The sequence below is a fragment of the Gammaproteobacteria bacterium (ex Lamellibrachia satsuma) genome (assembly GCA_019623805.1).
Lineage (GTDB): Bacteria > Pseudomonadota > Gammaproteobacteria > Chromatiales > Chromatiaceae > QGON01.
The window spans coordinates 634387-865072 of record CP053680.1 but is presented as its reverse complement, the minus strand read 5'-3'; the positions used below and the strand labels follow the sequence as shown (position 1 = coordinate 865072).

The following is a 230686-nucleotide window of genomic DNA, read 5'->3' as shown; positions in this document are numbered from 1 at the left end:
CGACTTCCTTGGTCACGACCACAGGCTCGGGTTCAGGCATTGGGGCTGGAGCTGCCATGGGTTCCGGTTTTGGGGCCTCGTATCCACACTCCAGTAGTTTTTCGGTTGAGTTGGTGTAACTGGTGCGCCAGCACTCACCGTAGCTGTTTTTGGCGACTCCTCCGCCGGACTTGGCGTAGCCGTCGACGAGACTCTCTTCGGCAGAAACGGCGAGTGCGCCTGTTCCCAGAATGGCAACAGCAGCGAATGATAGTAAAAAGTGATGTTTCATTTCAGTTCCCTATGTAAATAGATACAGCCTCACCGAGGCCGTCGGCATGGATAAAACAATCTTCCAGGTGATTACGAAACTTTCGTAACCTTGTTTCTTGGGGTTATCAGCCCCCACTTGGTACGACATGAATAAGTTATTATACAAATGATCGGGTGACAAGTTGCAGGTCGGTTCTGTTCAAGCTTGTGGAACCGCTAAACACTGTTTGTTATGCGGTTTCTATTTATGATTCGCTATGTTTGATCAGCCCCATGAATTCTGTTGTTACATGCGGTCCATTGAGGAGGATTTGGCTTTAAAGCAAATTTCAATTTCTTACACTCGCATAAAAAGAACTGTAGGGATTTCGCCAGGCAAGACCGATATAGTCATTTACGCTTTTAACAAATCATAATTCCTGAGGAGATTACCTGGAATGGCTGAACTTTTTTCTGCTGACTGGATGAACGAACTGAAAGATGCCTGGAACGCTGACCCTGAAGTAAAGGGGAAACTGGCCGAGATCGGCTTTGATTCCGTCATTACTTGCGGTTTTAAAAATGACGACCTCCCGCGTGGGGTTTTCGTAGTCGAGAAGGGCGAGTGTGTTCGCGCCGGTGATTATGATGGCGAGACGATGGATTGGGACATGCGTGCATCCAGAGAGGATTGGATGAAGTGGGTCTCGAAGGGTATCGGCATGGCTGGAATGGGTACTGCATTTGCCATGGGAAAACTGAAATTTCTGCAGGGAGACTTTAAGGGCATGATCAAGGATCCCCGAATGGCAGGACCTTTCGTCAAGAGTTTTGGCTTGATGAAGCAGATCGGCGCTGAGTAACTCAGGCTGGATATAGCGAGGCTGTTATTGCTGCCCTCGATTGAAATGCCGGTTATCTGTGATAAATTGCAGATAACCGGCAGACTCATTAATTTTCTTGATTAGAACTAATGTTCAGCCAGGCTCACGGATTGAGCCACCAGTGACCACATAATATCACCAAGATCAGCAAGAGGAGTCCGATCATGGCGATGAACCCGATTCAGTTTCAGGCCGGTATGAGTTTGAACGAGTTGTTTGAACATTATGGCGCCGAAGAACAATGCGAGGCGGCACTGGAAACTGCACGCTGGCCCCAAGGTTTTGTTTGCGCACATTGTGGTGGCACGACCCATAGCCGATTTCATGAAGGACAACACACATACTGGCAATGTAGCGCCTGCCGCCACCAGACGAGTTTGCGTTCGGGCACGATTTTCCATGGTTCGAAGTTGCCACTGCGCAAATGGTTTCAGGCGATGTTCCTGATCAGCCAGTCGAAGAACAACATATCTGCATTGGAGTTGAAGCGTCATATCGGTGTGTCCTATCCGAGCGCGTGGCGGGTCAAACACAAGATCATGCAGGTTATGGACGAACGCGAGGAAAGACGCACCTTGCAGGGTGATATCGTGGTGGTGGATGATGCCTATCTTGGCGGTGGACACCAAGGCAAGGCAGGACGGGGATCAGAGAACAAAGTTCCTTTCGTGGCGGCGGTTCAGTTGGATGAGGACGGTCACCCGCAGGTTGTTCGCTTTGATCCAGTGCCTGGATTCAAGCAGATCGATATCCAGAACTGGGCCGAACGGTATTTGGTCGCCTCAAGCCACGTACTCAGTGATGGGCTGAATTGTTTTACCGCTGTTGAGCAGGCTGGTATGACCCATCAGCGAGAGGTGGTTGGAACGCATAGGCGCAGTACCGATATGCCTTGCTTCGCATGGATCAATATCCTGCTGGGCAATCTGAAAACGGCGATTACGGGCACCTATCATGCGTTTGGATTTCGCAAATATGCTCATCGTTACTTGGCCGAATACCAATATCGATTCAATCGCAGATTCGATCTGAAAGCCATGCTACCCCGCCTGATTCGGGCCGCTGCTACGACAGTGCCGCGATCTGAGGCGTGGCTTCGGCTGGCTGAACATTAGTTCTAATCAAGTTAATTTTTACCGCGATCCATGTCTTGTGATAGTGGATCGCTCAGATCAGTTAATCAACAATATCGTACGGATCATTACCGAATGGGTCTGGCCATGCTGGATCTTCGGGCCATCCACTAAGAATTTTCTCAGATTCTTTCATATTGCTCTCCCGCGAAGTGCTTCGTTCATTATCACGCAATATTTATACCGAAATAAAAATCTTACAATAATTCAATGAGTTGAATTGCACCGGATGGATCGACTGCTGAAAAGTGTCAAATGTCCCGACAAAAAAGCAGTATGCGCATGTCATTTTCTATATCGATTCATCAAAAAATCACGTAACAGTCTGAATTTACAGACGAAACGCGATTTTGTGCTTGTGTAAGAATTTTCGACAAATCCTTCCGGTTCTTTCTTGATTTTGAATAGTTATTGGTGATTGGAAGCTTATAAACTCACTTGGGCACTATGCAGGATAGAGTTCGTACTTTGTCACGATAGAGTTGCTACTATTGTCTTCTCAGCAGAGAAAACACCGAGGAAAATTCAATGCCAAAACTATTGTCCCTGTCTCGTGCAGCCCGGCTCGCAGGCGTCAGCCGCGGTGAACTGCAGAAAAAGGTACGCAAGGAGTGCGTGAAGACCTTCGAAGGTAAGATTACTGTCGACGTTCTGGTCTCTCTCTACCCGCATATTGACATGGAGAGGGACCCTGTTTTGGAACGGGTGCAGCTCATCAAGCAGGAGGCTCGTCCCAAAGCGCACTATAGTGATGGATGGATGCCCGATCCTCAGGTGTTGATGAGTCGACTGAAGGAGTTCCAGCATACTCTGGTGCAGACCAAGTCCTCACTCAACGCATCAGAGAATCTGCTCAGTGAAACCAGCTCCGATCTGCAGTCCGCTCTGAATGCGCCAGACGAGAAACTTCGTGCCGAGGTGGAGCGTTGTATCCAAAAGCTGAGTGGTGCGATGGATCGGCTGGGCCGTGCCTCAGATGCCAAGGCTGCTCTGTATGCAAAAGATGCCATGCTGAAGATCGTCAGCGCCAGCGTGCGTCTACTACCCAGTGGCCATGAGTTTTTTCTCGAAGGTAATGATTCCATTTTGGAGGCAGGATTAAAAGCCGGACTCTATCTTGACTATGGTTGCACCAGTGGAAACTGTGGTGCCTGTAAATGCAAGGTGGTCTCCGGCGCGGTACGAAAGCTGCGTAACCACGACTATGTGCTCAGTGCCAAAGAACAGGGAGAAGGTTATGTGCTGGCATGTGCGAACACGGCTATATCCGACTTGGTTGTCGAGGTGGGTGAAGCGGGTGTGGCAGAGACGCTGCCACATCAGGAGATCAGGGCTCAGGTCAAAAAAGTGGAGCTGCTGGGAGAGTCGCTGGCGCTCATATATGTGCAGACGCCTCGTACCCAATCGCTACGTTTCAAGGCAGGACAGTCGGTTAGTGTCACCTCAGAGGATGGTCGTAGCGCCGACCTCTACATCGCCAGTTGCCCTTGCGATGGACGGAATCTGCAATTCATTCTCTTCAGGGAAGATGATGTTGGTTTCGGGGATGCAGTTTTTGACGCTACCCTTGCCAGGCAGACGGTACTGTTAGAGGGGCCGATGGGTGGTTTCGTGTTGCAGGAAGACTCCACGGCACCGGCACTGTTTCTGGCTAAAGAGGGCGGTTTTTCTCCGGTCAAAAGCTTGGTGGAACAGGCTATCACCATCGATAATGCGGAGGGGTTGAACCTGGTCCACATAGGTGGAAATCCTGCGGGCTCCTCGCTTGATAATCTTTGCCGCTCCTGGAACGATTCGCTGGATAATTTCCACTATACCAGCACTGCGGCTGATATTTCTGCCGACGAACTGGCGCAGTTATTGTTGAATGCCAATACAGATAGTGAACGGGTCGAAGTCTATATTGCAGGGCCTGCAGCATGGCTGGAAAAGATCATGGATGCAGCTTCCCGAAAGGGTCTCGATACGGGTGGGTGGTATACGGAGACAACCGACCGGTAATAGATAGCGGATTTCATAGTGTTAACAGGCCCTGGGAGGCTGTCGGATTTAACACTGTTTGGCTGCAAATCCCTGGATGGCGATCAACTCAGCTTATCAAACTCGTTAAATAGGCTCACTATTCGCCTCGTTCGATAAACTGATTTGATTCGCCCCCAGTGATTTTATTACGGGCATCCTGCCCTTCACCCCTTCGGGGGCAGCAGAGCTGCTCAATCCGCTCCTGCGGATTAGTCGCTTCAAACGGATAAACCCGACAGCCTCCTAGTCCAGAAACAATGGGCGGCGCAGGAAAAGATAGAAACCGTATTGGCCGCCTTCCGCATGACCGTAGGCAAAATAGAGCGGTCCTACCGGCGTATCGGCCCCAAGATAGAGGCTACCGGCGTAGCTCATGTCATTCAGACTTATATCATCACGGCTTTGCCAGGCATTGCCCATTTCCAGGGACGCACCCGCATAGATCGGAAAGTATTTGCTGCGGTAAAGTCGAGCCATGTAACTGCCGACAAACAGCGCGGTGTGCTGTCCTAAGAGTTGATTTTCTGACAGCCCCGACAGGTGCAGGAAGCCGCCAAGTGTGAATTGGTCTTGCAGCGGTGCGTTGTCATCCAGTGTGCTGTTGAATGAACCCGCGGCGAAAAGAGTGTGGTCGTCCCAGCTTTTTGCCAAGTTGAACTGCAGTTCAACCTGGTCGAAGTCGTTATCGGCGCCAAGGCTGCGGCGCGAGCCGGTCCAACGAAGTTTTGAATGAAAACCTTCTCTGGGAAAATAGATGTTATCCATCTCATCCAGCTGAAAACTGCCATAGAGTTCACCACCGCTAAAATCGTATCCCTGTAGTTTGGGTGGCCCGGTCACATAGTCCAGATCCCCGAGGAATCTTTGATAACCCAGCTCAATGCGGCCCCACTTGCCCAGTTCCCTCCCGGCAGCCAAGCCGACACCGTACTTTTTTATCCCGTATTCAGCCACCAGATTCTCGTCAAGATATTTTCCGACATACTGAGTTGAATAGAAAAGGATGGGGTGGATGAAAAATTCAGATTCATTATCCAGTGGCTGGTAGAGTTCGGTGAAGAACTTGGGCTCCCTGCCGAGTTGGGCAAAAGATTTCAACTCCCCATTGAGGTCGTTGAGTGGCTTTATGGTATAGGCTGAAGAGGCATTGAAGTGGGAATCGCCAAGGCGCGGATTAACGCTGAAGTTCAAACCAAACTGTAGAAAGTCCGTACCCCAGCGCTTCTCTTTTGCTTTGATCAACAGGCCGGTTTTGCCTTCTTCCTCGATCAATCTGTAGCGGACGCTTTCAAAAATATCCAGGCCGTAGATATCATCAATACTCTGTTCGAGTGCTTTGAGATCAAGCGGTGCCCCCGAGTGAATTGCCAGGCGACTGCTGAGAAGCTCATCCCGCAACTCAGATTGGTTCTCGATATGTATAAATTCCACAATGGGTGTAGTGGGCTTGATCCGGCGTTGCTCACGATAGTTTTGGTATGCCTGTTCACCAAGAGCCAGCCGGGAGAGCGCTGGTTTTATTGCTTCAGCTGCAACCTTGCCAATCCTGATAGCTTCGCCGGTCTGTTTGAAGTCGGCACTCTCGATATCATCCAATACAGGAACAATCAGTATGTCCCGATCACTGAGAGCGGTGATTTGTGTTTCGGTATTGCGTCGCGTAAGGATGGTCGTCAACTGCTCCACGATAGTCAGGGCAGTGGTTAGCTCATCCTGATGATAGAGCGGCGTGCTGATATCCACGGCGATGACGATATCCGCCCCCATCTCTCTGACGACGTCGATAGGCAGATTGTTGGAAACCCCGCCGTCGACCAGTAACCGATTTTCGATCTCCACACCGGCAAATACCCCGGGTATGGTCATGCTGGCCTGGATTGCCAGGGCAAGGTCACCTTTGCTGAGAACAACGGGGTTGCCGGTTGCAATCTCAGTGGCAACGGCTCTAAAAGGGATGGGCAGACGAGCGAAGTCAGTGATCTCCGACACGCCAAGGGTCAGCCGTTTCAGTTCCAGAGTGAATTTCTGCCCCTGGATCATAGCCGTCGGCAGGCTGACCTCCCGTTCTTTTACCCCAAGTTTCGCATTGATCAGTGGCAGTCGGGAATTGATCTTGCCGCGCATGTTGTGTTTGGTGCGGCTGAGATCGTCGTCGAACAGATTCTCCCAATCCATTGAGGCCAAATGTTGTTCGATTGTCTCCGGACTCATTCCGCTCGCATAGAGTCCGCCGATGATGGCGCCCATGCTGGTGCCCGCGATATAGTCGACGGGGATTCTGAGTGCTTCAAGGACCTTTAGAATGCCGACGTGAGCTGCGCCTCTTGCGCCACCGCCACTCAGCGCGAGGCCGATTTTCGGTCTTTCAATCTGCTGTTGCGCGATAGTAATGGGGAACTGGCACAGCAGCAGAAGAGCGAGAAGAATGTGTTTTATTGTCACGGGCATCCGGCTATTTTTTCATCCAGTCAAACACCTGTTTGCTGCCGTCTATTAGAGGGGTAGCCGATTGGTTTCCCAGCGCCAGGCGGTGCAATCTGTCGAGGTCCATCACAGGTGGCCGCAGGAGTACGTCGAGATAGGGTTGCAGTGTTGCCGGTGCGCGAGCCTTGATCTCTTCTATTGAACAGTATTCAAAATGGGGAGCGGGCGCACTGCAGGCGCGGGACCAGGTTGTCATGAAGGTCTGCCAGTTGAATCGTTCGTCACCAGCCACATTGAGCAGGGCCGGGAGGTTCGGTTGAGAGATGAGATCCCGAATCAGTGCACCGTGATCCGCAGCAAACCAGGGTTGCAGCAGTGACTGATCGTTTGTGGGTATCGGGAGGGATTCCTGCGCATTCAGACGTTGTGGTAACGCAGGGTCTCTGCCGAACAGGGTGAGTGGAGCATGCCCCGGCCCATAGAGTCCCCCAACACGCAGAGATATGCTCTCCCGGCTACTCCCCGCCCATTTCAGCGCTGCATTTTCTGCCGCCAGTTTTGCTTCTGCGAAGAAGCCTTCCGGCTCTGGCGAATCGTTCTCCCGATAGGCTCTGTCACAGCCGGGACCATAGACCACTGCGCTGCTGACAAACAGGTAGCGGCGGGTGATCGCAGGCAGTGCTTCGATAAGCGCGGTGACGTCGTCTTCGGTATAAGCAATCTGATCGACCACTGCCTGGGGCTGGAATTCGGCCAGCTTTTGGCGTAAGCGTCCGGTGTTGTGCCGATCGCTGATGAAATCAGGGGCGGGGCCGTTGCTCTCGCCACGGGAGATGCCAAGGACTTGGTGTCCGGCAGCCCGCAGTGCGCTGACCACTGCCCGTCCACCACAGCCGGTACTGCCGATGACGACGATTCGCTGGGGGTCAGGCATCGAACTCGATGTAGGGTCTGGGGTAGGAACGCAGCAGGCGTTGACGCACATAATCGGATGTCGGGTTCAGTGCGCACACCGCCTCCCGGAAGGTCTCCGCTATCTGTTCGTCAATGCTAGGAGAGGCGATCTCCAGAAAACGGTCATCGAACAGTGGATCGGTGTCTGCAGTGGCGCTGACGCCTTTTTCCTCCAGGTGTCCCTGCATCGTTTCGTAGGGTGCGCCCCGGTCAAAACGCAGGGGGAAGGCGTAGAAGCAGGGACCGAGCCGGTTGGCGGCATCCCCGAGACGCTCAGCGATGGCGGCCAGTTCCCGAAGAAAATCCAGGGTGAAAGCCAGATCCTCCGGAGTATCGCCGGGCACCGGCTGCAGAATACCGAATACCGGCAGGACATCGTTTTTCAGACAGGCCTCCACCAGATTACGTGCACCTTCAAGATACCTTTCATGCACCTTTGGACGGGCATCGATCTTTTCCAGTTCAAAGAGAGACTGGTGGCCGACTGCCTCAAGCCCAAAGTAGATGAGGTCGCAACCTGCTGCCGCGAGTTGCGGCACGTCCTCCGGATGCAGTACATCTACCCGGCTTTCAGCCAGAAACTGCATGGGGGTCACTTTGAGTAGATTGCAGACCTCTGCGAGCCGCTTGCGGTTGACCCCGAACAGGGGATCGCAGATCCACAGATACCAGGACTTTTCCATGTTGGAAAAGAATTCGAGATCCGCCTTCACCTTCTCGATAGGATTGTGGGTAAAACCAGGATTGGTCAGACGCTCGGTGCAGAAAGTGCAGTGGTAGGGGCAACCCCGGCTGGTAAGCCAACAGAAAATGTCATAGCGTTCCGGATGGCGCATCAGGGACATATCCACCGGCGGTGCCGTGGGGAGGGTTTCTGCGGGCGGGTTGGAACGGATCTTTTCTCCATCGCGCCACACCAGTCCTGGTATCGAAGCCGGATTTTGCAGGCCACTCCTTACCAGCGCGAGTGCAGCCTGTTCCCCTGGCCCTGCAACGATGGCATCGACCTCAGGACAGCGTTCGAGGATCTCCGCGCCACAGGCGGTAACCCAGACACCACCCAACACCACCGGCAGTGACCCGTTGCGCTGTTTCAGGACCCTCGCCATAGCCGCGCCGAACCGTCCTTCAACCGGTGACAGGCAGGCAATGCCGACCATTTGTGGCGACTCCTTCAGCACGGCATCGGCGATCCGTTCCAGTAGTGCCTTGGGGGAATCGGAATCCCCTTCGTCATCGAGATCGATACTGGGATCGAGGACTGAAACCGCCGCCCCTTCGCTGCGCAGATAGCTACCAAGGGTGATGTTCGAGAGAGAGGGGCAGAGACCGCCTGGCAGGGTGTCGCCCGCCAGTGGAGTGCTGAGCAACAATAGATCCGTCATCTTAGTCTGCTCCAAAGGGTGTGTGGGTTTGAGACTAAAAGAATCACCGGTGTTACTCAAGGACTGAATGCCTGACTTTCAATTTGCGGTTGTGGAGGCGGACTTGGGCTACAATCCCGGAAAGCTTTTTTACCGAACGATGCGAATATTGAGGGATAATCATGAGTCAAGCCAACAGGGAAACCTACCCCTTGATAGAACTCTCTATCGGCACCCTGGATGTGGATGCTCAGGAGGCGTTCTGGGTAAAGATGTTCGGTGGCAAGGTGATCTTTCGTGGACAGATGATGGGACTGCGTTTCAGCCGCCTGATTGTCTGCGGCGCCACCCTGGTCTTTCGTGAGGATCCCGATTTTCAACTGCCACCCGGACCGGGGGATGAGCGTCTTTTTAACAACCACATCGGACTGCGTGTGTTTGACCTGGATCGGTCGGTGGCTGAACTGGAGTCCCGTGGCGCTGAGTTTGTCCTTAAACCGGAAATGGTGCGTGAACTGCTCAAGCAAAAAAATGACGGCGCCCCCAAGATACTTGAAACAGACTATATCGCTCCACCACTGAATGCTGAACGCCTCGCGAACGGGGAGTATAAAATTGATGTGGCGATTCTGGTGGGGCCTGGCAACCTCTGGATCGAGCTCAATCAGATCACAGAGCCGGAAGATACGAATTGGTTCCCCTGGTGATGCGCAAATCCTTTGGCGGCGGTATTGCCGCCTGGTCCATCCGTCACCCTATCGGGGTTGTGATGATCACACTGGCGGTGATGGTACTTGGGGTCTTCTCCCTGGGACGGCTGGGTGTCGATCTGTTACCTCATATCATCTATCCCGATGTTCGGGTGCGGGTTCTGGATCCCGGTGTGCCTGCGAGCATCATGGAGGATCGCGTCACCCGCCAGTTGGAGGAGCAGCTCGCTATCACGGAGGATGCCATTCACATTGAGTCCCGCTCCTCCGAGGGGCGCAGCGCGGTGGATCTGTCGTTTGCCTACGGTACGGATATCGACAAGGCGCTGCAGGATGCCAGTACCCGTCTCGACCGGGCCAAACGCTTTCTCCCCGATAGCATCGAAGCGCCGGTCATCTATAAACGCGACCCGTCCCAACGGCCGGTTGCGGAGTTCGTTGTCAGTTCCTCCCTGCGGGATTCGGTGGAACTGCGCAGTTGGGTCGACTATGAGTTGAGCAAGTGGTTCCTCAACCTGCCCGGCGTGGCTGCTGCAGAGGTTGGTGGTGGGCTGGTGCGTGAGATTCAGATCCAGGCGGATCAGCTGCGTCTGGCAGGACTCGATATGCATCTGCTCGACTTGAAGGATGTGCTGGAGTCGGCAAACGTGGATACGCCGGGTGGCCGTCTCATGATGGAACATGGTGAAATCAGCGGCCGCACGGATGGCCGTTTTCACTCGGTGAATGAGATTCTGAACCTACCGTTGGCCAGTGTTGGCGTGGCTAACCTGTCGGCGATGGTGCGTCTGAGTGAGGTGGCGGAGGTCGAAGACGGCGCAGAGGAGGAGCGGCTGCGAATCCGTCTCAACCAGTTGCCTGGCATCAAACTCTCGATCCAGAAACAGCCGCAGGCGAACACGGTAAAGGTGGTGGACAGTGTCTTGGCGCGAGTGGCCGAGTTGCAGGAAAAAGGGTTGATACCACCCGATGTGGAGATACGCCCGGTGGATGATCAGGCGCGTTATGTCCGGCGGGCACTGAACAATGCGGTGAACTCAGCCGGTATTGGCGCAATGCTCGCTATGCTGGTGGTCTATCTGTTCCTTGGCAGTCTGCGTCGTACGCTGATCATCGGCAGTGCTATACCCATTGCCATACTGGTGACCTTCATTCTCATGGCGAGTGGCGGATTGACGCTGAATATCATGACGCTGGGTGGTTTGGCGCTTGGTATCGGCATGCTGGTGGATAGCACCATTGTAATGCTCGAAAATATCTATCGGCATCAGCGGGAACGCAGTGGGGCAGACGCAACCGATGTAACTGAGGTGTCGGGCAGGGCGGCAGCCGAGGTCAACAGCGCCATTGTCGCCTCCACCTCCACTAACCTGGCTGCGGTACTGCCGTTTCTCTTTATCGGGGGGTTGGTCGGATTGCTGTTTCAGGAGCTGATATTCACCATATCAGCTGCCATTGTTGCCTCGCTTCTGGTGGCGCTTACGCTGGTGCCCGCATTGGCCGGCCGCATACCGGCGCAACGTGAGGGGCTGATGAGGCGCGGAGTGAACCTTCTGATCTCTGCTTTGCAGAACGGATATGCCTGGTTGACCCGCTGGCTGTTGAAGGTGCCCTGGCTCGTGCCGTTGTTGTTTATCCTGGGGATGGTTCTGGCTTGGCCAATGCTGAGTCAGGGACGGCAGATCTTTCTGCCGGAGATGGATGAGGGGCGGGTCTACGTCAGTATTACTGCCGACCGTGGTATCAATCTGGCCCGCATGGATGAAATTGTCAAAAAGATCGAAACGATGTTCGTGCAGCAGCCTGAGGTCGAGAGTATCTATGCCCAAGTGGGGGGATTTGTCTTTGGCCGCTCCACTTATGAAGCATCCAATCGTTCCAGTCTGCATGTTACCCTGAAACCGATAAAGGAGCGGGGTATCGACAGCCGGACATGGATTGCACGTATGCAGAAGCAGATTCAGGATGCCAGCCTGGTCGGCATACGGATATATATGCGGGTCTCCGGCATTCGCGGTATCCGCCTGAACCGGGGGGATGACGACATCGAACTGCGTCTGCAGGGTACGGATCTTGAAAAGATGTCCCGGATTGCAGATCGGGTGGTTGAACGTCTTGGGAAAATCGAAGGCTTACGAAATATCTCTCATACCAGCGAGGACCTGAATCAGGAACTTTCAGTTGTGGTGGATCGGGAACGGGCCTCCGGTTTTGGTCTCTCAGTGGAAGACGTTGGACGGATCCTGGAGCTTGCCCTGGGAGGTCTGAAAGTCACTGAATTCCTCGATGGTGATCGCAGTGTGGACGTGCGTCTACGACTTCAGCGGCGGGATGTCTCCACGCCAGCCGATGTGGAGTCGGTGATTATCTTCAGTCGAACGGAGCCAAGGGTTCCCCTGCGCCTGGGAGAGGTGGCCAAGGTCGAATTGGTGCCAAGCCCTGTCTCTATCCATCGGGATCAACAGCGCAGGGTGGTGAATATCAGTGCCTCCACCAGCAAGGGCTTGACGCCTGGAGAGGCGTTGCAGTCGGTGCAGGATGTGGTAGATGGGATGGAGCTGCCGCCTGGTTACATAGTCTACGAGGCGGGCGGTCAGGAGGCGCAACGTGAGGGACGCGATCTGGGATTGCTCTTGCTGGGGCTGGCGCTGTTTCTGGTCTTTGTGGTGATGGCGGTGCAGTATGAATCACTGCGTAATCCCATTGTCATCATGCTCAGTGTGCCTTTTGCGGTGATTGGAGTCGTTTTGGGATTGGAGTGGTCTGGACTGCCGCGCTCCATGCCGGTGCTGCTGGGCCTGATCATGCTGGCTGGGATCGTGGTGAACAATGCGATTGTGCTGGTGGAATATATGGTTTTACAACGCCGTGCCGGATTGACGATTGATGCCGCGATCATCGAGGCCGCACGGCTTCGACTGCGCCCGATCCTGATGACCACCCTGACCACCGTGGCCGGTATGCTGCCTCTGGCACTGGCTTGGGGGGAGGGTGCAGAGATGCTGCAGCCGCTGGCGGTTACCATGGTTTCGGGACTGCTGTTTTCCACCCTGGTGACCCTGCTGTTGATTCCGTCGGTCTATCGGTTGATTGCGGTGGGGGATAAGAGGTTAAAGGTGACAGGTGACAGGTGACAGGTGACAGGGCGATTTTGCATTTGTTTTCAAGCCAGAGCTTGACGCGTTTATAGGCAAAAGCAAGCTTTTGGAAACCTGAAACCTGAAACCTGAAACCTGAAACCTGAAACCTGAAACCTGAAACCTGAAACCTTTCTCCTACAACATCGTCACCCGATTCCTGCCATTGTCTTTCGACTGATAGAGTGCATCATCTGCCCGCTTTAAGAGAGTTGCGGTGGTGTCGTCCGCTTGCAGAAAGGTGATGCCGAAACTGCCGGTGACTTGAGTGCCGTTGCTGGGTCTGATCGTGGCAATGGCGGCTCTGAGCCTTTCACTCAGTTTCATTGCTTTGTCAGCTGTAAGGTCGGGGCAGATGATTAGAAACTCCTCACCTCCCCAACGGCCAATCGTGTCGTTGCCCCGCACGTTATCCTTCAACTGCTCCGCAAGGTGCTGAATGACTTCGTCTCCCATCTGGTGTCCATACCGGTCGTTGATCGATTTGAAGTGGTCGATATCGAGCAGGATAAGTGCCAGGGGTGAGTCGTTTCGTTGGGCGCTATCCAAACTCTCCTGCATCACCTGATCGATTTTTCGCCGGTTGTAGAGCTGGGTCAGGACGTCGATCTCTGAAAGGTGGGCGAGCTCCCGATTCTTGGCCGCCAACTGCTTCTGCGTACTGCGAAGCCTGTCCAGCGCATTTGTCAGCTGGACGTTTTCCTCTTTGCGCAGCTCTTCGCGGATCGCACGGGCAGCAATCCCCCGGTAGATTGAGGAGATATAGACGGCGAGAGCGGTAAAAAACGCAAGAAAAATAACCCGCAGCGCAATATTGCTGTCACTTACCAATGGGGTGGTGAAATCATCTGAGATTGTGCCGAGTTCTATCGTGCCTCTGCTGATTGCCAGGAAAACAATCAGCAGGTAGAGGCCGATGCTGAGTACCCCCGAGAGCAGGGTGAGTCGGGGTGAAAAACGGATGGTGGCAAGACCGATCCAGAGATAGTAGAGCAGGAAGGCCTCTGACTTGAAGGTTCGATAGGTGCCGAAGGCGTAGAGGACGATGGAGAGCAGGAGGATATCTATGGTGACAGAGAGATATTTCAGCCACCAGATATGCCTGTCTCGTTTGAGATGGAAATGGAGCAGGACGCCGTAGATCAGGTTAACCAGCGAAGCGCTGATTATGGCGATGAAGGAGGATTCTGGAATCTCACTGCGTATGCTGAACCCCGCCAGAAAGTAGAGGAAGGTGAATAAAATTCTGGCGTTGTTCGCATAGCGCTCGCTTTTCTGCTCTTCTTTGATGTAAAGCTGTTTGAGAGGCGTTGAAGAGTTTGTCCGGGTTGCATCGTGCATCAGCTCATTATAGCGGCCACTGGCCAGACCATAATTGAGGAATACCACAGTTTCGGGAAGTAAAACCCCTTCTTGGTTAACGGTACTGCCGCAGATACCACCACTCGAACAGACGCTTGAGCCAATGGAACAGACGCATGTTTGGCATCACGATGTTACGCGTGGCGGTGCGGGCCACCAGCATGCCGGAGGTCTGGCTGTCGACGATACAGACCAGTTCCACCTTGTAGGTCTCTTTGGGTGTCTCCCCCCGGAACTCCGCCAGCAGATTCTTGGCCGCTGCCACCGCCTGCAGATCGGCCATGTGAGCCTGCTTCGGCATCCAATCGGGGCCGGGAAAGCTGCCGGAATCACCGGCCACGTAGATCTGTTTCATGCCTTCGACCCGGCACTGAGCGTCTGCCTTTACCAGTCCGCCCGGGGAGCGGGGCAGGTCAGTGTTGTCGAACCACAAATTGCCGGTCATACCGGGCATGAAGAGGATCAGGTCGGCATCAAATTCGCCGCCGTGGGTGATCACCTTGGTTTCGGTGAACGCTTTCATTTTAAAGCCGAGATGGGTTTCGATTCCCCGTTTGGCCATCTCCTGAACCAGCCCCTTCACCGCCTTGGGTCCCAGACGCTGTCCTGGGTTCTCTGCAGGGGTGAAGAAGATGAGTTTGAATTTGTCGCGGCGTTTCTCCAGGCGCAGTTGCCGGTCGATTCCGAAGAGAAACTCGAACATCGGGCCGCCACGCATGGCGCTGGGTTCCTTGGGATTGCCGGCAAAACCGATGGCGATGGTGCCGCCCTCCAGATCCTGTAAACGGTCACGGATTCTGACGGTTGCCGAAACGCCTTCGCAGGGAGTAATGGCGTGTTCGATACCAGGCAGTTTTTTTATGAACCGTCCGCCGGAACCGATGATCAGACCATCGTTTTCGATCTTGCCATCGCTGGTGATCAGAGTGCGCCCGCCATCTTCCAGACCTGTGGCTTCGGCAACGTGATGGATGACGTTCATGCGCCGGAAGAACTTCTCCAGCGGAATGATCAGGTCTTCGGGTTGGCGCAGGCCGGAGGGAATCCAGATAGTGCCGGGTAGATAGTGGAATTCAGCCTTGGGGCTGACGACGGTGATCTGCATCTCCTTGTCGCCGGCCCGCAGATGCTGCACAGCCGTCAGTGCAGCAAAACCGCTGCCGACAATGGTTACTCGCTTCATGCAAGGGTTCTCCAGCGCAATTGGGAGGGTGCCAGAAAAGCCACCAGGCAGGTCGGATCAGCGATAGCGTAATCCGACAAGTTTTAAGATCTTTTCAACACCCTGCATTTGTAAATTGATCTGCGCAGAGGAGCTTTGTCCAGACACATACGGATACCCCCCTGCTGATCGGTGTGCGAATAGTATCGGGAGCCGCACCCCGTCACAAGCAGGAATACCCTGCACTGGAAGGGGCAGCCCTCCGCGCTGTCAGAGTCCGACCAGTTCTGCGTGTAGACCTTGAAACTGGGTGATGCTCAACAGATCCTGGCTGCTTACCAGTGTTGGATTGTATTCCAGCAGGAAGAGATGGGGACGGCGCTCGTCTACATGTACGGAGACGACTCCATCTCTTTGCCGAAAGGACGACTGCAACTGGTCGAGCCTAGCTTTATCAAGATTTTCGTCGACGTGAATAGTGACGTCCGCCAGATTGATGTCCACGATGTTATCTCCTCAAAGTGTGTCCCGATTCTGACATTGAACGGTCGGATAATGGAACAGGTTGCGGCGCAACAGTGCTGCCTACCTATAAGGATAGCGGAAAATTTGGAGTGATTGTCATGCAGATTACTCCACTGGGGTAACCTGCTTGCCGTTGCGCAGGCCGAGAATGCCTTTGCTGATGATGACGTCGCCGACTTTGAGTCCTGAGACGATCTCAACCCGGTTGGCAATGTGACTGCCGCTGGTCACCGAGGTGCGCAGGGCTTTGCTGTTTCCATTGAGGAGAAAGACATACTCCCCCGCATTATCCCGTTGCAGGGCCTTGAAAGGCACCATCAGGCGTTGCTTTTGTGCGGTTTCCAGGCTTACACGGGAGAGTTGGCCGGGACGTGCGGCCTGGGGTATGGGATCCAGCATCACTTCAATGATGCCCATGCGGGTGTTGATGTCCAGTTCCGGATGGATGCGTTTTACCTTGCCGGAAAACCGCTTGGAGCCGAGGCCATCTATGCCTACCAGGACGGGATCACCCAGGCTGAGATTGGGCAGCAGCAGGTCGGATACAGGTATCTCGATGATGAGCGATTCAGGATCGATCAGTGTCAACAGATGGGTATGGCGGGGTACCACATCGCCGGGTTCCACCAGGCGCTGACTGATAACGCCGCTGAAGGGGGCCTTGATCTGTGTATAGGCCAGCCGGGTTTCCAGAAGCTTTTGCTCTGCCATCGAGACTTCAACTTCGGTCCTGGCGCGGGCCAGTTCGTCTTCTGAGGTGGCTTTATGTCTGGCCAGATCCTCGATTCGTTTTAGATTGAGTCTGGACTGACGGGTGGTGGCGGTTGCCTTCCGCAGTTCGGCTTCGAGCAGGTCGCTCTCCAGGCGGGCCAGCAGCCGGCCGGCTTTTATCCTGTCTCCCTCATAAAAAGGCAATTCGGTGATGCGCCCCTCTTCCTGGCTGAAGATACGCACCTTTTGACGGGCGCGCAGAGTGCCGGTGAGTTCATGTTTGAGTCCGACTGCGCGAGGGGTCAGGGTTTCGGTCACCACCAGATGTTTGGTGGCGGGGCGGGACTTTTTGTCAGCACCACTTTTTTTTGCGCTGCCGCTCGGCTCCGTGCAGGCAAAGAGGCTGATGGTAAACAGCAGTGTCGATACTAGCCTGAAAAGATACCTGGCACGCATGAGTCGGTTAACAGGTCCTACTTCAGGTTGGTGACTGGTGGAGTGCCACCGTTGGGAACGTATGGAGAGTAGTGTTTGATGTCGCGCTTGACGTTACGCTGCACGATTACGCCGAGGATCTTGAAACTCTTTCCCGTGAGATCGATGGCTGGGTAACCGGCCTTGAGAGCCTGCAGCCGCTTCTTTCCGTCTCCTTCCGAAATGTATTGGCGGAACCAGCGTTCCCCATCCACCTCGGCCACGATATAGGCCCCGGTGGCACAGACTTCTGCCGGTTCGATGACGATGACGCACTTGGCGGGAAATTCCGGTTCCATGCTGTCGTCCAGTACCTGGAGGGGGTAAAGCTCGTTATAACTACACTCGTTGCTCATGATCTGTCTGTATAAATCTACTTGGTTAACCAGTGTCCATTCGGAAACCCGTATCTAACCACAAAGCGCACGAAGATCACGAAGGTAACAGATTGACTAACAATAAATTTCCTTTCGGCAACTGCTTCCTGCGTTGCTCTACCTCCTGCATCCATGCAGTCGCGTGTACATCGTGCGCTTCGTGGTGAAAACAGTGTTTCCGGACGGGCGCTAACTATAAAGTGGTCTGCAGATTAAACCTTGGAATTGCCCGGTTTTATCCACAGAAATATTAGAGAAATCTGCGTTTCTATCGGAGATTCCGATAAAATCCAGTTTTCACACTGATCGCATTCTAGCATGTCCCACTATATTCAATCCCAAAACGGGGTTCACAAGGATAGACGAGATTTTCACAACCTTCGCAACATGTTGCCCTTCCTTTGGGAGTATCGCGGGAGGGCACTGTTTGCGCTGGGTTGCCTGGTAGTCGCAAAACTGGCCAATGTGGGTATTCCTCTGGTGCTGAAAGAGATTGTCGACCTCCTGGAAAAGGGCGACAAGTTGCTGTTGGTTTTGCCCCTCTCACTTCTATTGGGCTACGGTGCGCTGCGCCTCAGCAGTTCGCTTTTCAATGAGCTGCGGGATGCCGTTTTCGCGCGGGTGCGTTATCGCGCCATGAGGCGTCTATCCAACCGGGTGTTGAACCATCTGCATGATCTATCCCTACGCTTCCATTTGGAGCGCCAGACCGGGGCTATCAGCCGCGATCTGGAACGGGGTACCCGTTCGGTCAGTTCCATTCTCAACTACATGGTCTTCAGTATCCTGCCGATGCTGGTGGAGTTCAGTCTGGTGGCGGTGGTACTGCTGACCCAGTACGACATCGTTTTCACGCTGGTCACCTTTGGCGCCGTGGCGGTCTATATCGGCTTTACTCTGGCGATCACTGAGTGGCGCATGGAGTACCGCCATGCCATGAACAAGCTGGATTCGCAGGCCAATAGCCAAGCCTTCGATAGTCTCATCAATTATGAGACGGTCAAATATTTCGGCAACGAACGATTGGAGCTGGACCGTTTCGACGGCACGCTTTCCCAGTGGGAGGATAATGCTGTCAAGAGCCAGACTTCCATGTCACTGCTCAATTTTGGTCAGGGCGGGATAATCGCCATCGGCGTCACCATTATCATGATCTTTGCCACCGATGGAGTGGTGAAGGGTGAGATGTCAATCGGCGACCTGGTGCTGGTCAATGCCTTTATGTTGCAGCTTTTTATTCCCCTGAACTTTCTCGGCATTGTCTATCGTCAGATCAAATACTCCCTGGCGGATATGGATCTTATCTTCAAACTGCTGAAGCAAAAGCCGGAGATCACCGATGCGCCGGATGCACAACCCCTGGTGCTGCGTGAGGGGGAGGTCCGCTTCGAGTTTGTGGATTTCTCCTACCAGAAAGAGCGGGCGATCCTGCACGGTGTGGATTTCACCATCCGGCCTGGTGAAAAGGTGGCGGTGGTGGGACATAGCGGGGCGGGCAAGTCGACCCTCTCCCGACTGTTGTTCCGTTTCTACGACATCACCGGCGGCCGGGTGCTGCTGGACGGGCAGGATATTCGATCAGTGACCCGTGACAGCCTGCGGGCGGTGATCGGCATCGTGCCCCAGGATACCGTGCTGTTCAACGAATCTATCCTCTACAATCTCTCTTATGGCCGGCCGGATGCCGGCCGGGATGAGATCGAAGCCGCTGCGCGTATCGCCCATATCGCAGCGTTCATCGATTCGCTGCCGGACGGATATGAGACGGTGGTGGGGGAGCGGGGACTCAAACTCTCCGGTGGCGAGAAACAGCGCATCGCCATCGCCCGGGCGATGCTCAAGCGGCCGCGAATACTGGTTTTCGACGAGGCCACATCCTCACTCGATACCAAGACGGAACAGGTGATTCAGGAGACCCTGAAAGAGGTGGCGAAGGATCACACGACACTGGTCATCGCCCATCGTCTCTCCACGGTGGTGGATGCGGACCGTATCCTGGTAATGGAGCAGGGTAGTATTGTGGAACAGGGCACCCACCGGGAGTTGTTGGCGATGAATGGCCGTTACCGGCAGATGTGGCAGTTGCAGCAGGAAGAGCGGGAGTGATGGAAAGAGAGGGTTTGGCGTGAAAATCTACCTGGTGGGTGGTGCGGTGCGGGATCGATTGCTGGGGTTGCCGGTTTACGATCGTGACTGGGTGGTGGTGGGCGCCACGGCCAGGGAGATGGTCGACGCGGGTTACCAGTCGATGCCGGGTGACTTTCCGGTCTTTCTTCATCCGGAGAGCGGGGATGAATACGCCCTGGCGCGCACTGAGGTCAAAACCGGTCCCGGATATCATGGCTTTGAGGTGGATGCGGGACCGGATATCACCCTGGAGCAGGATTTGCTGCGGCGGGACCTGACCATCAATGCGCTGGCCGAGGATGCCGACGGCAACATCATCGATCTTTGCCACGGACGTGACGATCTGAATGAGGGTTTGTTGCGGCATATAACCCCCGCTTTTACCGAAGATCCCGTCCGCCTGCTGCGGATTTCCCGTTTCGCCGCAAAACTTGGGCAATGGGGATTTCGGGTTGCCCACGGCACTCACGACCTGATGAAGAAGATGGCCGCCTCCGATGATCTGCCCAATCTCAAATCTGAGCGGGTCTGGCGAGAGATGAAAAAGGCTCTCGCCCAGCCTCAGCCCTGGCGTTTTTTTGAGGTACTGCATCAATGTGGCGTCCTGCAGCGCCTGCTCCCCGTTTTGGGAGAGACGATGGGAGATGCGACTGTTCTTGGTCATCCCTCCCCCAAAGCAGCAATGGCGCCTCTGCACCGGGCGGTGGTTTTGACCGAAGATCTCAGGGTGCGCTTCGTTGCTGTGATGTTCGCCGGGTTGGCACGAACCGGCGAGATGGCTGAATTCTCCAGACAGCTACCGGTTGAGCGTGAGTTTACGGATCTGCTTGAGTGGATGCTGGTTTACGGCGTTGAGCTCGATGCGGAAACATCTGCGGAAAATCTGCTGCGTATCGTTGCCAGATTGAAGCCTGTGCAGCAGCCTGAGCGTTACCGGGCTTTTGAGCTGAGCTGCCACGCCCTTTGGCCAGAGAAGATGAAGGCGGCATGGCCTCGTCTGGAGCTTGCAGGGCAGGTGGTTTTATCGGTCGATGTGCAGGCGTTGCGCCGTACAGGTCTCGAAGGGGCGGCTCTGGGTGAGGCTGTGCAGCATGCGAGGGTTGAAATGCTGCAGCAACGATTGTCGGACTTCTAATGCGCGATCAATGTAATAATTGCAGATTCAACCAGGAGGCAGGGTGCGCTGTGCGCACCATGATTAGCGTGATTACGGATTGTCTTGGTGCGCATGGCACACCCTACATGTCTGAAGTATGACTTTTTTACTGTTTTACAGGCTGCCAATTCACATCGCCAATGCTGCGGGTTAGAGTGCCCGATTATGAGCCCAGATCAAGAACAGACCGTTTCCATTGGCCCCACCCCGTCGAGGGGGGGCGGGGAACCATTGGCGGCGCAGACGAGCGGACCGCGGGCAGGATATGCGGGTCGCTGGCCGAGCCTGCAGATCCTTCTGACCGGCCATCTGCTCCTGCCTATCGGTCTGCTGGGAGTGAGTATCCTTACCAGCCTGGTGCTCGTGGTTTTACTTTTTGCGGAGATTGGTGCGGCTGAAACGATTCAGCGTTTGTTGCTGGTAAGCATCGTCTTTGCCGGTTTGACGATGTTGGTGGGAATGGCGAGGTTGCGCAGTCAACTGCTCCGTCCGCTGGCGACGCTGGAGGATACTGTGACACAGGTTTGTGAGGGTGAACCCGTGGTAACCCAGATCCCGAAACAGAGTGGTGTGCTCTCCGTGATGGCCAGAGGCATCGACAGTCTGAGTGAGGAGTTGACCGATATCTATGAGGATATGGAGGTACGGGTCGCCCGCCAGAGTTCCAAGCTGGCGCAGAAAACCACCTCTCTACAGCTTCTTTATGATGTGGCTACCGGTATCAATCAGTCGGAAAACCTGGACGAACTGCTGCTGGACTATCTGCGGGTGCTCAAGCAGATGCTGAACGGCCGCTCAGCCAGCGTCCATCTGGTAATGCCGGACGGGCGGGTACGGGTGGTAGGGAGCATCGGTCTCGATAACCGCCTCTATCGGGAGCGGGAGATGCTGCCGGTGAAGCTGTGTCACTGTGGCATTGCCCTGTTGCCCGGGAACAGTCTTTGCGAGCATGATGCAGTGGAGTGTTCACGGGCCAATGACCGCAGGATGTTCGGTAAGGATGAGATCGAGCGGGTGACGGTCTCACTCTGGCACCACGGGGATGTGCTGGGTTTCTACCATATCTATGTGGACAAGCCGGGCATTTACAGTGGACGGGAAGACGTGCTCGACATCCTCAATACTATCGGCAGCCACCTTGGCATGGCGGTGGCCAAACAGCGCTCGGATAAGGAGGCGCGGCGACTCTCTATCGTCAAGGAGCGCACCGCCCTGGCCCATGAGTTGCATGACTCCCTGGCCCAGACCCTGGCGAGTCTGCGATTCCAGGTGCGTATGTTGGAGGAGACCCTGGAGAAACCCGACCAACACCCGGAAGCGCAGCAGGAGACCCAGCGTATCCGCCACGGTCTCGATGAGGCGCATCTGGAGTTGCGGGAGTTGATCAACAGTTTTCGTGCCCCGGTGGACCAGCGGGGATTGTTGGCGGCGCTGGAGAAACAGGTTGAACGTTTTCAGCATGAGACCGGTGCCCACGCCGTCTTTCAGTCCGATTGCCGGGAAGTGAGAATGAACAGCAGCCAGGAGCTACAGACCCTGCGCATCGTGCAGGAGTCGCTGGCCAATATCCGCAAGCACGCAAAGGCGCATACTGTGCGGGTGTTGCTGCGTTGCCGTGGAGGGGGGAACTACCTCCTGCTGGTTGAGGACGACGGTGTTGGTTTTGAAGGGGTTGCGCCGGAAGGTAACCCAGGTGAGCACATTGGCCTCTCCATCATGGAAGAGCGGGCGCGCCGGGTTGGGGGTAAATTGAGTATTGAAAGTGAACCGGGAGAGGGTACGCGGGTGGAGTTGAGTATCCGCCAGGCCGATCTCAAGACCGATGGCGGGAGATAGTTTATGCGGGTAATGTTGATTGATGATCACGCCCTATTTCGAATCGGTCTGCAGGAACTCCTGACGCGCCGGGGTATCGAAGTGAGCGCCATTGGTGACTGTGTGCAGGGCATTGACCTGGTGGAGCAGCAGCAACCCGATGTGGTGTTGCTGGATATGCGCATGCCCGACATGACCGGGATAGAGGTGTTGCTGCAGCTGCGAAAAAATGAGCAGCAGATGCCGATTATCATGCTGACCACCAGTCGCGAGGAGAAGGATGTCATCGATTCGCTGCAGAACGGCGCCCAAGGCTATCTGCTCAAAGACATGGAACCCGATGAGCTGATCGATGCCCTGCAGGAGATCGTGCAGGGAAACACCGTGGTGGCCAAGGAGTTGACCGGTATTCTGGCCAAGGCGGTTCAGGGCGACAGTAGTGGGCTGGAGAAGCCGTCGTCAACACTGGATGATCTGACGCCGCGGGAACGGGAGATCCTCTGCCATCTGGCGGATGGTCAGAGCAACAAGGTTATTGCACGTCATCTCGGTATTTCCGACGGCACCGTAAAACTGCACGTCAAGGCGATCCTGCGCAAGCTGGATGTTCACTCCAGGGTCGAAGCGGCGGTGATCGCGGTGGAGCAGAATCTATGTTTGCGAAACTCGTCCCAGTCCGGAAGCATATAACTCACAATAGCCCTCAGACCCCGAATCAATGGCCGTTCGATGGGGAAGTGGCTCCCTGATCCGAAAACTCGGGTGCCTTGAACCAGGAGAGTTTCTCCTGCAGTTCCACAACCCGTCCCACGATGATCAGTGTCGGTGGCTTGGGTTTCTCCCGCTCCACCACTTCCTGAATATTATCCAAAGTGCCGGTGAAGACCCGCTGCATGTGAGTGGTGCCTTGCTGAACCAGTGCGATGGGCATGTCCCCGGGAGTGCCGTGAGCTTGGAGTTGTTGGCGGATTACGGGTAGTCCAAGCAGTCCCATGTAGAAGACGATCGTTTGACTGGGTTGTGCCAGCATCTCCCAATTGAGATTCATGGTGCCGTCTTTAAGATGGCCGGTGACGAAGGTGACCGACTGGGCGTAGTCTCTATGGGTGAGGGGAATGCCCGCATAGGAGGCGCAGCCCGCAGCCGCGGTGACGCCGGGTACGACCTGGAAGGGGATGCCCTCTTCGGCAAGGGTGTCGATCTCCTCGCCGCCCCGACCGAAGATGAAGGGGTCGCCGCCCTTCAGGCGCACCACCCGCTTGCCCTCTTTGGCCAGGCGTGCCAGCAGCTTGTTGATCTCTTCCTGCCGCATGGCATGGTTGGAGCGCTCTTTGCCGACGTAGATGCGCTCGGCATCCTGGCGTGTCATTTCCAGGATCGGTTCCGCCACTAACCGATCGAAGACCACGACATCGGCCTGTTGCATCAGCCGCAGTGCGCGGAAAGTCAGCAGATCAGGATCACCCGGTCCGGCCCCCACCAGATAGACCTCTCCGGTCGATTCCGACAGTTTGGCATCCGCCAGGGCCTTGTCCAGCAACTGATCCGCCTCGTCGGTGTGCCCGGAGAAGATGCGTTCTGCCACTCCACCCTGCAGCACGTTGTCCCAAAACAGCCGACGATCTTTCGGTTCGCTGAAGGTCTCCTTTACCCGTTCTCTGAAACGGCCGCAGAATTCTGCCAGACGACCGTATCCAGCAGGGATCAGGGACTCAAGGCGGGCTCGAATCAGACGCGCCAGCACCGGAGAGGCACCACCGGTGGAGATTGCGGCAACCACAGGGGAGCGGTCGATTACCGAGGGAACGATAAAGCTGCAGAGCTTGGGCTGATCCACAACGTTGACCGGGATGCGCTGTGCGCTGGCCAACTCGGCAATGTTGCGGTTGACTTCACTGTCGCCGGTTGCAGCGATGACGAGATGGCTCTCTGCCAGGTCACTCTCGTCAAAATGCCGCTCCATATGGGAAAGCTGTCCCGCATCCCGCCAAGTGGTCAGATTTGGCGTCAGTTCAGGTGCAACCAGAATAACGTCCGCGCCAGAATTCAGCAGGGCTGCGGTCTTGCGTTCGGCGACGGGGCCGCCGCCTACCACCAGGCAGCGCTTGCTGTTGATGTCGAGGAAGATGGGGAAAAAGTCCATAGATTCAATGCTTCAGTGAGAATTTGGAGTGGTGGTGGATTGTCACAGCTGTCGAACATGGGCGAACAACCCGGTGAAATCCATGCTATTTTATACGATTACTTCATGCTTTTGGCTTGAAATATTTAAACACATTAATATACTAATGCGCTCAGTTATTCAATATTAGGTGGTAAAACGTGCTGGTACAGGAAATAGACTCTTCCGATCTGCAGGCCCGTATCTCCGAGGGCGACGACTTCTATCTGCTGGATATTCGCAGTGCCGGCGAAGTGGCCCAGGGGATGCTGCCCGATTCAGACCATATGCCGATGCATGTCATTCCCCTGCGCATGGAAGAACTGCCCAAGGACAAGGATGTGATCCTCTACTGTCACAGTGGTGCCCGATCTTATCATGCCTGTGCCTATCTGATTCAGCAGGGGTTTGAAAACGTGATTAATCTGCGCGGTGGTATTCTGGGTTGGGCGCGCTCAGGTTATCAGGTGGCTGCTAGAAAAGTTGGCTAACAAATTGAATTCCCATGGGTAAATGGGTTTGTAGCCTGTTTGGCCACTGTTTTATCAAGAGGTTTTGCTTGCGTTTCAGCGGCGCTTCGCATATAAATTACGCCCTGGATTATTCCTATACATTCTAATACAACCATATTCTGGAGGTCTTACCATGGCTGATTTCGATCAAGAGTTGGATGCAAGCGGACTGAACTGCCCCCTACCCATTCTGCGTGCAAAGAAGACTCTGAACGGCATGGAGTCTGGCAAGGTTCTACATATCATTGCTACTGATCCCGGTTCCGTGAAGGACTTCGAGGCATTTTCCAAGCAGACCGGTAACGAGCTGATGGAATCCAAGGAAGTCGGCGGCAAGTTCGAATTCCTGATCAAGAAAGGCTGATTTCCGGCCGCTGGGTTATATTGGAGACAGTTTAGATGTCAGATATGAAAAAGTTAGCCATCATCGCCACCAAGGGTTCGCTGGACTGGGCTTATCCGCCTTTTATCCTCGCGTCGACCGCTTCGGCCTTGGGCTATGATACCGAGATATTCTTCACCTTCTACGGCCTGCAACTTCTGAAAAAGAATCTGGACCTGGAAGTCACCCCCCTGGGTAATCCGGGTATGCCGATGCCGATGGGCATGGATAAGTGGTTTCCTGTCATGGGTCTGACCCTGCCGGGCATGCAGGGCATGATGACCAGCATGATGAAGAAGAAGATGGCATCCAAAGGCGTTGCCAGTCTGCCGGAATTGCGGGAACTCTGCCAAGAGGCTGAGGTTCGGCTGGTTGCTTGCCAGATGACTGTTGACCTGTTTGAGATGAATACCGCTGAATTCATCGACGGCGTCGAGTACGCCGGTGCAGCCGCATTCTTTGAGTTTGCCGGCGAAAGTGATATCTGCCTTTACATCTAATCCGTTGTAAATTGCAGTTCCAAAGCGCTGCCCTCACAAGGGGTGGCGCTTTTTTATGTCTGGTCGTTGAAAGTGACAAACGTAGGGTGCGCCATGCGCACCATGATTGATACGGCGACAAGAAAACGAGCAGACACAAAAAAACCGGCGCGATGGCCGGTTTTTTTGTGGTCGTAGTGGGATGTGGTTTACATAAACGTCTTGTTTACCCCAAAACCGAACAGATGGACGCTGGACTCGTAGTCGCCCACAACGGCGCTGGTACCATTTGTCTCACCATTGGCGTGGGTTGTCGCTGTCGGTGTGCGGTCTTGAAACTGCACGTACATATAACCGGCGTCGATCGACCAGCCGTCTCCCAGTTGATGCCCGGCGCCAAAGCTGAAGAGGTGGCGGTCGGCATCAGGTACGCGGGGGCTGAAATAGTCATCGCCCTGCGGGGTTTCGTCAAAGGTATAGCCAGCGCGCAACTGTGTTTTTCCAGTGAGGTCGTAGGAGGCGCCGAAACGGTAGGCGTTGACGTCTTTCCATTTGTTTTCGCTGCTGACGTAGTTGATAAAGGAGAGTTCCTTGTTGTCCACCACAAGCGTGTCGAAACTGCTCCAACCCGTTCGAGTGATGTCGAACTCCAGCGCCAGCTTATCTGTTGTCTGGTTGCGCACACCGATCTGCAGGCGGTAAGGTATTTCAAGTTCGGCAACCGCATTGTTTGAGGCAAACCCTGGAACCGGTGAGCCGGGAGGAAGGGATATATTGCCGTCGATAGGGATCTTTGCGGCTGAGTGGAAACTGCCGCCAAAGCTCCAGTTGTTCATCACATAGAGGCCGCTGATGTTTAAACCGGCGCCACGGCCGTCACCCTCGACTTCAACGGCAGGGTACGCTGCGCCCCCATCATTTACCGACGCATTGAATAGCACCTCTTTCATCCAGTAGATATCGATGCCGCCTGCTACGCTGAAATTGTCGTTAATCATATATGAGACGCTGGGGGAGAAGGCGACGATCTCCAGCTTGGTATTGGTGGGCATGGTCTCACCCAGCGGATAACCGCCGGGATTGGAGGCGCTGGCGGCAAAGGTCTCAGGCAGCCAATCGGTTTCCAGTCCAAAAGGTGCATTGACTGACAGGCCGATCGACCAGTCTTCGCTCATCTGATAATGCGCACTGATAGCGGGAATTGCCACAATGTCATTCGATTCGCTGTCGAAAGAACCGTTGCCTGTTGTGACGCCCAGATTGGGTTTGACCAACAGCCCGCCGAGACTGGCTGCCCCCCCTTCATGGAAGGCCATTGCAGCTGGGTTGTAGGCAATTGCGCCGAGATCTTTGTGGTTTGCGACTACGGCATTTGATTGTGCCATGCCGGAAACTGAAAGTTCAGGGACAGCAAAACCGGAAGCGGCGGCTTGTTGAGCGGAGAACGCAAGTGCGATTCCGCAGGCCAGAGCCAGTTTGTGCAGTTTCGGTGTATTGGTTTGATCCATGGGTTCCTCCACCCGTGTTTATGTGGTTATTCTCGCCCCGGTTTCGGGCAATCCTGTGAGGCTAAGAGATTCAAGGGAAAAATGCCACCAAAATACGGTTTTTTTTTGTGGCGGGGACTAGATTAGCATTCCCTCATAATAGGGTTTTATGATATAAAAGGAATTTATCGGCACAGAAAGCCGAGGCTGAGCAGGGGAAAATAAGTATGGCTGATCGCAGGTTACAAGTATTTCACACGGTTGCGCGCCTGCTGAGTTTTACCAAGGCGGCTGAAACCCTGCACATGACACAGCCAGCGGTGACATTTCAGGTGCGTCAACTTGAGGAGTATTTCAACACGCGACTGTTCGACCGCACGCACAACCGGATCAGCCTCACCGAGGCAGGGGGCCGGGTATTCGAATACGCCGATCAAATCTTCGATCTCTATGCCGATATGGAAAATGCGGTGCGTGAGATGACCGGAGAGATCCGTGGGGCGCTGACTATTGGCGCCAGCACCACGATTGCGGAGTATATGCTGCCAGCATTGCTGGGTGATTTTGGCAAACGTTATCCGGAAGTCACCATTCATCTGCGTGTTTCCAACTCTGATGGCATCGTCTCCATGGTGGAGAACAACAGTATCGACCTGGGGGTTGTGGAAGCCCCTGTGGGCAACAAGAATCTGGTGGTCAAGGTATGCCGGAAGGACCATCTGGTTGCGATCGTGCCACCCGGCCATGAGTTGGGGGGGCATGCGGCCATCCCGTTCAAGAAACTGCTGGATTTTCCCTTTATCTGCCGGGAGGAGGGATCTGGCACCCGGGAGGTTATCAATGACTATATGTGTGAGCACCTCGACAGCTGCAACAACAACCTGAACATCACCATGGAGTTGGGCAGCCCGGAATCGGTCAAGGGTGCCGTTGAAGCGGGTATGGGTGTTTCAGTAGTCTCCCGGGCGACTGTCCAGAAAGAGTTGAAGTTGGGTACTCTGTGTGCCATTAAGCTGGACCCGCCGTTGGAACGTCCTTTCTCCTTTGTCCACCAGAAGCAGAAGTTTCGCCTCCGGGTGATGGAGGAATTACTCGAATTTGCCAGTGCTTACTGTGAGAGTCACTCTACTGTGGAATTGTAGATTTGCAGTTTATGCCAACCCAGAAAAAACTGCCTCCAGAGCAGCGTAAGCTGCTTGATTTGTATTCAGTGCTGGATGAACAGAACCGCTTGAGTCTGATGGCGTTCGCTGAATTTTTGTCAGCACGAGGCGTCGAGGAAACCAAATCCGAGCCGGAACCGCTGCAGACATTCAAATCAATCCCGCGCCCTGAGAGTGAATCCGTAGTAAAGGCGATCAAAAGATTGAGTGAGAGTTACTTCATGCTGGAGCGGGACCAGATGTTTAGCGAGACCTCGTCCCTGATGATGGCCCATGTGATGCAGGGCAGGGGTGCAGTGGAGGTCATTGATGATCTTGAAGCCCTGTTTGAGCGGCATTATCAGGGCTATCGAGATGGAGACTGAATATTCTGCTTCCAGCTTCCAGCACGCTGACATCCGCATAGTGTTAACAGGTCCTAGACTTTAAACAACCATGCAAGTCATTACTGACTGGTTCAAACGTTACTTTTCCGATCCCCAGATTGTCTCCCTGACGATCTTTCTGGTGATCGGTTTTGGCGTTGTTTTGACCATGGGGGACATGCTTGCGCCGGTGTTGGCCAGTGTGGTCATGGCCTACCTGCTGGAGGGAGTGGTCTGCCTGCTGGAGCATCGCAGGTGGCCCCGGTTGGGTGCGGTGCTACTGGTGTTCAGCGGTTTTCTGCTGTTTGTCGCGCTGGTTGTGTTGGGCTTGTTGCCGCTGCTCTCCCGTCAGGTGACGGAATTGGTCCAGCAGTTGCCGACAATGATCTCGACCGGCCAGCAGGCGTTGATGCAGTTGCCGGAGAGATACCCGGAGATCGTCTCCCAGGTACAGATAGAGGAACTGATCGGCCAGATTCGCAGTGAGATTGGTGGTTTTGGCCAACGGGTGCTCTCCTGGTCGGTGGCCTCGGTAGTCGGCGTCATTACTCTGCTGGTCTATCTGATTCTGATGCCGTTACTGGTCTTCTTTTTTCTCAAGGACAAAGGGGTGATCCTGGAGTGGATTATCCAGTACCTGCCCAAGCACCGAAAGTTTGCAGGAACGGTGTGGAAAGATGTGGATCGGCAGATCGGTAACTATGTGCGCGGTAAGTTCTGGGAAATTATCATCATCTGGGCGACGAGTTATGCCACTTTCTCCCTGTTGGGACTGAATTACGCATTGTTACTCGCTGTGGCCGTAGGTCTTTCGGTGATCATTCCCTACATCGGAGCGGCTGTGGTCACCTTCCCGGTGCTTTTCGTCGCCTGGTTTCAGTGGGGCTGGTCTCCCGATTTTGCCTGGCTCGCAGTTTCTTATTTCGTGATTCAGGCGCTGGATGGGAATGTGTTGGTGCCGTTGCTCTTCTCTGAAGTTGTTGATCTGCACCCGGTGGCAATTATTGTTGCGATCCTGGTGTTTGGAGGGTTTTGGGGATTTTGGGGCGTCTTTTTCGCCATTCCGTTAGCCACTCTCGTGCAGGCGGTTTTGGTCAGCTGGCCACGGCCTGCTTTGGCGGTGGGTGTGGAATGATCCCGGAACGGGAACCCCCGGCATCCATATCAGATGCCGAGGCTTATCGCCAGCTATCGACCGGGATCAACTTTTGTTGGTGTTGACGCCAATGATCGAGTAGAGCGGGCACCAGCCCATCAGTGCGGTAAACAGCGGCACTGCACCGATAGCGCCCCACCAGTTGACCGGGTCATTCAGAAGAAATCCCCATGCAAGCAGGGCAATGCCCACGATAATACGAAGAATCTTTTCTATTCCACCAACGTTCTTAGTCATCTTTTTCTCCTGATCTGTAGATGAAGGAGACGAGCCTCAACAGCATGAGAGGCAACGCCATGCCCGGAATGCTACTCGTAGATGTGCCGAATGTATGTGACTTAGTCACATTGGCTCCGTGTATCCACAAGCTTGAACCTACAGTTGCTCGCTCAGGGCTTGAGGGTCCAATAGATCAATCCTGCCGCGATTTGTGCTGATCATCTGACGGCTCTCAAAATCCTTTAGGATGCGGCTGATAACCTCACGGGATGTGCCCAGATCTGAAGCGATCTCCTGGTGCGTTACTTTTATCGCCTGGTTGCCGTTCGATTCAGCGCGTTTCAACAGATATGCTGCAAGTCGATGGTCAACCCGCCGAAAAGCGATCTCTTCCACCACTGTGATGACTTCGGCGAGACGCTCTGAGACGAGTCCAAAGAGATATTCCTGCCAAGCCGGAAACCGGCTCATCCAGTTCTGTGCTTCGGCAGTGGGTATCAATACTGCCTCTAACGCCTTTTCGCAGACGGCAATGGCAGGGAAGGGAGTGTTGCTGATGATGCAGGATGCCGTCAAGATGCAGCTCTCTCCTCTGCCGATGCGATAGAGAGTGATTTCGCGGCCATTCTCTCCAAGCTTGTAAATGCGTGCAGTGCCGCTTATTACCAATGCCAAGTGGGTGCATGACATACCTTCGTGGCAGATGGATTGCGGCTTGTCCAAATGGACGACCGAGGCGGCCTGGAAAAAATGTCGCTTGAATGTCGGGTCTTTCCGGCGCAGAAAACCGAAGCAGTCGATGATCCGGTCGATTTGTTGGGAATCTGTGATCAAGGTCGGAAGTTCGACTTCATGATTTGCCGGAATTATTCTGCAAATCCGGCTGGACAATATCAGCGTGATGGATCCAGGCTGGCGCAATCTGATCGGATTTATCGACTCTGGGAAGGATGATTTTGATATGGGATTCGTGCAGTTTGCTGGAGATGCCGGCAATTGCGGTCTCTTCACTGTTCAACAGTTTTTTGGACAGTCTGATGAAATTTGCACCCAGATAGTTGAGTACTTTAAAGGCCGCATCGTTACCGAGAAAACGGGCGAGTGAGATGCTAATACCCATTTCGCGCAGTGCCCGAATGAAGGCTTTGGAACGCTTTAGATCGAAAGCCAGATCAGCGAGATCGAACTCCATGTGGAGCCCGGTGCCTACCAGTTGGCGGCGGCGGAGCTGGTCACGAATCCACTGTAAACGCCCCATATCTTCAATGGAGGCAGCAGATTGATGAATGACTATGTTGGTCTGTCGCCCTTCATGGCGCCGTTCATCCAGAATTGAGATTGCTTCCCCGCAGAGCCAACGTTCGACGTCGCTTAGCCGGTCTATGCGTTTGGCGGTTTGCAGAATCTGTTCTGCAGGGACGGTCTCTCCCTGTTCGGATCGAATCCGTGGCAGTAACTCGTGGAAGATGCCGGCCTGCTGTTCAGTGCTGGTTAAAGGTAGAATGACCAGTTGGAATGTGTTCTCTTCGAGACTTTTCCTGACCAATTTTTCAAGCGGAATGTCCGACGTTTGAGTGTTTTTCTTTTGGACGTGTCGCCCCTCACTGAACACGACCGTTCTATTCCCTCCAGCCGCCTGTGCATTGGCCGATGCCAGGGAGCTTCTGGTAACCATTTCGGAGCTGCTGTGATCGTGCTCATTGTTGAAGCTGATACCAATGCTGGCTTCAAGTCTGAGCTTCAAGCCATCGATTTCGAAGGGGGTATCCGATATTGCCTTTCGAATGGCCTCTGCCAGAGCCTCCAGGTTATTTTTATGTGGCCGGTTTGCCAACAACAGAATTGAGTCGTCACTGTTGCGCGCAGCCATGTCCTGAGGTTCGATCAGTCCAGCTATTCGGCTGCCGAGCTGGCCAAGTAATCGGATGATCTGGGTTTCGTTCGTGCTGATGCGAATCTCATTGAGGTTTCCCAGCCCAACATAGAAAACGCCCAATATTTGGGCCGATGGTGAGGCAGACACAAGTTGCCTGTCCAGTTGCGTAAAGAATAATCGCCGGGTATGGAGACCAGTGACAGAGTCCCGTTGATTGGGTGTGGGCTGGGCGGAGCTGATGTGTCTGGCTCGCTGAATGCGGTTATTGACGGTAGTCACCAGGTGGCGGGGACGAATAGGTTTTGAGATGAAGTCGTCCCCGCCGACACTCAGTGCGTCCAGCTGTTTGTCTGCATTCTGCTCTCCGGAGAGAAAAACGATGGGTATGCTGACAAACTCCTCCCGTTCTCGAATGATGCTGGTGAGTTCGATGCCGTTGGCTCCCGGCATATAAAGGTCCATCAGGATAAGGTCCGGCCGGAACTGATCAAGAATATCCATCACCTTGAGTGGATCGGTGACGGCCAGGGTTTCGATATTGGCTTTGCGCAGAATAGCTGCCGCAAAATCCGCCTGAGATGGATCATCCTCAACGATGAGTACCCGATAGGTTTTCTCTCTGTCTGGTTTTACCAGTTGGAGAATCTTCCCGGTCAGGTTGGGAATATTGAATGGAGATGTGAAATAGCCCGTCGCACCGATACGCAACGCCTGGAGACGGAGTTCCAATTCGTTGGATCGAGAGAGAAAGATCAGCTTCGGTCTCTCTATGCCACGTTGTTCAAGCCGCTCCAGTTCATCGAAAACCGGCTTGAGCTGAGCGAGTAGATGGCAGTCAATGAGTAGACCGTCAGGCAGCTTCTTTTCCAGCTCACCCACTAGGTCATCGGGCTGGTTGAAAGTCAAAACCTGGCAGTTCTCCGCCTCCAGGGTCTGTATGAGGCTGGGTACGATATCCTGAGCATGACGCAGGTAATGAAGCAGACAGCCTTTGCCTTTATCGGCCCCCGTTTTTTTTTGCCGCAATTCATCCACTGCATCATGGAGTGACATAAGGCTTTCGCTCAGGTGGCTTATTACCTCCATCTCTGGTTTTCGATCAGTGTCGAGGAGTGTGCCGAGATAGGCCTCCATCGAATAGAGCGTCTCACTGACTCTGACAAGCCCAAAACGACTGCTGGCACCAGCCAGATCCTGAATTCTCTGAAAAAGACGAAATAGTTTGTCGCTGTCCCAATCATCCGATGTGAGTGAACTCCATACATCGTCGATAGCCGTCATGCGCTCCGGCAAGTGCCGCAGGAAAACCTGCTTCAATTCGCCAACGCTCTGCTTATGAATGTTGTTGGACTCAGACATCCTTACGGGTGTTTAGATTTTGTTATTGGACAGACCGATTATGAAGACTTTTTCAAAACCGGGACGACAAGTTCCGCTTCCATAAGAATCATGACAAAAGTTTACAGGATTTTAGAAAGATGTTGAAAAATAATAAACGGGATTATAGTTTTTTTTCATGCGGCCGAAACAGGTTTTATCAGGAGCGAAATAGCTGCCTATATGCTAACTTAGGAATGAAAAGGGATTTTGTGGAATGACATATCTGGTGGTAGAGGGCTGCTGCTGGCCCGTGAGGGCGGCATGGTTGTCTGATCTGGGTCTGGGCTTGTTGGCCCAGGACGTGGTTCATCCAGTCTCCATTGAATCTGCGTTGAAACATTCCAGCCACCCTTGCCCCGTGGTTCTCGCTGACAGTATTGGTTGATGACGGAAAATAATTTTGAAGATATCAAGGTAAAGGCCGAACAGGTCAGGTTGCTCTATAACAGTGGCATTGTGCTGATGCTTGCCAACCTGGTGGGTGCCGCTATCTTCTTCTCCATCAACAACGCCTGGGATTTTGCCCGTGGCCAGATTTGGGGTGGGGTGCTGCTCGCTATCCTGCTTTTACAGGCTGTTTTGACCTTTTTTGCCAGCCGCGCGGCTGTTTCCAATCTGCTCAACTGGCGTTTTCCCTTTCTTCCGGGTGTTTTGTTGCTGGGTTTGGCCTGGTCTGCTGCACTGATATTTCTATTGTTGCAGCCTATGTCCCACGAGTCTCTGCTGAGCTATGCCCTGATTGGCGTCGTGGTGCTCCTCTCTGCCATTTTGCTGACAGTGGACGGCCTGGCCAGCCTGGTCTTTATTCTGGCGGCATCACTGCCGGTGATCCTGAATGTGACCCTCTCAGATATGGCACTACAGGAAGGCGCCTGGGTGGGACTCATCGCCTATCTGCTGGCGCTGGGGATCCTCTCCATGTGGATGACGGCCGCTCAGCAGCGCTTTCTGCTGATGTCTGCCAACCGCACTTTGCTGCGCGAACGGCTGATGGAGACAGAGACCCAATTGTCGGAGTTGTCCAGTCGCCTGAGTGCGGAAAATGATCAACGGCAGGATGTCGAACGGGAGCTCTCGTTGGCCAAGGAGGCGGCAGAGACCGCAAATCTGGCCAAGACAGAATTTTTGGCTACCATGAGCCATGAGATTCGTACCCCTCTGAACGGCATTCTTCCCATTCTGGAGATGCTGCGGGAGACCAAGCTGGAGAGTGAACAGCGCCAATTCGTCAATACCGCGCTCAACTCATCCCAACTGCTGTTGAGCATCATCAACGATATTCTGGATTTTTCCAAGGTTGAGGCCGGCAAGCTGGAGTTGGAGTTCATCGAACTGAATGTTCGTGAACTGGTGGAGCAGGTAACCGTCCTGATGACGAACGCTGCAGTCCGCAGAAAACTCAAACTCAGCTATCGGATAGATCAGGATGTGCCTCCCGCAGTACGTGGAGACCCGATTCGGCTGCGGCAAATTTTGACGAACTTGGTAAGTAATGCGATTAAATTTACCAAAAAAGGTGGTATCTCCGTGGAAGTTTCCATCAGGCACGCTACCCGTACCGAGGTGGAATTGCTCTTCGCAGTACGTGATACCGGTGTCGGCATGTCGGAAGAGGCGGTGGAGAGGCTTTTTCAGCCTTTCTCACAGGCTGATGCATCCACTACCCGCACACATGGAGGGACCGGGCTGGGTTTGGCGATCTGCAAGCGTCTGACGGAGCTCATGAGTGGACGCATTGGGGTTAAATCAAAGAAGGGCAAAGGCTCCCTCTTCTGGTTTGTCGTGCCCCTGCGCAAATCGCTGGAAGAGGTGCCTTCCGCGCGGCGGGATCTGCAGGGCGCACGTGCCTTGATTCTGGCGCAAGATGAGGTTGCCCATAACATTGCGGCTTATATGCGGGATTGGGGAATGGTTTTTGAGCAGGCTGTGGACAGTTACGATGCGATATCCAAGCTCCAGGCATCAGCCAACCTGGGAGAGAGCTGGAGTTACGAACTGATCGTTATCGATGGTCGGGTTTCAGGCCAGGGAATTTTGAAGACGATCGAGGAAATTAGGGCCAATCCAGTGCTGCTTCAGGTAAAGTTTCTGGTTTTGGACCCCACTGTTTCAGATGCCAAGTCCCTTGGTCGTCAGGGCATTGAGATACTGAACGCCCCGATCCACAGGGTGGAGGTGGAGCAGAGATTCAAACGGCTGCTTGATGTAGAGACGGTGTCAGGCGCAGGCTCGGTAACAGCGGAGCAGCCTATGCCAAGAATGCCTGACGAATCTTTCGGTTGGGATGATGGGCATGCTGAGATGCTGGATGAGCCGCCAACTGTGGAGATGGCCGAAGAAGCGCCACTACCTCAACACACCCCGCTGGTAGGTAAGATCCTGGTGGTGGAGGACAATCCGGTCAATCTGGCAGTAGTAAAGAAAATTCTGCAGAAGGCGGGGTTACAGCCAGTCACAGCGACGGACGGTGTCCATGCCATGCAGGCGGTAGGCAGTGAGAATTTTGATGTTGTACTGATGGACTGTCAGATGCCTCGAATGGATGGTTACGAGGCGACGGATGCCATCCGACAACGTGAACAGCAGCAGGGACTTGCCCGACTGCCGGTCATTGCAATGACGGCAAACGCGATGGCGGGGGATCGGGAACGGTGCCTGGCGGCAGGGATGGATGATTATCTGTCCAAGCCGGTCAAGCCGGCGGCGCTGGAAAATATGCTGCGGCAATGGTTGCCCATGCAGGAAGTGTTGCAAGAACAAGCGGATGTTCCGGAAGATTCTGCTGAATCAACGGAGCTTCCACAGACTCAGGATCTGCCAACGGATGTGGGGGAGGAGGAAGTGTCCTACGATGTCATAGATATTGCGGTAGTGGAGGAGTTGTTTGAGATCATGGATGAGGATTTCATTATGGTTCTGGAGAGTTATCTGAGCAGTACGCCAGACTTAATGGATGGAATCAGACAGGCAGTTCAGTCCCGGGATCTGGACGCCCTGGTGGGGCCCGCTCATTCATTGAAATCGAGCAGTGCCAATGTGGGAGCAATCGAACTCTCGGTCCTGGCCAGGGAGTTGGAGACCAAAGGCCGTGAACAGGATGGAAGTGATCTGAGTGCCGTCTATGAGCAGATCGCAGATGTCTACAAACTCTCGGTCGCAGCCTTGCAGCAGATCGTCGAGCGCGGCAGTTTGGAGTGACGGGTTACAGCTCAAGTTTGGGCGTTCGTTGTGAAGGTTGGCATTGTGACGAACGTAGGGTGTGCCATGCGCACCATGCTCGCTTGAATTACAGGTTATTCGAAGCAAAATCCGCCAGACGTGAACGCTCTCCCCGCAACAGAGTGATATGTCCGCTGTGGGGCCAGTTCTTGAAGCGATCAACGGCGTATGTGAGGCCTGAAGTGGTCTCCGTCAAATAGGGTGTATCGATCTGCGCCACGTTCCCCAGGCAGACGATTTTCGTCCCTGGTCCAGCCCGGGTGATGAGAGTCTTCATCTGCTTCGGTGTCAGATTTTGTGCCTCGTCCAGGATGATGTACTTGTTCAGAAATGTCCTGCCACGCATGAAGTTGAGTGAGTGGATGCGGATGCGGCTGCGTAGAAGGTCCTCGGTGGCGGCACGGCCCCATTCTCCTCCCTCGGTCTGGGTGAGTACCTCCAGATTGTCCATCAGCGCACCCATCCATGGCGTCATCTTCTCCTCTTCTGTGCCGGGTAGAAAGCCGATGTCCTCCCCAACAGGCACTGTCACCCGGGTCATGATGATCTCTCGGTAGAGGTTCTGATCCAGCGTCTGCATCAGTCCCGCTGCCAGCGTCAGCAGGGTCTTGCCTGTGCCGGCAGTGCCCAACAGGGTGACGAAGTCGAGTTCCGGGTCGAGCAGCATATTGAGGGCGAAGTTCTGTTCCCGATTGCGGGCATTGATGCCCCAGACGGTATGTTTTTGGTGACGAAAGTCATCGACTAACTCAATGATTGCATCGTCTCCCTCCCGGCGCCGAACTATGCCTTCGATACCGTGATCACCCTCCAGGTAGAGGCATTGGCTGGGATACCATTCACGGGCGTCCGGGCCGCTGACCCGGTAGAAGGTCCGGCCCTCCTCCTGCCAGGCTTCGACCTCTTTCGTATGGTGGTCCCAGAAATCGTCCGGCAGTTTTTCCTCACCGCGATAGAGAAGATTGACGTCGTCCAACACCTGGTCATTGGAGTAATCCTCCGCCCGAATGCCCAGGACTGCAGCCTTGATGCGCAGGTTGATATCCTTGGAGACCAGAATTACTAGCTTGTGTGGATGTGCCTCCTGTAGCCCCATGGCGGTTGCAAGGATGTTATTGTCCGGCGTATTGCCCGGCAGGCTGTCAGGTAGGTGGCTGATGACGGGGGTTGTCTGGAAGAAGAGGCGTCCGGTTACCGAATCCGCATGGTTGCCGTTGAGTTGCAGTGTGTTGAGGGGTAGTCCCAGATTGATTTCACTACTGTCGATCCCGCACATCAGTTCGTCCAGAAATCGGCTGGTCTGACGCACGTTGCGTGCGACTTCTGACATGCCTTTTTTGCCCTTGTCGAGTTCTTCAAGCACCACCATCGGCAGGAAGATGTCGTGCTCCTTAAAGCGGAACAGGGCGGTGGGATCGTGCATCAGCACGTTGGTATCCAGGACAAAGAGGCGGTTGTTTTCTTCTTCTGACATCTTCTATTCCGCGTGGTGATGGGCGGTGTTATTTTTCGGCGCGCATCGCCTTGACCGCATCAAGGACCTCATCGACGTGTCCTTTGACCTTAACTTTGCGCCACTCTTTTCGTAGGAAGCCCGACTCATCGATGAGAAAGGTGCTGCGCTCGATGCCACGTACCTTCTTGCCGTACATGTTCTTCATCTTGATGACGTCGAAGGCGTTGCAGAGCCCCTCCTCCTTATCCGACAGGAGTTCGAAGGGAAAGGCCTGTTTCGTCTTAAAGTTTTCCTGGGCCTTGATGCCGTCGCGGGAGACACCAATGATGACCGTCGATTGACGTCGAAACTTGTTGATAGCCGCGGTGAAATCCCGACCCTCCTGGGCGCATCCAGGTGTGTTGGCCTTGGGATAGAAATAGAGCACGATGGTTTTGCCGCGAAAATCCGACAGTTTAAGCGTCTTGTCGCTGGTAGCGGGCAGCTCGATGTCTGGCACCAGTTTTCCGATGGCGATAGCTGTCATTGTCAAATATTCTCCCGAGTTCAGCCCTTGACGGGCTCGAGGACGGCATCAAGGTTTAACCCGTCACAGTAGTCCATGAACTCGTCCCGCAGCCCGGCAATATGCAGGTCGGAAGGGATGCCCACATTCATGTGTACGGCAAACATCGGGGTGCCGGTGTGCGGCGCAGCGTAGCTTGATGTCATCATGTCTTCGATATTGATGCTTCGCTGGGAAAAAAATTCCGCCAGGTGGTTTACGATGCCGGGGTGATCCATGGCGACCACATCTACAGCGTAAGGCAGCAGATTGCTGGAAGGGCTCCGCTCCTCAGTGCGTTTGGTGATGATGGTAAGGTCAAGTTCCTGTTCCAGTTCCGGCAGGGCGTTTTCCAGCTTGGCAAGGGTATTCCACTGCCCCTCGACCAGCAGCAGGATAGCGAATTCGCCACCAAGTACAGTCATGCGACTATCGGCGATATTGCACCCATCGTCCAGGATCTTCTTTGAAAGTGCATTAACGATGCCTGGACGGTCCTTGCCCAGTGCGGAGATTACAAGGAAGCTGTTTGGAGTGGTCATTTATCTTCGTGTTGTTTTGATTCTGGGTGTGCGCCTGAAGTGGGCGCACTGAGCCTTTAATTCACACTAGCCTGTATCATGTACGGACGGCCGGAAAAGCGCCAACATTTTATTGGTATCCGGTTCAAAGTGTAACACGTCGGCGGCTTGCGTCCGGCAAATCGCTTTTCCAGTCGACTTGTCAGCATCGCAAGCCGCAGGATAACATAGCGGATTGAGCTTGATACCGAGGGTTTTCGAAGAGATGTTTCGCGGCAGCATGGTGGCGATGGTCACTCCCATGAAGGAAGGTGGCAGTCTGGATGATGAGGCACTCTATCGTCTGGTGGACTTCCATGTCGAAATGGGGACGGATGCCATCATCGTGATGGGCACAACAGGTGAATCCGCCACGCTGGACGAGACAGAGCACTGTGGCGTGATCCGCAAGGTGGTTGAATACGCTGCGGGCAGGATTCCCGTCATTGCGGGTACCGGGGCCAATTCGACCACAGAGGCAGTCAGCCTGACACACTGTGCCATGGAGGCAGGGGCGGATGCCTGCCTATTAGTGACCCCCTATTACAACAAGCCGACCCAGGAAGGCCTCTACCTGCACCACAAGGCAGTGGCGGAAGCGGTCGATATCCCACAAATTCTCTACAATGTTCCAGGCCGTACCGCCTGCGACATGCTGCCTGAGACCGTGGCCCGGTTGGCTGAGGTGGAGAACATCATCGGCGTCAAGGAAGCCAGCGGCGATTTGCAGCGCGTGACGCGGATCCGCGAGCTTTGCGGAGCCGATTTTGGTATCTACAGCGGGGACGATGCAACCGGCTGCGAGTCGATGCTGATTGGCGGCGACGGGGTGATCTCCGTAACTTCGAATGTGGCACCCAAGCTGATGCGGCAGATGTGCGCAGCGGCCTTGGCCGGGGAGCGCGAGGCCGCAGAGCGGTTGGATGCTAAAGTGGCAGCGCTGCATGCGGCGTTATTTGTTGAATCCAACCCTATTCCAGTGAAGTGGGCGGTGGTTGAAATGGGTTTGGCGCAGAAAGGTATCCGCTTGCCGTTGACCTGGCTCTCTGAAGTACTCCAGCCAAAAGTACGGGCTGCCATGGAGCAGGCAGGCGTCTGCTAAACCAGTTAATAATTATCCGCAGATTTGCGGGAACTCAAGGTTATCGAAAGATCGAACCCAGCTATGCTGCATACTGTTAAACGACTGATTCTCATCCCGGCCCTCGCTGTTCTGCTCCACGGTTGCAGCTCAACCGGGGATATTTTCTCCGACAAACAGACGGAGTACAGAAACCAACGGGAGATGGTCGACAACCTCGAAGTGCCCCCAGACCTTTCACGTTCTGCGATCAATGATGCGTTGAGGGTGCCGGAGGCGGGCGCGGCGGGGAGCGCCTCTTACTCTGAGTACGCCACCAACCGGCAGGATGGAGGTTCAACCACTCCCAGGCTAGCCGGCAGCACCGTTTTACCCCGTGTGAAGGATGTCGAGGTCGAGCGCGACGGCGATCAGCGCTGGTTGCTTATCAATGCAACTCCGGACGAAGTCTGGCCCAGGGTGGTGGAGTTCTGGCGTCAAAACGGTCTGCTGCTGGTGGAACAGGATCCCACCGTTGGCATCATGCGTACCGACTGGCTTGAGAGTCGGGCAGATGTCAAACAGGGTACGATCACAGAACTGTTTCGCAAGGTTCTGGACAGCGTCTACTCTTCCGCTACCCGCGATCAGTTTCGCGTACGCTTGGAAGAGGGAGAAAAAACCGGCACTACCGAACTCTACCTGACCCACAGGGGCCTTGAAGAAAAACTGGTAGAGAATGTCGGAGGAGACGCCGATACCACCTACTGGACGCCACGACCCAATGATCCAGGTGTCGAGGCTGAGATGCTGCGTCGCCTGATGGTCTATCTGGGCACGAGCGGGGAACATGCTGAACAGGCGTTGGCGCGCAAAGAGGAGCGCAAGGCACGTTCAGAACTGGTGAAATCCGCGACCGAGGCCTACCTCATCATCAATGAAGGTTTTGCCAGAGGTTGGCGCCTGACCGGCGTTGCCCTTGATCGTGTTGGGTTTGCGGTAGAGGATCGCAATCGCTCTGAAGGGATCTATTTTGTCCGCTACATCGATCCCGACAAGGAGGGCGGCAAGGAGAAGGGCTTCTTCTCTAAACTCGCTTTCTGGTCGGATGATAAGCTCGACGATGAGAATCAGTACCAGGTGAAGCTCGAAGCCGAGGGTAAGACGAGCCGGGTAACCGTGCTCAACCAGCAGGGAGAACGTGATATTTCATCGACGGCACTGCGTATTTTGACGCTGCTGCATGAGAATATCCGTTAACTCGACAATCTCATATTTGTCCGAATAGTGACGTGCGTTTTGCGTCGTTGGGAAGTGGCAGCAAAGGGAACGCGCTGCTGATCGAAACCGGCCATGTGCGGGTGTTGGTGGATTGCGGTTTTCCTGCCAGGGAGATCGAACGGCGACTCGGTTTGCTGGATGTGGCTGCGGACTCGCTGGATGCGGTCCTCATCACCCACGAGCACTCCGATCATGTGAGTGGTTTGGGGCCGGTTACCCGGCGTTATAAACTTCCCGCCTGGATGACTGCCGGGACCTACAGGGGCACCAGGTGCGGTGAGATACCGGCACTGCACTGTATCGATAGTCATGCCGGTCCCTTCACTATCGGCGACCTGAAAATCACCCCCTATCCTGTACCTCACGACGCCCGTGAACCCTGCCAGTTTGTTTTTCGGGCGGATGGGGTATCTCTTGGTTTGCTGACTGATGCCGGGCACATTACGCCGCATATCGTCGAAAATCTTTCCGACTGCGACGCTTTGCAGCTGGAGTTCAACCACGATACCGAAATGTTGCGCGCCGGACCCTACCCGCCCCGGTTGCAGGCGCGGGTGGGTGGCGTGCTGGGCCATCTGAGCAATCGCCAGTCCTTTGAACTTCTGGCGCGTCTTGACCAGCAGAGGCTGCGGCATCTGGTGGCTGCCCACCTCAGTGAAGCAAATAATACCGCCGCACTGGTTCGCGAGGGAGTAATGTTGCATGCGCCTCAAATCGTTGAACGGCTGACGGTGGCGACACAGCGCACTCCCACCACCTGGTTGGTTTTATGAAGTGCATTCCGCTTGTATTGGTTCCTGCTGAATTACTTATAATTCTTTAATTTTCAGGTGGTTGGTTGTATCGTATGCGAGTTTTAACAATTGAGCGGATCGGCAGGACTGCCTGACCTTTCCGTGTAAGAAAAAATGGGTTGGAGGAGTGAGTTATGGCGCATATCGTTGTAGTAGGTGCTGGTACTGGTGGAATGCCCTGTGCTTATGAATTACGCGCCGAATTGGGGCGCGAACATGAGGTGACGATGATCAACGAACGGGAGTATTTCCAGTTCGTGCCGTCGAACCCCTGGCTGGCTGTGGGATGGCGTGAGCGGTCACATATCACCTTTGAGATTCGTCCACACCTGGAGCGCAAAGGTATCAACTTTATCGCCAAACGCGTCGATAAGATTGATGCGGAAGGCAACAAGCTCGAGTTGGATGGCGGCGAAGTCATCGAATACGACTATCTGGTAATCGCCACCGGCCCGAGACTGGCTTTTGAAGAAGTTGAGGGTTCAGGCCCCAAGGGGCATACCGAGTCGATCTGTACTGTGGATCATGCCGAAAAGGCTTACGAGGCCTATCAGGCACTACTAGAAGATCCGGGGCAGGTGGTGATCGGCGCCATGCCCTTCGCCAGTTGTTTTGGCCCCGCCTACGAATTTTCTTTCATCGTTGATTCAGACCTGCGCAAGCGCAAGCTGCGCGACAAGGTCCCCATGACCTACGTGACTTCCGAACCCTATGTTGGGCATCTCGGTCTGGGCGGCGTCGGTGACTCAAAGGGTTTTCTGGAGAGTGATTTTCGCGCCCACCATATCAACTGGATCACCAATGCAAAGGTGATCAAGATTGAAGCGGGTTTGATGTTCATCGAGCAGTACGATGATTCCGGCCATAAGATCAAAGAGATCGAGCTGCCATTCAAATACTCCATGATGCTACCTGCCTTCAAGGGTGTCGATGCGGTTGCCAATGTTGAGGGGCTTTGCAACCCTCGCGGCTTTGTCTTTGTGGATGACCACCAGCGCAACCCGACCTACGGAAATATCTATGCTGCCGGTGTCTGCATTGCCATACCGCCGGTGGAAGCGACTGCTGTGCCAACCGGTGCGCCCAAGACCGGTTACATGATCGAGTCGATGGTTACCGCAATCGTGCATAACATTGCGGATACCCTGAACGGCAAGGAAGGCACTACCCTGGCTACCTGGAATGCCATCTGTCTGGCGGATATGGGAGACACAGGTGCTGCTTTTGTCGCCCTGCCGCAGATTCCTCCGCGTAATGTCGCCTGGTTCAAGAAGGGGAAATGGGTACACATGGCCAAGATCGCCTTCGAGAAGTACTTCATCCGCAAGATGAAAAAGGGTACATCAGAGCCGATCTACGAGAAGTACATCCTCAAGATGCTGGGTATCGGCAAGCTGAAATAGACACCGCATATCCCGATAAAAAGCCCGGTCTTGTGACCGGGCTTTTTTGGTTAAAGGGGCAGGATTAGCGATAATGCCCATTTTCAGGTTGTTATTGTAGTGAAGGGGGTCGGAGTCAAATTTGACTCCGCTCCCTATGGAGTTCAGCTAATTAAAGGTAACTTGGTTCCATGACATCTTCTTGTATAAGCAGACACCAGACGGTTGGCGTGCCGGTTGGCCGGATTCTCATTGGCGGTGATGCGCCAGTGGTGGTGCAGTCGATGACCAATACCGATACGACGGATGTTGACGCCACCGTAAGACAGGTGGCGGAACTGGCGCGGGCCGGGTCCGAGCTGGTGCGCATTACGGTCAATAATGAGGCAGCCGCCAAAGCGGTGCCGTCAATACGCGAGGCGCTGGACAAGCAGGGGTTGAATGTCCCGCTGATCGGGGATTTTCACTTCAACGGCCACCGCCTGCTGGCGGATTTTCCCGAATGCGCCCAGGCTTTGGGGAAATATCGCATCAATCCTGGGAATGTGGGTAGCGGAGAGAAGCGTGACAGCCAGTACGCCACCATGATCGAGACCGCCTGTCGATATGACAAGCCGGTACGTATAGGGGTCAACTGGGGCAGTCTGGACAAGACTCTGGTGGCGAGCATGATGGATGAGAATGCCCGTGCGGCCGATCCGCTGGATGCGGATGAGGTGACCCATGAGATCATGATCAAGTCGGCGTTGGACAGTGCTCTCCGGGCGGAAGCGTTGGGTCTCGGCAGAGATCATATCGTGCTCTCCTGCAAGATGAGTGGTGTGCAGGATCTGATCGCGGTCTACCGGAAACTGGCCGCCCGCAGTGACTATGCCCTGCACCTCGGGTTGACAGAAGCGGGGATGGGTTCCAAAGGGATCGTTGCCTCCACGGCTGCATTGGCGGTGCTGCTGCAGGAGGGGATTGGTGACACTATCCGCATCTCATTGACGCCGGAGCCCGGTGGCGCACGCACCCAGGAGGTGGTGGTTGCCCAGGAACTCCTGCAGTCGATGGGACTAAGGGCCTTTGCACCGATGGTAGTGGCCTGCCCCGGTTGTGGGCGCACCACCAGTACCCTGTTCCAGCAATTGGCCAAGGACGTGCAGAGCCACTTACGGGCGCAGATGCCGGTCTGGCGCCGGCAATACCCAGGTGCGCAAGAGATGTCGGTGGCGGTGATGGGATGCGTGGTCAATGGCCCCGGAGAGAGCAAGCAAGCTAATATCGGTATCAGCTTGCCGGGTACTGGAGAGAGCCCCTCGGCGCCCGTATTTGTGGATGGAGAGAAGGTGGCTACACTCAAGGGAGATGATATTGCGGCACAGTTTATGGGGATTGTGGATGGATATGTGAGGGATCGCTACGGGCGAAATCCACAGGGAGAATAGTGTTCAACGTTTTTTACGCGGTCGCACTGCAAGTAGAAGAGGGCGAATGAAATAATAATTCAGTAGCCGCACTTAAAGTAGGTTTTTTGTTATAATGCCTGCCAAAAGAGAGTCTTCGCTTGCATGACAACCTTAGGTCAGAGGAACCGTTATGGCTCGAGAGGTAGTGAAAGCAGGTCTATTCTGTATTTTTCTGGTGTCGTTGCCGGCACTGTCTGGTTGCGTGAGTCTGCCGCCGGAGGTAAAAGCGGAGCTGCTCGAACCCTTGGCGGGCCAGCCGAACAACTTCCCATCGGAAGCGCGTGACAGTCGCAGTTCCGAAACGGCCGGCAGCAAGGGGAACTGAGCAGTGCGCTGGTTGTCGTTATTCCTTGTCTTCCTGCTGGCCGCCTGCACCAATCCGACGCGGCAGGATTTCAAGACCTGGCAGGTGGCCGGTGAGGACCCGCAGCAGTTTCTCAGTTTGCCCCTCGTCTCCGGTCAGGTGGTGGTTATCGGCTCCGGCGCCATCATGGATATGGGCATTACCCTGATCCCTGAGTCCTATCCCCCTTATCTCCATGCCGGCATCCTGGTAATCGATGACGGCGCGCCCTATGTCTACGACATCACGGGTGCCGCCGGTTTCAACCTGACCTGCCTTCCACCAACAGATGTGATCAAAGGCGAGGTGCAGCGTACACCTTTTGGGCAGTTTGTCCGGAGTTACCATCATGTTGCGATCTACGAGCCAACGGGTCTGGACAAGGCGCGTATTGCGGACTATGCCCGGACCCAGCTCCGTGAGGAGGCGCCTTTCGACCCCTATTTCAATTACGCTGAGCACGAAAAGCTCTACTGCACCGAATTCATTGCCTTGGCGCTGGAGGTGGGAGGTGCAGAACGTTTCGAACTCCCTCCGAATCGCCCAAATCGTTCGGTTTCAGTGGTGTTGGATTGGCTGAAGATCCCCGACCATGGGCTGTTGATGCCTTCAGATCTTGTCGTTGCATCAAAGCGGGTGGCGTTGTTGAGCACCAGACATACACTGGCCGAGATCTATCTGCTCAACGCACTGAAAGAGGAACTGCATCGTCGTTTCACCTGTGATCAGCGCTTGGGCAACCTCTTTTATTGGAACGGATTCGACGTGCGACTGAGAAAACCGGTGGACAGATTCATGGATGCGGGTCTGGCGCTGTTTCCGCTGGATAGTGAGGTTGATGAGCGGGAGGCCCGGCTTGCGGTGCGGGAGCTGGCGGACGAGATGTACGGGCCACTGCCCGAAACGGCGGTGCTGTCGAGGTGCGAAGATATCAAGCAGGAGAGTATCCTGGCCGGGCAGTGAAACCAGGTGGGATGCGAACCGAGCAAGGTGAGTATTTGGGTGTCACTACCCAATTTGACGGCGAGTTTCCAGGAGAGGAATACGTCGGAAAAGACCGCTACCCGCTGTTTGGCGGGAGCGGAAACTGAAGCGGAGGATAAGACATTGAACAGATTGACACTGATTTCACTGGCGGCGGCAGCCTCGTTTTGCATACACTCCACGGCCATGGCGGAGCCCACGTTCGATCCGGGTGTGATGTTCTACGTGAATGTGCCTTTTGGGCAGAGTAGCTCCCGGAATAGCGGTGAAGAACGGCTCGGATTTCGGCTCGACTATGATTCCCGTCAGTTGTGGAATGAGAAAAGAGTGCAATGGGGGGCGTCGCGTTTCCGTATGGCGCCACTACTCGATTTCAATATGACTGGAGCCGGTGCAGGTTCGATCGATCTGCGTGGCCAGACGCTCGCCTATTCACCCGGCGGCGAAGGAGGATCAAGCTCGACCCCCGCGGCCTCGAAAGCGAGCATGAAAAAATACCCCTGGGTTTGGATAGTCTTGGGCACTGCAGCCGCCGGCATGGCGATTTCCTGTGCCAACGACCAGTGGCCTTGCTTTCATAGGGATGAAGTGAGCGGCGATAGTGTCCCGCCAGACGATTACGTCTCCCCGCCTACCTAAACTTGCTGCATAAGCGTTCCAGAAAAACAGGAAGAGGGGCCGAGGGAATAATTATTCCTCCGCCCCTCTTTATGTTGCAAAAAAACTTCCTGATTTCCTCTGAAACTCTGAGATGGTAGGGTGCGCTGTGTGCACCATGACGTTCTTATTCAATAATCAGCCGGGAGAAGACAATGTGGAAACCAGCAAAAGACCTGTTATTGGCAACGGTAGGCCTGACCCTGTCCCAGGCCGTACCGGCTGATGAAGAACCCGCACTTCTGGTGTCGACGCAACGCCTCACCCTGGAGGTGGCAACATCCATAGCCCAAGGTGCAGTTGCGGCCTGCCGCGAACAGGGTATCCAGATTGCCGCCACCGTGGTGGATCGTGAGGGAACGGTACAGGTCGTGCTCAGAGATACCATTGCCGCTCCCATCACCGTGCCGATCAGCCGGCAAAAGGCTTTTACCGCCGTTAACTTCAATGCGGCAACCTCTCAACTCAGCGATCGGGCCGATACGCCGATTGGCCGCATCGACGGGCTGGTGATGTCCGCTGGCGGTCTGGCAATCCAGGTGGGTGGTCAGTTGGTGGGTGGTATCGGCGTCAGCGGGGCACCTTCGGGTAAGACCGATGAGGCATGCGCCCAAGCGGGGATCGACAAGGTCATTGATGACCTGGAGATGTCGATGTAGTTCCGCAGGCCTGATCAAGCGCTGTAGATCAGGCAGCCCAAATCCGAGGTTTATTGAGGACGAATCCATTAGGGAATCGCTGAACGGACAGGAAAACCTGTCATTGCGAGGGAGCGTAGCGACTGCGGCAATCTCCTGCTACGGAGTACTACCCAAGGAGATTGCTTCGCTACGCTCGCAATGACGAAAAATGTCATTCATTCAGAGGCTCCTTAGCCGGGCATTACCGAATTGTGATGATGATCGTGGTTATGGTCATGGTCGTGTGGTTCAGCGGGCGGCAATGCCTCCCCGGCAACAACCTTGGCGGCTGCAGTTTGTGGATCGGCCTCGCTGGTGGCGACAACCCGGACACCCTGAGATGCCATGCGGCGAATGAAACCCTCTCCACAGCCACCGGTAATCAGCACGTCCATTTCAAAAACGGGATGCTGGCTACCGCGGAACTCATGCATGCTCATCTCCTTTGGGAGATCCAGCCGCTCGCCTTCGATTATCTGACCACTATCATCCTGTTCGAACACCAGAAAACGGCGGTTTTTTCCCGCGTGCCCGGTGATGGTCCGGAAATTCTGGCTGGTGATACCGATTTTCATACTGGCCTCAGGCGGCTGCCCGGTTTGAAATGAGTGACCTGGCCCACTCTTCCATAGCCGCATTGGCGACAGGCATAGGGGCTTCCATGAAGGTGATACTGAAATGCCCGTCGGTTTCACAGACGCCGATGGAGCGTGGACGCACAGCCAGCTGCATGGGGTCTTGCAGGGTCAGGCCGAAGCAGAAAACGATGTTGACCGCGGCAGTAATTTCTTCAGCAATCTGTCCTTCCGGTAGGGCCGTCGTATGGGCGAAATGATCAAAAACGGCGATGAATCTGGCGCTTCGGTGAGTTTCGATCTGTTGCCTGATATGGGCAACTATTTCATCTACTGAATTGAATCGGCACTCCGGCCCCTTGATGTCCAGTTGAAAAACAGGATAAGTCTCTTCCAGCAGTGTTTGCTTCACCTTGCCTACTCCAAGCCGTCTAGTTAGTTTCCGCCCAGAAAACCTATCATTCAGGACAGTGGGAATGCTAAGTGTCATCCCGGCTGAAGGCATTGAAAATAGTCAATCTTCAGCGATACGCTGCAGATTGGGGATGTCGAGCAGGAAATGGTTGCTGCTGGTCTCTACCAACAGACTCTGCCGTTTGAATTCCGCAATGGTTCGGCTGGCGGTTTCGGTGGTAATGCCCAGCATCGCGCCCATGTCTTCACGGGCAAAGAGTAGGCATTCGCTGGTTTCAGCATCACTGACCAGGCGCAGCAGCAATCTTGCCACACGCTGTTTTGCGGAGCCGGTTGAGAGTTCTGTGAGCCAGGCGTCGGCTTCGTTGAGCGCCCGTTGCCAGCGGTTGAGTAATTCCCGGTGAAGTTTCGGGTTCTCTTTGCTCAGATTTTCCACGACCTTGACCGGCAGGCTGCAAGCCTCAGTCGGTTGCAGGACGACCGCATCGTGCTTGTAGTTTTCTCCGAGCAGGCACTCCAGCCCGGTGACATCCGTGGCACGGATCAGACGCACGATGCGTTGGCTACCGTCCGGCAGGTACTGTACCAGTTTGAGTACTCCCGACCGGATAGTGTACATGCGGTCACCGACGTCGCCGGCGCGATAGAGCGTGGATCCTACCGGAAGCGTGTATTGATCGATAGGGTCGTGTATCTGTTCAAAATTTTCTTCGTCCAGCCCTGAAAAAAGCACCGATTCTCTGAGCGCACAGACTTTGCAGTCTGCAATACCATCCCAGGCTTCTTTGAATGTGACATTTTTTACCATGTTGGCTTTTCCGACGGTATGTAAGTAGGCTGGCAAGCCCTGTCGCAGGTCAAACGCCTGCTTTTTCCCGAGTGTGGGGTCAGGTTGCACGATAGCAGATATCAGTGTGAGAAAAAGCCTGAATTTATTTCCTGATTTCATCTGAAATGGTGCAAACTGTCCATTCAGGCAGTTTCTTGATGCTACCATAGCTGCGTTTTTGCGTGCTCATGCCTGATGGCAATGGAGGAGATATGGCTGCAGGTCAAGATGATCATAAATTCTGGATTCTCGGTGTGGATGATGAACCACAGAACCTGGAGATTCTCGAGGAGATTCTGGGAGATCAGTTTGAGTTGACGCTTGTGAACAGTGGCCGTGCCTGCCTGGACGAGGCAAATGCCGCTCCGCCTGACTTGGTTCTGCTTGACGTCAATATGCAGGGGATGGACGGTCTGGAGGTCTGCCGTCGTTTAAAGGCAGAACCCGATACCTCGGATATTCCGGTCATCTTCGTCTCCGCCTACTCCAAACTGGAAGAGCGATTGGCGGGCTACCGGGCAGGGGGTGATGATTACGTCACGAAACCTTTCGACGATGAGGAACTCCTGATCAAGGTCAAGCTGGCGCTTGCGACCAAGCGCCAGCTCGATTCGCTTCAGCAGTCCTCAACTGATGCCCTGGATGTGGCGCAAACGGCCCTGTCTGTCAGTGGTGAAGCTGAAGCACTCCTCCATTTTTTAGGTGCTGCCTACCCGTTGAACAGTCGAGCGGATCTCGGCAAGAGCATGCTTGATATGTTTGAGTGTTACGGGTTGAGAGTTGTGTTGAGAATAGAGAGTGAAGAAGGTGATCTCTATCTCTCCCATGAAGGCGATGTCGGCCCATTGGAGCAGGAAGTGCTGGAGATGGGGCCGGATGATGGACGTTTCATCGATTTCGGACGCCGCACATTGGCCAAATACGGCGGTGTTTCCGTATTGATCAGGAATATGCCGGTAGAAGACGCGAATAGGCATGCCCGCTGGAAAAAAAACCTGGAAGTAATGCTGCAGATATCGAATGCAAGAGTTGTCGGAATCGACAATGAGCAGCGATTGCAAAGGCAGGGTGAAACACTGCTTCGGATGCAGGATCTGACACGGAACATTCTGTCTGATATGCGGAATGCAAATGATTCATCCGAGGGAATGAGCAGGAGTAGCGTTGAGCGGGTTATCGATCAGATGGATCTGCTGCTTGATGCGGTCGAATCTGAAGTTGGGTAACAACAGGCAGGTTGATGGGAGATAGAGAGGGCCATGCCTGATTTCTTTTCAAACAGTCATATTGCATCTGAACTTTCGGCTGAACTGAGACACCAGGTCAATGAGCGCGGTAGCCGGGATATGGGACGCCGGGCCGGAATTGTCGTTTTTGCCTACCCCGCGCTTGTCTCATTTATCCTCATCGGCAGTACGCTTCTCAGAAGTCAGCTGCAGATCATGGGACCTGTTGCTCTGATGCTGCTTGCCGCCAGCGGCATTCGTTATTTCTACTCGAAACGACTCTCCCTGATTACCGATGAGAGGCTTGTCGAATTCCGCAGGGGATACACTTTCTGGAGTTTGGCGAGCGGCTTTCTGCTGGGATTCTTCTCCGCGCTTGCACTTCACGTCGCCGGACTTAGCGCAGATGGTTTCGTCATGCTGATCGCCACTGCTGGTATGAGCGGCGGAGCGATAGGTACGATGACGCAGTTCCCGAAAGTCTGGAACATGTTTCTCGCCCTGATCTGGATGCCCGTTATAGTAATCAGCTTCTATATCGGGATCCAGGGCGATACCCTGGGTTATCTGATGGTGGTCTATGCCGGAATCTATTGGGGATTTATTCTTCTGGTTGGTCATCGCATTGCTGCCGAATATTGGCAGGGTCAGATCAGTCTGGTGGAGTCGGAGGGCCATGCCCGCAGTCTGGACAAGGCGTTGAAACTGCTCGAAGAGAAAGAGAGTGAAGTCAGACTGCATCGTGATCACCTGCAGGAATTGGTGGCGGAGCAGACCCGGGATCTGCGAGAGGCAATGGAGGCGGCTGAGCGGGCAAACCAGAGTAAGTCGGAATTTCTTGCGAACATGTCCCACGAGTTGCGTACACCGATGCACGCAATCTTGAGTTTCTCCAAATTTGGCCTCAATAAGGTCTCAGCGGAGGTGGATCAAAAGCTGAACAAATACTTCTCGCGTATCAATGAGAGCGGCAATCGGCTACTGGCACTGCTGAACGATTTGCTTGATTTGTCGAAACTGGAAGCCGGGCGCATGGAGTTCGAGCTGGAACAGAATGACTTGGCAAAAGTCTTCAATACCTGTCTCGCAGAACAGGAGGCCAGATTCAAGGAACATGACTTGAGGGTCTTCATCGACCCGATAAAAGGGTCAACGCTGGCAACTTTCGATGCGTTACGTATTGGCCAGGTGATTACCAATCTACTCTCTAATGCCCTTAAATTCACTCCTGACGGAAAAGCTGTCCATATCACCATCGTTTCTGATGAAATCCCCATGGGGCGACGGGAAGACGATGGTAAAGATTGCGATGCACTGCGTTTCACCATTCGGGATCAGGGCATAGGAATCCCGGAAGATGAACTCGAGGCCGTGTTTGATAAGTTTATCCAGAGCAGCAAGACCAATAATGGTGCGGGCGGCACCGGTCTGGGTCTGGCTATATGCCATGAGATCATCGATGGACATCGGGGCCGCATCTGGGCGGAAAATGCCGATGATGGTGGTGCTGTTTTCAGCTTTATTATTCCCCGCATGCCATTCTTTCCTTAATTCCACTTCAAGCCTGTTAAACTACCCGATTTTTCCTTTGGCGCGATCGGTGGGTCGATAGGACTCTCTTTGCGCCAATCTCCAACGGTGAATCGATGTCGCTGATCAGACTGAGAAATATACAACTTGGATTTGGTGGCCCGTTGCTGCTGGATGGGGTGGATCTCTCCATTGAACGGGGTGAGCGGATCTGTTTGCTTGGACGCAATGGTGCTGGCAAATCGACCCTCATGAAGATCATTCTTGGGGAGCTGACTGCTGATGACGGTGAGCGGGTCGTCAGTGGCGGCGTGCGCATTGCACGCCTCATGCAGGAAGTACCCAAAGCGCTGAAGGGTTCTGTCTTCGATATTGTGGCAAATGGCATCGGGGAACTCTCTGAAGTGATAAAACAGTACCATCAGATCAGCACCCGTCTTGCCGAGACGGGTGACGAAACCCTGCTCGAACCCCTGGCCAGGGTTCAGCATGAGCTTGAGGCAGGGGATGGCTGGCAGTTGGAACAGCGGGTCGAGACGGTAATCTCCCGACTATCGCTGGATCCTGACATGCAGTTCGAGGCACTTTCCGGTGGACTCAAGCGACGGGTGCTGTTGGCGCAGGCGCTGGTGACTGAACCTGATCTGCTGCTGCTGGACGAACCTACCAATCATCTCGATATCGAATCCATCGACTGGATGGAGGAATTTCTGCTGGGTTACGGTGGGGCGCTGCTCTTTGTGACCCATGACCGTGCATTTCTGCGTCATCTTGCCACGCGGATTCTGGAACTTGACCGGGGGCGCCTGACCGACTGGCCGGGAGACTACGACAATTTTTTGCGCCGCAAGGAGGAGATGCTCAATGCCGAGGCGCAGGAGAATGCCCGTTTCGACAAGAAGCTGGCGCAGGAGGAGGTCTGGATCCGTCAGGGGATCAAGGCCCGCCGCACCCGAAATGAGGGGCGGGTGAGAGCGCTGAAGGCGATGCGGGATGAGCATAGCCGCAGGCGTAGTGAAACTGGTCAGGTGCGTATGCAGCTGCAGGCGGGTGATCGCTCCGGCAAGCTGGTGGTCGAGGTGGATGATATCAGCTATGCATGGGAGGGAGAGCCGGTGATCCGCGGTTTCTCCACCACCATCATGCGGGGTGACCGGATAGGCATCATCGGCCCCAATGGCGCCGGTAAGACCACCCTGCTCAATCTGCTGCTTGGACGGTTGCAACCGGACAGCGGCAGCGTGAAGCTTGGGACCAATTTGGAAGTGGTCTACTTTGACCAACTGCGCAGTCAACTGCAGGAGGATTTGTCGGTACAGGATAATGTGGGTGGTGGTAGCGACAAGGTCGAGATCGGCGGCAACAGCAGACACATTATCTCCTATCTGCAGGATTTTCTCTTTACCCCGGAGCGGGCGCGCACTCCGGTGAAGGCGCTCTCCGGCGGTGAACGCAACCGGTTGCTGCTGGCCAAACTGTTTACAAAACCGTCCAATGTGCTGGTGCTCGATGAACCCACCAACGATCTGGATGTGGAGACCCTGGAACTGCTCGAAGAGCTGCTTATCAACTTCACGGGCACACTGCTGCTGGTCAGTCATGACCGTGATTTTCTCGATAATGCGGTCACCGCCTGTTTGGTGTTCGAGGGGGAAAAGCGGATCTCCGAGTACGTTGGGGGATACAGCGACTGGGACCGCCATCGCAAACAGCAGCAGGCTCTGCCGGTGGCTTCCTCAGAAAAAGCGGTAAAGTCTGAGCCGAGTCCGCCGAAAAAGGGGGCAGGAAAGCTCAGTTACAAAGACCAACGCGAGTTGGGCGCTCTGCCGCAGCGGATTGAAACCATCGAGAAAGAGATTGGGGATATCCAGCAGCAGTTGAGTGATCCTGAAATCTATCAGCAGAGTGGTGACAAAGTTACCGGCCTGCAGCGGGAACTGAAAGAACTGGAACAGGCATTGGAAACGGCCTTCGATCGCTGGGAGACGTTGGAAGCCCAACAAAGTTGAAGCCAGACTACGGATATTATCATGCGACAGATGAGTGGATACCTGATTGGCCTGACACTGTTGCTGGCTGGGCAGAATGCCCAAGCCGAGGCCGCCTGTGTCGTGGTGAAAAAGCTGGGAAATTCACTGGCGATTGAGTGGGTTGCAGGCCAGAATGAGAGCGTGGCCAGCGCGATTAAAAAGGCCAAAGCCAAGCTGCGCGAGCAGGGTTGGCACAAGAAATACCAGGACGCCCATCCCCAGGCCAACACCATTCTCTCCCACGCCCATGTGGTCATAGTACAAACCGACTACAAAAGTGCCATCGGAAAACCCAGAACCAGCTATGGCTGTGGTTATAGCGCTGGGTCTGCGGCTCAGGCGGAGCAAGCGGCACTAAAGGATCTGCGTAACTACTCCTGGGGCTGGAAACCGGAGTTTGGCTACAAGGTATTAAAACAATTCAGTTATTGAGTAGAGGTAACCTCTCAATGACCATTTGCATGTAGGGTGCGCTGCGCGCGCCCGGGTAACCTGCCTACTTTGCGATTCACCCTCTACGGAGTTTTCGGGCCGGGAGCCGCTTCCACATGTTTATCTTAAAGTTCCCCCACCACCTGACGATATATGAGGAAACTCAATTCTCTAGTGAAACGGGAGTCAGGAGATGGCGATAATTCTTGCGGTGGATGACCAGAAAGTGATGCGGGAACTGGTGCGGGGTGTGCTTGAAGATGAAGGCCACGAAGTGTTGCTTGCGGAGGATGGCATGCAAGCAATGCAGGTAGCCCGCGACAATGCTGTTGATCTGGTACTGAGTGATATCAATATGCCGAATATGAACGGAATCAGTCTTGTCAGCAAACTGCGCCGTCTGGATCACTATGCGGAGACGCCGATCATCATGTTGACCACCGAAAGCGCGGATTTCAAAAAGGATAAAGCCAAGCGCATGGGTGCCAACGGCTGGTTGCAGAAGCCCTTCGACCCCAAACGCCTGCAAAAAGCGGTGAATACCATGTTGGCAAAAACGGGCCATGTGCTGCCGGCCCGCAGCTGATGGACCCCCTTCATTGATGCCAGCTGAATTACCCGGCTAATTGCCGGGTAAGCGGTCGATTCCTGCTCAACCAACACTATCTACTGTTATTTCTGCGCTACCTTCATCTCTGGGTGGTTCAATTTGATTATTGCCACACCATCGCGATTGGCATTATTAATAAGAAAAAGCTAATATATTAAAATTATTGCCGATCTTTATTTTCGTTTTTTTGCATAGGTTTTTTAGCATGCAGGATCCCACCTCCAGGTCTGACAGTGATCAGGGACGCGTCGAGGTCAAAGAGACTACCTGTTACATGTGCGCCTGCCGTTGCGGCATTCGGGTGACTTTGCGGGATGGTGAGATTCGCCACATCGAAGGCAATCCCGATCATCCGCTGAACAAGGGGGCGATCTGCGCCAAGGGTTCCTCCGGCATCATGAAGCAGTATTCGCCGGCACGACTGACCAAACCGCTGCTGCGAAAGCAGGGGGCAGAGCGTGGCAGTTCTGAATTTGAAGAGATCTCCTGGGAACATGCGTTTGAGCTGATAGAGGGGCGGCTGTCGAAGATCCGCGCCGAAGACCCTAAAAAGTTCGCCCTGTTCACCGGGCGTGATCAGATGCAGGCTCTGACCGGCATGTTTGCCAAGCAGTTCGGCACCCCGAACTACTCAGCACATGGCGGTTTCTGTTCCGTGAATATGGCCGCCGGCATGATCTATACCATTGGCGGATCCTTCTGGGAGTTCGGTGGTCCCGATCTGGATCGGGCCAAGCTGTTTGTCATGATCGGCACAGCGGAGGATCACCACTCCAACCCAATGAAGATTGCGCTCTCGGACTTCAAACGCCGTGGCGGCCGTTTCATCTCCATCAATCCGATACGCACCGGATACTCGGCGATTGCCGACGAATGGGTGCCCATCAAACCCGGCACCGATGGCGCCTTGATCATGGGAATTACCCATGAGCTGATCAAGCAGGGACTCTATGATCGTGACTTCCTGATCAAATACACCAACTCGGCGGAGTTGGTGGTGGATGATCCCAGCCGCGATGATCATGGTCTTTTCCGTCGTTTCGAGATGCATATCGAAGAGGGCTGTTTCGACCCAGAGAACAAGCTATGGTGGGATATTGATCTGGACCGTGAGATATCCACCCATACGCCAGGATCCGATCCACGCCTGATGGGCGAGTTCAAGCTGGAGGATGGAACGCCGGTAAAACCGGCATTCCAGCTGCTGAAGGATCGGGTCGAAGAGTATACGCCGGAGTGGGCCGCGCATATCACCGGTATCCCGGCTGACACCATCCGCCGCCTCGCTCATGAGATGGGGGTGGTGGCCCGTGACCAGAAGATTGAGCTGCCGATCCAGTGGACCGATAGCTGGGGCAACGATCATGATTCGGTGATCGGCAACCCGGTGGCCTTCCATTCTATGCGTGGCCTGGCTGCCCACTCCAACGGTTTTCAGTCGATACGCGCACTGGCTATCCTGATGACCCTGTTGGGTACCATCGACCGCCCCGGCGGCTTTCGCCACAAGGCGCCGTTCCCGCGTCCGATTCCCCCCTGTCCCAAGCCACCTAAAGGACCGGAGGCCGTGCAGCCCAATGCCCCGTTGGATGGTATGCCCTTGGGCTGGCCGTCGAAACCGGATGATCTGTTCGTTGATGAGGATGGCGAGGCAGTGCGCCTCGACAAGGCCTTCTCCTGGGAGTATCCCCTGTCGGTACACGGTCTGATGCACAATGCCATCACCAACGCATGGCGCGGTGATCCCTACAAGATCGACACCCTGCTGCTGTTCATGGCCAATATGGCGTGGAACAGCTCCATGAACACCGAGAATGTCCGCAAGATGCTCACCGACAAGGATGAGAACGGGGAGTACAAGATCCCGTTTCTGATCGTTGCCGATGCCTTCCAGTCTGAGACAGTGGCGTTTGCGGATCTGGTACTGCCGGACACCACCTATCTTGAGCGCCATGACGCCATGTCGATGCTCGACCGGCCGATCTCCGAGTTCGACGGGCCGGTGGATTCGGTGCGCATTCCTGTGGTGCCGCCCCGTGGCGACTGCAAGCCGTTTCAGGAGGTGCTCATCGAGTTGGGATCCCGTCTCGGCCTGCCCGCATTTGTCAAAGAGGACGGCAGCCGCAAGTTTCGAGACTATCCCGATTTTGTCGTCAACTATGAGACCTCGCCGGGTTCCGGCATCGGTTTTCTTGCCGGTTGGCGCGGCAAGGGTGGCGAGAAGTTCCTCAAGGGTGATCCCAATCCCCGGCAGTGGGAGATGTACAAGGAGAACGGCTGCGTCTACCACTATGAGCTGCCAAAGTCCTATCAATACATGCGCAACTGGAATCGCGGCTACCTGGAGTGGGCGCGGGCTCACAGCATGACCCGCTACGCAGAGCCCATTACGATCCACCTCTACTCAGAGGTGTTGCAGCGCTTCCGTCTGGCGGCCCAGGGAAAGTGGCCAGGCCGCATACCGCCGCAGCGTCTGCGCAAACGGATCCAGGATAATTTCGATCCGCTGCCGTTTTACTCCGCGCCGCTGGAACACAAGCTGGTGGATACCCATACCTATCCGCTGAATGCCCTGACCCAGCGGCCGATGGCGATGTATCACTCCTGGGACTCACAGAATGCCTGGCTGCGGCAGATCCATACCCACAATTACCTGTTTGTGAATCCCCGCACCGCAGAGGCCAATGGTTTTGGCGATGGGGACTGGATCTGGATCGAATCGCCAACCAACAAGGTGCGCTGCATGGCCCGTTTTTCCGAAGCGGTGGAGCCGGGCACGGTTTGGACCTGGAATGCCATCGGCAAGGCAGCGGGCAGTTGGGGCTTATCTCCCAAGGCGAATGAATCCCAGAAGGGCTTTCTGCTCAATCACGTTATCTCTGAAGAGCTGCCGCCCTGTGAGGCGGGGGATCATATGTCCAACTCCGATCCTGTCACCGGACAGGCGGCCTGGTTCGATGTGCGGGTGAGGATCTACCCGGCGGAGGCTGGAGAGCCAGAGGTAACTTCGCCCCAGTTCAAGCCGCAGAAGAGAGTGCCGGGCCAGGATCCGAAGCGTGGCAAGTGGCAGGCATTCGTGGCGGGTGCTTTTCGTAAAAAGACGAAAATTCAGGAATGAAGAAGCAGGAACGTATAGACGGTTAATGTTATGACTCAACTCGCACTGGTTATCGACCTCAATGTCTGCGTGGGCTGCCATGCTTGTGTGACCTCCTGCAAGGAGTGGAATACTTCTGGTTGGGCCGGGCCCATGACCGATTTACGCCCCTATGATGCCGATCCTACCGGTGTCTTCTTCAACCGGGTGCAGACCTATGAGGCGGGCGTGTTCCCGAACACCGAGACCTACCACTTTCCGAAATCCTGCCTGCACTGTGAAGATCCCCCCTGTGTGCCGGTCTGTCCCACCGGAGCCTCCTATAAACGGGAGGATAATGGCGTGGTACTGGTGGATTACGACAAGTGCATCGGCTGCAAATATTGTTCCTGGGCCTGCCCCTACGGCGTTCGCGAGTTCGACGAGCAGCAGAAGGTGATGAAGAAGTGCACTCTCTGCATCGACCGCGTCACTGACATGACTCTGCCGGAGTCGGAACGCAAGCCCGCCTGTGTACTGGCCTGTCCCACCAGCGCGAGAATCTACGGTGATATCCATGACCCCGACTCTGATGTATCGGTAGCGATTCGTGAGCAGGGGGGATATCCGTTGCAGCCAGAGTGGGGGACAAAGCCCTCGAACCACTATCTGCCACGGCGCAAGACCCGTATCCAGATCCATGAAGACGAACTGGTGCGTGTCGATAATCCGTTGAAGAAAGAAGAGCTGCCGACGCTGCCTGAGGCCGGTGAGACTCTTGACGATGTGGCTTGGTAGGAAGGCTAAAGGTTAAGGAAGCTCTGATTAATTGTCATTTCGAACGCAGTGAGAAATCTCATACCACGGAACCTAGCTATGCGCTTTGTAGCTTGAGATCTCTCCCTACGGTCGAGATGACAGTGACCCAATTTATCAGAGCTTCCTTAAAAAAAGTTTAAGTGCCGGACTTCAGGATCTTTCTGAATTCGGTAAACGGAGAAAACAATGCATCCGGCATTTTCGGTAATATTTCTGACAACGTTGATCGGTGTGGGTCAGGGCCTGTTTCTGGCGCTTTATACCGGCCAACTCTATGCGCTGGCCAATCTGCTGCCAGCGCAGAGCAGTAACTTCTATGCGGTCGGAAGCATGGTCTCTCTGGCGCTGTTGTTTGCGGGTCTGATCGCCTCGTTTTTCCACTTGGGGCACCCTGAGCGTGCCTGGCGCGCGGCCACCCAATGGCGTACATCCTGGCTCTCCCGTGAGGTATTGGCCCTGCCGGCTGCCATGGGACTGATCTTTCTCTACGGTACGGTCCATTTTTTCGATCTGACGAAACCGCTGTTTGTTATTTCAGGCACACTGCCGGTTGATTTCTCCCTGATTATCGGTGGTCTGGGCACACTTGCAGTTTTTGGCCTGTTTCTCTGTACCGCAATGATCTATGCCAGTCTGCGTTTCATCAAGGCGTGGTATTCACCGCTGACAGTAGCGAATTTTCTGTTTCTCGGAATTGCTTCAGGGTTCATGCTGGCAGCGGCTTTCTCCGCCTATCAGGGGACTTCACTTGTTGGTTTCTATGGCACTTGGGCGGTAATTGCGACTCTGTTCGGCCTGCTGACCCGTGTTGCTACCCTCTACCGGAACGGTCAGTTCAGATGCAAGGTTGATTTAAAGTCGGCCGTGGGTGTTCACCACTCCCAGCTGGAGCAGAAGGCCCAGGGTTTCATGGGTGGATCATTTAATACCCGTGAGTTTTTCCACGGTAGATCCCAGAGATTGCTGAACCTGATCCGGTATGCATTTCTGCTGATGGTGTTTGTCGTGCCCGTGATTCTGATTCTGCTCGCTTACGCACTGGAGTCGGAAACCTTGCCGTTGCTGGCCTTCGGGATCCAATACCTCGGCCTGATTTTGGAACGTTATCATTTCTTTACCGAGGCGCAGCATCCGCAGAATCTCTACTATCAGAGCATGGCGTAGCAATCTGGCAATATTTGACTGACTTGATGTGAAGAGAGGTGAAACCATGAGGCGAGCAGTAAAAGTCTTCATTCTGTTCTTTCTTGGCCTGCAGAGCCTGCCGGCCAGCCCTGATGTTGTAGTCCTCGTGCATGGTTATCTGGGCAGCGCATCGTCTTGGGAGAGCAGTGGCGTCAATGCGATTCTGGCTCAAAACGGCTGGCAGCGTGCAGGCCTTGCCACTCCTCAGGGAATTCTTCCGGGATCGGGAAGCAACGCCGTCAATAAGGTCTACCCGGTTGAGTTGCCGTCTCTTGCGCCAATTGCGGTACAGGCGAATCTTCTGGGTGACATGATCTCTACGATCTCTGCCCGGCATCCTGACGAGTCATTGATCCTGGCAGGTCATTCCGCCGGCGGAGTGGTGGCAAGAATGGCGCTAGTTCAAGACCGGGCTCCCAAGGTCAAGAGACTGATCACCATTGGGTCGCCTCATCTCGGTACTATTCGTGCGGTGCAGGCCCTGGATGCGACAGACAGTTCCGGGCCCTTTGGCATTATCAAGGATTTCTTTGGGGGGGATCTCTACGATCTGGTCCAGGACTCCTGGGGTGTGTTGATCGATCTGACACCAGCCCAACCCGGTAGTTTGCTCTACTGGTTGAATGCCCAGCAGCATCCGGATATCGACTATATCTCAGTGATTCGTCCGGGGCCGGTGGGTATTGGAGATGAAATGGTGCCTGTCTTCAGTCAGGACATGAATAATGTTCCCGCTCTGGCAGGTAAATCCCAGCGTTTCGTTGTGGCTGCCAGTCATGAGCTACAGCCGGCAGATGGGGTGGGACTGGTGAATATTCTCAACAAGGAAGATTAACGCAGCGATCACGGGAACTTTTTTCAACCTGCGTGGGCATATGCAAACGCATACGGTACCCTGTTCAGCCATTTGCCGGAGTGCTGCATAGCCAGCGCTAAGCTTGCGATGGTGTGGCGAAGTGGTACGGATGAAGGGAAACTGGGGTATTATGCGTATGCGAGTCGATTTTAGGGGCTGGGATGTCCCAAAATCTTTCATGAGGTAGTGACTTTCTGACGTGGTGTTTTCCTGCTACAGAGGGATAAAAATGTGTGTGTAATTAGCTTCTTGACTTAAACTAGAAAATTTCTCCACTAATCGGGATATTATATAAAGTTATGCCCGTGTTATTTTTTGGCGCAGAGGATACTGCGGGAGTGCTGGACGGCTAGATGAACGGATAGTCCGGGAGTACATCCAGATCAGGAGCAAGAAACGCCAGAAGTAAAGAAAAGCTATTGGCTGCCGATTAATGAATATGCTACGAAGATAAATGGTTGACGGTTGATTTTATTTCTTGTTGGGGAAAATAGTTGTGTGTGGAATAGCAGGTATCGCTGGTAAATTGGCAAATGGAGAAGGGGGTCTCAGGCTGCTAGTACACCGCATGATTTCTCAGATCACTCATCGCGGTCCTGATGACGAAGGTTATTTTTCTGATTACGGTATCTGTCTGGGGCATGCGCGTCTAAGCATCATTGATCTGGATAGTGGCCATCAGCCCATTGCGAACGAAGACAAGTCGATTCACGTTGTTTTTAACGGTGAGATTTTCAATTACATTGAGTTACGCTCAGATCTCATAAAGTCAGGACATCACTTTTCGTCCCATTCCGATACCGAAGTGATTGTCCATCTTTATGAAGATTATGGTGAAGACTTTGTACGCTTTCTCAATGGACAGTTTTCCATTGCCTTGTGGGATGCAAACAAGCAGAAACTGCTTCTGATACGGGATCGAGTAGGAATCGTACCGCTCTTCTATACATATTTTAATAACAGTCTGATTTTTGCCTCTGAAATAAAGGCAATCCTCCCGGTGCTCCATTCTTCTCCGAGCATAAATATCCATGCCCTGGACCAAGTAATGACGTTCTGGAATTCCGTAGGGCAGGAAACGATATTTGAAGGGATTTATGCGGTCGAACCTGGAAACATGTTGGTGTTTCAGGATGGAAAGATGACCCATTCTCAATACTGGGAGTGGGAATTTACCGATGCGCATTATGGTGAATCTGACCATGATCTTGCTGAGCAGCTTGAAGGTCTCCTTGATGATGCGACCAGAATACGACTGCGTGCTGATGTCCCTGTTGGTGCCTATTTATCCGGTGGTTTGGATTCGTCAGTACTGACCTCGTTGGTTCATCGGTACAAGAAAGACAATCTGAGAACATTTTCTATCGGCTTTGATGATAAAAGCTTCGATGAAAGTGATTATCAAAAGGAGATGATCGAGTACTTGGGAAGTGATCATAGCCACCTTTCATGCACATACCGGGACATATCTGAAAATTTTTTGCAATCTGTCTGGAATATAGAATCGCCGATTTTAAGGACCGCACCCGTGCCAATGGGCTTGCTCTCCGGCATGGTCAGAAAACAGGGATATAAGGTTGTATTGACCGGAGAAGGTGCTGATGAGGTATTTGGTGGTTATGACATATTCAAGGAGACGAAGATCCGTCAGTTCTGGGCGAAAAATCCGGATTCCTCTTTTCGCGCAGCATTGTTGAAGAGACTTTATCCCTACCTAAATATTTCCCAGCCTCAAGCCTTGGTTTACCTGAAAAACTTTTTTGGCGCAGGCCTGGATGAACCGAACTCTCTCTTTTTCTCCCATATTCCAAGATGGCTGACTACTGCGAAGACCAAAGAGTTTTTTTCAGAAGATATCAATGCCCAGCTTTCTAAGTCGGCTGTCGATTCGATGAGCGAAAGGTTCGCACCGGCAATGACGAATTTGGACGCCTTTCAGAAGGCTCAGTTTATTGAGTCCCGGATGCTGATGCCTGGATACCTTCTCTCTTCTCAAGGGGACAGGATGTTAATGAAAAACTCGGTGGAAGGACGCTTTCCGTTTCTTGACCATAGGGTTATCGAGTTTGCCAACGGCATACACCCGACAAAGAAGATGAAAGTTCTGAATGAGAAATATCTGCTTAAGTTTGCCATGCGGAAACATGTACCTGAGAAGATCATTAATCGCTTCAAACAGCCCTATAGGGCGCCGGATATCCCAGCTTTCTTCAGTGATGATGGTGAGTCGGATGTCACGGAACTATTAGGGACTGATTATATAAAGAAATATGGGCTTTTTGACGATAAAAAGGTGTCGCGTCTAATTGAGAAAATCCGGCGTGGACGTGCAACGAGTTACAAAGACAATATGGCGTTAGTCGGTATATTGTCTACCCAGGCTACCAACTACCTGTTTCTAGACAAAATGGGTAACAGAGAAACAATTGTTGAACATTTAGGAGGGCAATATGGCCATTAGAGAAGAACTTAGGAATTATGTATTGGATAACTACCTGTTTACCGATGACCAGTCAAAGCTGAAGGATGGTGATTCATTTCTTGAAACCGGCATTCTGGATTCAAATGGTGTAATGGAGGTTATCTTTTTTCTGGAAGATGAATATGGTGTGAATGTCTCGCAGGAAGAGATGATTCCTGAGAATCTGGATTCCGTCTCCAGAATTGTAAAATTCGTCGAATCGAAGAATGGATAGCTCCCCTCATCCTGAAAATTCGAATTTAGCATGGGTATTAGTCAATAATGCCCATGCGTATCTTAACTCTGATGCGGTTGTTTCCGGCAGTCGTCGGATAACCTATGCAGAGTTATTAGGAAATATCGGTCAGATAAAGGACTACCTGACAGAACGTGATATACAAAAAGGGGCGCGAGTTGCTCTTTATCTTGCCAATTCACCGGAATACATCGCGCTTTACTATGGGGTGCTGGCCGCAGGGGGTACTGTAGTGCCTTTGAATACCGGCGCAAAATCAAGGGATATCAAGAACTGGGTCGGACATTCTGAATCTGACTGGTTCTTTTTTGATGCTGGCAACAAGGAGGCTCGTGCGGCGATTCCAGATGTAGGAGAAAACGTGCGCTGTGTGGCAATAGGCGGCTCCTCTTCTGTAGAGAACGGTTGGTTCGACTGTATCGAAACAATTACGGCTGAAGGCAATTCATCAGTTGACGTTGTTGACACTGACGAACGGGATATCGCTATGATCATCTACACGTCAGGTACGACAGGCAGACCCAAAGGTGTGTCACTTACCCATGGCAATCTGAAATCAAATTATGATGCGATAATAATCGGTTTGGCATTATCCATGTCAGATAGGGTTTTGAATGTTTTGCCATTCTATTATTCTTATGGAAACTCTGTTCTCAATACTCATCTGCTGACCGGTGGGTGTCTGGTATTGGAGAACAGCATGATGTACCCGCAGCTGATAGTGGATAAGTTTGATCAGGAAAATATCACCGGCTTCTATGGTGTGCCATCCACCTACGCCATTTTGTTGAGAAGAACGAAGCTCAAAGAAGCAAATTTCGCTTTATTTCGTTTTATGGCTCAAGCGGGCGGGCCTATGCCACCTGCACATGTAAATGAACTGAAGCAATTAATCGGTGACACGGACTTTTATGTGATGTACGGGCAGACGGAAGCCAGCGCAAGATTAACCATTTTAGATGCCGGGAAGCTGGATGAAAAGCTGGGGTCGATAGGCATGGCGATCGATGGCGTGTCTATCGAGGTAAGAGATAAAAATGGTCAGTCTGTAGCAAGTGGTGTAACAGGAGAGATTTGCGCCTACGGAAAAAATATTATGCCGGGTTATTGGAGAGATGAACCTTTAACCAACAGTGTTTTGGCGGCGGGCTGGCTGTATACCGGTGATCTTGCACATACTGACGATGAAGGCTTTCTCTATATTGATGGTAGGGCTTCCGACATGATTAAATCCGGAGCTAATAGAATCAGCCCAAAAGAGATTGAAGAGGTAATTGCAGAGCTTCAGGGCGTTGCTGAGGTGACGGTGGTCGGGCTGCCTGACGAATTAATGGGTGAGGTGATCAAAGCATTTATTGTTCTTGCACCGGATACTGAATTGGACCAGAGAATGATCCAGTCTTATTGTTTGAAAAACTTGGCTAATTATAAAGTGCCAAAGCAAATTTCCTTTATTGAAGAGCTTCCAAAAACCCAATCAGGGAAGGTGAAGCGTTACCTCCTCAAGGAGTATTGATTATGAGTACACAAGACATGAATAACCCTTTCAAAGGGGCTCTGGACTTCGACAAAGAAAAAGAAGTTGAGAAGATATCAAATGGCATCAAGACGGCTTTACGCGATAAAGTCAAGAGAAGAGGGCTTGTGGTTGCCGTCTCTGGAGGAATTGACAGTTCCGTTTCGCTGGCATTGAGTGTCAAGGCGCTAGGGGTCAATAAAGTGTATGCACTGCTGCTTCCAGAGAAGGACTCCTCGGGTGAAACCGGTGACAGGGGGCTTGAACTGGTTAAGCACTTCGGTGTCGATTATGAAGAAAAAAATATCGCTTCAACATTGGAAGCGATAGGCTGTTACAGTGAGCGGGATGCGGCAATCAAACGGGTGATACCGTCTTATAACGATGAGTGGAAATCAAAGATAGTCATTACTGGTGGCCTGGACGGACGTTTTAACCATTTCCTTCTTGTTGCTCAGGCACCGGATGGAACCATGTACGAGGAGCCGCTCCGTCTAAAGGAATATATGCAGATAGTCGCAGCGACCAACTTCAAGCAGAGAATCCGAAAAACCCTTGAATACTATCATGCGGATAGGCTTAACTACGCGGTAGTGGGTACGCCTAACAGGCTGGAATACGATCAGGGTTTTTTTGTGAAAAATGGCGATGGCTCTGCTGATATTAAGCCGATTGCGCATCTCTACAAGACTCAGGTTTATGCCATGGCTGAGCATTTGGGGCTACCTGAAAGTATTCGAAATGCACCACCTACAACGGACACCTACAGTCTTTCGCAGTCGCAAGAAGAATTTTATTTCGCGCTTCCTTACCAAAAGATGGATATCGCGCTTTGGGCATTAAATAAAGGCATGAAGGCAGAAGATTTGGCTGTGGAGCTTGGGGTGACGCCAGAGCAAGCTGAGTACGTTTATAAGGATATTGAGGCCAAAAGAAAGACAACTGCAAGTCTACATCTTAGGCCACAGCTTATGGAGCAGGTTAAAGAGATCCATGTCTAACCCAGATTGATGGCGATGAAATATTCGGTAAAAAAAGCGGACCTCAAAAAGGACAAAGAGGTAATAATCAGGTTCTGGAATGACAACCATGATCAGAATAAGGCACTTGATGCAAAGTTTGCATGGATTTACGAGGGTAATCCGGATGGGGCTGCGCATGTATGGATGTTGATCCATGAAGACGAAAATGAGGTTGTTGGACTGGCCTCTGTTTTTTATAAAGGAGTACTGGTTGGAGAGGTGCCGTACAAAGCCGGAATTGGTGGTGACTTCTTTGTCAGGAAAGAACACCGTTCCCTTGGGCCTGCATTGATGCTGGTTGATACTATCGCTAAGTCAGAGGAAATCGAAGACATTGATTTTTTATATGCATTCCCCAATGATGCTGCAAGACTGATTTTTAGAAGGGTGGGCTACAAAAAGCTTGGTTCATTGGTGGGGCGGGTAAGAGTATTTCAAACAAAAAAATATCTGGTCAAAAAGGGAGTTCCTGAGTCGCTTGCTGGAATAATTTGTCCGATTACTGATTATTTGATGAAAGCCATATCACCTGAAACATGGGATTTCAATTTTGGTCGATATCATTACAAGGTAATTGATGAGCTTGGCTCAGACTATGATGAACTCAGGAGTGGTTTAAATATATATAAATCAGTGGTGGTTCCAAAGAAAAGTTTAGATTATATGAACTGGAAATATGGTCTCGACCCTGATCAGAAAAATGAGTTTTTCTGTTTATATAAAAGGGAGGATGACTCCTTGGTTGGGTGCGTTGCATTCAGTGTTTCAGATGGTTTTGCGGAAATACGTGACTTGGTTGTTAATGATGAGTACCCGACGTTGAATGACCTGATACACCGGTTTCTGGAATATTCTAGAAAACTGGATGTTCGGGGTGTCAGATACGTCCTGCTTGAGAACAGCAGAATAGAGAAGGACTTGTCTCGATTTGACTTTTTCCCTCAAAAAAATCGGAGAGACGTGGTTGTTTTGGTAAAGAATAAAGAACTGCTAACCAATGAAGTCTCAATTTTGGATAGAAAAAGATGGATATTTTTTAATACGGATCAAGATACATGATTACTATGTTTCAGGAGTATTAACAGTTGGTTCAATCGGTATCCGCTTATCTGTATCGATGAGTTCAATGTTTAGTCCGCTGCCTATATAGAAAAAGGAAATAAGTTCATTACAAAAAGCCTCTCCTTTCTCCGGCGGAAGAGTGGCCAGTCCTCCCTTTGACTTCATTTCTTCTGTGGCCTCGCCGACATCGTCACTCATCATGCCAATATGGTGCAGTCCTTCTCCCTTTTTAAGAAAATTAACCAATGGCGAACTGCTGCTTCCTGGTTCGATCAATTTAATATCAAGTGAGTTATCCTTGGAAAGGAATTGAACATTGACATCCTGCTTAGTATTTAAAACCTTGGCAGTGGAGATTTTGTACCCAAGAAAATTGCAGATGCGCTGAGAGGCTTTATCGATAGATTTTACAGCCAGGCATATGTGGTCGATTTGAAGTGTCATGTTCGTTCCTTATTGTACGCTTAAACTATTAACCCGGTGGAAATATACATTGGCTGTGCGGCATACTGAATTTTCAAATGCTGAAAATACTTCGCGATCCTAGCTGGCTTCCTCTGCAACATACGCATATGCGAAATAACCTTACTTATTTCGTTGCTTGTTATTCTTCGCTGGTGCTTTGCTATGAACACCTGCCTTTAAATCGCAATTGAGGTATTCATCTGGATTAAGTTCGGGCGAATAGGCTGGCAGGTAAAACATCTCAATAAGCTCTTCGTGTTCTGCTAACCATGCCTTAACCCCTTTTACATGGGGTACGCATAACTTGTCCAGTATGAGAAATACTTTCCGTTTGGTATCCTTGATCAATCGCTTCATGAAACCAATCAACTGTTTTGCATTCTTACTTCCATCATAAACCTGGAACCGAACTTTACCCTGGTTGGTAATGGCTGAAATCATATTGGTTGAGGGGTGTTTGGCCGATAGTCGGATAACTGGTGTTTTTCCGTTCGGTGCATAGCCGCGACCATGTTGGCTATCCGAACGTAGCCCAGTCTCATCGCCCCAGTAAATCTCGGCACCTTCTTTCTTCGCTTTTCTTCCTGCACTTGAGCAGGGAGTGTGCGCGCATCTTCTGTTTTCATATGCGCATGGTATCATCTCTTATATAGGCGCCAGGTTAATAATAATTAAATCCGGGTTATTCAGCTGGCGAGCCGAAAAATGAGAAGGGATTTTCTCTTTATTTCGGCCACTGAAGAGGAATATGGCCGTTCGGTTTGCAAAAATATTCTACCCTTGAGTTCAGCTGTTTATGAGGGGAGTATCTGTTTTTCTGTGTATATTCAGATTCGCCACTTAGGTCAATATATCATGGTGATTAATTAGATAATCCTTAGTTTATTGATAATTCTTAAAGCGGAGCAGGCTGCTCCGTAGCCGTTGTCTATATTGACAGTAACCAAGCCAGGCGCACAGCTACCGAGTGCAGCATGTAGGGCAAGTTCTCCATCTGAACCGATGCCGTAACTGACTGAGGTGGGTACAGCGATGAGAATGGCGTCTATCAGTCCGCCCAGTACTGAGAAAATGGCTCCCTCCATGCCTGCAACAGCGATGACTATCGGGTAATCCTGTATCTCTTCCACGCGTTCTAAAAGGCGCCATAGACCAGTAACCCCCACATCCTGAAAGCTGCTGGATGTGACGCCGTAGAAGGATAAGGTTCTGGCTGCTTCTGCACAGACAGAAGCATCAGACGTACCCCCACTGACGATGGCCACCCTGGTTTTTCGTGGTATGGGCTTTGGGTCGAGAAAGAAGGCGGTGCTTGATAGTGAGTCGTAATCGAGTTGCATCTGGAGAGATGATGGAAGTGCGTTAAATTTTTCCTGACCTAGCCGGGTTAGAAGGCAGCTGGTGGTACGCTCTTCAAACTGGGTCAGGATATTTGCAATCTGATCAGGCGACTTTCTCGCGCAAAAGACCGCTTCGCTAAGCCCTATTCGCTCCTTGCGCTGAAAATCGAGCACGGCAATAGGATTTTGGTCATGTGGTTTGGACAAAGGCACTCCCCATGCGGTATGGCTCTATAAGGATTGTGTTGGACAGCCCTTGTTGTGCCGCCAAGTGGGCAATGGTGTTTGTCCACAATCTGGTGGAGTCTTTCGTGAGAGAGGAAAGGGTTTCAGTGTCTAGTTCCACGGCGATCCCTTCATGACGGATACGGCAGCGTACCGCTTTTGGTTTTAAAGCACTATGTAGTTTCCGCTCCACCCTATGCACGAAGACTAACTGTTCTGGTTTAATGGTCAGACCAGTCTCAATCCTGCTGGAAAGACAGGGAGAAGCGGGTAATTCAGCTATCTCATCATAGCCCAAGTGGTGGCAGATTCGTCGGATCGCTGACTTATCGATACCACACTCCACAAATGGATGGATGACATCAAAGTTTTCAGCTGCTTTCAGCCCGGGGCGGTAATCGGAAAGGTCATCCATATTGGTGCCGGAGAGAATCGTACCTTCCATATGACTCGCCAAGGTGCTGTAAAGACTGCTCTTACAGTGAAAACAGCGGTTGTATGGGTTGCTAACATAATTAGAATTTTGGAATTCACCGGCATCAACAAATTCTAACTGCCAGCCTTCATGTTTGCCTACCTCGCGCACACGGTTAGTGGAATCATCAGGCACAGCGTGAGAGACCGCATGAAAAATGGTTGCCTGCCTGCCAAGCGCACGGCCGGCCAGGAGGGCTAAGGTCATACTGTCCACGCCGCCGCTAACAGCCACCTTGACATGATGTAGGCGATGCAATAATAAATTCAGATCAGAGATCTGTTTAAGAGTCGGATTGTTCATAAGGTTTTTTTTTAGCTAAGACTAATGTTTCCGCCGTTCGGCGCAACCGTTGTCGTTCAATTTGTCCGTCAGCCTTTATAACGTTACGCAGCTCAGTCTTAGCGGAGACAGCATCTCTTGGGCGATCCACTTTTTTCACTTGATATTTATTGCCTTCTAGTTCCACATTCACACTTTGTCGAGGTAAAACCCACCGAGAGGTCTCCTTTAGACGCAGGCCGATAGTTGTAGTTTCATGGAAACACTCGGTGGCTACGATCTGATGAAGGTCCGGTCGGCAAAGTAGCTGGATTTGCATGACTGGACGCCCCGCCTTGCCGATCCCTTGTAAGGTGGTGATACTCAGGACACCCTCATGATCACGCAATCGGTCAAGTCCTATTGCCAGTTCCTCTGGGGATTGATCGTCCACGTCGAAGTTGATTTCCATCACCTGATCTATTTTTCCTGGCACCGTATTGTTGCGGCCTCGTTCTTCATCCTTGAAAAGGAGGATCTGTACACAATTGGGCATACCCTCTAGCTGGCGACTGCCGAAGCCATATCCGGTCCCTGTCAGTACTAAGGGCTTGTTGTGCTGACAGACCGGATCTAGAGACTTAAGTATGGCTGCACCTGTGGGTGTTACCCTTTCACCTCTGATATCGTCATCCACGAGTGGTAAGCCTTCAAGCAGCCTAGCAGTGGCAGGAGCGGGTACCGGCAACAATCCATGGGCTGTCATAACGCGCCCCCCTCCCAGTGGTAGGGGGGCCGTATGTGTGGCGGTAATGTTCAGTTGATGTAATAAGAACGATGCTGAGACGATATCGATAATCGAGTCCCAGTTACCAACCTCATGGAAGGTGACCGATTCGGTTTTGACACCATGTACATACGCTTCTGCTTCTGCCAGTTGTAGGAAGATGTCTTGAGCGCGGCTTTTTATACCTTCTGGAAGTGGGGCCTTCTCCAGAAGTTTCTTGATATCTCGGTAGTGAGTGTGTCCGTGGTTTACCCGACTCTTCTCGGGCAAACGCACAATGAAGTGCTTTCCTGAAAGGTCGCCACCAGCCTCATCAAGAGAGATCCGGATTTCTGGTGGCAATGAAAGAGTGGCCAGAGTCTCCAGTAGAGGGGCGAAGAGATCAGGTCTGGCATCCAATATTGCAGCGCAGAACATATCGCCTGCGAGACCACCATGTGGGTTAATATAGAGATGCACGTTTTTGGTTTCCAGATCCATTGGATCTATAGTCTAAGCGATGGATTATTGAGTAGTCTATAATCAAATTGAACAATAGGATTCAGCGGGTATTTGGTCAACTAAGTCATCATGATTCTGTGACATTAGGCGTTTTTTGACTGCGAAGATATATAATTAACCCTTGGATGAGGGTTAAGCGGCCATAATTGCAAATATCGATCATCATGCACTGCGCAAAGTGGTATCCAGAATATGCGGAGTGGCTCAACAAAGTGCTAAAGACCACTATACTAATATGGTTAATATTTATGGAGCCATTTGTGAACAGGTGCGCTGAGACTACTTGGCTATCACGTAACATATGGGCTAATCTTGTATCTGCAGTTGATCATACATCAAAGAATATTCTATTTCTTAGCGCAGTGACTGGCTTGAGTATAAAGAAGTGAGGAAGAAAGATGAAAGAGCTTTCGCGTAGAGGTTTTTTAACAAAAGCGGGAATTCTGGTTGGGAGCAGTGCGGCCTTTCCCTTCTTGCCAAACTGGTTAAAGAAAAGACTCTCACCAATTAGTGGCGCAAATGCTGCCGTTGTCTCCAGAATCTTTGTTTCCAAGAATGGTACCCCGGTTACTAACATGCAAAGGGTGCTCGATATGGCTGGCGGTATCACCCACTTCATCGATGTAGATGATGTTGTTGTAATAAAACCGAGTTTGCAGTGGCAGAACCAAGGATACACACACACTGAAGCCACGAAGGCCCTCATAGAAATAATTCTCAACCGACCAGGAGGTTTTTCTGGAGAAATTATTGTGGCTGAGAATATTCATGGAGATGAAAGCAGCACCTCAAAGGGATGGGCTGCGTCTCCCAGTAATCGTGGGAATAACTGGCCTGACATGAATTATGATGAGCTTATATCCTGGTTTCAGGGGAATGGATTTCCCAATGTGACAGCAGCAAAAATGAATAGTAGTCTCTATCCTGTTGTTTCGGGTCCTTCTGAGGGGCAGGGATATGTAAATGTTGACTACGCTATTTCACAATCGGGCGGTGCAAACGGGAGAGTATGTCGTTTGTCATATCCAATAATCGAGTCGTCATATAGCGGAAAGCTCATCGACACAAAAAGTGGTGTTTGGTCGGGCGGGGCTTACAACGGTCAGAACGTTAAATTAATATTCCTGCCCACCCTCAACAATCATGGTGGTGCAGGAAATGAAGATTATGCAGGTGCCACCAGCGCCGTAAAATGCCATTTGGGGTTTGTGAGGGGTAATTGGAGTACTGGAGATGGAACCAAGGGTATCCATGCTACTGGCTATGATGGCTCCCCTATTTATCCAGAGGCTGTTGGTGAGTCTGTTGGAGAGTTTGTGTCGAATGTCATTCAGCCGACCCTTTATATAACAGTAGCTGAATGGTCTGGATGGGGGGGGAGGACTTGGACAGGAGGTGCAGAGCAAACTAAAACAATAGGTCTTTGTAGTGAACCGGTTGCTCTTGACTACTGGATGGCCAAATATATTCTTGGTCCAACAAATGGCGGTAGCGAGGCTTCATATCTCGACCCGTCTAATGAATGTAATTTCCGTAAAACCCTTCAGGGATGTAATGCAAAAGGGGTTGGTACAATGAATGAGGGAGAGATGCTGGTAGACATCTATGATTATGACAATCCACCCGCAAATAATCCGCCATCTCCCCCCGGTAACGTGAACGTCACATAGGTTGGGTGCAGGACAAAGGAGTTGATGCCCTACTGAGATTTAGGGTACGAGGTATCTTTGATATTTACGAATGGTTCGTCCGAGTTCATAAGATTATTTTGTGGACAATATTTGAGAGGGAGCTCTCCACCCCTGCCGTATCAATTGTTGTAATTGAAAAGTAGTGTGTCCCGGTTGTGAGATTGTTGACGGTATATTGAGTTGCTGTTCCGTCATTGATTTCCACAATCGGACTTAGATTGCTACTGGAAGCCCCGAAATAGATCCGATAACCGCTAATTTCGCTCTGGGCTAACGGACTGCCCCCATCCCTCGTAGTTGGTATCTGCCATTCAATGTGGGCTGAATTCGATATGGATTCATTTACACTGATGGCAAAGGATGCGAGTGGCGATGAGATACTTCCGTCAGTAGCGCTGATGCTGATGTTATTATAAATGCCAATATCAGCGTTGTTTGGTATGCCAGATAGGACTCCAGTGGCGGAGTTGAAGATGGCCCATTCTGGCAGATTTGCAACAGTGAAAGTCAGATTGTCGCCATCTGGGTCGGAAGCTGTAGGCGTAAATGAATAGAATTCACCCTCGGTAACGTCGGTGTTTGGGTTGCCGCTTATGCTTGGTGCCTGGTTGCTATTTAACACATTGACCGCAAACGGGCTGAGGCTGGCTGATGCGATGCCGTCAGAAACGCTGATGATGATGTTGCTATAGCTGCCGGCATCGTCAAACCCGGGGGTTCCGGAAAGTGTGCCCGTGCCGGTGTTGAAGCTGGCCCAGAGGGGCATGCCACTGACTGAAAAGGTCAGATTGTCACCATCGGGGTCACTGGCGCTGGGCGTGAAGCTGTAGGCGCTGTTCTCCACTCCTGAGAGGAGGGGGTTGCCGCCGATAGTGGGAGGTTGGTTCGTGGCAGCGACCGTGATGTTGAAGGAAGCCAATGAAGTCGTCGCGGTGCCGTCAGAAACGCTGATGATGATGTTGCTATAGCTGCCGGCATCGTCAAACCCGGGGGTTCCGGAAAGTGTGCCCGTGCCGGTGTTGAAGCTGGCCCAGAGGGGTGTGCCACTGACTGAAAAGGTCAGGTTGTCGCCATCAGGATCACTGGCGCTGGGCGTGAAGCTGTAGGCGCTGTTTTCCACTCCTGAGAGGAGGGGGTTGCCGCCGATAGTGGGAGGTTGGTTCGTGGCAGCGACCGTGATGCTGAAAGAAGCCAATGAAGTCGTCGCGATGCCGTCAGATACGCTGATGATGATGTTGTTATAGCTGCCGGCATCGTCAAACCCGGGGGTTCCGGAAAGTGTGCCCGTGCCGGTGTTGAAGCTGGCCCAGAGGGGTGTGCCACTGACTGAAAAGGTCAGGCTGTCGCCATCAGGATCACTGGCGCTGGGCGTGAAGCTGTAGGCGCTGTTCTCCGCCCCGGTAAGGAGAGGGGTGCCACCGATAGCGGGAGATCGGTTGGTGGCAGCGACCGTGACGCTGAAGGAAGCCAATGAAGTCGTCGCGATGCCGTCAGATACGCTGATGATGATGTTGTTATAGCTGCCGGCATCGTCAAACCCGGGGGTTCCGGAAAGTGTGCCCGTGCCGGTGTTGAAGCTGGCCCAGAGGGGTGTGCCACTGACTGAAAAGGTCAGGCTGTCGCCATCAGGATCACTGGCGCTGGGCGTGAAGCTGTAGGCGCTGTTCTCCGCCCCGGTAAGGAGAGGGGTGCCACCGATAGCGGGAGATCGGTTGGTGGCAGCGACCGTGACGCTGAAGGAAGCCAATGAAGTCGTCGCGATGCCGTCAGATACGCTGATGATGATGTTGTTATAGCTGCCGGCATCGTCAAACCCGGGGGTTCCGGAAAGTGTGCCCGTGCCGGTGTTGAAGCTGGCCCAGAGGGGTGTGCCACTGACTGAAAAGGTCAGGTTGTCGCCATCAGGATCACTGGCGCTGGGCGTGAAGCTGTAGGCGCTGTTTTCCACTCCTGAGAGGAGGGGGTTGCCGCCGATAGTGGGAGGTTGGTTCGTGGCAGCGACCGTGATGCTGAAAGAAGCCAATGAAGTCGTCGCGATGCCGTCAGATACGCTGATGATGATGTTGTTATAGCTGCCGGCATCGTCAAACCCGGGGGTTCCGGAAAGTGTGCCCGTGCCGGTGTTGAAGCTGGCCCAGAGGGGTGTGCCACTGACTGAAAAGGTCAGGCTGTCGCCATCAGGATCACTGGCGCTGGGCGTGAAGCTGTAGGCGCTGTTCTCCGCCCCGGTAAGGAGAGGGGTGCCACCGATAGCGGGAGATCGGTTGGTGGCAGCGACCGTGACGCTGAAGGAAGCCAATGAAGTCGTCGCGATGCCGTCAGATACGCTGATGATGATGTTGTTATAGCTGCCGGCATCGTCAAACCCGGGGGTTCCGGAAAGTGTGCCCGTGCCGGTGTTGAAGCTGGCCCAGAGGGGTGTGCCACTGACTGAAAAGGTCAGGTTGTCGCCATCAGGATCACTGGCGCTGGGCGTGAAGCTGTAGGCGCTGTTTTCCACTCCTGAGAGGAGGGGGTTGCCGCCGATAGTGGGAGGTTGGTTCGTGGCAGCGACCGTGATGCTGAAAGAAGCCAATGAAGTCGTCGCGATGCCGTCAGATACGCTGATGATGATGTTGTTATAGCTGCCGGCATCGTCAAACCCGGGGGTTCCGGAAAGTGTGCCCGTGCCGGTGTTGAAGCTGGCCCAGAGGGGTGTGCCACTGACTGAAAAGGTCAGGCTGTCGCCATCAGGATCACTGGCGCTGGGCGTGAAGCTGTAGGCGCTGTTCTCCGCCCCGGTAAGGAGAGGGGTGCCACCGATAGCGGGAGATCGGTTGGTGGCAGCGACCGTGACGCTGAAGGAAGCCAATGAAGTCGTCGCGATGCCGTCAGATACGCTGATGATGATGTTGTTATAGCTGCCGGCATCGTCAAACCCGGGGATTCCGGAAAGTGTGCCCGTGCCGGTGTTGAAGCTGGCCCAGAGGGGCATGCCACTGACTGAAAAGGTCAGATTGTCACCATCGGGGTCATTGGCGCTGGGCGTGAAGCTGTAGGCGCTGTTCTCCACTCCTGAGAGGAGGGGGTTGCCGCCGATAGTGGGAGGTTGGTTGGTGGTGGCGACCGTGATGCTGAAGGAAGCCAATGAAGTCGTCGCGGTGCCGTCAGATACGCTGATGATGATGTTGTTATAGCTGCCGGCATCGTCAAACCCGGGGGTTCCGGAAAGTGTGCCCGTGCCGGTGTTGAAGCTGGCCCAGAGGGGTGTGCCACTGACTGAAAAGGTCAGGCTGTCGCCATCAGGATCACTGGCGCTGGGCGTGAAGCTGTAGGCGCTGTTCTCTGCTCCCGTGAGGAGAGGGGTACCGCTGATGCCAGGTGGAGAGTTAACGCTGTTGGCTGCTGAGTTTATGGCGGTAAGCTCGTTATCGGTTGAGGTAACAGCCATGGAAATGCTCTGGTCCAGGCTGATGCCAGCCCCGTATGGCAGCAGTGTAGTGACAGTGGATGCCGTGGCGTTACTCGGCAGATTGGCCAGTGCTGTTGAGAGTGCAATAAGGTCTGGATTTGAATCGACAACTTGTGCGGCAGCAACAGCCCGCTGTGCCTGGATTATTATATCCTGGGTGATGAGGACGTTAGCTGTGGTTTGGGTGGTGATGGGCAGTACCACCTGTATGGCATTGTCCATTGCGTTCGTGGCATCTGCGCCATTGACCTGCAGCTCATTGCTCATGGCCTCAATCGCGACTTGGCCGGTTACGAGGTTGGCGATGGCTGCCAGGCGCGGATCCGAGTCACTGGCACCATTACCATCCAGTGATCCGTCAGTTAGATCAGCGGCGAGAATGTGCATGACCCTGTCTGTTGAGAAGTCGGTGCCGAGTAGCACCAGCGCATCGCGGGTGCGACGGATCATCTCGGCGAGGGTCTCGCTGCTCTTGATGATGTTGGCTACACTGTTTTCCTCAATGAGGACGTTGATCGGGTCGGATGTTTGGCTTGTGTCCAGGCCAAAGTTCATCTTAGTGAGTACCGTGGATTTTGCTGCAGCGAGATTAACGTCTGTCAAACCGCTGGGCATCACCTTGGCTATCTCGACGATCAATGTGGAATGAGGATTCAGGTTGGCCCGGTTGGCTGAAAGGTTAGGGACGATCGAAAATAGGGTAAGGTCTGGGGTATCTCCAGTGACTAAATCGATGCCACCGGTGGCTTCGATGGTTAGAGGGAAGTCGCTTGGCTGTATGCTGATATCAAAGGAATAATTCGCCTGCTGGTCACTGACGGTGGTTGCAAGCAGTAAATCTGCAGCATTCTTCAGGGTAATTGTTGCGCCTGTTATGGGACCGTCGCCCACGCTGCCGCCGAAGGTGAATCTTTGGGAATCGGAAGGCGTGTCATCGACACTGTCAGTGTTGCCACCACCGCAAGCAGAGAGAACGATACTGAGTATCAGAATGGTGACTAGAGTGCGAAAGGTTTTCATGGGTGTCAGTCTTTATGAGGTATTCATTGCTATAGGATAACGACTGGGGCGGTGAAAACTTTAAATTACCTCACATTTTTACGACAAAGTGATATAAGGAAGAGATGTGTTGTTGTCTTCCCAATTCGGTGAGGATCTACGCGGATGACTTATGCCGTAGATTCATATTTTAAAGTAGGTCGTAATGCTAGCGGCCAATTGTATCCCAATCTTGCATTATAGCGCATTTCCATTGAAATACTGAACAAAAACATTATGGTTGATTAGGAAAAAAAGTACTTGTCAGGTTTTATTGCGCGGCACGTGCACAATCGTCATTGTGTCCGCGATAGGAGGTGATTGAAGCCTGATAAGTCACAAACGACAGGACACGCTATGAGTAACGTTGCCGCTATTTACGACCCTGCGACCAGGTTACAACAAGTCCGCTCATGTCGAGTCATGGCCTGATCGTCAGACCGTTGACGCCAGCGATTTAGAATTTTCAGCAGCCTTGCGAAATTGACCCTCACTAGAAGGCACAGTCCTAATTTCCTTACCCCTCAACAGGCTCCGGCAAAACAATCGGCTTTAACCACTCCTCTGACAGGCTGAGGGGGGCTTCTCCCAACCGGTGGGAGTAGATGACTGTGTATGCCAGTACGCGTTTCAAATACTCTCGGGTCTCCCGAAATGGAACTGTCTCGATCCAGACGTCGGATGGCTGTGATTCTTTTGGCAGCCACTTCATTACGCGCCAGGGGCCTGCATTGTAAGCAGCGGTAGCCAGTACCGGGTTGTTCTGCAGTTTCTGATAGACGCTCTCCAGATAGCTGGTGCCCAGTTTGATATTGATTCCGGGTTTCAGAAGATCCCGGGTTTTGAATGGACCGTGCCGGGTGCTTGTCGCTACATCGCGGGCAGTGCGGGGCATTAGCTGCATCAGACCCATGGCGCCGGCACTGGAACGGGCATCGGTAATGAAGGCACTCTCCTGACGCAAAATGGCGTAGATCCAGGCGTGGTCGATATCGAGACTCTTGGCCTGTCGGTCGATCAGCGTCCTGTGGGTGAGGGGGAAACGGAGTTCCAGATCATTCCAGTGACGGATCTTTGCCAAGGTGATAATGGCCTGAGAAGGCCAGTCCCATTGCTGTGCCAGGCGGGCTGCGCCCTTGAGTTCTTCGGTGCTGCGGTTACTCAGTGCCCAGTTCCACTCACGACGTGCGTCGATGGGCCTGTGAAGAATTTTCAGCTCTCTCGCCCGCTGCATGCCGGGTTGACTGGCAATGCGATCCACTAGGTCGTCGGTGACATCAATGGCTGCATGAGCCATGGTGAAGCGGGTGCCCAGACGGTTGGTTGCCATGAATCCGTAGTAGCTGCGGTTCTTCGCCAGTGTTTCGAGCAGTTGGTTGCCTTTCTCTTGCTGGCCAAGTTGTAACAGCGCCCTGGCACGCCAGTACCGCCAGCGCTCTTTTGCTCTGTCTGACTCGGAGAGGTCGGCAATGGTGGCGAGTACCCGTTCCCAATCCTGGGACTCCAGGGCCTGACGGAACTGCTTGTCGGAGAGATTTGGATCCAGCCGCAGGTGCTTCGGCACAACCTGTTCGATTATGCGGGAAAATGTCTCCCCTGATGTGTCCAGCAGATTGCCGGCAAGGGTGCGACCCACGGTGAGTTTTTGAGCATCTGTGAATTGCCCCCGCAGTTGCAACGATTGCCAAAATTCGAAGGCTTTTTCAGGGCTTTTGCGAGCCAGTCGCCTGACCCCGTGAACCAGAATCTCGTCCCGCATGGGATGGTTTTTCTGCAGACGCTGATTCTGCATAAGCTTTTGTGGATGACGATGAATGTCGATCCAGAGGCTGACCCAGTTACCCTCGCTGTTCGGCAGAAAACGTTTGAGATATCTTGCCAGACGGATCTGCCTGGCCTGCATGGCGAGGCCGATCCGCTGCCATACCATCGTGTCGGTTAATTCACCGGCATCATTCCACACCTTGAACACCGGATCACAGGCCTTTGGACGGGAACGGCCGCTAAGCCAGACAGGTTCGATCTGAGTAAACGCGTGTTGCTGCTGGCCGGTTTCGATCAATGCCCACAGGCGGTGGCACTGGCGTTTTATACTTCCCCCCGGTTTGGCAAAATCGAGATAGGTTTTCCAGCGATGCTTGTTTGCCAACAAGTCCAGCCAGTTGTTACGCAGTCTGCTGCTAAGCGGCGTATCGGCGTACTTGTCTATGAATGTCCGGATGGTTTGGGCATCCTGCCGCGCCAAATGCCGGGTAATCTCCTGGTATTCAAGATAGGGCAGCAGGGGATAGGCCTGCAGTTGATGCTTGAGTGCCTGGTATTTTTTCAACTGATCCTTTTTCAGAGCCTGTTCGGCGTCGAGAAACTGTTGTCTCGCAGCCTTGTTTTCCGGAAGGTCAGTGACAGTGGCTTGGACGGGGCTGAACCAGAGTGGCAGCAGATAGAGAGCCGCGCATAACCATTGAATGAAACGCGGTGGACGCCAGGTTTTAGGTCGAATTGTTTGAGGCATGTTCCGCTGCACCATCTCTTTATCCTTTATTCCTCCAATCATAGCATTTGCCACCTGAGAGGGAAGCAAATGGGTGATTGCCGGCTAGTGCTCCTCAAGAAGGGGTGCGAGAATGATCCAGCAATTCGATCCAGTGCTTTACAGGAACCCTGGATTCAGCCTGCAGGTGATTCAGGCAGCCAATATTGGCGGTGGCGATGAGTGTTGGCTCACCTGCCTGAAGATTGCGGAGTTTGTTGCGTCTGAGTCTATCGGATAAGTCTGGCTGCAACAGGGAGTAAGTGCCCGCAGAGCCGCAGCACAGATGGGCATCATCGACAGTTGTGAGGGTATATCCAAGGCCCAGAAGCAGTCGTTCAACGACACCTTGCATGCCCAGTCCGTGTTGCTGGGTGCAGGGGGAGTGGAATGCGATGGCTGGATGCTGTGTGGAATCCAATGAGAGTTGACTGAGGTCTTCATTCAGCAGCACTTCCGCTATGTCCTTGGTGGCAGCAGCGATTATTGCGGCTTTTTCCGCATATTCAGCATCGTCACTCAGGAGCTGCGGGTACTCCTTGACTGTCTGCCCGCACCCGCTGGCAGTGATAACCAGCGCTTCGGCTTCGGTTTTCAACAGGGGCAACCAGGCATCGATGTTGCGGCGCGCAAAACGTTTGGCTGCATCGTTCGCACCCAGGTGCAGGTTGACTGCGCCGCAGCATTCCGCTTCCGGCACCCTGACCAGACTGATGCCCAGCCGGTCCAGCACTCGCGCTGTGCTGAAGTTAATGACCGGGGCCAGCGAAGGCTGAACGCAGCCGTCCAGTACGAGCATGCGGCGTTGGTGCCGTGCCTCGGGCCAATGGCCAGTCTTTTGTTTGGCTGGAATGGTGTACCGCAGACGCTTCGGCAGCAGCTTTTTTATCGGTCGGGCAAGTTTCAGTAGCGCGCCAAATCGTTCAGGGTAGGGTAGTGTCTTGATGAGTAATTTATGACGTAGTCTGTCCAGGCCGGTCCGGGGTTTGGTTCGTTCCAGGTGTTCCCGTCCTATCTCCAGCAGGCGGCTGTAGTTGACGCCTGAGGGGCAGGTGGTCTCACAAGAGCGGCAGGAGAGGCAGCGGTCGAGGTGCTGTTGTAGACTGTCAGTGGGAGTCGTACCCTCGAGCAGCTGCTTGATCTGATAGATGCGTCCCCGCGGTCCGTCCAGTTCATCTCCCAGCAGTTGGTAGGTGGGGCAGGTAGCGGTGCAGAATCCGCAATGTACGCAGCTGCGCAGGATCTGCTCCGCTTCCCGGCCATTGGCAGATTCAAGTGTCTGGGGGGTGAGTCTGGTTTGCATTTAGTGAGGTCAAAGGGGAAAACGCCTATTCTGCGGATGATTGAGATCAAAACCAACTATTTTACCGATATACCCTGTGAATTCGACGGGAGTATCCCGAGCTGAGGGTGATATAAAACAGATGCGTCTAACCGACTGGTTGAGATATACAGGTTGGATCTCCCCCGCCCGGCGTCTGGAGTGGTTCCCTCCATATCGAAGTATGGGGGTCAAAGTGTTGGCCCTGGAAAACGGTTGGCGCAAAGTCCGGCTTCTGCTGCCGCTGAATCGCCGAACCAGGAATCCTGGTGGCAGTATGTTTGGCGGCTCCATTGCTTTACTGGCAGATCCTATTCCTGCATTGTCCTGTAACAGGGTCTTTCCCGGCCATGCGGTTTGGACAAGGCATCTGGAAGTCGATTTTCGGCGTCCAGGTCTATTTGATCTGGAGTTGCGCTTTGACTTCGACGCGGATATCGAACAACGGATTGCGGCGGATTTAGCCCAGGGTCCGCGGAGCGATCCCATTTTTGAGTTCGGTTTCTATCTGCCGAATGGGGAGGTCTGCGCCTGGGTAACCAATCGGGTCGCTATCCGGCCGATGAATAAATCACGTAGTCGGGGAGGAGCGCTTCGCCAGCCCCGTAACAGAATCAGAGAGAAGAATGTATGAGCGATGCAAGCGATAATTTCGATATGGAACTGAGCAGCGGCATCGCCGCATTCGAAGCGAAGTACTTTGCCCGTGCATCGGAGATATTGTCACCGCTGGCCCACGCCGGCAATTACGAAGCCCAGTATCGTATGGCGATCATGGCCCAAGGCGGTTTGGGGATGGTCGTCAACGCGTTGATGGCATACAAGTACATGAAGTCTGCGGCAGAGAGCGGGCATCCCATGGCGCAACATGGGCTTGGTTTTATGTATCTCGAGGGAGAGTGTGTGGAAAAGAATCCCGCCAAGGCGGCGGTGTGGTTCCGCAAAGCAGCCGATCAGGGGCTGGCAGGTTCCCAAACTACGTTGGGTATGTTGTATACGGAGGGGCGGGGTGTCGAAAAGGACCCGGAAGAGGCGCAGCGCTGGTACAAAAAGGCTGGGTTTTAAAGGTGGAGGTCGGAGTCTGGATAGATGGGGTATCACTGCACTGAGTGTCCTGTCGCCCCGGCCCCTGTGAAGTTCTTCAGATGATGGACCAGATATTGTCGAAATCTGAGTCCTCGTCACTACTCCCTTCGGCCGACTGGTCGACCTGGTCAAGGTAACTGAACTGAAACTGGGAGATGGTGCCGGTTGTCTCGAGTAACCGTTTCAGCTTGATCTTGCGATTATTGCTGCCGTCATCCAGCTTCATTTTGTTACCCACATTGAATGGGTAGGATGGGCCGATAAAACTGGCGGGTTGACCCGACGTGCCAACCTCCGGTAATAGCAGGCATTCGTGGGTCAGGGCATTCGGGAGATTCTCCCTTTGTGCTTCCACCGCCACGGCATTGGGTGCAATCATCTGCAGTCCAACCTGCAATGAATTTTTTTGCGTGTTCCGGATCCAGCGTACGATGCCGACTCCAAACTGACCGTTGGCGGAGGCTGACTGGATGCCGATCAACTCACCCACCTTGATTGCGGGCGTGCGAGCGCCTTGCCATGCGATACAGTACCCCCCTGCACTTTCATTGAGGGTACGAAAGGTATGGGTTTGCGCGCTGCTGTCATTGTCACGGCCATTGCCCCAGATGGGAACCGTAGGCTCCGGTTCAGATTCGTCCCGTGAACCGGGGCCAAAATCTTCAAAGCCGCTTCTTCGTATGTCGTTGCTCGGCTCAATGGGTATAAGGGTGAAAGAAGAGTCGGCATCCAACCTGTTTTCGTTTAGTTTACCTCTGGTGGGCTGCTGGCCCATCCAGTCCATATCTTCCTGCAGACGTGCCTCGACGCTGCTCTCGGGAGGTGTTCCGGGTGACTTGGTCAAATGGTAGATATCTGATAGCCCGACGGCTACCCGTAACTCGAAATTGAGTTTGGTGCGTACGAATTCGCGCTGTGGAATCGTTGTCCATAGCTGAATCAGTTGCCTCAGTAAATTCTTATTTATCTGTTCGGTACCTACTAGCGGGGCACCCTCTTTAGCAGGAGCGGATGTATCGTCAAACTGCTCCCGAAGTTTGTCGATGAGTTCACGTGTATCGAGTCTCAAACGATGTTTTTCGTTGGTTTGCCCGACCAGGGATTCGTGAGACGGCGGATAGTCACTGTCCTGCTGTACGGTGAAAACGGCCTCTGTGGGCGCTTCCTGCTGTGAATAGAGCTTGGTAAAATGATTCCACTCCAGCAGATTCCGATATACCGTAAGGTTATCCCGCTGCCGCATCTTGTAGGGAGATGCCAGGGAATAGAGCAGAATGCGCCGATAGACCTCGTCGATGGTAGAGGTTTTGATGCGCTGCTCCAAGTCATCCCTGACGGTAAGGTTGTTTACCTTGTATTTTTGTGCCAGTCGATGAAGCGTGTGCAGTTCTTTCCAGGTGTGGTGAGGGTAGGTGTCATAGATCAGAGCAGACTGTACCAGCACACCAGAGAGGTAGTTGATGCCGCGATGGATGGAGATGGCCAGCAGTTTTCGATCCACCTTCTCGGGCGATTCCCGCAGCAGATCTTCAACGACACATTTATAGGCAGTTGCAAGTTCGTTGGCGAGCTCGCGGCTTAATATCGCGATTTTATGGGATTTTTCGGAGAGGGGGAGTCCTGCGTCGATAAAGTGTTTGGCAAGATTTTCGCTGATGTAGTTGACCGGTTCCCGAAATCCCTCAATGCTAAACAGGCGGTTTTTTCCTGCGACAAGGGAGCGGTTGAACTCTACGAGCGCTTTGAAAACTTGGCGGGAGGTTTCGCCAACACTGGCAACAGGCAGTCTATCGGTCCAGGCCTTGACCTCTTTTGCACTCAAAAAGAGGGCCTTCCCTTTAGGCGGAACCTGTTCGGGAATACGGAAACCAAAGCGGCTTACTGTTGCCATTGTCGACCGTACTGATTCAGAGGGTGAAGCGACGGATGTCAGCGCTCCATGTCCAACTATCGCGAATTTAACGCCTGATTATGCCGTAATTCCTATTTACGACAGAATGATCAATCTCAATCTTCAGACACTGCGACTTCCGCGAAGTTGTCTCACTTCAGTAGCAGATTAGCGCACTGTTGTCTGTATATCGCCCACTTTAACACTTCCTTTAGCGATTTTAGAGTGTGATATCACTAAAAGATACTATAGTAGGAGTTTGATTGTAAGGGTTTTTTTGCGTCTGAGTCCGGTTTTTGTGATCTTTTGCCAAGCGGCCTTGATGATCGTGGTTACCGAATTTTGTCAGCAGAGAATGCAGGGGTTTTCCTATGATGATCAAGTTGGTCAGTTTTGTACTTTGTCCCTATGTTCAGCGGGCAGTTATCGCGCTCAGGGAGAAATCGGTCGAATATGAGGTGACCTATATCGACCTGGCCCATCCCCCCGAGTGGTTTCAGGTAATTTCCCCGCTGGGAAAAGTGCCTCTTTTGGAGGTGGAGGATCAGGTTCTGTTTGAATCTTCGGTCATTCTCGACTACCTGGACGAGGTGTTTCAGCCTCGCCTGCACCCTATGGATCCACTGCAGCGGGCACAGCACAAGGCATGGATTGAATTCGGTTCCGGATTGCTGGTTGATCAGATGGAACTGGTGTTGGCGAAAGATGAAACCACTTTTCAAGAACGGCAGGCACATCTGGAACGACAGCTGAAACGCCTGCTGGCGCCCCTTGATGCTGGCGTGTTTGATGGAGATGGGGTGTTCTCTCTGCTGGATGCGGCTTATGCACCGCTATTTATGCGCCAGAAACTGCTTGCGGAAATCAGGGTTGAGTTGGCAGGGCTACAGCCACAGCCATTGCAATCATGGAGTGATCGTCTGTTGGCAAGACCCTCAGTGAAAGGGTCGCTCGTGGATGATTTTCGGGTACGTTATATCGCATTTTTTTCCGCCAAGGGATCCTGGCTGATGCAGCAGGCCGGGGTTTAGCGTCAGCCCTAAAACCCATGACTTACCACGAAGAACACAAAGGACACGAAGAAAAATCGTTGTTGATCAATTTTTCACCTTCGCGTCCTTCATGGTAATAGCTGTGCTTTTTGACGGACTCTAATTATCCGTATGACACATTACTTGGGCTGGGACTCCTGTTTCACCAGTTCATCGACTACTTGGAACATCTTCGGATAGCTGCCGGCAAGGGTGGCGCTGGTTTTGTATTTACCGTTGATACCCACAGCGGGAACGCCATCCAGCTGAAAGCGTTGGGAGAGTTTACGTGCCTGCTGAACCTTTACGAAGACGCCGAATGAGTTCCAGGCCTCGGTAAAATTCTTGCGGTCGACGCCATGCTCTACGGCAAAGTCGATAAGTGACTGTTTGTCGAACAGTTCGCGGTGCTTGTCGTGAAGGGCTTTAAACAGGGGTACATGCAGCTTGTCCACCACGCCCAGCGCCTCGGCAGCGTAGAAGAACTGCGAGTGAACTGTCCAGCTTGGATTCAGCGGCGCGGGAACATGCCTGAACACAACGTTGTCCGGTTTTTTGACCACCCACTCCTCCATCAGCGGGTCGAGGGTGTAGCAGTGGGGGCAGCCATACCAGAAGAACTCCACCACCTCGATTTTGCCCTCAGGTGCGGCAGTGGGGACCGGTGGCTCAATTGGATCCCATCCCTCGCCCCATTCTGCGGAAACGGTTTGAAGCATGAGCAGTGCAAAAACAAAAAACAGACTTCTGATCCAGGGCATTGTTTTACCTTTGATATTTGGAGTTATTGAGTAAATTTGGGTTATTCAACATTTTTAGAGGGTGAGTCGGCACTATTGTTCCCGAATTTCAGGCGTATTGGAACGGGATTCGGTATAATTCTCGTCAGTAGCGGCTTAACGGTACCTGAACATGGGGCGACAGCAGATCGATGATTGTGTGGAGCAACTCTGCCTGAAGGGGTGTGTTGCCGTGCGCGAGGAGATCAAACTGCTGACCCAGGGCGTGGTGTTACCGGAGATCCGTGATCTGGATGAAGTTGCACGCAAAGCCGTACGCAGAGAGCTTGAAGCAATCATGGCAGTTTACGGTGATGCTTGTCCAATCGAGAGAGAATCAGATGGCTGGCAGGAAAAAACAACCACGACTGGGTAACCTGGTCTTTAAGGCACCCTCAACTATTCACGGTACTGGGCTTTTCGCCAAGGTAGATATCAACGAAGGTCAGCAGATAGGCACCTATGAAGGTCCTACTGCCAAGCGGGACGGCACCTATGTACTGTGGGTATTTGAAGAGGGCGAGGAACCGGTGGGCCGCAGCGGCCGCAACCTGCTGCGTTACCTGAACCACGAAGATGAGGGTAATGCAGAATTTGACGGTTTCGACCTCTTTGCACTCAGAGACATCAACACCGGAGATGAGATCACCTTCGATTACGGCGGTTGGGAGGAAGAGTAGTTTCCATCTTCTCAGGGGTTCAGCGGCGTAAGGGCTGTCTGCTGTTCTCGTATCATGTTTGTTGAGAGGACGCTCTTCTTGCGTAAAACGCTGGGATCGAACTTGACCCAATTGCTACGCTCGTCCTGGCTGTAAAAGGTAAGATCCAGCGCGAGAATCGCCTCCGCAACCCGTTTGGGACAGCGGTGTGACAACCGATTGAGATTGCCTGGTGCCTTCTCCGGCCAGCGCAGCTCCCCCCATCTCAGCCAGGCATCCCTTGCAGCATCCCGGTCCTGCTCATGGTAAGCGCCCTCCAGTGTTTCGATAGCCTGCTCGATCGACTGACGCCGTACGGCTTCTGCCGGGTCGATTGCGGCGGGTACTGCAGCCTGTTGTTTTGATCGGTGACGACTCATGCGCCATACCACCAGGGTGGTGATCCAGCCTAGCGCCAGTACCCAAATGAGCCAGTGGGTCAACGGGTTGTCGGTCGACTCTGAAGCGACCGGCAGGTTGGCGGCTGCAGGTGTTGTTTCACCTGCTGTCGTTGAGGATCCACTCCGTTTGGAGAGTGGCGGTGGGACTAAAGCAGTGCCCCCCAGAACCTCGATATTGCGAGCAGGCAGACGGGCGGTCTCCATCCGGTCTGTCTCGGTGTTCCACCAGGGGACCTCGATGGCCGGCAGTTCGTAGTCACCGGGGTTCGCTGCCACCAATGTCACTTTGTTCTGGCGACTGCCAGTGATGCCTGCGCCGGAAAGGTTGTCTTTCATCTCCGGTCTGTCGGGGTACTGCTTAACGCCTTCCGGCAGACTCATATCGATGGCGGGTAGTTGAGCAGATGTCAGTCCGTCGGCAAAGAGCATGATAGTACGGGTCAGGGGTTTACCTGCGATCTGCTGGTTATTCTGGGTCAAACCTGTCTCGACAAGCTGCAGATTCCTCGCCGGTAACCAGTGCCGGGCATTGAAGTTCGCCGGGATCGGTTTGATATCGATGTTCACCGCATCAGAGACGGCGCGATAGATGTGCCGATCCACCTTCTGGTTGCCAAACGGACTGTTGAGCAGATCATAGATGGAACCGCCACGTCCGCCACCGCGTCCTGAGAAACGCACGCCATCGAGTTTCAGTTGACCGCTTTGATAGGCGAAGACTGCATAACGCCGCTCTACTACCTGATAGTTCTCTCCGGCGCGTTGGGTCTTGTACTGGGTTTCCGAGATACGCTGGATGACGGTGTCCGGCAGGTTGGATTTTGGATCGGAGAGCTGTTCACCCCGCACCCCCTCTCCCATAAAGAGCCGCAGGGTCAGGACGATCTCCTGCTGCAGATAGGCGCTGGTTTCACTCAGCTCCAATTCGATAAAGACATCGGAACCAGGGACGCCGTTGCTCTCACCCATTCCCTCGTTTACCTGGAGTCTTAGTGGTGCCGTGGCTTCCTTGCCGACGGGAATCGGCGGTATCTCCAGATTGCCGGTGGTTTTCGGCAGCAAGGTTAGATTGAGTCCACGGCTGCGTGATACATTGCCGTTGATCACACTGATACTCTGCTGCTGGGAACGCCCCAGGATCTCGAACTGGGTGTCGAGTACGGAGAGATTGGGTTTTGCTTCGTTCTCCCCTTTAATCTGAATAGTGAGTGAGACGGTCTCGTCCGCCGAGATGGCGGATCGGGAGAGACGTGCGCTTACTTCACCCAAGGCGCTCGAACTGCCTGCCAGCAGCAACAGGGTGAGAATGACAAATCGATATAGCGGGTATCTGAGAAACGATGGAAACTGCATCATGATTTCAAAGGTGTTGGTTGATGATTCGCAGGAGAGGCGTCTTGCAGTGTGCATCGGCGCTTAACATACTCCCGCTCTTGTTTTTCAGACCAGGAATGTGGTTCGGAGTTCGATAACGATGACTCCATGCGCCTCTCTCACTTATACTTATCGTTCTCTCCGTCTACTATTCTACACCGTGAAGATCATTCGTCGCCCCACCGTCTCCCAAAGCAGTAATCTGTCCGCCAACATTCATCCTGTCTTGCGCCGGGTCTATCAGGCGAGAGGTTTGGCCACGGATGTGGATCTTGAACAGGGTCTGGATCGGCTGCTGCCGATGGCTCCTCTTCTCGGGGTGGATGCGGCTGTCGAGCTGTTGCATCTGCAGCTGGAAAAGGGTGGACACATTCTCGTCGTGGGTGATTACGATGCCGACGGTGCTACCAGTACTGCGCTCTCCCTGCTGGCGCTGCAAGCGTTTGGCGGGCAGCGGCTCTCATATCTGGTGCCAAACCGGTTCGAATACGGCTACGGCCTGACGCCGGAAATTGTCGAGCTGGCGGCTGAAAGGTCGCCGGATCTGATTGTCACCGTGGATAATGGAATCTCCAGCCTGAAAGGTGTCGCACGGGCGGCGGAACTGGGTATTCCGGTATTGGTAACCGATCATCATCTGCCGGGTAAAGTGTTGCCAGACGCTGCCGCTATCGTCAATCCCAACCAGCCGGGTGACGGTTTTGGCAGTAAGAATCTTGCGGGTGTGGGTGTCATCTTCTATGTGATGGCTGCTTTGCGCAGTCGTCTGCGGGGAGTGGATTGGTTCAAAACAAAGGGGCTGCCCGAACCGAACATGGCCGAGTGGCTCGATCTGGTTGCGCTGGGTACGGTGGCGGATCTGGTGCCTCTGGATCGTAACAACCGCATCCTGGTGGAGCAGGGGTTGCGGCGCATCCGCGCCGGTCGCTGCCGCCCGGGCATCCAGACGCTGCTGGAGCTTGCCGGCCGTTCCCTGCATCGTGTAGTGGCATCCGATATGGGCTTTGCCGTGGGACCCCGTCTCAACGCCGCAGGCCGCCTCGAAGATATGGGGCAGGGCATCGAGTGTATGCTCACCAACGATCACAATCTGGCCCGACAAATGGCTGTCGAACTGGATCAGCTCAACAAGACCCGCCGCGAGATCGAGCAGGAGATGAAGGAACAGGCGCTGCAGGCGCTGGAACAGCTCCATCTTTCCACCGAGGGCGAACTGCCCACAGGACTTTGTCTCTTCCGTTCTGAATGGCATCAGGGGGTGATAGGCATTCTGGCCTCCCGTATCAAGGAGCAGTATCATCGGCCGGTGATCGCCTTTGCCGATGGCGGTGAGGGTATGTTGAAAGGCTCGGCCCGTTCAGTGCCCGGTCTGCATATCCGTGATCTGCTCGACCGTATCGCAGCCGCCGATCCAGGCCTGCTCGATCGCTTTGGTGGACATGCCATGGCTGCGGGCCTGAGCCTGAAACAGGAAAATCTGCCACGCTTCAAAGCGGCCTTCGAACATGAAGCGGCAGCTTTGTTGGATCCTTCCAGGCTGGTGGGGGAGGTGATTTCGGACGGAGAGCTTGATGTGACGGATTTCAATCTGGATCTTGCGCAGCAACTCAGGGTCGCCGGTCCCTGGGGACAGGGCTTTCCGGAGCCGACCTTCGATGGAACCTTTCAGGTGCGGCAGCAGCGTGTGGTTGGAGAACGCCATCTGAAACTGCGTCTTGCTCCCATGGGTGGACGTGAGAGTCTGGATGCTATCGCCTTCAATCAGGCGGACCTGGGGGAATTGCCCGGGCAGGTGCGGCTGGCGTATCGGCTCGATGTCAACGAATACCGGGGACAGATAACGCCCCAGCTGATAGTGGAGTATATCCAATTAACGAGATGAACGATTTTGATGAGGAAGAGGATCTCGGCCCCAGCAAGAGCGAGATCAAACGGGAGATGCTGGCGCTGCAGAAGTTGGGCGAACGCTTGACTCTGCTCTCCAAAAAAGAGTTGGACCGGATGCCTCTGAGTCTGGTTTTGCTGGATGGGTTGGAAGAAGCCAAACGCATCAAATCTCATATTGCCCGCCGTCGTCACATGCGGCGGCTGGGTAAGCTGCTACGCCACGAGGATCTCGATGCTATCGAGCGGGTGATCGATGAGATCGATAACAGACACCAGGCGGGTGTGGCGCGATTCCATAATCTCGAACGTTGGCGCGATCGACTGATTGCGGGTGACAGCAGTGTCTTTGGCGAGTTTTTGGCCGAATATCCCGCAGCTGACCGTCAACACCTGCGGCAGTTGATCCAGGCAGTGAAAAAAGAACGGGAGAGAGAGAAGCCTCCGGCTGCTTTTCGTAAACTCTTCCAATACCTGCGCGAAGTTGCCGGGGTTTGATCATGCAGAGAGCTAAGGCGATTTAAAGTTGTCGGTCTTTTTTACACATCTTTACAGCCTGGTTTCATCAGAAATCCATTCATTGATCTCACGTTGATAGAGAGGGAGTGGTGTTCTTCTGCACACCGGCATCTCGTTCGACTTCAGTGCGTTGAAAACGCTAAAAAGAATCTGTCGATTAATAATTTCAATTTAAATCAGATGGTTAGTTGATTATTTTTCATCTCCCAGTGAATGCTCCGGGGTACGTACTCCCGTTTGCAGATCAGCAGTAATCTTCATATCAATCTAAGTACTCTCTATTTTTTGTTTGCATAAACGCAGGTTTTGTCGTCGAAAAACTTTACAGTTATTCACATGGCGTAATGTTGAAACGATTTTACTTCTTGTTTTATATAGGAAAAATATTCCTGGCCTGGTTCTTGCTTTCGAATCTTCTTCGAAGTGCTAAAACAATCAGGACACGCTGAAAATTAGTCCATCTGCGTACTAGGGAGATAATAAAAATGCATCTTAGAAAACTGGCAATAGGATTGCTGGCATTCGGTATCACCACATCTGTACAGGCGATAGAATTGATCGATGGCCTGGGTGGAAATCGCGGTTATGGTGACCAGGCGATGTTGCCAAATGACGACGGCTCCAGCAATCTGCTGGATCTTCCGTTCAATATCAATTTCTACGGGAATGAGTTCAGCTCTTTCTTCATCAATAACAACGGAAACATCTCATTCGATAATCCGATCTCATCCTACACGCCTGATCCCTTCCCGGTTGCGAACCAACCTATGATTGCGCCCTGGTGGGGCGATGTGGATACCAGTCGTGATGGCCAAGTCGGTGAGGGTTTCGATCCGGATTTGCTGCCGACCGAAACATTCAACCCCAATGGTTTTGACCAGGAATTTGTTCCAGTTTCCGAGCTCCCCATTATTCCAGGTGATTTCGGCATACTCGTATCCACCTTCGATGGTGTGGATTACATCCTCTTGGATGATGCTTTGGAGCTGACTGGTTTTTTCGAGGAAGGTCCCGGTCCCGGCGGCGCTTTCGATGATGAACCGAACAATGTCTGGGTTGCTTCACCAAATGACAGTACTGTAGTTGTTACTTGGGACCAAGTCGGTTTCTTTCCCTCCGATACCTCCAAAACCAACAATTTTCAGCTGGTGCTGAGGGACGCATCGGCCGAGACTGGCGTTGACGGCGATTTTGATATCGAGTTCCGTTACGACCAGCTCGAGTGGACCACCGGTGATGCCAGTGGCGGCACTGACGGTCTGGGTGGCACCGAGGCGCAGGCAGGTTTTGATGCCGGCGACAATACCAACTTCCTCGCACTGCCAGGTTCTTTCAGCCCCGAAGTGCTGGAACTGCAAAACACCAGTAACGTCAGCCCCGATACCCCCGGACTCTGGACCTTCGCCATTCGCAATGGTGAACCACCTGGTGATACTCCAGAAAATCCGCTGATGCCGGTTGAGAATCAGGATGGTTGGGACTTCGACTTCAATGTTGTCGTGGGTCGACCCATCTTTATCGACCCCGACGTTGCTGTGGGTTATGACTATCAGATCGACAACCCGACCACCATGCCGCTGTTTCAGACAGTTTTACTGCCCAGCATCGGTGATGATCTGTTTGATATCTATACTTGGGATGGTACTGACTGGGTTCTTGTGGCAGCAGGTTGGGCGGCTGGCGCGAGCTATGATTTCGGTGCTGGCGGTGTCGACCGTTTTCGTATCCTTGGTATCGAAATTGCCGAGATGCTTGACCCGACGGATCCCACAGCCTTCATCACCGGACTCACCTTTACCGGTTCCGGCGCTGTCGGCATGAGTCAGAATCCAATTACGGTGTTTGTACCGCCGGTAACTGCCCCTGAGCCTTCGGTGCTGATTCTGTTCGGCTTTGGTCTTGGTGCTTTAGGTTTTGTACGCCGTAGGAAGCGGGCCTGAAAGCTGACTCAGTCGTAGACTGATGGAGACAAAAAAGCCGTCGCTACGAAAGTAGCGGCGGCTTTTTTAATCCCAGTGGATTGTATTTCTCGTAGCATGCTGCGAAGCGCCGCTCCTACTGGTTTATAGGGAAGCGCTTACTGCTTCTCGATGGGTTTGCAGTGATACTTCCTGGAGAAATGGTTGAAGATGTGCATCTGTACTGGAGCCTCTAAATTTTTTGGCTTCCCTTCAAGGTAGACCAGAAACTCTTTCAGTAAATCGTTGATTTGCTTTCCCTCATCCAGGCAGACGAAGTTTCTCTTCAGCGCTTTTTTATGCAATAGCATATTGCCGACCAGATTCATTCCGCCGAGTGTCCCGCCAAGAAAACCTCCACAGGAGCCGGCATCGAGCGCACGGTTGACAGCCTGCTGCGCTGTCTCCTTTTCCAATGGGGTTGTGATGGCCTCCTTGCATTTGTCGAGGTAATCCTGCCCGGAAAGTGCATAGGCATTTCCCGACAACATTAGAATGAGAGGCAAAGCAGTAAGTGAGCGATAGGTCGTTTTCATTTTTATAGCTTCCCTGATTATGAGTGGTGCGGTCAGCCATTTTTACACATTTTCTGAAACGCGAATAGAAATCCTGAACGGCAGGCCGGTTCAAATGCTGTGGAACAGGCAATCTCACCTTTGCAGACAGAAATGCCCGATCCGCTATGCTTGATCGTGCCAACGCTGGGCCGTAGCCATGCAAAGATCAATGGGGCTGAAGTGTTGGTTTAGCCGGGACATTTTCCAATTGCCAGTTTGATATTGCCCAGCCCCAGAAATCGTCGATGCCGGTAGGCCTTTCATCAGGCAGAGGCTGGCCCAGATGGTGCAGTGCCTGTAGCAGCGCCGGTAGAGGATGTCGATTCTCTACCGGGGCATCCTTGTACTGTTTGCTCAGCTTTCGCCCGTTCGCATCCACCGCCAGCGGCAGGTGAGCATAGACTGGTGTGGGCAGTTCCAACAGCTGTTGCAGGTGTATCTGACGGGGGGTGGACAGCAGAAGATCGGCGCCGCGTACGATGTGAGTGATTTTCTGCCAGGCATCGTCCACCACGACAGCAAGCTGGTAGGCGTGGTAACCGTCTGCGCGGCGGATAATGAAGTCCCCTATGTCGCTGGCCAGGTTTTGCGTCACTTCTCCCTGGATCAGGTCTTCAAATCTTGATGGATTATCAAAGGTTCGTAGACGGATAGCCCGTTCTTTCCTGCCCGCCCGTAGTCCCTGGCGACAGGTACCGGGGTAGACGGCAGACTCGATGCCTGGGCGGGCGGCGATGGTGATCTCTTTGCGCGTGCAGCCACAGGGGTAGGCAAGATCGTCTCTGTTCAGAACATCGAGGGCGTGGGCATAGGCATCGGTGCGTCGGCTTTGATGAATGATCTCGCCTTCCCACTCAAAACCGAAGCGGTCGAGGGTACGTAATATCTCATCGGCAGAGCCTTTGATCTCACGGGTCTGATCGAGATCCTCCATGCGAACCAGCCACTCGCCATGGTTGGTCCGGGCATCAAGATAGCTGCCAAGGGCCGCCACAAGTGAGCCGAAATGGAGTGGTCCGGTTGGGGAGGGGGCAAAGCGGCCGCGGTAGGATGGGGGCTGGTTGTTTTTGACTGAGTTCATGACAAGAATTAAAAAACCGGCGTGAGCCGGTTTTTTAATTCGCAGGGGTTGGACAGGCTCAACCCATCTGCTTCTCCCGGATCTCATCCAGGGTTTTGCAGTCGATACACTGGCTGGCAGTGGGCCTGGCCTCCAGGCGTCGGATGCCGATCTCTACACCGCAGGACTCGCAGAATCCATAGTCGTGATTGTCGATCTGAGTAATCGTTGAATCGATCTTTTTGATCAGTTTACGCTCGCGGTCGCGGGTGCGCAGTTCCAGACTGAACTCCGACTCCTGTGTGGCCCGGTCGTTTGGATCAGGGAAATTTGCCGCCTCGTCCTGCATGTGATACACGGTTCGGTCGACCTCTTCCATCAAATCCGCCTTCCAGGCCCGCAGGATGGCGAGAAAATGCACCTCCTGCTCTTCGTTCATGTACTCTTCGCCCTCAGCGGGCTGATAGGGCTCAAAACCAAACGGTCCTGAACTCACATCTTTTTTGGCTTTCTTCTGGGCCATTCACTGACTCCTGAATACCTCTTGAGTGAAGGGGACTATCTATACCAGAAACCCAGTTGCTAGACAACAAAATGGGTGTCTCTTCAATCAATGTTTGCTTGACATTAACTAGTATCGTCCAGATTGCCATTTTCTTAATGTGCCAAGTCAATTAATAGGACGATTCTTTTCCCCGAACTTAAAATTCCGCTTTTTTACGTGGGGGTGCAAGGTTGCGGTGGTTTGGGTAAGCTAGCGCGATTTGACTGATTAGTGAGTAAAGTAATGGCTGAATTGGAAGCGCTGATATTCGATGTGGACGGCACCTTGGCTGATACCGAGAAGGATGGTCATCGGGTGGCATTTAATCGGGCATTTGCCGATGCAGGGCTCGACTGGGAGTGGACGGTGGCGCTCTATGGAGAGTTGCTGGCGGTGACCGGAGGCAAAGAGCGGATTCGCTACTATCTGGACAGTTTTAATACCAATTTTGAGCGACCTGCAGACTTGGATGGTTTTATTGCCGCGCTGCACAAACAGAAGACCGCCCACTACACCAGTATGTTGGCGGAAGGTGCGATCCCCATGCGCAACGGGGTCAGGAGACTCTTGACCGAGGTGCGGGAGGCGGGATTACGGCTTGCCATCGCCACCACCACTACCCCGGCCAATGTCAGCGCGCTGCTGCAGCATGCTCTGGACCCGGCTGCCGAGGAGTGGTTCGAGGTGATCGCTGCTGGTGATATCGTACCAGCCAAGAAGCCTGCTCCGGATATCTATACCTGGGCCATTGAGCAGATGAAACTATCCCCCGAGCAGTGCATAGCCTTCGAAGACTCGGAAAACGGTGTGAAATCGGCTGCGGATGCCGGTATCGGCTCAATATTGGTCACTACCAATGATTACACCGAGGATCACGATTTCAATGGTGCGGCGTTGGTACTCGACCAGTTGGGCGATCCTGACGACAATTTTCGCGTGATCACAGGTGATGGGGGTGACGCCGGCTATGTCGATCTTGCGCTGTTGAGAGCCTTTCACGGCCGGGGTTGATACACCGTCATAATTACGCAGGAACCAGGGAAATGATCTCCATTGCCGACAGGATGGCACGTATCAAGCCCTTCTATGTCATGGACCTGTTGGCAAAAGCGCGCAGTCTGGAGGCCGAGGGGCGTACGATCATCCACATGGAGATCGGCGAACCCGATTTCATCACTCCAGCCCCCATCATCCATGCTGGAGAAGCGGCCCTTGCGGCGGGTGAGACCCACTACACGCCCGCCAAGGGGTTGCCCGCTCTGCGGGAAGCGATTGCCGGATTCTATGCCAGCAGCTACGGGGTGGATATCGACCCTGCCCGCATCATCGTAACGCCCGGGGCATCCGGTGCCCTGCAGCTGGTGATGAGTGTGCTGATCAATCCTGGAGAGAGCGTACTGATGGCCGACCCCGGTTACCCCTGTAACCGCCACTTCGTGGAGTTGGTTGACGGCAAGCCAGTGGGTGTGCCGGTGGGCGCGGATACGGGTTATCAGCTCACGGCGGAGATCGTGGAGATGGCATGGCGGCCGGATACCAAGGCCGTGCTGGTGGCGACGCCGGCCAATCCCACCGGGACGCTGCTCACACTGGAGGAGCTCACAGCGTTGCACGATACAGTCAGCCGTCTGGGCGGTCTGCTGATTGTCGATGAGATCTATCAGGGACTGATCTACGATGCCGTTGGAGGAACCGCCCTCTCCATCGCCGATGACATCTTCGTGGTCAACAGCTTCTCCAAGTTTTTCGGCATGACCGGATGGCGTCTCGGCTGGCTGGTGGCGCCTGAGGCTGCCGTCGACCCTCTTGACCGTTTGGCCCAGAATATCTTTCTGGCCGCCCCCACCCTGTCCCAGCATGCAGCGCTGAAGGCCTTTGAGCCGGAGGTGCTGGAGATACTTGAAGCGCGTCGGGTCGAGTGTCTGCAGCGGCGGGATTTTCTGCTGCCCGCGCTGCGCGAGATGGGATTTGAACTACCCGTCACCCCGCAGGGAGCCTTCTATCTCTATGCAAACTGCGAGACGGTCACGGATGATAGTTATGCCTTTGCCGAGGCGCTGCTGGAGGAGGCCGGAGTGGCCGTCACGCCTGGTCGCGATTTCGGCTTCAACCGGCCCGAGGCGCATCTGCGGTTCGCCTACACCACCTCCCTGCCCAACCTGGAAGAGGGAGTGGCGCGGCTGCGGAGGTTTATCAATCCATAGGAACAATGGTAACTATTCATCCCGCCTTTGTAAAAGGAGTGGCGCCATCGCCTCGATTTACCTACCTACGGAGTCATCATGGTGGGGCGCCGCTACGGTTGTCAGTACGATCACAGAGAGAAATCTCTCGTTTGTCCTTATTGGTCGTATTTTGGTTTGAAATCTCTTCCTGCGATCGAGATGACAAAGCATCAGAGATGCCTTGCTTTTCCCAGTTAAACCAATATCCACCTTAATTCAATGCCACAGGAACTGGCCGATGGTGCAGTTTTCCGGCCGGGGCGCTGTCTCCGCGGCCATGGCGAGAAACAGTTCGGCGGTTGCCACCGCGTCACTGAGGGCATTATGCGCTTTATACATTGGCAGATTGTAGCGCGGACGCAGGTTGAAGAGTCTGAGGTCACCGATCTGAATGGTGTGGTTGCGCCGCTCGAAACGTCTTTGCGCAAGGATCAGGGTGTCGATGGTGGGGATCACAAAAGGCGCTCCATATAAACGTCGGCATGCGGCATCGATGAAATTTTGTTCGATACTGGCATAGTGGACCAGCATGACCTTGCCTGCCAGCATGCGCAGCAGATCAGGCAGGACCTCTTCCAGCGGTGAACCGGCAGCGGACCTGTCATCGGTGATCTGGTGGATCACTGCCGAGGCCTCCGGGATATTCTCCACGACGCTGATGACCTCATGGCGAGTGGAGTCGAGACGGATGGTCATGTTGTCGATCTGCACCAGTCCATAGCTCAGAATGCTGTGCTTGGCGGGATCAAGTCCGGTTGTTTCCAGATCCAGTGAGACGATTTCCGCTTCACTGCAGCGGGTGTTTTTTTCGACATGCGGTGCCGACAGGAAATCCCGCATGACGCCAGGCCCGGTTTTGGCCAGTGCCCGTTTGCGTTGAGACTCCTTGTTGAGGAAGCGTTCCAACATGGCTCACCCAAAACGTCCGAGCTGGTAACGGCTTTCCAGGGTCTCCTGCATGCTCTGGATGACCTTGAAGGCGTCCTTCAGATGGGTTCTCTCCAGTTCTGAGAGGCTGTTGGGCGGCAGATAGTTGTCTGGTGGGACTCCATTGCGGATCTGTTCCGCCTGGTGGTTCATACGCAGGATAGCGATGAACTCCAGCGCATCCTCCAGATTCTCCCCCATCTCTTCGCTGAGTGAAGGCGTCTGCATCGCTGCGCGCAGCCGGTCGGTGGTATTGGTTGCGGGCAGTCCCTCGGCAAGCGCCAGTACGCGGGCGATGTCGGTGATCGGCACAATGCCCCGATGCTTGATGTCGAAGGTGTCATCGTGTTTACCGTCATGGATCAGCACGAAGGTGCGAAAGAAACCGAGTGGAGGCCTGTGCTGCAGGGCATTCGAGGCCATGTAGGCGATGAAGATGCCGTTGTTTTTGGTCTTTGCCAAAATCGACCCCTGCAGTGCTTCGAACAGGTTGTCGTCTCCATAGACCGGGCCGAGATCGAAAAAGATGCTGGAGAGCATCAAAGCCATGGGGTCGGGTTTGTCGATCCATCCATTGAAGTATTCACACCAGACGCGCAACGGCTGCCGCCACTTGGGGTTGCTGGCCATGGCTTTACCGGGACAGTAGACGTAACCGCAGGCATTCAGCCCGTCGGTGACGAAATTGGCGAGGGCGGCGAAATAGGTGTCGTGCTCCGGTTTCAGTTTGTTGGAGATGATCAGCGCGTTGTCCTGATCCGAGTGTGATGTCTGTTCCCGTCGCGCTTGTGAACCGCCGGCAACCCAGACGTAGGGAACGGGCGGAGCGCCGAGTTTCACTTCTGCCATTTCGATCAGGCGACGGGTGACTGAATCGGTGATGCAGGAAACCGACTCTCCGATATGCAGGGCAGAGGCGCTGGCGTTGCTGAGATGGAGCTGCAGGTCGGGCAGCCGTTTACAGGCCCGTGCCAGATCTTCGATGGTATTTGATTTGCGGATGTCGGTGGCGATGAAGGCAGAGTTGGTGTTCTGCTGCCGCGCCAGATCGCTGGCGGTCAACATGCCGAAGATTTTACCATCCTTCAAAACCGGCAGATGATGGACGTGCAACCGCGTCATGAGCAACAGGGCGTGAATCATCAGGGCGTTATGCGGGATACTCTCCAGGCTGGTCGACATGATGAGTCTGGCAGGCTGGTCGCTCGACAGCCCTTCGGCAATGCAGCGTTTGCGCAGGTCGCGGTCCGTGATAATGCCTGCCAGTTTGTCTCCATCGCGGATCATGACGGAGGAGACATTGTTCTCGGTCATGCGCTGTGCAGCCTGCTGGATCGAGCAGTTGACATTGATGAAAACCGCAGGTTTTTTCAACAGTTCATGGACTTCCACCGACATGTGGGCGGCATTGTTTGAGGATGTCGCCCGGGTGCCGCCGACAGCCCGTTTCAGCCGTTCCCGCATCGACTCGCTGAAGTGCTGATCAAAGGTGGCGGAGGTTTTTCTCAGTTCTCCGAGTTTATTGCAGGGCAACAGATAGAGCAGTGTGTCTTCAACGGCAGTGCCGTTGTGGCCCTGTTCCAGGTCGACGAGTTGGCAGGGGACGGGATAGATATCGCCTTCACCCAATTTCTCGATCAGCTTGCCGTTTTTGCCCCTTAGCTCGATGGCGCCGGAGCGTACTAGGTAGATGAAGCTGTCATCGGTGTCGGCAGGCGGAAAGGCGCTTTCGCGGCGCAGATAACGGATATCCAGGGTTTTTGGCAGTTGATTGAGCGCCTCTTCCGGCAACGCGTCAAAGGGTGGGCGTTGTGCAAGAAAATCTCTGATTTCGACCAGTTCGATTTCCATGGGGCAATACTAACCGAATTATGACGAAAAAGCCGTTTTGGGCGGTGTTCTTCCGACTGAATGAACACCGATTTTGTTGTCATTTCCATCCTTTGGTCCGTAAACGCTACATCCGTGTAGCACTACTCGACCGCAGGGAGAAATCTCATGACCGGTGCTCTGTAGCTGGAGATCTCTCCCTGCAGTCGAGATGACTGTGTTCACTCGGCGGCTCTTCAAGGAAAAGGCCCCGCGTGAGCGGGGCCGGTTTCAGGTTATTTCAGGATCAGTGATTAGTGTTCCACGGCAGTCACGGCGCCTTTGGGAATGCGGATGTCTTCCACCAGGTGCTGTATGTGATCCGGAGGCGGCGCGGTCATCTTGGAGACTGCGATTGCCACTGAGAAGTTCACCAGCGCACCGACAGCGCCAAAGGCGTTCGGCGAAATGCCGAGGAACCAGCTGGGACCCATGTCACCCAGGAAAGAGGTGCCGGGGATGAACATGATGCCTTTGTGCTGGAACACATAGAGCATGGTGATACCTATGCCGGAAGACATGCCCCAGATGGCGCCTGCGCGATTCATCTTCTTGTTGAAGATGCCCATCATCAGTGCCGGGAAGATTGAACTGGCGGCGAGACCAAAGGCGATGGCCACGGTGCCTGCTGCAAAATCCGGTGGATGCAGTCCGAAATATCCCGCCAGTGCGATGGCGCCTGCCATGGCGAAACGTCCTGCAAGCAGCTCGCTCTTCTCCGAAATGTTCGGGTTCATGACGCCCTTGATCAGATCGTGTGAGATCGAGGAGGCAATAGCCAGCAGCAGACCGGCAGCCGTCGAGAGTGCTGCGGCGAGACCACCGGCAACCACCAGGGCGATAACCCAGTTGGGCAGATTGGCGATTTCGGGATTGGCCAATACCATGATGTCACGGTCGACCTTGGTCATCTCGTTGCCTTTCCAACCGTAGGCATCGGCCTTGGCGGCGAACTCTGCGTTCTTGTCGTTATAGTACTGGATACGACCGTCGCCGTTCTTGTCCTCGTACTTCAGCAGACCGGTCTTCTCCCAATTCTTGAACCACTGTGGGCGCTCGGAATAGGAGAGGTTGCCTTCGACGGAACCCACTTCACCCACCTGGATGGTATTCATCAGGTTGAGACGGGCCATGGAGCCCACAGCAGGTGCGGTGGTGTAGAGGATTGCGATGAAGACCAGCGCCCAACCGGCTGATGAGCGGGCGTCCGCAACCTTCGGCACCGTGAAGAAGCGGATGATGACGTGGGGCAGGCCCGCGGTACCGATCATCAGCGACAGGGTGTAGACGAACATGTTCAGCTTACTGCCCATGACTTGGGACGTGTACTCTTTGAAGCCGAGTTCCGTCACCACCAGATCGAGTTTTTCCAGCATATACAAGCCGGAGCCGTCAGCCATGCTGCCCCCCAGTCCCAGCTGCGGGAACGGGTTGCCGGTGATGTTCAGGGAGATGAACACGGCAGGCACGGTATAGGCGAAGATCAGCACACAGTACTGGGCGATCTGGGTATAGGTTATACCCTTCATGCCACCCATGACGGCGTAGATGAAGACTATGCCCATGCCGATGTAGAGGCCGGTATCGTAGTCAGTTTCCAGAAAACGGGAGAAGGCGACGCCGATGCCCTTCATCTGACCGATTACGTAGGTCACCGAGGCCAGGATCAGGCAGATGACGGCCACGATGCGGGCGGTGCGTGAGTAGTAACGGTCGCCGATGAACTCCGGCACGGTGAACTTGCCGAACTTGCGCAGATAGGGTGCAAGCAGCAGGGCAAGCAGTACATAACCGCCGGTCCAGCCCATCAGGAAGACCGATGCGCCGTAACCGTTGAAGGCGATGAGGCCCGCCATGGAGATGAATGATGCGGCAGACATCCAGTCAGCAGCGGTCGCCATGCCATTGGCGACGGGGTGAATGCCGCGTCCCGCAGCATAGAATTCGCCGGTGGTGCTGGCGCGAGCCCAGAATGCGATGCCGATGTAGAGGGCAAAGGTGATGCCCACAACGGTATAAGTCAGTGTTTGCAGATCCATATCAGTCTCCGCCTCCTAGTCTTCGTGAACGTCGAATTCACGATCCAACGCATTCATGCGTTTGGCATAGATAAAGATCAATACCAGGAAAGTGAAGATGGAGCCCTGCTGGGCAAACCAGAATCCAAGACCAACACCGCCGATTTTGATGGTGTTGAGAGGTTCCGCTAGGATGATGCCGAATCCGTACGAGACGATAAACCATATCACCAGCAGTATGGTTACTAGGCGGATGTTCGCCCGCCAGTACTCTTCTGCGCGATTGCTCATAGTTATGATCACTCCAGGGTTGCACGGGGTTGCCTGCCGGCAGTCCTTCTGAACGGGTGTGATCCGATCAGAAGGATTGGCCATGGTGCCCGTAGTTATTATTCCGTATCCCACAAGGCCGGATACGTCACCTTGAATTTTCGTTTCGGACTCTCGTGAAAGTCAAACTAAACAAGGGCTTGTTACCAGTGTTTATTTCAAAGGAGTGGGCTTTGGGGTGTTTGGTAACAGATGTGGTTTGTTGATGTTACCGAATGATGCGCTTTAGCCTGCTTGTTGAAATTGCATGGATTTGCTGATCTGGATCATCAATCGGCCTCATTTGATGTTTGATGTCAGAAAAGGGGAGAAAATCATCCATACTATAAATATGCGATAGATTCCTGGGAAAAGGGTCAATAGAAGGACAGGAGAGAGTCGTTGATTGCGGGTAAACACGGATGGGATTTCACCTGAAGACTATAAGAATTTAGAAAAAATCAGGCGGTGTTCCTTGGGGGCGGGAACGTGAAGCAGGATCGGGAAGTTGCTAAAGCCGAGGTTTTGAAGGAGCGATTAAAGGATTCATTGTTACAGTCATCCGACTATCGATATCTTCATCGGTTACACTGCGTATTGTTGGTGAACAATGGCCTGGATTTTGATCAGGTTGCTGAATGTTTTGATGAAAATCCACGCTCGATTGAACGCTGGGTAGAGCAATTCAAACAGCAGGGCGAAGAGGGACTGCTTGATGAGAAGCGGCGCGGTCGCCCATCTAGATTGGATGCAGGAACGCTCGCGGCCCTCGGCAGGGCAATCAGGCACCATCCAAGGGAGTTTGGTTTTTTCAAGGCGCGTTGGGATAGCCATCTGCTGCAGAACCACCTGCAATCCAGATACCACATCAAGCTGGGATTACGTCAATGCCAGCGGATATTCAACAAATTGAAAAGTGGGGAGTAAACTGTAGGCCTGATCAAATGTAGTGGATCAGAGCGTAGGGGTGCGCCGCGCGCACCATGATTGCTTATTCTGGTGCGCACGGCGCACCCTACGCTCTACGCTTGATCCAGCCTATATATTCCCGTAATGAATCCACCAGTATCCCTCCGGCGTATCTCTATATATCCCAAATTAAGATAGAGCGTCTTCATTTCAATGGCTGGTCCGGTATCGATAAAACAAACCTCGTTTATCCTATTTGCGTTGGGTCTGCTCATACTGACTCAATGTTCGGGTAGCGAAAACAATGGCTTCAATCTGAAAGATGCGCTGATACCGGTCGATGAAATCTATCATGGCGGTCCGGCAAAGGATGGTATCCCTGCCATCGATAATCCCCGATTTCAACAGGCTGACGAGGCGGTGAATCTCCGCTCGGAGATGCGGGTGCTGGGTATCAGCAGAAACGGGGTGAGCAAGGCCTATCCCGTTTCGATTCTCAACTGGCACGAGATCGTCAATGACCGGATTGGCGGCGAACCGGTGGTGATTACCTATTGTCCCCTCTGCGGTAGCGGGGTGGCCTATTCTGCCAGGATGGGGGGAAGCGTTTTGCATTTTGGCGTCTCTGGCCTGCTCTACAATAGCGACGTGCTGCTCTATGACCGTGAAACTGATTCTCTCTGGTCGCAGTTGAAACATCAGGCGGTATCGGGAAAGAAGAAGGGCACCCGTTTGAAGATGCTGACTTTGGAGCATACGACGTGGGGGCGCTGGTCGGAACTGCATCCCGAAACCCTGGTGCTTTCGGAGGATACCGGTTACCTGCGGAGCTATGGGGTCGATCCCTATGCGGGCTATGAGAATGATGAAGGTCTCTATTTCCCGGTTTCCAATCCTGATCCACGCTATCACCCCAAGGCCCGTATTATTGGGCTGGAGGTCGATGGTGTCTGGAAGGCCTACCCCTTTTCGGAGTTGGACAAGGCCGGTGGGCGGATCACGGATCATTTTGCCGGGAGCGACTACATAATCAGCTACGATCGCCAGAGCCGATCTGCCTGGGTGGAGGATCATCAAGGTGACCAGGTGCCTGCTGTTTCAACCTTCTGGTTTGCCTGGACGGCGTTCCATCCTCAGAGTCATGTCTATGTTTCCAGCCCTGAGACGGAGCGTTGATATTTATCATGGCAGCCCATCGGGTGGGGTGATCGAATGAGTCGCTACTCTGGAGATCTCCCATTCGCCGCCGCCCATGTGTATCACCATACTCTCGAATAAATCTGCCAACGCCCGGCCGAAATCCAGGATTTGGCAATGGCTGACCCGATCGCCTCTGCGGCTTCTGGACAGCGCCAGTGCGTTTTTTCTGCTGTTGACCGCGGGAGACTATCTGCTGGGCGAGACGGTGCCGGTCTGGCTGCGTCTCAATCTGCTGTTCGGCATCGCGCCACTTCCGTTATTCGGTTATCTGTTGCAGCGCTACCCCGAATGGCTGAAGCGTTCGCCGGTTCCTTATGTCCGTTACGGGGCGCTCTTCTTCCTGTTTGCCGCAGCACAGGTTGCTTTTCATCTCTCCCGGCAGACGGGTGGGGAGCCGGGTTTGCTCTATCTCGTGCTGCTAGCTATTGGTTGGTACCTCGCCATCACCACCCTGGTCGGAATCTACCGCTTTGCACTGGATAACCATCGCACTTCTGAGGGCTGGATCAATGGTCTGCTCTATGTCGGCGTGTTGGGACTGCTGCTCTCCGGATCGGGGCTGATACTGGGGGAGTTCGCGCTGTCGAATGCCGGTTTCTGGTTGGGGTTGGGGGGATGGTTGCTGCCGTCATTGCTGCTTGTTGCGCTCCGTCCGCTTTTGCGACCGGGTCAAGCGCTACATATTCCCTAAGCGCTTCACTTTCCGTATTATCCTCAGGCAATTTTTGGGCGGATATGCCCGCAACTGAATTGCCTCAATGAGCGACACCATCGATTCAACCCTTGAGGGCGTGGAACAGGTCCCCCTCGGCGACTTTACCGAAAAGGCGTATCTGGACTACTCCATGTACGTCATTCTCGATCGCGCACTGCCCCACATCGGTGACGGCCTCAAGCCGGTGCAGCGGCGCATCGTCTATGCAATGTCGGAACTCGGCCTGAGCGCCACCGCGAAGTTCAAGAAGTCCGCCCGCACCGTGGGCGATGTGCTCGGCAAGTTTCACCCTCACGGTGACAGCGCCTGCTACGAGGCAATGGTGCTGATGGCGCAGAATTTTTCCTATCGCTACCCGTTGGTGGACGGCCAGGGCAACTGGGGTTCTCCGGATGACCCCAAGTCTTTCGCCGCCATGCGCTATACGGAATCCCGCCTCACGCCCTATGCCCAGGTGTTGCTCGCTGAGTTGGGCCAGGGAACCGTGGAGTGGGAGCCCAATTTTGACGGCACGCTGAAAGAGCCGTCGCTGCTGCCCGCGCGTCTGCCCAACGTGCTGCTCAACGGCGCGTCCGGTATCGCGGTAGGTATGGCGACCGATATCCCGCCGCATAATCTGCGGGAGGTTGCCAGCGCCTGTATCCATCTGCTGGAGACGCCGAAGGCGACCCTTGAGGATCTGATGGTCCATGTCAAAGGGCCGGACTATCCCACCGATGCGGAGATCATTACCCCACGGGCAGACCTGCGCAAGATGTATGAAACAGGCAACGGATCGATTCGCATGCGTGCCCGGTTCGAGCGGGAACATGGCGACATCATCGTTACCGCACTGCCGCACCAGGTCTCCGGCTCGCGCATCATGGAGCAGATCGCCCAGCAGATGCAGACGAAAAAGCTGCCGATGGTGGAGGATCTGCGGGATGAGTCGGATCATGAAAACCCCACCAGGCTGGTGATCATCCCCCGTTCGAACCGGGTTGATGTACCGCGCCTGATGTCCCACCTCTTCGCCACCACTGATCTGGAGCGCACCTATCGGGTCAATGTCAATCTGATCGGTACCAACGGGCGGCCGGCGGTGAAAGATCTCCGCACCCTGCTGGCGGAGTGGCTGGCTTTCCGCACAGCGACTGTCACGCGGCGTCTGCAGTATCGTCTGGATCAGGTGCTGGATCGCCTGCATATCCTCGAAGGTTTGATGATCGCCTATCTCAATATCGATGAGGTGATTGCGATCATCCGCCATGAAGATGATCCCAAGGCGGAGTTGAAAAGCCGTTTCGGTCTCTCTGACCGCCAGGCCGAGGCGATCCTCAATCTGCGCTTGCGCCACTTGGCAAAGCTGGAGGAGATCAAGATCCGCGGAGAGCAGGAGGCGCTGGAGACTGAGCGGGAGTGGTTGGAAAAGACGCTGAACTCCAAGCAGCGCATGCGTACCCTGATTCGTAAAGAGATCCAGGCTGATGCTGAAAAGTATGGCGACGAGCGGCGCTCTCCCATCGTCGAGCGCGAAACAGCGGAAGCACTGGACGAAACCGAATTGACGCCCAGTGAGCCTGTAACCGTGATCCTCTCGGAGAAGGGGTGGGGACGGGCCGCCAAAGGACACGATATCGATCCGGCCGGGCTCAATTACAAGGCAGGGGACGGCTACCTTGCCTCCGTTCGGCTGCGCAGTAATCAGTCGGCCATTTTTATCGATTCCAGCGGACGCAGTTACTCTCTTCTGGCACATACGCTACCCTCCGCCCGTAGTCAGGGCGAGCCGCTGACAGGGCGTTTCTCACCCTCGGGTGGATCGGTGTTTTCCGCCGTGTTGGGCGGGGACCCCAAGGTTTGGTATCTGTTGGCTTCCGATGCGGGTTACGGTTTTCGGGTACAGATGAAAGCCATGTTTGCCAAGAATAAGGCGGGCAAGTCGATGCTCACGCTGCCCAAAGGGGCGAAAGTGTTGCCGCCGGTTGTGTTGGAAAATCCTGCAACAGACCGGGTGGTTGCCGTGACCAACGAAGGTCGCATGCTGGTTTTTCCTGTTGCCGAACTGCCGGAGCTTTCCCGGGGCAAGGGAAACAAGATTATCGGCATTCCCGGCAAGCGTGTGGAGTCGCGGCAGGAGTTTGTCGTGGCGCTCACAGTTGTGCCGGAGGGCGGCCATCTCAAGGTTTGTGCCGGGAAACGCCATATCACTCTCAAACCTGCTGATCTGGACAACTATCAGGGAGAGCGGGGGCGGCGTGGCAACAAGCTGCCGAGAGGTTTTCAGAGAGTTGACAGCCTCCAGGTGCCCACTTAATCTCAGTTTGGCAGGGTACGCTGCGCGCACCAAAATAAGCAATCATGGTGCGCACGGCGCACCCTACGTTCTACGTAGGTTGGGTTAGCGCAGCGTAACCCAACATAATCAAAAACTTCTCGGGTTACGCTATCGCTAACCAGACCTACACTTTTGAGCCTGCTCTTTTCTTAAAACAAAGCGCTGTTGATCCAGTAATGGCTCAACACAGAGACGAAGAACCCCAGCATTATTGCCGGTGTCCAGCGCAGGTGGACGAAAAAGGTGTAACGTCCGTAGGACTGTCCCATCAGCGCGATCCCGGCCGCGGAGCCGATCGAGAGCAGACTGCCTCCAATGCCTGTAGTGAGGGTAACGGTGAGCCAGTCTCCAAGCGTCATTTGCGGAACCATCGCCAGTACTGCGAACATCGTCGGGGTATTTTCCACTACGGCGGAATAGAAGCCGACCATCAGATTGGCCACGTCTGTGCCCCACTGGCCATACATCACTGCCTCGGCCATTGAGAGCCAGCCAATATAGGCAAGCCCCCCCCACGCTGAGTGCGATGCCGTAAAGGAACAGGATAGCGTCCCACTCAGCGCGCGATATACGCTGAAAAACGTCGAACGGTGTTTTCTTCAGGCTGGGCAGCGGACCGCCGATCCACTCCTCTTCACCGGTATGTTCCTCATCATTGTGGCTCTTTTTGAGGTAGTAGCCGAAAAACTGCAGATAAGCGAGTCCGGTCATCATGCCGATGACCGGCGGCAGTTGCAGCAGGGTTTCAAAAGTCACGCTGGTGGCGATAGTGAGCAGAAATAACAACAGAATCGCCGTGCCGCCCCGGAGCATGTCTATTTTGTCGACTCGGCTTTTGGGTGTGCCATGCGGGATGGCGCGAGAGAGCAGAAGAGCGGTCAACAGATAGCCGATCAGCGCCGGGATCAGCAGATTGTAGAAGGACCAGAAATCGAGCGGTCCCTGGCTGGTGATGATCTGGTGCTGCCAGATCACCAGCGTGGTGAGATCCCCAAAAGGGCTGAAAACGCCGCCGGCGTTGGCGGCTATCACCACATTGACACAGGCAAGCGAGGTGAACCGGACCTCCTGCGGCCGAGGGCAAAGACCACTGCGCCCATCAGTAGAGCGGTGCCCAGGTTGTCGAGTAGCGGGGAGAGGACGAAGGTGGTGAGGCCGCTCAACCAGAAGAGTGAGCGGTAGGTGTAGCCGCGTTCGGCCACCCAGGTTCGCAGGGCAGCGAACGCGCGGCGTTCGTTCATGGCGTTGATGTAGGTCATCACCACCAGCAGAAACAGCATCAGCTCTGCATATTTGAGCAGATAGTCCCGAACTGCTGCTTCAGCCCCGTGGGCAAGCCCCAGGTGCGTTTCGCTCCAGGCGATGAACCCCAGATAAGCCCTGCCGACAGCAGCATAGGCTTGGATTTCCGCATGTCAATGAACTCTTCAAAGGTCACCGCGAGAATGGCAAGGACGAAAATAGCCATGGCGGCCATCCCAGGCCACTGAAGCGCAAGGTTTTCTGCGGTGGGGGATTGCACGGCCCACACGCAGGGGTGCTGAACGCAGGGAACGACAGGATCAGCAGAAAGCGGATGGGGTTGTGCCGGTACAAAATGGCGAACTCTCGAATACGACTCAAACCGTCTGCCATTATTAGAAATTTCGAATTGACTGTACAGCCTCTCCCTAAATAGCGTCCATCCAGAGCGTAGGGTGAGTTATTCTGGTACGCATGGCGCACCCTGCCAAGTTACCTCAGTGTTCTTTGTGATCTTCTCAGAGGGGTAAAGAGCGTAGGCTGCGCCGCGCGCACCATGATTGCTGAATCACGGTTGGAGACTTATTGGTTCTATCGGTATAATGAACGGTTGGAAATTCCATTGCTGGAAAAATGCGAAAGTGGCGGAATTGGTAGACGCGCTGGATTTAGGTTCCAGTGGGGCAACCCGTGGGAGTTCAAGTCTCCCCTTTCGCACCAAATTCAGTCCTGCCGCTGATCCGGAAGTCGTGTACCTTTAATCGGGAACACGGCCACCGGGCGGCGGTGTGGACCTGGTAAATACCCAACTGTTTTGAAAATCATTGGCAGTTCAGTCTGCAGGAGAAGAGATAGATGCAAGTTTCGGTTGAATCGGGTGAAGGTTTCGAGCGGAGAGTAACCGTGGAACTGCCTGCTGAACAGGTTGAACAGGAGGTGACCAAGCGCCTGAAACAGATCGGCCGGACTGCCAAAGTGGATGGTTTTCGTCCAGGTAAGGTGCCGATGGGTATGCTGCGTCGCCAGTACGGCGGTCACGTACTGCAGGAAGTGTATGGTGAACTGATCGAGACCAGTTACAGGGAAGCGATCCTCCAGGAGGGCCTGCACCCTGCCGGTCAGCCCAAGATCGAACCGAAAACCTCCGATGATGAGAGTCTCTTCTCCTACGTCGCAACGCTGGAAATCATGCCGGTGATCGACTCGCCGAAGGTAGAGGGTACCCTCAAGCGGCCGGTTGCGGACGTGGTCGACAGCGACGTGGATGAGATGATCGAAAAACTGCGGGGCCAGCGTATCACCTGGAATCCGGTCGAACGTGCTGCCGCTGATGGCGATCAGGTAAAGATCAACTTCAAGGGCATCATGGACGGAGAGGCCTTCGAAGGCGGCAGTGCTGACGATGTGCCTCTGGTACTGGGTTCCAACTCCATGATCGATGGCTTCGAGAGTGGTCTTGTCGGTGCGGAAAAGGGCGGCAGCCTCACCCTGGAGCTCCAATTCCCTGAAGATTACCGGGTGGAAGAGCTGGCAGGAAAACCGGTAACCTTCGGGGTAGAGATCAATGAGGTGGCTGAATCTGAGCTGCCTGAGGTGAATGATGATTTTGCCAAGGAGTTCGGTGCTCTGGAGGGCGTCGAGAAGTTGAAGGGCGATATTCGGGAGAATATGGAGCGCGAACTTGAACAGCGCATCAAGGCCAGGATCAAGAGTCAGGCCATGGATCTGCTGGTGGAAAGCAATAGCACCGAAGTGCCGGGTGCGCTGGTCGACGAGGAGATAACCGCGTTGCAGGAACAGACCCGCAACCGCATGTCCACCGGTGTGCCGGGTTCCTCCATGGAGCTGCCCCGTGAGATGTTCGAAGAGCAGGCGAAACGGCGGGTGATCCTGGGGCTGCTGATTGCAGAGATCATCAAGCAGAATGAGATACAACTGGACGCCGATCGTGTTCGCACGACCATTGAGGAGTATGCGGCCAGCTATGAAAAGCCTGAAGAGGTAGTCGAGCACTACTATGGCAACCACGAGCAGTTGGCCGCAGTGCAGAATGTGGTGCTGGAGGATCAGGTTGTTGACTGGGTGCTGGAAAATGCCCAGGTCGAAGATGAAAATACCTCGTTTTCCGCCCTGACCGACGAGGGCTGAGGCGAAAAGTGGGGTTGTTCCGCCACCGGAATTGGGTGGTTGGAGTAATTCGGCTGGGTTGACAAGTAAGCTAAGATTTTCCGATAGGGCTAAAGGAATCAGGTGATATGACCGATACACACCACATGGGTGGTCTTGAAACGCAGAATCTGGGGTTGGTGCCGATCGTTGTCGAACAGACAGCGCGCGGTGAGCGTTCGTACGATATCTACTCCAGGCTTCTCAAGGAGCGGGTGATCTTTCTGGTGGGGCCTGTCGAAGACCACATGGCCAACCTGGTAGTGGCTCAGTTACTCTTTCTGGAATCGGAGAATCCCGACAAGGATATTCACCTCTACATCAATTCACCGGGCGGTTCGGTGACAGCGGGACTGTCGATCTACGACACTATGCAGTTTATCAAGCCGGACGTGAGCACCATGTGTATTGGCCAGGCCGCCAGTATGGGTGCGCTGCTGTTGACGGGCGGCGCTAAAGGCAAACGTCACTGTCTGTCCAATTCGCGCATGATGATTCATCAGCCGCTGGGTGGTTTCCAGGGGCAGGCTACGGATATCGAGATCCACGCCAAAGAGATCCTGCTGCTGCGCGAACGGCTGAACACCATCATGGCCGATCACACTGGGCAGCCGTTGAAGAGGATTGGCGAAGATACGGAGCGGGACAATTTCATGGGCGGTGAGGATGCGGTTGCCTATGGGTTGATCGATCGTGTGCTGGAGAATCGTTCCGGACAGGCAGCAGAGAAGAGTGACGATTGACCGGCTGGATGGCTTGAAAACCGGACCTCGATGCCAAGTTGAATAGATAAAGGCTGACATACCTGACTAGCCCTGTTACAAGATCCGGGGGCTTGTTAAAAGGGTGCAGTAGGATAAGATTGGAATGACTCGCTTTGAATGCAAAGCAGGGTGTCCTCGCAGGAGATAGAGTGATATGAGTGGTGACAATAACGGCAAAAATGACGACGGCAAGCTGCTGTATTGTTCATTTTGCGGCAAAAGTCAGCATGAAGTACGGAAGTTGATAGCAGGTCCTTCGGTCTTCATCTGCGATGAGTGCGTGGACCTCTGCAACGACATTATCCGTGAGGAGATGCAGGAGGTTGGCGAAAAAACCTCTGACAAGCTGCCGAAACCTCATGAGATCAATGAAACCCTCAATCAATATGTGATTGGGCAGCGCCGCGCCAAAAAGGTCCTCGCTGTGGCGGTTTACAACCACTACAAGCGGTTGGAGTCTATCGGTAAGGACAGCGACATCGAGTTGGCCAAGTCCAATATCCTGCTGATCGGTCCAACCGGCTCCGGCAAGACGTTGCTGGCCGAGACCTTGGCCCGACTGCTGAATGTTCCCTTTACCATCGCAGATGCAACCACGCTGACAGAGGCGGGTTATGTGGGTGAGGATGTCGAAAATATCATCCAGAAACTGCTGCAGAAATGCGATTACGATGTGGATAAGGCCCAGACAGGCATTGTCTATATCGATGAAATCGACAAGATCTCACGCAAATCGGACAACCCTTCGATTACCCGCGATGTCTCCGGCGAAGGTGTGCAGCAGGCGTTGTTGAAGTTGATTGAGGGTACTGTTGCCTCGGTGCCACCTCAGGGTGGGCGCAAGCATCCCCAGCAGGAGTTTCTGCAGGTCGACACGTCCAATATTCTGTTTATCGTCGGCGGTGCATTTTCCGGCCTGGAGAAGGTGATCAAGGATCGCTCCGAAAAAGGCGGTATTGGCTTTTCAGCCGAGGTGCGCAGCAAGGATGAGAGTCGCTCGATTGGTGAAATCATCGTTGATGTGGAACCGGAGGACCTGATCAAATATGGCTTGATTCCCGAGTTTGTGGGACGGTTGCCGGTGGTTGCCACACTCCAGGAACTGGATGAAGGATCACTGGTAAGGATTCTCACCGAGCCCAAGAATGCCTTGACCAAACAGTACAGCAGGCTGTTCGAAATGGAGGGCTGTGAACTCGAGATTCGGGAGGATGCCCTGGCTGCCATCGCCCGCAAGGCGATGGAGCGCAAGACCGGTGCCCGGGGATTGCGCACCATCCTCGAGCAGGTATTGCTCGACACCATGTACGATCTGCCCTCCATGGATGAAGTGACCAAGGTCGTGGTGGATGAGTCAGTGATAACCGGTGAGTCCGAGCCCCTGATGCTCTACGAGAGTGGAGAGCAGCAACAGATCGCCGCCTCTTCTGACTGAGATGCCTCATTTTTTGCCGGGCAGACCTTGAAGTTCTGCCCGGCAGCCCCAACCCTCCTGAACATGCACCGGGAAAACCCTGGTCTGGTCAGCCGACTGATCTCCCTGTATTTTAGATGTAATCATTTGCTATTTGTGTAGCAGGAATATAAAAATCAAGGCGGGAGTGCCTATTTATATTAAGGGTGAGCCGTTGTTGCTTCACTCCAGATTTATACCAATACTTAACCAAACGGCCCTTTGTTTTTCATTGGTCGTAGAGGATTAGAGCCGTTATGGGTCAAGAACAGAAGAGTTCAGCAATGATCGAAGATCCTATGAATAGTGTCCCCGTCCTGCCGCTGCGGGATGTGGTTGTTTACCCTCACATGGTGATCCCGCTCTTTGTGGGGCGTGATAAATCGATCCAGGCGCTGGATGCCGCCATGGCCAGTAACAAGCAGATTTTGCTGGCTGCCCAGAAGAGCGCCGATGTGGACGATCCCGGTATCGACGACATGTACGGTATTGGAACCCTGGCGAATATCCTGCAACTGCTTAAACTTCCCGACGGTACGGTTAAGGTTCTGGTCGAAGGGGGAGAGCGAGCAGGGATCACCCGGTTTGTCGATACCGAAGCGTATTTCACCGCCGAACTTGAGACCCTTGGAGACGCACTGGAACTGGATGTTCGGGAGACCGAGGTGCTGATGCGATCGGCCACCAGTCTTTTCGATCAATATGTGAAGCTCAATAAAAAGGTGCCGCCGGAGGTGTTGACCTCCCTGACCAGCATCGATGACCCCAGTCGCCTGGCGGATACGATTGCGGCCCATATGTCATTGAAGCTGGAAGAGAAGCAGCAGGTCCTGGAGATGGCGGACGTGCGTGTGCGCCTGGAACATCTGATGGGCCTGATGGAGGGTGAGAACGATATCCTGCAGATGGAAAAGCGTATCCGTGGCCGCGTCAAGCGCCAGATGGAGAAGAACCAGCGCGAGTACTATCTGAATGAACAGATGAAGGCAATCCAGAAAGAGTTGGGGGATCTGGACGAGGCGCCTAACGAGATCGAGGATCTCGCCAAAAAGATCGAATCGGTAGGTATGACCAAAGAGGCTAAGGCTAAGGCCCAGGCCGAATTGAACAAACTCAAGCTGATGTCACCCATGTCGGCGGAAGCCACCGTGGTTCGCAACTACATCGATACCCTGGTGGGGCTGCCCTGGAAAAAACGTTCCAAGATTCGTAACGATATCGACTCAGCCGAGAGTGTATTGGATGAGGATCACTACGGATTGGAAAAGGTCAAGGAGCGCATCCTGGAGTACCTGGCGGTACAGCAGCGTGTACGCAAATTGAAAGGGCCGATCTTGTGCCTGGTTGGCCCTCCCGGTGTAGGCAAGACGTCGCTGGGACAGTCCATCGCCCGCGCCACCAATCGAAAGTTTACCCGTATGGCCTTGGGTGGTGTGCGGGATGAAGCAGAAATTCGTGGCCATCGCCGCACCTATATCGGTGCCTTGCCGGGCAAGATCATCAACAATCTGAGCAAAGTGAAAGCCAGAAACCCTCTCTTTCTGCTCGATGAGATCGACAAGATGGCGCAGGATTTTCGTGGTGATCCTGCATCTGCGTTGCTTGAGGTGCTGGACCCTGAGCAGAATCATACCTTCAATGACCACTATCTCGAAGTCGATTTCGATCTCTCCGAAGTGATGTTCGTGGCAACAGCCAATACCCTGAACATCCCGGCGGCGCTGTTGGACAGAATGGAAGTGATTCGTCTCTCTGGTTATACCGAAGATGAGAAAGTCAATATCGCCGAACGATATCTGGTCGGTAAACAGATGGAGAACAATGGCCTCAAACCTGATGAGGTTGTGATTCGGGAGAGCGCCATTCGCGACATCGTGCGTTACTACACCCGTGAGGCAGGCGTACGTAACCTGGAGCGCGAGATTGCCAAGATCTGCCGCAAGGTGGTGAAGGAGATTCTCCTGAAGAAGCCTAAAGGCAAGATCACAGTCACACCTAAACGGTTGGAGCAGTATCTCGGTGTCCAGCGTTTTCGCTATGGACGCAAGGATGAACACGATGAAATTGGTCAGGTTACAGGGCTTGCCTGGACGGAAGTGGGCGGTGAGCTACTGCAACTTGAGGCTGCGCTGATGCCCGGCAAGGGACGGCTCAGCCACACCGGACAGCTGGGCGATGTGATGCAGGAGTCGATACAGGCGGCTATGACGGTTGTTCGCAGCCGGGCAGATGGCCTGGGACTTGAGCCTGAGTTTCACCAGAAGTATGACGTGCATATCCACGTTCCGGAAGGGGCGACGCCAAAGGATGGCCCCAGTGCGGGTGTTGGGATGTGCACCTCGCTGGTGTCCGCATTGACCCGGATTCCGGTGCGAGCCGATGTGGCGATGACCGGCGAGATCACTCTGCGGGGGGAAGTGCTACCCATCGGCGGTTTGAAGGAAAAGCTGCTGGCTGCGCTTCGTGGCGGTATCACCACTGTGATTATTCCGGAAGAGAATGAGCGGGATCTGGTGGAGATGCCAAAAAATATTAAACAGAATCTTGAGATCAAGCCGGTTCGCTGGATCGATGAGGTGCTGCAGATAGCGTTGACAGAGATGCCCAAGCCTCTGAATCGAGAGGAGGCGCCCGTGGCCGGGAAGGGTGCGGTCAACGATGAAAATGTGCAAAAAAAGGGCGCCGACCTGACAAAACACTAAACTTGGTCAAATTAAGCGGGAACCGTGGTTACAAAGCGGTTCCTGTTGCTTGACAGGCCAATGGGCAGCCGGTATAAAATCCCGGCGATTGCATGCTCCAGGTAAGGAGTCATAACAGATATTTTTCGACGACGGTGTAATCCGGAGTCAGCCAAAGGGGAAACGATTTATGAACAAGGCCGAATTGATAGACGCCATGGCGGATGCCGCTGACATTTCCAAAGCAGCGGCAGGTCGTGCGTTGGATGGCATGGTTGATGCCATTGCCGGAGCAATGAAAAGTGGTGATCAGGTCTCTCTGATTGGGTTTGGTACCTTCTCTGTTAAGGCACGCGCTGCTCGTCAGGGCCGTAACCCACAGACCGGTGAGACCATTCAAATCAAGGCATCCAACATTCCTTCGTTCAAGGCTGGTAAAGCGTTGAAGGATGCCGTAAACTAGCGCGCCTTCATTGGGGTGCTTAGCTCAGCTGGGAGAGCATCGCCCTTACAAGGCGAGGGTCGGGGGTTCGATCCCCTCAGCACCCACCATATCTGGAGCGGTAGTTCAGTTGGTTAGAATACCGGCCTGTCACGCCGGGGGTCGCGGGTTCGAGTCCCGTCCGCTCCGCCAATATCGAAGCAAACGCGGGGTATCATCTGATACCCCGTTTTTGTATCCACTTTAGCATTCAACGATAAGCCGATATGTTACAGGCAATTAGGGATAAGGCTCAGGGCTGGTTTGCCTGGGGCATAGTCATTCTTATTAGTATTCCTTTCGCTCTTTGGGGTATCCAGGAGTATCTGGGTGTCGGCGCCGAGCCGGTAGTGGCAAGCGTCAACGGAGCGGAGATCACCGAGCGTGAACTCAATAGCCGTTACGAAAATTTCCGCCAGGATTTACGCAAACGCCTTGGCGCCTCCTACCGCCCGGAACTGTTCGATGACGAACGTATGCGCAAGGAAGTACTGCAGGACATGATCCGTAGCGAGGTCATCCTGCAGGCATCCTACGATATGGGGCTTCGTGCGGGTGATCAGCTGGTAAGTTCGGCGATTCTCGGCATACCCACGTTCCAGAAGAACGGCCGTTTTGACCAGGAGACCTTCGAGCGGTCTGTGAGACTGCAGGGTACCAGCGCAGCGGGATTTGAAGAGCGAATCCGTCGCATTCTGCTTTCGGAGCAGTTATCACAAGCGGTCAACGGCACCGCATTTGTTACTGACTTCGAACTTAAAGAGAAGATTCGTTTGCAGGATCAGGCGCGCGAATTTGCCTTTTTTGCGGTGCCCAGGACGAAATTTGCCTCGGATGAAACTATCTCCGATGAATCTGTTCAGGCTTACTACAAAAATCATCAGGAGAGCTATCGCGTCCCTGAGCAGGTAAAGCTCGAATATATATTGCTCGACGCAGACTCCCTCAGTGCGACGATTGAGGCGGACGAAGAAGTCTTGCACGGCTACTACGATGATCATCTGGACAATTACGGCCGTCCAGAACAGCGTCGCGCCAGCCATATCCTGGTTTTGGTTGGGGCGTCTGGTGATGAGAGCGAAGTCGATGCAGCTCGCAAGAAAATCGAAGCGTTGAAAGCGCGTGCTGAGCAGGGCGAGGACTTTGCTGAATTGGCGAAGAGTGCATCACAGGATCCCGGCTCTGCGACCAATGGCGGCGATCTCGGCTTTTTCGGCAAAGGGATCATGGATCCCGCTTTTGAAGCGGCCACCTATGCATTGCAGGATGGAGAGTTAAGCGCGCCTGTGCGCAGTGCCTTCGGTTTTCATCTTATTAAACTCACCGGTATCAAGGCGGGTGATGTTAAATCTTTTGAAGAAGTCAGGGGTGAGGTTACCAAGGCCTATAAACGGGGTGAAGCTGAGCGTATCTATTATGAGTATGCAGAGCGGCTTGCAGACCTCAGCTACGAAGATCCCAGCAGTCTGCAACCCGTGTCAACCACGCTTGGGCTGGACATCAAGAAGAGTGATTGGATCGGTCGTGAGGGTGGGGCGGGCATATTCGCTTTTCCCAAATTGCTCGGTGCTGCATTCAGCGAGGATGTTCTGAACGAACACAACAATAGTGAGCTGATCGAGCTGGATCAGAATCAGTCGGTGGTGCTGCGCGTTCTTGATCACAAAGAGGCCTCTTATCGGGCGATTGATGAAGTTAAGGCAACGATTATTGCTGCAATCCGCAATGAGCAAGCCGAGGCGCTGGCGAAAGCAGAGGCGGAGAAACTGGTCGGACGATTGAAGGCTGGAGAGACGATCGACATCGTGGCGGGTGAATTTGAGCTTAAGAAACCCGGTGCTGTGAAAAGACGTGGTACTGAGGTTCCGTTGAAATTGCTGGCTCAGGTGTTTCGTGCGCCTAAACCTGCACTGGGGGAGGTTGTGTCGGGTGTAACCCGGCTGGGTGATGGCGATTTCGCTGTCTTTAGCCTGTCTGCAGTCGTGGAAGGTTCAGTGGATTCGCTTGACGAGGAGCGAATCGTTCAGGAAAAACGCACGTTGAGCAATTTTTACGGAAGACAGTCCTTTGAGGATCTTGTAAAGGATCTGCGAGAACGGGCGGAAATCACTTTGACTCAATCTGAGAGCGAATAGGCTTTTCCACCCAAAGGATCGGATCGGGGGAGGTTCTGATTCTTCGGTTGATTAGCCGTTACAGAAACAATCCGGACTGAAACAGCGGTGGCGAATTTGCTTGTTTCCCAATGTGCTACAATTCCGCTGTACGGGAGGACACACAACAGTATCGTCCGGATAGCGGTTGTTTCTGTTTGTGTGTTTATTTTTACCAGCGGGATGATCCGTGGTGATTGTTGATCTCTTCGGCTATTCAAAGACTATTAAAAGATAACAAGGAGAACTGTGATGTCCAAAGGGCAAAGTTTACAAGACCCTTTTTTGAACGCGCTGCGGAAAGAACGAGTACCGGTCTCCATTTTTCTGGTGAATGGCATCAAGCTCCAGGGACAGATCGAATCGTTTGACCAGTTTGTCGTGCTACTGAAAAATAGTGTGAGCCAGATGGTCTACAAACATGCCATTTCGACGGTGGTTCCTGCGAGGAACGTCCGTATCCAGCACAACGAGAACGGTACAACGCCTGTAGATCAGCCGGCGTCGTCTGCGGGTAATTTTTGATTTTTTCCACACAAAAAAAGGCCGGGCAGGCTGTTTTGAGGTGATTGCCCGGTTCTTCCTTCAGACCTTTTATCACACCGTAAGGCCTGTATCCGCCGTTTATGTTTGAACGTCCCAAGTCCGGAGAACGTGCCGTTCTGGTGCACATCGATCTGGGTGGCGTAAGTGACCCCGATGAAATTGACGAGTTCACTGAACTGGCCGTTTCCGCTGGCGCTGATCCGGTGGAATTTATCACCGGCAGTCGGCGCAGCCCGGATCCCCGTCTGTTTGTCGGCCGCGGCAAAGGGGATGAGATCAAAGATGTTGTGTCGGGGACCAACGCAGAGTTGGTTATCTTCAATCACACGCTCTCTCCCAGTCAGGAAAGAAATCTTGAGCGGGAGTTCGGTTGCCGTGTGGTGGACCGGACGGGTCTGATTCTTGATATCTTTGCCCAACGCGCCCGTTCGTTCGAAGGCAAGCTGCAGGTCGAGCTGGCCCAGCTACGGCATCTCACAACACGACTGGTTCGGGGCTGGACCCACCTGGAACGGCAGAAGGGCGGTATCGGTCTGCGCGGGCCGGGTGAAACGCAACTTGAGACAGATCGGCGATTGCTCAATCAGCGCATCGACCAGATCAACCGGCGGTTGGCCCGGGTGGAATCCCAGCGGGCTCAGGGGAGGCGTGGGCGGGCGCGGGCCGACATTCCCACGGTTTCGCTGGTAGGTTATACCAATGCGGGAAAGTCCACCCTCTTCAACACCCTGGTTGGGTCGGGTGTCTATGCAGCGGACCAGCTATTCGCCACCCTCGACCCGACGCTGCGGCGACTGGATCTGAAGGGGGAAGGTTCCATTGTGCTGGCGGATACCGTGGGGTTTATCAGTAACCTGCCCCACGATCTGGTCGCGGCCTTCAAATCCACTTTGCAGGAGACGACGGAGGCTTCACTGCTGCTCCATGTAGTGGATGCTGCCAGCCATCAACGGGATATGTGTCTGGCCGAAGTGAATGATGTATTGCTGCAGATTGGCGCCGATGAGATCCGACAGATCGAAATATACAACAAAATCGATCTGTTGGAGAGTGTAACGCCTCGCATCGATCGCGATAACGAAGGCAATGTGCTGCGGGTTTGGCTCTCTGCCAAGACCGGCGCTGGGCTTGATCTGCTGTTACAGGCACTGGCTGAATCTTTCAGACAAGCGCATGTACAGCAACGGGTGGTACTCGACGCGGGGGATGGGCGTCTGCATGCCATGCTCCACCAACGTGCCGAGGTTCTGTTGGAAACCGGCACCGATGCTGGTGGTTGGGAGATGGAATTCTCTATTGCAAAGCGGGAGTTTGCACGTCTTTTGAAAGAAGAACCTATGTTTGAATTGCGGATTCAAACATAGTTGTCTTCGTTCCCATGGGTCCGGCAGGCTGGTAGAATGCCAGCCAGACTATTGAAGTGTGTGGTAGGTATGAGTATCGATGTAAGTGGCCTGTGCTGCTTTTTTCCTGATTTCATAAGCTATCGTCTTGAATTTATTTTATTTCGCCCCGATGTAAGGGTTTCAGACACTCTGTCTGGAACAGAGTGTGGCGAACGTTTTTCTGCTGATATATTTGGAGTGGCCGATGGCCTGGAATGAACCGGGTGGTGGTAAAAAAGATCCCTGGAGTGGTAAAGGTGGCGACCAGGGTCCACCGGATCTGGATGAAGTGGTAAAGAAACTTCAGGACAAGTTCGGTGGTATGTTTGGCGGCGGGGGCGGCAAGTCCAACGGCTCGGATTCCGGCGGTGGGATCAGTGGTCCCGGCGGTGTGGGTATCGGGGCGATTGCTCTGGTCTTGCTGTTGATATGGATGGCCACCGGTATCTACATCATCGAACCGGCGGAGCGTGGCGTGATCTTGCGTTTTGGCGCTTACTCCGAGACGACTCAGCCAGGCCCTCACTGGCATCTTCCCTATCCGATTGAAGAGGTCTACAAGGTCAACGTCGACCAGATTACCTCATTCCGGCATAAGGCGACGATGCTGACGCGTGATGAGAATATCGTGGATATCGAGCTGACGGTGCAGTCCCGTATCCAGGACGCAGGGGACTATCTGTTCCAGGATCAGAATCCGGAGAAGACTATTCGTGACGCCATCGAGACATCGGTGCGCGAAGTCATCGGTAAAAGTGATCTCGATTATATCATGACCGAAGGACGTAGCGCGGTTGCGGAAAACATCAAAAGCAATGCGCAGGAGATGCTCAACTTCTATAAGACCGGTCTTGAGATTACCAGTGTGAATACCCAACCGGCCAAGCCGCCGGAGCAGGTGAAGAGCGCCTTTGATGATGCCATCAAGGCTCGCGAGGACAAGGAGCGACTGGAAAACAAGGCGGAGGCCTACGCCAACGAGATCGTGCCACAGGCACGTGGTGAAGCGGCGCGCAAAATAGCGGACGGCAAAGCCTACCGGGATCGGGTCATCGCCGAGGCGGAAGGTGAGGTTAGCCGCTTCCTGGCGGTACTGAAAGAGTACGAAAAGGCACCCAGGGTTACCCGGGAGCGTCTCTACATCGACGCAGTTGAAACCGTACTCGGCCAAAGCAGCAAGGTTATGCTGGATACCAAAGAGGGCAACAGTCTGATGTATCTGCCGTTGGACAAGATGATGGGTGGGACCGACACTGGCTATCAATCCGGCGGTCGTGGCGGTTACACGCCTGAGGGGGCCAGAAAGCAGGCGCCGACAACAGAAAACCGTGACCAGAGCCGTGGCAGGAGGGTGCGTTAATGAAGAACATTAAATTGTTGGTTCCGCTGATTGCCGTGGTTGCCGTCGCTGTCTACGCTTCGGCATTCGTCATCAACCAGTGGGAAATGGCGCTCAAATTGCGCTTGGGTCAGATCGTCGACAGCGATTATGAGCCGGGTCTGCACTGGATGGTGCCGGTGTTGAACAATGTGAAGAAGTTCGACGGCCGTATCCAGACCCTGGATGCTCGACCCGAACGTTTTCTGACCATCGAGAAGAAAGACGTTATAGTAGACTCCTTCGCCAAGTGGCGTATCTCCAATGTTGCGCAGTTCTTCCGCTCAACCGGTGGCAGCGATGCCAAGACCTCTCGTCTGCTGGCGGAGCGTATCAATACCAGTTTGCGCAACGAGTTTGGTAAACGGACCATTCAGGAGGTTATCTCCGGTGATCGTACGGAGATCATGGCACTTCTGACCAAGGACTCAGATGCCAAGGCGGCAGAGTTGGGTGTCGAGATCCTCGATGTGCGCGTCAAGCAGATCGACTTGCCACCGGAAGTGAGTGAATCCGTCTATGAGCGTATGCGTGCCGAACGAGAGCGGGTGGCCAGGGATCTGCGGGCAAAGGGTGGCGAGGCATCGGAGAGAATCCGTGCCGAAGCGGATCGGGAGCGGGTGGTCATAGTTGCCGATGCCTATCGTGAAGCAGAGCAGATGCGAGGCGAGGGTGATGGTAAGTCGGCAGAGATCTATGCCAAGGCCTATGAGCAGGATTCCGAGTTCTACGCCTTCTATCGCAGCCTGAATGCTTATAAGAACAGTTTCAATAACCGATCCGATGTGATGGTGTTGCAGCCGGACTCTGATTTTTTCCGTTACCTTAAGAATCGCCAAGGGGAATAGACAAGACTCTCTGGCTTTGGGACAATGAGCGGCGATCCACTGGGAAGATGCAGTGGATCGCCAGACAGGACCGGGATGATCCCGGTTTTTTTATGGAAAACAGATGTGGCACGATTTGTGGGTTGCGCTGGCCTTGCTGCTGGTCATTGAAGGTATTTGGCCTTTTATCAATCCGGACGGCATGCGTAGAATGATGGCGGCTATTGCACAGCAGGAGAGCCGTTCCCTGCGGATCAGCGGCTTTATCAGCATGCTCTGCGGTGTAGCCCTGCTCTATCTGGTAAATTGACGAAACCGATGGAAAACGAGCGCTGGATACTGCCTGACGGCATTGAAGAGGTACTCCCCCCGGAGGCGGGCGTTATCGAACGCAAACGCCGGGAACTGCTGGATCTGTACCATAGCTGGGGTTATGAGTTCGTTATCCCGCCGTTTGTCGATTTTCTCGACTCCCTGCTGACCGGTACCGGCAGCGATCTCGATCTGCAGACTTTCAAGCTCACCGACCAGTTGAGTGGTCGCATGATGGGGGTGCGCGCCGATATCACGCCTCAGGCGGCGCGCATGGATGCCCATCATTTCAACAGTGAAGAACCTAACAGGCTCTGCTATCTGGGTACCGTTCTGCACACCCGCAGTGATGGCTTTGCCGGTACCCGCAGCCCGTTGCAGATTGGTGCCGAGCTTTACGGCCATGCCGGTGTCGAGAGCGATATCGAAATCCTGCGTCTGATGATGAAGACCCTGGAAATGACCGGGGTACAGAACGTCTATCTCGATCTTGGCCACGTCGGCATCTTCAAAGGTCTGGCCAGGCAAGCGGGATTGAACAAACATCAGGAAGCCGCGCTATTTGATGTCTTGCAGCGCAAGGCGTTGCCTGAAATCAATGAGTTGCTGCACACCTTCGAGCTGGACGAAAGCCACGCCGCCATGCTCTCCAAGCTGTCCGAGCTCAATGGTGACGGTGCACTTGCCGAGGCAGCTGAAGTCTTGCAGGCGGCAGATGAGCCGGTTCGCGAAGCCTTGGCTTATCTTACCAAAATGGCGGAACAGATTGCGGTTTGGCTGCCCAATGTCCCGGTGCATTTCGATCTGGCTGAGCTTCGTGGTTACCATTTTCATACAGGGGTGGTGTTTGCCGCCTTTGCGCCTGAGCGCGGCAAAGAGATTGCCCGAGGCGGTCGTTACGACCATATCGGCAAGGTTTTCGGCAGGGCGCGACCTGCGACAGGATTCAGCACCGATCTCAAGACATTGATGCTGATGGCGGGTCAGGAGAGGGACATTCTGGATGAGCCTGTTATCTTTGCGCCCTGGTCCGGTGACCTGATGCTGCAAGAGAAGATTACCTTTCTGCGGGCGGCGGGGCGACGCGTTATCTGTGCCCTGCCCGGACAGCAAGGCGGAGCCAGGGAGATGGGCTGCAGCGAAGTGCTGCGTTTGGATGGGGATAGCTGGGAACTGGTCCCGGTTTAGCCGGTAGAGGTTGGAAAAAGAAAGAAACGCGGGTATTGCAAAGAATCTCTCTTTACACAGGTCATTGTCATCTCGACCGCAGGGAGAGATCTTTAGCTACAGGGTGATTTTTGGGTTTCGCAGTATGAGATTTCTCGCTACGCTCGAAATAACAATTAATCCGAGGCTCTTTAAACTTTGCGTTTCAACGGCTAGTTTCCAGACGGTAACCAACCAGAGAATTACTTTTGGTCTTGCGAGATCGGGAGTTCGTGTGGCCGGAATAACAGAAGTGGTTTTTCCGGTGGGTGATTTGCGGGTATAAAACCCGACTACTAGGTTTGATTGAGAACAGTCATGGGCAAAAATGTCGTAATTATCGGTACCCAATGGGGTGATGAAGGCAAGGGCAAAGTCGTCGATCTGCTCACCGACAAGGCGTCTGCCGTCGTACGATTTCAGGGTGGCCATAATGCGGGTCATACACTGGTAATCGATGGTAAACAGACAGTGCTTCATCTGATTCCCTCCGGTATTCTGCGTGATGAAGTCCGCTGCCTGGTGGGCAATGGTGTGGTGCTCTCCCCCGATGCGTTTCTGAATGAGATCGATATGCTGGAAGAAGGCGGTATTCCGGCGGCCTCCCGCATGGGCATCTCTGAATCCTGCCCGCTGATTCTGCCCTACCACGTCTCTCTCGATGCTGCCCGGGAAAAGGCGCGTGGCAAGAAGGCGATCGGCACCACTGGTCGCGGTATCGGCCCCGCCTACGAGGACAAGGTCTCTCGCCGTGGCATACGTCTGGGCGAGATCTTCGATGCCGACCATATCGCCAACCGTCTGCGTGAAGTGATGGACTACCATAACTTTGCGCTGAAGAATCTTTTTGAGTACGAGACGGTCGACCATCAGCAGGTTCTTGATACCCTGCTCTCTCAGGCGGAGAGACTCAAGCCGATGGTGGAGGATGTCACCGGCACCCTGCATCAGTTGCGTCGTGAAGGTAAGAGCGTAATGTTCGAAGGTGCCCAGGGTGCACTGCTGGATATCGATCACGGCACCTATCCCTATGTAACTTCATCGAATACCACTGCCGGTGGTGCCGCTTCCGGTACCGGTGTTGGTCCGCGTTACATCGATTATGTGTTGGGCATCGTCAAGGCTTATACCACCCGTGTTGGTGCAGGTCCCTTTCCGACGGAGCTGTTTGACGACGATGGTGAGCATCTCGGTGTCAAAGGCCACGAATTCGGCGCCACTACCGGACGTAAACGCCGTTGCGGCTGGCTCGATGTGGTCGCCCTGAAGCGCTCTCTCGATATCAACAGTGTCACCGGCATCTGCATCACCAAACTCGATGTGCTGGACGGCATGGAGACGATCAAGATCTGCGTTGCCTACAAACTGGATGGCAAAGAGGTAACGACGCCACCGGTGGGCGCGGATCGTTTTGAAGAGTGCGAACCGGTCTATATCGAAATGCCGGGATGGACGAAGTCGACGGTCGGTGTTACAGATTTTGAGGCGCTGCCCGTGGCGGCGCGCAACTACCTGGCAAAGGTTGAGGCGTTGTGTGATACCCCGATCGATATCATCTCTACCGGACCCGACCGCAAAGAGACGATCATTCGTCGTCACCCCTTCGAGGTTTGATCGAGCTAAATCCCCCCTTCCTTGCCGGGAGGGGGACGTAGGCCTAACCAAGCATAGTGGATCAGGCAGACAAATTGGTAACACAGACCGTGTTTGCCGGTTCCGCAAGCTTGAACCGGCCTACGGTTGCATACGGTTCACTCCCCCATGACGCCTCGAAATCAACGTCTGCCATATTGCAAGGACAGTGCGTTGCTATTCGAATCGATCCGCAATCTCCCCTGGCCGGTCTTTCTGGACAGCGCCTATCCAATGACGTCGCAGGGGCGTTACGATATCCTCGCCGCCGATCCCACTGTGAGGCTGGTAACGCGTGGGGAGAAAACAGAGATACATACCCGCAACGATTCCACGGTTTCCAGCCAGGATCCGTTGCAACTGCTCTATCAATATCTTGCGACCGGACGACAAACCCCCGACACTGATCTGCCCTTCACCGGTGGTGCCATCGGCTGGTTTGCCTACGATCTGGCGCGTCGTTTCGAAAAGCTGCCGGTATTGGCGGAAGATACCGATGGCCTGCCGGAGATGGTTATCGGTATCTACGACTGGGCGCTGGTCACCGATCATCAAGAGGAGAGTACCTGCTTAGCCGGGCAGTGCAGGGATGTGGCAACCGGAGAGAATTGGGATCGGTTGGTTGATGAATTGAGCAGACCCTCAAACGCCACATCCGAGCCCTTTCATGTGACGGATATCCGTTCAAATCTTACGGAGAGTGCCTACCATGACGCTTTTCAGCGCATCCAGCGTTACATCCGTGACGGTGACTGCTATCAGGTCAACTTTGCCCAGCGTTTCGATGCGAAGGTGCAGGGTGAGCCCTGGGATGTCTACAAGCGCATGCGCAAGGTCAATCCGGCGCCATTCTGTGCCTACCTGGAATCTCCCTACGCTACGATTCTGAGCTCTTCACCTGAACGTTTTCTGCGTCTCATGGGACGACACGTGGAGACTCGCCCCATCAAAGGTACGACACCACGCCATGAAAATCCCGGCGAAGACGGTATATCTCTGGCGAAGCTGAAAAACAGTGAAAAGGATCGGGCCGAAAACCTGATGATTGTTGATCTATTGCGCAACGATATCGGTAAGGTCTGTGCAACGGGCAGTGTCGAGGTGAGCCGCCTGTTTGAGATCGAGAGCTTTGCCCGGGTTCACCACTTAGTCAGTAGGGTCGAAGGGGAACTTGCTGATGGGGAGAATGCACTCACACTGCTGCGTGCCTGTTTTCCTGGTGGTTCCATTACCGGTGCCCCCAAATTACGGGCGATGGAGATCATCGAGGAACTTGAACCGCAGCGGCGTGGCGTCTATTGCGGAGCCATTGGCTATATCGGCTTCAATGGCGACATGGATACCAATATCGCAATCAGGACGTTGCTGCAGAGAGGCAACACTCTACAGTTCAGCGTCGGTGGAGGTATCGTTGCGGATTCCACCGCTGAAGCGGAATATCAGGAGACCTATGACAAGGCGGCAGCGCTGTTTGAATTGCTTCAGGATCTTTTGAGGTCGGGTATTTGATCAGGCATTGCTGATCGTTGTCGGCTCCTCATCTTCATCGATTTCACCTGCGGGTGAGACGAGTTGGAACTGATTGATCATGCGCCGCAGTCGCGGTCTTGAAACCCCCAAAATTTCACAGGCCCGGCCCTTGTGCCAGTGGGTGGCGTTCAGGACACGCGCCACATGCGCCATCTCCATCTCTTCCAGACTCCACTCGTCCATCGGTTTCTCTTTGGAATCCCGGGCGGTTACTGCCGTGCCGCAGCAACGGATGTTGTCGGGTAGTAGATCACGGGTGATGTTATCGCCGGGGGATAGGGCGACGCACTTCATCAGCAGATTTTCCAACTCACGCACATTGCCCGGCCATTGGTAGGACTCGAGACATTGGAGTACATCCTTGGAGATGTGAGTGACATTTCTGCGCAGCTCCTTGTTGATACGGCCGAGCAGTGTCTGGATGAGATCCATCAGATCCTCCTTGCGATCACGCAGCGGCGGCAGATGGACGTTCACCACCTGCAGACGATAGTAGAGATCCTCTCTGAAGTTCCCCCGTTTCACCTGCTCACTCAGGTCGAGATTGGTGGCGGCGATGACTCTTGCATCGGTGGATTGCGGCATCTTGGCGCCGAGCGGGGTGAACTCCTTGTATTGCAGCACTCGAAGCAGTTTTGCCTGCATGGAAGGGGAGAGTTCACCTACCTCATCGAGAAAGATTGTACCTCCCCTGGCCAGGGCAAACTTACCCTCCTGGCGATTGACCGCGCCGGTAAAGGCGCCTTTCTCATGTCCGAACATATCGGATTCGAGCAGGGTTTCCACCAGTGCGGCACAGTTGATTGCCACAAACGGGCCCTCGGGGTTTTCGCTGGAACGGTGGACGGCGCGCGCCACCAACTCCTTGCCGGTGCCGGATTCACCAGTGATCAATACCGTGGCAGGACTTTTGGCCACCAGTCCGATGGTCTTGAAAACCTCTTTCATAGCTCGGCTTCTGCCCACCATAGTGAGTGGGTTACTGCCTTTTGGTGGTGCTTCAGTTGGTACCAGATCCTCTGTGCCGTCTCGGAAGGCAAGCAGTTTTTCGATGGCCGCTTCCAGCTCGTCGATATCGAGGGGTTTGTGGATATAGTCATCCGCACCCTTCTGCATCGCTTCGATGGTACTCTCCATGTCATGGAAAGCGGTGATCATGATGACATGGGTCACTGGGAAACGCTTTTTGAACTCAGGCAGGCCTTCGAGGCCTGAGATTCCGGGCATGCGGATGTCGAGGATCACCAGTTCCGGCGTGTCGGCATCAGCCTGCGCCAGCCCACTCTCCACGCTGTGAGCAACCTTGACATCGTATCCCTGGGTTTGCAGATGCAGTTGCAGCGTGCGACAGCTTGCAACGTCGTCATCCACGATGAGTATTTTGCTCATGATGTTGTTACCTCCACCGGTCGATTGCCGACCATCTCCGGTGATTGTGGTGTTGTCGGTATGATAATGGAGAGGCAGGTGCCATTGGGTTCGTTGGGATGCAGCTCGATGGTTCCGTGGTGCTGGTCGACGATGCGTTTGACGATGGCCAGTCCCAGTCCAGTTCCTTGTGCACGAGTGGTGTAGAAAGCCTCGAAGACCTTGGTCCGATCAATGCTGTCGATACCGCAGCCGTTGTCGCATATCTCTATGCGTAAGCCCGTTCCTTTGGCACCGAGTTCCACCATTGCCTCAATCGAAGTCTTTGGGTCCTCGACACCATCCGTGGCTTGCGCAGCGTTAACGATCAGGTTGGAAAAAACCTGCCGCAGTTTATTGGCATCACCGAATATGGTTGGCAGACCGGGTTGATAGAAGGTCTGCAGATTTACACCATGTTCTTCGATTTTGCGCTGAGCGAGTCCCACCGCGGTGTCTATGACCTTCTCCAGGGAGATCCATTCAGGGTTTATGGCATCAGGACGGGAGTAGGTAAGCATGTCCGACAGAATCTCTTCCATATATCGAACCTGGCTCAGTGATATCTGGCGCAGTTCGTTGACCTTGTTATCGTCGGCTACGTCCGGCTGTTTTCCCAGGATCTGCAGGGTCATTTTTATGGAGGAGAGTGGGTTGCGCAGATCGTGGGCAATCATGCTGGCCATGCGGCCCATCGCTGCCAGGGTCTGGGAGCTGGCCAGTTCCCTGTTGCGGGTTTCGACCTCTTGCTCCAGCCTTTTGCGCTCGGTTATATCCTCTTTTACCGCCAGATAGTTGGTGATTTCGCCGTTCGTGTCACGGATGGCAGAGATGACTGCGGTCTCCCAGTAGAGTTCGCCATTCTTGCGCCGGTTGTGGAACTCTCCCCGCCACTCTCCCCCATGTGAGATTGCCTGCCATAATGTTTCGTATTCACTGTTCGAAGTCTCTCCGGATTTCAACAGGCTTGGGTACTCTCCGAAGACCTCATCCTGCAGGTAGCCGGTCACTTCGCTGAACTTCGGGTTCACATATTCGATCTTTCCCTGACGATCAGTGATCAGCACGATACTGGGACTCTGCTCAACGGCCATGAAAAGCTTGCGCAGTTCATTCTCTGCATGGCGTTTTTCCGTGATGTCCTCACCGATGCCGGTGACGCCGATAACCTCGCCTTCGGCGTCGTAGGATAGAGTGTTGTTCCAGGTAATGAGTCGCAGGCTGCCGGACTTTGTTTTTACCTGGGTTTCAAGATGGGTAGGGAAGTCTTCCGGGTTGGCCATTCTCTCCAGTACTTGCCTGACATTTTGGTCGTTTTCCTGAGGCGCAAATTTTTCCACCCAGTTTTCACCAACCACCTCATGGCGTTGCCAGCCGGTCAGGGATAAAAAGTGATTGTTACAGAAACGGATATTGCCTGATCTGTCCAGTGCCACCGCGGCCAGCTCAATATTTTCCAGGGTGTGACGGAACCGCTGTTCGTATTCACTTTGTGCCTCGGCACGACGGTGGCGGAGGTGGGAGTAGGCGAGAAAGGCGGAACCGATCCCAATCAACATGAAGGTGGCGAGATACAAGGCAAGGTGCGTGCGCAGAAACAACGGCATGCTTGAGTAGATTTCGCTGGGCGGTACTCTGGAGATTATTTTCCAATAATTATCCCGCCTGAGTTCGCTTTGTCTGACTGAGCCGATTGATGTTGCAGAGGTCTCCAGTGCAGCCTGATTAGGATGCACCGTGGCAAAGGTAAACAGACCATCCCCCAACTCGAACTGGCCTGAGTTAAAGGCGCTGATCTGTTTCCAGGCAACGGGGTGCCTTTTGCCAAACGTGGCATCATTTCCCAGCATAAACCCCCAATTATCCTGGGAGACAGGGCTGCTGAGCCAATATCCTTCGTTGTTTACCAGTTCAATATGTTCGCCAATATTGGCGGCTGCATGGGTAAAGTTGTCGATCAGACGATCACCGAGGAAATTCAACAGGAGGATGCCGCGTTTGTTGCCTTGGATATCAAAAACCGGAGCGGCGAATCGCATTACCGGTTTCAAAGGGTATTCAATCTTCCCTGCTTCTATATTCAAGTCGAGTGGTGAAACGTAGATGCTGCCCGATGCCAGCTGAGAGGCTTCCTGAAAATAGTAACGTGTGGCCTTGTTCTGCAATTCTGCAATGGGAATGGCAGCAGGATTGCCGTCGTTGAAATTGATCCGCACCACCTCCATGCCCTGCTCGTCGAGGAAACGTATCTGGTCATAGAGCCGTTTTTTCTCCGCAAAGACCAGGAACTCCAGGCCGATCTGCTCACGCATGGTTGAAAGATCCATCTGAAAGATCTTTTGCCGTTCGATATGTTCCACCAGAAAAAGCAGATCGCTGACCACTGCGCTGATATCACTGGCGATCATGCGGCGTGCGAGGCCGACATTGAGTGTCTCACTCGATTCCCGGCTCACCCGCTCGGTAGTGTATAGCGTGTAATAGTGCATGAACCCCACCACGACCAATACCAACAGCAGCGGCACAAAAATCTGCAGGAACCCTTTTACTAGGCTCAATCGGGTGAGTGGTGAAGGTGGGGGGCTTAGCGGCATTGTTGGTCCAGGTAGTGACGCAACCGTTCCATGTAACTGTCGATGGGCTCTTCGCTCTCTCTGGGTACCAGAAATGTCAGCCGGGCTGCTTTGATATAGGGCGTGCGGGAGCCATCGCCGGCGGGTGTGCGTTCTGTGATTACCAGGCGCGCCAGGGTCAGGGTCTCCTGGGGGTTTTCACAGTGTCTGGGCAGGGTGATGTTGCGTGCATACCATTGCGCGCTTGCCGAAATGACCAGTAGGATCACCAATACCGCTGCGATCAGCCGCCAGAGTCTGAATTCGCTTTTTGTCTCCTGCATGGGTAAGGACGTGTTGTTCATTGCTTAGTGGGCGACAGCCGGATTAATGTGAGTAGTGGGTTCCCGACTGGCAGATCGCCTGCTGTTGAGTATACGCTGGGCTGTAATAGCGCCCTGAATGATGCGGTCTCTGGCCGAAACCCCATCAAGATAGTTTGCTGCCAGATGGAGGCCGCGATGTTTGCCCAATTGTGATCTGATCGATTCGGTGCGTTCATAGTAGCGTCCGTGATAGAGCGGCAGTGCCTGAGCATGCGGCACCCTGCGGACATATTCCGGTTCACCGGTCACTCCCACCAGCTGTCGCAGATCCTGCAGGGTGTTGTCGACCATCTGCTGTTCGCCCCAGCTGCAACGTTGGGGGTGGCGGGCACCGCCGATATAACTGGTGAGCAGCACCTTACCTTCCGGAGCCCGGTCCGGAAAAAGTGTACTCATCCATATATTGCCATTGAAACTGAGCTGTTCCTGACGGGGGGCGAGAAATCCCGTTCCATCCAGCGGATGTGCGATGTTATCTCGTGCCATGCCAAGATGTAGTACCGTCAATGGTGCATACTCGATTCCCTGCAGCAATTTTCCAAGCTCCCCGTTAATGGGGTTTAGGAGATTCGCGGCAGTGGGTGCCGGCGTGCTTATCACTAGCTGCTCGAAACGGCGGGTGATCTCGATGCCTTGACTGTTCACGCCGGTAACGCACCAGCCGTCCTTGTCTGCGGGTTCAATATCCACCGCTTTGAAGTCATTGCACGTGTTGATGGCCGGGTGTACCGCCATCTGTTCCGTCAGTTGTGCCATACCGCCAAAGAATGAAAATGCCTCGGCTATGTTAGCTCGGCCTTTTTTATGCAGTACCCGGTTGATAAACATTCCGCTGGTGAAACTGCCATAGCGGCGCTCCAGAGCAGTCAGTCTTGGCAGTACGGCCCAGGCGTTCGCTTTATCGGGATCGGAGGCCAGGGTGCCGGCGATAAAAGGGTCCATCACCTTTTCCAGAATCTCGTTGCCCAAGCGACGCCTGATGAACTCACTTACGGTCTCCCGTTCGTGCCCCCCTTTTGCCACCAGCATCTCTGTCGCCATACGCAGTTTGCCCCGCAGACTCCACATGGGTGATGCTAACAGGGCGGGCAGTTTCATGGGGACCGGTCGAAGCTCACCTTTATGTACCACATAGCGACGCATATCAGTGCCGCGTGAAATCTTCTTGTCGGACAGACCCGATGTCTCAACCAATTGATCCACTTCCTGGTGAAAGTTCATCAGAATACCAGCGGCATCCTCGGTCAGATAACCGGATTCACTGTGACTGCGAATCTTGCCGCCCAGGCGTGGTGCTGCATCCCAGACCTCGGGTCGAGCACCACCCTCGGCCAGCCACCATGCTGTGGATAGACCCGAGATGCCGCCGCCGATGATTAGAATATTCGCGTTGCTCATATTCAGGTTACAGGTGGCAGGGGACAGGAAACAGGTGACGGGTGACAGGTTGACCGTTGCTCTGAACCGATAACAGGAAACGAGTTGTAGGCCGGTTCAAGCACAGCGGAACCGGTACCCTCGAAAGCTTCGCCACGCTCTGAGCGCCCGATCCGCTACGCTTGATCGGGCCTACAAACTTATGTGCCAAGCCGAAGAGCCGGTTTTGTTCCCTGAAACCTGTCACCTGTCACCTTCCTTCAATTCCCGTCGCATCTTCTCTATCAGATCCCGCCCCAACGTGCCGAGTCCGCTGCCGTCCGGGTTCTGGTGGCTCTCGACGTAGTCGCGAATTTCGGCGAAACGCCTGGCGGCCTGTTCGTTGTCCTTGAGGCGGGGCATGTGCTCTTTTGCGATACTGAAGGCGTCGAAGTCCAGCGCCTTCATATCGAACCCTTTCATGCGTCTGACTGCCCGCATCATTGCGCGGTTGCGAAAACGGGTCAGATCGTCGCTGGTAATCTCCTCAAGGCCTTCCCGGCGGGCGGCGAATTCAGCGGCCTTTTTGATGCCGGCACGGACGAATTCGGGGGCGGATTTTACGCGTTCAAGCGCTTCAGGATTCCATTCAACGCCTGCCATCAGGGTATCAAGTACCTTGATGACGTCCTCGACGGCCACCCGCTGTGCACGGCGGCGTTTCACCTCTCTTTCCACTGCGGCCTCCATCGAGGGCTGGACGAAGAGGCTGACCTGGGGTCCGCGGTCGGATAGGGCTATTTTCAGCAGGTGCTCTGCTTCTTCTTCCCAGGGGAAGGCGCGCCTGGGTTCGTCTTCATCCTCCAGGCGTTGCAGAAGCTTCATGTTGACTTCCAGTCGGCCTTCGTTGCACGCGACGTCTTCTGCCACCTGGCGGACGCCTTCCTGCAGGAAAGGGGGCATGGTGTCGAGATGGGTTTGCGCCTCAGCCGTCCAAGGCAGGGGAGGCGCATCGCTGATGGGTTGCGCGCCCGCCTCGGCGATGGAACTGACGTTGCCTGGTGGACGGGAGGGCATGCCGTCTTTGAAGCGGTTTTTCGCCAGGGTGGCCATATGTTCCGGGGTGACCACAGTTTCTCCCAGCTCCCGCACGTGGTCTTCAGCGCGTTTGCGCACCATCTTGCGCAGAAAACCGGGAACGCGGGAGAGACGCTTTTCCGCTTCGGGCGACCAGGCCACATCATTGGTGGCTGTGGGGGTTAGTGGCTGGATGATCGGTTTGCCTTCCGGCTGATAGGAGCACCAGGGGTCGGCGTCCATCAGACTGCCGCCGAGGGCCTTGGGCCGGGCGCGACAGCCGGTGCAGAGCTGTTGGTATTCGCACTTACCGCACTTGCCGCCCAAGTTAGGATGGGCAAGCTGGGCAAAGGTTGGAGAGTTATCCCAGATCTGCCAGAAAGGCGTCTCCCGGATAGTTCCCTCTTCATCTGGAATGTAGGGGCAGGCGGTGACGCTGCCTTCCGGGGTGATGCGGCAGTAGTGAATGCCTGCAAGGCAGCCGCCGCCCTCGTATCCCTGAGCGCGGGTCAAAGGGGATTCCGGGTCGAGCTGGTAGGCGATGCGCTTGTAGTGGGGTGCGCAGCGTGCGCGGATGATCAGGTCACTGGTGGCGGCTTGGGCCTCTACCAGTTGTTTCAACACGGCCTCGTAACGTTGCGGGGTGATGTCACTCATCGACTCGCCACGGCCGGTGCAGACCAGGAAGAAGATGTTCAGTACATGGGCACCGGCGGCCCGGCTGAAATCGATCATGCCCTGGACCTCGTGGGCATTCTGTTCGGTGACCGAGAAGTGGACCTGGAAAGGCAGATCGAACTTGCGGCAGGCCTCCATGCCTGCGAGGGTCTTCTCCCAACTGCCGGGGCAGCCGCGAAAGCCGTCGTGTTTGGCGGGGTCCAGGGAGTCGAGACTGATGCCCAAGCCCATGGCGCCTGCCGTCTTCAGCTGCTGCACCCGGCTTTCATTGAGTAAAACACCGTTGGTGCCGACCACGATGGAGAGTCCCAATGCGCTGCCGTGGTTTACCAGTTCCTCCAGATCCCGGCGCAGCAGGGGTTCGCCCCCGGTGAGCACCACCATGGTCTCGTTGCTGCGGCCGGCGATCTCATCCAGCAGTCCTTTGACCTCGTGGGTGGTGAGTTCGTTTTGACCGCCGCTCTCCCGGGTGTCGGCGTCCATGTAGCAGTGCTCGCAGGCCAGATTACAGCGGCGGGTGAGGTTGACTGCGAGAAGGAAGAGGTCGTTCATCTGCTCATTACCCGTAGGAGCGGCGCCTCGCCGCGAAGCGTACGGTTCCGTATCCTGATCGCGGCGAGGCGCCGCTCCTACAAGTCATGTTTAACCGTTCCTGTGATCATTCGGATCGAGGTGGAATACACCACGTTCGGCCCACTCTTGCTTCACCGCGTCTACCGCATCGTGATCGACTCGGTCGAGTCCCTGCCGTCGGGTCCAGCCCTCGATCTCTTTCACCAGCATGCCCTGAACCATCTCAGGTGCCTTGGCAATGCGCTCACGGGCATCTTCGTTCCAGGGCATTGTCTCCTCTACAGTTGCTGAACCTTGGGTGAAGGTCTGCATGACCTGGCCCAGGAAGCCGGCGTCGATCTGTTTTATGTCGCTCTGACCGGCAATGGTTTCGGCAGCTTTTATCGTCATGTCGCGGCAGTAGCCCGCGGGAACATTGGCGAGCATTGCTTCGGCATCATTGCTCCAGACCAGCTTGGTTTCCGGGACAGCGGGTTTTGGCTTGGGTACGGGTTGCACCAGTTCGGCAAAGGGGCAAGCACTCTTTTTCTCTGTAGCCGGGGTCGAGGGTTGAGCATCGCCTTGCATGGCCGACGCCATAGCATCCCGGGCTTTTGCCAGACCCGCTTCGGCGGTTTGCAGTGAGATCTCATTGAGTCCCTGGTCACTGGCATAGGCTTCGATACGCTGTTTTGATGCGTCCCGCATGAAACCCTCCGGGACTCGCATCAGACGGGCGAGGGCAGCGGCCTGCCAATGTATCAGGGCCGAGGAATCAGGGCCAAGGGCCGAGGGTGGAGCAGAGCGTTCTTTTCCTTGGCCCTTGGCCCTTGGCCCTCGGCCCTCATCTAGGTCCTCGATAAAGGGGCGGATATGGTCAGCCACCACGATTCGATGACCCTCCCCTCGTGCCTTCTTCTCCGCCCGCATGCTCAGGTTACCCCGTAGGCTGAGGTCGTCTACCGTGAGCAGCAATTGTTTGGCTTGGTCGTCCCAACGCATGACCTCTTCGGTAGGGGGTTTGCGTTTAAGCTCACCATTATCGTAGGCCTCGACGATCTCGGACATTGCCTGTTCGGCGTGTCCCGGCATCAGCTGGGCGGTAGCCTCTTCAACGATGCTTTCGGTGATGACCGTATGGCCGTGCTCCTGGGCGTAGCGCAGGATCGCCATACGCGCCATGTTGCGCACAAAGGAGGGGACCCGCTCCATGCGAACCTCTGCCTCGTTGGTCCACGAGGTGGTGACCTCGGCGATGCGCTCCACCGGTGGACGGTACTCTCGCTGGCTCAATAATACTGCGCAATCCACATCATAAAGCAGGGCCTCGGCATTGCCGCCGATATCGAGTTCATCGTCGGCATGGATGCCGAGCTTGCCGATCACCAGCAGTGAGGGTTGTTCCAGTTTCAGATAACGGTTGATGACATCGTGGGGCTTGCCGTCGAGTAGTTTGATCTCCATCGGCATGCCCTGGTCTGCGGCGATGTTTTGCGCCACTTCGAGATGGCCCTGGTAGATCTTCGCCAGACCGGAGTCGATGATCTCCTCGTGCAGTTTCTCCTGCTCCTGGAAGCGAAAGACCTTGCCCGCCTCCTCGGAGAGCACCCCTGCGATACGATTGAAGGCGACGTAGTGATAATAGGGATCGAAGGCGGAGATCACCTTCAGCGGCACATCCCACTCCTTGCTCAGGGCGAGGGCGGTGAGCAGCCCGCCGTAGGAGCGGGTGGAGCCGTCCACCGCGACCACGATGGGGCCTTTTTTGATGGACTTTTGAGGATCCTTGATGACCAGCATGTCGACGTCGCAGCGTCTTGCGACGCGCTGGCAAACAGTGCCGAGCCGGCTGCCCTTGACGGCGCCAAGGCCCAGTGCACCCATTACCAGCAGATCGTAGTTTCCGCTGTTGGTCTCACGTGCCAGTTCCCGGTAGTTCTTGCCTTCCAGGGCGCGGCGTTTGAGTTCGATGTTCTGTTGTGACGTCTCCTTTTCCACCTGGTCCATGTAAGAGTCGGTGATGATGGAGAGTCCCCGGGTGATCAGGTCGTCATGCACATCCCGCTGGCGTTCCAGCTCCTCTTCTTCGCGAAACTGCTCCGGCAGTCCTCCCTCCATCTGGCGGAAACGCACATCGTGCAGTTTGGCCGCATAGACGTGGGCAGCAGTTAGGGCGCTGTTCCAGATAGCGGCCAGATTGACTGCCTCGGTGATGCTGCGGTTTGAATGGTCGGAAGAGTCCACTGCTAGGAGGATGGAGTCGTAGGTGGGCAGTGCTACTGGTGCAGAGGAGCTGGCTTGAGTTTGTGCGGACATAGATAAAAACTGGAGACAGGTTACAGGTTACAAGTCGCAGGATTCAGGCGTGTCACCTGTTGCCTGCCACCTTTCAGTTGTTAAGAAACCAGTAGACAACGATGGCCCCGATCACCAGCGCATTGATGATCCCGGCAACGATGGCGAGATAGTCGAGCGGCGCCAGGTTCAGCCGTTTTGAAAATATCATAGTCCGGTCTCCATGGGAGACTGCCGGAATAGGACATCCGACAGTCTCCCCAGGGTTTTACTTGAAGGTGAAGTCCACGTTAGCGGTGCCGCCTGCGGTAACCTCGACCTTGGATTTCTGGTCCTTCAGGGTGCCGTGCCAGGCCTTGATGGTGTATTTGCCCGGGGGTACATTGTCGATACTGAAGGTGCCGTCTTCCGCTACCTTGGCGTAGTAGGGGTTCTTGGCGACGAAGACGAAACCATGCATGAAATCATGGGCGTCGCACTCCACCTTCATGGCTGATCCGCGTTTCAGCTTGACCGTTTTGGTGACGGTGTTGGGCTCGGGTTGACTTACATTGAAGACGGTTTTCTTGGTGCGTCCGATGATTTCGTAGGTGTGGATATTATGCAGGATAGGATCCTGATTGACGGCCGCGATTTTGGTTTCGTTCTTCATTACCTGCAGGAAGGGTTTGAACTCACAACCCTTCTGATCCAGGATTGCATTGGAGATCGAGGCGTCGAAGGCCTTGCCTGTTTTGACCTTGTCCAGATAGACGACGGTGTCCATCAGTGAACCATTGTTGACTCGAACGTAGTCTATCTCGCGGATGCCTGTGCCGCAGACATCATTGTCTTTGGAAATCTTGTAGGTTTTGGGCGCTTTGTCCTTGCCGGCAAAACTCACCTTGCCGGTGATGGTGCCGCCGTTGCTGACGGAGACCTCTTTGTATTTAGCGGCCTGTCCAGCGACAGGCAGGGCGAAAAGGCCGGCCAGACTGAGGGCGATGATCAACTTCTTCATTTTGCTGACTCTCCTAGTGTTAACAGCGATGTGACATTACTCGGTGTGATGGAAAAAATGGAACTCAACTCAAGCCGCCTGTTGCGACCGGTCGTTGGAGGAAATAAACAGCTCTTCAAGCATTTCGATGACAAACCGGCGTTCAGCGCTTGAATCGACAGTTTCCAGTTGGCTGAGCAGCCTCTCGGCGCTGCCTTGGATATCGATGGAACGCAGCAGTTTGCCTATATTCCGGGCCTGGGCTCCGGCACCGAGAAAACCTGTGTCGATCAACTGCTCCACTATCTCGGTTTTGGACTCGCTAAGTCCCTCAAGGTTCAGTAACTGAACGATGCCTTTGGCCGCAGCCATCCGCACATTGAATTCCGAATCCCCCAGAGCGCTGCTGAGTTTGCGCAGGATGGTTTTGGGAGAGACGGGTTTGATCACCATGTGGCCGGCTTTGTCGGGGTCGTCACCGTTGATGCTCAATTCAACCAAAGCGGAGATGGCCTCGACACGCAAGGTAGTCTGTGGGTCATTCAGGACGTCAAGTAGAGGCAGCATGGCTGCCTTGTTGTGGAGCAGACCCATTGCGCGGGTACACGCCACTCTTTGGTCTTCGTCGCCAAGACCCAACTGGGTTGTCAGGGAGCCGAAGGCGTTCATCAGGCTCCCCAGTCCGGGGTGCAGGCGTGCAGTTTCCGCGATGGCCAGTGCAGCTTCATAACGCAGTACGCCATCATCCGCGTTGAGGGCCCGGATCAGTCCTGCAACCGAGGCATCGTCGGTATTACCGATGAGCACGCGCACACCGAGGCGGCGGACATCGTCTTCGATGCTGATCTTGCGACGGCCGCGGGTCATCCGTTCGCCGACGCGCTTGTTATCTTCCACGACCTCAAGGAAATCCTCCATCTCCTGTTCGATTTCGACCTCGGGTTCCGGCAGCGCCTCGTGGACTCCGAAGGCAACCTCCGCATTGTCCAGGGCGATGGCATCGAGGGTGGAGACTGCAGCATTGACTTCGCCAGGTTCCACAGAACGGCCAGGGGTCTCCGGCAGCACCAGGGATTCGCTATCTGTCAACTCTGCTCCCGTCTCCGCATTTTGAACACCGGGTGTCTCGGTTACGGTATCTTCGGCTTTGCGATCCTGCTCTTTTATCGGAGTGGGATCGAACTCTACTGCCTGACTGACCTTCTGCGGTGTTTCCTCTGGTGAGAGTTCCAGTTCGCCGGCGATGGCAGCAAGCACGATGTCGAGGGGACGTTGCAATGCTTCTGTTGTCTCTTCCTCTGTTGTTGGGATGGCGTCGAGCGCCGTTAAGGCGTCGAGGGCGGCAAGGCGTACCGGTTGTTCCTTGTCGGCGATCGCCTCCTTGAGCAGATCGAGGGTGTCGGTGTTGAGTATGCCGATACGGCCTATGGCAAGGGTGGCCTGTCGTCGAACCATGCTGTATATATTTTTGTTACGCACGGTGGCGATAAGTGTGTCCAGCGAAGCCGGGTCTCCATTGACACCCAGAAGGTCACAGGCAGACGCTGCAGTGTCATAGATTTTGTCCGTGAGTGAGTCCGCCACCGCAGCTAGGCTCTCTTCATCCAGGGATCGGGGCTGGATCAAACTGCCCAAGGTGGAGGCAACGATTGCACGTACCAGACTGCTGGGGTCGCTGAGCAGTGGAGTGATTTCGGAGATGATGCCGCTGTCGCCGGTGCTGGATTTCGTCAGACGGTTGCAGGCTTCTATGGCCGCAGAGCGAACATCGTCTTCAGGATCGCGTAGCAGCAGGAGCAGAGCGGGCAGATAACGATGGGCATTGATATCAGCCAGGGCTGTGGCGGTGGCCGCACGGACTTCCGGTGATTCGTCGCGCAGGGCCTGCCCCAAGGCTTTGGTGACCCCGGGGTTACCTGAATGTCCCAATGCCCGGGCGGCACGGCGGCGTTGCATGATGGAACCGTTCGCCAGCAGTTCGAGTAGCGCGGTGATGCCGCTCTCTTTGATATTGGCCAGGGCGGCGAAAATTTCCGGGTCGATATCCTGGGATGTTTCATCCTCCATGATCTGCAGCAGGGTGCCGGTGGCATCTTCGACGCCGAATTTCCCCAGGGCCTCAACCGCAGCGAGTTGTATGTCCCACCATCTATCCCAATCGTCTTCCCATTCGATTCTTTCGGGTCGATCTACCGCAATCTTTTTCAGGATGGTGATTGCATCCTCAGTGCCGAGTTGGCCCAGCGCAGCAGTCACGGCGGTACAGACTTCACCGCTCTCTTCGTTCTCGAGAGATTTGATCAGTGCCGGTACAGCCTGCTGGTCACCGATCCTTCCCAATGCCTCGGCGGCATCCACGCAGGCATCTATGTCCTCATCTGTCAGTTGCTCGATCAGAGCCTCCACGGCACTTCTGCTGCCCAGGGTTCCCAAGGTGCGGGCAGCGTAGCAGCGATCAGCCTCATCGCCTGTTTTAAGGAGGTCTGTCAGAGACTGTTCGGTCTTTTTTTTCATATTCATCGAATGCCCGTCTGGGATGGAGATCCCCCTATGCGAAGCAAGAGCTGTACCAACATGAGCCGATCCTTAACTGCCTGACTTAGCGCTGGAATTGTGATGGATGAAAAATGAAGACTAAACGATACGTTCAAACAGGTCTAATAACGCAGGCATGATTGAACGCTTTGTGCTGTTTTGGGTGATATCCCCTGTTCCTCATTGGTTTTATGAGGGGGAACGCCAGATTATTAGGACTGGCGTTAACGCATGAGGGGGTTGAAACGAATGGTACATACCGGTTTTATTGAGTGAAAGAAATGTTCAGATTGTTTAGTGAGACTCTTTCATGGAAATAGTAAAAACCAAAGAGGCCTGTATGGCCAGTGCTTGGCCGTGCACCACCGATTCCTGGTATGAATACAAGGGATTAGAGTTGTATGAATCTGCAAGGCAAGTCCGGACCGATATCTGTCTGGCTTGTGATTGCCACTTGGCCTGAATTTTGCACTCAGTGCCTGGAATAAGCACTTTTCATCAATTGCCGCCAAAGGTGCAGCTAATGTCCGATCCAGAGAAAATCAACGAATCTGAAAGAAAAGAGGGCACAGATGTGTCCGGGCACTCCAATTGGGGACCGAAGCTGTTTGTTGGGGTGCTGATCGGTATCCTGCTGTTTTTCTACTGGTTGCTGATCTACTCGGGCGGCGTCACAGTGCATCACGGTTAAGGGGTGGAAAAATGAGTGAAGAAAATAAGATTGGTGGTGCTGCACTGCTGGTCATCTGGATTGCCGCGCTGGCCATCTCCCTGGTGGCATTCTACGGCCTGGATCATCTGATTATGAACATGCAGGGGCTGCCCCTGAATGCTGACCTGACCCCGGCGGGTTGAGCAGGCAGGGGAGAGAGAAAGAGATGAGGTCGAACAGACATCAATCGATACGTCGAAACGGTTTTTCAAACCGGCCTGGTTGGCTGCTGTCCCTGTTGGCAGTTCTGCTTGTATTTGGCGTAACCCCTGTTTTTGCGGATATGGGGATGGGGGGGGCCGAACAGCGCATCGCACCGATCGGCCGGGTCCATATTGAAGGCCAGGATTTTGTTCCCGTAGCGGATAGTGTGGCCAGTGGGGCGGAAGAGCCGGAACAAATCGCGGCACCCCGAACGAGTCGCAAGGACTACCCGAATATCGGCGTCAGCAGCCGGGCAGTGGTCTGGATCCTGGCCCAGTTACACCTCTTTTTCGGTGCCCTGGTGTTGGCGGTACCCCTGTTTGTCCTGGTGATCGAACTGGTGGGGGTGACGACTGGCGATGAGCGCTACGACAGTATGGCCCATGAGTTTATGAAGATCAGCCTTACCGGCTTCTCCATCACCGCCATCTTCGGCGGCTCTCTTGCACTGGCGCTGTTCCTGCTCTATCCCGATTTCATGGGTTACATGATGCACGTCTTCGGTGCCCAGTGGCTGGTCTACGCAGGGCTGTTTTTCCTCGAGAGCTTCTTCCTCTACACCTACTATTATGGCTGGAACGCCATGCGCTACGGCAACCTGAAGTGGGTGCACCTGAGTCTTGGTCTGCTGCTCAATGGCGCGGGCATGACCATCATGGTGATCTCCAACTCCTGGGCCACCTTTATGATGGCACCTTCAGGCGTCAATGAGGTTGGTGTGGTGGTGGGTAATATCTGGGAGGTAATGAAGGGGCCGCTGTGGAACCCGATCAATTTGCATCGATTTATTGCCAACATCGGTTTCGGTGGAGCCGTTGTCGGGGCCTATGCCGCATATAAGTTCCTGAGCACAAAGGATATGGAGAAGCGGGCCCATTACGACTGGATGGGATATACCTCCAACTTCATCGCTATCCTTGCTTTTCTGCCGTTGCCTTTCGCTGGATACTGGCTGATGGCGGAGATCTACGCCTACTCCCAGCAGATGGGCATCACCGCCATGGGCGGTATCCTGGCCTGGCTATTCATCGTGCAGGCGGTGCTGATCGGCACCATCCTGCTGGCTGGCAACTACTACCTTTGGGCGGGTATGTCTCGCACCGAAGGTTCCAAACGCTACAAGCCTTTCATTGGTTTTATCGCTTTCGTACTGGTGGTTTGTTTCCTGACCTGGGTTACCCCCCATACCCTAATACTGTCTGCGTCGGAGATCGCGCAGCTGGGAGGCAGCCACCACCATATTCTCGGCCCCCTGGGCATCATGCCGGCGAAGAATATCGCCGTTAACCTGATGCTGGTGGTGACCTTTCTCTCGTTCCAGCTCTATCGCCGTTCGGACAAGGTGGCGACCGTTACCTGGGCGCCAATCGGCAATGCGCTGATGGTGGCGATCTATGTGGTGGCGATCGTCAACATCATCTTCCTCGGTGTTTACTACGGCTACTTCACCAATACGGTCTATAAGGTGGGTTCGTCAGTGGCCCAGGTGAGCTCGACCCTGGTGGTGATCATTGCGGGTATCGTTATCGACAGCCTGATGTTCAAGAATGCCAAGACCCTGCCTTCGCACTGGGGCAGGATCCCCGATCGAGCCCAGTACGCCCTGTTTGCCCTGCCGATTGCCTTTACATGGCTGATGGGTCTGATGGGCTATGTGCGCTCGTCGGTGAAGACGCACTGGCATGTCTACACAGTGATGAAGGACAACTCGCCGGACAATTTTATTCCCACCATTGGTTATGCCGGCAACATGATCACCATTGTGACCGTACTGTTCCTGTTGTTTGTGCTGTTTATGTTCTGGGTTGCCAGTCTTAGCGGAACCAAACAAGCCAAACCGGAAACGGTGACTGAAGGAGGCGTGGCATGACAAATCTTTCGGGAAAAGATTTGGATGGGCGGAGCGCACCCGAAGGGGACCGGACAGGAAAGTCCGGGATCACCATCTTCTTCAAAACCATTGGATTCAGTATCGGCCTGGCCCTGGTCTTCACCCTGGTGACGCAGCTGCTGCCACAAGTGGAGGGTGAAGCGCCGGTGGAGACGAAGGTCGATCTGGGTTCTCTGACCATGGACGACTTTGTTGCCATGGGCGAAGACCTGTTTATGAACAAAGGCACCTGCACCCTCTGCCACAAGCCGCCGCCTATCGGACGAGCGCCTGACATCCAGGGCATGGACATGGTGAGCACTTCGTCCGAACGTCTTGCCGATGAGCGCTACCAGGGTGAGTCGAAAGATGCGGCGGGTTATATCCTTGAATCGATGATTGATCCGAGCAAGTTTGTCGCCGTCGGGTGGGGTAAAAAAGGATCCAACGATACCGTCTCGCCAATGCCTGCCGTCGACAAAGCTCCGATCCAGCTTTCAGCGATGGAGATGGATGCAATCATCGCCTATCTGCAAGCGAAGGATGGCAATGAGGTGACCGTATCCCTGCCGTCACCAGAGGCGGCTGCGGAAGTTGCTGCTGCAGCACCGGCAGCTGGTGGAGTGGCACCAGCACCAGCGACCACTGCGGAGGAGGCACTGGGTAAATATGCCTGCAGCTCCTGCCATGCGATGGACTCTGAGGACGCCCTGGTGGGTCCTGGGCTGGCAACCGTTGGGGCGCGCCTGAGTGAGGCAGAGATACGTCAGAGCATTGTTGATCCTGCCGCAGTGATTACGGAGGGTTTTCCTCCGGCGATGCCTGCAGACTTTGCGGAGAAGATGACGGTTAAAGAGCTGGAGATGATCGTGCAGCATCTGGCGGAGAAAAAATAATGAAGAGCTTTAGGATTCCCGCTTTTCTGCAGGCGGTGCTGATCATCGCGGTAGCCTATCTGGCGTTCAAGTTCGGTTTTCCGCCGCTGCTGCCACAGACGCTGATGATCCAGTACATGATTATCACCATCATTGGTGTGCTGCTCTATTTCTCTTTCGACGACGAGCGCTGGGCGGAGTTCCAGGTACCGGTACTTGCTACTTTGCGTAACGATAATCTGTCGATGGTTCGCTGGGCGTTTCTGATCATCATCCCGCTGATCGTTGGCTACACTGTCTATGGCATGGTGAAGCCGAGTAATGATGCTCCGGTGGAGTTGCGCCAGGTACATCCCGCTCCCCCAGCCTCGGTCAAGGCTTTTGGTAAAAGTTTCGATCTTGCGACGCTGGAAAACCCCATTCGAGAGGATATTCTTAAGACCCTCGCCGGCGACAAAGCGGCGGGCTGGGACAAATACCAGACGGTGGTAAGTGCAGGGCGCGACGTCTACTATCAGAACTGCTTCTATTGTCACGGCGATCTGCTGGACGGCCAGGGTCAATATGGCTCCGGGTTCAATCCACAACCGATCAACTTCCAGGACCCGACTATCATCCCACAGTTGCAGGAGTCGTTCCTCTTCTGGCGCATCACTACGGGTGGTCCCGGTCTGCCGAAGGAGGGCACTCCCTGGAACTCAGCCATGCCGGTGTGGCATGAGATGTTGAGCGAACAGGATGTGTGGAACGTTATCACCTTCATCTTCGACTATAACGGCCAGGTGCCGCGGATCTGGGACCCGGAGATCTCCCGGGTTGTGACCGGCATGAAGGACGAGGTGCTGGCCAAACGCAAGGAGATCAAGGGCAAGGATCTCTATAAGTTCCGTTGTGAGGTCTGCCACGGAGAGCAGGGCGCCGGAGACGGCGTGGCAGCGGAGTTGATGTATCCCAAGCCCCGGGATTTCACCCTGGCTCTATTCAAATACAAGACCTCTCCCGGCACTCTGTTGCCGCTGGATGATGACCTGTTCAATACCATCAAAAACGGCCTGACAGGAACCGGCATGCCGGGTTGGGCATCGTTAATGAGTGATGAGCAGATCCGTAGCCTGATCCCGGTGATCAAGGGTTTCGATATCACCGCCGCCTGGGCCCCTGATGATGCGGATGACGACTTCTTCGATGACGATGGCCACTATCTTAAGACCGATTTTCGCCAGACTGCAGAAGTTGAACCACTGGGCGGCCAGATCCCTTTCTCGGAGGAGTCGGTGGACAAGGGGCGTGAAGCTTTTATCAAATCCTGCAAGGAGTGCCACGGCAAAGCGGGCAGGGGCAATATCGTCTCCGGCAAAAAACTGGAGGACGATTGGGGCTTCCGCATCTGGCCGCGGGATCTGACCAAGCCCTGGACCTGGCGCGCCACTCAGTCCACTGATTCTGCCGAGAAGGAGAGGGATGCCACCATCAAGGCGATCTATACCCGTCTCTCCATCGGTATTCCCGGTACGCCGATGCCTGCTCACCGTGCGGTGGAAGAGGGTAACAAGGATCCAGTCAGCCTGGAGGATCGCTGGCATATCTCCAACTTCGTCTACAGCCTGCGTGATACAGCGGTGCAGCCAAAAGATGGTGCGGTGGTAACCGGCACCAAGGTAAGCGGCGGAGTGCCGACCTCGCTGGATGATGAGCGTTGGAATGGCGCGGACGCGGTTACCCTGAGTCTGGTGCCCAACATCATCAAGGAAGAGCGTCTGTTCACGCCGCTAAATGATGCAGTGACCGTGCGCGCCATCTATAACGAGAAGGAGATCGCCTTTCTGCTAGAAGTGGATGATCGTACCGAAAGCCGTCCCGGTATCGAATACTTTACCGATCTGCAGGACGAGAACAAGGAGATGCACGCCGATGCGGTGGCGGTCCAGTTCCCTATGGAGGCCGCTTATATGTCGGCGCCGATGGTGGAGAAACCTTTCTATCGACATGGCGACAAGCGTCACCACACCACCATCTGGTACTGGAATGCGGGCAGTGTCGAACCAAAACAGGATGCCAGTGCTATGCTCATGGAAGGCGTCGGCCCCAACAAACGCCCCAAGCTGCGTGAGGCGGACGGTACCTTTAGCGCGGCCGGTGAGTGGAAAGATGGTAAGTGGCGTGTCATCATGACGCGTCCGCGCAGTGGCGGTGTGATTGGGGATATCGATTTTGTCGAGGGTCAGTTCATGCCCATCTCCTTCGCCAACTGGGACGGCAGTAACGGCGAGGTGGGATCCAAACACACCCTAAGCACCTGGTACTGGCTCTTCCTGCCGCCGGAGTTCGACTATCAGCGGGTCTATGGGTTCCCGGCAGGCATTGCCCTGTTGATTTTCCTTGCTGGCCTGATGTTGGTAAGGTCGCAAAGGAGAAAAGTGACAGGAGACAGGTGACAGGGCGCGCCTCCTACTTACTTTTTTCGAGCCTATCCAGTTAAGCAGCAGGAGTGAATTGATTATGATTCAGCGGATGGCGTCCATCTTTCTTCTTCTCATGTTTCTTCCCCTTGTGACTCAGGCCGGGGGGGAGGCACCGCGTGAGGATGAGGTTCTGGATCAGAGCGGGGCCCCGGCTGGCGGTGATTTCACTCTCAATTCTGCAGCCGGGCCGGTTTCAACCAGTGATCTTCGAGGCAAGGTCATACTGCTCTTTTTCGGTTACACCAAGTGTCCGGATGTCTGTCCCACTTCACTCTCCCTGGCAACCCAGGCCCTGAACGAATTGAGTGGGAAAGAGTTGAAATCGCTGACGTCGATCTTTGTCAGTGTCGATCCCCAACGCGATACGGTGGAGCAGCTGAAAGAGTACGTGGAGTACTTCCACGAGAGCTTTCTCGGGGTAACCGGCAGTGAGGAGAAGGTAGCCGAGGTGGCTAAGATGTACGGGGCTCAATATTACCAGGTGGAACTGGAAGGTTCGGCTTTTGGATATTCGGTGAATCATTCCGCTGCAACCTACCTGATAGCGCCCGACGGACAGTTACGTTTTATCTTTCCCCATGAGACTCCGCCGCAAGTGATGCTTGAGGGAATACGCTATCTGATGGCCGGTAACTGAAGGCATACAAATCCACATGCAAAACCGCCGCAAGGCGGTTTTTTTGTGTCTGGTATTTGCTCAAAACGCTATTCGGATAAACGCCAATGACTTGGGGGTCAACCAAGTCTGCATAGTTAGTGCCCGTCCGGAAACACTGTTTTCACCACGAAGCGCACAAAGAGCACGAAGAAAATTGATGGTTAATCAATCTTTTACCTTCGTGCTCTTCGTGTCCTTTGTGGTTAGATGTGGGCTTCCGGATGGACCCTAGCTAGGGAATTCTCCGCTGAACACCATGATCCACTCTACCCATTTGCAGGGATTATTGAAAAGTTACTTAATAATCACGTAACAAGTTGAATTGTACGAAAAAATATCGAGTGTTTAGAGAGGTTTTACTGAGTAGAGATATTCCCGAGTGGGTAGTGTTTCTCTTGAACAAATTGATCGAAGTGAGGTTGGCAATGCTGCTTTGATAGAACAATTCATTCAGGATGCCTCAGAAAACAAATTGACGTGAATCAATAAGTTTTTTCTAACCCCACGTAACTACAGGTATTTATTTTTTGCCCGTTGCTTGGCCTGAAAAATGCAGTGAATGAGGTCGAATTGGACTATCGGTATTCATATTGGTTCCGTTGTCCTGATTCTCGAGTTGGAATACCGATAAATGAAGAATTGACCTGGAGGAAATCCAATGGGTGTACGAGTCAAAACCGGACATACTCTTCTGGCGGCAGCGCTGGGACTGGGTATGGCTTTCGGTGCGCAAGCCGGCAAGTATCCCGACATCACGTCTTTGCCTGATCTGAAGATCAATGCGGCCAAGGCTGAGTTGGGAAAGCGACTTTTTTTCGATCGCCGTATCTCGGGTGATGCAGGCATAGCCTGCTCAGATTGTCACAAACCTGAAAACGGCTATGCGCATCCCGATGCGCTGTCCCCGGGTTATCCCGGTAACGGACATTTCCGCAACAGCCCCAGCGTGATCAACGCTGCACACAAAAAAGTCTGGATGCATGACGGTCGTTTGGGTACCAACCTCAATGACGTAACCCGTGAAATGCTCACGGAAGATTACATCATGAACATGGATATGCGGATCATGCAGGAGCGTGCGAAGCAGGATCCAAAATATGTTCAGATGTTCAAGGATGCCGGATACGGTGAACCCTCCAACGGTTCGGTACGTAAGGCGATACCGGAATACCTGAAGACCCTGACCTCCGTGAATGCCCCCATCGACACCGGCAAAATGTCTGCCTCCGCCAAGCGTGGTCAGAAGCTCTTCGAAGGTAAGGCTGGATGCATCCAGTGCCACAACGGTCCGCTTGCCACTGATGGCAAGGCGTACAACACTGGTGTGCCGGAGAACTTCGATATCTTTCTTGATCCCATGAACCATCATGCCTTCATCGCCTTCGCAATGTTTCAGGGTATCGAAGACTATATGAACCTGAAGCGCGACCCTGGTTATTACAATATCACCATGGATGCGGCTGATACGGGCAAGTTCGTGACCCCAAGCCTGCGTGAACTGAAGTACTCCGCACCCTACATGCACAACGGCATGGTCAAGAGCCTCTACGACGTGGTTGCTTTCTACAACAGGGGTGGCGGCAAGGACAGCCGTAAGGACTCCCGTCTCAAGCCTTTGAAGTTGGGTAAGCAGGATATCAAAGACCTGGTTGCCTTCCTCGAGTCTATGTCGGGTGATCCTCTGACCAGCGGTCAGCACGTCTGGAAAGATCCCTATCCTGCTGAGTATCCGGTTATCGAAAACTGGACTCAGGTCAAGAACTAAACGTCGAGGAGACAGCGATGAGTAATGTAATACAGACTCCGACCCTGTTGGCCGCTGCCATCACGACGGCACTGCTGGCAGGTTGTGCTGGCCAGGCGACTTCGGAATCCACTGCTGCACCTGCAGCTGAAAAGTCGATGGCTGCAGCACCTATGGCGATGGCCGGTCCTCCCCCTTTGGCGCCACTGGGTGAACCACCGATCCCGCCGGATAATCTGCAGAGTCCTGCAAAAATCGAACTGGGAAAAATTCTCTTTTTTGATCCCCGTTTGGGCGGTGATGCTTCCACCGGTTGCTCCACTTGCCATGAGCCGGATCAGGGCTGGGCTTGGGCCGAGGACTTCTCCCGCGGTTATCCCGGTACGGTCCACTGGCGCAACAGCCAAACCATCATTAACAGTGCCTACTTTCCCCGCCAGTTCTGGGCAGGCTCCGCCTCTTCAAACGAGTCGCAGGCCAGGGGCGCAGCCAGAGGTGGCGTAGCCGGTAACGGCGAGGCCGACATCATGGAGGCGCGTCTCAGGGTGATTCCTGAATATGTGGAACGCTTTCGCGAGGCATTCGGTACCGAATGGCCAATCGTTCGGGACGCATGGCGTGCAATCGCTTCCTTTGAACGTACTCTGGTACAGCGTGATACTCCCCTGGACAAATATCTCCTGGGTGACAAGACCGCACTGGATGCAGAGCAACTCAAGGGTAAGGAGATTTTTGAAGGTAAAGGTGGTTGTATCCAGTGCCATAATGGCGCTATCACCTCTGACCAGGATTTCCACAACATTGGTATTCCACCGAACAAGCGTTGGGAAGAGGATGGACTGGCACAGATCACCTTCCGTTTCGAGCAGTATGCGAAGGGACAGACCCAGGAGGGTTACCGCAAGGCCAAGTCCGATTGGGGCTTCTACTACCGTTCCAAGAATGCATGGGACAAGGGTAAGTTCCGTACCGCGCCTCTGCGTTACCTGAAATACACCGCACCCTATATGCACAACGGTGTCTTCTACACCCTGGAAGAGGTGGTTGATTTCTACGACCGTGGTGGTTTCGACGAAGATGGCCGAACCACAATGTTCAAAGAGAACAAGAGTTCGCTTATCAAGCCTCTTGGTTTGACTGATGATGAGAAGGATGCCCTTATAGCGTTCCTCGAATCGATGTCCGGCGAAGAGATGTTGATGGAAAAACCTGCGATGCCGGAATATGCGCCGCTGTTTACCTTGGCAGAGCTTGAAGCGGCACAGGAGGCAAAATAATGTCTGATATCAAGAAAAAAGACGAGACTGCAGCAGATCACGGTAAGTGCATGCTCAATCGTCGTCAGTTCCTGATGTACAGTGGATCCGCGGCTGCCGCGGCCAGCACTGTTTCAATCAGTCTGTTCCCCGGCCAGGCCGCTGCAAAGGCCCGTGTCGTGGGTTATCCCCGTAAGAAGATTGGCCAGCTCAGCGCTCTTAAGGACGATCAGCCGGTGAACTTCACCTATCCAGATGACGGCGCTATCAACATGCTGGTCAAAATGGGCGGTGTTAAGGCTGGTGGCGGTGTTGGTGATCAGCGTGACGTGGTGGCCTTCAGCTACCTCTGCACCCACCAGGGTGGCAACATGATCGGCAAGTACCAGGCGGTGGGCAACCATCGCGTACTGGGCCAGTGCCCGCTGCATCTTTCGACCTATGATCTGACGCGTCACGGCATAATCGTTTCCGGACAGGCATACCAGAGCGTGCCACAGGTCCTGCTGGAAGTTGACGGTGATGACATCTATGCCGTCGGTATGATGGGCCTGATCTTTGGCCGTAACGAAAACCTGTTGGAATCCTGAGGAGGAGAATAGACAATGGCAACTAAATATTACCTCCCTGAGGATCATACACCGCTACCACCGAAAAATGCGGACGTGAAGACCACCTGCTGCGACTACTGCATCGTCGCCTGCGGATACAAGGTCTATCGTTGGCCGGTAGGTACCCCGGATGGCGGTCCGAAGGCATCTGAGAATGCCTTCAATACCGACTTTCCGTCCGGCCCGCTACAGGCTTGGGTGGCACCCACTCAGCACAACGTGGTGATGCACGAAGGGCGTCCCCACAACGTGATTATCATCCCGGACAAGGATGCCAAGGTCGTCAATGTTGGCGGTGACTCCTCCATCCGTGGTGGCTGTATCGCGCAGAAGTGCTACAACCCCAACACACCGACCAACGATCGTCTGACCTCACCCCTGGTGCGGATCAACGGAACGTTGCAGCCGGTGAGCTGGGACTTTGCGCTCGATATTGCGGCCAATGTAGGCAACCATGTTCTCAAAGAGCATGGCGCCAACGCATACAGTGTGAAGACCTTCTCTTATCAGTTCTTCGAGAACACTTATGCAGTGAAGAAGTTCGCCCGTCGTTCCATCAAGACAGCGGCTTTCACTTTCCACGACACACCTTCCGATGTGACCTCCACTCCCGGTTTCCGGGACGCGGGTTTCGACAACTTCGGTCCGGCTTATAAGGACTGGGGGGATGCGGAAGTCCTGGTGATCTGCGGTACCGACCCGTATGAAACCAAGACCATGATCTTCACCCAGTTCATCAAGCCTGCTATCGACCGCGGTCAAAAGACCATCTGGTTGAACGTGCGTGAGACTGCCGGTCTGGCATATGCCAAGAGCAAGGGCGACGATCAGACCATTCATCTGCAGATCAATCCCGGTACCGATACCCCGGTACTCGGTGCTATCTCCCGCATTATTCTGGAGAACGGTTGGGAAGATAAGGATTGGATCAAGCACTGGGTCAACGACAAGTGGGGATCCAGCTCCGGCTTCGGCCAGGGTACACGTAACACCCCATGGCAGTGGCGTACCACCTGGGGCAAGTTCCAGACGAATGGTGTATACGGCAAAAAGGGCTACAAGGCCTGGGTTATGTCCCGCAAGGAGCATGAGCCAGAAGTGGCAGCCAAGATCGCCGGCGTCGATGTGAACGATCTCTATAAGGCGGCCAAGTGGCTGACTGGTGGTGGTGGTGATCGCCCCAAAGCATCCTTCGGAATCGAGAAGGGCTTCTACTGGTCCAACAATACCGGCAACACCAACGCCATCTCCTCTCTGGCAACTATCTGCGGTGCAGGTGGTCGTCCAGGTCAGATGGTAGGCCGCTTCGGTGGTCACCAGCGTGGTGGTGCAGGTGGTGGCAGTTATCCCCGCAACAGGTCACCTGAGAAGGTGCCGGGTCGTCGGCGTCGTTCCCTGGATACGGATCGGTGGCTCTATTCAGGCCACACCCGCATGGCTCATGTCATCGGTACCACCTGGATTCAGGCGATGTGTGGTGCAAACGGTCTGCACAGCAAGTTTGAGGAGTTGGTGACCAACAATCCGAACCAGGTTACCTCCTGGGATAAGGATGAGATCATCGAGACCCTCAAGGCGCGTGCTGATTCCGGTGGTACCGTGGTGATCGATCAGGATATCTACCTGCGTGATCCCATCGGCGCACGTTTTGCGGATATTGTTTTCCCTGCGTCCACCTGGGGTGAAGAGGACTTTGCCCGCGCCAACGGTGAGCGTCGCATACGTCTCTATCAGAAGTTCTACGATGCTCCCGGTGACGCCAAGCCTGACTGGTGGATCATCTCCCGGCTGGCCCAGAAAATGGGCTTCAAGGGTTATGACTGGAAAGATTCCAACCAGGTTTGCGAGGAGTCTTCCCGCTCCAGTCGTGGTAACCGCAAGGCCTACCATATGATCAAGATCGCTGCCCATAAAGAGGGCAAGACTCTGCATCAGAAGCTGGCTGAACTCGGTACCGAGGGTATCCAGGGTCCGACCTTCTACAACTACGATACTGGTGAGCTGCTTGGAACGGTGCGTCTGCACAATACCCAGTGCAAGCAGGAGAAACTGGTGGCGGAAGGCCGTACCAAGGGTGCGAACATGATCAACAAGAAGGGAACGCATTTTAATTCCCAGACCGGTCGTGTGAACATCCAGAAGCATCCCTGGAGCCTCTATGCTGACTACTGGGAGTGGATGAGTCCTAAAGAGGATGAGCTGTGGCACACCAACGGTCGTATCAACGAGATCTGGCAGTCCGGATTCGATGATTTAGAGCGTCGTGCCTACATCACCCAGCGTTGGCCTGAGAACTTCACCGAGATCCATCCGGATGATGCTGCTTCCCGCGGTATCGAGTCGGGTGATAGGGTGATGCTCTTTTCGAACCGGGTGCCGGTGCATAAAAACACCATCAAGGGTGTTCACGGCAAAGACTTCCAGTTCTCTGAACTGATGAAGAACGGCCATATCGCACTGGAGAAGGGTGCTACCACCGCTATCGCCATCGTAACCCCAGCAGTGAAGATGGGAACACTTTATTCCTACTTCATTACTGAGAAGCAGGCATCCAATGCACTGCAGGGCCGCGTGGTGGATAACATCAGTGGTAACTACAACTATAAGCTCGGTGTGTGCAAGATCAAGAATCTTGGGCCGTCTGAGTATAAGAAAGAGTTCCGCAGCATGTCTTTCGCACCGCGAAACATCGTCTGATAACTCAGTAACACTTTAGTAATGGATTAAAGCGGGGCTTCGGCCCCGCTTTTTTTTGCCGGCGAAATTCCTGATCCGTTACAGCCAACGAATGAATGTAGGACGGTTCAGGCGTAGCAGAACCGGCAGATACATTTGTGTTTTTAATGTGCGATCGCCCGATCCGCTACGCTTGATCGGGCCTACGGTTTGGACAGTTGAGGTTGAAGGGGGGTGAGCCGACGCCACTTATAGGCCAATCAGAGTTCGAACTCATTCAATGGTCTGGGTTCGCCAACACCATAACCTTGAGCATAATCCACATTGAGCACACGTAGCTGAAGCAGCGTGGCCTCGTCTTCAGCCCATTCGGCAATTGTCTTCAGGCCTAGGATATGTCCGATCTGATTAATCGACTCCACCATGGCGTAGTCAACAGGATCCTTTGCCATATTTCGCACGAAACTGCCGTCAATTTTCAGATAGTCGACGGGCAGATCCTTTAAATAGGTGTAGGAAGAGAGGCCGGTGCCGAAGTCATCCAGCGCAAAAGAGCAGCCCAGTGATTTAAGGCGCTCGATCAGATGTTGTGCCCGATCCAGGTTTGCCACGGCTGCGGTTTCTGTGATCTCAAAACAGATAGCATGGTGTGGGATGTCCCAATCCTTGAAGAGTCGCTCCAGATAGTTGAGGAATCCTTCGTCAGTCAATGAAGTGCCGGAAAGATTGATGGCAAATAGAAAGTGCCCTTTCTCAGGGTGCAGTTTTGACCAGTGCCTGAGATTATTACCCTGCGTTGAGAAGAGTTCATTGATTATCCAGCGATCGATGGCCGGCATCAGAATGTATCGTTCGGCAGCAGGAATAAAGTTATCGGGGATGATCAGCTCTCCCGCTTCATCAAACATCCGGACCAATACTTCGTAGTGCCGTTTTCCGTTATCGACAACTGAAACGATAGGCTGGGCATAGAGATGGAAACGCCCCTCATTCAAAGCCTGGTTGATGTCAGCAACCAGATGCATGTCGCCATGATGACGAATCAGTTCCGAATCACCACTGTGATAGATATGCAGGCGATTACGACCTTGTTCCTTTGCCATGTGGCAGGCAACATCTGCCGTGCTCAATATACTCGAGGTGCTCTCTTCCATTGGGCTAAACCCGGAAAGCCCAATACTGACAGCGACATCGAAAGAACGATCCTCCCAGGTAAAAAGGAAGTTGCGAATGGTCTGTAGCAGATTGCTGCAGATTGTCTCGGCACGTTCCATACTGCAGTTGGAGAGCAGGACACCAAATTCATCGCCGCCGACACGCCCAATCAACTCGAATTTCTTCAACTGTGATTTGGTGATAATGGCCAGTTGTTGCAGCAATTCATCGCCGGCTTTGTGACCGCAAGTATCGTTGATCAGCTTGAATTGATCGACATCCATGAAGCAGAGTACATGATGCTCCTTTGGCGCTTTCTTCACGGAAATGAGTACGGCCAGTCGTCGTTCGAATTCAGCGCGATTGAGCAGGCCGGTGAGTACATCATGCTGTGCCAGGTAGGTCAGCCTTTCGTGAGCTTGGTGTGATTCCGAAATATCTTGTATCAGTGTGACGTAGTGAGTCTGATCATCAAGCTCAAGGCGACTGATAGAGAGTCTTACCGGCAGGTTGCTGCCGTCCTTGCGTACGCCAACGAGTTCACGGGCATTGCCATCTGGAGAGAGTCCCAGGGTTTCAAGGATGCTTGTGCTGGGAACGTGTGCCTGTTTTTGTGAAAACAGCTGACCGATATTGCTGCCGACGATATCCTCTTCGAGATAGCCGAACATCATCTCAGCCGCAGGGTTAAAAAGTTGTACGACACCGGCAGTATCGAACATGATGATGCCTTCGACGGCAGCCTCGATGATGCCTTGCAACTTTTGTTCATTATCCCTCAGGGCACGCAGAGATTTCTCACGTTCTGTGACGTCGGTAATTATCAGGTAGAGCAGGGTGTTGCCGTTTGTTCCAGTGGGGTTGACCTGGATCTCAACATCATGCTTGGTGCCTGAGGCGCTGGTGTGAAGTTCCTGGTAGCTGGAGATGTTGCCTTGGCTTATGGCGTTCAGTTGTTTGCGCAGTTGACTGGCGGATCGATTGTTCAGTTTGCTGTAGTTCATCTTTTTCAGGTCGATGATCGAATGACCATAAAGCCTGGCAGCGGCGCTATTTGCTTCGATGATCTTGCCGCTCTTGGCGTCCAGGATCAGCTTGATGGCCTGATTGACTTCGAACATCTGGCGGTAGCGTGACTCCTTTTCGGACAGTACCTCCATAGCACGTACCTGTTCTGTAATATTGCTGGCGGTACCGGTTGCGCCAATGCAAGAACCGTTTTCATCGATGACAGGCAGGGCGTTGAATCTTAGGTGTACCTCGCGTCCGTCACCTGAGTTGAGGCGTGTTATGTGGTTGTTCCAGGGAGTCCCCTTCAACAGTTCGCGAATCGCCTTGAACTGCGTTTTGAGTTCATTATCCGGTATCATCTCCACCAGAGGCCGGCCAATTAACTCCTCCTGAGAATAGCCGAGAATTGGCCAGGCGGCATCGTTGATCTGTGTGATATAGCCTTTGTTGTCTATGTTCCAGATCAGATCCTCCGATGTCTCCAGCAAGTCGCGATACCGTTGTTCGGTGACTTCCCTTTCTGACTCCTCTTTGCGGGCTCTGCGATACAAAATGAGGGAGAGGGCAAAGAATCCCAGCAGAATAGATATTCCGACAAGCGAAATTTCAGCGAATTTGTTTGAGAACAGTGATGGGGTAAAGCTATTTGCCAATATCCAACCAATACCTGGAACTTCAGCTGTGATGGCCTTCTGTTTGGGGCTGTCCACAGGATCGTCGGGATTCAATGGATAGAGGTTTAGCGTGTGCCCATAGACTTGGTGGGTGGCAAGCAGCCGACAGATCGCCTTGCAACGGAAGGCGACAAAAAAGATGCCGCGGTTTCCCTTCTGCCCGCTCCAGGGAATCATGATGTCGTATTGATAGCTGTTGTTACTGAGCCTTCTGATTATTGTGGCTTGCTGTCTGCCTTGCGCGAACTGCTTGAGGTCGAAGAGTCTTTGATCGTCGAGCGTTGCCGAAGGGTCGTCAAGCAGCGAAACACCTTCATGATCCGCCAGCATAAAACCTTCGGTATCGGGGAAGTGTAGTTTGATGCGTTGACGGGTGCGATTGTACTGCTCGTCGGATAAGGGATCATCAGCCAGGTCGGAGAGAAGTTGAGTCTCCTGCAGGATAAACAGCGCTACGCTGGTGTGGATTTCCCGTAACCGGAGAGCAATCTCTCGCGCACCATCCGTGACTTGGGTTTCCGCCAGCTGTCTATGAAACGTGTGAAAGTTCTGATACTCACGAACGCCCAGGGCGAGCAGAATCAATGCTGCAGCCATGTTGGCAAACAGCAGAAATTTCAGCGGATGATTTGTTCGCCTTGAAAGCTTTTCCAACGTCATGAACCGCTCGTTATTGATCGAACCCCTTAGTTTGAGATTCGCTTGTATTTAATGCGATGTGGTTGGTCGGCATCCGCCCCCAAACGGCGTTTACGGTCTGCCTCGTAGTCAGCATAGTTGCCTTCAAACCAGACTGCATCAGATTCGCCTTCAAACGCCAGGATGTGGGTTGCGATACGATCCAGGAACCAGCGGTCATGACTGATCACAACAGCACAGCCCGGGAAGGTGAGTAGCGCCTGTTCTAGTGCGCGCAGGGTCTCCACGTCCAGATCATTGGTCGGCTCGTCAAGCAGCAGCAGGTTGCCGCCGCTTTTCAGCAGCTTGGCCAGATGGACACGATTGCGTTCACCACCGGAGAGGTCACCGATACGTTTCTGTTGATCGGAGCCCTTGAAATTGAAGCGGCTGACATAGGCGCGGGATTGGGTTTCGTAACGATCCACTGTAATGATGTCCTGGCCGTTTGAGATCTCTTCCCAAACGGTTTTGTCGTCATCGAGTGCATCCCGGCTCTGATCGACATGGGATATCTGGACGCTGTCGCCGATACGCAGTTCTCCGCCATCCGGTGTCTCCTGTCCCGTGAGCATGTGGAACAGGGTCGTCTTACCCGCCCCGTTGGGGCCGATGATGCCGACAATACCGCCTTTCGGCAGATTGAAGTTGAGGTCGTCATAGAGCGTCCTGTCGCCATAGGACTTTTTCAGGCTTTCGGCCTCTATGACCAAGTCGCCCAGTCTCGGCCCTGGCGGGATGTAGATCTCGTTGGTTTCATTGCGTTGCTGGAAGTCCTGGGATTGCAGTTCGTCGAAACGTTGCAGGCGGGCCTTGCTCTTTGCGTGGCGGCCTTTTGGATTGGAGCGCACCCACTCCAACTCCTGTTTCATCGCCTTGACTTTGGCGGCCTCCTGCTTCTGCTCCAGTTCGAGACGCTGCTCCTTCTGCTCCAGCCAGGAGGAGTAGTTACCCTCCCAGGGGATGCCGTGGCCACGGTCCAGTTCCAGAATCCAGCCGGCAACATTGTCGAGAAAGTAGCGGTCATGGGTGACGGCAACAACAGTACCGTTGTATTCGTGCAGGAAGCGCTCCAGCCAGGCAACCGACTCTGCGTCGAGGTGGTTGGTGGGTTCGTCGAGCAGCAGCATGTCCGGGTGTTCCAGCAACAGCCGGCAGAGCGCAACGCGGCGGCGTTCACCACCGGAGAGTTTGCTCACATCCGCGTCCCAGGGCGGCAGCCGTAGGGCGTCCGCGGCAACTTCCAGCTGGCGTTCGATATTATGGCCGTCCGCAGCATGGATAATGTTCTCCAGTTCCGCCTGCCGTTTGGCCAGGGCATCGAAGTCGGCATCGGGTTCCGCATAGGCGGCATAGACCGTATCCAACTCTGCCAACGCCTCCTTCAGATGACTCAGCGCCCCCTCCACGTTACCACGCACGTCTTTGGTTTCGTCGAGTTTGGGTTCCTGGGACAGATAACCGATCTTGATGCCTGGCTGGGGGCGTGCTTCACCCTCGAACTCCGTATCCAAACCGGCCATGATCCTCAAAACCGTCGATTTACCCGCCCCGTTGAGGCCGAGCACTCCGATCTTTGCGCCGGGAAAAAAGGAGAGGGAGATATCTTGGATGATGACGCGTTTGGGTGGGACGATCTTGCCCACCCGGTTCATGGTGTAGATGTATTGGGCCATTGTGTGATTTAGCTTCTTAGTGACAAACAGAGACGAAATTTAACAATCATTCTCTCACAATCGATCAGCTGGCTCATCCAATTGTGCAGTGCCCATAAGAAATAAATGACTTTGGTCAACCGATGGCAGAGATCTGCGTTATTCCTTGATAAACAGAGAGGAATTCACATGTCATCCTACACACCTCTTTTTCTATTGCTCTGCCTGCCCGGTATGTTACATGCCATGTCGTTCGATGAGGCGAGGCACCTGCTTCAACGAAGTGGCTTCGGCGGTACAACCGTGCAGATTGAACAGCTGGTTGGAGTAACCCATCAATCGGCGGTGGAGCAGTTGGTGGCTGCTGCTGACACCGCCATCATTCTGGCAACCCCTGGATGGGTCGATACCCTACCCCGCGAGCGCCGGTATCTGCGTGGTTTGAATGATGCTGAGAAAAAGATGCTGCGTAAACAGCGGCGGCAGCGCGGCATTGCACTTCAGGCCTGGTGGATGCGGCAGATGTTGGCATCCGAATCGCCCCTGGCGGAACGTATGGTGCTCTTTTGGCATAACCACTTTACCTCTTCGATGAAGAAGGTGAAGTGGGTTCCGCTGATTTTCAGGCAGCATGAGACGGTGCACAGACATGCATTGGGTAATTTTCGTGATCTGCTGCAGGCGATGGCTCGGGATCTGGCAATGCTGCGTTATCTTGATGGTGTGGTAAATCGGCGGGAGAGTCCAAATGAAAACTTTGCACGGGAACTGCTGGAACTCTTTACCCTGGGTGAAGGTTACTACACAGAAGCGGATATCAAGGCTGCGGCCAGGGCGTTTACCGGCTGGAGCATCGATCGTCGCAGCGGTAGATTCCGCTACTACAGCCGTTGGCAGGATGATGGAGAGAAGCTGTTTCTCGGCAGAAGAGGCCGTTTTGATGGTGATGACATTTTGCGCATTCTGCTTGATCACCCCAGAACCGCGATTACCATTACAGACAAACTCTGGCGTGAGTTCATCTCACCTACGCCCGATACGTGTGAGATCAAACGATTGGCAAAGCTTTTCAGGGAGAGTGACTATCAGTTGCGCCCTTTGCTGAAAGCGCTCTTCAATACCGCCCAATTTCGTGCCGGTGAGAATCGTGGAGGCCTGATCAAATCACCGGTTGAGCTGTTGATCGGCACCCTGCATCAGTTGGAAATCAGTGTGGAGAGTGGGCGCTTGCTGGCGCTGGCGAGTCGCCGTCTCGGCCAGGATCTGTTCAATCCGCCCAACGTCAAAGGTTGGCCTGGTGGAGAGTACTGGATCAATACCGACACACTGTTGCAGCGCCGCTTTCAAGCAGATCGACCTAATCAGAAATGGGTCTCCGATATCACCTACATCAAGGTCGGGCGCATCTGGCTCTACCTGGCTGCGGTCATGGATCTGTACTCACGAAAGATTGTTGGCTGGTCACTCGACACCCATATGCGTGAAGAACTGATCATGGACGCTTTTACCATGGCAGCACATAGCAGGGATCTCAGTGATGACGCCATCGTACATTCAGACAGAGGCGTTCAGTACCGTAGCAACCGATACCAGACGCTGGTGCAGGATTATGGATTTAGGAGTAGTATGAGCCGAAAAGGGAATTGTTGGGACAATGCTGCTATGGAATCATTTTTCAGTCGGTTAAAAGTAGAGCTGATTTATGCAGAGAACTACAACGCAGTTGATGAAGCACGCGCCGTTATCTTTGAATACATCGAGTTGTTTTATAACCAGACAAGACGACATTCAGCAAATGATTATATCAGCCCCAATCAATATGAACGAAAATATTCACAATTAAACGTGTCTACTTTTCGTGGGTAATACCATATTAAACTTTATTCTGATTCTGATCAAAAAAACATACTTCCTTTATCGGCTCTAACTATCCGTGCATCAACAAAAAGCGGTAATGAATTAAAAATTCAACCAGCCCAGGAGAATATTGTTATCTCTCACGTCCCAAGAGAATCAATAGAGTTAATTGTTTCGGATAATTCCGGAAAGAAGTGGACCTACAAGTTATTCCCTGCTGTTAGAGGAGTCGCTCCTGATGTTGTTGAGTACAGCATATCTAATGTGGAACTAAAACAATAACCATTCGACATTATTGCGCTTATAAAGGGCTCCACCGGGCAGGCAAAAGCTTCACCGGATGCTTCAAGTATGCAAACATAAAGGCATCTGGCATCGAGATCGATACCGCAGAAATGGGTATGTGATTTGGTGTAGAATTTCATATGAGCCTCCTTCTTCATCATTGTGCAAAGGTACACAATTGGATGGTAGGTTATGCTGCCACTCCCGCTGAGGGAGGAGGCTCAATGAGTATCAAAGCATTACAGAGGATAAACCGCTGAAAGCAATGTTAGCTTGGAGTATGTAAAAAAGAAGCAGAAAGCTCGAGAGTCTGATTCCCTAGGAGATGGGCGTGAAATATTCAATAGACTTTTCAGGTAAGACTGTCGTTGTAATAGGTGGAACCAGTGGTATCAATTTTGGCATCGCAGATGCATTCGCTGCCAAGCGGGCGCGAGTCGCTGTGGCCAGTCGCTCGCAAGACAAGATTGACGTGGCCGTCGGGAAACTGTTGGGTTATGGTGGCGAGGCCATAGGATTCAACGCCGATGTAAGAGATGTCGATGCGGTCAAGGCTGCATTGGTCGGTGTGTATGAAGCATTTGGAGCTATAGACGTACTTGTGTCAGGTGCGGCAGGGAATTTTCCGGCGCCAGCGCTTGGTATGTCATCGAACGGTTTCAGATCGGTGATCGATATTGACCTTCTCGGCACATTTCACGTGCTGCAGTCCGCGCACCCGTACCTGAACAAGCCTGGTGCTTCGATCATCAATATTTGAGCGCTCCAGGCTTTTGTCCCGATGGAACATCAGGTTCACGTCTGTGCCGCGAAGGCTGGCGTCGATATGGTTACTCGAGTTCTAGCAATGGAGTGGGGGCCTGAGGGAATACGGGTTAATTCTGTCGTGCCCGGACCGATCGCGGGAACAGAGGGTATGAAGCGTTTGACACCCACTCCAGCACTTCAGAAAACTGTAACAGATTCAGTACCGCTAGGTCGGTTGGGTACACCAATAGAGATCGCTAATACTGTTATGTACTTGGCTTCTCCTCTGGCGGGATATGTTACCGGTGCTGTTATACCTGTCGATGGCGGTTGGTCGCTAGGGGGTGCAAGTGTACTTGGAGCCAGCATGGTGAAAACTGCCGAGATGAAGGATGCTGATTAAAATAACAAGGTTTCGCGTTACTTTCAAAGACTATGGGCCGAATGATCGCCTTGAGACCAACCTCGTGAGATCCCTTGCGCGTTCCTTGGCGGTCCAGGAAAGTTGTAGGCAATACAAATCTAATCTGTAAACATAAGGAGTATTTCATGAGGATCAAATCATTTATTTTTATAGCTGTTATAACAACTTTTTTTTCAGGTTGCGCATCTGTCCCAATGGGGTCAATTGAAGAAGATGCTGATAGAAAAATGTTCGCCTTGCCCACACAAGGCATGTCAGGATTATATGTCTATAGAAATTCAAATTTTGGTGCCGCACTAAAAAAAGCAATCTACGTAGATGGCCAGTTTATTGGCGAAAGTGCGCCAATGACCTATTTTTATAAAGAAGTTAAAGCTGGACAACACACTATATCTACACAATCAGAATTCAGTAATAACGATTTTGATTTAAACACCAAAAGCAACACGAATTACTTTTTACGCCACTATATTAAAATGGGGGTTTTTGTGGGAGGTGCAAATATAGAAATAATGTCTGAAGAAGAAGGGAAAAAAGGTGTTCAAGAGTGCCAGCTAGCAAAAGAGTTAAATGAATAACCAAAAGTAAAGAAAGAAGAGGTGGTTAATTTTTAATGCGTTCAACTTAATAATTTGTAATACAAGGGCTTAGATCTATGGGGGCGACAACAAAAGGCGCTGACGGTAAATTGCGCTGCAAATGGTGCGATTCCGCACCAGAGTTTCTCGGTTATCACGATGCAGAATGGGGTTTTCCTGTCAGTGATGATCATCGGTTATTTGAGAAATTGTGTCTGGAGGGTTTTCAATCCGGGCTGAGCTGGCGCACTATCCTTGCCAAGCGCGAGAACTTCCGCTCTGCCTTCCACAATTTCGATTTCGACAAAATAGCGCATTTCACCCAGCGTGACATCAATCGTCTTCTCAAGGACGAAGGCATCGTTCGCCATCGCGGCAAGATAGAGGCGGTCGTCAACAACGCAAAACGAGCTAAGGAACTCGTCAAACAGGAGGGTTCGTTGGCAGCTTTTTTCTGGCGTTACGAACCAGACGAGAAGCAACTCGCAAAACCGCAGACTGCATCGACATCGGCGGAATCGATTGCGTTGTCAAAGGATCTGAAAAAACTGGGCTGGAAATTCGTTGGACCCACCACGGCGTATGCTTTTATGCAAGCAATGGGTCTGATCAACGATCACGTTGAGGACTGTGAGATCAGAAGTAAAGTGGAACGTGCGCGCAAAAGATTCAAGCGTCCTTGTGGTGACAAGTAGCGTGTTCATTTTGTATTTGTGGAGAGCTATTTTAGTGGCCTCTTTTGTAGTACAGGCGGAAGAAAAAGAGTCCGCATCGTGGTCAGCTGAGCTTAGGTGTTATGCTTGAATATAGGAGACGAGGATGGCCTTAATGAAATGCCATGACTGTGGTCAGGAAATCTCAGACAAAGCGGCTACCTGCGTAAATTGCGGGCGTCCTAATGCTGCGCAGGTGGATTCGTCTGATAGTTCGCAGACTCCTTGGAAAGCTGCAATGCAAGCTAGAACCCCTATTAATGTATTCGCCTTGGCCATGATGGCATGTGCAGCGATTCTTGGTGCCAGCGCGACACAGGTTACCGGCTGCGATGCGCGAACAGCCTTTACTTATACCATTCACGCCTTCCTGGCTGTTGCAGTAATGTTCTTTGTCACTCTCTTGTTCTATCGGAAAGGGATCTATCACCCCCTTGATCTTGTTAATGTCAAGGATGTTGGCAAAGATAAAAAGGATCTTAACAAAGATAGACCGGAAGTTGCTGCAGTTATTATCTGTCTAATGTTAATTGGTTATGCGACATACCAGTTTAACCGGCCAGATCCTTGCCCTTCCCCAATGCAGACTAACATAACAAAGGCTCCAGCGGACGCTGAGCGGCAGAGCGAAGAAAATTAGATTCATTCGGCAAGCGACAAGTCGCTTGGGTCGATCTGCGCCTCGGCGGGTGAAAAGTGCCTGTAATCGGGTAAAAAGGATGTAAGTCCACGATAGGGAAGAGGTGTTGTGTGAAAATGCTTACTGACAGCCTCTTGGTAAATAGGAAACGTGGTGCCATGTTTCCTTAGCAGTCGCCATCGACGATTATCAAGATCGTTGTCATGTTTTCCTATGCTGCCTCGTCTCTGATTACCCCGTTTGATATTTCTTGATAGTCCTGCTGTCGGAAATCCGCCTGTACGCCCTCCGTTTTTTCGTCAAAGTTTCGACGAATAACAAACATTATATTTTAACTCATTGAATATAAAGAAATAATATTTATGGCACTTATTTTGCAGTACTGAACACGAAACTGTTTGGGGATTGCAAAATGGCCAAAGAAGAAGCGGACGATCTGGATCTCGGCGACGAGAAATCAGGCAAGAAAAAAATGATCATCATCATCGCCATTGTGGTGGTGGTGTTACTTGGCGGCGGCGCCGCAGCCTATTTCCTGCTCTTTAGCGGCGATGAAAGTGAAGAGACAGTGACGGAAGAGGCGGTGGCAGAAGAGAAAGCAGCAGCTGAAGATGCTGAAAAAGGGCCTCTCCTCTACCATGATTTGAAGCCGGTATTCGTGGCAAATCTGCCCGGCAAACCCAAGCTGTTGCAGGTGGGTGTCAATGTCCGTGTGCGTGGCGATGCGATGGTCGAATTCCTTAAACATAACGACCCGATGATCCGTCACCATCTGCTTAATCTTCTCTCTGCAAAGGATGGTAAGTCGCTTAAAGAGCGGTCTGCCAAAGAGTCCCTGCAGAAGGAGATGCTCGATGAATTGAACAGGATTGCAGAGGAACTGGATGGCCCCGGTGACATTGAAGCCCTCTTTTTTACCAGCTTTGTGATGCAGTAACGTCATGAGTGCCAACGACTTACTTTCACAAGAAGAGATCGATGCGCTACTGCATGGCGTCGATAGCGGTGATGTCGCCTCCGAAGCAGAAGTAGAGGTCGATGCAAATGGTGTGTCAGGTTACGATTTTGCCAGCCAGGATCGCATTGTCCGTGGGCGTCTGCCCACCCTGGAGATGATCAACGAGCGTTTTGCCCGTCATTTCCGCACCACTCTGTTTAATATGCTTCGCCGTACCGCCGACATATCCGTCTCAGGCGTACAGATGCAGAAGTTTTCCGAGTTCGTTCACAGTCTGTTTGTGCCGACCAGTTTGAATATGGTGAAGATCAAGCCACTGCGTGGCAAGGGCCTGTTTGTGATTGACCCCAAGCTGGTCTTCAGTGTCGTGGACAACTACTTTGGGGGCAGTGGCCGCTTTCACACCAAGATCGAGGGCCGGGATTTCACGCCTACTGAGAACCGGGTGGTGCAACTGCTGTTGAACAAGGCATTCACCGATCTTCAGGAGGCATGGAAGCCGGTCTTCAATGTCTCCTTTGAGTCCTGCGGTTCTGAAGTAAATCCTCAATTTGCCAATATTGTCAGTCCGTCAGAGGTGGTGGTGGTAACGACCTTTCATGTGGATCTGGAAAACGGTGGCGGTGACTTACACATCTGTATGCCTTATTCGATGTTGGAACCGATCCGTGAGCTGCTGGACGCCGGTGTACAGAGTGACAGCAGCGAGCGTGACGAACGATGGGAACATTCACTACGGGAAGAGATCCTTGGTGCATCAGTAGAGCTTTCCAGCGTTCTGACCGAAGTGGATATGACACTACATCAACTCTCCAGTCTCAAAGTGGGTGACATCATCCCAATTGAAATGCCCGAAGAGGTGGAAGTGAAGGCGGCGGAAGTGCCGGTGTTTACCGCTAAGTTAGGAGTTTCCGAAGGGAGCTATTCAGTCAAGATTTCTGACTGGATGCGCAATAGCCGTCAGTCCGCACTGCATGACTATCTGGATATTGAAGATGCGGGAGTTCAGTAGAGCGATGAAAAATCAGTTAGCAATAGGATCGCAATTATGAGCGAAGAAGAGAAAACGACAGATCCGAATGAAGCTCTGGCAGATGAGTGGGCGGATGCATTGGAAGGCCAGGCCGAAGGTGAGGCAGATGCTGCAAAGACAGCTGAATTCGAGGAGTTGAAGGAGGACGGGTCGAAAGATGACTCCGTCAACCTGGATGCGATTCTCGATGTGCCTGTGGTGATTTCCATGGAGATTGGCCGTACCAAGATCAATATCCGCAATCTGCTGCAACTCAATCAGGGTTCGGTGGTGGAGCTTGACCGCCTGGCAGGTGAGCCGATGGATGTATTGGTCAACGGTACGCTGATCGCTCAGGGTGAAGTGGTGGTGGTAAATGAAAAATTCGGTCTGCGCCTGACCGATATCATCAGTCCTTCGGAACGGGTGAAGAGGCTTAGTTGATGCGTATTCTTGCGCTCATTCCCGTCATCTGGTCCGGTTCCCTGCTGGCGGCTGAAACCGCCGTACGGAAGGTCGAAGTCTCCCCTTTGAGTACGCAGAATCTGCTGGGGACAGCGGGTGGATTGCTGTTCGTAATATTCCTGATCTTTGCCGCAGGCTGGCTGTTCAAACGGTTCGGGCAGCTGCAAATGTCTGGGAAGGGCATGGTGACCGTGCTGGGCGGCACGTCTGTCGGTCCTCGGGAGCGGGTCGTGGTGGTCAAGGTGGATGATACTCGTCTGCTGCTCGGGGTTGCGCCTGGACGGGTACAGACCCTGCACGTGCTGGATCAGAACGAAGATGAAGTTACCTTCGATGAGCAGTTGGCAGAGGCCAAGGAAGAGTTGCCGTCATGAAATTCTGGCTGATCATTGCGGGCATGCTTTTTACCTTGGCGGCCCAGGCAGCCCCTGGAGTGGATGCGCTGACTGTGACCCAGGACCCCGAAGGCGGGCAGACCTATACCCTGACCATCCAAGTCCTCTTCTTCATGACTGCCCTGACGATGCTGCCGGGTGCCCTGATGATGATGACGTCGTTTGCCCGCATCATCATCGTGCTGGCGATCCTGCGGCAGGCGCTGGGCACCCAGAACACACCCAATAACCAGATACTGATTGGTCTGGCTCTGTTTTTGACCGTCTTCATTATGCTTCCCGTATTCAATGAGGTTAACGAGGTTGCAGTGCAGCCCTATATGCAGGATCAGATGACGACCATGGAAGCGCTGGAGGCGGGTAGTGGCCCGGTGCGTGAATTCATGCTGGCGCAGACCAGGGAGGATGACTTGGGTCTGTTCGCCCGTATCGGAGATTTCGGCGAACTGGAGAGTCCTGACAAAGTCCCTTTCTCCCTACTGCTGCCCGCCTTTGCCACCAGTGAACTGAAGACCGGCTTTCAGATTGGCTTCCTGCTCTTCATCCCCTTTTTGGTGATCGACATGGTGGTGGCCAGCGTATTGATGTCGATGGGCATGATGATGCTCTCTCCGATGATCATCTCCCTGCCTTTCAAGATCATGCTGTTTGTACTCATCGATGGTTGGGCGTTGGTTTTCGGCACCCTGGCCAGCAGTTTTCAGGTTTAGGTACTCAATATGGGACCGGACACAATCATCGCTATCGGGCAGCAGACCCTGGGGGTTATCGGCGTACTCACCGGCATGGTGCTATTGCCTGCATTAGCGGTTGGCCTGTTGGTGGCAATGTTTCAGGCTGCGACGCAGATCAACGAGATGACGCTGACCTTTATCCCCAAGCTGGCGATAGTCGGCTTGATCCTGATGTTTGCCGGTCCCTGGATGCTGCAGCTGCTGATGACTTTTGCGCAGAATCTAATTGAATCGATTCCGGAGTTGATCCAGTGATGGATCGTTCCAAACGAGGTGTGCGTGCGGTCGCGGGTGCGACTGCTGTCCTGCCATGGATGGTGGGATATTTATTTGTTAAGCCGTTGGATGGCCGACATGTCCAAGTGAGGGTGTTGGCGGTAGGGATGCCGCCGTCAAGCCTACATGGATGTATTTACGGCGTCCCTCAGTTTGGCATGTCGGCTATCTGACGGGGTAGTTCAGGTTGTCCAAATGTCGTTCAGCGAAGCACAACTCAACGCCTTCTTAGGCGCCTATCTCTGGCCGCTGATACGCATCGGCGCAATGATGATGGCCTCACCCGTATTCAACTCACGCCAGTTTCCTGTACGTATGCGTATGGGATTGGCGCTGCTCATCACTTGGGTGGCAATGCCTTCATTGCCGGGTGATATGCCTCCCATGGATGTGCTGAGTCATGACGGTTTCATCATTCTGCTGCAGCAGATCGCCATCGGCGTGACGATGGGTTTTATCCTGCAGATGGTGTTTGGTGCAGTGGTCTTCGGCGGACAGGCGATGGCTTACAGCATGGGATTGGGTTTTGCCAATATGGTGGATCCGCAGAACGGTGTGCAGGTGCCGGTGGTGGCTCAATTCTATCTGATCCTTACGACCCTGGTATTTCTCTTGCTCAATGGCCATCTGATACTGGTTGAACTGGTTGTTGACAGTTTTCAGACCATCCCCGTGGCGACGAGTGGACTCTCCAGCACAGGTATCCACGACATCATTGCCTGGGCCAGTCGTATGTTTGCCGGTGGATTGATGATCGCACTGCCGATGATGGGCGCCATGTTGATGATCAACATGGGCATGGGTGTGGTAATGCGGGCTGCACCCCAGCTAAACATCTTCTCCATAGGTTTCCCCATCACCATGCTAATGGGTTTCGTGTTGATCAGCGTAACCCTGCCCAATGTTTTGGATCTCTTCTCTCATCTGTTGAATGAAGGCTTTCAGCTGATGATGCAAATTTTTCAGATAACGAGGTGAATCATGGCCGAAAATCAGGACGGCCAGGAAAAATCGGAACAACCGACAGCGAAACGCCTGAATGAGGCGAAGCGCAAGGGACAGGTTGCCCGTTCAAAAGAGCTCAATACCATGGCGATCACCCTGATCGGCGTGATCTTTCTGGCTACGACAAGCAACCAACTGGGTGGTGGATTACAGGCGCTGATGAAGACAAGTTTTACGCTCAGTCGTGACGAAATCTTCGATATCGGCACTCTCTTCACCCATCTCAGTGCGGCCATGCAGGGTGCCTTCATACTGCTGGTCCCCTTTTTTGTATTAATGATAGTCGTGGCTATCGCCAGTTCTATCGCATTGGGCGGTTTCTCCATAAGTGCCGAGGCGCTGACACCTAAATTGAGCAAGCTCAGTCCGGCCAAGGGTTTGAAGCGAATGTTCTCCGCCAAGGCGCTGGTTGAGTTGCTCAAAGCCATGGCCAAGTTCGTGCTGATCGGAGGCGCTACCGCAATTCTGTTATGGAACACGCTGGACAGCTACCTGAACCTGCATGGGATGGAGTTCCAACAGGCGCTGCCCAAGTTGGGTTCCCTCATCGGTTGGTCGGTGACGTTGATCGCATCCACCCTGATCCTTATTGCCGCCATCGATGTGCCGTTCCAGCTCTGGGAACACAAACGTCAGTTGAAGATGACCAAGCAGGAGATCCGGGACGAGATGAAAGAGACCGACGGTCGTCCGGAGGTCAAAAGCCGAATCCGCAGCCTGCAGCGGGAGATGGCCCAGCGGCGCATGATGGAAGAGGTGCCCAAGGCTGATGTGATCGTCACTAATCCGACTCACTACGCTGTTGCCCTGCGTTATGACCAAGGGAGTATGAGTGCACCGAAGGTGGTGGCGAAAGGCGCCGATCTGGTGGCGGCCAATATTCGTCGTATCGGCCTGGAATCGGATGTGCCGATCGTCGAATCTCCTGTATTGGCCCGGGCCATCTATTTTCACAGCGAATTGGGCGAGGCGATTCCGGCGGGACTCTTTCTGGCGGTTGCCAAACTGCTGGCCTATGTCTTCCAGCTCAGAGTCTATCGAACCGAGGGTGGCGACATACCGCAGGTCCCCGATGAGCTGCCGGTGCCGGAGGATCTGCGCCATGACTGATCGGTTTTCAGCACTCAAACCAGGTACGAACTAAATGGATGCCACAGCGATTCTCGGTAATGTAAAACGTGTCGGTACTGCGGGACTGGGTGCACCGCTGGTCTTGGTCATGCTGTTGGTAATGGTGATCATTCCGCTGCCGCCGATCATGTTGGACATGTTCTTTACTTTCAATATCACCCTCTCTCTGGTGGTGATGCTGGTGGTGGTCTATACCCGCCGGCCACTCGATTTTGCAGTCTTTCCCAGTCTGCTGTTGATTGCGACCTTGCTGCGGCTTGCCCTGAACGTTGCGTCGACCCGAATCGTATTGCTTGAAGGCCATACCGGCGGTGATGCTGCGGGTAAGGTGATCGAGGCGTTCGGTTCATTCGTAATCGGCGGTAACTATGCGGTGGGCCTGGTGGTCTTCCTGATCCTGGTGATTATCAACTTCGTGGTGGTGACCAAGGGTGCGGGGCGTGTCTCAGAGGTGAGCGCGCGATTCACACTGGATGCCATGCCCGGCAAACAGATGGCGATCGATGCGGATCTCAATGCGGGTCTGATCGATCAGGATACGGCGCGAACACGGCGCGAGGAAGTGGCACAAGAGGCGGATTTTTACGGGGCGATGGATGGCGCCAGCAAGTTTGTGCGGGGCGATGCAGTTGCCGGTATCCTGATCCTCTTTATCAATATTCTCGGCGGACTCGGCATCGGCATGGTGCAACATGACCTGGATTTTGCCACTGCCCTGCAAAACTATGTGCTGTTGACCATCGGTGATGGTCTGGTGGCACAGATTCCCTCCCTGTTGCTCTCCACCTCGGCGGCAATCATCGTGACCCGGGTTGCCAGTACTCAGGATGTGGGTGGGCAGATTATCAGTCAGCTCTTCTCCACCCCGAAGGCGCTGGGGATCGCGGCAGCGGTGCTGCTCCTTATGGGCGTCATTCCCGGTATGCCCAACTTCGCTTTCCTTACCCTGGCCGCTGCTGCTGGGGCTGGCGCCTGGATGATCTGGCAACGCCAGCAGCAACCGGTGGAAGAGGAGGTGGCCGCGCCACTGCCTGAAGAGCAGCCGCCTGAGCAGCGTGAGTTGAGCTGGGATGATGTGCAGCCGGTCGACCTGATCGGTATGGAGGTGGGTTACCGCCTGATTCCACTGGTGGATCGCAACCAGGGCGGCCAACTGATGAATCGGATCAAGGGAGTGCGGCGCAAGCTCTCACAAGAGCTGGGTTTTTTGATCCCATCGGTGCATATCCGGGATAACCTGGATCTCTCTCCCAACGCCTATCGAATCACGGTCAATGGCGTCACAGCAGCCGAGGCTGAGATCTTTCCCGACCGCGACCTGGCGATCAATCCGGGGAGGGTCTTCGGTGAACTGCAGGGAACACCCACCAAGGATCCCACCTTTGGCCTGGATGCGGTCTGGATCGAACATGAGCAGCGCGACCATGCGCAGACCCTCGGGTTTACCGTGGTGGACGCCAGCACAGTGGTCGCGACTCACCTGAGCGAGATCCTGCACAACCAGTCACATGAGCTGCTAGGCCACGAAGAGGCGCAGCAACTACTCGACAGTCTCTCCAGAACGGCCCCCAAACTGGTGGAGGATCTGATACCGAAGGTGATCTCTCTGAGTGTCTTTCTGAAGATCCTGCAGAATCTGCTGGCGGAGCATATTTCGATCCGCGATATCCGCACGATTGCCGAAACCTTGGCGGACCATGCTGTCAGGAGTCAAGACCCTGGCGTTCTGACGGCTGCCGTCAGGGTTGCCCTCTCCCGGGGTATTGTTCAACAACTCATTGGTTCTACACAGGAAATTCCTGTAGCTGTGTTGGATCCACAATTGGAACAGATATTGCAGCAGACTTTGCATGCCTCGGAAGGGGGGCAGGCTGGGTTCGAACCCGGACTGGCAGAGAGGTTGCAACAGGCGCTGGCGGAGACGGCAGCCAATATGGAAACGGCAGGACAGGAGAGTGTACTACTGGTGGCTGCGCCGATCCGACCCTGGATGGCGCGATTCGCGAAACACGCGGCGCCGGGCATGCACATCCTCTCCTATAACGAGATACCCGACAATCGCCAGATAAAGGTGATTTCAACAATCGGCAACACGAATGCAGAGACTTAATTGGCAGATTGATTTCGATTCCGGAAGTAATCCGAAAATTTCTCGGTTTGCTGCGGGGGATTGCCCACAATGAAGATAAAACGTTTCTTTGCGCCTGATATGCGTCAGGCTTTGAAATCGGTGCGGGATACATTGGGTTCCGATGCAGTCATCCTCTCCAACAAGAGTGTGGAGGGGGGGGTGGAACTGGTGGCGGCCATGGATTACGACGTGGCGGCCTTCAATGATGCAGCGACCGACAGGGTAACGGAGATCCCCCGTCAGAATGAGCCTCAAGCTCCTGTGGCAGCAGAACCAAAAAGAGCTGTCAGACCGGCCCGTGAACCCAATATTTCCGAAAAACCGGTAAAACTTGCAGAACCGGTCAGTATCGATCGCGCCCGCCACCAGACATCCCAGGCACAGCCCCAGCCTCAGGTGGAGTGGAGCCAGGACCCTGTGTTGCAGGAGATGCGACAGGAGATGCAGGCGCTGCGTCGCATGATGGAGAACGAACTCTCCGAATTGACCTGGCGGGATATGGGTCAACGCCGTCCCCAGACCCAGGAATTGATTCGTCGTCTGATGGGAATGGGATTGGGTGCGGACCTGTGCCGTGATCTGGCCGGCCGGGTGGAGGATATGGAATCGGAGGATCAGGCCTGGCGCAAGGCGCTGTTTCACCTGATCAGTGAACTGCCTGTGGTCCAGGAGGATATCCTCGACATGGGTGGTGTAGTGGCTCTGGTCGGCCCGACCGGGGTCGGCAAGACAACCACCATCGCCAAACTGGCAGCCCGTTTCTGCCTGCGTCATGGTAACCGCCAGTTGGCGTTGATTACCACGGACAGCTATCGCATCGGTGCCCAGGAGCAGTTGCACAACTATGGTCGCATTCTGGATGTGCCGGTTCGCACCGCCTCGACAGCGGAAGAGCTGGATGCCGCGCTGCGCGCCTTCTCGGAAAAACGCCTGGTACTCATCGATACCGCCGGTATGAGTCAGCAGGATATCCAGCTGAGCCAACGGCTTTCGATGATTACCTCGGGTAATCATCCTGTACGAACCCTGTTGACGTTATCAGCCGCTACCCAGCGCTCGGCACTCGCTCATGCGATTCGGGCCTTCAGCATCGCCCGTCCAGTAGGTTGCATTCTGACCAAGATGGATGAGGCGGCATCGTTGGGTGGTGTCTTCAGTACTTTGATCGATACAGGTCTGCCACTGGCTTTTGTCACCGATGGGCAACGAGTGCCTGAGGATCTGCATGTTGCCAGAGCCCACAGTCTGGTGAGCCGGGCGATGGAGATGGCTCAGGAGGCGGATGAATCCCCGGATGAGGGATATATGGCGTTCGCGTTTGGAGGCACAGGTGAACATGCTCATGTCTGACATTATTGAAGATCAGGCCTCAGGATTAAGGCGCATGGTGAATCCGGATCCCGTGCGGGTGATTGCCGTTACCGGCGGAAAGGGTGGCGTCGGCAAGACCAATGTCTCGGTGAATCTCGGCGTGGCCATGGCGGGTATGGGGCGGCGCGTGATGCTGCTGGATGCCGATCTTGGGCTCGCCAACATCGACGTGGTGTTGGGTTTGCATGCCGAGTACAACCTTTCCCATGTCATCAATGGTGAACGCACACTGGAAGAGATTCTGGTGGAGGGGCCGAAGGGATTGAAGGTCGTTCCCGGCGCTTCCGGCATGCAGCAGATGGCGGAGCTGAGTCCGGCTGAACACGCGGGACTGATCCATGCCTTCAGTGAGCTTGCGAATGATGTCGATGTATTGCTGATCGACACCGCAGCTGGAATCTCCGATCTGGTGGTCAGTTTCAGCCGTGCAGCCCAGGAGGTGGTGGTGGTGGTTTGTGATGAGCCGGCATCGATAACCGATGCCTACGCCATCATCAAACTGCTGAATCGTGAACATAGCGTCAGCCGTTTCCGCATTCTCGCCAACATGGTTAAGAGTGTGCAGGAGGGGCGGGACCTCTATAACAAGATGTGCCGGGTAACAGACCGGTATTTGGACGTAATGCTCAGCTACATGGGCAGCGTCCCCTACGATGAGCAACTGCGCAAAGCGGTAAAAGGGCAGAAACCAGTGGTTGAAGCCTATCCCCGCTCTCGGGTTGCTCAAGCATTCAAGAATTTAGCGAAGAAGGCCGATAACTGGCCTGTACCCGCCAATGCGAGCGGCGACCTGCAATTTTTCGTTGAACGTTTGATCCAGTTTTCAAGTCAATACGGGGAGATGGGACGGTGAACGGTTTGGCTACATATAGCGCCATAGAGGAAAGACAGGGACATGATGACCTGGTGATCCGGCACGCCGGGCTGGTCAAGCGTATTGCCTATCACATGATGAATCGCCTGCCCCCCAATGTGCAGGCTGACGATCTGATTCAGGCGGGCATGCTGGGGTTGCTGGAAGCGAGTCGCAACTACGATCCCACCCAGGGCGCCAGCTTTGAAACCTACGCGGGAATCCGCATCCGCGGTTCCATGCTGGATGAGATCCGGCGTAGTGACTGGACGCCACGTTCAGTGCACCGCAAAGCCAGAATGGTGGCTGATGCGATGCGCGTCATCGAGAACGAGGAGGGACGGGATGCCCGTGATTCGGAAGTGGCCGATGCACTGGATATGTCGGTACAGCAGTACCACCAGATCCTGAAGGATGCATCAGGTTGTCGAATCTTTAGTCTGGATGAGTTGAGTGCGGTGGGTGAAATCGCCCCTGAGAGGAGTCTGGATTCACTGCAGGGACCCTTCGAAGGTTTGCAGAAGGATGCCTTCAAACAGGCGTTGGCGGATGCTATTGCTGGTCTTCCCGAGCGGGAGAGACTGGTAGTGGCGATGTACTACGACGATGAGTTGAATCTGCGTGAGATCGGGCTGGTACTGGGTGTCAGTGAGTCACGGATCTGCCAGATCCACAGTCAGGCGACATTGAGGCTGCGTTCGCGGCTGACGGAATGGCTCAGTCTGGCAGATGAAGAGTAAGTATGGCGACAGATGGAATCGTCAATTTGGTACGGCGGCACAGTGATTGGAGGTTGCCTTGGACAAAAATATGAAAATTCTCATCGTGGATGATTTTTCCACCATGAGGCGCATCATCAAAAATCTGCTTCGTGATCTGGGTTTTACCAATACTCAGGAGGCGGACGATGGAACCACTGCATTACCCATGTTGCAGACTGGAAATTTCGACTTTCTGGTCAGTGATTGGAACATGCCGGGTATGACGGGTATCGACCTGCTTAGGGCGGTACGTGCCGATGCAAAACTGGCGGGATTGCCGGTGCTGATGGTGACTGCTGAATCCAAACGCGAGCAGATCATTGAAGCGGCCCAGGCCGGCGTCAACGGCTACGTGGTAAAACCATTCACCGCAGGCACACTCGAAGAGAAGATAAGCAAGATCTTTGAGCGTGTCGAAGGCTGACAGGTTACAGGGGCAGGAGAACCCGAATGCAGGAACAGACAGAGACTGACCAGATTCGCCTCGAATTGGCGCGTGCTCTCGTGGCACACCTGGAAGCTGGTAAGAATGAGGATGCCGACCGTGTCATCGGTGAATTGGCCGAGATAAAAGAGAACGAGCTCTTTACGGAAGTCGGCAGGTTGACCCGGGAGTTGCATGAAGCGATCAACGGTTTTCTGCTCGACTCGCGGGTCTCCGAGATGACTCAGGTGGATATACCTGACGCAAAGGAGCGTTTGAACTACGTCATCTCCATGACGGAGCAGTCTGCGGATCGTACGCTGACGGCTGTAGAACAGAGCCTGCCGATGGTGGAAGCGCTGGATAAACAGGCGGGTGAGTTGTTGGCGGAGTGGGACAAATTTCGTTCCCGTCTGTTGACCAAGGATGACTTCCGGGGTCTCAGCGATGAATTGGCTGCATTTCTTCAACAGACGCAAAGCCACTCCAACAGTCTGCATGAAAACCTCTCGAATGTATTGATGGCACAGGATTTTCAGGACCTTACCGGACAGATTATCCGTAAAGTGATCGATCTGGTTCACGATGTTGAGGAAAAACTGGTCAAGCTGGTTCGGATTACCGGCGGCAAGCTGGAGGTTAGCAATAAAATTAACGACCCGACAGTATTGGAAGGGCCGGTAGTGCCTGGGGTAGAACAGGGCGATGTAGTGACCAATCAGGATGATGTGGATGATCTCTTGTCGAGTTTGGGATTTTAGTTTTTGCGTTCTCTGCCGAAAACATGAAAGTAATGAATGAATCAGATCTATACCAAAGGATAGAGACAGGGGTAGAAAGATGAGCATAGATCTCAATGACGAGATACTGCAGGATTTTCTGGTAGAAGCGGGAGAGATCCTCGAACTGCTGGGAGAGCAACTTGTGGATCTCGAGCAGCAGACCGATGATTACGATCTGCTGAATGCCGTCTTTCGTGGATTCCACACCATCAAGGGTGGCGCAGGGTTTCTTGCTATCGACTCATTGGTAGAGATTTGCCACAAGTCAGAAGACGTATTCAACATATTGCGGCAGGGACAACGCAAGATTACACCGGACCTGATGGATGTAGTGCTACAGGTCGTGGATGTGGTTAATGATATGTTTGATGAGATCAGGGGCGGAGAGATGCCGGATAATGCCGATCCCGAACTGATCAACCGGCTGAAATCCTTTACTGTTCCCGAAGGGGAAGAGAAAGAAGCCCCCGCGGCTGAAGTGCCTTCTGTGGCACAAGCAGAACCAATCCCTGAGCCTCAATCGAATCAAGGTGACTTGAGCGACAATGAGTTTGAAGAGTTGCTCGATGCAATTCAGACCCCCGATACCGCCGAAGCAACAACAGGCAGTGATGAAATTACCGAAGATGAGTTTGAGTCTTTACTGGATGATCTGCACGGTAAGGGGAAATTTTCCAGCAAATCTGGAGAAGAGACGGAAAAAACATCCCCTGTTGGTTCAGATGAGATTTCCGAAGACGAATTTGAGACGTTGCTGGATGATTTGCATGGAAAAGGTAAGTTTTCCAGTGAACCCGGCAAAGAACCTGATCAGAAATCTGCCAGCGTTGAACCTTCCGCTGATGAGATCTCTGAAGATGAGTTTGATGCGCTGTTGGATGACTTGCATGGAAAAGGGAAATTTTCCGGCGCAACAAAAGCGGTGAAATCAGAGGTGGCTCAACCGGCCGCTGTTGCCAAGCCAAAACCCAAACCGGAAACGGCACCGGCAGTGCAGGCACCGCAAAAGGCAAAACCCAAATCCCCTCCTGCACCCAAGGGAGCGGCCAAGCCGCAATCGGCAGAGACGACAGTCCGTGTCGATACGCAGCGTCTCGATGACATCATGAATATGGTGGGTGAGTTGGTGCTGGTGAGAAATCGCCTGGCGACACTCAAGGCGACTATGAATGATGAAGATGTCAGCAACGCGGTGGGCAACCTCGATGTGGTGACATCGGATCTGCAGCTGGCGGTGATGAAGACCCGCATGCAACCGATCAAAAAGATCTTTGGCCGATTCCCCCGGGTTGTGCGTGACCTCGCCCGTACCATGAAGAAGGAGATCGACCTGGAGATGGAGGGTGAGGATACCGATTTGGACAAGAACCTGGTGGAGGCGCTTGCCGATCCGCTGGTGCATCTTGTCAGAAATTCGGTTGACCATGGTATTGAAATGCCGGACGAGCGTGAAAGAGTCGGCAAGCCACGGCGCGGTACCGTGTTGCTCACCGCTGCCCAGGAAGGGGACCACATTCTGCTGTCAATCAGTGACGACGGAAAAGGTATGGATCCCAATGTGCTGCGGCAGAAAGCTGTGGAGAAGGGCATGATGGATCAGGAGGCGGCCGCCCGTCTCGACGACAAAGAGTGCTACAACCTGATATTTCAGCCCGGTTTTTCAACCAAGACCGAAATCTCCGACGTCTCTGGCCGCGGTGTCGGTATGGATGTGGTGAAAACGCGCATCTCGCAGATGAACGGCTCGGTAGAGATCGATTCAGAAAAAGGGCGAGGCAGCACCATCACCATCAAACTGCCACTTACGTTGGCGATCCTGCCCACGCTGATGGTCGTGCTGGGTACGCAGCCATTTGCCCTGCCATTGGCCAGTGTGGTGGAGATCTTCAATCTGGATCTCAATCGTACCAATGTGGTGGATGGACAACTGACGATCATGGTACGGGAACGCGCGCTGCCGCTTTTCTATCTCAGTCAGTGGTTGGTGCAGAATAGCGCTATGGTGGAAGAGGAAAAAAGTAGTCGACATGTCGTTGTGGTCAATGTCGGCAACATCCAGGTGGGGCTGGTGGTGGATGAACTGATTGGCCAGGAAGAGGTGGTTATCAAGCCCCTGGGTGCCATGTTGCAGGGATTGGAAGGCATGGCCGGTGCAACGATAACCGGCGATGGGAAAATCGCGCTGATCATGGATGTCCCAGGGCTGATGCGCAAGTACGCCAGAAAATATTGAGCGGGCCAGTGATCTGCAGATGGTTTCGGAAACAACTGTCTCTCAGAGATGGATGGTGAGAAATGCAGGCCAGGCTGAAAGTCTTAGTCGTCGATGATTCAGCATTTTATCGGCACAGGATTGGTGAGATGCTGGAGGTTGCGCCGGATCTTGAGATAGCTGGTTACGCCATGAATGGCGAAGAGGCGGTCAATCTGGCGCAACAGCTACATCCGGATGTCATCACCATGGATGTGCAGATGCCGGTACTCGATGGCATTACCGCAGTTCGCCACATCATGGCGAGATCCCCGACCCGTATCCTGATGTTTTCGGCACTCACCAAGGCTGGGGCGCGGGAAACGCTTGATGCTTTGGAATCCGGGGCGATGGATTTTCTTCCAAAAACGCCGGATGGTTTGAAATCGGGTGAATCCGCAGAGGTTTTCGGAGAGCAACTCCGACAGCGGGTGAGAGCTGTAGGGCATGGGCGGCTGCCGCCAAAATCCGCAACAAACACAAGACTCGGGGCAAGCCGGTTGCCGGTTGGATACAGGCAGGAGACCGGCCCTGTTGACATGATTGCTATTGGTGCATCAACCGGTGGTCCTGTGGCGCTGCAGAATATTTTGACCCGACTGCCACGGAATTTCCCAATTCCGTTGGTGGTTGCGGTACATATGCCCGCCGCATTCACTTCGGCTTATGCTGACCGTCTCAATACTGTTTGCGCTATTGAAGTGAAGGAGGCGAGGGATCGTGATCCGCTACGTCCCGGCAGGGTACTGTTGGCGCCAGGCGGCAGGCAGATGATAGTGGAAAAGGGAGTCTCGGGTTCAATGGTGAGGGTCAAGGATGCGCATGGGGGACAGATCTACCATCCCAGCGTGGATCAGTTGCTTGAGTCGGCGGCCAGAGTTTTTGGTGCGCAGGCACTGGGCGTAGTTCTGACGGGCATGGGCGCGGATGGTTTGGAGGGGGCACGCAAGTTGAAGTCGACAGGCGCCAAACTCTGGAGCCAGGATGAAGCGAGCTGTGTGGTTTACGGCATGCCCCGGGCGGTTGAAAAAGCGGGTCTTGTGGACCGTGTTGTCTCGCTTGATGAGATCGGGACCATGCTTGAAAATCTGGGTAGAGAACAGTAGAGAATATGAGAGTCGACTTTCTCAGCTTTATCGGCATCATCATCGCCTTTATGGCGGTGTTGGGCGGAAATTGGCTTGAAGGCGGACACATCGACTCGCTGGTCAACGGCCCAGCAATGATTATCGTGATTGGCGGTACCGTTGGTGCGATCCTTCTACAGACGCCTGTACCGGTTTTTTTACATGCGCTGAGATTGTCAGGACGTGTGTTCCTGCCTGGCAGGATCAACATGTCCCCGACCATCAAGAAACTTGTCAGCTGGAGCAATATCGCACGCAAAGAGGGTCTGCTCGGGCTGGAAACCATATCCGAGAAGGAATCGGATGACTTTCTGCGTAAAGGCATGCAACTGCTGGTGGACGGCAGTGAACCTGAAGTGATTCGGGATATCCTCGAGATGGAGGTGGATGCCACAGAGCACTACGATCTGCAGGCGGCCAAGGTTTATGAAGGTATGGGTGGCTACTCGCCCACTATCGGTATCATCGGCGCGGTTATGGGTTTGATCCATGTGATGCAAAATCTGGCAGACCCCGCCAAGCTGGGCAGCGGTATCGCCACAGCTTTTGTCGCCACCATCTACGGGGTGGGACTGGCAAATCTGTTTCTACTGCCGATAGCGGCAAAACTGAAGACCCAATCGCTGGGGATGACGAAATACCGTGAAATGGTGGTCGAAGGAGTTGTAGCGATAGCCGAGGGTGAAAATCCACGCAATATTGAGATGAAGCTGAAGGCTTTTCTCTCATAACGAGGGCAAAATGGCGCGCAGGCGTAAACGGCATGAAGAACAGGAGAACCACGAAAGGTGGGTCGTCTCCTATGCGGATTTTATCACCCTGCTGTTTGCGTTTTTTGTCGTGATGTACTCAATATCTTCAGTCAATGAGGGCAAATACCGGGTATTGTCCCAAACCTTGACCAATGCGTTTCAGGAGCCGTCCCGCAGCCAGGACCCGATCCAGATCGGCGAGATCAGCCGCTCCAGCGGAGATCCCACGGGTGCCGAAGGCAGCAGCGCGCTGATCCAGACGGAGACACGTTTCGGTCCCGGCACTTACGATGATGATGGATCACTGGACAGCGCGGTGGATGAGGCGCAGCGTCTGAGCTATCTTGCGGCCACCATTGGTGACATGCTCGAACCCTACATCGAAAAGGATCTGGTCGATGTATCCCACAGCGATACACGGGTGATTGTGGATATGAAGAACAAGATGCTCTTCCCCAGTGGCAGTGCCAAACTCTCCCGTGCCGCAGTAAAGGTTTTGCGGGATATCAGCAGCATTCTGCGACCATTGAAAAATCAGCTGCAGATTGAAGGCTATACGGACAACCAGCCGATCCATACGCCTGAATATCCGTCGAATTGGGAGCTTTCCGCAGCACGCGCGGCCAGTGTCGTGCATCTGATCGCCCGCATGGGTGTGGCCCCTGGACGCCTGGCAGCCATCGGATATGGTGAACATCGCCCGATTGCCGACAATGGCAGCAAGGCCGGTCGGCAGAAGAACCGCCGGGTGAGCCTGGTTATCCTCGGCATGAACGGCGATCCGGATCGGACCATTATCTTACCTGATGGTAGCCGATGAAGATCTGGACCATCGCCAATCAGAAAGGCGGGGTGGGCAAGACTACCACCACGGTCGGTCTCGGTGGCCTGTTGTCACAGTGGGGTCTCAGAACCCTGCTGATCGATATTGATCCCCACGGTTCATTGACCAGCTATTTTCGTTACGACCCTGACTCCATCGAAGAGAGCGTCTACTCGCTCTTCAAGGCGGTGGCGGACAAACAGGATGTTGATCCAGCGACACTGCTCTACAAGACTGGTACCGATGGATTGGAACTGATGCCCGCTGCCATGGCGCTGGCGACACTCGATCGTCAGGCCGGCAGATTGGACGGCATGGGTCTGGTGATCAAAAACGCCCTTGCCCGGTTGGAAGATCGTTTCGACTATGTATTGATCGACTGTCCACCTGTCCTTGGTATTCTGATGATCAATGCGCTGGCGGCCTGCGAGCAGCTGATTATTCCCGTGCAGACAGAGTTCCTTGCCCTCAAAGGGTTGGAGCGGATGTTGCACACCCTGAAGATGGTACTCAAGGCGCGACAGAATTCGCTGCCCTATACCATCGTCCCCACCATGTACGATCAGCGTACCCGTGCTTCCGTCGACAGCCTGAAGGTGTTGCGTGAGACCTATCAGGAACATCTCTGGCGAGGCCTGATCCCGGTTGACACTCTTTTACGCGAAGCGAGCAGGGCAGGTATTCCTCCCGCAATGTTTGACCCTGGTGGTCGCGGTGTGAGCGCCTATACCGATCTACTCGAAGACCTGCAACGGGAAGTGGGACAGCCGGTCAGTGCCGGAGTCGGACGTTGAATCGACAACAGGAAAAGCCCCCCACCCATCTTGCGGAGCCGGATGCCGCCCTCAGCAGCTATCTGGATGTGCTGTTGCAGGAGATCAGTGAGATTCCTGTCGAGGCACCGGTCGCCGAAACTAAAGTTGCCACCCAAATAGCCGATATTACGGAACAGACGTTGACGGAGGCTGTTTCCGCCACACATGTGAGTGAGGAGGTGACCGCCGGGCCGGCGACCGAGGTCGCCAGTCAGACCGTTGAGGTCACACAGGCAGTCAATGAGCCGATCATTCCGTCCTGGGCCGAAATGCCTTTTCAGGTGTTGGTGTTCAAGGTAGGAGGGCTGAATTTGGGAATACCTCTGACCGGATTGGTGAGTATTCTTGAGTGGCGGGATGAGGCCTCTGTTATACCGGGCCAGCCCGACTGGCACCTGGGTGTGTTGGTCAATCGCGGGCAGAAGATAGTGGTGGTCGACACCGCTCGTCTGGTGATGCCGGAGAGAGTCAGTGACAGGGTACCGGGTGAACGACAGAGCGGTGGCCATGTATTGGTCGTGGGTGACGGCGGATACGGCCTTGCCGTGGACGGTATTGCAGAGACGATTATGCTGAATGCTGGAGGTGTGCGCTGGCGCACTGCCCAGGGAAAACGTCCCTGGCTGGCCGGAACGATGGTAGAGCAGTTGTCTGTGCTGCTGGATATTGACAGCATGTTGGGCATGATTAGTGCTTAATTAATTCAAAGAACATAATTCCCGTCCACTTTTTGACGTGATGGGGTGTAACAGGTGGGATGAGGTGCGTAAATGAACACAAATGCTGCAGAAGTCGATGCGAATGATTCGGTGCTTCAGTTGGTCACCTTTCGGCTGAAGGATGAGTCATACGGCATCAATGTGATGAAGGTGCAGGAGGTTCTCAGGGTTACCGAGATCGCCCCGGTTCCTGGTGCGCCCCCTTTCGTACTGGGTATCATCAATCTGCGCGGGAACGTGGTTACCGTCATCGATACCCGCAGCCGCTTTGGTCTGCCTTCAGCCGAACTGGACGACTCAAGCCGTATCGTGATCATTGAGTCCGAAAAGCAGGTGGTTGGCATCCTGGTGGATGCGGTGGCGGAAGTGGTGGAACTTAACGAGGACGAGGTCGACGCTGCCCCCAATGTCGGCAATGATGAGAGTTCGCGTTATATCCAGGGCGTGGCAACCCGTGAGAATGGTCTGCTGATCCTGGTGGATCTGAATAAACTGCTGACAGATGAGGAGTGGGCTGAGATCAGCATGTTCTGATGCCGAATAGCAATCCCATGCTACACTCCCTTCAAGTTAGTGTCGGTCAGGAAACGCTGTTTTTTTACCACGAAGCGCACGAAGTACACGCGACTGCATGGATGCAGGAGGTAGAGCAACGCAGGGAGCAGTTGCCGAAAGGTAATTTATTGTTAATCAATCGTTTACCTTAACGCTCTTCGCGTTCTTTGGGGTTAGATATGGGCTTCCGGACGAACACAAGTTAGACTCCGATCTCTAAAAACAATGGAGCTGAAATGCCAGAAATCGGTGAGCAGAGTCCGATAAATCCACTCTACCCCGTGAATCCCAGTCGGCGGCCAGAGCGTCGTGAGCGTCCGAAGCCTCAGGAAGAGCGTAACAAACAAGGAAGGAAAAAAGAGCCCGCCCAGGAAAATGACAACGGCAAGCCGCACATCGATGAATACGCATGATGGATAGCGCCATGCTCAACTTATGGATAACCCTTGCAGTACTGGTGATCGCTGTTTTGGTGTTTATCGTACTCTCAAACAGACAAATCAATCGCACTCAAGAGCGTCTCGCTGAAGCAATGCGTGAGGTGGAGATCCTCAAGCAGACGGTCGGGGCCCTCTGTTCCAGTTCCGTCGGTGTGGATAAACGGGTCAATCGGATTGAACGCCACGGGCGGGATCTGGAAGAGCGGCAGGAGAGCATGGAGTACCAACGGACCGGTGAGCCTCCCTACGCTGAGGCGATTCGTCTGGTTCAGGAGGGCGCCAAGGCCGATAGGCTGATGGATGAGTTGAACATCAGTCGGGGTGAGGCGGATCTGATCGTCATGTTGCACGGCATGAAGCGAAACAACTCCCCCATCGATTGAGACCCACATCCCGGTTTCCCCCTATTCCCACGCTGGTAGAAAGATGATTCAGGCAGCCGTTCCCGTACTGGGCTTTGCCGCATACAGCGGCACCGGAAAAACCACCCTGTTGACCCGATTGATTCCGCTGTTGAAGGCGGAGGGAATCCGGATCGGTGTCGTCAAGCATGCCCATCATAAAGTTGATGTCGACAAACCTGGCAAGGACAGCTACGAACTTCGCAAAGCCGGTGCCGGTCAGGTATTGCTGGCGACCGCCCAGCGCTGGGCCTTGATGGTGGAAGAGGAGATCGAGGGCGATCCTGACCTGCAGACCATGCTCGATCGCCTGGACGCCTCCCGACTGGACTTGATCCTGGTGGAGGGTTTTCGTCATGTGCGTTTCCCCAAAATCGAACTGCACCGGCCTGTCATGGGGCGTCCTCTGCTCTGTCTGGAGGACCCCTCGATCGTCGCTGTGGCCAGCGATGAGCCTGTACCTGTGTTGCTGACTCTGCCCCAACTCGATATCAACGATGTTTCGGCGATACGGGATTTCATCCTGTTCAAATACCTGCAGCCGGTCTGCCACGAGTAGGCGCTGCGCCTCGCTGCGATTGGTCTTTGGGTCTCGCGGCGGGTCGCCGCTCCGACGGATGTTCTGATCAGGTCACCTTTTATTCCTGTCTTGACAAGCTATAGTTAGGTTCATTGCATCCCGTTTTCCGGAGCCAGGAGCTGAAAATGAGAAGATATGGACTTTGGAGTCTATTGTTTTTACTGGTGTTGCTATGGCCCCTGACGACCTTTGCCAGCCGCTTCAGCGACCTCTATGTGTTTGGTGACAGCCTGTCGGATCAGGGTAACGTCGCCACAATTACCGGCGGATTGATACCACCACCGGAATACACTGACGGAATCAACAGTGGACGCTTCACCAACGGACTGAACTACGTCGATTATTTTTCTGACCGACTGGGTCTTCCCACTGGTAGCTCAGTGTTGGGCGGCAACAACTACGCCTATGGCGGTGCACGCAGCTTTACCCATCCACTCGGTGCCTTCGGTGCACTGAGCCTCAATGAACAGAAGGATCTCTACCTGGGCGGGCTGGGCATGACACCGGCGGATGCCGATGCTCTCTTTATCGTCTGGTCCGGATCCAATGACATGAGTGACATCCTGGACCAGGCGTTGGTAAATCCCTTATACGATCCCACTGCCGATATAACCATTGCAGTTGGCGGAATCGCTCAGGTGGTGGGGGAACTCGCCGCCATCGGAGCAAAAGATTTCCTCATACCCAACGTCCCCGACTTGGGTTTGGTGCCTCTCGTAACCGGTGGCGGAGCGCCGGTGGCGGGTGCGTCTTTTCTGACCAATCTCTTCAATAACGCCCTCGATGCCGCCCTGCTGGCTGCTGTCGCTCCCTTTGCAGACGTTAACTTGATGCGTATGGATACCTTTGGACTGCTCAACCAGGTCTATGACGATCCTGCTTCGTTTGGTTTCACCAATGCCACAGATGCCTGTTACAGCGAGTTTGTTTTAGCCGGAGGAACCGCCTGTGCCAATCCGGATGAGTATCTTTCATGGGACGGCTTTCATCCCACGTCGGCCACTCACCAGATTCTTGCTGCTCAAATGCACGAAGTGGTGCCTGAGCCCGCGGCACTGGGGCTAATGCTTATTGGACTGCTGGGCGTGGCGATAGGACGCTTCCGCATCGCCTGGGTCCATTCCTGACCCCAAAGCTGCTACCGGCTGTGGGGCCGGGGAAGGCGGGAAGCGGCACTATTTTTCGGCCGTAATGTAGGCGATCCAGCCAGCGTCGGCTTCGCCCTCTTCAGCAGGTTCGAAAATGCCATCCGCTTCACCCTCTTCATCGAAGCCCTGCCAATAGAAGGTCACTTTGCTGAAACCTGCGTCATCGAGCAGTTCCCGGATCTCCGGCAGCGTCCAGAGGCGCCAGTTGTAGCTGAAGGCCTTTTCCAGACGCGAATCATCCGGAAAATCGAAATGGATGTGGCAGATCAGGGTGCCGCTGATGGGATCGTATTTTTCCTGCTCCCAGATATAGGTGAAGCTGCTGTCCCCGTCCTCGATCTCCCGCTCTTCAACGATGTCGCGGAAAGAATCGTAACCTCCATAGGCGTCCATGAAGAGGATGCCTCCCTCAGCCAGTTGCTTGTGTACCTGCTTAAAGTAACCCTTCAGTTGGTCGCGCTCCTTGAAAAGCCAATAGCTGAAGTTCATCGCCGAGATGATGTCTGGCGCTTCTGTTTGCACGGTTAACACATTATCCAGAATCAGCTCGATCCGTTTGGCTTTGGAGGCTTTGAGCTGGCCAATCTGGTGCGTTTTACCCCAGTCCAGCACCTCTTTGTCCAGATCGACGCCGACGGCGCGGTTGGTTTTGCGGCGGCGCACCCATTCACTACAGACGTTTGCGGTACCGCAGAAGTCCTCGCGCAGCAGTTTTGCCCGGCGTCCGCGGAGTTTCTTATATGCGTCATCGACAAAATCGATCTCGGACTCAGCACACTGGACGGAAAGCTCGTAGAGATGGTGACGATCAGCCTGCTCAGCCATCGTCGACCTTTTTTTACTTTTTTTGTTCGGTTTTTTGACCATACTGAGATCTACACTTGATCAGAAGAAAAATCAGATAGCGAACTATACTTCAAAGTAAAGGTGATGTGTGAGAGGAGAAAGAGAGTGGGCATAGCGATTACATTGAGAGAGTTTCTGGAGAGTCACGATACCGATTACGAGGTTATTGATCATCAGCGGACTCATTCGACTTTGTGGACGTCCGAAGCAGCACACATTCCGGGTGACAAGATGGCAAAGTCGGTACTGCTGGGCGATGATGAAAGTTATCTGATGGTGGTCATCCCTGCTTCTCACAGGTTGGAGCTTAGGGAATTGAGTAATATGACTGGCCGGGATCTGGAGCTCATCGACGAGCAGGAGTTGACCGAGGCTTTTGCCGACTGTGAGCCGGGGGCCGTACCACCTGTAGGCAAACCCTACGGTATCGAGACTTTGGTGGAGAAGTGCCTGGTTGATCAGACAGATGTCTTTTTTGAGACGGGTGACCATACAAAGGTCATCCATGTCAGCGGTTCCCAGTTCCGTTCCCTGATGGATGATGCACAGCCCGCCAGGCTTAGCAATCACTTGTAAGAGATCCGGGTTTTTTTGATTTGCGTCTGATGCCGATCTGGTTTAATCTTGCGCCTCCCAAATCGGGAGAGGTGTCCGAGTGGCTGAAGGAGCACGCCTGGAAAGTGTGTGTACGTTAACCCGTACCGAGGGTTCGAATCCCTCCCTCTCCGCCAAATATCCCTTATAATTCAATCAGTTACAAGAAGATAAATTTGCCAGGTTGGCAAGTGTTGGGTTGTTTGGGGTTGCTGATGACAGGAAACGGGCAGGATTATTGCCCCACTTATCCACTACCTTTTTCCCCGCGTCTCCCGCATCGCCTGATACCCACCGGTAATATTTGACGCGCCGTAAAGGTCCAGTCTCGATGCCCCATCTGCTGTGCTACCCATTGTGGTGATTCCCCGGCCACTAGCGCCATGGATGCAAATGTGTGTTGCATCTGACCTGGTGGGCGGTATCGAACCCCGGCATGTTTGCAGAGTGTTTTCCATTGCCGTTTCCTGAGAGCCATGTCTCCGGTCCATCTTTTTCCTGTGTGTCGATCCTCTACCACCTCCACCAGATCCTGCCGCTTTGCAGCAATAATCTTCTGGATGCCGAAGTCCTGGCAGAATTAATCCCTTTCTAAAATATGATTGAATATCGCACATGAGACGATATGGTGGTCGCTCCTATGCGACGTAGGTATTTCATATTTCGGTGCAATTAATGGGGCAATAGAAGTAAATTAAGTTGATCTATAAGGCTGTCAAATTCTGATTTTGTAGCTTCAATTATTTGTATAGCTTCACCTTTCGCTGATTGAAAAAGAAGTAGGGTGGCGCTTTCTTTGTGTGCCATGTAAATCGTTGTACGTGTTTCATCTACAGTAAGGACTCCAGTGCATGGATAACCTTGAATGTGTCCCTTAATTTCATCATATTTACCATTTAATCCGGTGATGAATTTACTTATGAATGTATGTTTTCTATCCTCGCCTATTTCAAATTCATGCTCTCCATCAGATATAGAAAGTTTAATCCAGTCATCAAAATGCTTGTTAACCATACTTCTCGCAATGATTTTATGTTTACCTATTGAGAGTTCAAAGTCTTCCATGGTGGCTCCTTATGTTCCCCATTCTTATAAAAATGTACGTTGTTCTTAAATCGAGGCCAGTTGTCTCTTAAATAGCGTAGTTCGATGGATGTTGTTGCATTGGCCCATTCCCCTTTGTTTTTAAGTAGGTTTTTCATATCATTATTCTTTATGCCGTCCAAGTGAAATCTTATTTTTCCGCCAGATTTTATATGCTGATCCATACTGTTTTTTGAGTGCGCTCCCCAGCTTTGATTCTGAGAAGGGTGTCCGTATATGTCATCTAGTCTTCTGCCACCATGTTTATTAATTAGTTTCGTTAGACCTCCATGATTTGTTAAGCCGTAAATCATGTCCTGTCTACCGAATCTTAAGCTGTTATGTGAGGCTTTATCTTTTGCTTTCGAAATTCGTAAACTTTCAAGAGCTAATTTTGACTTGTCCGAAATTGATCTTTTCGAGGTATTTTTCTTTAAAAGAGTAATTTGCTTTCGGTTGGCCTTTTTGTTTGCTGCCTTTGTTTTTATAGGAGTAGCCTTCTTGCCGATACCACTAAGGCTCTTGGTTTTTGTGGTAGTGTTTTTGGCCTTGTTGACCTTTTTTGGCGGTGGATTAGGTTTTTTGTAACTGTCCGCAGCGACTTCTTCGCTGGTTATGATCGTGATACTGCCAGCCAGGCTTAGTCCCAATAAGAGGATAAGAAAGAGGCTGAGTAACGATCTTAGTGGGGCGCTCTTAATCATATACGTACCTATTTTTTATAGATTTTCCTGCCTTTATTTTGTATGTTATGGATAATGAAAATGGCTAGTGGTTATACGCCATCTTCTCAATCCAAGCAACATGGAGTCTGCTATGAAGCATGACGTTACGGTTGTATCTTGTCTTCTAGCTATGACTCTCATCTGTGGCTCTCCCTGCGCTGAAGCTAAATCCGCTGAGATAATTCATAAGTGTGACGAATTTGCAGCTCACCCAGATGATTCTGGTAAGTGGGCAGCAGGTGTTTCCGAGGATGATCTGGCTCCTGGTCCCGCTATTCTGTTTTGCAATAAGGCTCTCAAGGAGTATCCAGAAACCGCTCGCTTTGAATTCCAGCTTGGTCGTGCATTACTGAAGAAAGGAGAGATTGATGGAGCTATTGCCGCTTTAACAGGTGCAGCGGAAGATAATTATGCGCCAGCTTATGCCTATTTAGCGGAAATATATCGCTTTGGATTGTTGGGTGAAGAGGATGTTGATACTGCTGAGACATACTATGACTTGGCTATTGCAGGGTGACGTGGTCAAGGATTTTGTTACACCCAGTTAAGCCGCTTTTTTCTGCGCCATCATTTGCTGCTCAAAATCATTCGGACTCATATAATCCAGGTATGAATGCAGCCGCGTACTATTATAAAACATGGAAATATATTCCAATATGTCCTGCTGGGCTTCGTAACGTGTCTGGTAGCTTCTCCAATGCACCCGTTCCTGCTTGAGGCTGCCAAAGAAGCTTTCCACTACAGCATTATCCCAGCAGTCACCCTTCCTGCTCATACTGCCATTGATATCATGGGCTTTGAGTAACCGCCGAAAAGCCTTGCTGGCATATTGAGAACCACGATCTGAGTGGTGAATCAATCCGCCCTTCGGTCGACGTCGCCAGATCGCCATTTGCAATGCATCACAGACCAGCTTTGCCTTCATCCGGGAACTCATGCTCCAGCCGACCACTTTACGTGAATACAGGTCTATCACTACCGCCAGGTATAACCAGCCTTCCTGGGTCCATACATAAGTCACGTCCGCCGCATAGACATGATCGGGCTGGGCCACAGCAAACTCTCGCTTGAGCAGGTTGTTAAAAACCGACTGCTGGTGGTTACTGTTTGTCGTAACCTTATATTTCCTGCGCTGACGCGCCTGTACATTGGCTTCACGCATTAACTTCCTTGCCTTATTCCGACTCACCGGATAGCCCAGGACATTCAAGGCTTTTTTCATTCTGCGACTGCCATAAGTGTAGTCTGAACTCTTGGCGATATCCTCAACCCACTCCAGCATCTCCTGATGTATTCGGTCTGGCCTGTTACCCAAGCCCCTTTGATACTGGTAGTAACCATTACGACTCACACCCAAAACCTGACATTGCAAGCTGATTGGATAGGCATTCTTATGCTGGGTGATGAACGAATATTTCACTTCGTTTCTGCTGCAAAGAATACCGTTGCTTTTTTTAAGATTTCTTTCTCCATCTCAAGGCGTTTAACCTGAGCCTTGAGCTTCCTGATTTCTTCCTGTTCAGAACTCAACTTGCCATTGCCTCGAAATGCCTGCCCATCTTCTGCCTGATGTTCTTTCACCCAGCGCCCCAGCATTTGGGCATTGATGCCCAGACTGTTTGCTGCTTCCCTTCGAGTATATTCCTGCTCAAGAACCAGACTGACCGCGTCTAGCTTGAATTCCTTCGAATATTTCTTTCGTTCTTTCATTTTTCTACCTCAGTTAAGTCAATGATGCTTAACTGGGGTGTACCTGTCCATTGGACCACGTCAGGGGGCTTTGTTCCGGCAATTGATGCTAAAGCTGAAATGTTTAAAGAACTGGCTGGTGGTGATATTGGCGGTAATGCTGCTGCTTGTGATAACCCTTATGATAAGTCCAGAGGGTGTGATACCTATTTTAATCCTCAAGGTTTTGACAAGGGAAAGGCTCTATTGGCACTTCATGACGGGGATTCTGAAGCACTAAGCAAAATTAACACATTTGAGTTTACTATTTATCTCACTCAGCTTAATTCTACTTTGTCAGATTAGATCTATAAGTAACTCACTGAATAATATAAAATATATGCTGTGAATTTCTTGGCAATCATCGTAAGGAAGAGCATCAAATGACAAGCACCAAGGTCATTTGAATTACCTGATACGCGCATAAGTAGAATCGATCGCATAGCGGAGCGATTCCAACGTTTCCAGTACCGCTTTGAATCCCATTTTCGAAGCAAGACGAGGTCGGTGTTTCAACCGGTCACACACTATCTCAAAGGCCTGATGCAAGCGCAGAGAAAGAACATGGAACGCATGGAAGAGGTGGTTGCAGGCGCAGATGATCAGCGTCTCCAGCATATGCTCACCGAGTCCCCGTGGGATCATCGTGCGGTGTTAGACCAAGTGGCGCTGGAAGCCGATCAATGGCTGGGTGGAACCGCGGATACCTGTCTGTTGCTCGATGAGAGTGGCCTTGCCAAGAAGGGTAAACATTCAGTGGGGGTTAAACGCCAATGGAATGGCCGCCAGGGCAAGGTGGATAACTGCCAGGTTGGTGTATTCGCAGCACTGGGTAAAGGGCACTTGTCCACGCTGATAGATGAACGTCTCTATCTACCCAAAGAGTGGGTATCGAACCCGGCTCGCTGTCGCAAGGCGGGTATCCCGGAAGTTGAACGGAAACATCAAAGCAAGTCAGAGTTGGCGCTGGAGATGGTGCGTCATCAGAGGACGCTTGGCCTGCGTTTTGCCTGGGTGGGTGCAGATGGGGGATACGGGAAGGATCCGGCTTTTCTGAGGGGTTTGGAGGCGATGGGTGAAACCTTTGTGGTGGACATCCACAAAGACCAACAGGTCTACCTGGAAGATCCACAGCCGTTCATACCGGAGAGCACGACAACGCGCGGTCGTCGTCGAAGTCGTCTGCAAGCCCAGGCAGCCCGTCTGCGCGTTGACCAGTGGCTCAATGAGCAACGGGACAGCGAGTGGCAGCAAGTGGTATTACGGGATAGCAGCAAGGGCAAACTGCGCGTCGAGATCCTGCATCATCGGGTTTGGCTTTGGGATGGAAAAGAAGCCCAGGCACATCAATGGCACCTGATTGTACGACGAGAGGTCAATTCACCGGAGACGATTAAATACACCTTGTCGAATGCACCGGAAGAAACGCCATCCCATTGTCTTGCAAAGATGCAGGCGCAGCGGTTCTGGGTTGAGCGTTCGTTCCAGGATGGTAAGAGTGAATCAGGTCTTGCTGATTATCAGGCCCGTAAATGGAAATCCTGGCATCACCATATGGCCTTGGTCATGATGGCGATGTTATTCATGCTCGAAGAGCGAATTGTGCAAAAAGATGATCACCCCTTACTCAGTTGTTCAGACATCGAATCGCTATTGCGTGCCTTCCTGCCACGGCGAGATATTGAACGCGATGAAATACTACGGCAAATGACGAAACGGCATCGTAAACGACAAGCGGCTATCGACTCCCAATATCGAAAACAGACGCTGGAACAGTCGGTTGCCGGGTGATGGAATCTGACAAAGTAGAATTAAGAACTAACATATTGATATAACAATAAAAAAAGGCTGGTTCAGGTGATAAGATGCAAATCGCCAAACCCACACCAATCAATTCAGGAACCAGCCTTAATGCATCCTAGCCAACGCGTCCGTATACATCAACAAAAACGTATCAGTGCCCACGCTGCAAACAGCGACTCCTATGAGTTCTTCAACCTGCTGACCGCCCCGGAATTCCTGGATAAAGTGGAATCATTACTACCTGACCACCGGGAACGCCTGTTTCCCCCAACTGAGACGCTATCGATGTTTCTGGCACAGGCAATGAGTGCCGATCGCTCTTGTCAGAGCGTGGTAGATGATGCAGCAATCAAACGATTGATGGGGGGACTCTCAGCCTGTAGCACCCATACGGGTGCATACTGCAGGGCACGGAAACGGCTACCAATGGAAATGGTTTCTACATTGGCTCGTTACACTGGACGCATGATGACCGAGTCCACCCCGGAGACTTGGCACTGGCGAGGACGGCCTGTCAGGTTAGTGGATGGGGCAACCGTTGCATTGCCTGATACAACGGACAATCAGGAAGCCTATCCTCAGCCACGTAGTCAAAAACCTGGTTTGGGTTTTCCTCTTTGCCGCTTTGTCAGCATCATTTGCCTTGCCAGTGGTGCAGTACTTGATACAGCCATGGGACCTTGCCGGGGAAAGGGAAGCGATGAGCAGTCATTGCTTAGATCAATGCTGGATACCCTGGAAGCGGGTGACATCCTATTAGGGGATGCCTTTTTCGCAACCTATTTCCTGTTGTGTGCATTGCAGGAAAAAGGCATGGATGGTGTTTTCGAACAACATGGTGCACGGAGACGTAGTACGGATTTTCGCCGTGGTCAGCGACTGGGGCAGCGTGACCACTTGATAGAACTGCATAAGCCAAAGAAAAAGCCCGACTGGATGAGCCGGGAAGCGTACGACCAGGCACCAGACACACTGAACGTGCGGGAGCTGCATATCGGCGGAAAAACTTTAGTGACAACGCTGCTTTGTTCGAAGCAAACAAGCAAAACAGCCCTGAAAACACTCTATCATGATCGCTGGCAGATCGAGTTGGATCTGCGTAACATCAAGACCACCCTGGGTATGGAGATATTGAGTTGTCGCACTCCGGCTATGGCGGAAAAAGAGATCTGGATCTATCTGTTGGCCTATAACCTAATCAGACTTTTGATGGCTCAGGCAGCTCTGTTGGCCGACCTGATACCCCGCCAACTCAGCTTCAAGCACACCTTGCAGTTGTGGCTTTCCTGGAGGCGGGGCGATCCTGGAAATTACGATGATGAAAAACTTGGCCGCTTGTTCATCCTAATTGCACAACAGCAAGTCGGGAAGCGACCAGGACGCATTGAACCGAGGGCACTCAAGCGACGAGCGAAATCCTTTCCTCTACTTGTCAAACCCAGGCATGCAGCGAGGGAGGAAGTCAGGATAAATGGACATCCCAAGAAGCTTAAGTAAGTGCCATTTTGGTCTGTCCCCTATTACCCCCTGGAGGGTATGAAAGTGAATGTGCTGAAGAACACAGTATCCGGTCTTTATTGCAATGGAAGCGCATTACTAACTCTTATCCTTGCGTCGGCGTGTCAGTGTTTGTTCTTAACTCAACATGCAAACGCAATTGCCGTTGACTACACCGATGTTACTGTTTCAATCGACAGGGCGTGGAGTAGTGACTCATATGATGCCTTACCGCAACAAGGCGGGGTTTTATGGGGTGAAAGCGATCTTTACCCAGAATTATTCCTGCATGGGAATGGCACCGCTGGTACATTTGTATTGGATGATAACAGCGTGGAGGGGGACGAGGTACCAAATGACTGGACCTTTTCCGAGAGAATGTATTTCTCCGATATAAGGAACATCAATGACTTGGCGAAATTGCGTAGTTATTGGATAGGTGTTGCGCTTTGGGATGAAGATGGTGATGGTGATGGTGATCCTGTGCCGTTGGCAGATTATCGTTATAATTGGAGTTTAAATCTTGATCTCGTAGATCGCGACATTGATGAGATATGGGAGACGTTTCATAATGAATTCGGCTGGTATTACGAGCCACCGCTAGGGGAGCCATTCGAACTGCTCAGCTATGAACCTTATACATATGACACGAATGGAGATGAAATAAGAGTTCCGTCAGGAGGGGTTGAGTTGGAAATTACGGCAAATCCAATCCCCTTTGATATGGATCTAGAGTACTCGTACAGCCTTACCGGTGACCCTGACAATCCTGTCCGGTACACACTAGATGTGACCAATTGGTCACCGTTTCCAATCGGAAGTTTGAGGCTTCATAAAGGCTACTGGAGAAAGAATGAGTGGCATGAGTGGTTTGAAGCGACGGAGCTAATAGGAGAGATCCAGTTCTGGGATGAGCCAATATCCACGACGGTAGTCGAACCGTTTGTTGGGTGGGGGCAAGCGTATACTGCGGAGTTTGAAAGCGCGACATCACCTTGGGCGGAGTGGTCGTTTAGGGTTGAAGCCCTATGGGCTTTCTCCTATCCGAACCCTAGGAATTATTCGAGTCCCCGTTGGAAACACTTATATCTTCCTGAGCCAACAACCTTTGTTTTATTAGGTATCGGCCTTGCTGGGCTAGGCGTGACGCGATGTAAGTGGAAAGCATAGAAAACGCCTGCAGCAAAAGCAAAAGCAAAAGCAAACAATAGGGGACAGACCACGGTTTCACAACCTATTCCTCAATAACGTGGTCTGTCCCCCTTTATTCGTTCAATGTACGCATTATTCAGTCCATCCTCTGTCCCCGAACCTAGCTCGATTGTATTAATGGGACTTGGATTTCTGGGGCTTGGCTTGCGAAAGTTCGCTAAGAAATAGGAATACCGCAAAAAGTGCCAAAGGGGTAAAAGAGGTCAGTACCTTATTCTCCGGTTTCAGGCAGTGAAGAAATTACAACTATTTTCCCATGAGAATTTACGATATGACCCGAATTTTAAAATCAGCCCTTACCCTCTGCTTTGGCTTAGTCACCCTAGCTACCACTGCCACCAACGCCGCGCTGTTAAGCGCCGACTGGAACTCCGTAGGCGACGAACTTATCACCGTTGATGATAGCGGCCTCGAGTGGTTAGACCTCACCGTTACTAGCGGAATGACTTACAATCAAGTGTCGGCACAACTCGGGGCTGGTGGTATGTTCGAGGGGTTTAGTTTCGCAAGCCGCTCTCTCTTGGCGACCCTTTTTGACTCAGCCGGTGGAAATGGCTTTTACACCGGTTGGTCAGCTGCTAATAATGGCGTGTTCGATTTCCTCGCGCCATTTTGGGGAGATTTGCACTGCCGCGTTAACGGCTGCCCAGTGGGAGACGGCTGGTCCCGCGTTATGACGCTAGATAGTCCCGGCCCAGATCACCAGTGGGCGACCCTCATCTACGACGTACCGGGAGGAAACAGCGCTACACAGGATTACATAGACCTCTCCCAGGTGTCTGTTACCCGGGACTCACACGGTAGTACGATGGCTAGCGCACTGTACCGACCATCAACCGTCCCAGAACCCTCATCTCTCGCCTTGCTAGCAATTGGCTTTGCTAGTCTGGGTTTCGCCCGACGTAAAGGAAAAAGTGACAAAGAGGACACGGGAGAACAATATGGGACAGACCACGGTTTTATAGCCAATTACTCAAGGAACAATACTCAATAACGTGGTCTGCCCCCCATTATTCTTATTCAGCCCATCCGCTGTCCCGGAACCTAGCTCGATTGCATTAATAGGACTTGGATTTCTGGGGCTTGGCTTGAGAAAGTTCGCTAAGAAAAGAAAAACAAGGGGTTAGATTTTTCAATAAAGCACTCCCCCTATTTGCCCCCATATTTCTAGAGCACGAGGATTTAAAACATGAATCGAATCTTTAGGTTAAACATCACCCTCATCATTGGCTTCGGAAGCCTTGCTGCCACGTCTCTACATGCCGGTTACATAGATACATCGGGTAATGAGTGGCGCATGCTTACTGAAACTACTGATATTTCTGCAGAAACCATGGATACGGCCTGCGACGACACTTCATTCCTATGTAGTGGAGGTATAACTACCGGGGCAGGTATCATAGTTGATGTCAATGGGTGGACATGGGCTTCTGTTGGCGAAGTCCGAACACTGTTATCAGAATTAGTGCCACACACCTTTACAACTGCGGACCCCGATTACAGCGAAGTAGCATCGCTTTGGGCGCCGTCAACAGTAGCTCTGTTAGGCCAGACGTTCAACTCGAACACGTCTCCTGGTGCATTCGGTATCACGAGCAGTCGCGTGGATCCAACGTACCAGCGATTAGTGGGAGTTTATGATTACCTTAGTCCTGCAAGTTACGATTATGCATTTACGGCCGGATTGATTCACTATGATTTTGGAACTACGGTTCATGGGAACTTCATGTTTCGAGGTGCCAGCATCACTGAACCTTCAGCACTTACCCTGCTGTCCGTAGGCCTTGTCGGTATGGGCTTCATGGGTCGCAAACGGGCTCAGGACAAAAAAGGGGACAGATTTAAATGGCACTTACTTAAGCTTCTTGGGATGTCCATTTATCCTGACTTCCTCCCTCGCTGCATGCCTGGGTTTGACAAGTAGAGGAAAGGATTTCGCTCGTCGCTTGAGTGCCCTCGGTTCAATGCGTCCTGGTCGCTTCCCGACTTGCTGTTGTGCAATTAGGATGAACAAGCGGCCAAGTTTTTCATCATCGTAATTTCCAGGATCGCCCCGCCTCCAGGAAAGCCACAACTGCAAGGTGTGCTTGAAGCTGAGTTGGCGGGGTATCAGGTCGGCCAACAGAGCTGCCTGAGCCATCAAAAGTCTGATTAGGTTATAGGCCAACAGATAGATCCAGATCTCTTTTTCCGCCATAGCCGGAGTGCGACAACTCAATATCTCCATACCCAGGGTGGTCTTGATGTTACGCAGATCCAACTCGATCTGCCAGCGATCATGATAGAGTGTTTTCAGGGCTGTTTTGCTTGTTTGCTTCGAACAAAGCAGCGTTGTCACTAAAGTTTTTCCGCCGATATGCAGCTCCCGCACGTTCAGTGTGTCTGGTGCCTGGTCGTACGCTTCCCGGCTCATCCAGTCGGGCTTTTTCTTTGGCTTATGCAGTTCTATCAAGTGGTCACGCTGCCCCAGTCGCTGACCACGGCGAAAATCCGTACTACGTCTCCGTGCACCATGTTGTTCGAAAACACCATCCATGCCTTTTTCCTGCAATGCACACAACAGGAAATAGGTTGCGAAAAAGGCATCCCCTAATAGGATGTCACCCGCTTCCAGGGTATCCAGCATTGATCTAAGCAATGACTGCTCATCGCTTCCCTTTCCCCGGCAAGGTCCCATGGCTGTATCAAGTACTGCACCACTGGCAAGGCAAATGATGCTGACAAAGCGGCAAAGAGGAAAACCCAAACCAGGTTTTTGACTACGTGGCTGAGGATAGGCTTCCTGATTGTCCGTTGTATCAGGCAATGCAACGGTTGCCCCATCCACTAACCTGACAGGCCGTCCTCGCCAGTGCCAAGTCTCCGGGGTGGACTCGGTCATCATGCGTCCAGTGTAACGAGCCAATGTAGAAACCATTTCCATTGGTAGCCGTTTCCGTGCCCTGCAGTATGCACCCGTATGGGTGCTACAGGCTGAGAGTCCCCCCATCAATCGTTTGATTGCTGCATCATCTACCACGCTCTGACAAGAGCGATCGGCACTCATTGCCTGTGCCAGAAACATCGATAGCGTCTCAGTTGGGGGAAACAGGCGTTCCCGGTGGTCAGGTAGTAATGATTCCACTTTATCCAGGAATTCCGGGGCGGTCAGCAGGTTGAAGAACTCATAGGAGTCGCTGTTTGCAGCGTGGGCACTGATACGTTTTTGTTGATGTATACGGACGCGTTGGCTAGGATGCATTAAGGCTGGTTCCTGAATTGATTGGTGTGGGTTTGGCGATTTGCATCTTATCACCTGAACCAGCCTTTTTTTATTGTTATATCAATATGTTAGTTCTTAAGTAAGTGCCATTCGGGACAGATTTATTTTTCATCGGAGGCAGCTTTAAATAAATTCGTCCCCTCATTGATAGAAGATCTCTCGCTGGAAGACTATTTTCGGCAGTTCGTCCTGCAACATCAGGACAGCATGACCAAGACAGAACTGGCAAAAAAACTTGGTATCAGCCGCAAGGCACTGTGGGAGAAAAGGCAGCGGCTGGGAATAACCAGGCCGAAGAGGTAGGCGTTTGCGTAACAATGTAGGGGGGATCAAGTGAAGCGGATCCACCAAAACACCACCATAAAACAATAGGGGACAGACCACGGTTCTGTCCCCTATCCTCAATCTCCACTAAACAAATCCTTCAATTCCGGCTCACATTTTTTTCCTGGCCGTCCTGCTTTACCTGGACTCACCCGTCTCCCCAAAGCTGCGGCAATTTGTGCCTGGAACTGTGAACTACCCAAAGCATAGTTTCCAGTCGTCGCTAAAACGAATCTCATCAACCATCATTGGATCAAGCTGAAAACGAAATAGCTCTCTGTATGCAATTTATCTGTAACTGTTCAGCTCATGAAATAAGGGACAGATTTATTTTTTTCGGAAGGGAGTAGCTGATGCTGGATCTGTCACCTTTTTCACCTTTAACTATTTGGCGGCAGGCAGTATGATTTGAGAAGGGAGGGTTTTACCATGCCTGATTTGAAGGGTTTTCACGCGCAACCTGGTGGGTCGATGGTGTGCGGTGCCTATGCACTGACTGCCATCCTGGATGCTTTCAATCTGTTACCAGCTTCAAAGACCACCTTTTTAAAATATGGCAACAGAAAATCAGCCATTTATCAAGGGACTTCCGGCCTTACAGTGGCCCGAAATATCTATGCAATAACAGGTTGTGGACCTGGCGGGAATAACTTGCCTGCTGCCATGAGCTATGTGGCAGTGGAGTTCGGGCTGAAACCAACCGTCGGCTTCATGAAGGGATGCCCTCTTCTTAGTCATCCTCTCTTCGGTGCACTTTTCAAGAATGAACAGTCGGCCTGCCAGACGTTAGGCGCTGGCGGGAAGGAAGGCGTGTTTTCGCCTACAGCAACAAGTGTCTGTCAGGCAATCTGTGTGGACAATGGTGGGGGTGGATTCCATTGGCTGGCGCTTGGAGAAAACGGGTTGTACATGGATCCTGGAGATGGAAAGCTGCACAACTGGGCTTCTCTCGGAACTACCTCGTATACGCCTGTTGGTTTGTGGATTTCGCTGGGTAATTAAACGCCCCATCAGAAAAGTGGACAGATTTATTTTTCATTGGAGAACGTTTAAATAAATCGGTTACTTTTGTCCCTGCTACTCCTCCGGTCGACGTTGTTCAGGAAGCACCTTGTTGGCCAGGTAGGCATCGCCCTCCTCGAGGGTCACCGGCAGATAGGTCTGGTCCACCAGGGGCAACTCGTAGTCATTCCAACCGCGCAGCCCCGTCTTCAGGTTAACAACATTTTTAAAGCCCATAAGGGAAAGCGTTCTAGCTGCCAACAGACTTCGATTGCCTGAACGACAGGCAACAACCACGTAACGGTCACGTGCCTGCACCAGATCCGGTTCTGTCTCCTCGTAATCCCACTCGGCCGCAGACTCAAGTATTCCACGGGGAACATTAATGGAATCCTCGATATGCATCACGTCGAACTCATAGAGTTCACGTACGTCCACAACCAGCATATCAAGCCCTTCCTCCATCTGATCTTCCAGATCCCAAGGGTATATCTCCTCCACTTCAGGAAGGCACTCGTTCAACAGATCGATAAATCTTTTCATCACGTTAACCTGAATATCCTGTGAGGGTCTTTACCATTGCTCATAGCCTCACGTTTGGCATATAACCCGATTAAGACTATTTGGGGACAGTATACCTTTTCATCATCATTGAAGTGCATTCGATGCAGATGGGTGCCCCCTTATAACTTCGCATCTTCCAGAAGGCGCTGTAATTTAGCCTGCATATGCGAATAGTGTGACCCTTTCCAATATACCTTTCCACAATCTGCACATTGGTAAAATTTGTTGTAATAGCGGATGGTCTTGGGCTCAAGCTGAGAAAGCACCACAGCCTTGTCGACAGCGCCGACCAAGCCATTGCACTCCTGGCAACGGGCATAGGGTATGATTTGCCGACGCAGATCGAAGCGCGCGAGTATCTCCTTAATCTGACGCTCCGAATCTACCTCGCGCACCCAGTAGCCGTGTGTCACTGCTTTGGCACGGAGCAATCGCCGATCACGTGTGAGGATGATACGCTGCTGGTTGACTGATATATCGACTATCTCCCGATCTTGGTAGTCATTTCGATAGAGAGTATCAAATCCCAACCAGCGAAGCATTCGAGCCAATTTGCCCAGATTAACATCTACAACAAAGCGAACCACCCTCAACGGTTGCGGACGCAGTCGCAACAGAGGGGTGATATCAAGGGACTCAAACATCGGATAGATGGCTACGCGATCACCATCCTGTAGTGGGTAATCAAACCCTTCCGATAGCCCGTTGACGATAATCAGATCCACTTCACTGTGAGGAACGCCCAATGCCTCAATGGAATCTTTGATCCCCGGATGATCGTGAAATGGGTAAACGATCTCTCTCTTGCGTTGCGCCTGGGGGAGAAAGTCGTTGAGTTCTTCGTAAAAGCGAAACGTTGCGCAATTGTTGGCCATACCACCACAATAGCCCAGAAAAGGGGGCAGATTTATTGTTCATTCGACAAGGCAGTAAATAAATCCGTTCCCTTAATTCTACTTTGTCAGATTAGATCTATAAGTAACTCACTGAATAATATAAAATATATGCTGTGAATTTCTTGGCAATCATCGTAAGGAAGAGCATCAAATGACAAGCACCAAGGTCATTTGAATTACCTGATACGCGCATAAGTAGAATCGATCGCATAGCGGAGCGATTCCAACGTTTCCAGTACCGCTTTGAATCCCATTTTCGAAGCAAGACGAGGTCGGTGTTTCAACCGGTCACACACTATCTCAAAGGCCTGATGCAAGCGCAGAGAAAGAACATGGAACGCATGGAAGAGGTGGTTGCAGGCGCAGATGATCAGCGTCTCCAGCATATGCTCACCGAGTCCCCGTGGGATCATCGTGCGGTGTTAGACCAAGTGGCGCTGGAAGCCGATCAATGGCTGGGTGGAACCGCGGATACCTGTCTGTTGCTCGATGAGAGTGGCCTTGCCAAGAAGGGTAAACATTCAGTGGGGGTTAAACGCCAATGGAATGGCCGCCAGGGCAAGGTGGATAACTGCCAGGTTGGTGTATTCGCAGCACTGGGTAAAGGGCACTTGTCCACGCTGATAGATGAACGTCTCTATCTACCCAAAGAGTGGGTATCGAACCCGGCTCGCTGTCGCAAGGCGGGTATCCCGGAAGTTGAACGGAAACATCAAAGCAAGTCAGAGTTGGCGCTGGAGATGGTGCGTCATCAGAGGACGCTTGGCCTGCGTTTTGCCTGGGTGGGTGCAGATGGGGGATACGGGAAGGATCCGGCTTTTCTGAGGGGTTTGGAGGCGATGGGTGAAACCTTTGTGGTGGACATCCACAAAGACCAACAGGTCTACCTGGAAGATCCACAGCCGTTCATACCGGAGAGCACGACAACGCGCGGTCGTCGTCGAAGTCGTCTGCAAGCCCAGGCAGCCCGTCTGCGCGTTGACCAGTGGCTCAATGAGCAACGGGACAGCGAGTGGCAGCAAGTGGTATTACGGGATAGCAGCAAGGGCAAACTGCGCGTCGAGATCCTGCATCATCGGGTTTGGCTTTGGGATGGAAAAGAAGCCCAGGCACATCAATGGCACCTGATTGTACGACGAGAGGTCAATTCACCGGAGACGATTAAATACACCTTGTCGAATGCACCGGAAGAAACGCCATCCCATTGTCTTGCAAAGATGCAGGCGCAGCGGTTCTGGGTTGAGCGTTCGTTCCAGGATGGTAAGAGTGAATCAGGTCTTGCTGATTATCAGGCCCGTAAATGGAAATCCTGGCATCACCATATGGCCTTGGTCATGATGGCGATGTTATTCATGCTCGAAGAGCGAATTGTGCAAAAAGATGATCACCCCTTACTCAGTTGTTCAGACATCGAATCGCTATTGCGTGCCTTCCTGCCACGGCGAGATATTGAACGCGATGAAATACTACGGCAAATGACGAAACGGCATCGTAAACGACAAGCGGCTATCGACTCCCAATATCGAAAACAGACGCTGGAACAGTCGGTTGCCGGGTGATGGAATCTGACAAAGTAGAATTAATTCCTAGCAAACTACTACAATGAAAAGATTCGATGGGAAAATCTAGTAGAGGTAATGGTGGCCAGATATCGATTTTACAGCAACAGCGCTTGGTCAATCCGCGAGATGGCGTCTAATCTGCTTCGTGCCACGTTCATCACCTTCATGGCCGCAGTGTTTCTTGCCCCGGTGGCGAAAGCCGGTCAAGCTGGTGCGGTTAACCTGGCTAAAACAGGAGCCTATGAGTCCTCAAAGGTCTGTTCGAACTGCCATGCACATTTGTACAACCAATTCGAGCAATCGATGCACGCCAGAGCCTTCGCGAATCCGGTTTTCCAGAATCAAGTCTACAACGTGCTGCTTCCCCAAGTATCAGGAGACCCAGATACCGCACACAAAGCAGGCTCATGCCTGGCCTGCCATTCGCCCACCACCTTTTTGACTCAGGACCAGCGTTTGCCTGCCCGCGACAGTCTGGGTGAGAGTCCGCCCGGAGTGACCTGTGACTTTTGTCATACCACTATTGGCCACAGGGGTTTGGCACCGGGTAATGCCAATTACATCCCATCGCCCGGCCCGATAAAGTATGGTCCCCTGAAGTTCGCGTCAGATTGGCACCGTGAATACTCACCGTTTCAACGCAAGAGCGAGGCCTGTGCCGTCTGCCACGAAGCGACAAATGGGCAAGGCGTGCAAATACACACCACTTACAGTGAATGGAAGACTAGCTACTGGTCGAGGAATGGCATCGAGTGCCAGGATTGTCATATGAGTGCCGCTGGACGCTTGATTGCTGGGAGCCCGGTCTTTGAGACGGGAACCGTCGCCGCCGGTACCCTCCTCTCACCACCAACGCGGGAACAGGTGTTTAGCCACCAGTTTCCCGGCGCGAATGTGAAAAGTCAACTCGAAGGGGCCGTCAAATTACGGGTTCAAAGCTTCCCGGGCAAAGCCAAGCCAAGCCAAACAATATTTGTCGGCGTCGAACTGGACAACAGCGAGGCGGGCCACAGCATGCCTACCGGAGCCATCGAATTGCGCCTGGCGTGGTTGGATGTCAGGCTCAGGAATCAGAGTTCTGGGCAGGAGTGGCAGCTTAAGGCAAAACCTAATACGCGTACCCGCTGGGATGTTGCCGGGCTGAACCCCACCGATGCCGCGTTGCTTGGCACGGAGATCGCGGATGGCAGCCGGCTCTACCGGGCGATTGTCGTGGACACGGAGGGTCAGCAGACACTCAATAACTGGGAGGCTGTGGACAAGGTCTTCGATAATCGGCTGAAGGCCGGCGAAGTACGCCGCGAAATGTTTCGCTTCACCCTGCCAGCTGACGCATCGGGTAGCCTGGAGGCCGAAGTGGCGCTTCGATATCTCCGATATCCCCCCGGATTCGTGACACGCCTCGGAATCGCTCCAGCTGACAGCGTACTGATGGCAAGGACAAGTAGAATCATTAAGATTGCCGACTGATCCTCTCTTTGGGTTCTGGCACTGATTGCTCATCCCTGTAGCCAGGCACGGTTTTTCCCGGCCACACCAGCGCAGCAGCAATTTGCGTCTGGATCTGAGAGGAAACCGTGATCAATCCCCCATAAACCGTAGACTGCGATAGCCACATAATCGTCTGGATATCGCTGTTCTGGTATCGTTTCCATATCCCGTCAAAATGATTTTACTGGAATATGCTGTTCGCTACTAATACGCAACAGTTTGATTAAAAGGAGAATTTATGAATTTTCGGTTGTTAGTTCCACTCATACTTTTGTTCTCGTTGTTTAATGCTGAGGCCAAAAGTCTGTCACTGCGTATTCATGGATCAAATACTGTCGGTGCCCAACTCGCACCCGAACTGATTAGGGCCTGGCTGAAAACCAATGGCTATCAGTCTATCCAGATTTCGCAACGGAAAGAGGAAAGCATCGTACAAGCGGAAGCAGCCAATGGCGACAGCATACGGGTCGATATTATCGCCAAGGGTTCGAGTACCGGTTTTAAAGGGTTGAAAGGTGGCCAGGCGGATCTGGCCATGTCGTCGCGACGAATCAAAGAGAAAGAGGTCCAGGCGCTCGCGTCACTCGGAAATATGACTGCACTGGAGAACGAACATGTCATTGCACTGGATGGCATAGCGGTCATCGTGCATCCTGAGACCTCCCTCTCGACCCTCAAAAAATCCCAGATTCGGGACATCTTCGCCGGAAAAATAACCGACTGGAAAATGCTGGGAAGAGCACCGGGCGCAATCCATCTGTATGCCAGGGATGACCAATCCGGAACATTTGATGTCTTCCGTAGCCTTGTCTTGGGAAAAAAGACTCCAATGTCAGAAAAAGCAAAACGTTTTGCGGATAATACCGACCTTTCCAACAGCGTTGCGCTGGACAAAGAGGGAATAGGCTTTGTCGGCTTGCCCCACATTCTACAATCCAAGGCTCTGGCGATATCCGATGGGGAGGCGCCGGCCATCGAACCCAATAATTTCTCAGTCGCAACTGAAGACTATGCATTGTCTCGCCGACTCTACCTCTATCTCCCCAACCCGGACGACGCCAATTCTCTGGCACAACAATTCACCGAATATGCGCGTTCCGATGCCGCTCAGGAGGTGATAGAAAAGGTAGGCTTCGTTTCACAGAAGGTATTCGCCAGCACATTTGAACTGGGCAAACAGTATCCGAAAGAGTTGAGGAAACTTGCGCAGGGTACAAAACGGCTCTCCGTCAATATGCGATTTTCTGAAAGCACAGTCTTCCTGGACAACAAGGCAAAACGGGATGCAGACCGTATCTACCGATATTTGGATGAGAGAAACAAACTGAAGAGTGGGATCCTGCTTTTCGGCTTCACCGAGCAAAAACCAGATGGCATACCGATGGTCAACTACAATCGCTCAGTCCGGCGAGCCGACCAGGTTGGAAAATACTTAAGGAAAAAGGGAGTTTGGGTCGTTACCAGCCGTGGTTATGGCAACGCTGTTCCAGTAGCATCCAATGAGTCCGAATTGGGGCAGGCAAAAAATCGTCGGGTTGAGCTCTGGTTAAAGTAGGTATACGTTTCTTGTTCGTTATACGAAATCGATCTCTTTATCTTTCTCTGACAACCATATCTTCATTACCGCCTGTAAAGCGTTCTGAGAAAATGGCTTGCTAAGATAATCATCTTGACCGGCGGTACTGCATTGCTCCTGCACACCTTCCTGTACATCTGCAGTCAAGGCAATAATGGGGACGTGCATAAAAAAGAATGCAACATTAAGGAAGTAAGCTCCTAGCCCCCCGCCACCTATCGATTATTCTTTTTCACCCATAGACCTGACCTATAGGCCACCCGTTACTCCTGGCACCATCGACTTCCTTGTTTATTATCACTGTCCACGAGTGCGACTTTCCCTGCACACCTATATCTGGATCCCCATGGCTACCACATTTTCTCAATGCCAGGCTCGCTGCCAGACATCTGGTTATTGGTCACCCAACCTAAACCAAGCCGCTGCGTCCTCTTTTCACGATGCTGAACAATTATCAATGCCAACATCAATCTGTTGTGAGAAATTGAAAAAAATAGAGAAGGATTTTTACATCGATTTTGAGGGATAAAACCATGCACATCTTCTTCAAAAAGAAAATATATAACGACCATTTTGTTGAGGCATTGAGGACCTTTGGGCTGGATCAGGGCGATATCGATCCCGCCGCCTACAGGAAAATCACCCAGGGCATTCGCGAACGCTCCAACAGTGTCCACAAGAAATTCCAGATGCCGGAAAGTGAGATCATCAAAGAACATACACATACCGCTGCAATCGCCGCAGCCTATTGTCTGCTAGGAGTCTGTCGGGTTTGATCCATTGAGCCAGGGATATTTTCCGGCCCACCGTGTTTTTCCCATAATCGCTGCCTCTGTAGGAATATAAGCCCTATGTAGGGCAGTGAATTATGAAAGACTGACCTATCCTTGTCGATATCTCAGCCTGCCAGCGCATGCATCCGCTTCAGGTTCCATGCCGTACATACCAGATTCCATTCACCTTGCGCTGAATCACTCCCTCGAAGGTGAAATTGCCGAAATCCCATTACTTCTTTGATAATGCCGAAGACGGTCTCAACTGTCGATTTCCGTGTGGCATACACGGCCTTGCCTTCCGGTGTACTGAGTCGATGCCTCATTCGGGTTAACATATCGGCATCTTCCGGGCAGGGCGGCACCTGTTTCAGCCGCTCTTCCAGCGGCAGGTTGTGCTGTTCGCGGCTATCGGAGAGGTAGGGGGTGATCTCCTGTGCTTCACAACGATTGACATTCTCTTCACTGAAGTAACCCGTATCCGCCAACAGACCTTGTGGTTTTCCCAGCTGCTCTTCTGCTGCCTTCAGTTGTGCAAGTGCAGGTTCTATTTCCTGTTTGTCATTGGGTTGCTGGGTAATATGGTTCTCCACGATCAGGTGGGTACCGGTATCAACTGCCGCTTGGGCGTTATAGGCCTGAACAAACCCTTCCGATGAGGGCATGATGCGTGACTCCTCATCCGTGAAATTGACTTGGTCTTTTTCCTGTGGACCTTCTTCTGGCGGCTTTGGCACTCTACCTCTGGCCTTCTTCCCTGTCTTTTCCTCTCGTTCCTTACGCCGCTTCACCTTCTCTTCGTATTCCGCCCGTTCTTTTTCAAAGCGCTCACGCGCTCTTCGTTCGATCTCTTTCTTAGCCTTGGCTATCGCAGCAAGCCGGTCCTCACGACGTTTGAGTTCCTCTGGAATATCCAGTTCCGGCTCTTCTTCTGCATCGGCCTGTTCGGCCTTTTTCAGCAACAGCTCGACTTCACGATGAAGCTGCTCTTCAAGCTTGTTGGCATACCCCCAACTCATCGCCTTGTGTTTGCTGGCATTGGCCTTGACCTTTGTCCCATCCAAACTCACATTGCCTATCTTCAAAAGACTCATCGCCTTGGCTATCACTAATATCTGGACAAAGAATCCCTTCAACTCCTTGAGAAAGCGTTTGCGAAAGGTGGCGATGGTGTCATGGTCTGGATGGCTGTCTGCCGTAATGAACCGGAAGGCCACGGAGTCGTAGGTGGCTTGCTCCAACTTTCGGCTGGAGAATACGCCGGTTGCGTAACCGTAGAACAGCAGTGAAAGCAAAATGGCTGGATGGTAGGGCGCTTTTCCTCCGCCACCGTATTGAGATTCCAGCTCTTTCAGATCCAGCTGTTCTACGATGTCCACGATAAATCGCGCCAAATGGTTCTCTGGTAGCCAGTCCTGTAATGAGGGCGGCAACAGATAGGGGGTGTCTCGATTAATCGTGCGGAATTTATCTGACATACTGACTTCGGTTCGTTATTCTTTGGCTTACAGTATTTTATCAAATGGGACTGGTTAAATCCGACAGACTCCTAGGACCCAACAAAGCCGTTAAACAGTATCCTGAACTTCAGAATGAGTTTGAAGAGGTGGAAGAAGATCTATTAAATGCAAGAGAAGAAGCGAACAGCCATAGTATCCATCTCATGGTCTTTTCGATCTTGAGCGATCAACTACTCTGTCATCCTGATACGCTGCTGTCCCATTAACGGGCAAATAAAAGGATATTTGGTAGACTTAGAGAACAGGCAACATTGAAAAACTCCCCACACGAAAGTGCAGGGAGTAACGCCAGACTAATAAGCGTTTTTCGGCGAGAGTAATTTGGCTACATCTGAAATTCCATGTTTAAGAACGAATACGTTCTTAAACCCGATATGACGCAACCCTGTGGCAATCGCCATCGCCCTGTGGCCAGCCTTGCAGACAATAACAACCTTTCCAGTCGTAGGGATTTTTGCCAAGTTGGCTGATGTGAAAACCTCATTCATCGGAATAACTGTACTGTTGGCTAAGTTAAAGCCATAAACTCCAGTTTCTCCCGGCGTCCGAATATCCACGATAAACAGCTTCTCGCCCTTTTTCAGAGACTCCACAAAGACCTTCGTTGGAATCATCTGCAACGCCTTTGCGGTGCCTTTGCCTGAGAATGAGCTGAAATACTGTTCATAGCTCTTTGCCAACCCTTGATCATAGGAAAAGGCTGGGCCAACAAAGAATACAGACAGGATTACTAACAGAAATAATTTTTTCATACATACCTCCTCTAACAGCGCACTGCTAACCTCGATGGTCATGCATGAGGAGGTTTACTTGCCATCCCTCGAGCCCCCTCCTGCTACCCCGGGTGCTCATTCCTTCTACTGGTAATTATAGTATTGAAGTGCTGCTTTGATGCGATTTTCCTGATTTTCCCCAGTTTATTAATTTTAGTACATCGGCCATCTTCACACCGCGCCTGACAACGTGCGGCCGAGAGGGAAAGACTCACGTCCTATCGTTTTTCACCCTGCGGCAAGCCGCACTGCCTCGACCTTATACTCGGGCGTCATACTCTCTTGGTCGAAGATACCGCTGGTAAGATGATTGATGGCAATCTCCGGAAAATGAAAGGTCGTAAAAAGAACACCCGGTTTTACCTCATCACTGACCCGCACATTAAGATGGGTAACGCCGTTGGCCGACTGAATCTCCACCCGTGAACCGTCCGTAAACCCCTCTCTTGCCGCATCGGCCGGATTGATCAGCAAAACATCATGATCGACCAGTTCCAGATTGGGTGTTCGCCGGGTCATGCTGCCGCAATTGTAATGCTCCAGCCGTCGACTGGTCGTTAGAATATAGGGAAACTCTGCGGAGTGATCGAGAAGCTCCGGGGTCTCCTGAAACTCGAAGAAACGGAACCTGCCCTTAGGCAATTTGAACTGCTGCTGATGGAGAATTTTAGTTTCAGCTCCATCTACCGCTACCGGCCACTGCTTGCCGTTACCATGGAGGTTTTCCCAGGTAACACCGGCAAAGAACGGCACCACCTGGGAAATCTCCTTGAGCAGTTCGGCGGGATCATAGTCTCCTTGTGGATATCCCATGCGCTCCATCACGTTGCAGACGATCTCACCGTCCGGCCGAGTACCTCGTAAAGGCTCGACGGCTGCGTTGAGTTTCTGAATTCGCCGCTCGCCGTTGGTGAAGGTTCCGCTCTTTTCAAGAGATGATGAGGCCGGCAGAATGACGTCGGCCATGCTGCATGTCTCGGTCATGAAGAGCTCCTGTACGATCAGAAGATCAAGCAGACTGAGAGAATACTTCACTTCGCAGGAGTTAGGATCTGTCTGCAGTACATCCTCGCCCATGATCCATAACGCCTTGAGCTTGCCATCCCTCGCGGCACCAAACATCTGCGGAATCTTCAGACCCGCCTGGGTCGGGATTTCGGTGCCGTAGACCTTCTCGAATTGGGCCCTGATCTCCGGCTGTTTATAGTCCAGATAGCCTGCGCCAAAATCCGGTTGAACCCCCATGTCGACGGCTCCCTGGACATTATTCTGCCCGCGCAGTGGATTCATGCCGGTACCCGGGCGGCCGATGTTGCCAGTCATCATAATCATCGAAGCGAGCATCATGATCGCCCGGCTGCCCTGGTAATGTTCGGTAATTCCAAGGCCATGAAAGGCCATGGCCCGCTGGGAACGGCCGTAAATCTCGGCGGCATATCTGGCGTCTTCACGCGAGACACCGGTTGTCTTTTCCAGTTGATCGAGATCCTGTGCCATTACCTTCGCACTGAATTCCTCGAAACCCTCGGTCCGGCCGGCAACGAAAGCCTGATCGACATATCCCAACTCGATCAGGTAACGGCAGAGCATATTAAGCAGGGCTACGTTGCTGCCCGGGCGCGGTTGCAAGTGACATGCGGCATACTTTGAAAGTTCGGAGCGGCGTGGATCAACGATGATGAGATCCGTATCCTGGATTGCCGCTTGTTTCAACCTGGCCCCGGTAACCGGATGTGCCTCAGTGGGGTTAGCGCCAAAGATTAGCAGGCAGTCGGCCAGCGGAATCTCCCCGATCGAATTGGTCGCCGCACCAGTACCGTAGACCTGCTGCATGCCAAAAGCAGTTGGGGAGTGACAGACCCGTGCACAACCGTCAATATTATTATTGCCGATCACTGCACGCATGAACTTCTGCATCAGATAGTTCTCTTCATTGGTACAGCGGGCCGACGAAATGGCTGCGATGGCATCCGGACCATGTTCATGCTTGATGGCATCGAGCCGTTGCGCGATATAGTCGAGCGCCTCATCCCAACTGACTTCGACCAACTTGCCATCACGGCGAATCATCGGACTCGTCAGGCGGTCCGGATGGTGTACGTATTCAAATGCGTAGCGCCCTTTGAGGCAGGTGTGTCCCCGATTGACCTCTGCGTCTTCGATGGCGCTGATAGCGGACACGCGACCTTGCTTGACCTTTACCTCCAGATTACAGCCAACGCCGCAGTAGGTGCAGACGGTCTGGACTCTGTTATCTGCCCGCAGAGTCTTGGCACGGTAGCGGTCACTGAGGGCATTGGTCGGACATGTCTGTACGCATCGACCACAGGAGACACAACCCGCCTCGCCAAAGTCACCCGCCAGGCCCTGGATGATATGGCTCTTTATGCCACGATTGGCCATGGATAATACGAACTGACCTTGCACCTCATCGCAGGCACGGATACAACGATAGCAATGAATGCACTCGGCCGGATCGAATCGCAGATAGGGATGGGGTTGCGCCGGCTGACCGGGTTCCTGCTCCCGTGGATAGCGGCTGTCGGTGATACCGTACTCGCGCAGCAGCTTTTGAAACAGCGACGGATTCTCGTCCGCCGCAGGTTCAAGTTTATCCTGCGGGTAGTTACTCAACAGTAGTTCGAGTATGCCTTTTCGCACCCGGCTCAGACGCTCTCCGTGGGTCGAGATATGCAAACCATCTGCTGCGGGGGTATGACACGAGGCCATTAAGCGACCGGCCTCCCCCTTGCCACGCGCCACTTCGACCAGACATATCCGGCAGGCGCCAAACGGCTCCAATGCCGGGTCATGGCAGAGCACGGGAATCTCGTTGCCCCCAAGGTGCCGGCTGACACATTCATAGAGGGTTTCGCCCGGTTTGAATGGATAGGCCGTGCCGTTGATAGTGAGCTGGTTCATTTGGCTGTGAAATAGGGGGTAAGTTCATCATGAAAATGCGTCAGGGCATTGCGCATCGGTAGTGGAACACCGCCTCCCAGGGCGCACAATGAACCGGCCTCCAGAAGCTCCAGCAGCTCATCAAACAATTTGCTATCCAACGGATTATCCGCTGATGCCTGCTCCAGCAGGTGACTGCCCTTCGCTGTCCCAAGCCGGCACGGAGTACATTTCCCACAGGACTCCTCGGCCATGTATTCGAAGATATGGCGCATGAAATCGATCATGGGAAAGCGCTTCGGGATGGCGATGATTCCAGCATGCCCCAAGGCGAAACCGGATCGCTGGAAACTCTCGAAGTCCACTGTCAGAGCATCGATCACGGCAAGCGGGAGAATGGATCCAAGCGGTCCGCCCACCTGTAACGCTTTCACCCCGGTCTTGAACCCCCCAGCGTCGCCGAGGATCAGATCACTGAACCGATAGCCGAAATCCACTTCGTAAAGTCCTGGTTTCACAAACTGACTATCAAGCGAGATGAGCTTGGTCCCCTTGCTCTCCTCGGTGCCGATGGCGGCATAGGCTTCGCCGCCGTGCTGCAGTATCCAGAAAATATTGGCGAATGTTTCCACATTGGAAAGTAGCGTCGGCTTGCCCCAAAGACCATAGGTGGCAGGAAACGGGGGGCGTACACGAACTTCAGGACGCTGCCCCTCAATCGAGCTGAGCAGCGCTGTCTCCTCACCGCAAACGTAAGAACCTGCGCCTTCGATGATTCGAAAAGAGAAATTATGTCTAATCTGATCCGGCAAGGAATCAAACTCGGCAATAGCCGCTTCCATCCTGCGAATCGCCGCAGGGTATTCGCGACGGATATAGAGCACTCCGGTGTTGGCGCCTGCTGCGACTCCGGCAGCATACATGCCCGCCATAACCTTATGTGGTTGCTGTTCCAGCAGATAGCGGTCCGAGAAGGCACCGGGATCGCCCTCGTCCGCATTGCAGACGACATCTTTTTCGCTGCCTTGAGCCTCGGCTGTAGCGCGGCATTTAAAGGCAAAGCCAAAACCCGCACCACCTCGGCCGCGGAGTTTCGAGCGCTCCAGTTGAGGAAGTATCTCATCGCGCTTGTTGAGTGCGATCCGATAGAGTGCTTCCAACGAATCGACCGGGCCGGTAAGTATGGCTGACCGGGAGAGGCAATAGACCGGTATTTCCGGCCGGCTTAAACCGTCATCCCCCTGATGGTATCCATCCAGCCGGCCTTCAGCTTCGTGTTTCAGCAAACCCGCTCCGCGATAGCAGTATCCGCAGCACATGGTTTTGTCCGCGTGCGGATGGCGCGCCGCGGTTTCTGCTGCAGAACCGTTTACCAGACAAGCTGTGCCGTGGCACACCAACACTTCGCTGTTCTTCGTCTGTTCGTTCAGAAAGTCATAGAAACTGGCGGTTCCTTTGATGACCGAAGTCGACAGACGAGCCTCCTCCGCCAACAAGGTCATTGCCGCATCGGTCTTCTCTGTGTCTGACTGAATCGTCGCGCTGAGCAAATCGAATAGATTGTTTTCAAGGCCCTGGTGACTGCTTAATGCACGGATATTTTTTGACATGTCCTCTCTCTCAACGCCTTGGTTCCGCCCGTTGGTATGACCTCGGCATCAATAGACTGCAAAGGCAGTCGGCAAAAATGTGATTTCTTGTGCATTCTTCTGACACATATTCAGTTCTTTTATCGAGGATAATATAGTGTATGGCTCCTTGCCAACCGCACCTGAATAAAGATGAAGGATGGCGTTTTACTCATTTCATGAGCGCCTGGTAGGGTGTGCCGTGCGCACCAGAATAAGCCGGTACAGCAATTATCGTGCGCATGGCGCACCCTACGCTCGTCACATTTAGCGATGCTACTCCCCCCATGCTATTAACCCGGCATGTTAATAGATCATGATATACTGCCGTCATGAACAAAGAAGATGCCAGAAGCCTTCCTGCACTAGCCCAGGAAGAAAAACGCAAACAAGCAGTACGGATGCGCAAGCAAGGCCAGACCTACAAAGCGATAGGGGAATCAGTAAGGGTCCATGAGCGCACTGTGATCCGCTGGATCCGCACTTATGAAACCCAAGGTGATAAGGCTCTGAAGGCAAAGAAGCAGGGCCGGCCGATGGGAGCGGGAAGATGCCTAACGCCAGAGCAAGAAAAACAGATCCAAAAGCTCATCTCTGACAAGACACCTGATCAACTCAAGATGGCTTATGCACTGTGGACCAGAGAAGCCGTGAAGGAACTGATAGCTCAGGAATTCAAGATCAAACTGGCAATTAGGACGGTAGGAAAATATCTGTCTTTGTGGGGCTTCACCCCACAGAAGCCCTTGAAGCGGGCCTATGAGCAAAACCCCAAGAAAGTTGCCCACTGGCTGGACGAGACCTATCCTGAGATCAAAGCACAGGCTAAGGCAGAGAAGGCGGAAATCTATTGGGGAGACGAAACTGGGATGCGCAATGATAGCCAGCACGAACGGGGTTATGCACCCAAGGGAAAAACGCCCATTATCCATCTCAATGCCAAGCGAGCATCAACCAATATGCTTTCTGCCATTACCAACCAGGGTAAGGTGCGTTTCAAGATATTTGAAGGCAACATGAATGCGGATATCCTGATCGATTTCATGAAGCGACTGATCAAAGCAGCCAAGAGAAAAGTCTTCCTTATACTAGACAATCTACGTGTCCATCATGCCAAGGTTGTCAAGGAATGGCTGCAGGACAAAGGAAAACAGATTGAAGTTTTTTATCTACCTGCATATTCGCCTGAGATGAATCCAGATGAATATCTGAACTGTGATCTTAAGCATGGGGTGCACAGTGGGCTGCCAACCCGATCAAAGGAACAGTTAAAGAGCAAGGTCAGGAGTCATATGCAAATGCTGCAAAAGAAACCGGCTAGGGTTAGGAAGTATTTTGAGCATCCGCGTATTCAATACGCCGCTTAATATGGCTTATTATGATGCCGGGTTAATAACCATAACCACGAACTCCGAAACTTGAGTTTTAAGTATGAATGGGAAAAGAATTCTACTTATTCTGAGTGTCGGCTGGCCTTACAGTATATTCATGGTTTTTTCGACAAATAAATCCGTTGGTTACCTTTGATCAGGCTAATTTATCAGCGCCTGGCCGTCGGATTTTTTTACACTTGACTAACCACCCATTACCTAAGTCGTTGATTTATATTGGTGGCGCGAATATTGCGCAGGTTAATAGAAATCCAGGCTGTTTGAGCATGGAATCAGGAGTCAATCATGAAAGGCGCGATTAAATCTGCTTCGCTTGACGAAAACAAATTCCAATCCTTTCTCCTATCCACACTTGGCAGGTCCCGTAGGAATGCGAGAACTTATTCTGTAGCTCGTAGAATCCACAACCCTGACTCTTTTGGGATTAGGTCCCGCTGGCCCGGTTTCTACAGGCAGAGAGAGATTTAGTTTGAGGGCGCTTAGCTCCAGTCTACTGCGGGCGAGAGTAAACAGGGACAGATCATGGGTTTTAGGGCCTGTTAACACTATGCGGATACCCATTGACAGAGCCCTTTTTTTCGGCGTACTGAGCGTCGTGTGCTTGTGGTACATGAGCGAAAGTACAACGCAGGTCTATAGAATTAATCGTTCAATTGTAAGCCTTGATTGGGGCAAGACACTGAGGCATTGTGGCACGTACAATAGGTGCTACGCTGTTGATATCCCGCTACGGATTAGTTTTTTGACCATACGGGTAGTGACCAAAGTCCTCAGCGCGACGCTGACAACCCGAAATGAAACTGATTCGAATATGATTGGATACCATGAATCTAGCGAAAGCTGAACAGGCAATTGTCAACGGCATCTATGCCGCAGTGGCTTGGCTGATTCTCGATTTTGGGCTTCTGCTCCAGGTGCACGGGGAACAAACGCTTTCCTTTCTCTTCTCGCGGCCAGAAATGGCCGCCGGAGCGATCATCGTAATCGCCTGCATCGCGGGACTATTTTATAAATCCCGCTTGGCATCCATATCGCTTTTCCTACTCTTCTTTTTGCCCCTGGTATTACGCGCAGTACAGGGGTCGTTTCCCTCCACTATGTTATTGTTATTTTCTCTCATTCTGCTCTACTTTTTCCTCACCGCCATTATAGGCACCTTCAATTACCATCATCTCAAGACATTGGAGCGGGAAACGAACAAACCGGAGTGACTGAATTGACATGATGATAAGAGCCTCCCAAAAACTGGCCACGCTGAACCATACGTCACGCAAGCGACTCCGATTTTACTGCAGTTAACGGCTATTCAGGGTCTGGCTTACTGGATCAAGCTGTGAATTTCACCTGCGTGTCCCGATAACTCGTAATACACCGCCCGGCAATCAACTGAACACTTCCAAAAAGTACTGATCGTAGCCCCGGTTGGCGTAGATGGCTTCCATCTTCTCCTCCCAGAAGGTGCCGAAATCCAGAGCGTCGGTGAAACGGACCTTGCCGAGATTGGGGTCAAGAAATAGTATCGGGCCGTCCGGCACCACCGCCGTGAACGCGGTTGCATGCTGCCCCCCGGTGGATTTGCGGATGCGGCTCATTACCGCCAGGGTAGCGGTACCGTGAGGTGGCGCCGAGGTGGTCAGCAGATCATCGATCGCCATCGCTACCCCAGCCCCCAGCCCAAACAGATCGGCACTTCCCTTGGCCACGACGCGTGAACTGAGTCCATCCCGTTTCATCACCGGTGCGATTGCCTCGCCAAAGCTCTTGCCCCCTGAACCTTCGCGGATCTTCGCCTCCAGCAACGCCTGCACAAAACGGGCGGAGGCAGTGGAACGCCCACCCTGGATTCCTTTGGAGCGCTGCATACCGTTGGGCTGCACCAGATCGTGCCGCAGAAACGAGTAACAGATTCCGGCACAGATCCCCTCTCCTTGGGCAAACCCCTTCACCAAGGGATCCTGTCCCTGTTGGTAGGCCATGATCACCTCGCCGTTTATACCGGCATCATCGAGGATCTGCTGGAACTTTGCCTTCGTCCACGCCATGGTTCCGTCTCCCGTGGAATCGACAAGTGGAAACCCGGCATGCATACGCCGGGGCTATTTTAAGTATAGATGGGAAAAGATTACATTGAGTTAGGGCCTGTCAACACTATGCGGATGGCCAGCATTTTCACCAGAATAGACACATCTCGTACTCACGAATAGAGAAAGGAATTCGACTTACTCTGAGTGTCGGCTGGCCTTACACTATTGTCATAGTTTTTCGACTAATAAATCAATTGGTTACGTTTGATCATGCTATTTATCAACTTTTGGCCGTCGGATTTTTTTACACTTGACTAATCATCTATTGCATAAGTCCTTGATTTATAGTGGTGGCGCGAATATTGCGTAGGGTAATAGAAATCCAGGCTGTTTGAGCATGGAATCAGGAGTCAACCATGAACGGTGCGATTAAATCTGCTTCGCTTGGCGGAAACAAATTCCAATCCCTTCTCCTATCCACACTTGGCGGATCCAGTAGGAGTGCGAGAGCTTATTCTGTAATTCGTAGAACCCAACACCCTGACTCTTTTGGGATTAGGTCCCGTTGGTCTCGGTTTCTACAGGCCTTAGCTCCAATCCGCCGCACGCGAGAGTAAACAGAGGACAGGACGATATTGCCAGTAGGTTTTATGTGCTCACAGGCAAAAAGCCTTAGCCATATCTTCAAATCCCTTTGGCAAAATACACTCACTACGCTTGATTTGCCGCGACTTGGCAATCAGAAAAGGAGTAAATACACCAGTTGAGACCTTTGCTGATTCAGAAGGATTTTTCAATTCATCAATATCTCGCTCATAAAAATCCATTGCTATCTGGTTAAGCTCTGCAAGGCCTGCGCGATTGGAAGTGATTTGTTGATCAATCCATCCTGGCATCTTGCTGACAGAAGCTGTCCTTGCTTTTTGTAACAGCGGGTTCATGTGTTGGTTTAACAGCTCCTTATGGTGCTTTTGCGTAAGTACAGCACTGTATTCTTGATTAACACGTCTGATCGCAACTTGATATTCACGCAAACCATTAAGGGAGTGATCGACTGTTTGATATTTTGCTATCAATTTGTCAGTTAATTCACGAGACAGACCAAAGTTCACTTTATCAAATTCACGATCTATACGAGACAGTCCAAACGAAGGCATAATACCCCTGTAAGATAATTTCATATTCTCGCTTGTCGTCTTCAGCTTCAAAATACCTTCTTTGGATGCGGAAAAGCTTTCCCAATTAACAGCCGCTAGACTTTCATCTGCAATTCCATTTGCTACGATTTTTTGCACTCTGTCCAACTCTGATAGGAATTGCTGCCTGTCACTTTCTGGTAAAGCCGCGAATAGCCCGCCTTTGGCATCAGTCTCATCAATACCAGCCTGAATTTTTTTCAAGCTTTCCAGATTCACAGGCAATGCATTCAATTCTTCAGCCATTTTCGGCAAAAGCTTCCGCGCATCGCGGATAGAGGTTGCAAAATACATGTTGCGGTGCCACCCGATACTTTTAACTGTATTTTGAAAAATATACGGCGCGTAATCCGCAGACTGCCCACTGATCTTCCGCAAGGAATCCAATAGGGCCGTGTGTTTGGTATCACCAGTGTTTTCTAAAAGAGCCGAGCATTGTTGCCCCAGACTTTGAAGCACACTTGCATCTTTGGCAGTCAATCCATCGTAAGCAACACCCAGCATATCAAAAGCCAAATTCGACTCAACAGCCGAAGAACTAACCTTTCCAGCAGGCGTTTCCAGTACTTCACTGGCAGCAAGATACCACTCTAAGTACTGCTCACATTGTTCAATACTTGCCCTTGAGCGAGGCTGGAAGCTCGCAACAAGGCCTTCCGGATTCACTCTTGTATCAAATTCAGTTTTCCAGGCCTGGAAGGTCGTGCAACTACTGGCGTTCGTCGCATCTCCTTCCATATAGGAGCCATCCTCTGTTAATATCGCGTTAATATCAGTAGGTGGAATATCTCGTCCAAACCTATCTTCTACGTAGCCTGAAGACCGCAATTTAAGTTTACGTGATGCACTATTATATTTACCTTCTGCACGGAGAACACCATATTTCCGATAGGATGATCTGGCAAAACCCTTCAGCACACCCCTGGTGTTCGCTTCATCCAGATTAAGAAAAAGAAATCCAAAATATTTTTCACGTCCACAATTCATCTGGAAACGCCAAGGATCACCTTGAAACTCTGTGGATGGACTCACGGATGCAAGCCCCGCATAGTATCCTTCCATTTTTTTGTCCCTTGCTGCCTTGTTATTAGCCTTTTTCTTCTCCAAAGCAATTCGTTTCGCCTCTTGTTTCTTAGCCTTTTTTGCTTCACGCTCTGCTTTTTTCTTAGCTCTTTTTGCTTCACGCTCTAATTTTTTCCTGGCTCTTTTAGCTTCACGCACCTCTTTTTTTGTCATCGTACTCTCATCTACAGCTGCTAATTGAACCCTTTCATTAGATTCGCTGGAAAATACAAAAACAGGCAGGGAAAGACACCCCAGTAAAGTCACACTGATGCCAATTCTACCCATAAAAGAAACACTAGATGCTTTCGTACACATGTAACCATTCCACCAATGAAAAATCCTGTTCTATTTACAAGATCTGTAGATTATTCCGCAAAATATTCTAAAAAAGACAGTCAGATATTTTCTCATGTAGACCGTCATATTTCTGCGTTAGCTGCATGAAATTTTTCCCCTGATCATAATTCTCACCCAACCAGTCAATATCGCTCCGTGCCACTCCGATCCTGTCAAAACCGGAAGCAAAACACTCGCAAACGAATTGTGATTTCGTTGCTTCACCTCCTTTAGACATAGAATGGATTTTACAGCTTCTTTTTAAGGCAGGCAGACCACTATAATGAAGTGGCGGCCTATTGTTCGCGTAGGCAACAATATTTTTGTACAAATTAGTAAAAACGACACTCTTGCAGCCATAATCTTTTGCGAGAAGCTTTCCATCCTTTAGCCCTGATGCCTTTGCTATATCTACATCAATTGCCCCAGCCATGAGATTTGCGCCACCAGTGGTTAGAAAATCTTTTATCGCTGTAAATGCTAATTCCATAGATCGGTTGGCATTCATGCCACCAATCCCTTGTGTAATATCAAAACCAACAGCTCCACCTCCTTTACGCATCAACGCGACTGGAAGCGATGGATCATTCAATCCTGTGCAATATTCATCCAGCATCACGTAATCGCCTGAAAAATATTTATTAATTCTACTTTGTCAGATTCCATCACCCGGCAACCGACTGTTCCAGCGTCTGTTTTCGATATTGGGAGTCGATAGCCGCTTGTCGTTTACGATGCCGTTTCGTCATTTGCCGTAGTATTTCATCGCGTTCAATATCTCGCCGTGGCAGGAAGGCACGCAATAGCGATTCGATGTCTGAACAACTGAGTAAGGGGTGATCATCTTTTTGCACAATGTGTTAACAAATCAAATCCCGACATTATTTATTTCGTATTTTGAAACAGAGAAAAGGCTTGGTGTTTGCAGAATTCAGTTTTGTAAAGAATCCCGACAAAAACGGGGTTTTTGATGATCTATGTCAGGTTTTTCTTTGCGGCGTAACATTTCAGAGAGGGACGTAATAGACAGAAAGGGAACAAAGTGCCTGGGAATCAAAGTGTTATCGGATTGCTGGCGTTATATTGGTGTGTAAGTAAAACCGACACTTTTATGGATTTTGTCGTGCTGGAGTTTTGCGGGACCCGCTTTGCTTGATCTCTTCTACATTCTTGTTGTTATCTGAGTGAAGACAAAAGGCACACGCCTTGCTATTATTCAAAGGTGAAGACTTTTGCTTGGAATCCGGAAAAGAACGATCTGCTCAAAGAAGAAAGAGGGGTTTCGTTCGAAGAGGTTGTTCTCCATATCCAGCTTGGAAATGAGGTGGACATCTACGACCATCCCAACCAAGGGCGTTATCCAGGCCAGAAGATTTCTGTTGTTCTTATTGAAGGTTACGCATATCTCGTGCCTTTTGTTGAAAATGAAGATGAAATCTTTCTGAAAATTATCATTCCGAGTCGTAAAGCAACTAAGCAATATTCAGGTGATTCCAATGAGTAAGCTTGATTCTGAAGAGAAAGAGATCCTTGAAGCCTTTGAAAAAGGCGAGCTTAAACGGGCGAAAAATGTCACGCAGGAGATCAAGCAACATAAAGCTGTTGCTGAAGCGACATTTAAGAAAGATGCCCGTATCAACATCCGTCTATCTTCCCGGGATCTTCGCTCGTTGCAGGCACGGGCTTTAAAGGAAGGTATTCCATACCAAACATTGGTGTCCAGCGTTTTGCACAAGTTCGTTGATGGTCAGCTTGTGGATATATCAGCCAACAAATAACTCAAGTAGGTTGGTGGATCCGCTTCGCTTGATCCCCCTTGCATTCTAGACAGAGCATGGGCGGCATCGTCATTTTGCTCAACGCCTATCTCTTCGGCCTGGGTATTCCCAGCCGCTGCCTTCTCTCCCACAGTGCCTTACGACTGATGCCGAGTTTTTTTGCCAGTTCTGTCTCGGTCATGCCTTCCTGATGTTGTAGGACGAACTGCCGAAAATAGTCTTCCAGCGAAAGATCTTCAGATGGGGAGGCAGTAGTCTCGGTGGCTACCGAGATGTCGATGGCAAGCAGGTCGGGTGTGATGAGATTGTTCTCACAAAGAATTACCGCACGTTCGATGGCATTCTCCAGTTCCCGGACGTTACCCGGCCAGGCATAACTGGTGATGGCGTTGAGTGTCTCCTGAGTGAGTTCCATCGTGGTGCGGTTGAGTTGCTTGCAGATCTTTTGCAGCAGGAATACGGAGAGTTTGATGATGTCCCGTCCTCGTTCACGCAGTGGTGGCAGGTTGAGCTCCATTACACGCAGGCGGAAGTAGAGGTCGCTGCGAAATTCACCCTCCTGCACCCTCTGTTTGAGATCCTGGTGGGTGGCGGCGATGAGGCGAATATCCACCTGTTTTGACCGCTCGGAACCGACGGGTTTGATCTCGCCATTCTGCAGTACCCGTAGCAGCCGTGCCTGAGCGGCTGCCGGCAGTTCGCCGATCTCGTCGAGGAAGAGGGTGCCCCCATCGGCACATTCGATCAATCCGGTGTGTGCGGTATCGGCGCCGATGAAGGCGCCTTTTTCGTGACCGAAGAGTTCCGATTCGATCAGTGCCTCTGGGATGGCGGCGCAGTTGACGGTGATGATAGGTGCGTCGTTGCGTCTGCTCTGTTCGTGCAGGGCGCGGGCTACCAGTTCCTTTCCGGTGCCTGATTCACCCAGAATCAGGGTTGTTGTATCGGTCGGTGCGACTTTGCTGATGCGGCGGCAGATCTCCACCATGGCGGGGCACTCTCCCACCATGCCCTTTACCGGATAGTTCTTTTCGAGTTCGGACTTGAGCACCGCCTGTTGCCGCAGTTGTTTGGCGTGTTTAAGGATGCGTTTCACTAACAGCAGCAACTCTTCATGATTGAAGGGTTTGGCGATGTAGTCCACTGCGCCGCGCTTCATAGCGTCCACCGCTGCCTGTACGCTAGCGTAGCTGGTCATGATCAGTACCGGTACGGGTGCCGCCGGTTTGATCAATTCGACGCCGGCCAGACCGGGCAGGCGAACGTCGGCGATGATCAGGTCGTAGTCACTGAGTCTGTACTCGGTTTCGGCCCGCTCGACCGAGTCGACATCATCTATGCGGTATCCTTTGCGTTCCAGCAGGCGCCGCATCGCATTGCGGATGACGCTTTCATCCTCGACGATCAATATCCGACTCATTGCTTGTTACTTCCTCTGGGCATTTTCAGTACAACCCGGGTGCCAATACCGGGTTTTGAGTCGATCTCGATGCTGCCGTTGTGGTCGTTGATGATCTTATACGCCAGGGCCAGGCCAAGGCCGGTCCCTTCGCCGGGGGGCTTGGTGGTGAAAAAAGGCTCGAAGACGTACTCCTGCTTTTCTGCCGGGATGCCGGCTCCCTGATCCAATACCTCGATTGCGGTCTGTCCGTCTTTCTGCCAGGCAAAGCACTCCACCCGGTCACCGGGAGAGGATGCCTCAACGGCGTTGGAGAAGAGGTTGACCAGCACTTGGGATATCTTTTGCCGGTCTCCCAACAGCATCAATTCTGATGGGCAGTGGTTGATACACTCGATCTGTTTGCCCCGGTGGGTGAGCTGGACCAGCCGGATCGCTTCGTCTGTCAGTTCCCCCAGGGGAAAGCGCTGGAAATCGGTGCCGACCTTGCCGCTGCGGCTGAAGTTCATCAAGGTTTGGATGATGGTGGTGATGCGGTGGGTCTGGTTCATGATCTCATCCAGACTCTCATCAACGATCTGTCGATTCTCCTCCTCTCGCAGATTCTGGGTCAGAGAGGCGATGCCGGTGACCGGGTTGCCGATCTCGTGGGCGACGCCTGCGGCCAGTCGTCCGATAGAGGCGAGACGGTCGCTGTGGGCCAGTTCTGCTTCAAGAATCTCCAGATCGGTAAGATCCTCCAGCAGCATGACCTGGCTGGTACGGGCCTCTACCACGGGGTGGTCGGGGGCTGTGGGGCCGGGGATCGCCGCCTTATGCAGATTGAACCAACGTGGTTTTCCTTCATGTTCCACTTTCAAATGATGGATGTGGAAATCCTGTGCGGCGGCAAAACCGGCCAGCAGCTGGCCCCAGGATTCGGGCAGCCGGTGCAGCGGTACACCCAACACATCCTTTGGCGCAACTCCGGTCATCACCTCCATCGCCAGGTTCCAGATTACTACAGTTTGCTCCCGGTCGACGGCACAGACGCCGAGTGGGAGATCAAGCAGGATCTGCCGATGGTAACGGCGCAGACTGTCGAGATCGGCGGAGAGTCCACGCAATCGGGAGCGGGAGTCCTCCAGCTGCTCCTCCACAAAACGCATCGAGTCGGCCAGCGCGGTCTTGGCGTGGGCATCGAGCTGCAGGCGGCGACTGATGATAACGTGGGCGAGCTGTGGGCCGATCAGGCCGGAGAGGTTGCGCTCCAATCGCTCCCGCAGACGCCGCAGTTCGGTGGGGCGGGTTTCACTGGCCTGCATGCCGAGATCGTCGAGGGCCTGTTGCACCTCTTTTTGTGCCGTCTCCAAACCCAGCACGCTGGACATCTCTTTGACGAACTGATCGGTGGAGGTGGCGCTGACCACACCGCTAAGGGGAGAGAATGTCTCGCTGCAGCAGGCGTATGCGGCTTCCCGTTCGCCCCGGCGTTGTGTGGTCAGCAGTGTGCCGAGGATAAAAAAGAACGTATTGAAACTCAGCGAGCAGAAGGTGGCGAACTGCCACTTCTCCATGCCTGCGTAGTGCCGCAGGGCTTCGACGTCGATTTCGGTTCGCACAAAACCTGAGGCCTCCAGCATGGGCAGCAGCAGGGTGATGCTCCAGACTCCGATGCCTGCAAGCAGACCGGTTATAAGACCGCTTCGGTTGGCGCGGCGCCAATAGAGCAGGCCGATGATGCCGGGCAGGAACTGGGCCACGGCGACAAACGAAATCAGACCGAGCTGAACCAGCCCCTGATTCTGCTCCAGCATGACATAGAAACCGTAACCCGCCATGACGATGGCGCCGATCAGCAGACGGCGTCCCCACAGCAGCCAGCGGTAGAGGTTGACCTCCGGTGCCGGATAGCTGGCGGGCAGAACCAAGTGGTTGAGTGTCATTGATGAGAGCGCGAGAGTGGTGACGATCATCATGGCGCTGGCGGCGGAGAGCCCGCCGATGAAGGTCAGCATCGGCAGCCATCCCGGTCCTTGGTTCAGTGTGATGCCGAGAGCGTAGTAGTCTGCATCGATTCCCAGTTCCAGCCGTGTACCGGCCCATAGGATTGGAGGAATGGCCAGGTTGATAAGCAGGAGAAATAGCGGGAAGGCCCAGCTTGCGGTATTGAGCGCCCGTGGCTCCATGTTCTCTGTAAAGAGCATGTGGAACTGACGCGGCAGCAGGAAGGCGGCGGCGAAGGCGAGAAACAGCAGGGTGCCCCAGGAGCCTTCACGCACCGGTCGGTAGAGAGACTCTATCGCTTCAGGGTGCTCGATCAGCCACTGATTGAGACCCGAGGGGCCGGAGAAGATGCCGAAGATGGCAAAGAGCCCGACAGCCAGCAGTGCGACAAGTTTGACCAGTGATTCAAAGGCGATCGCCGCTACCAGCCCCTCGTGTTTCTCTCTTGGGGATGTGTGACGGGCACCGAACAGGATGGCAAACAGAATCAGCGTGATACAGAAACCCAATGCCAACACCTGTGGCGTCGCCTCCTGGGTCAGTACCCGCATCGATTCAGTGACGGCGCGGATCTGCAGGGCGATGTAGGGCAAGGTACCCACCAGCATGAAAAGGGTTACCAGGATACCGGCAAACTGGCTACGGTAGCGGAAGGCGAAGATATCTGCCAGGGAGGTGAGCTGATAGTCGCGGGTCAGCCGTAGAATGGGCTTAAACAGTACTGGGGTCAGGGCAAAGGCGATGGTGACCCCGAGATAGATGGTGAGAAAGAGGTAACCCTGAGTCTGGGCGAATCCCACGCTACCGTAGTAGGTCCAGGAGGTGGCGTAGACGCCGAGTGAGAGCACATAGACCGAGGGGTGGTGCAGCAGCCGTTCCGGTAAACGTCCGCTGTCTGCCGCATAGGCGATCAGAAAGAGCAGGATGAGATAGGCGATTCCGACCGAGAAAAGAAGTGCCAGATCATGACTCATGGTGCTGCCTGATATGGATGAGTGCACCGAGCAGGATGGCCACCAGCCAGAGCAGATAGGGCAGATACCAGGGGCTGCCGGGGTTGGTCCACCAGTAGACGACTGGGGAGGCAAAGAGAAAAAGGATAAACAGGACGAGCAGGATCGTCTTGTCGTAGATCGGTCGATTTTCCTGACCCGGCTGCATGCAGAGAGCCTAGCAGTTGTTACAGAAGGTAACAATGCGTAGTGCGCATTAGACTGGCGGACGGTTTTCAGATCCCGTCCGGTATCTGTCAGTTATTCAGGTGCCCGCTTTCGTCACCAGATCAGGAATACTTTGGGCGGAAGCGGTCGGCTAAAAAGTGTACCTGTGCATCACTACACCCATGCTTGAAAAGGAAAGCGAATTGTTACCAGGTTTCTGGATGGACACTATCCGCAGGCCTGAGATTATTGCGCCTGGTTGCTGTTTTCGATGATTTCGTGCAGCTTGGAAGAGAGCTCGGTAGGCTCGAATTTTGGTACATAGGCGTCTGCACCCACGCCCTTCCCCAGCTCCTGATTAGCCTCGGCGGAGAGAGATGAGTGCATGATGACCGGGATATCCGCCAGTCTCGAATCCTCTTTTATTTTTTTGGTCAGCACATATCCGTCCATCTCAGGCATCTCCACGTCAGTTAGAATAATCTGGATGAAGTCACTGGCCTTGCGGTCAGTTACAGCAGCCCGATCGGCGATCTCCTTTACCTTTGCCCAAGCTTCGGCACCGTTGGATGTGCTGATATATTTTATGCCCATGTGGTTGAGAGTACGGACGATTTGATCTCTCGCCACGACGGAGTCATCGGCAAACAGCAACGTGATCGCTCTATCTCCGATGTGTTCGATACCATCGAATAGGTCTTCGCTCTCACCAAACCCGGAGGTCTTGGCGAGTACCATCTCCACGTCCATGATCATCACCAGTCGGCCATCCTTAAGTTCGGTGACGGCAGTCACCAAGCCTCCATGCTGTTGTATCATCATCGGTGGTGGTACCTTGACATCCTCCCAGGCCAGCCGTTCTATAGTGTCGACCGCATGTACCAGGAAGCCCTGCACGTTCTTGTTGTACTCGGTGATGACCAGGATACTGGGTTCCTGTTCTGTCTGAATGCCACAAAATTTGGGTAGGTTGATCACCGGGATCATATTCCCTCTCAGACTGACCATGCCCTCCACAGAGGGGGGCATTTCTGGTGCGCGGGTTATTTCGGGTACCAGCATGACCTCGCGAACCTTGAAAACATTAACGCCGAAGGTCTCTTCCCTGCCGGTATTCATATCACGTCCAAGGCTGAAAAGAAGCACCTCCAGTCGGTTGGTACCCGCCAGACGGGTGCGATCATCGACTGATTTAATGAAATTTGCCATTACTCGTTATCCAGTTGTGGAAGTGGATTGAGAAGGGACATCCTCGTTATGCAAAGCAGGGATTATTCCTCCCGGATCACTAACGTTAGCGGCCAATAGGCGAAAAGCTTTAGGAAGTTGTTTCCAGAACATTGGGGTTGGGTGAGATTTGGCTTGCGCCTAAGGATTAGAAGTGTGTTGATAGAGGGCATTGTCCCGTCGCTGTAAGGAAATGTGTTGTAACAATGCAGGAATCGTTAATACTTGTTGATGAATTCGGCAACCGGACCGGCACTGCCGGGCGGGGGGACTGCCATCTTGGACAGGGGGTCAGGCACCGTGCCTTCGTTACCTTCCTGAGCGACCCGGCCGGACGACTACTGATCCAGAAACGCCAGGGAAGTAAACTCGGTGGTGGACGTTGGGATGTTTCAGCCACCAGCCACGTCCGTTCCAACGAAACCTTCGCCGCAGCGATTCGACGCTGTCTCTCCCATGAGCTCGGTATTGCAGATGGGCTTGTACCTCGCTATCTGCTCTCTTACACATATCTTGAGCAACTGGATGGCCGTGCTGAGAATGAGTACTGCTCTCTATTTGTATTACCTTACGATGGGCCGGTGGTGGCTAATCCTGAAGAACTGGAGAGCTATCGCTGGGTGTCGGTTTCGGAACTACTCGATTGGTATCGTTCCGATAGCGTGGGATTCACTCTGTGGTTTGGAGAGGCGTTTGAGCGGATGGTCAGATATCCGTTACAGGAGTTGAGCGATGGATAATCCAATCGACATGTTGATAGATTCGTTTCAGCGGGCAAAAGCCGCCGGTGACACGAATGGGCCATTCTTCGCCATGACTACTCTGGACGAGTCCGGTTTCCCGATGTCCCGGACGGTCACTGTTCGAGAGATATCGACCACGGGTATCGTTATCTACATCAATCGCGTGAGTCCCAAGATCGAGCAGTTGAAACTCAATCCTGCCTATGAACTGCTCTTCTTCTGGCCGAGTCAACTGCGGCAGTTTCGGGTGCGTGGCAGTTATGAGATTTTTGAAAATGAAGATCAGCGCCGTAGCTGGGAGCAGAAGCCCTATACCGGCAAACTTTATGACCTTTTTCAGGTAGAAGTTTTGTCGCAAAGCACTGAACTGCCGTCACGGGAAGCCTACATCGAGACAGCGGCGGAAGTTCGCGCCAGGTTTCCCGAAGAGAGCAGTCTGGAGATGCCACATGAGCTGGTCTGTCTGGGCTTCCAGCCAGACTATGTCGAATCCTGGTACGGCGATATGAAGGATCGTCTGCACGACCGTCGTCTCTTTCGTTTGCAAAATGACGGGAATTGGTCGGAGCAGGTGTTGGTTCCTTGATCTAGGGTTGCCTGAGGGGTCGGAGTCAAACCGCCCAACTCTATATCAATTTCCCGCAGCTCTACCCGGTTTGACTCCGACCCCGTAACCGGTTCTGAGATCACGCCAGGGAGCGCAGAATCAGTTGCTTGATATCGGTCATGGCGTATTCGTCTGCCGCCAGGCTTCTGTCCGAACCGATCAGCAGCGGACCCTGTTTCGGGTCGTCCGCCAAGCGACCATGAGTTCCCTGAACCTGATCCGCATGAGTGGGTATGACATCCAGCAGGGTACGGAAGCCCAGTTTTTTCTGCAGCAACCGGCGCGTTATGCGCAGTTTGGGAAAGCGCAGCTTCGGATCAAGGAACAGTTCTGCCGGGTCGTAACCCGGCTTGCGATGAATGTCCACCGTGGGCGCAAAATCAGGGGCCTTGTTTTCGTCCAGCCAGTAGTAGTAGGTGAACCAGTGGCCGGGCTCCGCGATTGCGACCAGCTCGCCGGCACGTTCGTGGTCGATGCCGAAAGCCTTTTTTCCTGCCGCATCCAATACCCGTTCGATACCTGGTGTCTTCTCCAGCAGACGCTTCACTGCCTGCAGGTCTGAAGCGCGTTGCAGATAGACGTGTGCGACCTGATGATCGGCGACTGCAAAGGCGCGTGAGGCGCCAGGATCAA

Annotated in this window: 196 protein-coding genes, 4 tRNA genes and 4 pseudogenes (2 of these 204 running past the window's edge); 134 read left to right on the top strand and 70 right to left on the bottom strand. The window is 53.3% G+C overall.

What is annotated here, in order from left to right:
- Positions 1-271, bottom strand: partial view of an OmpA family protein gene (locus tag HPY30_03820; protein QYZ65196.1) — the start only. It extends 404 nt beyond the left edge of the window; the window shows 271 of its 675 coding nt (coding positions 1-271); it begins with the start codon at positions 269-271; its stop codon lies beyond the left edge, outside the window.
- 418 nt (positions 272-689) lie between these two features.
- Between HPY30_03820 and HPY30_03815 the strand changes: the two genes are divergently transcribed.
- From HPY30_03815 to HPY30_03805, 3 genes are all read left to right on the top strand, one after another.
- On the top strand, positions 690-1094 hold the full coding sequence (locus tag HPY30_03815; protein QYZ65195.1) for an SCP-2 sterol transfer family protein: 405 nt from the start codon (positions 690-692) through the stop codon (positions 1092-1094).
- A gap of 185 nt (positions 1095-1279) precedes the next feature.
- Positions 1280-2230: an IS1595 family transposase gene (locus tag HPY30_03810; GenBank protein QYZ65194.1), complete on the top strand. Its 951-nt coding sequence runs from the start codon at positions 1280-1282 to the stop codon at positions 2228-2230.
- A 546-nt stretch (positions 2231-2776) separates the two neighbouring features.
- Positions 2777-4249 (top strand): 2Fe-2S iron-sulfur cluster binding domain-containing protein, encoded by a 1473-nt coding sequence (locus HPY30_03805; protein ID QYZ65193.1) that lies wholly within the window; start codon positions 2777-2779, stop codon positions 4247-4249.
- A 264-nt stretch (positions 4250-4513) separates the two neighbouring features.
- Here HPY30_03805 and HPY30_03800 read toward each other — a convergent pair whose 3' ends face one another.
- Genes HPY30_03800 through HPY30_03790 form a run of 3 tightly spaced genes read right to left on the bottom strand, consistent with a single transcriptional unit; the run spans position 4514 to position 9033 of the window.
- Positions 4514-6718, bottom strand: coding sequence for a BamA/TamA family outer membrane protein (locus HPY30_03800; protein ID QYZ65192.1), 2205 nt, complete (start codon positions 6716-6718; stop codon positions 4514-4516).
- Positions 6719-6722: 4 nt separating this feature from the next.
- Complete coding sequence (locus HPY30_03795; protein ID QYZ65191.1) at positions 6723-7628, bottom strand: NAD-dependent epimerase/dehydratase family protein; 906 nt, start codon at positions 7626-7628, stop codon at positions 6723-6725.
- The gene (locus tag HPY30_03790; protein QYZ65190.1) at positions 7621-9033 is read right to left on the bottom strand and encodes a radical SAM protein; all 1413 of its coding nucleotides are present in this window, start codon (positions 9031-9033) and stop codon (positions 7621-7623) included. The genes HPY30_03795 and HPY30_03790 overlap by 8 nt, the downstream gene beginning before the upstream one ends.
- 161 nt (positions 9034-9194) lie before the next feature.
- On the opposite strand from HPY30_03790, the gene HPY30_03785 reads away from it, so the two are divergent.
- Positions 9195-9719 carry a hypothetical protein gene (locus HPY30_03785; GenBank protein QYZ65189.1) on the top strand — a complete coding sequence of 175 codons (525 nt, stop codon included), beginning with the start codon at positions 9195-9197 and terminating at the stop codon, positions 9717-9719.
- On the top strand, positions 9719-12856 hold the full coding sequence (locus tag HPY30_03780; protein QYZ67892.1) for an efflux RND transporter permease subunit: 3138 nt from the start codon (positions 9719-9721) through the stop codon (positions 12854-12856). Before HPY30_03785 ends, HPY30_03780 begins: the two co-directional genes overlap by 1 nt.
- Positions 12857-12997: 141 nt before the next feature.
- On the opposite strand, the gene HPY30_03775 is transcribed toward HPY30_03780, so the two are convergent.
- The 5 genes from HPY30_03775 to HPY30_03755 form a co-directional block, all read right to left on the bottom strand.
- Entirely contained in the window at positions 12998-14200 is a 1203-nt protein-coding gene (locus HPY30_03775; GenBank protein ID QYZ67891.1) for a GGDEF domain-containing protein, read from the bottom strand.
- Positions 14201-14276: 76 nt separating this feature from the next.
- A complete protein-coding gene (locus HPY30_03770; protein QYZ65188.1) occupies positions 14277-15404 on the bottom strand; it encodes an FAD-dependent oxidoreductase in 1128 nt (375 codons plus the stop codon).
- 249 nt (positions 15405-15653) lie between these two features.
- Positions 15654-15887, bottom strand: a complete 234-nt coding sequence (locus HPY30_03765) for an ATP-binding protein (GenBank protein QYZ65187.1) — start codon at positions 15885-15887, stop codon at positions 15654-15656.
- 126 nt (positions 15888-16013) lie between these two features.
- The gene (locus HPY30_03760) at positions 16014-17075 is read right to left on the bottom strand and encodes an efflux RND transporter periplasmic adaptor subunit (GenBank protein ID QYZ65186.1); all 1062 of its coding nucleotides are present in this window, start codon (positions 17073-17075) and stop codon (positions 16014-16016) included.
- Positions 17076-17092: 17 nt separating this feature from the next.
- Entirely contained in the window at positions 17093-17449 is a 357-nt protein-coding gene (locus HPY30_03755) for a S24 family peptidase (protein QYZ65185.1), read from the bottom strand.
- Between the two features lie 339 nt (positions 17450-17788).
- Here HPY30_03755 and HPY30_03750 point away from each other — a divergent pair, with 339 nt between their 5' ends.
- From HPY30_03750 to HPY30_03735, 4 genes are all read left to right on the top strand, one after another.
- Positions 17789-19576 (top strand): ABC transporter ATP-binding protein/permease, encoded by a 1788-nt coding sequence (locus HPY30_03750; GenBank protein ID QYZ65184.1) that lies wholly within the window; start codon positions 17789-17791, stop codon positions 19574-19576.
- A gap of 19 nt (positions 19577-19595) precedes the next feature.
- Complete coding sequence (locus tag HPY30_03745) at positions 19596-20732, top strand: rhodanese (GenBank protein QYZ65183.1); 1137 nt, start codon at positions 19596-19598, stop codon at positions 20730-20732.
- Between the two features lie 186 nt (positions 20733-20918).
- Positions 20919-22589 (top strand): histidine kinase, encoded by a 1671-nt coding sequence (locus HPY30_03740; protein QYZ65182.1) that lies wholly within the window; start codon positions 20919-20921, stop codon positions 22587-22589.
- A 3-nt stretch (positions 22590-22592) separates the two neighbouring features.
- Entirely contained in the window at positions 22593-23258 is a 666-nt protein-coding gene (locus HPY30_03735) for a response regulator (GenBank protein ID QYZ65181.1), read from the top strand.
- A gap of 25 nt (positions 23259-23283) precedes the next feature.
- On the opposite strand, the gene cobA is transcribed toward HPY30_03735, so the two are convergent.
- Positions 23284-24711, bottom strand: a complete 1428-nt coding sequence (gene cobA, locus HPY30_03730; GenBank protein ID QYZ65180.1) for a uroporphyrinogen-III C-methyltransferase — start codon at positions 24709-24711, stop codon at positions 23284-23286.
- Positions 24712-24893: 182 nt separating this feature from the next.
- On the opposite strand from cobA, the gene HPY30_03725 reads away from it, so the two are divergent.
- The 3 genes from HPY30_03725 (at position 24894) to HPY30_03715 (ending at position 26123) form a co-directional block, all read left to right on the top strand.
- Complete coding sequence (locus tag HPY30_03725) at positions 24894-25220, top strand: sulfurtransferase (GenBank protein QYZ67890.1); 327 nt, start codon at positions 24894-24896, stop codon at positions 25218-25220.
- 154 nt (positions 25221-25374) lie between these two features.
- Positions 25375-25605: a sulfurtransferase TusA family protein gene (locus HPY30_03720; GenBank protein ID QYZ65179.1), complete on the top strand. Its 231-nt coding sequence runs from the start codon at positions 25375-25377 to the stop codon at positions 25603-25605.
- 35 nt (positions 25606-25640) lie between these two features.
- The gene (locus HPY30_03715; GenBank protein ID QYZ65178.1) at positions 25641-26123 is read left to right on the top strand and encodes a peroxiredoxin family protein; all 483 of its coding nucleotides are present in this window, start codon (positions 25641-25643) and stop codon (positions 26121-26123) included.
- Positions 26124-26311: 188 nt separating this feature from the next.
- Here HPY30_03715 and HPY30_03710 read toward each other — a convergent pair whose 3' ends face one another.
- The gene (locus tag HPY30_03710; GenBank protein ID QYZ65177.1) at positions 26312-27610 is read right to left on the bottom strand and encodes a porin; all 1299 of its coding nucleotides are present in this window, start codon (positions 27608-27610) and stop codon (positions 26312-26314) included.
- Positions 27611-27816: 206 nt separating this feature from the next.
- Between HPY30_03710 and HPY30_03705 the strand changes: the two genes are divergently transcribed.
- From HPY30_03705 to HPY30_03695, 3 genes are all read left to right on the top strand, one after another.
- Positions 27817-28731: a LysR family transcriptional regulator gene (locus HPY30_03705; GenBank protein ID QYZ65176.1), complete on the top strand. Its 915-nt coding sequence runs from the start codon at positions 27817-27819 to the stop codon at positions 28729-28731.
- 11 nt (positions 28732-28742) lie between these two features.
- Positions 28743-29117 (top strand): Crp/Fnr family transcriptional regulator, encoded by a 375-nt coding sequence (locus HPY30_03700; protein QYZ65175.1) that lies wholly within the window; start codon positions 28743-28745, stop codon positions 29115-29117.
- 70 nt (positions 29118-29187) lie between these two features.
- Positions 29188-30252 (top strand): AI-2E family transporter, encoded by a 1065-nt coding sequence (locus HPY30_03695; GenBank protein ID QYZ65174.1) that lies wholly within the window; start codon positions 29188-29190, stop codon positions 30250-30252.
- A 66-nt stretch (positions 30253-30318) separates the two neighbouring features.
- Here the strand turns inward: HPY30_03695 and HPY30_03690 are convergent, their stop codons facing one another.
- The 3 genes from HPY30_03690 to HPY30_03680 form a co-directional block, all read right to left on the bottom strand.
- Positions 30319-30510, bottom strand: a complete 192-nt coding sequence (locus tag HPY30_03690) for a DUF2892 domain-containing protein (GenBank protein QYZ65173.1) — start codon at positions 30508-30510, stop codon at positions 30319-30321.
- Positions 30511-30648: 138 nt separating this feature from the next.
- The gene (locus HPY30_03685) at positions 30649-31326 is read right to left on the bottom strand and encodes a Crp/Fnr family transcriptional regulator (protein QYZ65172.1); all 678 of its coding nucleotides are present in this window, start codon (positions 31324-31326) and stop codon (positions 30649-30651) included.
- 16 nt (positions 31327-31342) lie between these two features.
- Positions 31343-33685 (bottom strand): response regulator, encoded by a 2343-nt coding sequence (locus HPY30_03680; protein ID QYZ65171.1) that lies wholly within the window; start codon positions 33683-33685, stop codon positions 31343-31345.
- 447 nt (positions 33686-34132) lie between these two features.
- Here HPY30_03680 and HPY30_03675 point away from each other — a divergent pair, with 447 nt between their 5' ends.
- Positions 34133-36946 (top strand): response regulator, encoded by a 2814-nt coding sequence (locus HPY30_03675; protein ID QYZ65170.1) that lies wholly within the window; start codon positions 34133-34135, stop codon positions 36944-36946.
- An 88-nt stretch (positions 36947-37034) separates the two neighbouring features.
- Here HPY30_03675 and HPY30_03670 read toward each other — a convergent pair whose 3' ends face one another.
- Genes HPY30_03670 through HPY30_03660 form a run of 3 tightly spaced genes read right to left on the bottom strand, consistent with a single transcriptional unit; the run spans position 37035 to position 39509 of the window.
- Positions 37035-38441 (bottom strand): PhoH family protein, encoded by a 1407-nt coding sequence (locus tag HPY30_03670; GenBank protein ID QYZ65169.1) that lies wholly within the window; start codon positions 38439-38441, stop codon positions 37035-37037.
- Positions 38442-38469: 28 nt separating this feature from the next.
- Positions 38470-38949 (bottom strand): peroxiredoxin, encoded by a 480-nt coding sequence (locus HPY30_03665; GenBank protein QYZ65168.1) that lies wholly within the window; start codon positions 38947-38949, stop codon positions 38470-38472.
- Between the two features lie 20 nt (positions 38950-38969).
- The gene (locus HPY30_03660; protein QYZ65167.1) at positions 38970-39509 is read right to left on the bottom strand and encodes a glycine cleavage system protein R; all 540 of its coding nucleotides are present in this window, start codon (positions 39507-39509) and stop codon (positions 38970-38972) included.
- Positions 39510-39753: 244 nt separating this feature from the next.
- Between HPY30_03660 and HPY30_03655 the strand changes: the two genes are divergently transcribed.
- The 9 genes from HPY30_03655 to HPY30_03615 all read left to right on the top strand — a co-directional run bounded on the left by HPY30_03655 (position 39754) and on the right by HPY30_03615 (position 48138).
- Positions 39754-40629 (top strand): 4-hydroxy-tetrahydrodipicolinate synthase, encoded by an 876-nt coding sequence (locus HPY30_03655; GenBank protein QYZ67889.1) that lies wholly within the window; start codon positions 39754-39756, stop codon positions 40627-40629.
- A 63-nt stretch (positions 40630-40692) separates the two neighbouring features.
- The gene (gene bamC, locus HPY30_03650) at positions 40693-41847 is read left to right on the top strand and encodes an outer membrane protein assembly factor BamC (GenBank protein ID QYZ65166.1); all 1155 of its coding nucleotides are present in this window, start codon (positions 40693-40695) and stop codon (positions 41845-41847) included.
- A 32-nt stretch (positions 41848-41879) separates the two neighbouring features.
- The gene (locus HPY30_03645) at positions 41880-42641 is read left to right on the top strand and encodes an MBL fold metallo-hydrolase (GenBank protein ID QYZ65165.1); all 762 of its coding nucleotides are present in this window, start codon (positions 41880-41882) and stop codon (positions 42639-42641) included.
- Positions 42642-42796: 155 nt separating this feature from the next.
- A complete protein-coding gene (locus HPY30_03640; GenBank protein ID QYZ65164.1) occupies positions 42797-44065 on the top strand; it encodes an NAD(P)/FAD-dependent oxidoreductase in 1269 nt (422 codons plus the stop codon).
- 170 nt (positions 44066-44235) lie between these two features.
- Complete coding sequence (gene ispG / locus HPY30_03635) at positions 44236-45474, top strand: flavodoxin-dependent (E)-4-hydroxy-3-methylbut-2-enyl-diphosphate synthase (GenBank protein QYZ65163.1); 1239 nt, start codon at positions 44236-44238, stop codon at positions 45472-45474.
- A gap of 151 nt (positions 45475-45625) precedes the next feature.
- Entirely contained in the window at positions 45626-45820 is a 195-nt protein-coding gene (locus tag HPY30_03630; GenBank protein QYZ65162.1) for a hypothetical protein, read from the top strand.
- A gap of 12 nt (positions 45821-45832) precedes the next feature.
- Positions 45833-46801 (top strand): hypothetical protein, encoded by a 969-nt coding sequence (locus HPY30_03625; protein ID QYZ65161.1) that lies wholly within the window; start codon positions 45833-45835, stop codon positions 46799-46801.
- 39 nt (positions 46802-46840) lie between these two features.
- Positions 46841-47461 carry a hypothetical protein gene (locus tag HPY30_03620; GenBank protein ID QYZ65160.1) on the top strand — a complete coding sequence of 207 codons (621 nt, stop codon included), beginning with the start codon at positions 46841-46843 and terminating at the stop codon, positions 47459-47461.
- A gap of 173 nt (positions 47462-47634) precedes the next feature.
- On the top strand, positions 47635-48138 hold the full coding sequence (locus HPY30_03615; protein ID QYZ65159.1) for a heme-binding protein: 504 nt from the start codon (positions 47635-47637) through the stop codon (positions 48136-48138).
- Between the two features lie 212 nt (positions 48139-48350).
- On the opposite strand, the gene HPY30_03610 is transcribed toward HPY30_03615, so the two are convergent.
- The 3 genes from HPY30_03610 to HPY30_03600 form a co-directional block, all read right to left on the bottom strand.
- Entirely contained in the window at positions 48351-48734 is a 384-nt protein-coding gene (locus tag HPY30_03610; protein ID QYZ65158.1) for a nitrogen fixation protein, read from the bottom strand.
- Positions 48735-48741: 7 nt separating this feature from the next.
- Positions 48742-49146, bottom strand: coding sequence for a hypothetical protein (locus HPY30_03605; protein ID QYZ65157.1), 405 nt, complete (start codon positions 49144-49146; stop codon positions 48742-48744).
- 102 nt (positions 49147-49248) lie between these two features.
- The gene (locus HPY30_03600; protein ID QYZ65156.1) at positions 49249-49956 is read right to left on the bottom strand and encodes a Crp/Fnr family transcriptional regulator; all 708 of its coding nucleotides are present in this window, start codon (positions 49954-49956) and stop codon (positions 49249-49251) included.
- A gap of 233 nt (positions 49957-50189) precedes the next feature.
- On the opposite strand from HPY30_03600, the gene HPY30_03595 reads away from it, so the two are divergent.
- The 14 genes from HPY30_03595 to HPY30_03530 all read left to right on the top strand — a co-directional run bounded on the left by HPY30_03595 (position 50190) and on the right by HPY30_03530 (position 68055).
- Entirely contained in the window at positions 50190-51203 is a 1014-nt protein-coding gene (locus tag HPY30_03595; GenBank protein ID QYZ65155.1) for a response regulator, read from the top strand.
- A gap of 33 nt (positions 51204-51236) precedes the next feature.
- Positions 51237-52754 carry a HAMP domain-containing histidine kinase gene (locus HPY30_03590; protein ID QYZ65154.1) on the top strand — a complete coding sequence of 506 codons (1518 nt, stop codon included), beginning with the start codon at positions 51237-51239 and terminating at the stop codon, positions 52752-52754.
- A 95-nt stretch (positions 52755-52849) separates the two neighbouring features.
- Positions 52850-54742, top strand: a complete 1893-nt coding sequence (locus tag HPY30_03585; GenBank protein ID QYZ65153.1) for an ATP-binding cassette domain-containing protein — start codon at positions 52850-52852, stop codon at positions 54740-54742.
- Between the two features lie 21 nt (positions 54743-54763).
- The gene (locus tag HPY30_03580; protein ID QYZ65152.1) at positions 54764-55195 is read left to right on the top strand and encodes a hypothetical protein; all 432 of its coding nucleotides are present in this window, start codon (positions 54764-54766) and stop codon (positions 55193-55195) included.
- Between the two features lie 193 nt (positions 55196-55388).
- The gene (locus HPY30_03575; GenBank protein QYZ65151.1) at positions 55389-55781 is read left to right on the top strand and encodes a response regulator; all 393 of its coding nucleotides are present in this window, start codon (positions 55389-55391) and stop codon (positions 55779-55781) included.
- A gap of 229 nt (positions 55782-56010) precedes the next feature.
- Complete coding sequence (soeA, locus tag HPY30_03570) at positions 56011-58923, top strand: sulfite dehydrogenase subunit SoeA (GenBank protein ID QYZ65150.1); 2913 nt, start codon at positions 56011-56013, stop codon at positions 58921-58923.
- Between the two features lie 30 nt (positions 58924-58953).
- Positions 58954-59679, top strand: a complete 726-nt coding sequence (locus HPY30_03565) for a 4Fe-4S dicluster domain-containing protein (GenBank protein QYZ65149.1) — start codon at positions 58954-58956, stop codon at positions 59677-59679.
- Positions 59680-59886: 207 nt separating this feature from the next.
- On the top strand, positions 59887-60864 hold the full coding sequence (locus HPY30_03560) for a dimethyl sulfoxide reductase anchor subunit (protein QYZ65148.1): 978 nt from the start codon (positions 59887-59889) through the stop codon (positions 60862-60864).
- A gap of 46 nt (positions 60865-60910) precedes the next feature.
- Positions 60911-61720, top strand: a complete 810-nt coding sequence (locus HPY30_03555; GenBank protein ID QYZ65147.1) for an alpha/beta fold hydrolase — start codon at positions 60911-60913, stop codon at positions 61718-61720.
- Positions 61721-62246: 526 nt separating this feature from the next.
- Positions 62247-64202: an asparagine synthase (glutamine-hydrolyzing) gene (gene asnB / locus HPY30_03550; GenBank protein ID QYZ67888.1), complete on the top strand. Its 1956-nt coding sequence runs from the start codon at positions 62247-62249 to the stop codon at positions 64200-64202.
- The gene (locus HPY30_03545) at positions 64192-64437 is read left to right on the top strand and encodes an acyl carrier protein (GenBank protein QYZ65146.1); all 246 of its coding nucleotides are present in this window, start codon (positions 64192-64194) and stop codon (positions 64435-64437) included. The genes asnB and HPY30_03545 overlap by 11 nt, the downstream gene beginning before the upstream one ends.
- Positions 64430-65974 carry an acyl--CoA ligase gene (locus tag HPY30_03540; GenBank protein QYZ65145.1) on the top strand — a complete coding sequence of 515 codons (1545 nt, stop codon included), beginning with the start codon at positions 64430-64432 and terminating at the stop codon, positions 65972-65974. The genes HPY30_03545 and HPY30_03540 overlap by 8 nt, the downstream gene beginning before the upstream one ends.
- A 17-nt stretch (positions 65975-65991) precedes the next feature.
- On the top strand, positions 65992-66975 hold the full coding sequence (gene nadE, locus HPY30_03535; protein ID QYZ67887.1) for an NAD(+) synthase: 984 nt from the start codon (positions 65992-65994) through the stop codon (positions 66973-66975).
- Positions 66976-66990: 15 nt separating this feature from the next.
- The gene (locus HPY30_03530; protein QYZ65144.1) at positions 66991-68055 is read left to right on the top strand and encodes a GNAT family N-acetyltransferase; all 1065 of its coding nucleotides are present in this window, start codon (positions 66991-66993) and stop codon (positions 68053-68055) included.
- A 3-nt stretch (positions 68056-68058) separates the two neighbouring features.
- Here HPY30_03530 and HPY30_03525 read toward each other — a convergent pair whose 3' ends face one another.
- The 5 genes and pseudogenes from HPY30_03525 to HPY30_03505 form a co-directional block, all read right to left on the bottom strand.
- A complete protein-coding gene (locus HPY30_03525; protein ID QYZ65143.1) occupies positions 68059-68502 on the bottom strand; it encodes a hypothetical protein in 444 nt (147 codons plus the stop codon).
- Between the two features lie 20 nt (positions 68503-68522).
- Positions 68523-69090 (bottom strand): annotated as a pseudogene (locus HPY30_03520) (IS630 family transposase).
- Between the two features lie 299 nt (positions 69091-69389).
- A complete protein-coding gene (gene larB / locus HPY30_03515; protein ID QYZ67886.1) occupies positions 69390-70043 on the bottom strand; it encodes a nickel pincer cofactor biosynthesis protein LarB in 654 nt (217 codons plus the stop codon).
- A 10-nt stretch (positions 70044-70053) separates the two neighbouring features.
- A complete protein-coding gene (locus HPY30_03510) occupies positions 70054-70842 on the bottom strand; it encodes an adenine nucleotide alpha hydrolase (GenBank protein QYZ67885.1) in 789 nt (262 codons plus the stop codon).
- A 4-nt stretch (positions 70843-70846) separates the two neighbouring features.
- Positions 70847-72091, bottom strand: a complete 1245-nt coding sequence (locus HPY30_03505) for a LarC family nickel insertion protein (protein ID QYZ65142.1) — start codon at positions 72089-72091, stop codon at positions 70847-70849.
- A 419-nt stretch (positions 72092-72510) separates the two neighbouring features.
- Between HPY30_03505 and HPY30_03500 the strand changes: the two genes are divergently transcribed.
- Positions 72511-73782: a DUF362 domain-containing protein gene (locus HPY30_03500; protein QYZ65141.1), complete on the top strand. Its 1272-nt coding sequence runs from the start codon at positions 72511-72513 to the stop codon at positions 73780-73782.
- Between the two features lie 85 nt (positions 73783-73867).
- On the opposite strand, the gene HPY30_03495 is transcribed toward HPY30_03500, so the two are convergent.
- From HPY30_03495 to glcF, 3 genes are all read right to left on the bottom strand, one after another.
- On the bottom strand, positions 73868-78274 hold the full coding sequence (locus HPY30_03495; protein QYZ65140.1) for a hypothetical protein: 4407 nt from the start codon (positions 78272-78274) through the stop codon (positions 73868-73870).
- Positions 78275-78809: 535 nt separating this feature from the next.
- A complete protein-coding gene (locus HPY30_03490) occupies positions 78810-80846 on the bottom strand; it encodes a transglycosylase SLT domain-containing protein (GenBank protein QYZ65139.1) in 2037 nt (678 codons plus the stop codon).
- 52 nt (positions 80847-80898) lie between these two features.
- Entirely contained in the window at positions 80899-82125 is a 1227-nt protein-coding gene (gene glcF, locus HPY30_03485; GenBank protein ID QYZ65138.1) for a glycolate oxidase subunit GlcF, read from the bottom strand.
- Positions 82126-82246: 121 nt separating this feature from the next.
- On the opposite strand from glcF, the gene HPY30_03480 reads away from it, so the two are divergent.
- A complete protein-coding gene (locus tag HPY30_03480) occupies positions 82247-82777 on the top strand; it encodes a PaaI family thioesterase (GenBank protein ID QYZ65137.1) in 531 nt (176 codons plus the stop codon).
- Positions 82774-83208 (top strand): sel1 repeat family protein, encoded by a 435-nt coding sequence (locus HPY30_03475; GenBank protein ID QYZ65136.1) that lies wholly within the window; start codon positions 82774-82776, stop codon positions 83206-83208. Before HPY30_03480 ends, HPY30_03475 begins: the two co-directional genes overlap by 4 nt.
- Positions 83209-83284: 76 nt before the next feature.
- On the opposite strand, the gene HPY30_03470 is transcribed toward HPY30_03475, so the two are convergent.
- Positions 83285-85120, bottom strand: coding sequence for a hypothetical protein (locus HPY30_03470; protein QYZ65135.1), 1836 nt, complete (start codon positions 85118-85120; stop codon positions 83285-83287).
- Between the two features lie 371 nt (positions 85121-85491).
- On the opposite strand from HPY30_03470, the gene HPY30_03465 reads away from it, so the two are divergent.
- Positions 85492-86151, top strand: coding sequence for a glutathione S-transferase family protein (locus HPY30_03465; protein QYZ65134.1), 660 nt, complete (start codon positions 85492-85494; stop codon positions 86149-86151).
- A gap of 140 nt (positions 86152-86291) precedes the next feature.
- Here the strand turns inward: HPY30_03465 and HPY30_03460 are convergent, their stop codons facing one another.
- Positions 86292-86912 (bottom strand): thiol:disulfide interchange protein DsbA/DsbL, encoded by a 621-nt coding sequence (locus HPY30_03460; protein ID QYZ65133.1) that lies wholly within the window; start codon positions 86910-86912, stop codon positions 86292-86294.
- 151 nt (positions 86913-87063) lie between these two features.
- Here HPY30_03460 and HPY30_03455 point away from each other — a divergent pair, with 151 nt between their 5' ends.
- Both HPY30_03455 and HPY30_03450 read left to right on the top strand, forming a co-directional pair.
- The gene (locus HPY30_03455) at positions 87064-87306 is read left to right on the top strand and encodes a hypothetical protein (GenBank protein QYZ65132.1); all 243 of its coding nucleotides are present in this window, start codon (positions 87064-87066) and stop codon (positions 87304-87306) included.
- Complete coding sequence (locus HPY30_03450) at positions 87272-87610, top strand: SET domain-containing protein-lysine N-methyltransferase (protein ID QYZ65131.1); 339 nt, start codon at positions 87272-87274, stop codon at positions 87608-87610. Before HPY30_03455 ends, HPY30_03450 begins: the two co-directional genes overlap by 35 nt.
- A gap of 11 nt (positions 87611-87621) precedes the next feature.
- Here HPY30_03450 and HPY30_03445 read toward each other — a convergent pair whose 3' ends face one another.
- On the bottom strand, positions 87622-89439 hold the full coding sequence (locus HPY30_03445; GenBank protein QYZ65130.1) for a protein BatD: 1818 nt from the start codon (positions 89437-89439) through the stop codon (positions 87622-87624).
- Positions 89440-89503: 64 nt separating this feature from the next.
- On the opposite strand from HPY30_03445, the gene recJ reads away from it, so the two are divergent.
- The 3 genes from recJ to HPY30_03430 all read left to right on the top strand — a co-directional run bounded on the left by recJ (position 89504) and on the right by HPY30_03430 (position 93746).
- The gene (gene recJ, locus HPY30_03440; GenBank protein ID QYZ65129.1) at positions 89504-91285 is read left to right on the top strand and encodes a single-stranded-DNA-specific exonuclease RecJ; all 1782 of its coding nucleotides are present in this window, start codon (positions 89504-89506) and stop codon (positions 91283-91285) included.
- Positions 91282-91785: a DUF615 domain-containing protein gene (locus tag HPY30_03435; protein QYZ65128.1), complete on the top strand. Its 504-nt coding sequence runs from the start codon at positions 91282-91284 to the stop codon at positions 91783-91785. Before recJ ends, HPY30_03435 begins: the two co-directional genes overlap by 4 nt.
- 506 nt (positions 91786-92291) lie before the next feature.
- Positions 92292-93746 carry a PEP-CTERM sorting domain-containing protein gene (locus HPY30_03430; protein QYZ65127.1) on the top strand — a complete coding sequence of 485 codons (1455 nt, stop codon included), beginning with the start codon at positions 92292-92294 and terminating at the stop codon, positions 93744-93746.
- Between the two features lie 137 nt (positions 93747-93883).
- Here HPY30_03430 and HPY30_03425 read toward each other — a convergent pair whose 3' ends face one another.
- From HPY30_03425 to dksA, 3 genes are all read right to left on the bottom strand, one after another.
- Positions 93884-94300 carry a hypothetical protein gene (locus HPY30_03425; GenBank protein ID QYZ65126.1) on the bottom strand — a complete coding sequence of 139 codons (417 nt, stop codon included), beginning with the start codon at positions 94298-94300 and terminating at the stop codon, positions 93884-93886.
- A 187-nt stretch (positions 94301-94487) separates the two neighbouring features.
- Positions 94488-95402 (bottom strand): tRNA glutamyl-Q(34) synthetase GluQRS, encoded by a 915-nt coding sequence (gluQRS, locus tag HPY30_03420; GenBank protein ID QYZ65125.1) that lies wholly within the window; start codon positions 95400-95402, stop codon positions 94488-94490.
- A 58-nt stretch (positions 95403-95460) separates the two neighbouring features.
- A complete protein-coding gene (gene dksA, locus HPY30_03415) occupies positions 95461-95904 on the bottom strand; it encodes an RNA polymerase-binding protein DksA (protein QYZ65124.1) in 444 nt (147 codons plus the stop codon).
- A gap of 264 nt (positions 95905-96168) precedes the next feature.
- Here dksA and HPY30_03410 point away from each other — a divergent pair, with 264 nt between their 5' ends.
- Positions 96169-96936, top strand: coding sequence for an HAD family hydrolase (locus HPY30_03410; GenBank protein ID QYZ65123.1), 768 nt, complete (start codon positions 96169-96171; stop codon positions 96934-96936).
- Between the two features lie 32 nt (positions 96937-96968).
- Positions 96969-98129, top strand: a complete 1161-nt coding sequence (locus tag HPY30_03405; protein QYZ65122.1) for a pyridoxal phosphate-dependent aminotransferase — start codon at positions 96969-96971, stop codon at positions 98127-98129.
- Between the two features lie 237 nt (positions 98130-98366).
- On the opposite strand, the gene HPY30_03400 is transcribed toward HPY30_03405, so the two are convergent.
- From HPY30_03400 to HPY30_03385, 4 genes are all read right to left on the bottom strand, one after another.
- Positions 98367-99059: a 3'-5' exonuclease gene (locus HPY30_03400; protein QYZ65121.1), complete on the bottom strand. Its 693-nt coding sequence runs from the start codon at positions 99057-99059 to the stop codon at positions 98367-98369.
- Positions 99060-99062: 3 nt separating this feature from the next.
- The gene (locus tag HPY30_03395) at positions 99063-100928 is read right to left on the bottom strand and encodes a cyclic nucleotide-binding/CBS domain-containing protein (GenBank protein ID QYZ65120.1); all 1866 of its coding nucleotides are present in this window, start codon (positions 100926-100928) and stop codon (positions 99063-99065) included.
- Between the two features lie 272 nt (positions 100929-101200).
- The gene (locus tag HPY30_03390; protein QYZ65119.1) at positions 101201-102985 is read right to left on the bottom strand and encodes a cation acetate symporter; all 1785 of its coding nucleotides are present in this window, start codon (positions 102983-102985) and stop codon (positions 101201-101203) included.
- A 15-nt stretch (positions 102986-103000) separates the two neighbouring features.
- A complete protein-coding gene (locus HPY30_03385) occupies positions 103001-103255 on the bottom strand; it encodes a DUF4212 domain-containing protein (GenBank protein QYZ65118.1) in 255 nt (84 codons plus the stop codon).
- Between the two features lie 507 nt (positions 103256-103762).
- Between HPY30_03385 and HPY30_03380 the strand changes: the two genes are divergently transcribed.
- The 4 genes from HPY30_03380 (at position 103763) to parC (ending at position 108393) form a co-directional block, all read left to right on the top strand.
- Positions 103763-104200 carry a helix-turn-helix domain containing protein gene (locus tag HPY30_03380; GenBank protein ID QYZ65117.1) on the top strand — a complete coding sequence of 146 codons (438 nt, stop codon included), beginning with the start codon at positions 103763-103765 and terminating at the stop codon, positions 104198-104200.
- Positions 104201-104395: 195 nt separating this feature from the next.
- Positions 104396-105358, top strand: coding sequence for a DUF3179 domain-containing protein (locus HPY30_03375; protein QYZ65116.1), 963 nt, complete (start codon positions 104396-104398; stop codon positions 105356-105358).
- A 76-nt stretch (positions 105359-105434) separates the two neighbouring features.
- Positions 105435-106073, top strand: a complete 639-nt coding sequence (locus HPY30_03370) for a molecular chaperone (protein QYZ65115.1) — start codon at positions 105435-105437, stop codon at positions 106071-106073.
- A 67-nt stretch (positions 106074-106140) separates the two neighbouring features.
- Complete coding sequence (gene parC, locus HPY30_03365; protein ID QYZ65114.1) at positions 106141-108393, top strand: DNA topoisomerase IV subunit A; 2253 nt, start codon at positions 106141-106143, stop codon at positions 108391-108393.
- Between the two features lie 170 nt (positions 108394-108563).
- Here parC and nhaD read toward each other — a convergent pair.
- A pseudogene (gene nhaD / locus HPY30_03360) lies at positions 108564-109891 on the bottom strand (sodium:proton antiporter NhaD).
- A gap of 400 nt (positions 109892-110291) precedes the next feature.
- On the opposite strand from nhaD, the gene HPY30_03355 reads away from it, so the two are divergent.
- The 18 genes from HPY30_03355 to pabB all read left to right on the top strand — a co-directional run bounded on the left by HPY30_03355 (position 110292) and on the right by pabB (position 128149).
- Positions 110292-110376: transfer RNA gene (locus HPY30_03355), tRNA-Leu, on the top strand.
- Positions 110377-110511: 135 nt separating this feature from the next.
- Positions 110512-111804 (top strand): trigger factor, encoded by a 1293-nt coding sequence (locus tag HPY30_03350; GenBank protein ID QYZ65113.1) that lies wholly within the window; start codon positions 110512-110514, stop codon positions 111802-111804.
- 107 nt (positions 111805-111911) lie between these two features.
- Entirely contained in the window at positions 111912-112565 is a 654-nt protein-coding gene (gene clpP / locus HPY30_03345) for an ATP-dependent Clp endopeptidase proteolytic subunit ClpP (protein ID QYZ65112.1), read from the top strand.
- Between the two features lie 175 nt (positions 112566-112740).
- Complete coding sequence (gene clpX / locus HPY30_03340; protein ID QYZ65111.1) at positions 112741-114021, top strand: ATP-dependent Clp protease ATP-binding subunit ClpX; 1281 nt, start codon at positions 112741-112743, stop codon at positions 114019-114021.
- Between the two features lie 302 nt (positions 114022-114323).
- Positions 114324-116741 (top strand): endopeptidase La, encoded by a 2418-nt coding sequence (lon, locus tag HPY30_03335; GenBank protein ID QYZ65110.1) that lies wholly within the window; start codon positions 114324-114326, stop codon positions 116739-116741.
- A 169-nt stretch (positions 116742-116910) separates the two neighbouring features.
- A complete protein-coding gene (locus tag HPY30_03330; protein ID QYZ65109.1) occupies positions 116911-117183 on the top strand; it encodes an HU family DNA-binding protein in 273 nt (90 codons plus the stop codon).
- Positions 117184-117196: 13 nt separating this feature from the next.
- Positions 117197-117272, top strand: a tRNA-Val gene (locus HPY30_03325).
- Between the two features lie 5 nt (positions 117273-117277).
- Positions 117278-117354: transfer RNA gene (locus tag HPY30_03320), tRNA-Asp, on the top strand.
- Between the two features lie 74 nt (positions 117355-117428).
- The gene (locus HPY30_03315; protein ID QYZ65108.1) at positions 117429-119336 is read left to right on the top strand and encodes a peptidylprolyl isomerase; all 1908 of its coding nucleotides are present in this window, start codon (positions 117429-117431) and stop codon (positions 119334-119336) included.
- Between the two features lie 270 nt (positions 119337-119606).
- Positions 119607-119879 (top strand): RNA chaperone Hfq, encoded by a 273-nt coding sequence (gene hfq / locus HPY30_03310; protein ID QYZ65107.1) that lies wholly within the window; start codon positions 119607-119609, stop codon positions 119877-119879.
- 101 nt (positions 119880-119980) lie between these two features.
- Complete coding sequence (gene hflX / locus HPY30_03305; protein ID QYZ65106.1) at positions 119981-121264, top strand: GTPase HflX; 1284 nt, start codon at positions 119981-119983, stop codon at positions 121262-121264.
- Positions 121265-121333: 69 nt separating this feature from the next.
- Positions 121334-121504, top strand: coding sequence for a hypothetical protein (locus tag HPY30_03300; GenBank protein QYZ65105.1), 171 nt, complete (start codon positions 121334-121336; stop codon positions 121502-121504).
- Entirely contained in the window at positions 121491-122645 is a 1155-nt protein-coding gene (gene hflK, locus HPY30_03295; GenBank protein QYZ65104.1) for an FtsH protease activity modulator HflK, read from the top strand. The genes HPY30_03300 and hflK overlap by 14 nt, the downstream gene beginning before the upstream one ends.
- Positions 122645-123511: a protease modulator HflC gene (hflC, locus tag HPY30_03290; GenBank protein ID QYZ65103.1), complete on the top strand. Its 867-nt coding sequence runs from the start codon at positions 122645-122647 to the stop codon at positions 123509-123511. The genes hflK and hflC overlap by 1 nt, the downstream gene beginning before the upstream one ends.
- A 103-nt stretch (positions 123512-123614) precedes the next feature.
- Positions 123615-123800, top strand: coding sequence for a DUF2065 domain-containing protein (locus HPY30_03285; GenBank protein QYZ65102.1), 186 nt, complete (start codon positions 123615-123617; stop codon positions 123798-123800).
- A gap of 8 nt (positions 123801-123808) precedes the next feature.
- Positions 123809-124990 carry an ATP phosphoribosyltransferase regulatory subunit gene (locus HPY30_03280; protein ID QYZ65101.1) on the top strand — a complete coding sequence of 394 codons (1182 nt, stop codon included), beginning with the start codon at positions 123809-123811 and terminating at the stop codon, positions 124988-124990.
- A gap of 336 nt (positions 124991-125326) precedes the next feature.
- The gene (locus HPY30_03275) at positions 125327-126622 is read left to right on the top strand and encodes an adenylosuccinate synthase (protein QYZ65100.1); all 1296 of its coding nucleotides are present in this window, start codon (positions 125327-125329) and stop codon (positions 126620-126622) included.
- 147 nt (positions 126623-126769) lie between these two features.
- Positions 126770-128149 carry an aminodeoxychorismate synthase component I gene (gene pabB, locus HPY30_03270; GenBank protein QYZ65099.1) on the top strand — a complete coding sequence of 460 codons (1380 nt, stop codon included), beginning with the start codon at positions 126770-126772 and terminating at the stop codon, positions 128147-128149.
- Here pabB and HPY30_03265 read toward each other — a convergent pair whose 3' ends face one another.
- From HPY30_03265 to HPY30_03230, 8 genes are all read right to left on the bottom strand, one after another.
- Entirely contained in the window at positions 128150-129559 is a 1410-nt protein-coding gene (locus HPY30_03265; GenBank protein QYZ65098.1) for a sigma-54-dependent Fis family transcriptional regulator, read from the bottom strand.
- Positions 129556-132171 carry a PAS domain S-box protein gene (locus HPY30_03260; protein QYZ65097.1) on the bottom strand — a complete coding sequence of 872 codons (2616 nt, stop codon included), beginning with the start codon at positions 132169-132171 and terminating at the stop codon, positions 129556-129558. The genes HPY30_03265 and HPY30_03260 overlap by 4 nt, the downstream gene beginning before the upstream one ends.
- A complete protein-coding gene (locus HPY30_03255) occupies positions 132162-132473 on the bottom strand; it encodes a hypothetical protein (protein ID QYZ67884.1) in 312 nt (103 codons plus the stop codon). The genes HPY30_03260 and HPY30_03255 overlap by 10 nt, the downstream gene beginning before the upstream one ends.
- Positions 132474-132497: 24 nt before the next feature.
- Positions 132498-133913 carry a protoporphyrinogen oxidase gene (hemG, locus tag HPY30_03250; GenBank protein QYZ65096.1) on the bottom strand — a complete coding sequence of 472 codons (1416 nt, stop codon included), beginning with the start codon at positions 133911-133913 and terminating at the stop codon, positions 132498-132500.
- 222 nt (positions 133914-134135) lie between these two features.
- The gene (locus HPY30_03245; GenBank protein QYZ65095.1) at positions 134136-136178 is read right to left on the bottom strand and encodes a radical SAM protein; all 2043 of its coding nucleotides are present in this window, start codon (positions 136176-136178) and stop codon (positions 134136-134138) included.
- Between the two features lie 90 nt (positions 136179-136268).
- Positions 136269-138494: a universal stress protein gene (locus tag HPY30_03240; GenBank protein QYZ65094.1), complete on the bottom strand. Its 2226-nt coding sequence runs from the start codon at positions 138492-138494 to the stop codon at positions 136269-136271.
- Positions 138495-138741: 247 nt separating this feature from the next.
- Positions 138742-139473, bottom strand: a complete 732-nt coding sequence (locus HPY30_03235) for a hypothetical protein (GenBank protein ID QYZ65093.1) — start codon at positions 139471-139473, stop codon at positions 138742-138744.
- Positions 139474-139542: 69 nt separating this feature from the next.
- Positions 139543-141966: a HEAT repeat domain-containing protein gene (locus HPY30_03230; GenBank protein ID QYZ65092.1), complete on the bottom strand. Its 2424-nt coding sequence runs from the start codon at positions 141964-141966 to the stop codon at positions 139543-139545.
- A 544-nt stretch (positions 141967-142510) separates the two neighbouring features.
- On the opposite strand from HPY30_03230, the gene HPY30_03225 reads away from it, so the two are divergent.
- The 10 genes from HPY30_03225 (at position 142511) to HPY30_03180 (ending at position 155076) form a co-directional block, all read left to right on the top strand.
- Positions 142511-142678 carry a hypothetical protein gene (locus HPY30_03225; protein QYZ65091.1) on the top strand — a complete coding sequence of 56 codons (168 nt, stop codon included), beginning with the start codon at positions 142511-142513 and terminating at the stop codon, positions 142676-142678.
- 11 nt (positions 142679-142689) lie between these two features.
- Positions 142690-142842 carry a hypothetical protein gene (locus HPY30_03220; GenBank protein ID QYZ65090.1) on the top strand — a complete coding sequence of 51 codons (153 nt, stop codon included), beginning with the start codon at positions 142690-142692 and terminating at the stop codon, positions 142840-142842.
- A 23-nt stretch (positions 142843-142865) separates the two neighbouring features.
- A complete protein-coding gene (locus HPY30_03215; GenBank protein ID QYZ65089.1) occupies positions 142866-144773 on the top strand; it encodes a hypothetical protein in 1908 nt (635 codons plus the stop codon).
- Positions 144774-144841: 68 nt separating this feature from the next.
- Positions 144842-145669 (top strand): c-type cytochrome, encoded by an 828-nt coding sequence (locus HPY30_03210; protein QYZ67883.1) that lies wholly within the window; start codon positions 144842-144844, stop codon positions 145667-145669.
- Complete coding sequence (locus HPY30_03205) at positions 145669-148083, top strand: hypothetical protein (protein ID QYZ65088.1); 2415 nt, start codon at positions 145669-145671, stop codon at positions 148081-148083. Before HPY30_03210 ends, HPY30_03205 begins: the two co-directional genes overlap by 1 nt.
- Before the next feature lie 76 nt (positions 148084-148159).
- A complete protein-coding gene (locus HPY30_03200) occupies positions 148160-148747 on the top strand; it encodes an SCO family protein (protein ID QYZ65087.1) in 588 nt (195 codons plus the stop codon).
- A 679-nt stretch (positions 148748-149426) separates the two neighbouring features.
- Entirely contained in the window at positions 149427-150533 is a 1107-nt protein-coding gene (locus HPY30_03195) for a c-type cytochrome (GenBank protein QYZ65086.1), read from the top strand.
- Between the two features lie 17 nt (positions 150534-150550).
- Positions 150551-151789 (top strand): cytochrome-c peroxidase, encoded by a 1239-nt coding sequence (locus tag HPY30_03190; protein ID QYZ65085.1) that lies wholly within the window; start codon positions 150551-150553, stop codon positions 151787-151789.
- On the top strand, positions 151789-152358 hold the full coding sequence (locus HPY30_03185; protein ID QYZ65084.1) for an arsenate reductase (azurin) small subunit: 570 nt from the start codon (positions 151789-151791) through the stop codon (positions 152356-152358). Before HPY30_03190 ends, HPY30_03185 begins: the two co-directional genes overlap by 1 nt.
- Before the next feature lie 15 nt (positions 152359-152373).
- Positions 152374-155076, top strand: a complete 2703-nt coding sequence (locus HPY30_03180) for an arsenate reductase (azurin) large subunit (protein ID QYZ65083.1) — start codon at positions 152374-152376, stop codon at positions 155074-155076.
- Between the two features lie 239 nt (positions 155077-155315).
- Here HPY30_03180 and HPY30_03175 read toward each other — a convergent pair whose 3' ends face one another.
- Together HPY30_03175 and ettA are read right to left on the bottom strand one after the other, a co-directional pair.
- A complete protein-coding gene (locus tag HPY30_03175) occupies positions 155316-158492 on the bottom strand; it encodes an EAL domain-containing protein (GenBank protein QYZ67882.1) in 3177 nt (1058 codons plus the stop codon).
- Between the two features lie 89 nt (positions 158493-158581).
- Positions 158582-160249 (bottom strand): energy-dependent translational throttle protein EttA, encoded by a 1668-nt coding sequence (gene ettA / locus HPY30_03170; GenBank protein ID QYZ65082.1) that lies wholly within the window; start codon positions 160247-160249, stop codon positions 158582-158584.
- 168 nt (positions 160250-160417) lie between these two features.
- On the opposite strand from ettA, the gene HPY30_03165 reads away from it, so the two are divergent.
- From HPY30_03165 to HPY30_03020, 30 genes and pseudogenes are all read left to right on the top strand, one after another.
- Entirely contained in the window at positions 160418-162094 is a 1677-nt protein-coding gene (locus tag HPY30_03165; GenBank protein QYZ65081.1) for an IS3 family transposase, read from the top strand.
- 601 nt (positions 162095-162695) lie between these two features.
- Positions 162696-163520: pseudogene (locus HPY30_03160) on the top strand (SDR family oxidoreductase).
- A gap of 146 nt (positions 163521-163666) precedes the next feature.
- The gene (locus tag HPY30_03155; GenBank protein ID QYZ65080.1) at positions 163667-164119 is read left to right on the top strand and encodes a DUF2846 domain-containing protein; all 453 of its coding nucleotides are present in this window, start codon (positions 163667-163669) and stop codon (positions 164117-164119) included.
- A gap of 77 nt (positions 164120-164196) precedes the next feature.
- A complete protein-coding gene (locus HPY30_03150; GenBank protein ID QYZ65079.1) occupies positions 164197-164814 on the top strand; it encodes a DNA-3-methyladenine glycosylase I in 618 nt (205 codons plus the stop codon).
- A gap of 256 nt (positions 164815-165070) precedes the next feature.
- Positions 165071-165472: a hypothetical protein gene (locus tag HPY30_03145; protein QYZ65078.1), complete on the top strand. Its 402-nt coding sequence runs from the start codon at positions 165071-165073 to the stop codon at positions 165470-165472.
- A 412-nt stretch (positions 165473-165884) separates the two neighbouring features.
- Entirely contained in the window at positions 165885-166409 is a 525-nt protein-coding gene (locus HPY30_03140; protein ID QYZ65077.1) for a flagellar biosynthesis protein FliL, read from the top strand.
- Between the two features lie 4 nt (positions 166410-166413).
- Entirely contained in the window at positions 166414-167442 is a 1029-nt protein-coding gene (fliM, locus tag HPY30_03135; protein ID QYZ65076.1) for a flagellar motor switch protein FliM, read from the top strand.
- Positions 167443-167478: 36 nt separating this feature from the next.
- Entirely contained in the window at positions 167479-167886 is a 408-nt protein-coding gene (gene fliN, locus HPY30_03130) for a flagellar motor switch protein FliN (protein QYZ65075.1), read from the top strand.
- Complete coding sequence (gene fliO, locus HPY30_03125) at positions 167886-168281, top strand: flagellar biosynthetic protein FliO (protein ID QYZ65074.1); 396 nt, start codon at positions 167886-167888, stop codon at positions 168279-168281. The genes fliN and fliO overlap by 1 nt, the downstream gene beginning before the upstream one ends.
- Positions 168278-169012, top strand: a complete 735-nt coding sequence (fliP, locus tag HPY30_03120; protein QYZ65073.1) for a flagellar type III secretion system pore protein FliP — start codon at positions 168278-168280, stop codon at positions 169010-169012. Before fliO ends, fliP begins: the two co-directional genes overlap by 4 nt.
- Before the next feature lie 9 nt (positions 169013-169021).
- The gene (gene fliQ, locus HPY30_03115) at positions 169022-169291 is read left to right on the top strand and encodes a flagellar biosynthesis protein FliQ (GenBank protein ID QYZ65072.1); all 270 of its coding nucleotides are present in this window, start codon (positions 169022-169024) and stop codon (positions 169289-169291) included.
- A 216-nt stretch (positions 169292-169507) separates the two neighbouring features.
- Positions 169508-170290, top strand: a complete 783-nt coding sequence (gene fliR, locus HPY30_03110; GenBank protein ID QYZ65071.1) for a flagellar biosynthetic protein FliR — start codon at positions 169508-169510, stop codon at positions 170288-170290.
- Positions 170291-170293: 3 nt separating this feature from the next.
- Positions 170294-171427: a flagellar type III secretion system protein FlhB gene (gene flhB / locus HPY30_03105; protein ID QYZ65070.1), complete on the top strand. Its 1134-nt coding sequence runs from the start codon at positions 170294-170296 to the stop codon at positions 171425-171427.
- Between the two features lie 34 nt (positions 171428-171461).
- Positions 171462-173558 (top strand): flagellar biosynthesis protein FlhA, encoded by a 2097-nt coding sequence (gene flhA / locus HPY30_03100; GenBank protein ID QYZ65069.1) that lies wholly within the window; start codon positions 171462-171464, stop codon positions 173556-173558.
- 69 nt (positions 173559-173627) lie between these two features.
- Positions 173628-174929: a flagellar biosynthesis protein FlhF gene (gene flhF, locus HPY30_03095; GenBank protein ID QYZ65068.1), complete on the top strand. Its 1302-nt coding sequence runs from the start codon at positions 173628-173630 to the stop codon at positions 174927-174929.
- Positions 174922-175803 (top strand): MinD/ParA family protein, encoded by an 882-nt coding sequence (locus tag HPY30_03090; protein ID QYZ65067.1) that lies wholly within the window; start codon positions 174922-174924, stop codon positions 175801-175803. The genes flhF and HPY30_03090 overlap by 8 nt, the downstream gene beginning before the upstream one ends.
- Complete coding sequence (locus tag HPY30_03085; protein QYZ65066.1) at positions 175800-176543, top strand: RNA polymerase sigma factor FliA; 744 nt, start codon at positions 175800-175802, stop codon at positions 176541-176543. The genes HPY30_03090 and HPY30_03085 overlap by 4 nt, the downstream gene beginning before the upstream one ends.
- A 58-nt stretch (positions 176544-176601) precedes the next feature.
- Complete coding sequence (gene cheY / locus HPY30_03080; GenBank protein QYZ65065.1) at positions 176602-176988, top strand: chemotaxis protein CheY; 387 nt, start codon at positions 176602-176604, stop codon at positions 176986-176988.
- 26 nt (positions 176989-177014) lie between these two features.
- Positions 177015-177749, top strand: a complete 735-nt coding sequence (locus HPY30_03075) for a protein phosphatase CheZ (GenBank protein QYZ65064.1) — start codon at positions 177015-177017, stop codon at positions 177747-177749.
- 79 nt (positions 177750-177828) lie between these two features.
- A complete protein-coding gene (locus tag HPY30_03070) occupies positions 177829-180003 on the top strand; it encodes a chemotaxis protein CheA (protein ID QYZ65063.1) in 2175 nt (724 codons plus the stop codon).
- A gap of 62 nt (positions 180004-180065) precedes the next feature.
- On the top strand, positions 180066-181127 hold the full coding sequence (locus HPY30_03065) for a chemotaxis response regulator protein-glutamate methylesterase (protein QYZ65062.1): 1062 nt from the start codon (positions 180066-180068) through the stop codon (positions 181125-181127).
- A gap of 5 nt (positions 181128-181132) precedes the next feature.
- Positions 181133-181879 (top strand): flagellar motor protein, encoded by a 747-nt coding sequence (locus HPY30_03060; GenBank protein ID QYZ65061.1) that lies wholly within the window; start codon positions 181133-181135, stop codon positions 181877-181879.
- Positions 181880-181889: 10 nt separating this feature from the next.
- Positions 181890-182720 (top strand): flagellar motor protein MotD, encoded by an 831-nt coding sequence (gene motD, locus HPY30_03055; protein QYZ65060.1) that lies wholly within the window; start codon positions 181890-181892, stop codon positions 182718-182720.
- On the top strand, positions 182717-183517 hold the full coding sequence (locus tag HPY30_03050; protein ID QYZ65059.1) for a ParA family protein: 801 nt from the start codon (positions 182717-182719) through the stop codon (positions 183515-183517). Before motD ends, HPY30_03050 begins: the two co-directional genes overlap by 4 nt.
- A complete protein-coding gene (locus HPY30_03045) occupies positions 183514-184236 on the top strand; it encodes a chemotaxis protein CheW (GenBank protein ID QYZ65058.1) in 723 nt (240 codons plus the stop codon). Before HPY30_03050 ends, HPY30_03045 begins: the two co-directional genes overlap by 4 nt.
- 72 nt (positions 184237-184308) lie before the next feature.
- Positions 184309-184791: a chemotaxis protein CheW gene (locus HPY30_03040; protein QYZ65057.1), complete on the top strand. Its 483-nt coding sequence runs from the start codon at positions 184309-184311 to the stop codon at positions 184789-184791.
- A gap of 257 nt (positions 184792-185048) precedes the next feature.
- Positions 185049-185225 carry a hypothetical protein gene (locus HPY30_03035; protein QYZ65056.1) on the top strand — a complete coding sequence of 59 codons (177 nt, stop codon included), beginning with the start codon at positions 185049-185051 and terminating at the stop codon, positions 185223-185225.
- The gene (locus HPY30_03030; GenBank protein ID QYZ65055.1) at positions 185222-185635 is read left to right on the top strand and encodes a DUF2802 domain-containing protein; all 414 of its coding nucleotides are present in this window, start codon (positions 185222-185224) and stop codon (positions 185633-185635) included. The genes HPY30_03035 and HPY30_03030 overlap by 4 nt, the downstream gene beginning before the upstream one ends.
- Before the next feature lie 43 nt (positions 185636-185678).
- On the top strand, positions 185679-186212 hold the full coding sequence (mobB, locus tag HPY30_03025) for a molybdopterin-guanine dinucleotide biosynthesis protein B (protein QYZ65054.1): 534 nt from the start codon (positions 185679-185681) through the stop codon (positions 186210-186212).
- A 146-nt stretch (positions 186213-186358) separates the two neighbouring features.
- A complete protein-coding gene (locus HPY30_03020; protein QYZ65053.1) occupies positions 186359-187360 on the top strand; it encodes an SGNH/GDSL hydrolase family protein in 1002 nt (333 codons plus the stop codon).
- A 48-nt stretch (positions 187361-187408) separates the two neighbouring features.
- Here the strand turns inward: HPY30_03020 and HPY30_03015 are convergent, their stop codons facing one another.
- On the bottom strand, positions 187409-188248 hold the full coding sequence (locus HPY30_03015; protein QYZ65052.1) for a class I SAM-dependent methyltransferase: 840 nt from the start codon (positions 188246-188248) through the stop codon (positions 187409-187411).
- Between the two features lie 84 nt (positions 188249-188332).
- Between HPY30_03015 and HPY30_03010 the strand changes: the two genes are divergently transcribed.
- The 3 genes from HPY30_03010 (at position 188333) to HPY30_03000 (ending at position 189416) form a co-directional block, all read left to right on the top strand.
- The gene (locus HPY30_03010) at positions 188333-188803 is read left to right on the top strand and encodes a YbaK/EbsC family protein (GenBank protein ID QYZ65051.1); all 471 of its coding nucleotides are present in this window, start codon (positions 188333-188335) and stop codon (positions 188801-188803) included.
- A gap of 65 nt (positions 188804-188868) precedes the next feature.
- A tRNA-Ser gene (locus HPY30_03005) sits at positions 188869-188958 on the top strand.
- Between the two features lie 260 nt (positions 188959-189218).
- On the top strand, positions 189219-189416 hold the full coding sequence (locus tag HPY30_03000; GenBank protein ID QYZ65050.1) for a hypothetical protein: 198 nt from the start codon (positions 189219-189221) through the stop codon (positions 189414-189416).
- A 77-nt stretch (positions 189417-189493) separates the two neighbouring features.
- Here the strand turns inward: HPY30_03000 and HPY30_02995 are convergent, their stop codons facing one another.
- Both HPY30_02995 and HPY30_02990 read right to left on the bottom strand, forming a co-directional pair.
- On the bottom strand, positions 189494-189886 hold the full coding sequence (locus tag HPY30_02995) for a hypothetical protein (GenBank protein QYZ65049.1): 393 nt from the start codon (positions 189884-189886) through the stop codon (positions 189494-189496).
- Positions 189862-190608 carry a hypothetical protein gene (locus HPY30_02990; GenBank protein QYZ65048.1) on the bottom strand — a complete coding sequence of 249 codons (747 nt, stop codon included), beginning with the start codon at positions 190606-190608 and terminating at the stop codon, positions 189862-189864. The genes HPY30_02995 and HPY30_02990 overlap by 25 nt, the downstream gene beginning before the upstream one ends.
- A 112-nt stretch (positions 190609-190720) precedes the next feature.
- Between HPY30_02990 and HPY30_02985 the strand changes: the two genes are divergently transcribed.
- Positions 190721-191146, top strand: a complete 426-nt coding sequence (locus HPY30_02985; GenBank protein ID QYZ65047.1) for a tetratricopeptide repeat protein — start codon at positions 190721-190723, stop codon at positions 191144-191146.
- Positions 191147-191173: 27 nt separating this feature from the next.
- On the opposite strand, the gene HPY30_02980 is transcribed toward HPY30_02985, so the two are convergent.
- Positions 191174-192339 (bottom strand): IS3 family transposase gene (locus HPY30_02980; protein QYZ65046.1). Its coding sequence is split into 2 segments (ribosomal slippage): positions 191174-192078 and positions 192078-192339, totalling 1167 coding nucleotides; the frame shifts between segments, so codons are not numbered across the junction.
- A 21-nt stretch (positions 192340-192360) separates the two neighbouring features.
- Between HPY30_02980 and HPY30_02975 the strand changes: the two genes are divergently transcribed.
- The 7 genes from HPY30_02975 (at position 192361) to HPY30_02945 (ending at position 197996) form a co-directional block, all read left to right on the top strand.
- Entirely contained in the window at positions 192361-192663 is a 303-nt protein-coding gene (locus HPY30_02975; GenBank protein QYZ65045.1) for a hypothetical protein, read from the top strand.
- Between the two features lie 237 nt (positions 192664-192900).
- Positions 192901-194148, top strand: coding sequence for an IS701 family transposase (locus HPY30_02970; protein ID QYZ65044.1), 1248 nt, complete (start codon positions 192901-192903; stop codon positions 194146-194148).
- Between the two features lie 120 nt (positions 194149-194268).
- Positions 194269-195657, top strand: coding sequence for an IS4 family transposase (locus HPY30_02965; GenBank protein ID QYZ65043.1), 1389 nt, complete (start codon positions 194269-194271; stop codon positions 195655-195657).
- 45 nt (positions 195658-195702) lie between these two features.
- Entirely contained in the window at positions 195703-196827 is a 1125-nt protein-coding gene (locus HPY30_02960; protein QYZ65042.1) for a PEP-CTERM sorting domain-containing protein, read from the top strand.
- 105 nt (positions 196828-196932) lie between these two features.
- Entirely contained in the window at positions 196933-197037 is a 105-nt protein-coding gene (locus HPY30_02955; protein ID QYZ65041.1) for a PEP-CTERM sorting domain-containing protein, read from the top strand.
- A 103-nt stretch (positions 197038-197140) separates the two neighbouring features.
- On the top strand, positions 197141-197863 hold the full coding sequence (locus HPY30_02950) for a PEP-CTERM sorting domain-containing protein (protein QYZ65040.1): 723 nt from the start codon (positions 197141-197143) through the stop codon (positions 197861-197863).
- Position 197864: 1 nt separating this feature from the next.
- Positions 197865-197996, top strand: a complete 132-nt coding sequence (locus HPY30_02945) for a PEP-CTERM sorting domain-containing protein (protein QYZ65039.1) — start codon at positions 197865-197867, stop codon at positions 197994-197996.
- A 725-nt stretch (positions 197997-198721) separates the two neighbouring features.
- Here the strand turns inward: HPY30_02945 and HPY30_02940 are convergent.
- Entirely contained in the window at positions 198722-200110 is a 1389-nt protein-coding gene (locus HPY30_02940) for an IS4 family transposase (protein ID QYZ65038.1), read from the bottom strand.
- A 171-nt stretch (positions 200111-200281) separates the two neighbouring features.
- On the opposite strand from HPY30_02940, the pseudogene HPY30_02935 reads away from it, so the two are divergent.
- Positions 200282-200434: pseudogene (locus tag HPY30_02935) on the top strand (HTH domain-containing protein).
- A 450-nt stretch (positions 200435-200884) separates the two neighbouring features.
- Positions 200885-201457, top strand: coding sequence for a hypothetical protein (locus HPY30_02930; protein QYZ65037.1), 573 nt, complete (start codon positions 200885-200887; stop codon positions 201455-201457).
- Positions 201458-201532: 75 nt separating this feature from the next.
- Here the strand turns inward: HPY30_02930 and HPY30_02925 are convergent, their stop codons facing one another.
- Together HPY30_02925 and HPY30_02920 are read right to left on the bottom strand one after the other, a co-directional pair.
- Positions 201533-202000 carry a rhodanese-like domain-containing protein gene (locus HPY30_02925; protein ID QYZ65036.1) on the bottom strand — a complete coding sequence of 156 codons (468 nt, stop codon included), beginning with the start codon at positions 201998-202000 and terminating at the stop codon, positions 201533-201535.
- 140 nt (positions 202001-202140) lie between these two features.
- Positions 202141-202896 carry a Mut7-C ubiquitin/RNAse domain-containing protein gene (locus tag HPY30_02920; protein QYZ65035.1) on the bottom strand — a complete coding sequence of 252 codons (756 nt, stop codon included), beginning with the start codon at positions 202894-202896 and terminating at the stop codon, positions 202141-202143.
- Positions 202897-203228: 332 nt separating this feature from the next.
- On the opposite strand from HPY30_02920, the gene HPY30_02915 reads away from it, so the two are divergent.
- The 3 genes from HPY30_02915 (at position 203229) to HPY30_02905 (ending at position 207525) form a co-directional block, all read left to right on the top strand.
- Complete coding sequence (locus tag HPY30_02915) at positions 203229-204476, top strand: IS701 family transposase (protein ID QYZ65034.1); 1248 nt, start codon at positions 203229-203231, stop codon at positions 204474-204476.
- Positions 204477-204605: 129 nt separating this feature from the next.
- Complete coding sequence (locus HPY30_02910) at positions 204606-205949, top strand: hypothetical protein (GenBank protein QYZ65033.1); 1344 nt, start codon at positions 204606-204608, stop codon at positions 205947-205949.
- Positions 205950-206208: 259 nt separating this feature from the next.
- A complete protein-coding gene (locus HPY30_02905; protein QYZ65032.1) occupies positions 206209-207525 on the top strand; it encodes an OmpA family protein in 1317 nt (438 codons plus the stop codon).
- A gap of 371 nt (positions 207526-207896) precedes the next feature.
- On the opposite strand, the gene HPY30_02900 is transcribed toward HPY30_02905, so the two are convergent.
- The 5 genes from HPY30_02900 to HPY30_02880 all read right to left on the bottom strand — a co-directional run bounded on the left by HPY30_02900 (position 207897) and on the right by HPY30_02880 (position 215123).
- The gene (locus tag HPY30_02900) at positions 207897-208265 is read right to left on the bottom strand and encodes a hypothetical protein (protein ID QYZ65031.1); all 369 of its coding nucleotides are present in this window, start codon (positions 208263-208265) and stop codon (positions 207897-207899) included.
- A 179-nt stretch (positions 208266-208444) separates the two neighbouring features.
- Complete coding sequence (locus tag HPY30_02895; GenBank protein QYZ65030.1) at positions 208445-209797, bottom strand: IS1182 family transposase; 1353 nt, start codon at positions 209795-209797, stop codon at positions 208445-208447.
- Between the two features lie 335 nt (positions 209798-210132).
- The gene (locus HPY30_02890; protein ID QYZ65029.1) at positions 210133-210591 is read right to left on the bottom strand and encodes a rhodanese-like domain-containing protein; all 459 of its coding nucleotides are present in this window, start codon (positions 210589-210591) and stop codon (positions 210133-210135) included.
- A 249-nt stretch (positions 210592-210840) separates the two neighbouring features.
- Positions 210841-213534 carry a formate dehydrogenase subunit alpha gene (gene fdhF, locus HPY30_02885; GenBank protein ID QYZ65028.1) on the bottom strand — a complete coding sequence of 898 codons (2694 nt, stop codon included), beginning with the start codon at positions 213532-213534 and terminating at the stop codon, positions 210841-210843.
- Positions 213531-215123: a formate dehydrogenase gene (locus HPY30_02880; protein QYZ65027.1), complete on the bottom strand. Its 1593-nt coding sequence runs from the start codon at positions 215121-215123 to the stop codon at positions 213531-213533. The genes fdhF and HPY30_02880 overlap by 4 nt, the downstream gene beginning before the upstream one ends.
- A gap of 350 nt (positions 215124-215473) precedes the next feature.
- Here HPY30_02880 and HPY30_02875 point away from each other — a divergent pair, with 350 nt between their 5' ends.
- Together HPY30_02875 and HPY30_02870 are read left to right on the top strand one after the other, a co-directional pair.
- Entirely contained in the window at positions 215474-216508 is a 1035-nt protein-coding gene (locus HPY30_02875) for an IS630 family transposase (protein ID QYZ65026.1), read from the top strand.
- Positions 216509-217356: 848 nt separating this feature from the next.
- Positions 217357-217743: a hypothetical protein gene (locus HPY30_02870; GenBank protein ID QYZ65025.1), complete on the top strand. Its 387-nt coding sequence runs from the start codon at positions 217357-217359 to the stop codon at positions 217741-217743.
- A gap of 171 nt (positions 217744-217914) precedes the next feature.
- Here HPY30_02870 and HPY30_02865 read toward each other — a convergent pair whose 3' ends face one another.
- The 4 genes from HPY30_02865 to HPY30_02850 all read right to left on the bottom strand — a co-directional run bounded on the left by HPY30_02865 (position 217915) and on the right by HPY30_02850 (position 222007).
- Entirely contained in the window at positions 217915-218574 is a 660-nt protein-coding gene (locus tag HPY30_02865; GenBank protein ID QYZ65024.1) for a hypothetical protein, read from the bottom strand.
- Between the two features lie 638 nt (positions 218575-219212).
- On the bottom strand, positions 219213-221132 hold the full coding sequence (locus tag HPY30_02860; protein QYZ65023.1) for a hypothetical protein: 1920 nt from the start codon (positions 221130-221132) through the stop codon (positions 219213-219215).
- Between the two features lie 67 nt (positions 221133-221199).
- The gene (locus HPY30_02855) at positions 221200-221769 is read right to left on the bottom strand and encodes a hypothetical protein (GenBank protein ID QYZ65022.1); all 570 of its coding nucleotides are present in this window, start codon (positions 221767-221769) and stop codon (positions 221200-221202) included.
- Positions 221770-221818: 49 nt separating this feature from the next.
- Positions 221819-222007 (bottom strand): hypothetical protein, encoded by a 189-nt coding sequence (locus HPY30_02850; protein QYZ65021.1) that lies wholly within the window; start codon positions 222005-222007, stop codon positions 221819-221821.
- A gap of 368 nt (positions 222008-222375) precedes the next feature.
- On the opposite strand from HPY30_02850, the gene HPY30_02845 reads away from it, so the two are divergent.
- Together HPY30_02845 and HPY30_02840 are read left to right on the top strand one after the other, a co-directional pair.
- Positions 222376-222657, top strand: coding sequence for a BrnT family toxin (locus tag HPY30_02845; protein ID QYZ65020.1), 282 nt, complete (start codon positions 222376-222378; stop codon positions 222655-222657).
- Positions 222650-222931 carry an antitoxin gene (locus tag HPY30_02840; GenBank protein QYZ65019.1) on the top strand — a complete coding sequence of 94 codons (282 nt, stop codon included), beginning with the start codon at positions 222650-222652 and terminating at the stop codon, positions 222929-222931. The genes HPY30_02845 and HPY30_02840 overlap by 8 nt, the downstream gene beginning before the upstream one ends.
- 85 nt (positions 222932-223016) lie before the next feature.
- On the opposite strand, the gene HPY30_02835 is transcribed toward HPY30_02840, so the two are convergent.
- The 4 genes from HPY30_02835 to HPY30_02820 form a co-directional block, all read right to left on the bottom strand.
- On the bottom strand, positions 223017-224351 hold the full coding sequence (locus HPY30_02835) for a sigma-54-dependent Fis family transcriptional regulator (protein ID QYZ65018.1): 1335 nt from the start codon (positions 224349-224351) through the stop codon (positions 223017-223019).
- Positions 224348-227290: a PAS domain-containing protein gene (locus HPY30_02830; protein ID QYZ65017.1), complete on the bottom strand. Its 2943-nt coding sequence runs from the start codon at positions 227288-227290 to the stop codon at positions 224348-224350. The genes HPY30_02835 and HPY30_02830 overlap by 4 nt, the downstream gene beginning before the upstream one ends.
- Positions 227280-227477, bottom strand: coding sequence for a UTP--glucose-1-phosphate uridylyltransferase (locus HPY30_02825; GenBank protein QYZ65016.1), 198 nt, complete (start codon positions 227475-227477; stop codon positions 227280-227282). Before HPY30_02825 ends, HPY30_02830 begins: the two co-directional genes overlap by 11 nt.
- 245 nt (positions 227478-227722) lie before the next feature.
- Complete coding sequence (locus tag HPY30_02820) at positions 227723-228685, bottom strand: chemotaxis protein CheV (protein ID QYZ65015.1); 963 nt, start codon at positions 228683-228685, stop codon at positions 227723-227725.
- Between the two features lie 224 nt (positions 228686-228909).
- Between HPY30_02820 and HPY30_02815 the strand changes: the two genes are divergently transcribed.
- Both HPY30_02815 and HPY30_02810 read left to right on the top strand, forming a co-directional pair.
- Entirely contained in the window at positions 228910-229443 is a 534-nt protein-coding gene (locus HPY30_02815; GenBank protein QYZ65014.1) for an NUDIX domain-containing protein, read from the top strand.
- Positions 229436-230032, top strand: coding sequence for a hypothetical protein (locus HPY30_02810; GenBank protein QYZ65013.1), 597 nt, complete (start codon positions 229436-229438; stop codon positions 230030-230032). The genes HPY30_02815 and HPY30_02810 overlap by 8 nt, the downstream gene beginning before the upstream one ends.
- 100 nt (positions 230033-230132) lie before the next feature.
- Here the strand turns inward: HPY30_02810 and HPY30_02805 are convergent, their stop codons facing one another.
- Positions 230133-230686, bottom strand: partial view of an alkaline phosphatase family protein gene (locus tag HPY30_02805; protein QYZ65012.1) — the end only. Its footprint extends 817 nt past the window's final position; the window shows 554 of its 1371 coding nt (coding positions 818-1371); its start codon lies beyond the right edge, outside the window; it ends in the stop codon at positions 230133-230135.

Bases quoted from the DNA above. Each gene is read 5' to 3' on its own strand.
- HPY30_02820 (QYZ65015.1), bottom strand. From the start codon at position 228,685: ATGGCAAATTTCATTAAATCAGTCGATGATCGCACCCGTCTGGCGGGT.
- HPY30_03240 (QYZ65094.1), bottom strand. From the start codon at position 138,494: ATGTCCGCACAAACTCAAGCCAGCTCCTCTGCACCAGTAGCACTGCCC.
- HPY30_03020 (QYZ65053.1), top strand. From the start codon at position 186,359: ATGAGAAGATATGGACTTTGGAGTCTATTGTTTTTACTGGTGTTGCTA.
- recJ (QYZ65129.1), top strand. From the start codon at position 89,504: ATGACTCCATGCGCCTCTCTCACTTATACTTATCGTTCTCTCCGTCTA.
- hflC (QYZ65103.1), top strand. From the start codon at position 122,645: ATGAAGAACATTAAATTGTTGGTTCCGCTGATTGCCGTGGTTGCCGTC.
- HPY30_03755 (QYZ65185.1), bottom strand. From the start codon at position 17,449: ATGAGCAACGAGTGTAGTTATAACGAGCTTTACCCCCTCCAGGTACTG.
- HPY30_03435 (QYZ65128.1), top strand. From the start codon at position 91,282: ATGAACGATTTTGATGAGGAAGAGGATCTCGGCCCCAGCAAGAGCGAG.
- cobA (QYZ65180.1), bottom strand. From the start codon at position 24,711: ATGGACTTTTTCCCCATCTTCCTCGACATCAACAGCAAGCGCTGCCTG.
- pabB (QYZ65099.1), top strand. From the start codon at position 126,770: ATGACGCCTCGAAATCAACGTCTGCCATATTGCAAGGACAGTGCGTTG.
- HPY30_03740 (QYZ65182.1), top strand. From the start codon at position 20,919: ATGAGCCCAGATCAAGAACAGACCGTTTCCATTGGCCCCACCCCGTCG.
- HPY30_03560 (QYZ65148.1), top strand. From the start codon at position 59,887: ATGCATCCGGCATTTTCGGTAATATTTCTGACAACGTTGATCGGTGTG.
- HPY30_03495 (QYZ65140.1), bottom strand. From the start codon at position 78,274: ATGAAAACCTTTCGCACTCTAGTCACCATTCTGATACTCAGTATCGTT.
- HPY30_03540 (QYZ65145.1), top strand. From the start codon at position 64,430: ATGGATAGCTCCCCTCATCCTGAAAATTCGAATTTAGCATGGGTATTA.
- HPY30_03030 (QYZ65055.1), top strand. From the start codon at position 185,222: ATGATGGATAGCGCCATGCTCAACTTATGGATAACCCTTGCAGTACTG.
- HPY30_03065 (QYZ65062.1), top strand. From the start codon at position 180,066: ATGCAGGCCAGGCTGAAAGTCTTAGTCGTCGATGATTCAGCATTTTAT.
- HPY30_03280 (QYZ65101.1), top strand. From the start codon at position 123,809: ATGGAAAACGAGCGCTGGATACTGCCTGACGGCATTGAAGAGGTACTC.
- HPY30_03245 (QYZ65095.1), bottom strand. From the start codon at position 136,178: ATGAACGACCTCTTCCTTCTCGCAGTCAACCTCACCCGCCGCTGTAAT.
- clpP (QYZ65112.1), top strand. From the start codon at position 111,912: ATGACCGATACACACCACATGGGTGGTCTTGAAACGCAGAATCTGGGG.
- HPY30_03720 (QYZ65179.1), top strand. From the start codon at position 25,375: ATGGCTGATTTCGATCAAGAGTTGGATGCAAGCGGACTGAACTGCCCC.
- HPY30_03490 (QYZ65139.1), bottom strand. From the start codon at position 80,846: ATGATTGGAGGAATAAAGGATAAAGAGATGGTGCAGCGGAACATGCCT.
- HPY30_03385 (QYZ65118.1), bottom strand. From the start codon at position 103,255: ATGAGCAATCGCGCAGAAGAGTACTGGCGGGCGAACATCCGCCTAGTA.
- HPY30_03585 (QYZ65153.1), top strand. From the start codon at position 52,850: ATGTCGCTGATCAGACTGAGAAATATACAACTTGGATTTGGTGGCCCG.
- hflX (QYZ65106.1), top strand. From the start codon at position 119,981: ATGTTTGAACGTCCCAAGTCCGGAGAACGTGCCGTTCTGGTGCACATC.
- clpX (QYZ65111.1), top strand. From the start codon at position 112,741: ATGAGTGGTGACAATAACGGCAAAAATGACGACGGCAAGCTGCTGTAT.
- ispG (QYZ65163.1), top strand. From the start codon at position 44,236: ATGACATCTTCTTGTATAAGCAGACACCAGACGGTTGGCGTGCCGGTT.
- HPY30_02930 (QYZ65037.1), top strand. From the start codon at position 200,885: ATGCCTGATTTGAAGGGTTTTCACGCGCAACCTGGTGGGTCGATGGTG.
- HPY30_03505 (QYZ65142.1), bottom strand. From the start codon at position 72,091: ATGGATCTGGAAACCAAAAACGTGCATCTCTATATTAACCCACATGGT.
- HPY30_03705 (QYZ65176.1), top strand. From the start codon at position 27,817: ATGGCTGATCGCAGGTTACAAGTATTTCACACGGTTGCGCGCCTGCTG.
- HPY30_03040 (QYZ65057.1), top strand. From the start codon at position 184,309: ATGAACACAAATGCTGCAGAAGTCGATGCGAATGATTCGGTGCTTCAG.
- HPY30_03370 (QYZ65115.1), top strand. From the start codon at position 105,435: ATGTGTATCACCATACTCTCGAATAAATCTGCCAACGCCCGGCCGAAA.
- HPY30_03285 (QYZ65102.1), top strand. From the start codon at position 123,615: ATGTGGCACGATTTGTGGGTTGCGCTGGCCTTGCTGCTGGTCATTGAA.
- HPY30_03790 (QYZ65190.1), bottom strand. From the start codon at position 9,033: ATGACGGATCTATTGTTGCTCAGCACTCCACTGGCGGGCGACACCCTG.
- HPY30_03655 (QYZ67889.1), top strand. From the start codon at position 39,754: ATGTTTCGCGGCAGCATGGTGGCGATGGTCACTCCCATGAAGGAAGGT.
- HPY30_02875 (QYZ65026.1), top strand. From the start codon at position 215,474: ATGAACAAAGAAGATGCCAGAAGCCTTCCTGCACTAGCCCAGGAAGAA.
- HPY30_02830 (QYZ65017.1), bottom strand. From the start codon at position 227,290: ATGAGTCATGATCTGGCACTTCTTTTCTCGGTCGGAATCGCCTATCTC.
- HPY30_02995 (QYZ65049.1), bottom strand. From the start codon at position 189,886: ATGGAAGACTTTGAACTCTCAATAGGTAAACATAAAATCATTGCGAGA.
- HPY30_02860 (QYZ65023.1), bottom strand. From the start codon at position 221,132: ATGTGTACGAAAGCATCTAGTGTTTCTTTTATGGGTAGAATTGGCATC.
- HPY30_03225 (QYZ65091.1), top strand. From the start codon at position 142,511: ATGTCCGATCCAGAGAAAATCAACGAATCTGAAAGAAAAGAGGGCACA.
- HPY30_03470 (QYZ65135.1), bottom strand. From the start codon at position 85,120: ATGGCAACAGTAAGCCGCTTTGGTTTCCGTATTCCCGAACAGGTTCCG.
- HPY30_03390 (QYZ65119.1), bottom strand. From the start codon at position 102,985: ATGGATCTGCAAACACTGACTTATACCGTTGTGGGCATCACCTTTGCC.
- HPY30_03180 (QYZ65083.1), top strand. From the start codon at position 152,374: ATGGCAACTAAATATTACCTCCCTGAGGATCATACACCGCTACCACCG.
- HPY30_03050 (QYZ65059.1), top strand. From the start codon at position 182,717: ATGAAGATCTGGACCATCGCCAATCAGAAAGGCGGGGTGGGCAAGACT.
- flhF (QYZ65068.1), top strand. From the start codon at position 173,628: ATGAAGATAAAACGTTTCTTTGCGCCTGATATGCGTCAGGCTTTGAAA.
- hfq (QYZ65107.1), top strand. From the start codon at position 119,607: ATGTCCAAAGGGCAAAGTTTACAAGACCCTTTTTTGAACGCGCTGCGG.
- mobB (QYZ65054.1), top strand. From the start codon at position 185,679: ATGATTCAGGCAGCCGTTCCCGTACTGGGCTTTGCCGCATACAGCGGC.
- HPY30_02940 (QYZ65038.1), bottom strand. From the start codon at position 200,110: ATGCATCCTAGCCAACGCGTCCGTATACATCAACAAAAACGTATCAGT.
- HPY30_03615 (QYZ65159.1), top strand. From the start codon at position 47,635: ATGTGGAAACCAGCAAAAGACCTGTTATTGGCAACGGTAGGCCTGACC.
- HPY30_03670 (QYZ65169.1), bottom strand. From the start codon at position 38,441: ATGTCAGAAGAAGAAAACAACCGCCTCTTTGTCCTGGATACCAACGTG.
- HPY30_03480 (QYZ65137.1), top strand. From the start codon at position 82,247: ATGCGTCTAACCGACTGGTTGAGATATACAGGTTGGATCTCCCCCGCC.
- HPY30_03410 (QYZ65123.1), top strand. From the start codon at position 96,169: ATGGCTGAATTGGAAGCGCTGATATTCGATGTGGACGGCACCTTGGCT.
- HPY30_03770 (QYZ65188.1), bottom strand. From the start codon at position 15,404: ATGAAGCGAGTAACCATTGTCGGCAGCGGTTTTGCTGCACTGACGGCT.
- soeA (QYZ65150.1), top strand. From the start codon at position 56,011: ATGCAGGATCCCACCTCCAGGTCTGACAGTGATCAGGGACGCGTCGAG.
- HPY30_03500 (QYZ65141.1), top strand. From the start codon at position 72,511: ATGAAAGAGCTTTCGCGTAGAGGTTTTTTAACAAAAGCGGGAATTCTG.
- HPY30_03700 (QYZ65175.1), top strand. From the start codon at position 28,743: ATGCCAACCCAGAAAAAACTGCCTCCAGAGCAGCGTAAGCTGCTTGAT.
- HPY30_03350 (QYZ65113.1), top strand. From the start codon at position 110,512: ATGCAAGTTTCGGTTGAATCGGGTGAAGGTTTCGAGCGGAGAGTAACC.
- fdhF (QYZ65028.1), bottom strand. From the start codon at position 213,534: ATGAACCAGCTCACTATCAACGGCACGGCCTATCCATTCAAACCGGGC.
- fliP (QYZ65073.1), top strand. From the start codon at position 168,278: ATGAAATTCTGGCTGATCATTGCGGGCATGCTTTTTACCTTGGCGGCC.
- HPY30_03185 (QYZ65084.1), top strand. From the start codon at position 151,789: ATGTCTGATATCAAGAAAAAAGACGAGACTGCAGCAGATCACGGTAAG.
- HPY30_03155 (QYZ65080.1), top strand. From the start codon at position 163,667: ATGAGGATCAAATCATTTATTTTTATAGCTGTTATAACAACTTTTTTT.
- HPY30_02825 (QYZ65016.1), bottom strand. From the start codon at position 227,477: ATGCAGCCGGGTCAGGAAAATCGACCGATCTACGACAAGACGATCCTG.
- HPY30_03300 (QYZ65105.1), top strand. From the start codon at position 121,334: ATGAGTATCGATGTAAGTGGCCTGTGCTGCTTTTTTCCTGATTTCATA.
- parC (QYZ65114.1), top strand. From the start codon at position 106,141: ATGAGCGACACCATCGATTCAACCCTTGAGGGCGTGGAACAGGTCCCC.
- gluQRS (QYZ65125.1), bottom strand. From the start codon at position 95,402: ATGAACTCAGTCAAAAACAACCAGCCCCCATCCTACCGCGGCCGCTTT.
- HPY30_02920 (QYZ65035.1), bottom strand. From the start codon at position 202,896: ATGGCCAACAATTGCGCAACGTTTCGCTTTTACGAAGAACTCAACGAC.
- HPY30_03675 (QYZ65170.1), top strand. From the start codon at position 34,133: ATGACGGAAAATAATTTTGAAGATATCAAGGTAAAGGCCGAACAGGTC.
- HPY30_03090 (QYZ65067.1), top strand. From the start codon at position 174,922: ATGTCTGACATTATTGAAGATCAGGCCTCAGGATTAAGGCGCATGGTG.
- HPY30_03445 (QYZ65130.1), bottom strand. From the start codon at position 89,439: ATGCACACTGCAAGACGCCTCTCCTGCGAATCATCAACCAACACCTTT.
- HPY30_03140 (QYZ65077.1), top strand. From the start codon at position 165,885: ATGGCCAAAGAAGAAGCGGACGATCTGGATCTCGGCGACGAGAAATCA.
- HPY30_02900 (QYZ65031.1), bottom strand. From the start codon at position 208,265: ATGTTCTTTGATGATCTCACTTTCCGGCATCTGGAATTTCTTGTGGAC.
- HPY30_03815 (QYZ65195.1), top strand. From the start codon at position 690: ATGGCTGAACTTTTTTCTGCTGACTGGATGAACGAACTGAAAGATGCC.
- HPY30_03205 (QYZ65088.1), top strand. From the start codon at position 145,669: ATGAAGAGCTTTAGGATTCCCGCTTTTCTGCAGGCGGTGCTGATCATC.
- HPY30_02865 (QYZ65024.1), bottom strand. From the start codon at position 218,574: ATGGCGTGGACGAAGGCAAAGTTCCAGCAGATCCTCGATGATGCCGGT.
- HPY30_03795 (QYZ65191.1), bottom strand. From the start codon at position 7,628: ATGCCTGACCCCCAGCGAATCGTCGTCATCGGCAGTACCGGCTGTGGT.
- HPY30_03785 (QYZ65189.1), top strand. From the start codon at position 9,195: ATGAGTCAAGCCAACAGGGAAACCTACCCCTTGATAGAACTCTCTATC.
- nadE (QYZ67887.1), top strand. From the start codon at position 65,992: ATGAATAACCCTTTCAAAGGGGCTCTGGACTTCGACAAAGAAAAAGAA.
- HPY30_03610 (QYZ65158.1), bottom strand. From the start codon at position 48,734: ATGAAAATCGGTATCACCAGCCAGAATTTCCGGACCATCACCGGGCAC.
- fliO (QYZ65074.1), top strand. From the start codon at position 167,886: ATGCGTATTCTTGCGCTCATTCCCGTCATCTGGTCCGGTTCCCTGCTG.
- HPY30_03660 (QYZ65167.1), bottom strand. From the start codon at position 39,509: ATGACCACTCCAAACAGCTTCCTTGTAATCTCCGCACTGGGCAAGGAC.
- HPY30_03150 (QYZ65079.1), top strand. From the start codon at position 164,197: ATGGGGGCGACAACAAAAGGCGCTGACGGTAAATTGCGCTGCAAATGG.
- HPY30_03715 (QYZ65178.1), top strand. From the start codon at position 25,641: ATGTCAGATATGAAAAAGTTAGCCATCATCGCCACCAAGGGTTCGCTG.
- HPY30_03565 (QYZ65149.1), top strand. From the start codon at position 58,954: ATGACTCAACTCGCACTGGTTATCGACCTCAATGTCTGCGTGGGCTGC.
- HPY30_02990 (QYZ65048.1), bottom strand. From the start codon at position 190,608: ATGATTAAGAGCGCCCCACTAAGATCGTTACTCAGCCTCTTTCTTATC.
- HPY30_03430 (QYZ65127.1), top strand. From the start codon at position 92,292: ATGCATCTTAGAAAACTGGCAATAGGATTGCTGGCATTCGGTATCACC.
- hemG (QYZ65096.1), bottom strand. From the start codon at position 133,913: ATGAGCAACGCGAATATTCTAATCATCGGCGGCGGCATCTCGGGTCTA.
- HPY30_02810 (QYZ65013.1), top strand. From the start codon at position 229,436: ATGGATAATCCAATCGACATGTTGATAGATTCGTTTCAGCGGGCAAAA.
- HPY30_03175 (QYZ67882.1), bottom strand. From the start codon at position 158,492: ATGGCTGCAGCATTGATTCTGCTCGCCCTGGGCGTTCGTGAGTATCAG.
- HPY30_03455 (QYZ65132.1), top strand. From the start codon at position 87,064: ATGGGGCGACAGCAGATCGATGATTGTGTGGAGCAACTCTGCCTGAAG.
- HPY30_02840 (QYZ65019.1), top strand. From the start codon at position 222,650: ATGAGTAAGCTTGATTCTGAAGAGAAAGAGATCCTTGAAGCCTTTGAA.
- HPY30_03525 (QYZ65143.1), bottom strand. From the start codon at position 68,502: ATGACACTTCAAATCGACCACATATGCCTGGCTGTAAAATCTATCGAT.
- HPY30_03695 (QYZ65174.1), top strand. From the start codon at position 29,188: ATGCAAGTCATTACTGACTGGTTCAAACGTTACTTTTCCGATCCCCAG.
- HPY30_03060 (QYZ65061.1), top strand. From the start codon at position 181,133: ATGAGAGTCGACTTTCTCAGCTTTATCGGCATCATCATCGCCTTTATG.
- flhB (QYZ65070.1), top strand. From the start codon at position 170,294: ATGGCCGAAAATCAGGACGGCCAGGAAAAATCGGAACAACCGACAGCG.
- HPY30_03760 (QYZ65186.1), bottom strand. From the start codon at position 17,075: ATGCGTGCCAGGTATCTTTTCAGGCTAGTATCGACACTGCTGTTTACC.
- HPY30_03260 (QYZ65097.1), bottom strand. From the start codon at position 132,171: ATGCCGCTAAGCCCCCCACCTTCACCACTCACCCGATTGAGCCTAGTA.
- motD (QYZ65060.1), top strand. From the start codon at position 181,890: ATGGCGCGCAGGCGTAAACGGCATGAAGAACAGGAGAACCACGAAAGG.
- HPY30_03475 (QYZ65136.1), top strand. From the start codon at position 82,774: ATGAGCGATGCAAGCGATAATTTCGATATGGAACTGAGCAGCGGCATC.
- HPY30_03600 (QYZ65156.1), bottom strand. From the start codon at position 49,956: ATGGTAAAAAATGTCACATTCAAAGAAGCCTGGGATGGTATTGCAGAC.
- HPY30_03465 (QYZ65134.1), top strand. From the start codon at position 85,492: ATGATGATCAAGTTGGTCAGTTTTGTACTTTGTCCCTATGTTCAGCGG.
- HPY30_03595 (QYZ65155.1), top strand. From the start codon at position 50,190: ATGGCTGCAGGTCAAGATGATCATAAATTCTGGATTCTCGGTGTGGAT.
- HPY30_03165 (QYZ65081.1), top strand. From the start codon at position 160,418: ATGTCATCCTACACACCTCTTTTTCTATTGCTCTGCCTGCCCGGTATG.
- HPY30_02910 (QYZ65033.1), top strand. From the start codon at position 204,606: ATGGCGTCTAATCTGCTTCGTGCCACGTTCATCACCTTCATGGCCGCA.
- HPY30_03805 (QYZ65193.1), top strand. From the start codon at position 2,777: ATGCCAAAACTATTGTCCCTGTCTCGTGCAGCCCGGCTCGCAGGCGTC.
- HPY30_03425 (QYZ65126.1), bottom strand. From the start codon at position 94,300: ATGAAAACGACCTATCGCTCACTTACTGCTTTGCCTCTCATTCTAATG.
- fliR (QYZ65071.1), top strand. From the start codon at position 169,508: ATGTCGTTCAGCGAAGCACAACTCAACGCCTTCTTAGGCGCCTATCTC.
- HPY30_02895 (QYZ65030.1), bottom strand. From the start codon at position 209,797: ATGTCAGATAAATTCCGCACGATTAATCGAGACACCCCCTATCTGTTG.
- HPY30_02965 (QYZ65043.1), top strand. From the start codon at position 194,269: ATGCATCCTAGCCAACGCGTCCGTATACATCAACAAAAACGTATCAGT.
- HPY30_03780 (QYZ67892.1), top strand. From the start codon at position 9,719: ATGCGCAAATCCTTTGGCGGCGGTATTGCCGCCTGGTCCATCCGTCAC.
- HPY30_02970 (QYZ65044.1), top strand. From the start codon at position 192,901: ATGCAAGCGCAGAGAAAGAACATGGAACGCATGGAAGAGGTGGTTGCA.
- HPY30_03235 (QYZ65093.1), bottom strand. From the start codon at position 139,473: ATGAAGAAGTTGATCATCGCCCTCAGTCTGGCCGGCCTTTTCGCCCTG.
- HPY30_03750 (QYZ65184.1), top strand. From the start codon at position 17,789: ATGTCCCACTATATTCAATCCCAAAACGGGGTTCACAAGGATAGACGA.
- HPY30_03375 (QYZ65116.1), top strand. From the start codon at position 104,396: ATGGCTGGTCCGGTATCGATAAAACAAACCTCGTTTATCCTATTTGCG.
- HPY30_03530 (QYZ65144.1), top strand. From the start codon at position 66,991: ATGAAATATTCGGTAAAAAAAGCGGACCTCAAAAAGGACAAAGAGGTA.
- HPY30_03015 (QYZ65052.1), bottom strand. From the start codon at position 188,248: ATGGTCAAAAAACCGAACAAAAAAAGTAAAAAAAGGTCGACGATGGCT.
- HPY30_03450 (QYZ65131.1), top strand. From the start codon at position 87,272: ATGGCTGGCAGGAAAAAACAACCACGACTGGGTAACCTGGTCTTTAAG.
- HPY30_02985 (QYZ65047.1), top strand. From the start codon at position 190,721: ATGAAGCATGACGTTACGGTTGTATCTTGTCTTCTAGCTATGACTCTC.
- HPY30_03810 (QYZ65194.1), top strand. From the start codon at position 1,280: ATGGCGATGAACCCGATTCAGTTTCAGGCCGGTATGAGTTTGAACGAG.
- HPY30_02835 (QYZ65018.1), bottom strand. From the start codon at position 224,351: ATGAGTCGGATATTGATCGTCGAGGATGAAAGCGTCATCCGCAATGCG.
- hflK (QYZ65104.1), top strand. From the start codon at position 121,491: ATGGCCTGGAATGAACCGGGTGGTGGTAAAAAAGATCCCTGGAGTGGT.
- HPY30_03640 (QYZ65164.1), top strand. From the start codon at position 42,797: ATGGCGCATATCGTTGTAGTAGGTGCTGGTACTGGTGGAATGCCCTGT.
- fliQ (QYZ65072.1), top strand. From the start codon at position 169,022: ATGGGACCGGACACAATCATCGCTATCGGGCAGCAGACCCTGGGGGTT.
- HPY30_03690 (QYZ65173.1), bottom strand. From the start codon at position 30,510: ATGACTAAGAACGTTGGTGGAATAGAAAAGATTCTTCGTATTATCGTG.
- HPY30_02855 (QYZ65022.1), bottom strand. From the start codon at position 221,769: ATGCTGGATGAATATTGCACAGGATTGAATGATCCATCGCTTCCAGTC.
- HPY30_03580 (QYZ65152.1), top strand. From the start codon at position 54,764: ATGCGACAGATGAGTGGATACCTGATTGGCCTGACACTGTTGCTGGCT.
- HPY30_02880 (QYZ65027.1), bottom strand. From the start codon at position 215,123: ATGTCAAAAAATATCCGTGCATTAAGCAGTCACCAGGGCCTTGAAAAC.
- bamC (QYZ65166.1), top strand. From the start codon at position 40,693: ATGCTGCATACTGTTAAACGACTGATTCTCATCCCGGCCCTCGCTGTT.
- HPY30_03195 (QYZ65086.1), top strand. From the start codon at position 149,427: ATGGGTGTACGAGTCAAAACCGGACATACTCTTCTGGCGGCAGCGCTG.
- HPY30_02870 (QYZ65025.1), top strand. From the start codon at position 217,357: ATGAATCTAGCGAAAGCTGAACAGGCAATTGTCAACGGCATCTATGCC.
- HPY30_03275 (QYZ65100.1), top strand. From the start codon at position 125,327: ATGGGCAAAAATGTCGTAATTATCGGTACCCAATGGGGTGATGAAGGC.
- fliM (QYZ65076.1), top strand. From the start codon at position 166,414: ATGAGTGCCAACGACTTACTTTCACAAGAAGAGATCGATGCGCTACTG.
- HPY30_03255 (QYZ67884.1), bottom strand. From the start codon at position 132,473: ATGCAGGAGACAAAAAGCGAATTCAGACTCTGGCGGCTGATCGCAGCG.
- HPY30_03460 (QYZ65133.1), bottom strand. From the start codon at position 86,912: ATGCCCTGGATCAGAAGTCTGTTTTTTGTTTTTGCACTGCTCATGCTT.
- HPY30_02905 (QYZ65032.1), top strand. From the start codon at position 206,209: ATGAATTTTCGGTTGTTAGTTCCACTCATACTTTTGTTCTCGTTGTTT.
- HPY30_03220 (QYZ65090.1), top strand. From the start codon at position 142,690: ATGAGTGAAGAAAATAAGATTGGTGGTGCTGCACTGCTGGTCATCTGG.
- lon (QYZ65110.1), top strand. From the start codon at position 114,324: ATGATCGAAGATCCTATGAATAGTGTCCCCGTCCTGCCGCTGCGGGAT.
- HPY30_03330 (QYZ65109.1), top strand. From the start codon at position 116,911: ATGAACAAGGCCGAATTGATAGACGCCATGGCGGATGCCGCTGACATT.
- HPY30_03775 (QYZ67891.1), bottom strand. From the start codon at position 14,200: ATGCACGATGCAACCCGGACAAACTCTTCAACGCCTCTCAAACAGCTT.
- HPY30_03555 (QYZ65147.1), top strand. From the start codon at position 60,911: ATGAGGCGAGCAGTAAAAGTCTTCATTCTGTTCTTTCTTGGCCTGCAG.
- HPY30_02915 (QYZ65034.1), top strand. From the start codon at position 203,229: ATGCAAGCGCAGAGAAAGAACATGGAACGCATGGAAGAGGTGGTTGCA.
- HPY30_03265 (QYZ65098.1), bottom strand. From the start codon at position 129,559: ATGAGCAAAATACTCATCGTGGATGACGACGTTGCAAGCTGTCGCACG.
- HPY30_03215 (QYZ65089.1), top strand. From the start codon at position 142,866: ATGAGGTCGAACAGACATCAATCGATACGTCGAAACGGTTTTTCAAAC.
- fliN (QYZ65075.1), top strand. From the start codon at position 167,479: ATGAGCGAAGAAGAGAAAACGACAGATCCGAATGAAGCTCTGGCAGAT.
- HPY30_03400 (QYZ65121.1), bottom strand. From the start codon at position 99,059: ATGTTGGAACGCTTCCTCAACAAGGAGTCTCAACGCAAACGGGCACTG.
- HPY30_03575 (QYZ65151.1), top strand. From the start codon at position 55,389: ATGGCGATAATTCTTGCGGTGGATGACCAGAAAGTGATGCGGGAACTG.
- HPY30_03800 (QYZ65192.1), bottom strand. From the start codon at position 6,718: ATGCCCGTGACAATAAAACACATTCTTCTCGCTCTTCTGCTGCTGTGC.
- HPY30_03190 (QYZ65085.1), top strand. From the start codon at position 150,551: ATGAGTAATGTAATACAGACTCCGACCCTGTTGGCCGCTGCCATCACG.
- HPY30_03735 (QYZ65181.1), top strand. From the start codon at position 22,593: ATGCGGGTAATGTTGATTGATGATCACGCCCTATTTCGAATCGGTCTG.
- HPY30_03630 (QYZ65162.1), top strand. From the start codon at position 45,626: ATGGCTCGAGAGGTAGTGAAAGCAGGTCTATTCTGTATTTTTCTGGTG.
- HPY30_03405 (QYZ65122.1), top strand. From the start codon at position 96,969: ATGATCTCCATTGCCGACAGGATGGCACGTATCAAGCCCTTCTATGTC.
- HPY30_03665 (QYZ65168.1), bottom strand. From the start codon at position 38,949: ATGACAGCTATCGCCATCGGAAAACTGGTGCCAGACATCGAGCTGCCC.
- HPY30_02890 (QYZ65029.1), bottom strand. From the start codon at position 210,591: ATGAAAAAATTATTTCTGTTAGTAATCCTGTCTGTATTCTTTGTTGGC.
- HPY30_02975 (QYZ65045.1), top strand. From the start codon at position 192,361: ATGATGCTTAACTGGGGTGTACCTGTCCATTGGACCACGTCAGGGGGC.
- HPY30_03075 (QYZ65064.1), top strand. From the start codon at position 177,015: ATGCAGGAACAGACAGAGACTGACCAGATTCGCCTCGAATTGGCGCGT.
- flhA (QYZ65069.1), top strand. From the start codon at position 171,462: ATGGATGCCACAGCGATTCTCGGTAATGTAAAACGTGTCGGTACTGCG.
- HPY30_02950 (QYZ65040.1), top strand. From the start codon at position 197,141: ATGACCCGAATTTTAAAATCAGCCCTTACCCTCTGCTTTGGCTTAGTC.
- HPY30_03200 (QYZ65087.1), top strand. From the start codon at position 148,160: ATGGCGTCCATCTTTCTTCTTCTCATGTTTCTTCCCCTTGTGACTCAG.
- HPY30_02815 (QYZ65014.1), top strand. From the start codon at position 228,910: ATGCAGGAATCGTTAATACTTGTTGATGAATTCGGCAACCGGACCGGC.
- ettA (QYZ65082.1), bottom strand. From the start codon at position 160,249: ATGGCCCAATACATCTACACCATGAACCGGGTGGGCAAGATCGTCCCA.
- HPY30_03070 (QYZ65063.1), top strand. From the start codon at position 177,829: ATGAGCATAGATCTCAATGACGAGATACTGCAGGATTTTCTGGTAGAA.
- dksA (QYZ65124.1), bottom strand. From the start codon at position 95,904: ATGGCCCAGAAGAAAGCCAAAAAAGATGTGAGTTCAGGACCGTTTGGT.
- HPY30_03230 (QYZ65092.1), bottom strand. From the start codon at position 141,966: ATGAAAAAAAAGACCGAACAGTCTCTGACAGACCTCCTTAAAACAGGC.
- HPY30_03395 (QYZ65120.1), bottom strand. From the start codon at position 100,928: ATGGAAATCGAACTGGTCGAAATCAGAGATTTTCTTGCACAACGCCCA.
- HPY30_03035 (QYZ65056.1), top strand. From the start codon at position 185,049: ATGCCAGAAATCGGTGAGCAGAGTCCGATAAATCCACTCTACCCCGTG.
- glcF (QYZ65138.1), bottom strand. From the start codon at position 82,125: ATGCAAACCAGACTCACCCCCCAGACACTTGAATCTGCCAATGGCCGG.
- HPY30_02955 (QYZ65041.1), top strand. From the start codon at position 196,933: ATGTACGCATTATTCAGTCCATCCTCTGTCCCCGAACCTAGCTCGATT.
- HPY30_03545 (QYZ65146.1), top strand. From the start codon at position 64,192: ATGGCCATTAGAGAAGAACTTAGGAATTATGTATTGGATAACTACCTG.
- HPY30_03315 (QYZ65108.1), top strand. From the start codon at position 117,429: ATGTTACAGGCAATTAGGGATAAGGCTCAGGGCTGGTTTGCCTGGGGC.
- HPY30_02925 (QYZ65036.1), bottom strand. From the start codon at position 202,000: ATGAAAAGATTTATCGATCTGTTGAACGAGTGCCTTCCTGAAGTGGAG.
- HPY30_03710 (QYZ65177.1), bottom strand. From the start codon at position 27,610: ATGGATCAAACCAATACACCGAAACTGCACAAACTGGCTCTGGCCTGC.
- HPY30_03590 (QYZ65154.1), top strand. From the start codon at position 51,237: ATGCCTGATTTCTTTTCAAACAGTCATATTGCATCTGAACTTTCGGCT.
- HPY30_03145 (QYZ65078.1), top strand. From the start codon at position 165,071: ATGCAAGCTAGAACCCCTATTAATGTATTCGCCTTGGCCATGATGGCA.